This window comes from Nocardioides bizhenqiangii (genome assembly GCF_034661235.1).
GTDB classification, from domain to species: domain Bacteria; phylum Actinomycetota; class Actinomycetes; order Propionibacteriales; family Nocardioidaceae; genus Nocardioides; species Nocardioides bizhenqiangii.
The window spans coordinates 1,413,658-1,644,343 of sequence record NZ_CP141059.1; the positions used below are offsets into that span (position 1 = coordinate 1,413,658).

211 protein-coding genes, 2 tRNA genes and 4 pseudogenes (2 of these 217 running past the window's edge) are annotated in these 230,686 nt (G+C 70.3%); 140 read left to right on the forward strand and 77 right to left on the reverse strand.

What is annotated here, in order from left to right:
- The 4 genes in view from SHK19_RS06925 to SHK19_RS06940 are tightly spaced (at most 55 nt apart) and all read right to left on the reverse strand, a layout consistent with a single transcriptional unit that may run on beyond the window.
- Positions 1–600: the 5' portion of an AAA family ATPase gene (locus SHK19_RS06925; protein WP_322457839.1), read on the reverse strand. Its footprint begins 363 nt before the window's first position; 600 of the gene's 963 nt are visible here — the first part of the coding sequence; it begins with the start codon at positions 598–600; its stop codon lies off the left edge, out of view.
- Positions 593–961: a hypothetical protein gene (locus SHK19_RS06930; RefSeq protein ID WP_322457840.1), complete on the reverse strand. Its 369-nt coding sequence runs from the start codon at positions 959–961 to the stop codon at positions 593–595. Before SHK19_RS06930 ends, SHK19_RS06925 begins: the two co-directional genes overlap by 8 nt.
- Positions 958–1,674, reverse strand: coding sequence for a DUF4129 domain-containing protein (locus tag SHK19_RS06935; protein ID WP_322938210.1), 717 nt, complete (start codon positions 1,672–1,674; stop codon positions 958–960). Before SHK19_RS06935 ends, SHK19_RS06930 begins: the two co-directional genes overlap by 4 nt.
- Before the next feature lie 55 nt (positions 1,675–1,729).
- Positions 1,730–3,298 (reverse strand): ABC-F family ATP-binding cassette domain-containing protein, encoded by a 1,569-nt coding sequence (locus SHK19_RS06940; RefSeq protein WP_322938211.1) that lies wholly within the window; start codon positions 3,296–3,298, stop codon positions 1,730–1,732.
- Positions 3,299–3,518: 220 nt separating this feature from the next.
- On the opposite strand from SHK19_RS06940, the gene serA reads away from it, so the two are divergent.
- Complete coding sequence (serA, locus tag SHK19_RS06945) at positions 3,519–5,108, forward strand: phosphoglycerate dehydrogenase (RefSeq protein ID WP_322938212.1); 1,590 nt, start codon at positions 3,519–3,521, stop codon at positions 5,106–5,108.
- 149 nt (positions 5,109–5,257) lie between these two features.
- Here serA and yczR read toward each other — a convergent pair whose 3' ends face one another.
- Positions 5,258–6,706 (reverse strand): MocR-like transcription factor YczR, encoded by a 1,449-nt coding sequence (yczR, locus tag SHK19_RS06950; RefSeq protein ID WP_322938213.1) that lies wholly within the window; start codon positions 6,704–6,706, stop codon positions 5,258–5,260.
- Between the two features lie 61 nt (positions 6,707–6,767).
- On the opposite strand from yczR, the gene yczE reads away from it, so the two are divergent.
- The 12 genes from yczE (at position 6,768) to SHK19_RS07010 (ending at position 20,553) form a co-directional block, all read left to right on the forward strand.
- The gene (gene yczE, locus SHK19_RS06955) at positions 6,768–7,526 is read left to right on the forward strand and encodes a membrane protein YczE (RefSeq protein WP_322938214.1); all 759 of its coding nucleotides are present in this window, start codon (positions 6,768–6,770) and stop codon (positions 7,524–7,526) included.
- Positions 7,523–7,711, forward strand: coding sequence for a hypothetical protein (locus SHK19_RS06960; protein ID WP_322457846.1), 189 nt, complete (start codon positions 7,523–7,525; stop codon positions 7,709–7,711). Before yczE ends, SHK19_RS06960 begins: the two co-directional genes overlap by 4 nt.
- Before the next feature lie 67 nt (positions 7,712–7,778).
- A complete protein-coding gene (locus SHK19_RS06965) occupies positions 7,779–9,011 on the forward strand; it encodes a toxic anion resistance protein (RefSeq protein ID WP_322457847.1) in 1,233 nt (410 codons plus the stop codon).
- A gap of 3 nt (positions 9,012–9,014) precedes the next feature.
- Positions 9,015–9,542 (forward strand): hypothetical protein, encoded by a 528-nt coding sequence (locus SHK19_RS06970; protein WP_322457848.1) that lies wholly within the window; start codon positions 9,015–9,017, stop codon positions 9,540–9,542.
- Between the two features lie 94 nt (positions 9,543–9,636).
- Positions 9,637–11,355 (forward strand): AAA family ATPase, encoded by a 1,719-nt coding sequence (locus SHK19_RS06975; protein WP_322938215.1) that lies wholly within the window; start codon positions 9,637–9,639, stop codon positions 11,353–11,355.
- Positions 11,352–12,671, forward strand: coding sequence for a hypothetical protein (locus SHK19_RS06980; protein ID WP_322457850.1), 1,320 nt, complete (start codon positions 11,352–11,354; stop codon positions 12,669–12,671). The genes SHK19_RS06975 and SHK19_RS06980 overlap by 4 nt, the downstream gene beginning before the upstream one ends.
- A complete protein-coding gene (locus SHK19_RS06985) occupies positions 12,668–13,657 on the forward strand; it encodes a glutamate ABC transporter substrate-binding protein (protein WP_322457851.1) in 990 nt (329 codons plus the stop codon). The genes SHK19_RS06980 and SHK19_RS06985 overlap by 4 nt, the downstream gene beginning before the upstream one ends.
- A gap of 19 nt (positions 13,658–13,676) precedes the next feature.
- On the forward strand, positions 13,677–14,786 hold the full coding sequence (locus tag SHK19_RS06990; protein ID WP_322457852.1) for a hypothetical protein: 1,110 nt from the start codon (positions 13,677–13,679) through the stop codon (positions 14,784–14,786).
- Entirely contained in the window at positions 14,783–17,170 is a 2,388-nt protein-coding gene (locus SHK19_RS06995) for a serine/threonine-protein kinase (protein ID WP_322938216.1), read from the forward strand. The genes SHK19_RS06990 and SHK19_RS06995 overlap by 4 nt, the downstream gene beginning before the upstream one ends.
- Positions 17,167–18,468 carry a protein phosphatase 2C domain-containing protein gene (locus SHK19_RS07000; RefSeq protein ID WP_322938217.1) on the forward strand — a complete coding sequence of 434 codons (1,302 nt, stop codon included), beginning with the start codon at positions 17,167–17,169 and terminating at the stop codon, positions 18,466–18,468. Before SHK19_RS06995 ends, SHK19_RS07000 begins: the two co-directional genes overlap by 4 nt.
- A complete protein-coding gene (locus SHK19_RS07005; RefSeq protein WP_322457855.1) occupies positions 18,461–19,756 on the forward strand; it encodes a vWA domain-containing protein in 1,296 nt (431 codons plus the stop codon). Before SHK19_RS07000 ends, SHK19_RS07005 begins: the two co-directional genes overlap by 8 nt.
- A gap of 5 nt (positions 19,757–19,761) precedes the next feature.
- Entirely contained in the window at positions 19,762–20,553 is a 792-nt protein-coding gene (locus SHK19_RS07010; protein WP_322938218.1) for an FHA domain-containing protein, read from the forward strand.
- A gap of 172 nt (positions 20,554–20,725) precedes the next feature.
- Here SHK19_RS07010 and SHK19_RS07015 read toward each other — a convergent pair whose 3' ends face one another.
- On the reverse strand, positions 20,726–21,295 hold the full coding sequence (locus SHK19_RS07015; RefSeq protein WP_322457857.1) for an O-methyltransferase: 570 nt from the start codon (positions 21,293–21,295) through the stop codon (positions 20,726–20,728).
- Between the two features lie 242 nt (positions 21,296–21,537).
- Here SHK19_RS07015 and SHK19_RS07020 point away from each other — a divergent pair, with 242 nt between their 5' ends.
- The 3 genes from SHK19_RS07020 (at position 21,538) to SHK19_RS07030 (ending at position 23,975) form a co-directional block, all read left to right on the forward strand.
- Positions 21,538–21,699, forward strand: a complete 162-nt coding sequence (locus SHK19_RS07020; RefSeq protein WP_322457858.1) for a hypothetical protein — start codon at positions 21,538–21,540, stop codon at positions 21,697–21,699.
- 11 nt (positions 21,700–21,710) lie between these two features.
- On the forward strand, positions 21,711–22,820 hold the full coding sequence (locus SHK19_RS07025) for a 3-isopropylmalate dehydrogenase (RefSeq protein WP_322938219.1): 1,110 nt from the start codon (positions 21,711–21,713) through the stop codon (positions 22,818–22,820).
- A gap of 75 nt (positions 22,821–22,895) precedes the next feature.
- Positions 22,896–23,975, forward strand: a complete 1,080-nt coding sequence (locus SHK19_RS07030) for a branched-chain amino acid aminotransferase (RefSeq protein ID WP_322457860.1) — start codon at positions 22,896–22,898, stop codon at positions 23,973–23,975.
- A gap of 394 nt (positions 23,976–24,369) precedes the next feature.
- Here the strand turns inward: SHK19_RS07030 and SHK19_RS07035 are convergent, their stop codons facing one another.
- Entirely contained in the window at positions 24,370–25,392 is a 1,023-nt protein-coding gene (locus tag SHK19_RS07035; protein ID WP_322938220.1) for a methyltransferase, read from the reverse strand.
- Between the two features lie 154 nt (positions 25,393–25,546).
- Positions 25,547–26,062, reverse strand: a complete 516-nt coding sequence (locus tag SHK19_RS07040; RefSeq protein ID WP_322938221.1) for a hypothetical protein — start codon at positions 26,060–26,062, stop codon at positions 25,547–25,549.
- A 180-nt stretch (positions 26,063–26,242) separates the two neighbouring features.
- Between SHK19_RS07040 and SHK19_RS07045 the strand changes: the two genes are divergently transcribed.
- The 3 genes from SHK19_RS07045 to cimA all read left to right on the forward strand — a co-directional run bounded on the left by SHK19_RS07045 (position 26,243) and on the right by cimA (position 30,294).
- Complete coding sequence (locus tag SHK19_RS07045; protein ID WP_322457863.1) at positions 26,243–26,596, forward strand: hypothetical protein; 354 nt, start codon at positions 26,243–26,245, stop codon at positions 26,594–26,596.
- 167 nt (positions 26,597–26,763) lie between these two features.
- Entirely contained in the window at positions 26,764–28,389 is a 1,626-nt protein-coding gene (locus SHK19_RS07050; RefSeq protein WP_322938222.1) for a serine/threonine-protein kinase, read from the forward strand.
- A 276-nt stretch (positions 28,390–28,665) separates the two neighbouring features.
- On the forward strand, positions 28,666–30,294 hold the full coding sequence (cimA, locus tag SHK19_RS07055) for a citramalate synthase (protein WP_322457865.1): 1,629 nt from the start codon (positions 28,666–28,668) through the stop codon (positions 30,292–30,294).
- Here the strand turns inward: cimA and SHK19_RS07060 are convergent.
- Complete coding sequence (locus SHK19_RS07060) at positions 30,271–30,888, reverse strand: TetR/AcrR family transcriptional regulator (protein ID WP_322938223.1); 618 nt, start codon at positions 30,886–30,888, stop codon at positions 30,271–30,273. The two genes, cimA and SHK19_RS07060, sit on opposite strands and share 24 nt — an antisense overlap.
- Positions 30,889–30,982: 94 nt before the next feature.
- Between SHK19_RS07060 and SHK19_RS07065 the strand changes: the two genes are divergently transcribed.
- The 3 genes from SHK19_RS07065 to SHK19_RS07075 are packed head-to-tail and all read left to right on the forward strand — an operon-like array spanning position 30,983 to position 33,706.
- Positions 30,983–31,537: an NAD(P)H-dependent oxidoreductase gene (locus SHK19_RS07065; protein ID WP_322457867.1), complete on the forward strand. Its 555-nt coding sequence runs from the start codon at positions 30,983–30,985 to the stop codon at positions 31,535–31,537.
- Positions 31,538–31,564: 27 nt separating this feature from the next.
- The gene (locus SHK19_RS07070) at positions 31,565–32,998 is read left to right on the forward strand and encodes an amidase (RefSeq protein WP_322938224.1); all 1,434 of its coding nucleotides are present in this window, start codon (positions 31,565–31,567) and stop codon (positions 32,996–32,998) included.
- A gap of 54 nt (positions 32,999–33,052) precedes the next feature.
- A complete protein-coding gene (locus tag SHK19_RS07075) occupies positions 33,053–33,706 on the forward strand; it encodes a response regulator transcription factor (protein ID WP_322938225.1) in 654 nt (217 codons plus the stop codon).
- A gap of 150 nt (positions 33,707–33,856) precedes the next feature.
- Here SHK19_RS07075 and bioD read toward each other — a convergent pair whose 3' ends face one another.
- The 4 genes from bioD to bioB are packed head-to-tail and all read right to left on the reverse strand — an operon-like array spanning position 33,857 to position 38,044.
- On the reverse strand, positions 33,857–34,558 hold the full coding sequence (bioD, locus tag SHK19_RS07080; protein ID WP_322938226.1) for a dethiobiotin synthase: 702 nt from the start codon (positions 34,556–34,558) through the stop codon (positions 33,857–33,859).
- Positions 34,555–35,691 carry an 8-amino-7-oxononanoate synthase gene (locus SHK19_RS07085; RefSeq protein WP_322938227.1) on the reverse strand — a complete coding sequence of 379 codons (1,137 nt, stop codon included), beginning with the start codon at positions 35,689–35,691 and terminating at the stop codon, positions 34,555–34,557. The genes bioD and SHK19_RS07085 overlap by 4 nt, the downstream gene beginning before the upstream one ends.
- Entirely contained in the window at positions 35,688–36,965 is a 1,278-nt protein-coding gene (locus tag SHK19_RS07090; RefSeq protein ID WP_322938228.1) for an adenosylmethionine--8-amino-7-oxononanoate transaminase, read from the reverse strand. Before SHK19_RS07090 ends, SHK19_RS07085 begins: the two co-directional genes overlap by 4 nt.
- Positions 36,966–36,982: 17 nt before the next feature.
- Positions 36,983–38,044, reverse strand: coding sequence for a biotin synthase BioB (gene bioB, locus SHK19_RS07095; RefSeq protein ID WP_322457873.1), 1,062 nt, complete (start codon positions 38,042–38,044; stop codon positions 36,983–36,985).
- Positions 38,045–38,119: 75 nt separating this feature from the next.
- Between bioB and SHK19_RS07100 the strand changes: the two genes are divergently transcribed.
- Both SHK19_RS07100 and zwf read left to right on the forward strand, forming a co-directional pair.
- The gene (locus SHK19_RS07100; RefSeq protein WP_322938229.1) at positions 38,120–38,629 is read left to right on the forward strand and encodes a TetR family transcriptional regulator; all 510 of its coding nucleotides are present in this window, start codon (positions 38,120–38,122) and stop codon (positions 38,627–38,629) included.
- 68 nt (positions 38,630–38,697) lie between these two features.
- Positions 38,698–40,137, forward strand: a complete 1,440-nt coding sequence (gene zwf / locus SHK19_RS07105) for a glucose-6-phosphate dehydrogenase (protein ID WP_322938230.1) — start codon at positions 38,698–38,700, stop codon at positions 40,135–40,137.
- A gap of 39 nt (positions 40,138–40,176) precedes the next feature.
- Here the strand turns inward: zwf and SHK19_RS07110 are convergent, their stop codons facing one another.
- From SHK19_RS07110 to SHK19_RS07130, 5 genes are all read right to left on the reverse strand, one after another.
- Positions 40,177–40,524 carry a hypothetical protein gene (locus tag SHK19_RS07110; protein WP_322938231.1) on the reverse strand — a complete coding sequence of 116 codons (348 nt, stop codon included), beginning with the start codon at positions 40,522–40,524 and terminating at the stop codon, positions 40,177–40,179.
- A gap of 103 nt (positions 40,525–40,627) precedes the next feature.
- Positions 40,628–42,133, reverse strand: a complete 1,506-nt coding sequence (locus SHK19_RS07115) for a flavin-containing monooxygenase (RefSeq protein ID WP_322938232.1) — start codon at positions 42,131–42,133, stop codon at positions 40,628–40,630.
- A gap of 113 nt (positions 42,134–42,246) precedes the next feature.
- Entirely contained in the window at positions 42,247–44,619 is a 2,373-nt protein-coding gene (locus SHK19_RS07120; RefSeq protein ID WP_322938233.1) for an arylsulfatase, read from the reverse strand.
- Positions 44,620–44,807: 188 nt separating this feature from the next.
- A complete protein-coding gene (locus SHK19_RS07125; RefSeq protein WP_322938677.1) occupies positions 44,808–45,749 on the reverse strand; it encodes a formylglycine-generating enzyme family protein in 942 nt (313 codons plus the stop codon).
- A 49-nt stretch (positions 45,750–45,798) separates the two neighbouring features.
- Positions 45,799–46,698, reverse strand: a complete 900-nt coding sequence (locus SHK19_RS07130; RefSeq protein ID WP_322938234.1) for a 3-methyladenine DNA glycosylase — start codon at positions 46,696–46,698, stop codon at positions 45,799–45,801.
- Between the two features lie 64 nt (positions 46,699–46,762).
- Between SHK19_RS07130 and SHK19_RS07135 the strand changes: the two genes are divergently transcribed.
- The 6 genes from SHK19_RS07135 to SHK19_RS07160 all read left to right on the forward strand — a co-directional run bounded on the left by SHK19_RS07135 (position 46,763) and on the right by SHK19_RS07160 (position 54,581).
- The gene (locus SHK19_RS07135) at positions 46,763–47,584 is read left to right on the forward strand and encodes a fumarylacetoacetate hydrolase family protein (protein ID WP_322938235.1); all 822 of its coding nucleotides are present in this window, start codon (positions 46,763–46,765) and stop codon (positions 47,582–47,584) included.
- A 99-nt stretch (positions 47,585–47,683) separates the two neighbouring features.
- Positions 47,684–49,126 (forward strand): glutamate--tRNA ligase, encoded by a 1,443-nt coding sequence (gene gltX, locus SHK19_RS07140; RefSeq protein ID WP_322938678.1) that lies wholly within the window; start codon positions 47,684–47,686, stop codon positions 49,124–49,126.
- Positions 49,113–50,051, forward strand: a complete 939-nt coding sequence (locus SHK19_RS07145) for a CPBP family intramembrane glutamic endopeptidase (RefSeq protein WP_322457882.1) — start codon at positions 49,113–49,115, stop codon at positions 50,049–50,051. Before gltX ends, SHK19_RS07145 begins: the two co-directional genes overlap by 14 nt.
- A gap of 56 nt (positions 50,052–50,107) precedes the next feature.
- A tRNA-Gln gene (locus SHK19_RS07150) sits at positions 50,108–50,179 on the forward strand.
- A 106-nt stretch (positions 50,180–50,285) separates the two neighbouring features.
- Positions 50,286–50,358 (forward strand) — tRNA-Glu (locus SHK19_RS07155).
- Positions 50,359–51,527: 1,169 nt separating this feature from the next.
- On the forward strand, positions 51,528–54,581 hold the full coding sequence (locus SHK19_RS07160; RefSeq protein ID WP_322938679.1) for a DUF11 domain-containing protein: 3,054 nt from the start codon (positions 51,528–51,530) through the stop codon (positions 54,579–54,581).
- A 186-nt stretch (positions 54,582–54,767) separates the two neighbouring features.
- Here the strand turns inward: SHK19_RS07160 and SHK19_RS07165 are convergent, their stop codons facing one another.
- Both SHK19_RS07165 and SHK19_RS07170 read right to left on the reverse strand, forming a co-directional pair.
- Entirely contained in the window at positions 54,768–55,181 is a 414-nt protein-coding gene (locus tag SHK19_RS07165; protein ID WP_322938236.1) for a hypothetical protein, read from the reverse strand.
- Positions 55,182–55,209: 28 nt separating this feature from the next.
- Positions 55,210–55,779 (reverse strand): PLD nuclease N-terminal domain-containing protein, encoded by a 570-nt coding sequence (locus SHK19_RS07170; RefSeq protein ID WP_322938237.1) that lies wholly within the window; start codon positions 55,777–55,779, stop codon positions 55,210–55,212.
- Between the two features lie 5 nt (positions 55,780–55,784).
- Here SHK19_RS07170 and SHK19_RS07175 point away from each other — a divergent pair, with 5 nt between their 5' ends.
- Positions 55,785–56,618 (forward strand): CYTH domain-containing protein, encoded by an 834-nt coding sequence (locus SHK19_RS07175; RefSeq protein WP_322938238.1) that lies wholly within the window; start codon positions 55,785–55,787, stop codon positions 56,616–56,618.
- A 328-nt stretch (positions 56,619–56,946) separates the two neighbouring features.
- A complete protein-coding gene (locus tag SHK19_RS07180; protein WP_322457889.1) occupies positions 56,947–57,351 on the forward strand; it encodes a DUF1622 domain-containing protein in 405 nt (134 codons plus the stop codon).
- Positions 57,352–57,578: 227 nt separating this feature from the next.
- On the opposite strand, the gene SHK19_RS07185 is transcribed toward SHK19_RS07180, so the two are convergent.
- Positions 57,579–58,043 (reverse strand): DUF6325 family protein, encoded by a 465-nt coding sequence (locus SHK19_RS07185; protein WP_322938239.1) that lies wholly within the window; start codon positions 58,041–58,043, stop codon positions 57,579–57,581.
- Positions 58,044–58,359: 316 nt separating this feature from the next.
- On the opposite strand from SHK19_RS07185, the pseudogene SHK19_RS07190 reads away from it, so the two are divergent.
- From SHK19_RS07190 to SHK19_RS07205, 4 genes and pseudogenes are all read left to right on the forward strand, one after another.
- Positions 58,360–58,707: pseudogene (locus SHK19_RS07190) on the forward strand (sulfatase-like hydrolase/transferase); the annotation flags it as partial.
- Positions 58,634–60,724, forward strand: coding sequence for an arylsulfatase (locus SHK19_RS07195; RefSeq protein ID WP_322938240.1), 2,091 nt, complete (start codon positions 58,634–58,636; stop codon positions 60,722–60,724). The pseudogene SHK19_RS07190 and the gene SHK19_RS07195, both read left to right, overlap by 74 nt.
- Positions 60,725–61,239: 515 nt before the next feature.
- Entirely contained in the window at positions 61,240–61,560 is a 321-nt protein-coding gene (locus tag SHK19_RS07200) for a hypothetical protein (RefSeq protein WP_322938241.1), read from the forward strand.
- A 35-nt stretch (positions 61,561–61,595) separates the two neighbouring features.
- On the forward strand, positions 61,596–62,012 hold the full coding sequence (locus SHK19_RS07205) for a hypothetical protein (protein ID WP_322457893.1): 417 nt from the start codon (positions 61,596–61,598) through the stop codon (positions 62,010–62,012).
- 50 nt (positions 62,013–62,062) lie between these two features.
- On the opposite strand, the gene SHK19_RS07210 is transcribed toward SHK19_RS07205, so the two are convergent.
- From SHK19_RS07210 to SHK19_RS07235, 6 genes are all read right to left on the reverse strand, one after another.
- Complete coding sequence (locus SHK19_RS07210) at positions 62,063–62,467, reverse strand: hypothetical protein (protein WP_322457894.1); 405 nt, start codon at positions 62,465–62,467, stop codon at positions 62,063–62,065.
- A gap of 110 nt (positions 62,468–62,577) precedes the next feature.
- On the reverse strand, positions 62,578–63,489 hold the full coding sequence (locus SHK19_RS07215; protein ID WP_322938242.1) for an HAD family hydrolase: 912 nt from the start codon (positions 63,487–63,489) through the stop codon (positions 62,578–62,580).
- Complete coding sequence (locus tag SHK19_RS07220) at positions 63,489–64,442, reverse strand: formylglycine-generating enzyme family protein (RefSeq protein ID WP_322938243.1); 954 nt, start codon at positions 64,440–64,442, stop codon at positions 63,489–63,491. Before SHK19_RS07220 ends, SHK19_RS07215 begins: the two co-directional genes overlap by 1 nt.
- 20 nt (positions 64,443–64,462) lie before the next feature.
- The gene (locus tag SHK19_RS07225) at positions 64,463–65,968 is read right to left on the reverse strand and encodes an arylsulfatase (RefSeq protein ID WP_322938244.1); all 1,506 of its coding nucleotides are present in this window, start codon (positions 65,966–65,968) and stop codon (positions 64,463–64,465) included.
- A gap of 104 nt (positions 65,969–66,072) precedes the next feature.
- Positions 66,073–66,735 (reverse strand): hypothetical protein, encoded by a 663-nt coding sequence (locus tag SHK19_RS07230; protein ID WP_322457898.1) that lies wholly within the window; start codon positions 66,733–66,735, stop codon positions 66,073–66,075.
- Entirely contained in the window at positions 66,710–67,528 is an 819-nt protein-coding gene (locus tag SHK19_RS07235; protein WP_322938245.1) for a bestrophin-like domain, read from the reverse strand. Before SHK19_RS07235 ends, SHK19_RS07230 begins: the two co-directional genes overlap by 26 nt.
- 155 nt (positions 67,529–67,683) lie before the next feature.
- On the opposite strand from SHK19_RS07235, the gene SHK19_RS07240 reads away from it, so the two are divergent.
- From SHK19_RS07240 to SHK19_RS07255, 4 genes are all read left to right on the forward strand, one after another.
- Positions 67,684–68,517 (forward strand): MBL fold metallo-hydrolase, encoded by an 834-nt coding sequence (locus SHK19_RS07240; RefSeq protein ID WP_322938246.1) that lies wholly within the window; start codon positions 67,684–67,686, stop codon positions 68,515–68,517.
- Between the two features lie 70 nt (positions 68,518–68,587).
- Positions 68,588–70,105, forward strand: a complete 1,518-nt coding sequence (locus SHK19_RS07245; protein ID WP_322938247.1) for an ATP-binding protein — start codon at positions 68,588–68,590, stop codon at positions 70,103–70,105.
- Positions 70,105–71,556: a cardiolipin synthase gene (gene cls / locus SHK19_RS07250; RefSeq protein ID WP_322938248.1), complete on the forward strand. Its 1,452-nt coding sequence runs from the start codon at positions 70,105–70,107 to the stop codon at positions 71,554–71,556. The genes SHK19_RS07245 and cls overlap by 1 nt, the downstream gene beginning before the upstream one ends.
- 7 nt (positions 71,557–71,563) lie before the next feature.
- A complete protein-coding gene (locus tag SHK19_RS07255; RefSeq protein WP_322938249.1) occupies positions 71,564–72,931 on the forward strand; it encodes a chloride channel protein in 1,368 nt (455 codons plus the stop codon).
- 8 nt (positions 72,932–72,939) lie between these two features.
- Here the strand turns inward: SHK19_RS07255 and SHK19_RS07260 are convergent, their stop codons facing one another.
- Positions 72,940–73,206, reverse strand: coding sequence for an amphi-Trp domain-containing protein (locus tag SHK19_RS07260; RefSeq protein ID WP_322938250.1), 267 nt, complete (start codon positions 73,204–73,206; stop codon positions 72,940–72,942).
- A gap of 6 nt (positions 73,207–73,212) precedes the next feature.
- Positions 73,213–73,656 carry a DUF7144 family membrane protein gene (locus SHK19_RS07265; RefSeq protein ID WP_322457905.1) on the reverse strand — a complete coding sequence of 148 codons (444 nt, stop codon included), beginning with the start codon at positions 73,654–73,656 and terminating at the stop codon, positions 73,213–73,215.
- Positions 73,657–73,929: 273 nt separating this feature from the next.
- On the opposite strand from SHK19_RS07265, the gene SHK19_RS07270 reads away from it, so the two are divergent.
- Positions 73,930–75,117 carry a hypothetical protein gene (locus SHK19_RS07270; protein WP_322938251.1) on the forward strand — a complete coding sequence of 396 codons (1,188 nt, stop codon included), beginning with the start codon at positions 73,930–73,932 and terminating at the stop codon, positions 75,115–75,117.
- Between the two features lie 39 nt (positions 75,118–75,156).
- Here SHK19_RS07270 and SHK19_RS07275 read toward each other — a convergent pair whose 3' ends face one another.
- Positions 75,157–76,437 carry a phage holin family protein gene (locus tag SHK19_RS07275; protein WP_322938252.1) on the reverse strand — a complete coding sequence of 427 codons (1,281 nt, stop codon included), beginning with the start codon at positions 76,435–76,437 and terminating at the stop codon, positions 75,157–75,159.
- Positions 76,438–76,676: 239 nt separating this feature from the next.
- On the opposite strand from SHK19_RS07275, the gene SHK19_RS07280 reads away from it, so the two are divergent.
- Positions 76,677–77,150 carry a DUF6325 family protein gene (locus tag SHK19_RS07280; RefSeq protein WP_322457908.1) on the forward strand — a complete coding sequence of 158 codons (474 nt, stop codon included), beginning with the start codon at positions 76,677–76,679 and terminating at the stop codon, positions 77,148–77,150.
- Positions 77,151–77,232: 82 nt separating this feature from the next.
- Positions 77,233–77,463 carry an SHOCT domain-containing protein gene (locus SHK19_RS07285; protein ID WP_322938253.1) on the forward strand — a complete coding sequence of 77 codons (231 nt, stop codon included), beginning with the start codon at positions 77,233–77,235 and terminating at the stop codon, positions 77,461–77,463.
- A 43-nt stretch (positions 77,464–77,506) separates the two neighbouring features.
- On the opposite strand, the gene SHK19_RS07290 is transcribed toward SHK19_RS07285, so the two are convergent.
- The 4 genes from SHK19_RS07290 to SHK19_RS07305 all read right to left on the reverse strand — a co-directional run bounded on the left by SHK19_RS07290 (position 77,507) and on the right by SHK19_RS07305 (position 81,602).
- Positions 77,507–77,989 (reverse strand): potassium channel family protein, encoded by a 483-nt coding sequence (locus SHK19_RS07290; RefSeq protein ID WP_322938254.1) that lies wholly within the window; start codon positions 77,987–77,989, stop codon positions 77,507–77,509.
- A 1-nt stretch (position 77,990) separates the two neighbouring features.
- The gene (locus SHK19_RS07295; RefSeq protein WP_322938255.1) at positions 77,991–79,058 is read right to left on the reverse strand and encodes an AI-2E family transporter; all 1,068 of its coding nucleotides are present in this window, start codon (positions 79,056–79,058) and stop codon (positions 77,991–77,993) included.
- Positions 79,055–81,031 (reverse strand): phage holin family protein, encoded by a 1,977-nt coding sequence (locus SHK19_RS07300; protein WP_322938256.1) that lies wholly within the window; start codon positions 81,029–81,031, stop codon positions 79,055–79,057. The genes SHK19_RS07295 and SHK19_RS07300 overlap by 4 nt, the downstream gene beginning before the upstream one ends.
- Before the next feature lie 187 nt (positions 81,032–81,218).
- Entirely contained in the window at positions 81,219–81,602 is a 384-nt protein-coding gene (locus tag SHK19_RS07305) for an SHOCT domain-containing protein (RefSeq protein WP_322938257.1), read from the reverse strand.
- A 157-nt stretch (positions 81,603–81,759) separates the two neighbouring features.
- On the opposite strand from SHK19_RS07305, the gene SHK19_RS07310 reads away from it, so the two are divergent.
- Positions 81,760–82,257, forward strand: coding sequence for a hypothetical protein (locus tag SHK19_RS07310; protein WP_322938258.1), 498 nt, complete (start codon positions 81,760–81,762; stop codon positions 82,255–82,257).
- A gap of 15 nt (positions 82,258–82,272) precedes the next feature.
- Here the strand turns inward: SHK19_RS07310 and SHK19_RS07315 are convergent, their stop codons facing one another.
- The 4 genes from SHK19_RS07315 to SHK19_RS07330 all read right to left on the reverse strand — a co-directional run bounded on the left by SHK19_RS07315 (position 82,273) and on the right by SHK19_RS07330 (position 86,889).
- A complete protein-coding gene (locus tag SHK19_RS07315) occupies positions 82,273–83,589 on the reverse strand; it encodes a LuxR C-terminal-related transcriptional regulator (RefSeq protein ID WP_322457915.1) in 1,317 nt (438 codons plus the stop codon).
- A gap of 210 nt (positions 83,590–83,799) precedes the next feature.
- Complete coding sequence (locus SHK19_RS07320) at positions 83,800–85,902, reverse strand: helix-turn-helix transcriptional regulator (RefSeq protein WP_322938259.1); 2,103 nt, start codon at positions 85,900–85,902, stop codon at positions 83,800–83,802.
- Positions 85,903–86,190: 288 nt separating this feature from the next.
- The gene (locus tag SHK19_RS07325; RefSeq protein ID WP_322938260.1) at positions 86,191–86,484 is read right to left on the reverse strand and encodes a hypothetical protein; all 294 of its coding nucleotides are present in this window, start codon (positions 86,482–86,484) and stop codon (positions 86,191–86,193) included.
- Positions 86,485–86,511: 27 nt separating this feature from the next.
- Complete coding sequence (locus tag SHK19_RS07330) at positions 86,512–86,889, reverse strand: phage holin family protein (protein WP_322457918.1); 378 nt, start codon at positions 86,887–86,889, stop codon at positions 86,512–86,514.
- 203 nt (positions 86,890–87,092) lie between these two features.
- Here SHK19_RS07330 and SHK19_RS07335 point away from each other — a divergent pair, with 203 nt between their 5' ends.
- A complete protein-coding gene (locus SHK19_RS07335) occupies positions 87,093–87,179 on the forward strand; it encodes a hypothetical protein (RefSeq protein WP_405030489.1) in 87 nt (28 codons plus the stop codon).
- A 28-nt stretch (positions 87,180–87,207) separates the two neighbouring features.
- Here the strand turns inward: SHK19_RS07335 and SHK19_RS07340 are convergent, their stop codons facing one another.
- Together SHK19_RS07340 and SHK19_RS07345 are read right to left on the reverse strand one after the other, a co-directional pair.
- Positions 87,208–88,818, reverse strand: a complete 1,611-nt coding sequence (locus SHK19_RS07340; RefSeq protein ID WP_405030460.1) for a SulP family inorganic anion transporter — start codon at positions 88,816–88,818, stop codon at positions 87,208–87,210.
- Positions 88,819–88,904: 86 nt separating this feature from the next.
- Positions 88,905–89,558 carry a hypothetical protein gene (locus SHK19_RS07345; protein ID WP_322938262.1) on the reverse strand — a complete coding sequence of 218 codons (654 nt, stop codon included), beginning with the start codon at positions 89,556–89,558 and terminating at the stop codon, positions 88,905–88,907.
- Between the two features lie 225 nt (positions 89,559–89,783).
- On the opposite strand from SHK19_RS07345, the gene SHK19_RS07350 reads away from it, so the two are divergent.
- The 7 genes and pseudogenes from SHK19_RS07350 (at position 89,784) to SHK19_RS07380 (ending at position 95,836) form a co-directional block, all read left to right on the forward strand.
- Complete coding sequence (locus SHK19_RS07350) at positions 89,784–91,109, forward strand: cation:proton antiporter domain-containing protein (RefSeq protein WP_322938263.1); 1,326 nt, start codon at positions 89,784–89,786, stop codon at positions 91,107–91,109.
- Between the two features lie 390 nt (positions 91,110–91,499).
- On the forward strand, positions 91,500–92,138 hold the full coding sequence (locus tag SHK19_RS07355; RefSeq protein WP_322938264.1) for a DUF1622 domain-containing protein: 639 nt from the start codon (positions 91,500–91,502) through the stop codon (positions 92,136–92,138).
- 75 nt (positions 92,139–92,213) lie between these two features.
- Entirely contained in the window at positions 92,214–92,570 is a 357-nt protein-coding gene (locus SHK19_RS07360; RefSeq protein WP_322938265.1) for a hypothetical protein, read from the forward strand.
- Between the two features lie 305 nt (positions 92,571–92,875).
- Positions 92,876–93,134 (forward strand): annotated as a pseudogene (locus tag SHK19_RS07365) (DUF7144 family membrane protein).
- Positions 93,135–93,190: 56 nt separating this feature from the next.
- A complete protein-coding gene (locus tag SHK19_RS07370; protein WP_322938267.1) occupies positions 93,191–93,715 on the forward strand; it encodes a hypothetical protein in 525 nt (174 codons plus the stop codon).
- A gap of 166 nt (positions 93,716–93,881) precedes the next feature.
- On the forward strand, positions 93,882–95,354 hold the full coding sequence (locus SHK19_RS07375) for an AlkA N-terminal domain-containing protein (protein ID WP_322938268.1): 1,473 nt from the start codon (positions 93,882–93,884) through the stop codon (positions 95,352–95,354).
- Entirely contained in the window at positions 95,351–95,836 is a 486-nt protein-coding gene (locus SHK19_RS07380; protein ID WP_322457928.1) for a methylated-DNA--[protein]-cysteine S-methyltransferase, read from the forward strand. The genes SHK19_RS07375 and SHK19_RS07380 overlap by 4 nt, the downstream gene beginning before the upstream one ends.
- Positions 95,837–95,966: 130 nt before the next feature.
- Here the strand turns inward: SHK19_RS07380 and SHK19_RS07385 are convergent, their stop codons facing one another.
- On the reverse strand, positions 95,967–96,689 hold the full coding sequence (locus SHK19_RS07385) for an IclR family transcriptional regulator (protein ID WP_322457929.1): 723 nt from the start codon (positions 96,687–96,689) through the stop codon (positions 95,967–95,969).
- A 128-nt stretch (positions 96,690–96,817) separates the two neighbouring features.
- Between SHK19_RS07385 and leuC the strand changes: the two genes are divergently transcribed.
- Positions 96,818–98,230: a 3-isopropylmalate dehydratase large subunit gene (gene leuC, locus SHK19_RS07390; protein WP_322938269.1), complete on the forward strand. Its 1,413-nt coding sequence runs from the start codon at positions 96,818–96,820 to the stop codon at positions 98,228–98,230.
- A gap of 3 nt (positions 98,231–98,233) precedes the next feature.
- Positions 98,234–98,845: a 3-isopropylmalate dehydratase small subunit gene (gene leuD, locus SHK19_RS07395; RefSeq protein ID WP_322457931.1), complete on the forward strand. Its 612-nt coding sequence runs from the start codon at positions 98,234–98,236 to the stop codon at positions 98,843–98,845.
- 1 nt (position 98,846) lies between these two features.
- On the opposite strand, the gene SHK19_RS07400 is transcribed toward leuD, so the two are convergent.
- From SHK19_RS07400 to sfnG, 5 genes are all read right to left on the reverse strand, one after another.
- Complete coding sequence (locus SHK19_RS07400) at positions 98,847–99,371, reverse strand: flavin reductase family protein (protein ID WP_322457932.1); 525 nt, start codon at positions 99,369–99,371, stop codon at positions 98,847–98,849.
- On the reverse strand, positions 99,368–99,883 hold the full coding sequence (locus SHK19_RS07405; RefSeq protein WP_322938270.1) for an NADPH-dependent FMN reductase: 516 nt from the start codon (positions 99,881–99,883) through the stop codon (positions 99,368–99,370). The genes SHK19_RS07400 and SHK19_RS07405 overlap by 4 nt, the downstream gene beginning before the upstream one ends.
- Positions 99,880–101,046 carry an LLM class flavin-dependent oxidoreductase gene (locus tag SHK19_RS07410; protein WP_322938271.1) on the reverse strand — a complete coding sequence of 389 codons (1,167 nt, stop codon included), beginning with the start codon at positions 101,044–101,046 and terminating at the stop codon, positions 99,880–99,882. Before SHK19_RS07410 ends, SHK19_RS07405 begins: the two co-directional genes overlap by 4 nt.
- Positions 101,047–101,176: 130 nt before the next feature.
- Positions 101,177–102,442 carry an SfnB family sulfur acquisition oxidoreductase gene (locus SHK19_RS07415; protein ID WP_322938272.1) on the reverse strand — a complete coding sequence of 422 codons (1,266 nt, stop codon included), beginning with the start codon at positions 102,440–102,442 and terminating at the stop codon, positions 101,177–101,179.
- Positions 102,442–103,566: a dimethylsulfone monooxygenase SfnG gene (gene sfnG / locus SHK19_RS07420; protein ID WP_322938273.1), complete on the reverse strand. Its 1,125-nt coding sequence runs from the start codon at positions 103,564–103,566 to the stop codon at positions 102,442–102,444. Before sfnG ends, SHK19_RS07415 begins: the two co-directional genes overlap by 1 nt.
- 144 nt (positions 103,567–103,710) lie before the next feature.
- On the opposite strand from sfnG, the gene SHK19_RS07425 reads away from it, so the two are divergent.
- From SHK19_RS07425 to SHK19_RS07435, 3 genes are all read left to right on the forward strand, one after another.
- A complete protein-coding gene (locus tag SHK19_RS07425) occupies positions 103,711–104,625 on the forward strand; it encodes a LysR family transcriptional regulator (RefSeq protein WP_322457937.1) in 915 nt (304 codons plus the stop codon).
- Positions 104,626–104,705: 80 nt separating this feature from the next.
- The gene (locus tag SHK19_RS07430) at positions 104,706–106,688 is read left to right on the forward strand and encodes an LTA synthase family protein (protein ID WP_322938274.1); all 1,983 of its coding nucleotides are present in this window, start codon (positions 104,706–104,708) and stop codon (positions 106,686–106,688) included.
- A 207-nt stretch (positions 106,689–106,895) separates the two neighbouring features.
- Positions 106,896–107,561, forward strand: coding sequence for an HU family DNA-binding protein (locus SHK19_RS07435; RefSeq protein ID WP_322457939.1), 666 nt, complete (start codon positions 106,896–106,898; stop codon positions 107,559–107,561).
- 30 nt (positions 107,562–107,591) lie between these two features.
- Here the strand turns inward: SHK19_RS07435 and cofC are convergent, their stop codons facing one another.
- Complete coding sequence (gene cofC / locus SHK19_RS07440; protein ID WP_322457940.1) at positions 107,592–108,257, reverse strand: 2-phospho-L-lactate guanylyltransferase; 666 nt, start codon at positions 108,255–108,257, stop codon at positions 107,592–107,594.
- Between the two features lie 82 nt (positions 108,258–108,339).
- Here cofC and SHK19_RS07445 point away from each other — a divergent pair, with 82 nt between their 5' ends.
- Positions 108,340–109,095, forward strand: coding sequence for a lysophospholipid acyltransferase family protein (locus SHK19_RS07445; protein ID WP_322457941.1), 756 nt, complete (start codon positions 108,340–108,342; stop codon positions 109,093–109,095).
- Complete coding sequence (locus tag SHK19_RS07450) at positions 109,092–110,093, forward strand: NAD(P)H-dependent glycerol-3-phosphate dehydrogenase (RefSeq protein WP_322457942.1); 1,002 nt, start codon at positions 109,092–109,094, stop codon at positions 110,091–110,093. Before SHK19_RS07445 ends, SHK19_RS07450 begins: the two co-directional genes overlap by 4 nt.
- 126 nt (positions 110,094–110,219) lie before the next feature.
- On the opposite strand, the gene SHK19_RS07455 is transcribed toward SHK19_RS07450, so the two are convergent.
- Positions 110,220–111,323, reverse strand: a complete 1,104-nt coding sequence (locus SHK19_RS07455; protein ID WP_322457943.1) for a trans-sulfuration enzyme family protein — start codon at positions 111,321–111,323, stop codon at positions 110,220–110,222.
- A gap of 24 nt (positions 111,324–111,347) precedes the next feature.
- On the opposite strand from SHK19_RS07455, the gene SHK19_RS07460 reads away from it, so the two are divergent.
- Positions 111,348–112,472, forward strand: coding sequence for a D-alanine--D-alanine ligase family protein (locus tag SHK19_RS07460; RefSeq protein ID WP_322938275.1), 1,125 nt, complete (start codon positions 111,348–111,350; stop codon positions 112,470–112,472).
- Entirely contained in the window at positions 112,469–113,215 is a 747-nt protein-coding gene (locus tag SHK19_RS07465; protein WP_322457945.1) for an SDR family oxidoreductase, read from the forward strand. Before SHK19_RS07460 ends, SHK19_RS07465 begins: the two co-directional genes overlap by 4 nt.
- A gap of 21 nt (positions 113,216–113,236) precedes the next feature.
- Here the strand turns inward: SHK19_RS07465 and SHK19_RS07470 are convergent, their stop codons facing one another.
- Together SHK19_RS07470 and SHK19_RS07475 are read right to left on the reverse strand one after the other, a co-directional pair.
- On the reverse strand, positions 113,237–113,725 hold the full coding sequence (locus SHK19_RS07470) for a DUF3515 domain-containing protein (protein ID WP_322938276.1): 489 nt from the start codon (positions 113,723–113,725) through the stop codon (positions 113,237–113,239).
- Between the two features lie 41 nt (positions 113,726–113,766).
- Entirely contained in the window at positions 113,767–114,003 is a 237-nt protein-coding gene (locus SHK19_RS07475; RefSeq protein ID WP_438862056.1) for an Lrp/AsnC ligand binding domain-containing protein, read from the reverse strand.
- Positions 114,004–114,123: 120 nt separating this feature from the next.
- Between SHK19_RS07475 and SHK19_RS07480 the strand changes: the two genes are divergently transcribed.
- Positions 114,124–115,113, forward strand: coding sequence for a thiamine-phosphate kinase (locus SHK19_RS07480; RefSeq protein WP_322457947.1), 990 nt, complete (start codon positions 114,124–114,126; stop codon positions 115,111–115,113).
- Between the two features lie 215 nt (positions 115,114–115,328).
- Here SHK19_RS07480 and rpmB read toward each other — a convergent pair whose 3' ends face one another.
- Positions 115,329–115,514 carry a 50S ribosomal protein L28 gene (gene rpmB, locus SHK19_RS07485; protein WP_322457948.1) on the reverse strand — a complete coding sequence of 62 codons (186 nt, stop codon included), beginning with the start codon at positions 115,512–115,514 and terminating at the stop codon, positions 115,329–115,331.
- Positions 115,515–115,640: 126 nt separating this feature from the next.
- On the opposite strand from rpmB, the gene SHK19_RS07490 reads away from it, so the two are divergent.
- The 16 genes from SHK19_RS07490 (at position 115,641) to SHK19_RS07565 (ending at position 135,879) form a co-directional block, all read left to right on the forward strand.
- On the forward strand, positions 115,641–117,296 hold the full coding sequence (locus tag SHK19_RS07490) for a DAK2 domain-containing protein (RefSeq protein WP_322938277.1): 1,656 nt from the start codon (positions 115,641–115,643) through the stop codon (positions 117,294–117,296).
- Positions 117,297–117,306: 10 nt separating this feature from the next.
- On the forward strand, positions 117,307–119,535 hold the full coding sequence (locus SHK19_RS07495; protein ID WP_322938278.1) for an ATP-dependent DNA helicase RecG: 2,229 nt from the start codon (positions 117,307–117,309) through the stop codon (positions 119,533–119,535).
- A 97-nt stretch (positions 119,536–119,632) separates the two neighbouring features.
- The gene (gene rsmD, locus SHK19_RS07500) at positions 119,633–120,220 is read left to right on the forward strand and encodes a 16S rRNA (guanine(966)-N(2))-methyltransferase RsmD (protein ID WP_322938279.1); all 588 of its coding nucleotides are present in this window, start codon (positions 119,633–119,635) and stop codon (positions 120,218–120,220) included.
- Positions 120,221–120,236: 16 nt separating this feature from the next.
- On the forward strand, positions 120,237–120,740 hold the full coding sequence (gene coaD / locus SHK19_RS07505) for a pantetheine-phosphate adenylyltransferase (RefSeq protein ID WP_322938280.1): 504 nt from the start codon (positions 120,237–120,239) through the stop codon (positions 120,738–120,740).
- 77 nt (positions 120,741–120,817) lie between these two features.
- A complete protein-coding gene (locus tag SHK19_RS07510; RefSeq protein WP_322938281.1) occupies positions 120,818–121,378 on the forward strand; it encodes a YceD family protein in 561 nt (186 codons plus the stop codon).
- Between the two features lie 13 nt (positions 121,379–121,391).
- Entirely contained in the window at positions 121,392–121,577 is a 186-nt protein-coding gene (rpmF, locus tag SHK19_RS07515) for a 50S ribosomal protein L32 (protein ID WP_056924925.1), read from the forward strand.
- 86 nt (positions 121,578–121,663) lie between these two features.
- Complete coding sequence (gene rnc / locus SHK19_RS07520; RefSeq protein WP_322457963.1) at positions 121,664–122,317, forward strand: ribonuclease III; 654 nt, start codon at positions 121,664–121,666, stop codon at positions 122,315–122,317.
- Positions 122,318–122,329: 12 nt separating this feature from the next.
- On the forward strand, positions 122,330–123,196 hold the full coding sequence (mutM, locus tag SHK19_RS07525; RefSeq protein ID WP_322938282.1) for a bifunctional DNA-formamidopyrimidine glycosylase/DNA-(apurinic or apyrimidinic site) lyase: 867 nt from the start codon (positions 122,330–122,332) through the stop codon (positions 123,194–123,196).
- A 140-nt stretch (positions 123,197–123,336) separates the two neighbouring features.
- Positions 123,337–127,014, forward strand: coding sequence for a S8 family peptidase (locus tag SHK19_RS07530; RefSeq protein WP_322938283.1), 3,678 nt, complete (start codon positions 123,337–123,339; stop codon positions 127,012–127,014).
- 122 nt (positions 127,015–127,136) lie between these two features.
- Entirely contained in the window at positions 127,137–128,120 is a 984-nt protein-coding gene (locus SHK19_RS07535) for a TrmB family transcriptional regulator (RefSeq protein ID WP_322938284.1), read from the forward strand.
- A gap of 194 nt (positions 128,121–128,314) precedes the next feature.
- Complete coding sequence (locus SHK19_RS07540) at positions 128,315–128,515, forward strand: hypothetical protein (protein ID WP_322457957.1); 201 nt, start codon at positions 128,315–128,317, stop codon at positions 128,513–128,515.
- A 75-nt stretch (positions 128,516–128,590) separates the two neighbouring features.
- On the forward strand, positions 128,591–129,868 hold the full coding sequence (locus tag SHK19_RS07545; protein ID WP_322457958.1) for an MFS transporter: 1,278 nt from the start codon (positions 128,591–128,593) through the stop codon (positions 129,866–129,868).
- A 59-nt stretch (positions 129,869–129,927) separates the two neighbouring features.
- Positions 129,928–130,761: a Stf0 family sulfotransferase gene (locus SHK19_RS07550; protein WP_322457959.1), complete on the forward strand. Its 834-nt coding sequence runs from the start codon at positions 129,928–129,930 to the stop codon at positions 130,759–130,761.
- A 53-nt stretch (positions 130,762–130,814) separates the two neighbouring features.
- Entirely contained in the window at positions 130,815–131,630 is an 816-nt protein-coding gene (locus SHK19_RS07555) for a Stf0 family sulfotransferase (RefSeq protein WP_322457960.1), read from the forward strand.
- Between the two features lie 102 nt (positions 131,631–131,732).
- A complete protein-coding gene (smc, locus tag SHK19_RS07560) occupies positions 131,733–135,416 on the forward strand; it encodes a chromosome segregation protein SMC (RefSeq protein ID WP_322938285.1) in 3,684 nt (1,227 codons plus the stop codon).
- A gap of 10 nt (positions 135,417–135,426) precedes the next feature.
- On the forward strand, positions 135,427–135,879 hold the full coding sequence (locus SHK19_RS07565; protein WP_322457965.1) for an acyl-CoA thioesterase: 453 nt from the start codon (positions 135,427–135,429) through the stop codon (positions 135,877–135,879).
- A 166-nt stretch (positions 135,880–136,045) separates the two neighbouring features.
- Here the strand turns inward: SHK19_RS07565 and SHK19_RS07570 are convergent, their stop codons facing one another.
- The 6 genes from SHK19_RS07570 to SHK19_RS07595 all read right to left on the reverse strand — a co-directional run bounded on the left by SHK19_RS07570 (position 136,046) and on the right by SHK19_RS07595 (position 142,379).
- Positions 136,046–137,113, reverse strand: a complete 1,068-nt coding sequence (locus SHK19_RS07570) for a hypothetical protein (RefSeq protein ID WP_322938286.1) — start codon at positions 137,111–137,113, stop codon at positions 136,046–136,048.
- Between the two features lie 42 nt (positions 137,114–137,155).
- Positions 137,156–137,872, reverse strand: a complete 717-nt coding sequence (locus SHK19_RS07575; RefSeq protein WP_322938287.1) for a sulfotransferase family protein — start codon at positions 137,870–137,872, stop codon at positions 137,156–137,158.
- Between the two features lie 71 nt (positions 137,873–137,943).
- Positions 137,944–139,071 carry a hypothetical protein gene (locus SHK19_RS07580; protein ID WP_322938288.1) on the reverse strand — a complete coding sequence of 376 codons (1,128 nt, stop codon included), beginning with the start codon at positions 139,069–139,071 and terminating at the stop codon, positions 137,944–137,946.
- A complete protein-coding gene (locus SHK19_RS07585) occupies positions 139,068–140,135 on the reverse strand; it encodes a hypothetical protein (protein ID WP_322457969.1) in 1,068 nt (355 codons plus the stop codon). The genes SHK19_RS07580 and SHK19_RS07585 overlap by 4 nt, the downstream gene beginning before the upstream one ends.
- 53 nt (positions 140,136–140,188) lie before the next feature.
- Positions 140,189–141,262: a hypothetical protein gene (locus tag SHK19_RS07590; protein ID WP_322938289.1), complete on the reverse strand. Its 1,074-nt coding sequence runs from the start codon at positions 141,260–141,262 to the stop codon at positions 140,189–140,191.
- Between the two features lie 34 nt (positions 141,263–141,296).
- Positions 141,297–142,379, reverse strand: coding sequence for a hypothetical protein (locus SHK19_RS07595; protein WP_322938290.1), 1,083 nt, complete (start codon positions 142,377–142,379; stop codon positions 141,297–141,299).
- Between the two features lie 147 nt (positions 142,380–142,526).
- On the opposite strand from SHK19_RS07595, the gene SHK19_RS07600 reads away from it, so the two are divergent.
- The 6 genes from SHK19_RS07600 (at position 142,527) to SHK19_RS07625 (ending at position 149,885) form a co-directional block, all read left to right on the forward strand.
- Positions 142,527–144,170: a hypothetical protein gene (locus SHK19_RS07600; protein ID WP_322938291.1), complete on the forward strand. Its 1,644-nt coding sequence runs from the start codon at positions 142,527–142,529 to the stop codon at positions 144,168–144,170.
- A gap of 179 nt (positions 144,171–144,349) precedes the next feature.
- Positions 144,350–145,282, forward strand: coding sequence for an NAD-dependent epimerase/dehydratase family protein (locus SHK19_RS07605; protein ID WP_322457973.1), 933 nt, complete (start codon positions 144,350–144,352; stop codon positions 145,280–145,282).
- A gap of 35 nt (positions 145,283–145,317) precedes the next feature.
- Positions 145,318–146,574: a hypothetical protein gene (locus tag SHK19_RS07610; RefSeq protein WP_322938292.1), complete on the forward strand. Its 1,257-nt coding sequence runs from the start codon at positions 145,318–145,320 to the stop codon at positions 146,572–146,574.
- Positions 146,564–147,328 (forward strand): glycosyltransferase family A protein, encoded by a 765-nt coding sequence (locus tag SHK19_RS07615; RefSeq protein WP_322938293.1) that lies wholly within the window; start codon positions 146,564–146,566, stop codon positions 147,326–147,328. The genes SHK19_RS07610 and SHK19_RS07615 overlap by 11 nt, the downstream gene beginning before the upstream one ends.
- Positions 147,325–149,220 (forward strand): glycosyltransferase family 4 protein, encoded by a 1,896-nt coding sequence (locus SHK19_RS07620; protein WP_322938294.1) that lies wholly within the window; start codon positions 147,325–147,327, stop codon positions 149,218–149,220. Before SHK19_RS07615 ends, SHK19_RS07620 begins: the two co-directional genes overlap by 4 nt.
- Positions 149,217–149,885, forward strand: coding sequence for a glycosyltransferase family A protein (locus SHK19_RS07625; protein ID WP_322938295.1), 669 nt, complete (start codon positions 149,217–149,219; stop codon positions 149,883–149,885). The genes SHK19_RS07620 and SHK19_RS07625 overlap by 4 nt, the downstream gene beginning before the upstream one ends.
- Here the strand turns inward: SHK19_RS07625 and SHK19_RS07630 are convergent.
- The gene (locus SHK19_RS07630; RefSeq protein ID WP_322938296.1) at positions 149,848–151,905 is read right to left on the reverse strand and encodes a phosphoadenylyl-sulfate reductase; all 2,058 of its coding nucleotides are present in this window, start codon (positions 151,903–151,905) and stop codon (positions 149,848–149,850) included. The genes SHK19_RS07625 and SHK19_RS07630 overlap by 38 nt on opposite strands.
- A gap of 34 nt (positions 151,906–151,939) precedes the next feature.
- On the opposite strand from SHK19_RS07630, the gene SHK19_RS07635 reads away from it, so the two are divergent.
- The 7 genes from SHK19_RS07635 (at position 151,940) to SHK19_RS07665 (ending at position 159,879) form a co-directional block, all read left to right on the forward strand.
- A complete protein-coding gene (locus SHK19_RS07635; protein WP_322938297.1) occupies positions 151,940–153,439 on the forward strand; it encodes a hypothetical protein in 1,500 nt (499 codons plus the stop codon).
- Positions 153,432–154,184: a glycosyltransferase family 2 protein gene (locus SHK19_RS07640; protein WP_322938298.1), complete on the forward strand. Its 753-nt coding sequence runs from the start codon at positions 153,432–153,434 to the stop codon at positions 154,182–154,184. The genes SHK19_RS07635 and SHK19_RS07640 overlap by 8 nt, the downstream gene beginning before the upstream one ends.
- Before the next feature lie 69 nt (positions 154,185–154,253).
- Entirely contained in the window at positions 154,254–154,517 is a 264-nt protein-coding gene (locus tag SHK19_RS07645; RefSeq protein WP_322938299.1) for a hypothetical protein, read from the forward strand.
- Between the two features lie 10 nt (positions 154,518–154,527).
- Entirely contained in the window at positions 154,528–155,670 is a 1,143-nt protein-coding gene (gene ftsY, locus SHK19_RS07650) for a signal recognition particle-docking protein FtsY (protein ID WP_322938300.1), read from the forward strand.
- A 254-nt stretch (positions 155,671–155,924) separates the two neighbouring features.
- Positions 155,925–157,274: an ammonium transporter gene (locus SHK19_RS07655; RefSeq protein ID WP_322938301.1), complete on the forward strand. Its 1,350-nt coding sequence runs from the start codon at positions 155,925–155,927 to the stop codon at positions 157,272–157,274.
- Complete coding sequence (locus SHK19_RS07660) at positions 157,271–157,609, forward strand: P-II family nitrogen regulator (protein WP_322457984.1); 339 nt, start codon at positions 157,271–157,273, stop codon at positions 157,607–157,609. The genes SHK19_RS07655 and SHK19_RS07660 overlap by 4 nt, the downstream gene beginning before the upstream one ends.
- Positions 157,610–157,641: 32 nt before the next feature.
- The gene (locus SHK19_RS07665; RefSeq protein WP_322938302.1) at positions 157,642–159,879 is read left to right on the forward strand and encodes a [protein-PII] uridylyltransferase; all 2,238 of its coding nucleotides are present in this window, start codon (positions 157,642–157,644) and stop codon (positions 159,877–159,879) included.
- On the opposite strand, the gene SHK19_RS07670 is transcribed toward SHK19_RS07665, so the two are convergent.
- On the reverse strand, positions 159,851–160,141 hold the full coding sequence (locus tag SHK19_RS07670) for a hypothetical protein (RefSeq protein WP_322457986.1): 291 nt from the start codon (positions 160,139–160,141) through the stop codon (positions 159,851–159,853). The genes SHK19_RS07665 and SHK19_RS07670 overlap by 29 nt on opposite strands.
- 91 nt (positions 160,142–160,232) lie before the next feature.
- On the opposite strand from SHK19_RS07670, the gene ffh reads away from it, so the two are divergent.
- The 4 genes from ffh to SHK19_RS07690 all read left to right on the forward strand — a co-directional run bounded on the left by ffh (position 160,233) and on the right by SHK19_RS07690 (position 164,450).
- The gene (gene ffh, locus SHK19_RS07675) at positions 160,233–161,828 is read left to right on the forward strand and encodes a signal recognition particle protein (protein ID WP_322457987.1); all 1,596 of its coding nucleotides are present in this window, start codon (positions 160,233–160,235) and stop codon (positions 161,826–161,828) included.
- Between the two features lie 43 nt (positions 161,829–161,871).
- Positions 161,872–162,240, forward strand: a complete 369-nt coding sequence (locus SHK19_RS07680) for a hypothetical protein (protein WP_322457988.1) — start codon at positions 161,872–161,874, stop codon at positions 162,238–162,240.
- A gap of 243 nt (positions 162,241–162,483) precedes the next feature.
- Positions 162,484–163,350: a class I SAM-dependent methyltransferase gene (locus SHK19_RS07685; protein ID WP_322457989.1), complete on the forward strand. Its 867-nt coding sequence runs from the start codon at positions 162,484–162,486 to the stop codon at positions 163,348–163,350.
- The gene (locus tag SHK19_RS07690; RefSeq protein ID WP_322938303.1) at positions 163,347–164,450 is read left to right on the forward strand and encodes a glycosyltransferase family 61 protein; all 1,104 of its coding nucleotides are present in this window, start codon (positions 163,347–163,349) and stop codon (positions 164,448–164,450) included. Before SHK19_RS07685 ends, SHK19_RS07690 begins: the two co-directional genes overlap by 4 nt.
- Positions 164,451–164,477: 27 nt before the next feature.
- On the opposite strand, the gene SHK19_RS07695 is transcribed toward SHK19_RS07690, so the two are convergent.
- On the reverse strand, positions 164,478–165,845 hold the full coding sequence (locus SHK19_RS07695) for a GntP family permease (RefSeq protein WP_322457991.1): 1,368 nt from the start codon (positions 165,843–165,845) through the stop codon (positions 164,478–164,480).
- A 114-nt stretch (positions 165,846–165,959) separates the two neighbouring features.
- Here SHK19_RS07695 and SHK19_RS07700 point away from each other — a divergent pair, with 114 nt between their 5' ends.
- The 7 genes and pseudogenes from SHK19_RS07700 (at position 165,960) to SHK19_RS07730 (ending at position 171,229) form a co-directional block, all read left to right on the forward strand.
- Positions 165,960–167,045, forward strand: coding sequence for an amidohydrolase family protein (locus SHK19_RS07700; RefSeq protein WP_322938304.1), 1,086 nt, complete (start codon positions 165,960–165,962; stop codon positions 167,043–167,045).
- A gap of 155 nt (positions 167,046–167,200) precedes the next feature.
- Complete coding sequence (gene rpsP, locus SHK19_RS07705; protein ID WP_322938305.1) at positions 167,201–167,800, forward strand: 30S ribosomal protein S16; 600 nt, start codon at positions 167,201–167,203, stop codon at positions 167,798–167,800.
- A 4-nt stretch (positions 167,801–167,804) separates the two neighbouring features.
- On the forward strand, positions 167,805–168,053 hold the full coding sequence (locus SHK19_RS07710) for an RNA-binding protein (RefSeq protein ID WP_322938306.1): 249 nt from the start codon (positions 167,805–167,807) through the stop codon (positions 168,051–168,053).
- A 91-nt stretch (positions 168,054–168,144) separates the two neighbouring features.
- A complete protein-coding gene (gene rimM, locus SHK19_RS07715) occupies positions 168,145–168,702 on the forward strand; it encodes a ribosome maturation factor RimM (protein WP_322457995.1) in 558 nt (185 codons plus the stop codon).
- A pseudogene (gene trmD / locus SHK19_RS07720) lies at positions 168,702–169,382 on the forward strand (tRNA (guanosine(37)-N1)-methyltransferase TrmD); the annotation flags it as partial. The gene rimM and the pseudogene trmD, both read left to right, overlap by 1 nt.
- A 168-nt stretch (positions 169,383–169,550) precedes the next feature.
- Complete coding sequence (locus SHK19_RS07725) at positions 169,551–169,880, forward strand: GNAT family N-acetyltransferase (RefSeq protein WP_405030490.1); 330 nt, start codon at positions 169,551–169,553, stop codon at positions 169,878–169,880.
- Positions 169,881–170,020: 140 nt separating this feature from the next.
- Positions 170,021–171,229: an ammonium transporter gene (locus SHK19_RS07730; RefSeq protein WP_322457996.1), complete on the forward strand. Its 1,209-nt coding sequence runs from the start codon at positions 170,021–170,023 to the stop codon at positions 171,227–171,229.
- A gap of 67 nt (positions 171,230–171,296) precedes the next feature.
- On the opposite strand, the gene SHK19_RS07735 is transcribed toward SHK19_RS07730, so the two are convergent.
- Positions 171,297–172,520, reverse strand: coding sequence for a Fic family protein (locus SHK19_RS07735; RefSeq protein ID WP_322457997.1), 1,224 nt, complete (start codon positions 172,518–172,520; stop codon positions 171,297–171,299).
- 75 nt (positions 172,521–172,595) lie between these two features.
- Here SHK19_RS07735 and SHK19_RS07740 point away from each other — a divergent pair, with 75 nt between their 5' ends.
- The 11 genes from SHK19_RS07740 (at position 172,596) to SHK19_RS07790 (ending at position 182,789) form a co-directional block, all read left to right on the forward strand.
- Positions 172,596–173,345, forward strand: a complete 750-nt coding sequence (locus tag SHK19_RS07740; protein ID WP_322938307.1) for a hypothetical protein — start codon at positions 172,596–172,598, stop codon at positions 173,343–173,345.
- 179 nt (positions 173,346–173,524) lie between these two features.
- Positions 173,525–173,890 carry a 50S ribosomal protein L19 gene (gene rplS / locus SHK19_RS07745; protein WP_322457999.1) on the forward strand — a complete coding sequence of 122 codons (366 nt, stop codon included), beginning with the start codon at positions 173,525–173,527 and terminating at the stop codon, positions 173,888–173,890.
- Positions 173,891–173,916: 26 nt separating this feature from the next.
- A complete protein-coding gene (gene lepB / locus SHK19_RS07750) occupies positions 173,917–174,774 on the forward strand; it encodes a signal peptidase I (RefSeq protein WP_322938308.1) in 858 nt (285 codons plus the stop codon).
- Between the two features lie 12 nt (positions 174,775–174,786).
- Positions 174,787–175,491 carry a ribonuclease HII gene (locus SHK19_RS07755; RefSeq protein ID WP_322458001.1) on the forward strand — a complete coding sequence of 235 codons (705 nt, stop codon included), beginning with the start codon at positions 174,787–174,789 and terminating at the stop codon, positions 175,489–175,491.
- Positions 175,492–175,618: 127 nt separating this feature from the next.
- The gene (locus SHK19_RS07760; protein ID WP_322458002.1) at positions 175,619–175,927 is read left to right on the forward strand and encodes a DUF2469 domain-containing protein; all 309 of its coding nucleotides are present in this window, start codon (positions 175,619–175,621) and stop codon (positions 175,925–175,927) included.
- 155 nt (positions 175,928–176,082) lie between these two features.
- Complete coding sequence (locus SHK19_RS07765) at positions 176,083–177,837, forward strand: hypothetical protein (RefSeq protein WP_322938309.1); 1,755 nt, start codon at positions 176,083–176,085, stop codon at positions 177,835–177,837.
- Between the two features lie 221 nt (positions 177,838–178,058).
- Positions 178,059–178,520 (forward strand): TadE/TadG family type IV pilus assembly protein, encoded by a 462-nt coding sequence (locus tag SHK19_RS07770; protein WP_322458004.1) that lies wholly within the window; start codon positions 178,059–178,061, stop codon positions 178,518–178,520.
- A 158-nt stretch (positions 178,521–178,678) separates the two neighbouring features.
- Positions 178,679–179,056 carry a YraN family protein gene (locus SHK19_RS07775; protein WP_322938310.1) on the forward strand — a complete coding sequence of 126 codons (378 nt, stop codon included), beginning with the start codon at positions 178,679–178,681 and terminating at the stop codon, positions 179,054–179,056.
- A complete protein-coding gene (locus tag SHK19_RS07780) occupies positions 179,056–180,660 on the forward strand; it encodes a YifB family Mg chelatase-like AAA ATPase (protein ID WP_322938311.1) in 1,605 nt (534 codons plus the stop codon). Before SHK19_RS07775 ends, SHK19_RS07780 begins: the two co-directional genes overlap by 1 nt.
- Positions 180,657–181,811: a DNA-processing protein DprA gene (dprA, locus tag SHK19_RS07785; RefSeq protein ID WP_322938312.1), complete on the forward strand. Its 1,155-nt coding sequence runs from the start codon at positions 180,657–180,659 to the stop codon at positions 181,809–181,811. Before SHK19_RS07780 ends, dprA begins: the two co-directional genes overlap by 4 nt.
- A 27-nt stretch (positions 181,812–181,838) precedes the next feature.
- Positions 181,839–182,789 carry a tyrosine recombinase XerC gene (locus SHK19_RS07790; RefSeq protein ID WP_322938313.1) on the forward strand — a complete coding sequence of 317 codons (951 nt, stop codon included), beginning with the start codon at positions 181,839–181,841 and terminating at the stop codon, positions 182,787–182,789.
- Positions 182,790–182,799: 10 nt separating this feature from the next.
- Here SHK19_RS07790 and SHK19_RS07795 read toward each other — a convergent pair whose 3' ends face one another.
- Positions 182,800–183,375: a M23 family metallopeptidase gene (locus SHK19_RS07795; RefSeq protein WP_322458009.1), complete on the reverse strand. Its 576-nt coding sequence runs from the start codon at positions 183,373–183,375 to the stop codon at positions 182,800–182,802.
- A gap of 400 nt (positions 183,376–183,775) precedes the next feature.
- On the opposite strand from SHK19_RS07795, the gene rpsB reads away from it, so the two are divergent.
- The 5 genes from rpsB (at position 183,776) to SHK19_RS07820 (ending at position 188,017) form a co-directional block, all read left to right on the forward strand.
- Positions 183,776–184,813 (forward strand): 30S ribosomal protein S2, encoded by a 1,038-nt coding sequence (rpsB, locus tag SHK19_RS07800; RefSeq protein ID WP_322458010.1) that lies wholly within the window; start codon positions 183,776–183,778, stop codon positions 184,811–184,813.
- 59 nt (positions 184,814–184,872) lie between these two features.
- A complete protein-coding gene (gene tsf / locus SHK19_RS07805; RefSeq protein WP_322458011.1) occupies positions 184,873–185,682 on the forward strand; it encodes a translation elongation factor Ts in 810 nt (269 codons plus the stop codon).
- A gap of 114 nt (positions 185,683–185,796) precedes the next feature.
- The gene (gene pyrH / locus SHK19_RS07810; RefSeq protein WP_322458012.1) at positions 185,797–186,510 is read left to right on the forward strand and encodes a UMP kinase; all 714 of its coding nucleotides are present in this window, start codon (positions 185,797–185,799) and stop codon (positions 186,508–186,510) included.
- Between the two features lie 43 nt (positions 186,511–186,553).
- Entirely contained in the window at positions 186,554–187,108 is a 555-nt protein-coding gene (gene frr / locus SHK19_RS07815) for a ribosome recycling factor (RefSeq protein WP_322458177.1), read from the forward strand.
- 21 nt (positions 187,109–187,129) lie between these two features.
- Entirely contained in the window at positions 187,130–188,017 is an 888-nt protein-coding gene (locus SHK19_RS07820) for a phosphatidate cytidylyltransferase (RefSeq protein ID WP_322458013.1), read from the forward strand.
- Between the two features lie 6 nt (positions 188,018–188,023).
- On the opposite strand, the gene SHK19_RS07825 is transcribed toward SHK19_RS07820, so the two are convergent.
- Entirely contained in the window at positions 188,024–188,602 is a 579-nt protein-coding gene (locus tag SHK19_RS07825; protein WP_322938314.1) for a glycosyltransferase, read from the reverse strand.
- 102 nt (positions 188,603–188,704) lie between these two features.
- On the opposite strand from SHK19_RS07825, the gene SHK19_RS07830 reads away from it, so the two are divergent.
- Together SHK19_RS07830 and rlmN are read left to right on the forward strand one after the other, a co-directional pair.
- Positions 188,705–189,127 (forward strand): hypothetical protein, encoded by a 423-nt coding sequence (locus SHK19_RS07830; protein WP_322938315.1) that lies wholly within the window; start codon positions 188,705–188,707, stop codon positions 189,125–189,127.
- A gap of 54 nt (positions 189,128–189,181) precedes the next feature.
- Positions 189,182–190,342 carry a 23S rRNA (adenine(2503)-C(2))-methyltransferase RlmN gene (rlmN, locus tag SHK19_RS07835; RefSeq protein ID WP_322938316.1) on the forward strand — a complete coding sequence of 387 codons (1,161 nt, stop codon included), beginning with the start codon at positions 189,182–189,184 and terminating at the stop codon, positions 190,340–190,342.
- A gap of 167 nt (positions 190,343–190,509) precedes the next feature.
- Here rlmN and SHK19_RS07840 read toward each other — a convergent pair whose 3' ends face one another.
- A complete protein-coding gene (locus SHK19_RS07840) occupies positions 190,510–192,210 on the reverse strand; it encodes a TIGR03767 family metallophosphoesterase (RefSeq protein WP_322938317.1) in 1,701 nt (566 codons plus the stop codon).
- A gap of 124 nt (positions 192,211–192,334) precedes the next feature.
- On the opposite strand from SHK19_RS07840, the gene SHK19_RS07845 reads away from it, so the two are divergent.
- Positions 192,335–193,507, forward strand: a complete 1,173-nt coding sequence (locus tag SHK19_RS07845) for a glycosyltransferase family 4 protein (protein WP_322458018.1) — start codon at positions 192,335–192,337, stop codon at positions 193,505–193,507.
- 172 nt (positions 193,508–193,679) lie between these two features.
- Here SHK19_RS07845 and SHK19_RS07850 read toward each other — a convergent pair whose 3' ends face one another.
- Both SHK19_RS07850 and SHK19_RS07855 read right to left on the reverse strand, forming a co-directional pair.
- Positions 193,680–194,582 (reverse strand): LOG family protein, encoded by a 903-nt coding sequence (locus SHK19_RS07850; protein WP_322458019.1) that lies wholly within the window; start codon positions 194,580–194,582, stop codon positions 193,680–193,682.
- Entirely contained in the window at positions 194,579–195,277 is a 699-nt protein-coding gene (locus SHK19_RS07855) for a winged helix-turn-helix transcriptional regulator (RefSeq protein WP_322458020.1), read from the reverse strand. Before SHK19_RS07855 ends, SHK19_RS07850 begins: the two co-directional genes overlap by 4 nt.
- A gap of 85 nt (positions 195,278–195,362) precedes the next feature.
- On the opposite strand from SHK19_RS07855, the gene SHK19_RS07860 reads away from it, so the two are divergent.
- Positions 195,363–196,547 carry an acyl-CoA dehydrogenase family protein gene (locus SHK19_RS07860; RefSeq protein ID WP_322938318.1) on the forward strand — a complete coding sequence of 395 codons (1,185 nt, stop codon included), beginning with the start codon at positions 195,363–195,365 and terminating at the stop codon, positions 196,545–196,547.
- A 7-nt stretch (positions 196,548–196,554) separates the two neighbouring features.
- On the opposite strand, the gene SHK19_RS07865 is transcribed toward SHK19_RS07860, so the two are convergent.
- A complete protein-coding gene (locus SHK19_RS07865; RefSeq protein ID WP_322938319.1) occupies positions 196,555–197,430 on the reverse strand; it encodes a serine protein kinase RIO in 876 nt (291 codons plus the stop codon).
- 198 nt (positions 197,431–197,628) lie between these two features.
- Between SHK19_RS07865 and SHK19_RS07870 the strand changes: the two genes are divergently transcribed.
- The 6 genes from SHK19_RS07870 (at position 197,629) to SHK19_RS07895 (ending at position 202,116) form a co-directional block, all read left to right on the forward strand.
- Positions 197,629–199,044 (forward strand): M1 family metallopeptidase, encoded by a 1,416-nt coding sequence (locus tag SHK19_RS07870; RefSeq protein WP_322458023.1) that lies wholly within the window; start codon positions 197,629–197,631, stop codon positions 199,042–199,044.
- A 107-nt stretch (positions 199,045–199,151) separates the two neighbouring features.
- A complete protein-coding gene (locus SHK19_RS07875) occupies positions 199,152–199,319 on the forward strand; it encodes a hypothetical protein (RefSeq protein ID WP_322458024.1) in 168 nt (55 codons plus the stop codon).
- Between the two features lie 17 nt (positions 199,320–199,336).
- Entirely contained in the window at positions 199,337–199,861 is a 525-nt protein-coding gene (locus tag SHK19_RS07880) for a PH domain-containing protein (protein ID WP_322938320.1), read from the forward strand.
- The gene (locus tag SHK19_RS07885; protein ID WP_322458026.1) at positions 199,861–200,358 is read left to right on the forward strand and encodes a MarR family winged helix-turn-helix transcriptional regulator; all 498 of its coding nucleotides are present in this window, start codon (positions 199,861–199,863) and stop codon (positions 200,356–200,358) included. Before SHK19_RS07880 ends, SHK19_RS07885 begins: the two co-directional genes overlap by 1 nt.
- A gap of 31 nt (positions 200,359–200,389) precedes the next feature.
- Positions 200,390–201,355: a co-chaperone YbbN gene (locus SHK19_RS07890; protein WP_322458027.1), complete on the forward strand. Its 966-nt coding sequence runs from the start codon at positions 200,390–200,392 to the stop codon at positions 201,353–201,355.
- 11 nt (positions 201,356–201,366) lie between these two features.
- Positions 201,367–202,116 carry an EI24 domain-containing protein gene (locus SHK19_RS07895; RefSeq protein WP_322458028.1) on the forward strand — a complete coding sequence of 250 codons (750 nt, stop codon included), beginning with the start codon at positions 201,367–201,369 and terminating at the stop codon, positions 202,114–202,116.
- Here SHK19_RS07895 and SHK19_RS07900 read toward each other — a convergent pair.
- Positions 202,090–202,983: a LysR family transcriptional regulator gene (locus SHK19_RS07900; protein WP_322458029.1), complete on the reverse strand. Its 894-nt coding sequence runs from the start codon at positions 202,981–202,983 to the stop codon at positions 202,090–202,092. The genes SHK19_RS07895 and SHK19_RS07900 overlap by 27 nt on opposite strands.
- A gap of 13 nt (positions 202,984–202,996) precedes the next feature.
- Here SHK19_RS07900 and SHK19_RS07905 point away from each other — a divergent pair.
- Positions 202,997–203,836: pseudogene (locus SHK19_RS07905) on the forward strand (EamA family transporter); the annotation flags it as partial.
- A 69-nt stretch (positions 203,837–203,905) separates the two neighbouring features.
- Here the strand turns inward: SHK19_RS07905 and SHK19_RS07910 are convergent.
- The 6 genes from SHK19_RS07910 to SHK19_RS07935 all read right to left on the reverse strand — a co-directional run bounded on the left by SHK19_RS07910 (position 203,906) and on the right by SHK19_RS07935 (position 213,163).
- A complete protein-coding gene (locus SHK19_RS07910) occupies positions 203,906–204,676 on the reverse strand; it encodes an NUDIX hydrolase (RefSeq protein ID WP_322458030.1) in 771 nt (256 codons plus the stop codon).
- Positions 204,677–204,725: 49 nt separating this feature from the next.
- On the reverse strand, positions 204,726–206,690 hold the full coding sequence (gene glgB, locus SHK19_RS07915; RefSeq protein ID WP_322938321.1) for a 1,4-alpha-glucan branching protein GlgB: 1,965 nt from the start codon (positions 206,688–206,690) through the stop codon (positions 204,726–204,728).
- Positions 206,687–208,090 (reverse strand): maltokinase N-terminal cap-like domain-containing protein, encoded by a 1,404-nt coding sequence (locus tag SHK19_RS07920; protein ID WP_322458032.1) that lies wholly within the window; start codon positions 208,088–208,090, stop codon positions 206,687–206,689. Before SHK19_RS07920 ends, glgB begins: the two co-directional genes overlap by 4 nt.
- 4 nt (positions 208,091–208,094) lie before the next feature.
- On the reverse strand, positions 208,095–209,795 hold the full coding sequence (treS, locus tag SHK19_RS07925; RefSeq protein ID WP_322938322.1) for a maltose alpha-D-glucosyltransferase: 1,701 nt from the start codon (positions 209,793–209,795) through the stop codon (positions 208,095–208,097).
- On the reverse strand, positions 209,792–211,792 hold the full coding sequence (locus SHK19_RS07930) for an alpha-1,4-glucan--maltose-1-phosphate maltosyltransferase (RefSeq protein ID WP_322458034.1): 2,001 nt from the start codon (positions 211,790–211,792) through the stop codon (positions 209,792–209,794). Before SHK19_RS07930 ends, treS begins: the two co-directional genes overlap by 4 nt.
- Before the next feature lie 360 nt (positions 211,793–212,152).
- The gene (locus SHK19_RS07935; RefSeq protein WP_322938323.1) at positions 212,153–213,163 is read right to left on the reverse strand and encodes a ScyD/ScyE family protein; all 1,011 of its coding nucleotides are present in this window, start codon (positions 213,161–213,163) and stop codon (positions 212,153–212,155) included.
- 618 nt (positions 213,164–213,781) lie between these two features.
- Here SHK19_RS07935 and SHK19_RS07940 point away from each other — a divergent pair.
- Positions 213,782–214,363 (forward strand): class I SAM-dependent methyltransferase, encoded by a 582-nt coding sequence (locus SHK19_RS07940; RefSeq protein WP_322458036.1) that lies wholly within the window; start codon positions 213,782–213,784, stop codon positions 214,361–214,363.
- Here the strand turns inward: SHK19_RS07940 and SHK19_RS07945 are convergent.
- A complete protein-coding gene (locus tag SHK19_RS07945; protein WP_322458037.1) occupies positions 214,353–215,564 on the reverse strand; it encodes a molybdopterin molybdotransferase MoeA in 1,212 nt (403 codons plus the stop codon). The two genes, SHK19_RS07940 and SHK19_RS07945, sit on opposite strands and share 11 nt — an antisense overlap.
- 433 nt (positions 215,565–215,997) lie before the next feature.
- On the opposite strand from SHK19_RS07945, the gene glgP reads away from it, so the two are divergent.
- Positions 215,998–218,589, forward strand: a complete 2,592-nt coding sequence (gene glgP / locus SHK19_RS07950; protein ID WP_322458038.1) for an alpha-glucan family phosphorylase — start codon at positions 215,998–216,000, stop codon at positions 218,587–218,589.
- Between the two features lie 12 nt (positions 218,590–218,601).
- On the opposite strand, the gene glgX is transcribed toward glgP, so the two are convergent.
- On the reverse strand, positions 218,602–220,791 hold the full coding sequence (gene glgX / locus SHK19_RS07955; protein WP_322458039.1) for a glycogen debranching protein GlgX: 2,190 nt from the start codon (positions 220,789–220,791) through the stop codon (positions 218,602–218,604).
- Between the two features lie 130 nt (positions 220,792–220,921).
- Between glgX and SHK19_RS07960 the strand changes: the two genes are divergently transcribed.
- From SHK19_RS07960 to SHK19_RS07975, 4 genes are all read left to right on the forward strand, one after another.
- The gene (locus tag SHK19_RS07960; RefSeq protein ID WP_322458040.1) at positions 220,922–221,704 is read left to right on the forward strand and encodes an enoyl-CoA hydratase/isomerase family protein; all 783 of its coding nucleotides are present in this window, start codon (positions 220,922–220,924) and stop codon (positions 221,702–221,704) included.
- A 5-nt stretch (positions 221,705–221,709) separates the two neighbouring features.
- Positions 221,710–222,069 (forward strand): hypothetical protein, encoded by a 360-nt coding sequence (locus SHK19_RS07965; RefSeq protein WP_322458041.1) that lies wholly within the window; start codon positions 221,710–221,712, stop codon positions 222,067–222,069.
- Positions 222,070–222,258: 189 nt separating this feature from the next.
- A complete protein-coding gene (locus SHK19_RS07970; protein ID WP_322458042.1) occupies positions 222,259–223,029 on the forward strand; it encodes an electron transfer flavoprotein subunit beta/FixA family protein in 771 nt (256 codons plus the stop codon).
- 13 nt (positions 223,030–223,042) lie between these two features.
- A complete protein-coding gene (locus tag SHK19_RS07975) occupies positions 223,043–223,993 on the forward strand; it encodes an electron transfer flavoprotein subunit alpha/FixB family protein (RefSeq protein ID WP_322938324.1) in 951 nt (316 codons plus the stop codon).
- 70 nt (positions 223,994–224,063) lie between these two features.
- Here SHK19_RS07975 and SHK19_RS07980 read toward each other — a convergent pair whose 3' ends face one another.
- A complete protein-coding gene (locus tag SHK19_RS07980) occupies positions 224,064–225,584 on the reverse strand; it encodes a lysyl oxidase family protein (protein WP_322458044.1) in 1,521 nt (506 codons plus the stop codon).
- 97 nt (positions 225,585–225,681) lie between these two features.
- Between SHK19_RS07980 and SHK19_RS07985 the strand changes: the two genes are divergently transcribed.
- The 5 genes from SHK19_RS07985 to SHK19_RS08005 all read left to right on the forward strand — a co-directional run.
- Positions 225,682–226,929, forward strand: a complete 1,248-nt coding sequence (locus SHK19_RS07985; protein WP_322938325.1) for a glutamate-5-semialdehyde dehydrogenase — start codon at positions 225,682–225,684, stop codon at positions 226,927–226,929.
- A gap of 38 nt (positions 226,930–226,967) precedes the next feature.
- Entirely contained in the window at positions 226,968–228,497 is a 1,530-nt protein-coding gene (locus SHK19_RS07990) for a response regulator transcription factor (protein WP_322458046.1), read from the forward strand.
- 105 nt (positions 228,498–228,602) lie between these two features.
- Positions 228,603–229,685 (forward strand): class I SAM-dependent methyltransferase, encoded by a 1,083-nt coding sequence (locus SHK19_RS07995; protein ID WP_322938326.1) that lies wholly within the window; start codon positions 228,603–228,605, stop codon positions 229,683–229,685.
- 9 nt (positions 229,686–229,694) lie between these two features.
- On the forward strand, positions 229,695–230,342 hold the full coding sequence (locus SHK19_RS08000) for a CDP-alcohol phosphatidyltransferase family protein (protein WP_322458048.1): 648 nt from the start codon (positions 229,695–229,697) through the stop codon (positions 230,340–230,342).
- Positions 230,339–230,686: the 5' portion of a hypothetical protein gene (locus SHK19_RS08005; RefSeq protein ID WP_322458049.1), read on the forward strand. 114 nt of this gene lie beyond the right edge of the window; the window shows 348 of its 462 coding nt (coding positions 1–348); its start codon is at positions 230,339–230,341; the stop codon falls past the right edge of the window. The genes SHK19_RS08000 and SHK19_RS08005 overlap by 4 nt, the downstream gene beginning before the upstream one ends.

A 230,686-nucleotide genomic window follows, 5' to 3' on the forward strand; every position in this document is an offset into this window, starting at 1 on the left:
CAGGGTCTGCTCCTCCTGCTGCCGCTCGAGCCGACGTCGCAGCACCTCCCACTCCTCCTCGGAGTCGGGATAGCCGAAGCCGACCCGGAGCAGGAACCGGTCGAGCTGCGCCTCGGGCAGGGGGTAGGTCCCCTCGTACTCGACCGGGTTGGCGGTGGCGATCACGTGGAACGGCGGATCGAGCACGAACGTCTCGCCCTCGACGGTCACCTGCCGCTCCTGCATGGCCTCGAGCAGCGCGGCCTGCGTCTTCGGCGGCGTCCGGTTGATCTCGTCGGCGAGCAGCAGCCCGGTGAAGAGCGGACCGGGACGGAACTCGAACCTCGCCTCGCCCTGGTCGTAGATGAACGAGCCGGTGAGGTCGGCCGGCAGCAGGTCGGGGGTGAACTGCGCCCGCCGGAACTCCAGGCCCAGGGTCTGCGCGAAGGAGCGCGCAGCCAGGGTCTTGCCCAGGCCGGGGAAGTCCTCGAGCAGCACGTGCCCGCCGGCCAGGATCGCGGCCAGGACGAGCGTGAGCGCGTCGCGCTTGCCGACGACCGCCCGCTCGATCTCGTCGAGGACCGCTCGCGCCTTCCGGGACGCCGCCATCAGGTCAGTCATTGCCGATGGCCTCGATCCTTCTGAGCGCCTCGGCGAGCTCGCGTCGGTAGCGGGCGGGGGATCCGAGGGGAGGGTCGGCCACGAACGCGGCCGCCGCGGGATCGAGCCGGGCGTCGGCCAGCACCGGCATCGCGAGCAGGTGGCCGGTCACCTCGCGCACCACCAGGTGGGCCGCGGTCGGGTCGTCGGCCGCGACCAACCGCTCGAGGTGGTTGACCTCCTGGTCGTGGGCGCGGTTCTCCCGCAGCTGCAGGGACGCCTCCTCCGGCCAGGTGGCGGGCACGATCGTCTGGCTGACGAACGCGGCGTAGCACGCCACCGCGACGGCGGCGATCGCGAGCGCGATCCAGACGGTCGTCATCGGGACCGCGCTCCGAGCGTGGCCAGCAGCCGCCGCAGGCAGTCGGCCGCCTCGACCCGGTGCTCCTCGGTGATCGGGTGGGCCGAGAACCTGGCTTCGCGGTAGAGCGCGGCCAGCCGGCGGATCGCGTCGTGGTCGAGCCGGTACGCCGCGAGCGCCCGCTCGACCAGCTCGCTCGGTGTCTCCTCCGGCCGGTGGGGGAACCGGTCGCTCTCCACCGCTCGCTCGAGCCGCACCCAGGCCGCGACGATCGCGTTGCGCGGCGAGCCCTGGCCGATCGTGCGCGCGCCCTCGTCGAGTGCCTCCGGGAGCTCGGCGCCGACCTCCTCGTCGGGCGGCGGCTCGGCAGGGACGAGCGAGGCGCGGACCCCGATCCGGCCGCTGAGCTGCTTTCGTCGCCGCACCAGCCGGAGCCGGGCGAGCACGATCAGCGCCACGCCGAACACCAGGGCGGCCGAGAGGACCAGCAGCAGATCGAGGGGCGGCGCCCACGGGAGCCACGGCTCGTCGTCGTCCGGCGGCGGCTGCGACTCCTCCTCCGCGGCCGCATCGTCCGGCTCGTCGGCCGCCCGGTCACCCTCGGAGACGACCGGGCGTTCGGCGCCGCGCTCGAGGTCGTCCCACCGCGGTCCGTCGAAGGTCGCAGCGACCAGTGCGCAGAGCACCAGCAGGAGGGCGCCGAGCGTGAGGGGGCTCCGGGAGTTGGTGCCCATGGAGGGACGGTAGCCCGTCGTCACCCGCGCAGGCCACGGAGCGGCGCCGGTCGGGTCACAGGTCGACCGCGCGGTCGATGCCGATGTCCGCGAGGAAACGGTCGTCGTGCCCGGCGACGATGAGTGCGCCGCCGTACCCGGCCAGCGCCGACACCAGGGCGTCGTACGACGCGAAGTCGAGGTTGTTCGTCGGCTCGTCCAGCAGCAGCAGCCGGGGAGCCGGCTCCGCGAGCAGCAGCGCCGCGAGGCTCGCCCGGAACCGCTCGCCGCCCGACAGCGCCGCCACCTGCTTGTCGGCCGCCGAGCCGCGGAACAGGAACCGGGCCAGCCGCGCCCGGACCGCAGTGACCGAGGCATCGGGCGCGCGCAGCGCGACGTTCTCGGCCACCGTGAGGTCCTCGTCGAGCACGTCGAGGCGCTGGGGCAGCAGCCCCACGGGCACGTGCACGGTCGCGGTGCCGCCGCTGGGGCAGAGCCGGCCCGCCAGGGTGTGGAGCAGCGTCGTCTTGCCGGCACCGTTCGGTCCGGTGACGGCGATCCGTTCCGGACCCTGCACCTGGAGGTCGACGGCGGTCCCGGTGCGGAGCACGAGCTCGCGCGTCGTCAGCACCTCCTGGCCGCGGTGAACGACCGTGTCCGGCAGGTCCACCCGGATCTCCCGGTCCACGCGGAGCCGGGACTCGGCTTCGTCGAGCCGGTCGCGGGCCGCGGCGAGTCTCTCGTCGTGCACCTTGCGGTATGCCGACGCTGAGTTCTCCGCGGACCGCTTCTTGGCGCCCGACACGATCTTCGGGATCCCGCCCGCCAGCTGAGCGGCACGGCCCTGGCGCCGGCGTACGGCCAGCACCCGCTCGGCCTCTGCCCGGTCCGCGCGCTGGCGGCGCAGGTCCGAGCGAGCCGTCGTCACCGCCTGCTCGGCGGCGGCCTGCTCGGCGGCGACTTGGTCGACGTAGGAGGTGTAGCCGCCGCCGTACCACCGCACACGGCCCTCGCGCAGGTCGCCGATCCGGTCCATGCGCTCGAGGAGGTCCCGGTCGTGGGTGACCACCAGCATCGTCCCCCGCCATGAGTCGACGACGTCGTACAGGCGTTCCCGCGCGCGGGCGTCGAGGTTGTTGGTCGGCTCGTCGAGGAGGAGGACGTCGGGCCGGTCCAGCAGCACCCGCGCGAGGCCCAGCTGGGTGACCTCGCCACCGGACAGCTCGGCCGTCCGGCGCGCGAGGGTGTCGTCGGGCAGCCCGAGCCGGGCCAGCTCGGCCGCGGCCCGGTCCTCGACGTCCCAGGCGTCGCCGACGGCGTCGAGGTCGGCCTGGTCGGTCGACCCGCCCTCCACCGCGCGGATCGCGCGGAGCACGCGGGCGATGCCGAGGAACTCGGTCACCGGCTGCTCCCTGCGAAGGGTGATGTCCTGGGGGAGGTAGCCGAGCCGACCGGTCACCGCGACGTTTCCGCCCGAGGGCCGGAGCTCGCCGGCGATCAGGCGGAGCAGCGTGGACTTGCCGGAGCCGTTGGCGCCGACCAGGCCGGAACGGCCGGCGCCGACGTGCAGGTCGAGCTCGCGGAGGACGGGGGTGCCGTCGGGCCAGGCGAACGCGACCGAGGACAGGGTGATGACAGAAGACATGGAGGCTCCCGGGACGAGGTGGCGGTGCGGACAGCCTCAGAGCTCCATGTGCCTCACAGTACGAGGCCCGGCGTGGAGGACGCGACCGATTTTCGGGGGCCTGCCGCTCCTGGCCGAGGCCTGACACGAGTTCGTAACACGTTCGCCGGTCGGGTAGCGTGAACGCCGGCACAGCGTCGTGCACCGATCACCCGCACGATCCTCCCCGAAGGACAACGCTGTGACTGACCGCCCCGTCGTTCTCATCGCCGAAGAGCTCAGCCCCGCCACCGTCGAGGCGCTGGGCCCGGACTTCGAGATCCGCCACTGCAACGGCGCCGACCGAGCCGAGCTGCTGCCCGCGATCGCCGACGTCGACGCGATCCTCGTGCGCTCGGCGACCAAGGTCGACGCTGAGGCGCTGGCTGCCGCCGGCCGGCTCAAGGTCGTCGCGCGCGCCGGGGTCGGTCTGGACAACGTCGACGTGAAGGCCGCGACCCAGGCCGGCGTCATGGTCGTCAACGCGCCGACGTCCAACATCGTCTCGGCAGCCGAGCTGGCCGTCGCGCTGATGCTGGCCGCCGCCCGCAACCTCGCGCCGGCGCACGCGGCACTCAAGAACGGCGAGTGGAAGCGCTCGAAGTACAGCGGCATCGAGCTCTACGAGAAGACCGTCGGCATCGTGGGCCTCGGTCGGATCGGTCTGCTCGTCGCCCAGCGCCTCAGCGCGTTCGGGATGAACGTAGTCGCCTACGACCCCTACGTGCAGGCCGGCCGGGCCGCCCAGATGGGCGTCCGCCTGGTCGACCTTGACACCCTGCTCGCCGAGTCCGACTTCATGTCGGTGCACCTGCCCAAGACCCCCGAGACGGCCGGCCTGATCGGCGCCGACCAGCTCGCGAAGGCCAAGTCGTCGCTGGTGCTCGTGAACGCCGCCCGCGGTGGGATCGTCGACGAGGCTGCCCTCTTCGACGCGCTCAAGACCGGGCGGATCGCGGCCGCCGGGCTCGACGTGTTCGCGAAGGAGCCGTGCACCGACAGCCCGCTGTTCGAGCTGGAGAACGTCGTCGCCACCCCGCACCTCGGTGCCTCGACCGACGAGGCGCAGGAGAAGGCGGGCATCGCGGTCGCCAGGTCGGTGCGCCTCGCGCTGGCCGGTGAGCTGGTGCCCGACGCCGTCAACGTCCAGGGCGGCGTGATCGCCGAGGACGTGCGGCCCGGTATCCCGCTCACCGAGAAGCTCGGCCAGATCTTCACCGGCGTCGCCGGCGAGGTGGCCCAGCAGCTCGACGTCGAGGTCCGCGGCGAGATCACCGACCACGACGTCAAGGTGCTCGAGCTCGCGGCCCTGAAGGGCGTCTTCAGCAGCGTCGTCGAGGACCAGGTGTCTTACGTCAACGCGCCGCTGCTGGCGGCCGAGCGGGGCACCGCCGTACGCCTGGTCACCGACGCCGAGAGCCCGGACCACCGCAACCTGATCACGATCCGCGGCACCCTCGCCGACGGCTCGCAGGTCTCGGTCAGCGGCACCCTGGTCGGCATCCACCAGCGCGAGCGGCTGGTCGAGGTCAACGGCTACGACATCGACATCGAGCCGACCGACCACCTGGCGTTCTTCACCTACGACGACCGCCCCGGCATGGTCGGCACCGTCGGCCAGATCCTCGGCGACGCCCAGGTCAACATCGCCGGCATGCAGGTCTCCCGGGACACCAAGGGCGGCCAGGCGCTGGTCGCCCTTTCGGTCGACTCGGCCATCCCCGCCGAGACCCTCAGCGACATCGAGAACGCCATCTCCGCCACCTCCATCCGGGCCGTCGACCTGGTTTAGCGCGAATCGACAAGGATGGTCGTCCGAATCGACAGGGATGGTCGTCCGAATCGACAGCGATGGCGGCGCAGTTCGCGGCGTATGGACGCTGTCGTCGATTCGACGCACCATGCGTGTTGATTCGACGCGCCATGGGTGTCGATTCGGCGTCAGGCGACGAGCACGCCGGCGCGACGGTCGCGAGGGGGCGTGGCTGACTGCCCACTGACGCTGACCACGCGCCAGGCGGCTGCGATGCGTCGTACGGCTTCCTCCAGGTCCGGCACGGGGACGGTGTAGGGCAGCCGGAGGTAGCGGTCGAGGCCACCCTCGGGGGCGAACGACGGGCCGGGGGCGAGCAGGACGCCGTGCCGCTCGGCCTCGATCGACAATGCGGTCGCGCCGGCGGTGGGGAGCCGGCACCAGAGCACCATGCCGCCGGCGGGCGGGCGGAACGTCCAGTCTGGGAGCTCCGCGGTGAGGGCGGCGAAGAGTGCGTCGCGCTGCTGGCGCAGCCGCTCGCGGTGCGCGGCGAGTACGGCGTCGAACTCGCCGGTCACGAGGCGGGTCAGCACCAGCTGCTCCAGCACCGGCGCACCGAGGTCCATTCCGACCCGGGCGCGGACCAACGGGTCGACGAGGTGGTGCGGCGCCCGGATCCAGCCGAGCCGGAGGCCGCCCCAGACGCTCTTGCTGGCGCTGCCGACCGTCACCGCGTCCTTGGCGTACGACGCGAACGGGCGCTGCGGCGGTGCGCCGTCCAGCCGCAGCGTGTGGTGCGCCTCGTCGACGACCGCCGTGGCGCCGTGCCTGGCCAGGAGCTTGGCGTAAGCCGCCCGTTCCCGGTCCGGCATGACCAGGCCGGTCGGGTTGTGGTGGTCGGGCATCACGTGCACCAGCCGCGGCGACCGCCTGGCGAGCACACCGGCGATCGCCTCGAGGTCCCACCCCTCGGGGTCCAGCGGCACGGTGACGAGCCGGCCGCCGCCCGCCCGCAGCGCCTGCACGGCGTTGGGATAGGTCGGTGACTCCATCAGCACCCGGTCCCGCGGGCCGGCGAGGGCCTTGCCGACGATGGCGCTCGCGGCCAGGGCACCGGTCGTGACGATGATCTGGTCGGGGGACGTGGGCAGGCCGCGGTCGTCGTACGACGCCGCGATCCTCGCCTGCAGGTCCGGAAGTCCGGCGGGGTAGTAGCCGTGCCCGCCGAGGTGGGCGGGCAGGGCGGCCGCGGCCTCGGCGTACGCCGCGGCGATGCCCGGAGGGGCGCTCGCCGCCGCGCAGACCAGGTCGATCACGCCGCTGCTGACGTCGGTGGGCCAGAGCGCGCGGTCGTGGGCCCGGGTGGGACCGCCGGGGAGTCGGGTGAACGTGCCCGAGCCGTGCCGCGCCTCGGCGTACCCCGAGTCCCTGAGGACGGCGTACGCGCGGGTCACCGTCGTCCGGGAGACCCCGAGCTCGGTGGTCAGGTCGCGCTCGCTGGGCAGCCGGGTGCCGTAGCCGATCCGTCCGTCTCCGATCAGCTCCCGGAGCGCGTCGGCCAGACCGGTGTAGGCGGGGGACCGGTGGAAGTCGCCGACGAGGACGGCGACCCGGGCGGCGGAAATGGACTGCGACATGCAGGCCAGTAGATCACAAGTGGCTATTTGATACCAGACCACTAGTGACGATCCTTGGAGCATGTCCGCATCCGCCGAAGGTCTCGATACACGGCGTCGCGACCTCGTCCCTCGGTCGCGGCCGCACTCGACCTCCTCGCCCGACGCAGCCGCCTCGCGAGCTCGGCGTCTGCTGGTCTCGGACCTCGGCCCGGTCGCCCAGCTGCGCGCGGGTCGGCTCGGCCGGCGGCTGCCGCAGCTGGTGGTCGGTCTGGTGCTGTACGGCGTGAGCCTCGCGCTCATGGTCCGTGGCAACGTCGGCCTCGCGCCGTGGGACGTGCTGCACTCCGGCATCATCCAGCACCTGCCGATCACCCTGGGGCAGGCCGTCGTAGTGATGAGCTTCGTCGTGCTGCTGCTGTGGATCCCGCTGAAGGAGCAGCCCGGCATCGGCACCATCGCCAACGCGCTGATCGTCGGGCTCTCCGCCGACGCCACGCTGTGGGTGCTCGACGAGCCGCGGGCGCTCGCGGCGCGGATCGCCCTGATGGTCGGCGGGGTCGTGCTGTGCGGCGCGGCGTCGGGCCTCTACATCGGCGCGCAGCTCGGCCGTGGCCCCCGCGACGGGCTGATGACAGGGCTGCACCGTCGTACCGGACTGTCGCTCCGCCTGGTCCGCACCCTGCTCGAGGTGGCGGTGGTGCTCGTCGGGCTGACGCTCGGTGGAGTGCTGGGCGCCGGCACCGTCGCCTACGCCCTCACCATCGGTCCGCTCACGCAGCTGTTCCTGCCCTGGTGCCTCGTCGACATCGACCCGCCCGAGAGGGGTGATCCTTCATGACCGTCTTCCTCGTGCTGCTCGGACTGCTCGTGGTCCTCGCTGTGGCCGGCACGGTCCGCGAGGCTCGGCTCGACCGTCCTCGCGAGGTCCCGCGGTCGCGGTTCGTGCCAGCTGACTTCCGTCCGCCGGCCACGAACGGCCGTGGCCTCGACACCCGGAGCTGGGCCCGAGGTCTAGACCGCTGAATCTCTCAGGGTGGCAGTCCTGGATTTCCCCGGTGTGCGGCGTGGCGCAACTGGTTAGGCTCAGCCCATGACCACCGACGGTTCCCAGGCTGCCGCGCCCGAGCCCAGCCCGCTCGCACCCCCCGAGCCAGTGCTGACCCTCACCGCCCCCGAAGCGCCCAAGCCGGTCGCCGAGACGGCCGCACCCAAGATGGCGCCCCAAGTGTCCGCCGAGATGGTGCCCGAGCTGGACGCCAAGGTCGACAGCTTCCTCACCGCTCTCAGCACGGAGACGGTGGGAAGCCCCGGATTCGCCGCCCAGGCGGAGAACGTCCGGACCATGGGCGACGCCGACATCCGGCGCGCTGCGGAGACGTCCAACCGGATGCTCGACAAGCCGGTGTCGGCCCTCAAGAACGGCGCCATCTCGCAGAGCTCCGACGTCGGCAAGACCCTGCTCGCGCTGCGCCGTACCGTCGAGGACCTCGACCCCGGCCAGGCCAAGGGCGCCAAGAAGTTCTGGGACATGCTCCCCTTCAACGACAAGATCGAGGACTACTTCCGCAAGTACCAGTCCTCGCAGAGCCAGCTCAACGGCATCCTCCACAGCCTGCGCAGCGGCCAGGACGAGCTGACCAAGGACAACGTCGCGCTCAACCTGGAGAAGACCAACCTCTGGGCCGTGATGGGCCGCCTCAACCAGTACATCTACGTTGCGGAGCGGCTCGACGCGAAGCTCTCGGCGAAGATCGCCGAGATGGAGCTGACCGACCCCGAGGGCGCCAAGACGCTGAGCCAGGACGTGCTGTTCTACGTCCGCCAGAAGCACCAGGACCTGCTGACCCAGCTGGCGGTCTCGATCCAGGCCTACCTGGCGATCGACATCATCATCAAGAACAACATCGAGCTCATCAAGGGCGTCGACCGGGCCACCACGACCACGATGTCCGCGCTGCGGACCGCGGTGATCGTCGCCCAAGCGCTGACCAACCAGAAGCTGGTGCTCGACCAGATCACGGCGCTCAACACTACGACGTCGACGATGATCCAGCGGACCTCGGAGATGCTCAAGGAGAACTCCGCGAAGATCCAGGAGCAGGCCGCCTCGTCGACGATCGGCATGGAGCAGCTGCAGGCCGCGTTCGCCAACATCTACGCGACGATGGACTCGATCGACGAGTTCAAGCTCAAGGCGCTCGACACCATGTCGACCACCATCGGTGTCCTCGAGACCGAGGTCGAGAAGTCCAAGTCCTACCTCGAGCGGGTCCAGAAGCACGACCAGCGCAACGCCGCCGGCACTCTCGACATCAGGGCCTGACGGGTGGGGCTGGGGTCGTGGTTCCGGAAGATCCGCGGCAAGGACAACAACGATGGAGGGGCCGCGGAGTACGTCGCTCCGCCCCCGCCGACCGACAAGGACATCCTGGCGGCGCTCAACCGCGTCAACGCGATGCTGCGTGAGGGGAATGCGCCCCCGGTCGTGATCTCGCGGGTGGTGCGGATCGCGCGCACCATCCACCAGACGCTGCCGCGGCTGAACGACCTCGGCCCGGGCAGCCAGGACGGCTACTCGCTGATGGCGACCGCGACCGACTACCTCCCCGAGGCGGTGGGTGGCTACCTGCGGCTCCCGCGGGAGTGGGCCGACACGCGCCCGATCGACGGCAACAAGACCTCGCTCATGGTCCTGATCGAGCAGCTCGAGCTGCTGGGAGTGACGATGGACAAGATCTTCGACGCGGCCAACCGCGCCGACGCCCAGGCGCTGATCGCTCACGGCCGGTTCCTCGAAGCCAAGTTCGGCCACTCCTCCACGGGCGGCCCCGACCTGACCCTAGGAACACCATGAACTCACCCCACGAAGTTCTTCTCCTCCAAGTGGCCGCGGGGCAGCAGCGAACCTGCGCGGTCTATCCTCCGAACAACTTCGCGGGGACCCCGAGATGAGCGACTCGTTGAGAGACTGCCTCGACGCGCTCGCCGCCGCGGCCCGCGCCGCCGGTGTCGACGAAGCCACCGCGCGCGCGGAGGGCGAAGCGCTCGCCGCGACGGTGGCAGAGCGCTCGAAGGGCGCGTTCGCCGACTGGTGCGAGCAGGTCGGCAAGCCGGGGGCGACCGAGGAGTTCTTCCTCGCCGCCAAGCAGGGCAACCGGTTCCGGGGCGGGCCCACGCCCCTGATGGGGCAGCTGGCGGTGAACAAGTCCGAGCAGGCGCCGTCGTACGCCAAGGCGCTGGGCGAGGTTGCCCTCGCCGCGACGCTGCTGGGCCAGCCCGGTCCGGAGGCGGTCGGCACCGCCGCGATGGTCACCTCCGCACAGCTCGGCGAGGCGCGCGCGCTCACGCCGTCACCCACCGCCCCCGGCGCGTTCGACCTGCCGGGCCGCGAACCGGTCCCCGGGGTCGGCGACGACATGCTCGACCAGGTGCGCCGGATGGGCGACCAGGTACGACGCCAGCTCGAGGCAATCAATATCGGGGCTGGTGCCGGCCTCGCGCCCGGGCCGGACACATCAACCCTGTCGTCCGCGCCTGCCGACGCCGACACGGCGGGTCTCGATACGCCCTCTCCTAGCGGCTCGGGCTACTCGACCACCGACGGTGGCGCGCAGACCGCGACCCAGAGCCCCGACAAACCGGCGCCGGAGGAGCAGAAGCCTGAGGAGCCGACAAAGACCGTCGAGGAGCTGCTCGCCGAGCTCGACGCGATGATCGGGCTCGACAACGTCAAGGGCGAGATCCACCGGCAGGCCGCCGTGCTGCGGGTCGAGGGGCTGCGCAAGAAGGCCGGGCTCGACACGCCGACCATCACCCGACACCTGGTCTTCAACGGCAACCCGGGCACCGGCAAGACCACGGTCGCGCGGCTGGTCGCGGGGATCTACCGCGCGCTCGGGCTGCTGTCGAAGGGGCAGCTGGTCGAGGTCGACCGGTCGGAGCTGGTGGCCGGCTATCTCGGCCAGACCGCGCAGAAGACCGCCGAGGTCGTGAAGTCCGCCGAGGGGGGCGTGCTCTTCATCGACGAGGCCTACTCGCTGTCGGGTGACCAGTACGGCAAGGAGGCCATCGACACGCTGGTCAAGGAGATGGAGGACAAGCGCGACGACCTGGTCGTGATCGTCGCCGGCTACCCGTTGCCGATGGCGATCTTCATCTCCGAGAACCCCGGGCTCGAGAGCCGGTTCCGGACGATGATCGAGTTCGAGAACTACACCGACGGCGAGCTGGTCCGGATCTTCGAGCAGATGGCCGAGGGCGCGGACTACGACACCGACGAGGCCGTCCTCGCCCGGCTCCGGGAGATGCTCGCCGAGGCGCCGCGGGGTCCCTCGTTCGGCAACGCGCGCTACGTGCGCAACGTGCTCGAGGCAGCCATCGGCCACCACGCCTGGCGACTTCGCGACATCGCCGAGCCGACGCTGGAGCAGCTGCGCTCGCTCGACGCTGCCGACCTGGTGGTGCCGGAGGATGACGAGGCCGAGCAGTCAGAGGACCCGGTCGTCGCCGAGGACGGCACGCTGCTGCCGCCGGCCGACGCGGAACCCGGCGAGGTGGTCGACGCGTTGGAACCAGGTGACGAGGCCGCCCCGGCCGAGCAACCCGCGGAGACGCCGATCGACGCCGCCGAGCCGACCGTCGAGGTCGACAAGAAGGAGACCCCATGAGCCAGTCCGCGACGGCACCCCCGCCGCCGGCGGCCCAGCCGGCGCCCGCTCCGCCGGCGCCTGCGGCACCACCGAAGAAGCGCTTCTGGCCCGCGCCCACCGGCAAGCCGGTGGGCGCCGGTGTCGAGGACACCCCTGGCCTGCTCAACCGGCTGCAGGTGATCGGCGTGGCCGCCGTGTTGATCTTCGGCCTGGCGAGCGCGCTGATCCAGTACCTCTCCTTCGAGGCTGACGGCCGCGCCGCCGACGACACCGAGCAGCTGGTGCGGGTCCAGGAGATCCAGACGACGCTGCTGCGCGCCGATGCCATCGCGACCAACCTCGCGCTGCTCGGTGGCTCCGGTGACCCGCAGCAGATCGCCGACCGTGACGCCGCCTACGACGAGGCGATCGCGGACGTCTTCACCCTCATCACCCAGGCAGCCGAGGCGCAGCCAGCGGACGAGGAAGCGCTGTCGGCCCTCAACGTGGCGGTCAGCGAGTACGCGACCGCGATCGCCGAAGCGCGGTCGAACCTGCGGCAGAACTTTCCTGTCGGCAAGGAGTACCTGAGCGGCGGCAGCTCCGCCCTCAGGTCCGACGCCCTGCCGATCCTGGAGAACCTGGTCACCGCCAACTCCGAACGTGCCGAGGAGTCGATGAACGGCCAGCACCCGTTCTGGTTGCTGCTGATCGGCGCGGTCACTGTCGGCGTCCTCATCTGGGTGAGCCTGGTGCTGGCCCAGCGCTTCCGCCGGTATGTCAACGTCGGTGTAGCCGTCGCCGCGGTCCTGGTGCTCGTCACCACCCTGGTTGCGGCCGTCGCCGCCTGGCGTGGGGACAGTCAGAACGAGGGACTGCTCGACGACGAGCTCACGAAGGCCGTTGACCAGGCGGAGGCGCGCACCGCCGGCAACGACGCCAAGGCATACGAGAGCCTGAGGTTGGTCAAACGCGGGTCGGGCACCACCTACGAGCCGCTCTGGCAGGAGTCGGCCGAGGTCGTCGTGGACACGGCGGACACGTCGATCCTCCCCGACTGGGAGGCGTACGTCGCGAGGCACAACCAGATCGTGCGCAACGACGACCAGGACTTCCGTGGACCGGCATTGCGAGTCGCGACCGCCGACGACGCGAGCGGGTCCAACCAGCCGTTCACCGACTTCGACGAAGCGGCCCAGAAGCTCGTTGACGACAACTCCGAAACCACGACGGACGAGCTGAGAGCGGGGCGCGCTGCCGCGTTGGTCGGCAGCATCCTCACCCTGCTGCTCGGACTTCTGGCAGCTGTTGCGGTCGTCCGAGGGATCGGCGCCCGGAGAAGGGAGTACTCATGACCGTCGCGATGAGGCTGGCAGCAGTCGCGTTGGCCGCGGCGCTCCTTGCGGGCTGTGGCTACGAGGACACGCCGCTCCCGGAGGAGCCCGAGGCGTCGGCGGCCACGAGCGCGCCGGACTGCGAGACCCCGGACGAGTCCGGCACCGACCCGGTCGCGTCCTACCACCCCGGTGAAGGCGTGCCGACCGGACCCAAGCTGGACGAGATCCGAGCTCGCGGCCGTCTGATCGTGGGCGTTTCGGCGGACACCTACCTGATGGCGTCGGAGAACCCCGAGGAGGGCAACCGCATCGAGGGCTTCGACATCGAGTTCGCGAAGGAGATCGGCAGCGCCATCTTCGGCTCTGACTTCAACGCGGGTCGAAACCTGGAGCTCCGGGTCATCACCGCATCGCAGCGGATCCCACTGCTGACTGCAGGTGACCTCGACCTCGTGATCCGCAACTTCACGATCAACAGTCAGCGGTGGGGCTGCATCGCCTTCTCGGCGGAGTACTACCACTCGGGTCAGAAGGTTCTGGTCGGCGCGTCCCTGGCCGACGACGACGAGGAGAACGGCGAGTACCGGGACCCGTCGGACCTGGCCGGCTTGCGCGTCTGCGCACCGACCGGGTCGACCAGCCTCGTCAACATCGAGGAGGCGGAGCCGGACGCGAAGATCGAGCCGGCGGTGAATCACACCGGCTGCCTGGTCAAGTTCCAGCGGGGCGAGGTGGACGCGATCACGGGCGACGACACGGTCCTCGCCGGGTTGGCGGCCCAGGATCCCTACGCCGTCGTACCGGACCAGGAGCCTCTGAGCGACGAGCCGTACGGTATCGGAGCCAACCAGGAGGACATCGACCTGGTTCGCTTCGTCAACTACGTGCTGGCGGAGATGAGGGACGGCGAGTGGGAGGCCGCGTACGAACGCTGGCTTCAGCCGGTCCTCGACCCCGAGGGGGACGACGACGTCGTCCAGCCGACACCGACCTACGGACGCTAGGACCGGAAACCTCTACCCCATGACCACCGCACCTACCGCCCCAGGACGGCTCGGCGAGGCCATCGAGCCGGCGCTCATCCAGCGCTACCTCGCCGAGCTGGACTCCTGGCTGCGCACCCGCAAGGACGAGCTCGACGAGCTCGACCGCGCTGCGCTGGCGGCGGGACGGGGGGAGGAGGTGGCGAGCGACATGTCGCTGACCCTGGCGATGTGGCAGGCGATCCACGACCGCTACCAGCTGGTCTTCGCGACCTGGGACGGCGGCCGGGTGCTCCAGCAGGAGCGGGAGCGGATCTCGGCGCTGATCTGGGGCCGGCTCGACGGAGCGTCCGGGATGCCGGGCGGGCTCGCGGTCTCGCTTCCCGAAGCGTGCCGCCTCAACGACGCGCTGACCGGCCAGCTGCGCACCAAGCTGGCACTCGCCCATGACGCAACGGAGCAGGTGGCCCGGATCCGCGAGCTGCGCGCCCAGCTGGAGCGGATCCGCGACCAGGTGGGTCTCGAGCCGGCAACGACGCGCGACAAGTCGGTCAACACGCTCGCCGGCCTGATGGCGCGGCTGGAGCAGGTCAGCGACCGCGCCGAGCGGGGCGCCGACGTGGGCGGCATGCTCGGCCCGATCGAGATCGAGGCGACGACGTTCGAGCGCGACCTCATCGTCGGCAACGCCCGTCGCCGCGACGCCCGCTCCAAGGTGATCTCGGCCCGCGAGCTGCGCGCCGACCTCGAGGCACGGGAGCAGGCGGTGGAGAAGCTCGCGGCGCAGTGTGTGGCCACCGTCGACACCGCGCCCCGCTACGCGGTCCCTGACGTCGAAGCACTCGGTCCGGTACCGGTGACGCCCGACGAGATCGACGACTACCTGCAACGGTTGGACCGGGTGTCCCAGGCGCTCGAGTTCGCCCAGCACAAGTACGCCGACGCGCTCGCCCAGCACACCGACCTGGTCGCGCTGCTCGACGCCTACGTCGCCAAGGCCAGGGCCCAAGGGGTGGCCGACAGCCCCGACCTCGTCGAGAGTGAGCGGCAGGCCCGCGCCGTCCTCGCTCGCACCCCAGCACCGATGTCCGTCGCCCAGCAGCTGGTCGCGACCTACCAGACGTGGCTTCAGAAGGAGACCGCCCAGTGAGCACCTGCACGCAGCCCGGATGCACCGGCAGCATCCTCGACGGCTACTGCGACGTCTGCGGTTCCCCGGGAGATCCCGGTGCCTCGGCAGGGTCGGTCAGCGCGGTCCCGACCGCCACGGTCGGGGCGCCCGCGACCGGCACCGCGCCGGCGCAGCCGGTCCCGAACGGCGCTCCCTGCGGCCAGCCCGGCTGCACCGGCAAGATCCTCGACGGCTACTGCGACGTGTGCGGCACCGCCGCCGGTGCACCGGCGGCGCCGGTCGCGGCTCAGGCCGACCCCGTCTCCGACCACGGCGCCTCGGTCGCCACCTCGGCCAGCCGCGTCCAGTCGGCGGCGATCGGCTCCAAACGCGCCGGCAGCAGCGGCACCGGCTCCACCCGCCGCACTCGCGCCGGGAGCCAGCGGATGCGTGCCGCGCGGCTCGGCGCCGGTCTCACCTCGGTCCCGCCCGCGCCGCCGGTCGACGCCGCCAAGGCGATCATGGCGCACGCCCAGGTGCCCGAGGACAAGCGCTTCTGCTCGAAGTGCGGCAACAAGGTCGGCCGCAGCATCGACGGCACGCCGGGCCGCCCCGAAGGGTTCTGTGCGCACTGCGGACAGGCGTTCTCGTTCACGCCGAAGCTGCAGCAGGGCGACCTCGTCGCCGGGCAGTACGAAGTGGCCGGGGCGCTCGCGCACGGCGGTCTCGGCTGGATCTACCTCGCTCGCGACCGCAACGTCTCCAACCGGTGGGTGGTGCTCAAGGGCCTGCTCAACTCCGGTGACCCCGACGCGCTGGCCGCCGCGATCGCCGAGCAGCAGTTCCTTGCCCAGGTCGAGCACCCGGCGATCGTGGAGATCTACAACTTCGTGACCCACGAAGGCGCCGGCTACATCGTCATGGAGTACGTCGGCGGAAAGTCGCTCAAGCAGATCCTCAAGGACCGGATGCGGGCCAACAACGGCAGCTACGACCCGCTGCCGGTCGACCAGGCGCTCGCCTACATCCTCGAGCTGCTGCCGGCGTTCCAGTACCTGCACGACCTCGGTCTGGTCTACTGCGACTTCAAGCCCGACAACATGATCCAGGTCGGCGACGCGATGAAGCTGATCGACCTGGGAGGCGTGCGGCGGATCGACGACCAGGAGTCGGCGATCTACGGCACGGTCGGCTACCAGGCTCCCGAGGTGGCCGAGGTCGGCCCGTCGGTCGCCTCGGACGTCTACACGATCGGCCGCACCCTGCTGGTGCTCACGATGGAGTTCCGCGGCTACCAGGGCACCTACCTCCACAGCCTGCCGCCGGTCGACCAGACGCCGCTGTTCCAGCAGCAGGACTCGCTCTACCACCTGGTCGCCAAGTGCTGTGCCGCCGATCCGGCCGACCGGTTCGCGTCGGTCGACGAGCTGCGCACCCAGCTGCTCGGCGTGCTGCGGGAGGTCGTCGCGAGGAACCGGCAGGGTACGGCGCTCACGTCGGCCGCGTCCGTGCTGTTCGAGTCGCCGGCGATCGCGCGTCCGATCACCAGCTGGGACCACCTTCCCAAGCTGCGCGAGGACACCACCGACCCGCAGTACGGCTGGCTCTCCACGATCAGCGACGAGAACCCCCGCCAGCGGCTGAAGGACCTCGACAAGGCGCCCGAGGACAGTGCCGAGGTGTGGCTGGCGCGCTGCAAGGCGGCCCTCGAGCTCGGGGAGTCCGCGGCCACCAAGAGCTATGCCGGCAACCTGCTGGCGGCCGACCCGTGGGAGTGGCGGGCGCTCTGGATGGAGGGCCTCGCCGCCGTGCAGCAGGACGACTGGGAGACCGCGAAGGCCTCCTTCAACGCCGTCTACCAGCAGGTGCCGGGTGAGCTCGCACCCAAGCTGGCCCTCGCGTTCGCCTGCGAGGAGGGTGGCCAGCCGGAGGTCGCCGAGGCGCTCTACCAGACCTGCGCCGCGACCGACGCGACGTACGTCGCTCCTTCCGCCTTCGGGATGGCCCGGGTGCGCGCCGCCCGCCGGGACACCGCCGGCGCGGTCGCCGCGCTCGACCTGGTGCCCACGACCAGCCGGGGCTACACCGAGAGCCGCCAGCAGCGGGCGGAGGTGCTGCTCGCCGGAAGCGCGATGGATCTCGCCGTCCTCGACCAGGCGCTGCGGACGATCGAGAGCTCGTCGGTCGACGGTCCGACCCGCCAGCGCTACACCGTGCGGATCCTCAAGGAGGCGCTGCCCGTCGTGGCGAAGAACCCGCCGCGCAAGGGCGTCACCATCGGCTCGGTCCAGGCGTCCGAGCACCACATCAGGACCGGACTGGAGAACGCCCTGCGCCTCCTCGCCCGCGAAGCACACGACCTCGACGAGCGCGTGGACCTGGTCAACCAGGCGAACGCCGTACGGAACTGGAGCCTCACATGACCGAACAGGACACCGGGTCGGTCGGCGCGCGGGAGACGGCGTGTCCGTCCTGCGGGGCGGGAGTGCCCACGGGTGCCCGCTTCTGCGAGTCGTGCGGTGCCCAGGTCGGCGACGCACCGGCGCCGGCAGCGACGTTGACGCCGCCGACGATGGTGCCGGCCGACGACCTCGGTGACGCGCCGATCAGCGCGCCGACCCGTCGACCGGCGCACGCGCTGCCGGACCCGCCTCCCGACCCGGGCCGCCGCCCGTGCGGCAACTGCGGGGGAGAGGTCGGGCCCGACCTCTACTGCCTGTCCTGCGGCACCAAGGCACCCAGCGAGCGCGACCACTTCCGCGAGACGCCGGCCTCGTGGGTCGCCGGCGTGTGCGACAAGGGCGTGAAGAAGAGCCGCAACGAGGACGCGATGGCGCTGCTCGCCGGCGAGCAGCCCGGATCGCGGGCCGTCCTGGTCGTCCTCGACGGCGTCTCCAACCTGGTCGACTCCGACGTCGCGTCCCTCGCCGGTGCCCGAGCGGCGCGCGAGGTGCTGCGGACGCCCCTGCCCGCCGGCATGGGCACGCCGCAGGGCCGCGACGCAGCGGTGGCCAAGGTCTTCACCGATGCCGCTGCGGCGGCCAACACGGCGATCATCGCGGTCACCGACCCCGACGAGCCCAACCCGGCGTCGGCGACGTTCACGGTCGCGGTGCTCGAGGGCACCCGGATCAGCCACGCCAACATCGGCGACTCCCGCTGCTACTGGCTTCCCGACGATGGTGAGCCGGTGCAGCTCACGGTCGACGACTCGGTGGCACAAGCCCAGATCGCCTCCGGAGTGGCCAAGGAGGTCGCGGAGACCGGCGAGTTCGCCCACGCGATCACCAAGTGGCTCGGGCGTGACTCGCAGGACTTCGTGCCGGTCGTCGGCAGCCTCGAGGTCACCGGGCCGGGCTGGCTGCTCGCCTGCTCCGACGGGCTGTGGAACTACGCGTCCGCGCCGACCGCGCTCCGCGAGCAGATCCAGGCGGCCACCGCGACCGACCCCGAGGGGATCGCGCTCGAGCTGGTGGCGTTCGCCAACGCGGCGGGCGGCCACGACAACATCACCGCCGCGCTCGCCCGGGTGGGGCCGCTGCCCGAGGCGGCACCCCCGCCGCAGCCCGCGACGACCGCCGCCACGCCGACCGAGCCGACCGAGCCGGCGGGCGCCGTACCGCCGCCGCCACCACCGGTGCAGAATGCCGGTACGCCGCCCGCACCGCCGACGACCCCGAGCACCGAGGCAGCAGGAGAGGGAGTCCCGACCGATGGCTGAGTTCACCACCGCCGTCTTCCAGAACGAGTTCCTGCCGGACGGCGGGACCGACGTCAACGCGATCGTCACCATCGCCTGCAAGGGGGCCGGCACCGCCGGCCAGTCCGGCTCGGGTGACGCCGGCGAGATCATCATCGTCGACACGTCCGGCTCGATGGGTCCGGCGACGATGGCCGCCGCGAAGGACGCCGCGCAGGCGGCACTGTCGGAGATCGTCGACGGCACCTGGTTCGCCATCATCGCCGGCGCCGACCGGGCGATGCTCGCCTACCCGCCGGTGACGAGCGGGCCGGCCCTGGTGCAGATGAACGCCGAGACCAGGCAGGAGGGGTCGGCCGCGATCAGCCGCTTCGTCGGCAGCGGCGGTACGGCGATCTCCACCTGGCTCGACCTCGCCGGCCAGATCTTCGCGTCCGTCCCGCAGGTGACCCAGCGTCACGCCCTGCTGCTCACCGACGGCGAGAACCGGGAGCGTCCGGGACGACTCGACGAGGCGATCAACCGCGCCACCGGCTACTACCAGTGCGACTGCCGCGGCGCCGGCACCGACTGGCAGGTCGCCGAGATCAGGCGGATCGCGCAGGCCCTGCTCGGCACCGTCGACATCATCCCGAGGCCCGACGAGATGCGGGCGCAGTTCCAGGAGATCATGCGGGCCTCGATGGCTCGCGGCGTGGCCGACGCCAAGCTCCGGGTCTGGACGCCGCAGGGCGCCCAGGTCCTCTTCGTGCGCCAGGTCGCCCCGACCCTGGAAGACCTCACCGACCGCGGGGTGGCGGTCAACCCGCTGACCCGCGACTTCCCGACCGGTGCCTGGGCCGACGAGTCCCGCGACTACCACATCGCCGTGCGGGTCGCGGCGAAGGCGGTCGGGCAGGAGCAGCTCGCCGCGCGGGTGCAGCTCGCGCTCGGTGAGAACGTCGTGACCCAGGGCCTGGTCAAGGCGACCTGGTCGAGCAACTCCGAGCTCACCACCCGCATCGACAAGCAGGTCGCCCACTACACCGGCCAGACCGAGCTCGCGGCCATGATCCAGGAAGGCCTGGCCGCCAAGGCCGCCGGTGACGAGGCGACCGCGACGACCAAGCTCGGTCGCGCCGTGCAGCTCGCCGCGGAGACCGGCAACGACGAGGCGACCTCGAAGCTGCGCAAGGTTGTCGACGTCGAGAACGAGGCCGACGGGACGGTGCGGTTGAAGCGGGCGGTCGACAAGGCCGACGAGATGGCGCTGGACACCGCGTCGACGAAGACGACCCGGGTCCGCAAGGACTCGACATCCGGGAGCTGAGCCCCTTGCCGACCTGCCCCTCGGGCCACGACTCGACCGCCGACGACTACTGCGACGTCTGCGGCCTGCCGATCACCGACGCCGGCTCCGCGCCGCCGCCGGCCGGCGACGCACCCGCCGCGCCGCCGGAGACGGACGTGCCGACCCCGGCCGCGCCGGCCGGGGCGACGTGCCCGAACTGCTCGGCGCTCAATCCGGAGAACGCCCTCTTCTGCGAGGCCTGCGGCTACGACTTCACGACCGGCCAGGCTCCGCGGACGCCGTCGCCGCTCGACCTGGACGCGGCCGCTCCACCCGCCACGTCGACGCCCTCGCCGCCGCCGGCCGAGGCCACGCCCGCCGCCGGAGACCCGCCGACCAGCGAGGCGCAGCGGTCGATCGCGCCGCCGCTCACCGACGCCTGGATGGCCGAGGTCTGGATCGACCCCGACTGGTACGCCGAGCAGGACTCCTCCGACCCGCTCCCGTCCGCAGGCGTGCCGACCGTCGTACCGCTGAAGACGACGTCGATCCTCGTCGGCCGCACCTCCCGCAGCCGCAACATCCATCCCGACATCGACCTGTCGACCGACAACGGGATCAGCCGCCGGCACTGCCAGTTCACGACCGACGGCAGCCGGTGGTGGGTCGAGGACCTCGGCTCCTCCAACGGCACCTACGTCGGCGGCCCGATCGGCCCGTTGCCGACCCAGCCGCTGTCGCCGGGGGCGAAGCGCGAGATCGCCGCCGACGAGCGGGTCTACCTCGGCGCCTGGAGCCGCATCGTGATCCGCAAGGCCGCCCCAGGGGAGCTCTGAGTTGAACTGCCCGAGCGTGTCGCAGACGGCGCGGCACCGCCCGGACCATCGCTTCGCTCGGCCCGCGGGCGCCGCGCCGTGCGGCTTCGCCGCGGTGCGACACGCTGCCGGGCCGCGGTTGGCGTAGTCGCCGATTGCGACCGCCGGCGGCTTGCGGGTGGCGGCGGGCGGGTCAGCTACGAGTGGCAAGCACGACCGAGGAGTCGCTGGCGACCATCACCTCGACGGCGGTGAACCGGTCGTCGGTGAGCCACTGCTCGCGCAGGATGTCGACCCGGCCGTCGGTCAGCGGCGGCCACTGCTCGCACGGCCAGAAGTTGTCGAGTACGACGATCCCACCCACCTCGACGAGGTCCGCGATCGCGTCGACGCCGACCTCGGCGGGCTGCTCGGAGTCGAGGAAGAGCAGGGAGTAGGGGCCCTTGTCGGTCAAGGTGGACCAGTCGGCGGTGAGCACGTCGACGAGCGGGTCGTCGGTGAAGATCTCGGCGGCCGCGCGCGCCAGCTTGGGGTCGCGCTCCGCGGTGAGGATCCGGGCCTGGGTGTCGCGGACACCTGACCGCAACCACGCCGTGCCGACGCCGCAGCCGGTGCCGAACTCGGCCATGATCCCGGAGCGGGTGGCGGCCAGCGCCGCCAGCAGACGGCCGGTCTCGTTGCGGCAGAACGACACGTAGCCCGCGCGGCGGGAGACGTCGAACGCGCGGTTGACCACGTCGGGAAGCTCGGGGGGCGCGCTCATGCAAACGAGTCTTTCATCCTGATACCAACGTCTCGCCATCCGAACACGGATCGAAATGTGACGACACCGGCCCGCGGACGCCGTACGCTCGTGCTCACCATGCGGCAGTTCTTCGTACTTATCGTGCGCCGCGGCGAGGCCTGAGAGAGGCCACCTCGCCGCGGTGACTGCGGCGTGCATCCCTCGCCCGCGTGGGCTTCTCATCCAAACTCGGTAGAAGCCCATTTGCCTGGAAGGCGAGCATGACCATGTACGACATGTATCCGGACTGGGGCCCGGCGAAGAACGACCCCGATCACCCGCTGCACCGCAACAGCCACAGCGATGCCCTGCAGAGCGCGTTCAACCGGTCGGCAGGGACTGCCCTGCGAGACGACGACGAGCCTCGTCCCGACGACAACTAACGTCTCCGCCCATGACCTCTGCGACCAGCAGCACCGCATCCACCGTCGCGCCCGCCGAAGGGAGCGTGGCCCTCGCCGTCGTCCCCGGTGACGGCATCGGACCCGAGGTGACGGACGAGGCGCTGAAGGTGCTCGAGGTCGCGGCCCCTGCAGGAGTGAAGTTCGAAAAAACCCGCTACGACCTGGGCGCCGAGCGGTACCTCGCCACCCATGAGGTGCTGCCCGACTCCGTGCTCGCCGAGATCCGGCGGCACGACGCGATCCTGCTCGGAGCGGTCGGCGGCAAGCCGAACGACCCCAACCTGCCGCCGGGGATCCTCGAGCGCGGGCTGCTGCTGCGGCTGCGCTTCGAGCTCGACCACTACGTCAACCTGCGCCCGTCGCGGATCTACCCGGGCGCGGTCTCGCCGCTCTCGACCGAGATCCTCGGCAAGGGCGACGTCGACTTCGTGGTCGTGCGCGAGGGCACCGAGGGCCCGTACACCGGCAACGGCGGCGCACTGAGGACGGGAACCCCGGCCGAGGTCGCGACCGAGGTGTCGGTCAACACGGCGTACGGCGTGGAGCGGGTCATCCGCGACGCCTTCGCCCGTGCGCAGCGCCGGCCCCGCAAGAAGCTCACCCTGGTCCACAAGACCAACGTGCTCGTCAACGCGGGGTCGCTGTGGTGGCGCCTGTTCGAGGAGGTGGCGGCGGAGCATCCCGACGTCACCACCGACTACTGCCACATCGACGCGGTGATGATCTACCTCGCGACGGACCCGCAGCGGTTCGACGTGATCGTCACCGACAACCTGTTCGGCGACATCGTCACCGACCTCGCCGCCGCGATCACCGGCGGCATCGGCCTCGCGGCCTCGGGCAACGTCAACCCCGACCGCACCACGCCCTCGATGTTCGAGCCGGTGCACGGCTCGGCGCCCGACATCGCGGGCCAGCTGGTCGCGGACCCCACCGCCGCGATCCTCAGCGGCGCGCTGCTGCTCGACCACCTCGGACACCCCGAGGCGGCCGCGCGGATCGAGGCCGCCGTCATCGACGATCTCGCCGCCCGGACGCCGGGCCGGCAGCGGTCGACGCCCGAGGTGGGCGACGCGATCGCGGCCCGAGTAACGGGTTAGTCAGTAGTCCGGCTCTCATGCCGGCAGAAAGACCGACTCTCCCAACTACTAGGACGTTCGACTATCTTGTCTGACATGCAGATCACCACCACGCTCACGTCGTCTCCGACCGATGACGCGCGGTTGGCCGAGATCCTCGCGAACCCCGGGTTCGGCACCCACTTCACCGACCACATGTTCACGGTCGAGTGGACGCCGGCGGACGGCTGGCACCAGGCGCGGATCACGCCGTACGGCCCGATCACGCTCGACCCGGCCGCCGCGGTCCTGCACTACGCGCAGGAGATCTTCGAGGGCATGAAGGCCTACCGCCACGGCGACGGCTCGGTGTGGATGTTCCGGCCGGAGGCCAACGCCGAGCGGATGGTCCGCTCCTGCCACCGGCTGGCGCTCCCGGTGCTCGACGTGCCCGACTTCGTGCAGGCGGTCGCCGCGCTGGTCGAGGTCGACCAGCGCTGGGTGCCGGCCAACGAGGAGGGCGGCGAGAAGAGCCTCTACGTGCGGCCCTTCATGTTCGCCTCGGAGAAGTTCCTGGGTGTGCGACCCGCCGAGCACGTCACGTTCATGGTGATCGCCAGCCCGGCCGGTGCGTACTTCAAGGGCGGGGCCAAGCCGGTCAACCTGTGGCTCACCGAGGAATACACCCGCGCCGGTCGGGGTGGCATGGGCGCTGCCAAGACCGGCGGCAACTACGCCAGCTCGCTCATCGCGCAGCAGGAGGCCTACGCCAACGGCTGCGACCAGGTGGTCTTCCTGGACGCCGAAGAGGGCAAGTACGTCGAGGAGCTCGGCGGCATGAACATGTACTTCGTCTACGACGACGGCAACGTGGTCACCCCCGAGACCGGCACCATCCTCGAGGGCATCACCCGCGCCAGCATCATGGAGCTCGCGGGCAAGATGGGCCATCACGTGACCGAGCGGAAGTTCGGCATCGACGAGTGGCGTCAGGGCGTCGCGGACGGCCGGATCGTCGAGATCTTCGCCTGCGGCACCGCCGCGGTCGTGACCCCGGTCGGCGAGCTGCGCACCAAGGACGGCGTCACCCCCGCCCCCTCCCGTTCCGAGCTGACCATGCAGATCCGCGACGCGCTCGTCGACGTCCAGTTCGGCCGGGCCGAGGACACGTTCGGCTGGATGCGCCAGATCGTCTGAAGTCCGCGATGTTTTCGTCGGGCTGAGCTGGCTCGCCCCAAGCCGTGCACGTCGCACCGTCGACCATCTGCCACGCACAGAGTTGCCCTCGGTGGGTTCGGCCTCGCCTGATTGGGCGACGCCAAACCGGGTGAGAGCAATCGGATGCGTCCGCATCCCCAACGCGCGCCGTGCGCCATCGCTCTGCGGACACGGGGCGTGCCCGCCGCGCTCGCACCCACGGGTGTGAGCGTGTCTCACCCGAAGGCAAGACCGACGGGCACGCACCTGACCAGTACCCGTCGGCTCGAGAATGACGCGCTTCGGCCCGAATCGGCGTGCGGCTCCGAGCGCACGCAGGGCGGCAGACTCGGAGGTTGTCAGACTGCGTGACCCACCTGTGTCCCGAAAGGCCTCACTGAGCGGGGGCGGGCTTGGCCTCCAGAAGGCACATGATGCCGGGCGTCACGATGGCGCGGGTCAGGCGTAGACCGGCCGCAGCAAACAGTTCCGCGAACTCTGCCTCTGTGCGTTCTCTGCCCCCGGGTAGCACCATCATGTGTACATCCAAGAGCGGTCCGTCGTCGCCGGAGTTGGGGGCGCCGATCACCACCTCCGCGAGCACGACTCTGCCTTCGGGATTCATGGCTCGAGCACAGTGGCTGAGGATCTTGACTGCGTCTTCGTCCTCCCAGTCGTGGATGATCCACTTGAGCAGGTAGAGGTCAGCTCCCTCCGGGACACCCTCGAAGAAGTCTCCGCCCACGGTTGTGCATCGGTCAGCCACCCCGTCCTGACGCAGCGTATTTCCGGCGCCGCCCACGACGTGGGGTTGGTCAAAAATCACTCCTCGGAGCGCCGGGTGCGCCCTGAGTATCGCCGACATCAACCGGCCCTCACCACCGCCCACGTCGACCACGGTGCGCACACCTGAGAAGTCGTAGGCCTCGACGATCTGTGGGATTTCGGCAGTTGAGAAACTGGTCATGCGGCGATCGAACATGCGCGCCTCGTCCGGATGATCCGCGAGGTACTCGAAGAGCGACATCCCGTGGACATGGCGGAACGCGTTCTCACCGGTGGCGACCGTATGAGCCAGGGCACCGTAGGCGCGGTACCACGGGCCTGCATCGAAGACGGCGATCTCTCGCTGCGACGCTGGATGCTGGGTGCGCAGCAGGTCGGAGATGGGGGTGATCGCGAACCGCCTCTCCGGGAGCTCGGCGAAGATGCCCCTCACGGCCAAGACGCGCAGGACACGATAGAGCGCGTCCGGATCTGAACCCGTGGCATCGGCCAACTCATCTGACGTGAGCGGTCCGTCCCCCAGCAGGTCAGCAATCCCAAGTCGAGCCGCCACAGCGACGAACTGGGTGTCCTTGTAGCCGTCGATCATTCGGTCAAGCGCCGACTCGGCCTCTTCGTCCGAAGGCTCCACTCCGCGTCACCACCCCTACCGTGCCGTCTTCTTCGCGATGCTGTCACGACACAGCCAGGCGCGCACAGGCCCGCGCGAAACGCGCGGCCGCCGGCCGTGCCAGGTGCCCCAATGCCCGATTGCTCCGTGCATGCGGCGGTCGCTCGCTCAGCGCCTACGCGCGGTACTGGACCTCGTAACGAGTCCCTACTTCTGCCTGGAGCCGCGCCGCCAGCTGGCCAGCCCGCACGTCCAACTCTTGCTGACGTGCCCGCCACTCGTCGGTGGACGGGCGGTGATTGAGCACGTCCATGTCTCTTTGCCAGCCCAGGAGGTCTGCGATCAAGGATTCGCTGATTCCGAGCGCTCGCTGCAACCAGATGGGGTCGTCCGGGAGCAGCCCGTCGACACCCCACAACGGACCAGCGCTCTCGTCCCACATGATTCGAAGGTGGGAGCCGTCGACGGTGTGGTCGTCGTCGACATCGGGCTCCTCGCCCAGCGGCACGGCCAACCAGTAGGAGCCGTTCGGGTAGTTGCCGAAATATGGACGAGGTGCCTCACGTTCTTCCACGACGGTAGTGGACCACGTGGCGACGGCGTTCTCCTCGGCAGTTTGCGCCGGCCGGCGCGTCGAGATCTTCGCCTGCGGCACCGCCGCGGTCGCGACCCCGGTCGGCGAGCTGCCCACCAAGGACGGACACCTTCGGCTGGATTGCGCCGGATCTGCTGAGCCAGCGGTTCGACGTCCGCGGCCGCGGCGTTTGCGGTTCTGGTAGCGGTCGCAGCGTGAGCGCGTGCATCGCCGAGTCCGCGTGCTTAGTGTCGAAGGATTCGATGTTCCGTCTCGGGTGAGTGGGAGGGATCTGAAATGAACTACCGACGGATCGCCATCAGTGGGGTCGCGGCAGTCGCCGCGATACTCGTCACCGCAGTGCCGGCAGACGCGCACTTCTGCTACAAGAACAAGCTCACGCCCCAAGCAGCCGCTGGCATGGCGCGGTCGCAGGGATTCGTGACCTTCGGCGAGCTCGCGTTCCAGTTCACCGGCCTGTGTCCGGCCGGCATCGCGGTACTGGCCGACGCGGCCGGCGTCACCACCGGCACGCCGATCCACGCCAGAGCAGTGATGGCCGGTGGCAGCGGCGGCAACAAGGCGATCCGTCACCTCGACTTCGACGCGATCGACGCAGCCTTCCCGGACGCGGTAGCCGCCTGCACCTGACGTCTCGGGCACCGGTTCGGGTCGGTGGTCAGTCCTCGGCAGCGCGGTAGACCGCGTCGCGCAGGCGCGCCGTCCGCCGAGGTAACGGGCGACTCGACGTCGAGCAGCACGGTGAATCAAGACGCGGCCTACGCGTCGGACGACGCTGCGCTGGGTAGCCTCTGAACGTGACGACCCAACCGCAGGGCGAGTCGCCCACGCGGGTGGGCGACTACACGCTGCTGACCCGACTCGGTGAGGGCGGCATGGGCATCGTCCACCTCGCCCGGAGCACCGACGGCCGCCGGGTCGCGCTCAAGGTGTTGCGACCCCACATCGTGGGCGACGAGGAGGCCCGGGCCCGGCTCGCGCGCGAGGTCAACACCCTGATGCGGGTACGCAGCCCCTGGATCGCCGAGTTCCTCGACGCCGATCCGTGGGCGGAGATCCCCTACGTCGTCACCCGCTACGTGCCGGGCCTGTCGCTCCACGACTACGTCGTCGAGGAGGGACCGATCGAGGATCGGGACCTGTTCTGGCTCGCCGGGTGTCTGGCGGAAGGCGTCGCCGCGGTCCACCACGCCGGCGTGCTCCACCGCGACATCAAGCCCTCCAACGTGCTGATGGAGGGCCGCACGCCGATCCTCATCGACTTCGGCCTCGCCCGGGTCACCGACGACCCGCGGCTCACCCAGACCGGCTGGCTGCTCGGCACGCCTGGATACCTCGCGCCCGAGATCCTGTACGGCGACGACGCGACTCCCGCGGCCGACGTGCACGCCTGGGCGGCGACGGTCGCGTACGGCGCCACCGGGCGACCGCCGTACGGCCGCGGCCCGTCGATGGCGATCATGGACCGTGCCCGCCGCGGCGAGCACGATCTCACCGGTGTCGAGGGGCCGCTCGCGGCCGTCCTCGACGCCGCGCTCGCCCCCGACCCGCTCGCCCGGCCGACCCTCGGCGAGCTGCTCGCGTGGCTGCGGCCGCTGAGCACGCAGCCGTCGGCACCGGCGGTGCCGCCGCCGGTCGCCGACGTCCCGGACGACGAGTTCACGCTGCCGGTCGCGCTCGCGAACGGCGGTCTCGAACCGCGCACCGCAGCCACCCTTCCGGAGCCCCGCCCACCGACCCGGTTGATGACCGGCGCGGTCCCGCCGCCTGATCCGGCCCGCTATCCGGCGCCGCCGACCATCGCACCCACCCCCGCGGTCGCCCAGTGGGAGCAGGAGTGGGACGCCCGGCTGCTCGGACCCCCGAAGGTCCCCCTCGGCGAGCGGATCCGCCGCGGCGTCGCGGTCGGTTGCGGGGGACTCGCCGTGGGTGCGGCGACCGCCCTCGCGCCCTACATCACGGCTGTCGCCGTCGTCCTCGGCGTCTGGCTGCTGCGCACCGGCTCGCTGGCGGCGTCCGCGGGTGCCGATCGACGTACCACCCGCGGCAGCAAGTGGTACGACGGGGCGCAGCTCGCATTCACCACCCCATGGCACTCCCTCCGTGCGGTCACCGGCACGGTCGTGCTCGTCCTCTGGAGCCTGGGGCTGGCCCTCGCGGCCGCCCTGCTCTGCTACGCCGCGGCGCTCGATGGGGCGGCGACCCTCTTCGCGGGCGGCACCGCCCTCGGCATCGCGCTGTGGTCCGGGCCCGGTGCCAGCCGGTTGCGCTCACCGCTCTCGCGGATCGTCTACCCGCTCGCCAGCAGGTGGGGCCGCTGGCTGGCGATGTGCGGCGTCCTGCTCCTCGTCGCGGCCGTGCTCGGCCTGGTCGTCGCGGCGGAGGGCGTGCACTGGATCCCGGCGTCCACTCCGCCGTTCTGACGACCCCGCGACCGAGCTTGCGAGGTCGCGGACCAGGTCGGCAGGTCGAGTAGCGGCACGGCTGAGGCACGAAGCCGTGACCCGCGTATCGAAACCAGCCCCGCGTACCCGCGTATCGAGACCAGGACACCGAAGGTCGCGCGGCGTGGCAGACTAAGAGGGTGCAGCACCGTTTCGCCATCATCATTAGCTAGCGCGTCGAGCCCCTCGACGCGCCAACCTCTCGTCTCCGAGAGGTTTTTCTTTTGCCCGGACGATCCGACCCGAGAGACACCGATGAACCAGCCAGCCGACGCGCTCGACCCCCCCGTTGACCTACATGGCGCGTTCCACGTCTACGACACCACCCTGCGGGACGGCATGCAGCAGGAGGGCCTCAATCCGACGGTCGCGGACAAGCTGGCGATCGCGCGGCAGCTGGACGGCCTGGGCGTCGGCTACATCGAGGGCGGCTGGCCGGGCGCCAACCCCAAGGACACCGAGTTCTTCCGCAGGGCGGCGGCCGAGCTGGACCTCCGGCACGCGAAGCTGGCGGCGTTCGGCGCGACCCGTCGGGCCGGGGTCACGGCGGCCGACGACCCGCTGATCGCGGCGCTGCGCGAGAGCGGCGCCGGTGTGGTCACCCTCGTCGCCAAGTCCCACGCCGGCCACGTCGAGAAGGCGCTGCGCACCACGCTCGAGGAGAACCTCGCGATGGTCCGCGACACCGTCAGCCACCTCCGTGCCGAGGGCCAGCAGGTCTTCCTCGACGCCGAGCACTTCTTCGACGGCTACCGCCTCGACCGGGCCTACGCGCTCGAGGTGCTGCGGACGGCGTACGACGCGGGAGCCGAGGTCGTCGCCCTCTGCGACACCAACGGGGGGATGCTGCCGGGCTGGGTCGCCGACGTGGTCGACGACGTGGTGCAGACGACCGGGGTCCGGGTCGGGATCCACTGCCACAACGACACCGGCTGCGCGGTCGCCAACACCCTCGCCGCGGTCGAAGCGGGCGCGACACACGTGCAGGGCTGCATCAACGGCTACGGCGAGCGCACCGGCAACGCCGACCTGGTCAACGTGGTCGCCAACCTGGAGCTCAAGCTGGACCGGCGGGTGCTGCCCCCCGGCCTGCTGAGCGAGGCCACCCGGATCGCGCACGCGGTTGCCGAGGTGACCAACGTGCCGCCCGCATCCCGGCAGCCGTACGTCGGCGTCTCGGCGTTCGCCCACAAGGCCGGTCTGCACGCCTCGGCGATCAAGATCGACCCCGACCTCTACCAGCACATGGACCCGGCGGGCGTCGGCAACGACATGCGGCTGCTGGTCTCCGAGATGGCCGGCCGGGCGTCGATCGAGCTGAAGGGCAGGGAGCTCGGCTTCGACCTGTCCGCGACCCCGGAGGTCGTCTCCCGGGTCACCGCCCGGGTCAAGGAGCTGGAGTCGCAGGGCTACACGTTCGAGGCCGCCGACGCGTCGTTCGAGATGCTCCTCATGGAGGAGGCGGAGGGCCGGCGCCCGTCGTACTTCGACGTCGAGTCGTGGCGGGTGATCACCGAGACGCTCACCCACGCCCGTCCCGGGGAAGAGGCGGTCTCAGAGGCGACGGTCAAAGTGCTGGCCGCTGGCGTCCGGTACGTCGTGACCGGGGAGGGCAACGGTCCGGTCAACGCTCTCGACCAGGCGCTGCGCACCGCGATCGTGCAGGCATACCCGGAGATCGCGAAGTTCGAGCTGATCGACTTCAAGGTGCGGATCCTCGACCAGGGCCACGGCACCGACGCGATCACCCGCGTCCTCATCGAGACCAGCGACGGCGAGTCGTCCTGGGTCACCGTCGGCGTCGGCGCCAACGTGATCGAGGCGTCGTGGGAGGCGCTGGTCGAGGGGCTGACCTACGGACTAGTGCGCCACCACGTCGAGTGACCCGGCCGGTGCGGTGACGCGCCGGACCAGGTCGGACCAGCCCGCGACGAGCCGGCCCATCGGCAGGTGGGCCCGGTCGACCTGCTCCCGCAGGACGATGCTCTCGAGCGGCGCGACCAGGGCGGTCGCGAGATAGGCAAGGTCGCCCTCGACGCCGAGCTGGTCGAGCAGGTAACGCACGTGCATCGTCGTGAAGGACAGCGCGCCGACGCTGCGCGCGCCAGGGTTGCCGGCCGCCTCGATCAGCTCCGCGTGCCGGAGGTTGAGCAGCATCCGGGACTCGCCGAACGCCAGCAGCCGCTCCATCGGCGGCGCGCCGGGGCCGAGCGACGGCGGGCCGGCCATCACGGCTGCCTGCCACTCCGTCTCGGAGTGGTTGAGCAGCGCTCCCATCAGGCCCTCGCGGCTGCCGAACCGCCGGAACACGGTGCCCTTGCCGACCCCCGCGCGGCACGCCAGGGCGTCCATGGTCACCCCGCGGACGCCGACCTCCTCCACGAGCGCCGCGGCGGCCGTCATCAGTGCCTCGCGGTTGCGGGCCGCGTCGCGCCGCTCGGTCGGCGGCGAGGTGAGCAGGGGGAGCGGTTTGGACATGGCGCTGGTCACTCTAGGGCGCGACACCGACCTTGTTCTCGATCTTTTCCGAACACCCGGGAATGAAAACGGACCACGGTCCGTTTCGCCCCACATGACAGATACCCGCGTACTCGTCCTCGTCGGCAGCCTTCGCGCCGACTCGCACAACCGCAAGATCGCCGAGGCGATCCGCGAGCAGGCGCCCGCCGGCGTCTTCGTCGACATCGCCGACGGGCTCGGCGAGCTCCCGTTCTACAACGAGGACATCGACGGCGACCAGGCTCCGGAGGCGGTCGTCCGCCTGCGCGGCCAGGTCGCCGCAGCCGACCGGCTGCTCGTCATCACGCCGGAGTACAACGGCACGATGCCCGCCGTCCTCAACAACGCCATCGACTGGGCGTCGCGCCCGTTCGGCGCCGGCGCCATCAAGGACAAGCCGTTCGCTGTCGTCGGCACCGCCGTCGGCCAGTACGGCGGCCAATGGGCCCACGACGACACCCGCAAGTCGGCACGCGTCGCCGGTGCCGCTGTGGTCGACGAGATCTCCCTCTCGCACGGCTACGCGTGGGGCAGCGACCCTGCCGCCGACGCTGAGACCGTCGCCAAGTTCGTCGCGGCCGCGACCGACCTCGCGTCGTACGACGCCGCCACCACCACCGCTGCCTGACGATTCTGCCCGGCTACGTTGGGTCGTGTGACTGAGCTGCACGACCTCACCGCGCTCGAGCAGGGCGCGCTGGTCCGGTCCGGCGAGACCAGCGCCGTCGAGCTGACCGACCACTACCTGGCTCGCATCGAACGCGCCGGCCGCGAACATGGGGACTTCGTGGCCGGCGCGTTCGCGTTCCTCGACCCCGACCTGGCGCGGGCCAGGGCGCGGGAAGTCGCGGCGGTAGGCCCGGTCGGCGACGGGGCGTCGCCGCTCGCCGGCACGCCGACCGCGATCAAGGACCTCAACCTGACCGCCGGCGTCCCGACGGCGTTCGGGTCACCGGTCTTCGCCGACCACGTCCCCGAGGTCTCGGACGCGGTCACACTCGCCATGGAGGCGGCGGGCCTGGTGAGCCTCGGCAAGACGAGCACGCCGGAGTTCGGTTCGCCCTGCTACACCGAGCCCGAGGGTCGCCCGCCGGCGGTGACGCCGTGGGACACCACCCGGATGGCCGGGGGGTCCTCGGGCGGTGCGGCGGCCGCGGTCGCGGCCGGCCTGGTCCCCGCTGCGCAGGGCTCCGACGGCGGCGGGTCGATCCGGATCCCGGCGTCGTGCTGCGGCCTGGTCGGGCTCAAGCCCACCCGCGGCCGGATCAGCGGCTTCCCGATGTACGGCGACCCGATCGGGCTGGCCACCTCGGGTTCGATAGCCCGGTCGGTCGGTGACGCCGCGGCGCTGCTTGACGTGCTGGCAGGTCGCCGGGCGAGTGATCCCTACTGGGCGCCGGAGCCGTCCGGCACGTTCCTCGAGGCGACCCGGCGCGGGCCCGGTCGGCTGCGGATCGCGCGGTTCGTGCAGCCCGTCATCGCCGACGTCGACGTGAGCGCCGAGAGCCGGCAGGCCTACGAGGAGGCGTCGCAGCTGCTCGCCGGCCTCGGGCACATCATCGAGGACGTGCCGGTGCCGCTGCCGGCCGAGGCAGTGACCACCTTCGAGACCTGCTGGTCGGTCCTGACGGCGTTGTCGGTGACGCCGCTGCCGCCCGAGAAGCGTGACCTGCTCCGACCGCTCACCAGGTGGCTGGGGGAGCGCGGCGAAGCGGTCACCGGTCCCGAGTTCGGCCTCGCCATCGGCCGGCTCCGGGAGTACGCCGCGGGAGCGCTGATCCGGCTGGCGCCGTACGACGTCGTCCTCACGCCGACCCTCGCCACCCCGCCGCTGCCCGTCGGCGCCATCCGCAACGACGCTGACCCGGCCGCCGACTTCGAGGCGCAGAAGCGGTTCACGCCGTGGACCTCGGCCTGGAACGTCACCGGGATGCCGGCGATCTCGCTGCCCCTGCACTGGACGGCCGAGGGGCTGCCGGTCGGGGTCATGCTCGCGGCGCGGCCGGCCGAGGAGGAGCTGCTCCTCTCCCTGGCGGCCCAGGTCGAGGCGGCCTCGCCCTGGCGCGATCGGCATCCGCCGATCTGGTAGCGCCTTTCTTCCGATGCCCTGCTGGCGGCCCGTGGTTCGTGATGTCATGGCACCGTGCCAGCCGCCGACGTCATCCGGGTCGTGGTTGCCGACGGCGACGACGCAGGTCGGGCCGCGGCCGTGGCCGCGCTCCGAGCCAACGGTTGCGTCGTCTGCGGCGAGGCCGATCGCGCCGAAGATGCCGTCGCGGTCGCGGTCGAGCAGCGTCCGGACGTGGTGCTCCTCGACGTTGAGCTGCCCGGCAACGGCATCACCGCGGCTCGCGAGCTCGCGCGGCGGCTGCCGCAGACCCCCTTCGTCATGTTCGCAACGACGGCGGACGACGACGACCTCCTCGACTCGCTGCGCGCCGGCGCCGCCGGCTACCTGTTGAAGAGCACCGATCCGGGACGGCTGGGTCACGCGCTCCGGGGCGTGCTCAACGGCGAGGCGGCGATCCCCCGTCAGCTGGTACGACGGCTGACCGAGGAGATCCGGGCGCCGGCCCTGCCGACGTTCGTGAAGACCTCACCGGCCGCCAGCAAGCTCACGGCCCGCGAGTGGCAGGTGATGGAACTGCTCGGCGGCGGCCTGACGACCGACCAGGTCGCCCGCCGGCTGTACCTGTCACGCTCGACGATCCGCGTCCACGTCTCGTCGGTGCTGAAGAAGCTCCGGGTCAGCGACCGGGAGGGCGCGCTCGCCGTCCTCCGCGGGGAGACGCCCTGAGAGCGGAGGTCCCGGTCGTGGTGCTCGCCTCCCCACCGAGTGATCACCACGACCGGGTCCTGTCACGTGAGGTCCCCCCTCAACTCCCACAACGGTAGGGATCCCGGCGGTGCGATGGGGCGAGCGACGGGCGGTCGGCCGCTCAATTGCCTAAGCGCGGTTCGTGCGCTGGGTGAACCACCCGGGGGCGGCAGCGACGAACTGCTCGCGGTCGAGCGAACCCGCACCGTGCGGCAGCACGGCGAGCAGAGGCAGGCCGGTCACGCGGGGCAGGTCCTCGCGGTTGCACCGCTCGGCCAGCCCGGGCTCGGCCGGCCAGGAGCCGATGACCAGGCCGGCCGGCTCCAGCCCTCGCGCCCGGAGCGTGCGGACGGTGAGCTCGGTGTGGTTGAGCGTGCCGAGACCGGCGCGGCAGACCACCACGACCTCGAGCCGGACGTCGTCGGGCAACGCCGCCGCCAGCGCGGACGCGAGGTCGAGCACCGTGCCGCCGTCGGTGTCGAGACGCACCAGCAGTCCGCCCGCACCCTCGACGAGCACGGTGTCGTGGTGGTCGGAGAGTGCGCGGACCCGGTCGACGTACGCAGCCACCGGCGGGATCCGCACGCCCTCGCGGCGCGCGGCAGTGTCCGGCGCGAGCGGGTCGTCGAGTGCAGTGAACTCCTCGACCGACCGTCCGGTCAGCCGCTCCACCACGCGCACGTCGCGGTCGGGGTCGTCCGCGATCCCCGTCTGCACCGGCTTCACGACCAACACGGCGCCGGCCGCGGTGGCCGCGAGCGCTGCGGCCGCGATCGTCTTGCCGACGCCGGTGTCGGTGCCCGTGACCACCACGACCCGCCGTCGGGTCACTGGTGCTCCTTGGCGACGGTCACGAGCACGGCGACGGCGTGGTCCCAGTCCGCGGACGCGATGCCCGCGCTCGCCGTCGCCCGCAGTCGGGAGATGCCGTCGGGCACCGACGGCGGCCGGAAGCAGCCCACCCGGACGCCGTCGGCCAGGGCCGCGGCCTGCGCGGTGACCGCCGCTTGTGGCGACGGCATCGGGATCGAGAGCACCGCGCCGTCGGGCGTCACCACGCCGAGGGCGTCGGCCAGGGTGCGCACCCGCTCGCGGACCAGGTCGGACAGCTCGGGTCGGGCCCGGAGCACGCCGAGCGCGGCCAGGGCGGCGGCTGTCGACGCGGGGGCGAGGGCGGTGTCGAAGATGAACGGCCGGGCACGGTTGACCAGGTGCTCGCGGAGCGCCGGCGGTCCGAGGACCGCGCCGCCCTGGCTGCCGAGCGACTTGGACAGGGTCGCAGTCACGACCACGTGGGGGTGGCCGGCGAGCCCGGACCGGGCGACCAGGCCGGGGCCGTGGACGCCGAGCCCGTGTGCCTCGTCGACCACGAGCAGGGCGTCGTACGACGCGCACAGGTCGGCCAGGTCCGCCAGCGGGGCCGCGTCGCCGAGGACGGAGTAGACCGACTCGGCGAGCACCAGGGCGCGCTCGCCAGCGCTGGCGGTCGAGCCTGTCGAGACCTCGAGCGCGGCGCGCACCGCGGCGACGTCACTGTGCGGGACCACGGTGAGCCGGGCACGGGACAGCCGGGCGGCGTCGACCAGGGAGGCATGGATGTGGGCGTCGGAGATGACGTGCGTGGACCGGTCCGCGAGCGCGGTGACCACAGCGAGGTTGGCGGCGTAGCCGGAGGAGAGCACCAGCGCCGAGGGCTGTCCGAGGTAGTCGGCGAGCTCGTGCTCGAGCTGGTCGTGGAGGTCGAGGGTGCCGGTGACCAGCCGCGACGCCCCGGCCCCACCGCCCCAGGTGAGCGCGGCGTCCGCCGCTGCCTGCCGGACGGCCGGGTCGCCAGCGAGCCCGAGGTAGTCGTTGCCGGCGAGGTCGATCGTCGGGTCGTCCGCGCTCCGCGGCTGGAGCCGGCGGGTGAGCCCGGCCGCCTCGCGTGCCGTCGCCTGCTCGTCGAGCCACTGCTCCCAGGTCATCCGGCCTTCACCGCCTCGGTGATCCCGCCGAGGAGGCGGTCGAGCTCATCGTCGTTGATGACGTACGGCGGCATCGTGTAGATCAGGTCGCGGAAGGGACGCAGCCACACCCCGGCCGCCACCGCGGCGTCGGTGGCCGCGACGACGTCGACGGGATGGTCGAGCTGGACCACGCCGACCGCGCCGATGGTGCGCACGTCGGCCACGCCGGGCAGGCCGCGCAGGTGCGCGAGGCCGGTCGTGAGCCGGTGGTTGATGTGGCGGACCTGGTCCTGCCAGTCGCCGGCGAGCAGCAGGTCGATGCTGGCGAGGGCGACGGCGCAGGCCAGCGGGTTGCCCATGTAGGTCGGCCCGTGCATGAGGACGCCGCTCTCGGAGGCGGACAGCCCGCTCCCGATCTCGCCCGTGCAGAGCACCGCGGCGAGCGTCAGGTAGCCGCCGGTCAGCGCCTTGCCGAGGCACATCACGTCGGGCGTCACGCCGGCGGCATCGGCGGCGAACAAGGTGCCGGTGCGGCCGAAGCCGGTCGCGATCTCGTCGAAGACCAGCACGAGGCCGTGCTCGTCGGCGATCTCGCGGAGTACCCGCAGGCACTCGGCCGGATAGGCGTGCATGCCGCCCGCCCCTTGGAGCAGCGGCTCGACGATGATCCCGGCCAGCTCGGACGCGTGGGTCGCCGCGAGGCGTCGTACGCCCTCGGCCCAGGCTGGTACGTCGGCGTCCAGCGCGGGTGGGCGCTCGGCGAAGACGTGCTGGGGGAGCACGCCGGAGAACATCGAGTGCATCCCGCCGACGGGGTCGCACACGCTCATGCAGCCGAAGGTGTCGCCGTGGTAGCCACCGCGCACGGTCAGCAGCCGGGTGCGCTCCGGTCGGCCGATCCCTCGCTGGTGCTGCAGGACCATCTTGATCGCGACCTCGACCGAGACCGAGCCGGAGTCGGCGAGGAAGACGTGGTCGAGGCCGTCGGGCGTGATCTCGACCAGCCGCTCGGCCAGCCGGATCGCGGGCTCGTGGGTGAGCCCGCCGAACATCACGTGCGCGAACTCGCCGGCCTGCGCGGCCAGCGCTGCGTCGAGCACCGGATGCCGGTAGCCGTGGATGGCTGCCCACCACGACGCCATCCCGTCGACCACCCACCGGCCGTCGACCTCGATCTCACACCCCGAGGCGCCAGTCACCAACCGCACCGGGGTCGGCGCCGTCATCGAGGTGTAGGGGTGCCAGAGGTGCTCGCGGTCGTACGCGAGCAGGGTCTCGACAGGCTCGACCACCGGAAGGGTCCTTCGTGTCAGGCGTTCGCGGGGACCTCGGTGCCGGCGCCGCGGTGGCGGATGGCCGGGTCGTGCTCGGGGGCGTCGTCGAACGCCTCCTCGGCGCCGAGGATGACGAAGCCGTTGTCGCGGATCATCTCGATGTCGGCCTTTGCCTCCTGGCCCTCCGAGGTGAGGTAGTCGCCCAGGAACAGCGAGTTCGCGACCTGCAGCGCCATCGCCTGCAGCGAGCGCAGGTGCATCTCGCGACCGCCCGCGATCCGCACCTCCTTGTCGGGGCACACGAACCGCGCCATCGCGAGGATCCGCAGGCAGCGGCCGGGGGTGAGCTCCCAGGTGTTCTCGTACGGCGTGCCGTCGAACGGCATCAGGAAGTTGACCGGGATCGAGTCGGCGTCGAGCTCCTTGAGCGCGAACAAAGCCTCGACCAGCTGCTCGTCGGTCTCGCCGAGTCCGGCGATCAGGCCGGAGCAGGGGGAGAGCCCGGCCGACTTGGCCTTGCCGATGGTGTCGACGCGGTCGTCGTAGGTGTGTGTCTGGACGATGTTGTCGTGGTGCGACTCGGCGGTGTTGATGTTGTGGTTGTAGGCGTCCACGCCGGCCGACCTGAGCCGCTCGGCCTGGCCGTCCTTGAGCAGGCCGAGACACGCGCAGACCTCGACGTCGGGGTACTCGGACTTGAGCGCCTCGGTCATCTCGGTGACCTTGTCGATGTCGCGGTCGGACGGGCCGCGGCCGGAGGACACCATGCAGACCCGGGTCGCGCCGCCCGCGAGGCCGGCTCCGGCCTGCTGGAGCGTCTCGTCGGTCGACAGCCAGGAGTACTTGAGGATCGGGGCCTGCGAGCCCAGCGCCTGGCTGCAGTAGTTGCAGTTCTCGGGACACAGGCCGGACTTGAGGTTGACCAGGTAGTTGACCTTGACCGTGTTGCCGAAGTGGGCGCGGCGCAGCCGGCTCGCGGCGGCGACGACGCTCATCAGCTCGGCGTCGTCGGCCCGGAGCACCGCGAGTGCGTCCTCCGGTGTCGCGGAGCCTCCCTCGAGGATGGTGGTCGCCAGCTGGTCGAACGACGTGCTCATGGGTCTCCTCGGGCTCAGGTGAACGGTGTTCAGGTTAGGGTGCGACGCATGGGAGGGTCAAAGCAGGCCCCGAGCGTGACTGTCCGGCACCGGCGCGGCGACGTCGTCGCGCGGGCGATAGCGGTGCTCGACGAGCGCGGGCTCGAGGACTGGTCGATGCGCCGGCTCGCCGCCGACCTGGGAGTCCGACCGAGCGCCCTCTACCACCACTTCCCCGGGAAGGACGCGCTGCTCGCGGCGGTCGCCGACGAGCTGCTCGCCCGAGGCCGGCGGCCGGCCGAGGTCGTGACCTGGGAGTCGGAGCTGCGGCTGGTGTGCGTCGAGCTGCGCGACGCGATGCGCTCGCACCGCGACGCCGCCGAGGTGATCGCCGCTGCCCACGCACGGGGGGTCGGCGCACAGGAGCCCCAGCGGCGGATGGAGGCTGCGCTGCTCCGTGCCGGGGCGGACCCGGACCTGGCGAGGGTCGGTGCGAACACGCTGCTGCACTTCGCGTTCGCCCATGTCGCCGACGACCCGTCCGACTTCACGCTCGGGCTCGGGATCGTGCTCGACGGCCTCGCCGCCCGGATCGACGTACGTTAGTGGTGTCAGTGGTGTCAGGTCAGCTCTCGTCAACGTCCTGGAAACATGCGGGAGGCATTGTGGAAGACATGTCGATGAAGCCGGTGACCGTCGTCCTGTTCGGGGCGACCGGAGACCTCTCGCGACGAAAGCTCCTGCCCGGCCTCCTGCACCTCTTCGAGAGCGGCCTGCTGAAGGACCTGCAGATCGTCGGCACCTCCCTCGACGAGCACACCACCGACTCCTTCGTGGCGTTCGCTCACGAGGCGGTCGCGGAGTTCGCGGGAAACGACGGGGACATGGCCGCCTGGCCCGAGTTCTCCAAGCGGCTGCACTGGGCTCCCGGCGCCGAGGGTGCGGCCGGGTTGCGCGCGGCGGTCGAGAAGGCCGAGGCCGACTGGGACGGCGACAACGTCCGGCTCCACTACCTGAGCGTGCCCCCGAAGGCCGCGCTCGCAGTGGTCGGCACGTTGCAGGAGGCCGACCTTGCCAAGGGCAGCCGGATCGTCATGGAGAAGCCGTTCGGCGTCGACCTCCGTAGCGCCCGGGACCTCAACAGCAGGCTGCACAAGGTCTTCGACGAGTCGCAGATCTATCGGATCGACCACTTCCTCGGGAAGGAAGCGGCTCAGAACATCCTCGCCTTCCGCTTCGGCAACGGCCTGTTCGAGCCGATCTGGCACCGCAACAACATCGATCACATCCAGATCGACGTGCCGGAGGAGCTCGGCCTCGAGCAGCGGGCCAGCTTCTACGAGGCGACCGGCGCCTACAAGGACATGGTCGTCACCCACCTGTTCCAGGTGCTCGGGTTCATCGCGCTCGAGCCGCCGACGTCGCTCTCGCCGGACGCGATCAACGAGGAGAAGAACAAGGTCTTCCGATCGATGCTGCCGATCGACCCGGCCGACGTCGTGCGCGGCCAGTACCAGGGCTACCGCGACATCGAGGGCGTCGCGCACGACTCGGAGACCGAGACCTTCATCGCGCTCAAGTGCTACATCGACAACTGGCGCTGGGCGGGAGTCCCGTTCTACCTGCGCACCGGCAAGCGGATGGCCGAGGGTGCGCGGATCATCTCGATCGCGTTCAAGGAGCCGCCGCGGTCGATGTTCCCGAAGCACTCCGGGGTCGGTGACCACGGCCCCGACCACCTGACCTTCGACCTCGCCGACAAGGCGAAGATGTCGCTGTCCTTCTACGGCAAGCGTCCGGGGCCGGGCATGCGTCTCGACAAGCTCTCCATGCAGTTCGCGATGGGGGACACCACGTGGGCCGGCTCGGTGCTCGAGGCCTACGAGCGACTCATCTACGACGCCGCGCGTGGTGACCAGACGCTCTTCAGCTCCGCGGAGGGCATCGAGCGGCTGTGGGAGGTCTCCGGGCCGCTCCTCGAGAACCCGCCCATCGTGCGGCCCTACCGACAGGGCAGCTGGGGTCCCAACCAGATCCACCAGCTGATCGCGCCGTACGCCTGGCGGCTGCCGTTCGAGCGTGGCTGGCGCGACCCGAACAGCATGCAGGCCTAGCGCCGGAACGGCGACCCGCGTCCGCGGCGGACGACCCCGTCAAACGGGGTCGCTGGTGACCACGACCCCATAGATGAAGTGGCCGTCGCACGTTTCCAGGAGAACCAGACGGTGCCTGCCCACCGGGTAGACGGACTCGACCGGGACCATCGCCGACACGCCGTCGATCGTCATTCGCTGGACGTAGTTGAAGTTGTAGCCGCAGATCGAGGTGACCTGGGGCCGCGCCTTCTTTCCTACCGAGACGTATGAGCCTGGTTGTTGGTCCGAGCCGCTCGGCGAGGCGATCACGGCACTAGCCGGGCTGGAGCTGAAGACCACCGCGGCGCACGCGCCGGCGACGAGCCCGATCAGCCTTTCGCTCACGTGCATCGGCCGACCGCTCATCTTCCCGCTCCTCAGCTGGTGTGAAGTCCGGGGACCAGTGTCCCACGCACACGTCCATCGGGAGGCTCGATGCCGTCGGAAATTCGGCGGCACGGAGAGGCTCCTAGACCGCGACCGGTCGCTCCGCCCTCCGGAACTCGTAGTCGTCGAGCGGGAAGTGCGCCGCCTCCCGGTGTGCGCTGAGGGTCGACGTGGGCCGCAGCAGGACGGCCTCGCCGTGCTGGTTGAAGTAGTAGCTCCGCGCGGTGGCGCAGCTGCCGGCGTTGAACACCGAGTTGCCGAGGAGCTCGGTCATCCGGTCGAGGAACTCCTGGTTGGCCTCCTCGCGCACCTCGAACACGTCGACGTCCTTCGCCTGCATGGCGCTGAAGAGGCGCTCCATGTGGGCCATCTGGGTCTCGATGGTCGTGAAGTAGGAGAGGCCTGAGTACGAGTACGGACTGTTGAGGGAGAGGAAGTTCGGGAACTTCGGCACCGTGATGCCCTCGTAGGCGCAGAACCGGTTGTCCCGCCACCACTGGCCGAGGTCGCGGACGTCGCGGCCGATCACCTGGATCGCCGGGAAGTTCTCGTCCCACAGGTTGAAGCCGGTGGCGAGGACGAGCACGTCGAGGTCCGCCCGCCGGCCGTCCGCGGTCACGATCCCGGTCTTGTCGACGTGGTCGATCGTGGTCGTCTCGAGGTCGACGTGCGGCCGGGTGAAGGTCGGGTAGTAGGTGTTGGAGAACGTCGGACGCTTGCAGCCGAAGTCGTAGTCCGGCGTCAGCTTCGCCCGCAGCTCCGGGTTCTTGATCTGACGTTTGAGGTGTCGCTCGCAAGCGGCTTTGCCGATGGCGTTGGCCCACGGCAGGTTCCGGTAGTGGAGCACGCCTGCCACCATCATCACCTCGAGGATCGACGTACCGGCCAGGCGCGCTGCCCTCTGGGTCAGCGGGACCTTCGCGAACGCCTTCCGCACCGCACCGGGCACCGGGCCGTCGACCTTGGGGCTGACGTAGATCGGCGTGCGCTGGTAGACGGTGAGGTGTCCGGCGACCTTCGCCAGCTTCGGGATCAGCTGGACCGCGGTCGCGCCGGTGCCGATGATGCCGATCCGCTTGCCCTCGAGCTCGACGTCGTCGTCCCAGCGGGTGGTGTGGACGACCTCCCCGGCGAACTCGTCGATGCCCGCGATGTCAGGCATCCGGGGCTGGGAGAGGAAGCCGGTCGCGGTGAGCAGGTAGCGCCCGCGCTCCACCGTGCCGTCGTCGAGCCGGACCTCCCAGCAGGAGGTGGCGTCGTCCCAGCGGGCGCCGGTCACGACGATGCCGAACCGCATGTGCTTGCGGACGTCGTACTTGTCGGCGACGTGGGTGGCGTAGGCCTTCAGCTCGGCTCCGGGGGCGAAGAGCCGCGACCAGTGCGGATTGGGCTCGAAGGAGTAGGAGTAGGTCGCCGACGGGATGTCGACCGCGAGCCCCGGGTAGCGGTTGACGTGCCAGGTGCCACCCAGGTCGTCCTCGCGCTCGAGGATCAGCAGGTCGTCGTACCCCATCCTGCGCAGCTGGATCGCCGCTCCCATGCCGCCGAAGCCGGCACCGACGATCACCGCGTCGTGGACGTGACTCATGGTCGTGAGCCTAGGACCAGGGAGCGTCGGGCGGATCCGACCATGGTCGGATCCGTGCGCTTCCTCGCTCGCCGAGCTTGTCGAGGCGCCTGTGCGCGACCAGCCTCCTCTTCCTATTGACGCGCCATTGCGACGCGCAGTCGTTCCTCAGGATCGATGAAGTGGTCGTTGTCGTCCGCTCCGGTGTCCAGCTGGACCCAGTGGAGCTTCCCGGTGAACCTGCTCGTGTGCAGGTCGTAGTCCGGAGTGACAGACGTGCCCGACTCGTAACCGATGTCGGTCGTCTCGTCGGCCGAGAAGATCATCGGCTGGGTCGCCTCCACTCGACCGTGACCGACCTGCGTGCCGTCGTGGTAGAGCGAGACGTCGCCGCCCTTGGCCAGACCGCCGCCGTCGTATGCGAGTTCCATCCGGACCTGGTGCTTTCCTGCCGGGAGAGGCTCGGTGGCGACGGCGGAGAACTCGTGGATCCCGAGCACGTTGTAGACGAACTTGAGATGGCTGTCTTCGGTGACGTAGACAGCCCAGCCGCCGAACCTGCCACCTTGAGCGATGATCACCCCGCGAGCGCCGGCCTCGGGCACCTCCACCTCCGCGGTGACTGAGAACGACTTGTTCTTGATGCTGACCACACTGCTCTCCGACAGGCGGCCCATGCCGGGGAAGAACAGCTGCCGGTCGCCCTGAATGAGGGTGGGCCGCCCCGCCAGGTCCGGGTTGACCCGCTCCGCCGAGCGGTCGTCAAGGGGGAGGACGTTGTATCTCACCGCCTCGATGAGCCAGAGCCGCTGGAGCTGGGCAAGCCGCTCCGGCTGTTCTGTCGCGAGGTTGCGGGCCTGGCTGAAGTCGCCGCCGGCGCCGTCGTAGAGCTCCCAGACGTCGGCGTCGAATGCAGGCATCTCGCCGCCCACCATCACCCACGGTGTCTTGTGCTTGGTGACCGCGCTCCAACCGCGGTGGTAGATGCCGCGGTTGCCGAACATCTCGAAGTACTGCAGGTCGTGGCGTTCGTCGGCGGCCTGGTCGTTGAAGGCGTAGAGCATGCTGGTGCCCTCGATGGGAGCCTGCTGCACGCCGTTGACCATGGCTGGCTCCGGCAGTCCGGCTGCTTCGAGGATCGTGGGCGCGACGTCGATGACGTGCGTGAACTGCGACCGGAGACCACCGGCCTCCTCGATCCCGTTCGGCCAGTGCACGATCGTGCCGTTCCGGGTGCCGCCCCAGTGCGAGGCCACCTGCTTGGTCCATTGAAACGGTGAGTTCATCGCCCACGCCCAGCCCACCGAGTAGTGGTTGTACGACGTCGGCGACCCGAACTCGTCCATCTTGCTCAGCATGAACTCCGCGGTCTCAAGGGCGGCCATGCCGTTGAAGTTGGCCATCTCGTTGAACGCGCCGTTCATCGTGCCTTCGGCAGAGGCCCCGTTGTCACCGATGATGTAGTACACGATCGTGTCGTCGAGGATCTCGAGGTCCTCCAGAGCGTCGACCAAACGCCCGACCTGGTTGTCCGTGTGCTCCAGGAACCCGGCGTACACCTCCATCTGCCGCTCCAGCACCGGCTTGAGCTCGTCGGGCATCTCGTCCCAGGCGGTGATGACGTCGTGACGTGGCGTCAGCTCTGTGTCTGCAGGCACGACACCCAGCTCCTTCTGCCGGGCCAGGGTCTGCTCGCGCTGCACGTCCCACCCGTGCGAGAACTTCCCACGGTATTTGTCGACCCATTCCTTGGCGACATGGTGCGGAGCGTGGGTCGCGCCGGGCGCGTAATAGACGAAGAAGGGACGGTCCGGCATCAGTGCCTTCTGCTGACGGATCCAGCCGACCGCACGGTCCGTGAGGTCCTCGGTGAGGTGGTAACCCTCCTCGGCCGTCGCCGGCGGTTCGACCGGAGTCGTGCCGTCGTAGAGCGCAGGCTCGTACTGGTTGTTCTCCCCGCCGATGAAGCCGTAGAACGTCTCGAAACCGCCACCGCCCGAGGGCCAGGCGTCGAACGGACCCATCGGCGAGGTCTGCCACACCGGCACCTCGTGGCACTTGCCGAACTGCGCAGTCGAGTAGCCGTTGAGCTTGAGCGTCATCGGAAGGGGCGCCTTGGTGTTCGGTCGCACCGAGCTCTGTCCGGGCGCGGAGGTTGCGGTCTCGGTGATGCTGCCCATCGCCACCGAGTGGTGGTTCCGACCGGTTAGTAGCGCCTGGCGAGTAGGGGCGCACAGGGCTGTGGTGTGGAAGCGGTTGAACCTCAGCCCTCCCGCGGCCAGACGTTCGGCGGTCGGCGTCTGGCAGGGACCACCGAAGGCACTGGACGCGCCGAACCCGACGTCGTCCAGGAGTATCACCAGGACGTTCGGGGCACCCTTCGGCGGGAGCAGGGGCTCAATAGGGGGAAAATTTGTTTCCGGGTCCTTGGCGTCGTAGGTCGTCAGCCCGGTCGCGGGGCGGTCGGGGATCGGCAACATCGTGCGGGCGTGATGTTCGTTCGACATCTGTCTCAGCTCCTCGTGCCTCAGCGGCCGTGCTCTGGGGGTGTCATCGCTGCCGTCCGGAGTGGCAGCGACGCAGTCGACACCACCACTTCACCGAGTCGGACGCCTCCTCCCTGACGGGTGAGCGAGGTGATGGCGACACCCGCGCAGAGATCGATCGTCGAGGCGGTCGGATCGTGAGCGCTGCCTCAGCGAGCGCAGCGGAAGCCGATGTGCGTGGTCGCAGTGTCGTCGGCTTGTGGCGATCGGGCCGCCGGCCGGTAGCGCAGGCAGTACTCGGGAGCGCACAGGTGCGAGCCGCCCTTGAGCACCCGGCGCGGGATCGTCGAACCCGGTTCGGCGCTCGCCACCGCCCGCGCCTCGTCCCGTGAGGTCGGTCCGCACCGACAGTTGTCATCGCAACCGTTCGTGGCCAGCAGATCGAGGGGCTGCTGGGCGCTTTCGGCGGGCGCGTGCCGCTCGGTATAGAAGTCGGTGGTCCATTCCCAGACGTTGCCGATGCAGTCGAACAGACCGTATCCGTTCGCCGGGAAGGTGCCGACCGGCGACGTCCCGACCCAGCCCTCGGCGCCAGTGTTGTGCCAAGGGAACGAGCCCTGCCAAGTGTTGGCCAGCAGGCGTCCGCCGGGACGGAGTTCCTCGCCCCATGCATACGTCGTCCCAGGCATGCCGCCCTGGGCGGCGTACTCGAGCTCGGCCTCGGTGGGGAGTCGTTTGCCTGCCCAGGCCGCATACGCCTCGGCGTCCTCCAGCGCGATCTGGACGACTGGATGGTCCTCACGGCCCCGGATCGAGGAGCCTGCCCCGAAAGGCCGGGCCCAGCTCGCGCCGACGCCCCATCTCCACCACTGTCGCCAGTCGTTCAGATCGACCGGGCCGCGGGTCGGAACGAAGACCAGCCCGCCGGGTACGAGCTCAGCGGGGTCGACCCCCGGGAACGCCGCCGGGTCCAGCGGACGTTCGGCCAATGTCACGTATCCCGTCTCGGCCACGAAGGCCGCGTACTGCGAATTCGTGACCGGGTGGACGTCCAGCTCGAAGGCCTCCACGACGCGCTCGTGGACGGGACCTTCCTCGGGATAGAACGCGTCCGAGCCCATCGGGAAGGAGCCTGCTTCGAGACGGACCATCTCCGTCGGCGCTTCGGGCGCGGTCACGCGATCAACAATGCCAGACGCGTCACGCACCGAGCGAGGTCCTAGCAACAGAGAGCAGCCGCGCGCTCTCGGCAATGAGTCGCTGCCTGATCGGAGCCGCCCGCTCCGCGAAAACGCGTTGTGACTCGGCGTACTCCTGCTTGCCGGCTGGAGTCTCGATCCTCACCGGAGACCAGGCGTCACCGTCTCCCAGGTCGAGGTCGCTGAGGTCATACGGGGCGGCACGCATGTCCAGCACCCTGATGTCCCACGCCAGCTCGAAGCAGTCGGCGACCAGCTCAGAGGCGACCATCGGCGAGAGCCGGAACGCGTGCTTGTAGAGGTCCATGCCGGCGTGCAGGCAGGCCGGCTGCTCGTGAGCCGGGCGGTCCTCGCGGCCGGGGGAGAGGGTGTTGAGCGGGCGCGCCGGGGCCGTGAAGAAGCGGTAGGCGTCGAAGTGCGAGCAGGCGATCCGGTGCGACTCGACGACCGCGTCGGTGCCGGCGGGACCGAGCCGCAGCGGCCATTCGGCATGCCGGGTCTCGTCCTCGGCGAGCCGGTAGACCATGGCCCACTCGTGCAGGCCGAAGCACCCGAAGCTGCCTGCCCGCCCGGCGGTCGCGGTGAGCAGCCGGTGCAGGGCCTCGACCAGCGTTCGCTGGGTGGCGACGTACGACGCGCTGACCGCTCCGTCGACGTACCCCTTGAGCCCGGCGTACTTGGGCGCATCGGCCAGCGCCACGCCGTACCCCGGGTGCCACCGCCGCAGCTGCGCCGGCCGGAACGAGTAGTAGGTGAAGAGGAAGTCGAAGACCGGGTGCTTGACCCGCGCCTCACGGCGCTCCAGGTGGGGAGCCAGGAACCGGTCGACCCGTGCGGCGTGCGCGGCCGCCCGGGTCTCCCACACCTCCCGCGGCAGTACCTGCTCCACGATGGTCTCCACGACCGTCAAGCCTAGGCGCGCTCTCCATGACCGACGCCGGACTGGTGCCGGATAGGCTCGCCGGGTGCGCATCGCGAGATTCACGGCTGCCAAGGACGGGCAGAACGAACCGGCCTACGGGGTGGTCACCGGCGACCTCGACCAGTTCGGTCAGCCGGCGGAGGACGCGGTGGTCGTGGAGCTGGCCGGCGACCCGATGTACGTCGGCGTCAGGGTGCTCGAGAAGGAGCACCGGCTGGCCGACGTGAAGCTGCTGGCGCCGGTCCTGCCGCGGAGCAAGGTCGTCGGCGTCGGCAAGAACTACGCCGCCCACGCCGCCGAGATGGGCGGCGACCAGCCGGCCGACCCGCTGCTCTTCCTGAAGCCGAACACGAGCGTGATCGGCCCGAACGACGCGATCCTCTACCCGCAGCAGACCTCCCACCTCAGCTACGAGGGCGAGCTGGCGGTCGTCATCGGCCGGATCTGCCGCGACGTCCCGCCGGAGCAGGCGACCGACGTGATCTTCGGCTACACCGTCGCCAACGACGTGACCGCGCGCGACCTGCAGAAGACCGACAACCAGTGGGCGCGCGCAAAGGGCATGGACACCTTCTGCCCGCTCGGCCCGTGGATCGAGGACGACCTGGACCCCCAGGCATTCATCGACGGCCGCCGGCTGCAGACCTTCCTCAACGGCGACGTCGTCCAGGACGGCACCACCGCCGACATGACCTGGGCCATCCCCAACCTGGTCGCCTACATCTCCGCCGCGATGACCCTCCTGCCCGGCGACGTGATCCTCACCGGCACCCCCGAGGGCGTCGGCCCGATGGAGCCCGGCGATGAGGTCGAGGTGTTCGTCGAGGGCCTCGGCGCGCTCACGAACACGGTGGCGAGGCGCTGAGCAGCACCGATCTGAACATCCGAACAGATCCGAACCGACCGAACTGAGAGTGGAACCTTGACCGACGCACCCGTCGACAGCCGGCCCGTCCGGGTCCGGATGGCACCCTCCCCGACCGGCAGCCCGCACGTCGGCCTGGTCCGCACCGCGCTCTACAACTGGGCGTTCGCGCGGCACCACGGCGGCACGTTCGTGTTCCGCATCGAGGACACCGACGCCGCGCGCAACACCGAGGAGTCCTACGCCTCGCTGATCGAGCTGATGCACTGGCTCGGGCTCGACTGGGACGAGGGTCCGGAGGTCGGGGGTCCGTTCGCGCCCTACCGGCAGAGCGAGCGCGGCGACCTCTACGCGGACGCACTCGACCGGCTGCGGGCCTCGTCGTACACGTATGACTGCTACTGCACCAACGAGGAGGTCGACGCCCGGCGCAAGGCGTCCGGCTCCAAGGTGATGGGCTACGACGGCTTCTGCCGCGAGCTCACCGACGACCAGGTCGCCGCGTTCGAGGCCGACGGGCGGCGACCCGTCGTGCGGTTCCGGATGCCGGACGGCACCATCACCTGGGACGACCTGGTGCGGGGCGAGATCAGCTTCGAGACCCAGTTCGTGCCGGACTTCGCGCTCTGCCGGGCCAACGGCGAGCCGCTCTACACGCTGGTCAACCCCGTCGACGACGCGCTGATGGAGATCACCCACGTCCTGCGCGGCGAGGACCTGCTGTCCTCGACGCCGCGCCAGATCGCGCTGTACGACGCGCTCATCGAGCTCGGCCTCACCGACTTCACCCCGCGCTTCGGGCACCTGCCGTACGTGATGGGGGAGGGCAACAAGAAGCTCTCCAAGCGCGACCCGCAGGCGCACGCGCTCGCCTACCGCGACGGTGGCTTCCTGCCGGAGGGCCTGCTCAACTACCTCGCCCTGCTCGGCTGGTCGATCGCCGCCGACCGTGACGTCTTCTCCCTGTCGGAGATGGTCGACGCGTTCGAGATCGGAGACGTCAACCCCAACCCGGCGCGCTTCGACCTCAAGAAGGCGGAGGCCATCAACGCCGCCCACATGCGACTCCTCTCGATCGAAGACATCACGCACCGCGCGCTGCCGTTCCTCAAGCGGGACGGGGTGGTCGGCGATCCCGTGCATGACGCCGATGCGCAGCTGCTCGAGCTGGCGATGCCGCTCGTCGCCGAGCGGATCAACAAGCTGACCGAGGTCCCGGACATGCTCGCGTTCCTCTTCCTCGACGAGGAGGCGTTCACCGTCGACCCGGCCGACGCCGAGAAGATGCTCGACGAGACCGGGAAGGGCGTCGTGAAGGCGGCGCACGACGCGCTCGTCGACCTGCACCCGTGGTCCACCGATGCCATCCAGACCGCCCTCCAGCAGGCGCTGGTCGAGGACCTCGGGCTGAAACCGCGCGTCGCGTTCGGCCCGGTCCGGGTCGCCGTGACCGGCAAGCGGATCTCGCCGCCGCTGTTCGAGTCGCTGGAGCTGCTCGGCCACGACCGCAGCGTCGGACGTCTGCAGCGTGCCCTCGGCTGATCCCGGCCCGTCCGGGCTTCGCTACCACCAGCTGCACCGGCTCGGATGGTCGAGCTGGCCGCGCGCGGTGCTCGGCGTGCTCGGCATGGTCCTCGCCCTGATGGTGGTGGTGCCGGTCCTGCTCACCGGGACCTACGACGGCATCCTCGGTGAGCCGTTCGGCGAGCTCAGCATCGACCCGTTGACGCCCGTCGGGCTCGTGCTGGTCTGCCTGAGCCTCGCGGCGGCGGTCCCGGTCGTGATCGCAGCCACCCGGCTGGCACAAGGGCTGCCCGGCGGCTGGATCATCTCGGTTGTCGGCCGCCTGCGGTGGGGCTGGCTGCTGACCTGCATGGGGCTGGCGCTGCTCGCGCTGGGAGGGGCACTGCTGCTCGCTCTCGTCCTCCCGGAGCACGGCGGCGCGGCGGTCGAGGGCGCGGTCAACGACGCCACGGACCGGACGGTCGCGTTCGCGCTGATCATCCTGCTGCTCATCCCGCTGCAGGCGGCGGGGGAGGAGTACGCCTTCCGCGGCTACCTGACCCAGGCGGTCGGGGGTCTGGTGGCGGGTCGGGCCGGTACGGCGGTCGCGGTCGTCGTACCCGCGTTCTTGTTCGCCCTCGCCCACGGCGCGCAGGACGCGCCGGTTTTCATCGACCGGTTCGCGTTCGGAGTCGTGGCCGGCGTGCTGGTGATCGCCACCGGCGGACTCGAGGCAGGGATCGCGATGCACGTGCTCAACAACTGGGTGGTCTTCGGTCTCTCGTTGGCCTTCGGCAACATCGACGAGGCGCTCGCGCCCATTGCAGGCACCTGGTGGATGCTGCCCGGCACCCTCGTCCAGTCGCTGGGCTACCTCGCGCTGGTGGCGTGGGTGGCGCGCCGGCGGCACCTGGAGACGACGACCCGGGAGGTCGTTTTGGAGCCGAAACCGCCGCGCGTGTAAGGTTTCTCGTCGGCTCCCGGACCATCCGGATCGGGCGCCGAACACCAGCAAAACAGTGGTCTATGGTGTAATTGGCAGCACGACTGGTTCTGGTCCAGTTAGTCTAGGTTCGAGTCCTAGTAGACCAGCGAGTTCTCGCGTGAACAGCGTCTGGACGGGGCACGATTTGGCCGCTCAGGACCGGGATCGCTAGAGTTCCGCAGGTTGCTTTCCAGCAACCATCCGTTAAGTCGGGCCCCCGTTGTGTAGCGGCCTAGCACGCCGCCCTCTCAAGGCGGTAGCGCCGGTTCGAATCCGGTCGGGGGTACAAGTCCGAAGCGGCTCCAACCAGCGAACACGCTGGGAGGGGCCGCTTCTTCATTTCCGTCAGATCCGGCTCGGACAACACTGGGGCAACGCGGGGCAACGCTCCCAGGCCGTTGCGACGCCGTTGCGCGACGGTCCTGATGGCGTTCCCGCCGTGGCCAGCGTCTGCGTGGCCCGGTGAGGGCCAGGTTCGGTTCGCGAGGTGAGGTGCCACCGGCGGGCCGCTCCGCACTCCGAAGTGTCAATAGACATCGGTGACTATCGGGAATCACAAGGCGTAGTCCGTTCGGGCCGTCTTGCGCTGCATTTCGAGGCATTGCCCTGCGGCGACACCGGGAGTAGACAGGCGGCACTCGGAGAAATTTCGGCTTCACCTTTCGCGTGGGCGTGGAAGACCGCCTCGGCAGATCAACCGTTTGCCAGGTCGGGGCAGCGGGTCACGTCGCACACAGCCAACCGGTCGAGGTGCCCATGACCGTGCCCGTTTTGAGTCATGCCCGTCATGGGTTGCGCCGCGAGCCGGCCACGGGTCGGTCCCTGGGCTCGCCTGTGGTCTGGGCGGCGGTGTTGCTGCCGGCTCTGGCGGGATATTCCGCAGGTTGCGCTGGCGGCGACGAGGGAGCCGGCCGGTCGCCTGCGCCGACCGGTTTGTCGCCGAGCGCCACGGAGGTGTCGAGCTCCGGGCAGACATCGGACCCAACGAATGACGGACTCCGGCCGACCCGCGTTCCGGTTGGGGTGTGGGCCGGCGAGCAACTCATCCTGACTGTGACACCGGCAGGGGCGACCGCTGAGTTCGAGTGTGCCGCCGGCAGGGTCGAAGAGCCGTTGTCGCTCGATAGCGGGCGACGCTTCGACGTCCCCGGAACCTATGCCGACCAGCCCGGCGGTCCGGTGCCGAGCGGGTCCACGTCGGCGGCGCTGCCCGCTCGGTACCGCGGCCAGCTGAGGGATGCGCGCCACCTCGTGCTGACCGTGGTGCTGCCCAGGTCTGGCACGACCCAGGGGCCATTCGAGCTCGAGCTTGGCGGCGCTGACGTGCTCCAGCGCTGTGTCTGAACGATCAAGAAACTAGGAGACGAGGAACAGATGAATCGACGACCGACTATGACTCGAAGGTTTGGCTCTATCGCAGCCGCGCTCCTGGGAGTTGCGGCCACGTCCTTGGCCGTGCTCACCCCGACGCTGGTGCCGACCGCCACGGCTGCTGACGTCTCGGGTGTGGCGACCATGGGTCTGAACATCGAGATCAGCCAGCAGAACGCCGCCGCGGGGGGCAGCGGGTCGATCCCGCCTGACACGATGGGAGCGGTCGGCCCGAACCACATCGTGGAGATGATCAACGGCAACTTCGAGATCTTCAACAAGACGACCGGTGCCTCGGTGGAGGACAGGAGCCTGAACAGCTTCTGGACCAACCGCGTGGGCGTGCCCGCGTTCACCTTGGGGCGGGTCTTCGACCCGCGGATCGTCTATGACCCGGTGAGCGAGCGGTGGTTCGCCACGGTGATCGACGACGACGTCGACTCGACGGTCCCTCCCGACGGCGTGAACGAGCAGTCGAACAACCTGTACGTCGGTCGTAGCGACACCTCCGATCCGACGGGTGACTGGGACGGTCTGCAGATCGATGCCGACACCGTGGGTGCGGAGGAGTTCCATGACTACGAGACCCTCGGCCTGGATGCCGACGGGTTGTACTCGTGCACCCAGGACTTCGTCGGTGGTGGCAACGAGTCGTGCTACTCGATCCCCAAGGCGGACCTGCTGCAGGCGACCCCCACCGCCGCAAACATGACGCGGTTTGAGGCTACGCCCGCTGGATTGCCTGCAACCGACGGGTCATGGCAGCCGGCTTTGGACTTCGGTCTCTCCGACGGCCGTGCGGCGCTGCTGGGCTCGACTGGCACCGCGCTGCAGCGCACGAACATCTTCGGCGCCGCCGGCCCGGGGGCGACGCTGGGCACCCCGGTGCCGATCGCCGGCGATCCCGGGCACGCCAGCCCGCCGGCGGCGCGGCAGCCCGACGACGCTGACACCGGCGACGGCATCGAGACCCTCGAGAACGTGGCGCCGCGCTTCGTCGGCAACGTCATCGAGGTCGGCAACAGCCTGTGGGCGGCGCACTCCGTGCGGGGCAGCACACCCAACAACGCGGCGGTGCGGTGGTACGAGATCAACGAGACCACCAACACTGTGATCCAGACCGGCCTGATCGACGACCCGAACCGGGACTTCCACGAACCGTCGATCACCGTCAACGACCACGGCGACGTGGTGGTCGGCTACACCTGCTCGGGCCCCACGCTCGCGGCCAGCGTCTGCGTGTCACTTGGCACAACGACCGGCGGGGTGACCACCTTCCAACCGCCGGCCATCCTCGCCACCGGCAACGGGTTCTACTACAACGACTCGTGCAACCCCGCGGCACCCGGATCGACGTGCACCGAACGAAACCGGTGGGGTGACTACAGCGCCACCGTGATCGACCCCGTCGACCCGTGCAGCTTCTGGACCTTCCAGGAGTACGTGTCCGTCGGGGGCACCGGGGACGTCGGACCCGCCCCGGACACCGCCCAGAGCGGCCTGTGGGGTACCCGCGTGACGAAGTTGACCTTCGACGACTGCGTGGCCGACACCGCCGTTCAGGCCGACCTCGGCGTGGTCAAGGAGTGCAAGCCCGACGTTGCGATGCCTGCGGGCGAGACCGGGATCTGCGACATCGTGGTGACGAACTTCGGCCCGAACGCCGCGGAGGCGGTGAAGCTCGTCGACCGGCACGTCAGCAACGGCACGTTCGCGTTCGGCACCATCACCACGAGTGCGGGCAGTTGCACATCGACACCGGATCCGCAGGTCCAGCAGGGCACGGTCACCTGCAACCTGGGCACCGTTGGCGCAGGCGACTCAGTGATCATCCGGGTGGAGGTGACAGCCGACGAGCCGCAGGACATCAACGACGTCGCCACGGTCACGAGCACGACTGCTGATCCGGATCTGAGCAACAACCAGGCCAGGGACGGGATCGAGGTCATCGCGGCGGCCGATCTGTCGATCACCAAGACCGGTGACCTCAACGGCACCGCGGGCTCGCAGATCACCTACACCATCGGGGTGGACAACGCGGGACCGTCCGCCGCCAGGGGCGTCAAGGTCGTCGACGTGCTCCCGGCCGGAGTCACCTTCACCTCCGCTACAGCGGACGTGGGTTCGTTCACCCTCAACGGACAGGTGCTCACCTGGAACCTCGGCAACGTAGCTCCCGGGGACCCGGTCCGCGAGATCGACATCACGGTGAAGATCAAGCCCAACGCCACCGGGCAACTGGAGAACACCGCCGAGGTGGACAGCACCGTTCTCGATCCGGACACCAGCAACAACCGGGTCACCTTCACCACCGCGGTCAGCGCCACAGCCGGGCTGGCGATCACCAAGACCGACACTCCCGATCCGGTGAGCGCCGGTCAAGAGCTGGTCTACACGCTGCAGGTCAGCAACGGCGGGCCGTCGACAGCGGTGGACGTCGTCGTGGTCGACACGCTGCCGGCGGGCACCACGCTGGTCAGCGCGGTGGGCGGCACGGGTTCGACCGCGTGTGCGCTCAGTGGTCCAGGTGTGGTCAGCTGCGACATCGGTGACCTCGACCCCGGCCAGAGCGTGACCATCTTCATCACGGTGAAGGTCAACGCGAACGTTCCTTCCGGCACGGTGCTGGTCAACACCGCCGAGGCCACGTCGCCTACCGACCCTGACGGGGCCGAGGTGACCACCGAGACCACGGTGCAGACCCAGGCAGAACTGTGGATCGAGAAGACCGGCGTCAAGCCCGCCGGCAACCCGGCCGGTGCGCTGGTCTACCGGATCACCGTGCACAACAAGGCCGGCATGGCACCCGACGACACCCCCACCTCGGGTGCCGGCGGGCCGTCCGATGCGCTCAACGTCGTGACGGTGGACACCTTGCCGCTCACACCAAAGAAGCTGATCGTCCAGCACCTCACCCCGAGCTGTACCTACAGCGCGGCCACCCACAAGGTGACCTGCACGACGGCTCGGGTGCCGGCGGGAACGGCGGTCACCTACGAGATCCAGGTCCAGATCAAGGGCTCGGTCGGTTCTATCCAGAACAGAGCGACCGTCTCTAGCTCGACTCCGGACCCGGTCCTGGACAACAACACCGACACCGTGACCAACACGGTCCAGGGAAGCACCGGAAAGAAGTAGCCCTTGGCGTGCCGGCCGGCCCGCGCCGGCCGGCACGCTCGGGCAGCGCTTCGAGTGCGACGCGACCCGCAATCCGAAGCTCCTCGCTTGGGCGCCGCGCCTAGCGCGACGAGCCAGCGCAGAGGCAATAAACCGAACGGGTGGGTGACATCGCGTGAAATCAGGACCCCCGCCCATGCGAGCCGCTCAGGCCGGCCGGTCCAGCCGATCGAATCCTTCTGTCCGCCGTGACAGCCAGACGATCAGGGTGTGGATCAGCCAGGCCGCGAAGCCGTAGACCACCGTCGCGAACAGCACGGAGGTGTCGAGCACCGCTTCCACCTGGTTGCCTCCGTCGCCGAGCTCGATGGAGGTGAGGATCCCGCGGAACGGCTCCATGGCACGGTCCAGGGACCGGTAGGCCCACTGGACGAACGGCGGATCGGGATTCGCTCCGAGGAGGAGCAGGACGAACCCGAGCACGAGGACGGTCTCCGTCAGGATCACGTAGACGTAGAGCAGGTACGCCAGGGCGCGAGCTCCCCAAAGGACGGCATGTCGCTCGTGACCGACCGGGGCGGTGAGGGTGTCGAGGCTTGGTGCGCTAGGGCACGAGAACATTACGGACTTCGCTGAGACCTCGGCCTTCTCACGGCTCTCCGGCCTGGGAGCGCATCGTCGCGTGCCTGTCGATCGCCGCCTGCTGCGTGCGATCGGGCAGCGAGTCGCCCCGCGCGAGGAGATAGATGACCGCACCCAGCCACGGCAGCACGACGATGCAGAAGATCCACAACGCCTTGGAGGCACCACGCAGGCTGCGGTCCCTCAAGATGTCGCCGACGATGAAGACGAACAAGTAGATCCACGACATCAACAGCATGAACGAGAAGGTCGAGACGATGACTTCCCACAGGCCGAAACCGTCCTCCATGAGCTGTCCTTGCTGTCGTCGGGACCGGGCGCGCGATTGCCGCGCCGGTCCATTACCGTCTCGGCGGACCGTCGCAGCGGGCTCACCCGCGCAGGGTGAGATCGACCCACAGGTGTGGTCAGCACCGGTGGCGGACGCCTGGCGCGAGCACGATCCGGGGCCGAGTCGCGACAGTGGGGGAGGCTGCCCCCGGTACCAGGTGAAGGTGGCAGCGTGCATCTCGAAGCGCCGGAGCGGCACGACAACCGCGTAGAGCACCACCTGCCTCGGTGATTCCGCGAGGCTCACCCCGCGTGGGTGAGGTTCTCGGCGGTGAGGTCCAGTCTTCTGTTGGGACCATTGCCGACGCCTGGAGAACAGCGATGACCGAAACTGCTCCGGCGGGTAGCCTTGCTCCCGACCAGGCCGACGAGCTGGCGACGCTCCTTCAGAGTGCTGACTCCGTGGAGCTGAAGCTGACCGTCCCCGACAACGACCAGCGCTCGGCGGTTCGAGCACTGGAGATGGACCCGCTCGAAGCCGAGCTCCGCCAGGTGTTCTTCTTCGACACGCCCGACCTCGCCCTCAACCGGCAAGGCGTGATTGTGCGAGCACGGAGGACGACGCGCAGGGACGACAGCGTGGTGAAGCTGCGTCCAGTGGTGCCGAGCGAGGTATCTGCCGAGCTGCGCGCCCTCAAGGGGTTCGGCGTGGAGGTCGACGTGATGCCGGGAGGCTTCGTGTGTTCGGCCAGCCTCCAGGCGAAGATGCGTGCCGGGAAGGTGAAGGAAGCACTGGACGGCGAGCGCGGACTGACGTCACTCTTCGACAAGAGGCAGCGCGCGTTCTTCGCGGATTGCGCCCCTGACGGGATGTCCGTCGATGACCTCACGGTTCTGGGTCCGATCCTGGTGATGAAGCTGAAGTTCTCGCCCAGTGGTTACGACGGTCGACTCGTCGCAGAGCTCTGGCTGTACCCGGACGGGTCCCGCATCCTGGAGCTCTCCACCAAGGCCGCGACGACCGAAGCGTTTACGGTGGCCGCTAGCACCAAGCAATTCCTCCAGCAGCGCGGCATCGACTTGACCGGCGAGCAGCAGACGAAGACCAAGACGGCGCTCGAGTTCTTCTCGTCCGAGCTTCGGTAAGGCCTCGACGCCGGACCGCCTGTCAGGGGTGCTCGAGTGCCCGATCCCGCCGGTCCAGCCGCCGCGACAGCCAGAGATGCCGCTGTGGATCAGCCAGGGACTTCGACGCCGATGAGTGGAACGACGACATTCGCGCGCAGCACCAGAACCTATCAACGACCACCCCGGCCGACCCGTGGACCGGGGTTGGCATCATCCCCCGCCCGGGGTGAGGCCGTCGGACCCGTAGGGGCGGATGCTGACCAGACGATGGACTCTCGCCTCGGAAACACGGTCCCGAGCGGGCTCATGCTGACGCCATGCTGCACGAGCACGTGAGGAAACTCAGATGCACTTCCACGAGGCGATGGAGCGAGTCGTCCAGGGTTTCGAGATCGGTGGGGTCGCCATCCTCGTGGTCGGCTCGCTGGTGGCTCTCGGGTCCGCTGGCCTTGCGTGGCGTCGCGAAGGCGGCTCCATCGCGTATCAACGCGCCCGGCAGGGAGTGGGCAGGGCGATCCTGCTGGGCCTGGAGTTCCTGATCATCGCCGACATCGTGCTGACGATCACGATCGAGCCGACACTTGACAGTGCCCTGGCGCTGGGGCTCATCGTCCTCGTGCGCACCTTCCTCAGCTTCTCCCTCGAGATCGAGCTGGAGGGTGTCTTGCCGTGGCGGCGTAAGGCGATCGAGGGCGCTGACCGTCCTCCCGCTGGCTCCTTGGGGCGCGGGAAGTCGACGCCGGCAGTGTGATCGGACCGCGAGTCCGACCCCGACGACCGGCCGCTCTCGCCGGCGACGCGGTCGCCTAGATGCGACGCCGGCGACCTCGGCCTGGAGTCACCGCGGCCGCCACCACGGCCGTCCTGGCGACGGGCGACGGCCCGGGGGTGGTGACGGCCTTCGCAACGACCGCGGTCCTCGCCACTGGGTGTCCGATGACACCGACTCGTCCTACTCGTGCTGCCCTGAGAGGCATGTCAGTCTCCTTCAATCGCGTCGTCGTCATGGTCGTCGGCTTCGATCGAGGCGATGATGGCCTGGATCGGAATGCGTCCGTCCGCGATGAGCTGTCCCCCGGCGCGCCGCGCGGCCGAGGCGAACGGTGCCGCCCACAGGTTCTCCCAGATGAGCACCCCCGCCGTACTGCCCGGGTCCATGGAGGCAGCTAGGTTGACTACGTCCTGCTCGGCAAGGAATTCAGCGAGCTCTGCCTCGACTTGCTGGAGCGGGCCGAGGTTCTCGATGTCCGCGAGTTCCATCGCATCGACCGAACCGTCTGCGTCTTTGGTCACCACCAGCATGTCGATCACGCGGATGGTGCCGGAGTCGACCAGGGCGACCAACTCGTTCGCCATCTCTCCGGTGAAGTTGCTCTCGCCTGCAGGGAACTCGACGACAAGATAATCGACGGGGCCCAGCTCATCGAGCGATGTCTGCGTCATCGCTGGCCATCCTTTCGTGGTCGGGGGCGAAGCGCTCACCGATGGCTCAGGTAGCTGGTTCACCTCAATGCGACATTGCCGCCACTTGCAGTTGTCGTCGTCACCCGTGCGGGGTGACTCCCGAGGGTGCGTGGATCCCTCGCTCCTGCAGTGCCGAACCCAGGTTGCCTCGATCCGGGGTGAGGGGAGCGACACCCTGACATTGTCGTCCGACGGAGCCACCCAGTCGGGTGAGGCCGGCTCGGAAGTGTCCCCCTAGCCTCGATGGCTCACGGAGCACGTTGAAAGCGGTTCCTGCCGAGCGGAAGGACCCAGCATGACCGAAGACCGGCATTCTCGCGGCATCCTGCCCATCCCGGACCGCGTTGCCCCTGGTCTGACGACCTACGACGCCAAGGACCCGGACACGGCCTTCGCCAAGGTCGCGCCCTTGCGGCCGCCCGCGGGTGCGCCCAACGTGTTGGTCGTTCTGCTCGACGATGTTGGATTCGGTGCCTCCTCGGCATTCGGTGGGCCGTGTCGGACCCCGACGGCGGACAGGCTCGCGCAAGGGGGGCTGCGCTACAACCGCTTCCACACCACGGCTCTCTGTGCACCGACTCGCCAAGCCCTGCTCACGGGCCGTAACCACCACTCGGTCGGCATGGGCAGCATCACCGAGACCGCAAACCTCCGCGCCGGGCAACAGCTCGGTTCGGTCGAACACCAAGGCCCCGCTCGCAACCACTCTCAAGCTCAACGGGTACTCGACGGCCCAGTTCGGCAAATGCCATGAGGTGCCGGTGTGGCAGACCTCCCCGATGGGACCCTTCGACGCCTGGCCGACTGGCGGAGGCGGCTTCGAGACGTTCTACGGGTTCATCGGCGGTGAGAACAACCAATGGGACCCAGCCCTGTACAGCGGCACCACACCGATCGAGCCCCCTGCCACCGCAGAGGAGGGCTACCACCTCACGGAGGACCTCACCGACCACGCGATCGGCTGGGTGCGCCAGCAAAAGGCGCTGATGCCCGACAAGCCGTTCTTCGTCTACTTCGCCCCCGGCGCCACCCATGCTCCGCACCACGTCCCCAAGGAGTGGGCCGACCGCTACCGGGGCGAGTTCGACGACGGATGGGACGCCCTGCGCGACCGCACCTTCGCCCGACAGAAGGAACTCGGGGTCATCCCAGAGGACTCCGACCTGACTCCACGACACTCAGAGATCACCGCCTGGGACGACATGCCCGATGAGCTCAAGCCCGTGCTGGCCCGGCAGATGGAGGTCTACGCCGGGTTCCTCGAGCACACCGACCACCACGTCGGGCGGCTGATCGACGCCCTCGCCGACCTGGAGGTCCTCGACGACACAATCGTCTACTACATCATCGGCGACAACGGCGCCTCGGCCGAAGGCACCATGAACGGCGCCTTCAACGAGCTGGCCAACTTCAACGGCATGGCGGCGCTCGAAACCCCCGAGTTCATGCTCAGCAAGTTGGACTCCTTCGGCGGCCCGGACTCCTACAACCACTACTCGGTCGGCTGGGCGTGGGCCAACAACACCCCGTTCCAGTGGACCAAGCAGGTCGCCTCGCACTGGGGCGGCACCCGCAACGGAACCATCGTGCACTGGCCCTACGGGATCGAGCAGCCCGGTGGCGTGCGCTCCCAGTTCACCCACGTGATCGACCTCGCGCCGACCATCCTCGAGGCAGCCGGACTGCCCGAACCGACCCTGGTCAATGGCGTGCTGCAGTCGCCCATGGAGGGCACCAGCATGCTCTACAGCTTCAACGACGAAGACGCCACGGAACGCCACGACGTCCAGTACTTCGAGATGTTCGGCAACCGCGGCATCTACCACAAGGGCTGGAGCGCGGTCACCAAGCACGGCACGCCCTGGGTCATGGTCGGGGCCCTTCCGCCATTCGACGACGACGTGTGGGAGCTCTACGACGGCAACAGCGACTACAGCCAAGCCCGCAACCTGGCAGAAGACGACCCCCAGATGCTCGCCAAGCTGCAAAGGCTCTGGCTGATCGAGGCGACCAAGTACGACGTCCTGCCCATCGACGACCGCGGTGCCGAGCGATTCGAACCGGGAGTCGCCGGCCGGCCGACCCTGATCCGCGGCAACTCCCAGCTGTTCTTCGCCGGGATGGGACGTCTCTCGGAGAACAGCGTGGTCAGCATCAAGAACAAGTCGTTCTCGGTGACCGCCGAGGTCGACGTTCCGGCCACCGGTGCGAACGGCGTGATCATCGCCCAGGGCGGTCGCTTTGGCGGTTGGTCCTTCTACGTGAAGAACGGCCACCTCAAGTTCGCCTATAACGTGCTGGGAATCCATGAGTTCGTGACCGAGAGCGACCAGTCCGTGCCTGAGGGCACCCACCAGGTCCGCATGGAGTTCGCTTACGACGGCGGCGGACTGGCCAAGGGAGGCGCCGTCACCCTCTATTGCGACGGCAACCCCGTCGGGGTCGGTCGCGTCGAGGCCACTCAGGCGATGATCTTCTCCGCCGACGAGACCACCGATATCGGCTACGAGTCCGGCACCACCGTCACCCGCGACTACACGCCCGTGAGCAGCCGGTTCACCGGTCGGATCAACTGGGTCCAGATCGACATCGGTGATGACGACAACGACCACTTCATCGACCCCGATGAGCGGTTCCGGATCGCTATGGCCAGGCAGTAGGGACGGGGCATCCCGCCGGGCCGAGGCTGTTGCGCCAACGACCTCTGCTCCGCCCTGGCCTGCCATCCGACGACGGATGCGGGCGACGGTATCCGCAAAGTTCTCATCCCTGACGGGTGATGTCCCGCCCAAGGTGGAGCGGCATGGTTTCGCAGAGAACTGGATCGTCGCGTCCTCAGCAGCGGACGCGGCCGACCCGGCGCCGCCGCCTGCGGTGAGCACGGGCGCCAACGACCGGAGGAAAACCGTCGGATGAACCTTCTGCTGGGTCTCCTGGTCACCATCGCGGCCACGGTCATCACCGTCACTTCGATGCTCGTCGTGCGGCGACGGGCGCCCCAGGGCAGCTACTTCACCGATGGGGACCGCGCCTCAGGAGTCTTCGGCGTGCTCGCCGCCGGCTTCTGGCCACATTCATCGCCTGGGCTGATGCCGATCAGCGTCGGGAGGTCGCCGTCGCCGACTTCTACGAGCACCGCTTCCGTCCCGAGTTCCGACCGGCCTTCGACGCGTGGATGGACACCGACCCCGGCGCGAACCCCGACGCTCCCCCCACGCCGTTCGCCATGGAGGAGTACCAGATCGCGGCCGAGGACGAGGCAGAGCAGCTCGACGCGGACGCAGAAGAGCTGGCCGCTGAGGTCCGCCTCAAAATCCAACGGTCCAGCAACTACGTGCTCACGGTGGTGTTGTACGCCGTCGTACTCTTCTTCGCCGGCATGAGCACCCGGCTCGAGAACCGACGGCTGCGCTGGGTGATGACGATATCCGGGTGCCTGGTGCTGCTCGCCGCTCTCGGTTGGGTAGCGACCTTCCCTGTCAGCCTCGCGGTCTGAGCGATGGGCGGTATCCGTTCGAAAGGGAGGACACGATGTTCTTTGCACTACTCGCGAAGTTCCTGCTGAAGCAGCCGCCGATGGTGCAGGCGGCCGTGCTGGGCCTGTGCACCGGGCTCTTCGTCGCTGCGACCGCTGAGGCGAACGAGCGCGACCCTGCCGTCAGCTCGGTGGTCTGGCTCGTGCTCGGCTGGGGCGCTCTGGCAGGTGCCCTCTACTACGCGGGCTTCATGCTCCAGCACAGGCGCGGAGCGGCGATCGAGGACGACGTGCCTCCCTGGGTCCACGCGCTGTACGCCGCCGTGTGGGTCTTCGGAGTCGTTGCCGCCCTGCTGGCCCTCTTCGGCGACGGTGGGTTCAAGGTTGCCGCTCTGGCGATCGTGCCGCTCGTCCTCCTCGCGCCATCCGCCTTCTACGGGATCCGGCAGATCACCCATCGAGTGCCGGCCTGACCAGCTCCAACCTCGCGTCGCAGCAGCCTGCTCCGGCCAACCGAGTGCAGCTAGATCGTCCGATCCTGCCAGTCCGACCGTTCCAACTTGCGCGTCAGCCAGACGATCCCGCTGTGGATCAGCCAGGCGAGGAGGCCGTAGATCACCATCGCGAAGAGCACAGAGGTGTCGAGCACAGCCTCGACCTGGTTGGCCCCATTGCCCAGCTCGATGGAGGTGAAGATGCCCCGGAACGGCTCCATTGCGCGATCCAGGGACCGATAAGCCCACTCTACGAATGGCGTATCGGGATTCGCGCCGAGGAGGAGCAGGAAGAACCCGAGCACGAGCACGACTTCAGTCACGACCACATAGGTGTAGATCAGGTACGCCAGCGCGCGAGCTCCCCAGACGACGGCACGGCCTTCGTGATGCACTGGCCGCGGTGCAGAAAGCGGGGCCTGGTCCGACGACATCTTGTTCCTCGCTCAGGATTGAGAACAACAGTTGTGGGTTCCAGGTACACCTTCGCCGGAGCCTCGGCGACGTCCCTCACCCACCATGGGTGAGTCACGGGGCGCCGGCTTCAGACGGGCCGGAAGACGGTCGCCCAGTCACTGGCCATGCTGACCACGGTCCATCCGAGTCGGATGCCGACGTCCCTGATCGGCTCGGCCTCCTCGAAGCTTGCGGCCTTGCTCGCGTAGCTGAACTCGCGATCGCCGTCGTCGTGGTCGACGAGCAGTGCGAGCGTCGGCCCGTCGCCAGCTGCCGCCCACTCGAGCATCTCCCGGTCGCCACCGGAGTTCCCTGCTGCGAGGAGGGGCCGCCGGCCCAGCTGACGCTGGATGTTGCTCACCTTGACGGTGCCCTCGTTGGCAGCGCCGTCGAGACTGCCGGTCCTGCGGAGCCGTGGCGCGCCGTTGTCGTCGCGGGAGTACTCATAGTCGATGAGGGTGCCGACGACCGCCTCCGGCGGTACGCCGTACAGCTGGTGGCTGATCGCCCGCACGAACTCGGTGCCCCCACCCGTGACGATCGTGACCGCCACGTCACGGCGCCTCAGCTCGTCGATCAGCTCGATCATCGGTTGGTAAACGAGGTCGCCCGGCGGCCGGGCCAGAGTGGGGTGCTGGCTCCTGGCCATGAAGTCGCGGACCCGGTCCCTGAACTCCTCCGCCGGGATCCCCTCGAACAGGCTGGTCAGAGCGAGGGCGATCCGTTCGAGCCCGAGCTCGCCGACCGCTGCTGCATCGTGGTTCAGCAGAGCTGCGAACTCCGGCACCCCCGTCACGTCGGTCTCAGCCGCGCGGACCTTGAGTGCATCGATGAAGAAGTCGTACTGGACGTAGTTCGGACGTTCGCACCAGAGGGTGCCGTCATTGTCGAAGCAGGCGATGCGATCCTCCTCGGGCACGTCGAGCACCGCGTCGAGGAACCCCAGCACCGCATCGCGGGTGGCGCCGGGTCGCCAGGACGGAAGAATCAGGTCGTCCATCAGGAGATCACCTCTAGGTTGAGGGGGGTGCTGCGGCCGACGCAGCGGAACCCCATGTGGCTGGTGCCCGTGTCGATCATCTGCGGGCGCCGCGCAGCGGGGCGGTACCGCAAGCAATAGGTGTCAGCGCACAGGTGTGAACCACCTTTGACGACGCGACGTCCGACGCGGAACTGGGGCTGCGCCGGGTCGTAGCTGTCTTCCTGCCGTCCACCGCGCGGGTTGGCCGGCACACAGCAGGGCTTGTCGACCTCGTCCGGGTGGCGCTGGGTCCACCAGTCCGAGGTCCACTCCCAGACGTTGCCCGCCATGTCGAACAGTCCGTAGCCGTTGGCAGGGAAGCTGCCGACCGGTGCGGTGCCCACGAAGCCGCTCTCCCGGGTACTGCGCCAGGGGAAGTCCGGACCGTCCCAGGTGTTCGCCATGATCCTGCCGCCGGGGCGCGCCTCGTCCCCCCATGTGTACGCCGCGCCGTCCAGCCCGCCGCGGGCCGCGTACTCCCACTGCGCCTCGGTGGGGAGCGCTCCGCCCGCCCAGTCCGCGTAGGCGGCGGCGTCCTCGTACGCCACGTGGACGACCGGGTGGTCCGGTCGCCGCTTCACCGAGCTCCCGGGTCCCTCGGGACTCGACCAGCAGGCGCCGGGTGTCCAGGTCCACCACTGGCTGATGTGGCGGAGGTCCACGGGCCCCTCGGTCGGGGTGAAGACCAACGAGCCGGGCACCAGGTTCTCGCTCGGCGCGTCGGGGTAGCCCGCCGGGTCGAGCGGGCGTTCGGCCACCGTGCGGTACCGGGTCGCCTTCACGAACCCGCTGTACTGCTCGTTGGTGACCTGGATCGCGTCGATCCTGAACGGGTCGACGCGGACCTGATGGCGCGGCGCCTCCTCGGGATAGTGGTCGTCGGACCCCATCGTGAAGACGCCGCCGGGCAGGGAGACCCGCGAGGTCTCCATGACCGCCTCCCTCCCGCGGCTCACGCGCCGGGCATGCCCGCTTTGAGCTTCTCCATCATCTTGTCGATGGTAAAGCTGGCGGGCTCCTGCCGTGGGGGGAAGTCCTTCAGGCTCTGGATCATCTGGCCGACGAAGGCGGTGGCCGGGATCACCAGCCAGGCATGGTCGAACATCCAGTCGAAGTACGTGTTCGACGTGATGTCGGCCCGCTCGTAGGGGTCGGTCCGCAGGTTGAAGATCTTCGGGCACCTCAGCACGACGAAGGGCTCGAGCCAGATGCCCAGCGTGCCCGGCATGCGTTGCTCGAGGAACACGAACTTCCAGTTGTCGTACCGCAACGCGGTGAGGTCGCCGTCGTCCGAGACGTAGAAGAAGTACTGGCGTGGGCTCATCTCAGTTGCGCCCGTGAAGTAGTCGAGCTGGTTGAAGCCGTCGAGGTGGACCTTGTACGTGGTGCCGTTCAGGTCCGTCCCTGCCTTGAGCCGGTCGGCGACGTCGGTGTCGCCCGCAGCCGCGAGCAGGGTGACGAACCAGTCGTTGTGGCTCACGATGCCGTTCAGCACCCGACCCTCCGGGATGCGTCCGGGCCAGCGCACCAGAGCCGGCACCCGGTAGGCACCTTCCCAGTTGGAGTTCTTCTCGCTGCGGAACGGAGTCATGCCGCCGTCGGGCCAGGTGTTCATGTGCGGACCGTTGTCGGTGGAGTACATGACGATCGTGTTGTCGGCGAGGCCGTTCTCGTCGAGATAGTCGAGCACCCCCCCGACCAGCTCGTCGTGGTCGCACATCGCGTCGTGGTACTCCGACTGCCAGCGGCCGGCCTTGCCCCGGCTGCCGTCCTTGACGTGGGTCCGGAAGTGCATGTGCGTGGTGTTGAGCCACACGAAGAACGGCGTGTCGCTCTCCTTGGCGTCGGTCATGAACCGCAGCGCCTCGGGGACGACCTCCTCGTCGATGGTCTTCATCCGCTCCTTGGTGAGCGGACCGGTGTCCTCGATCCGCTGGCCGCCCTCGGCGTCGGGATCAGCCCAGGCGTGGATCACTCCTCGTGGGCCGAAGTTCTTCCGGAAGTTGGGGAACTCCTCTTCCGACGGGTAGTCGAACTGCTCGGGCTCCTCCTCGGCGTTGAGGTGGTAGAGGTTGCCGAAGAACTCGTCGAACCCGTGCATGGTGGGCAGGAACTCGTCGCGGTCGCCGAAGTGGTTCTTCCCGAACTGTCCGGTCGTGTACCCCACAGCCTTGAGCGCCGTGGCGATCGTGGGGTCCTCGGCCCGGATGCCGATGTCCGCTCCCGGCATGCCCACCTTGGTGAGCCCGGTGCGGTAGGGGTTCTGACCGGTGATGAACGCAGCCCGTCCGGCCGTGCAGCTCTGCTCACCGTAGTAGTCGGTGAACCGAACGCCCTCCGCGGCGATGCGGTCGATATTCGGAGTTCGGTAGCCCATCAGACCCTCGCTGTAGCAGCTGAGGTTGCTGATCCCGATGTCGTCGCCCCAGATGATCAGGATGTTGGGTTGGTCGGCCACGGGTCCTCCTGACTTGCACTCGACTGCCCGAGTGACACCTGCGAAAGTAGGAGCGAGCCGTGCGCGAGGCGTCACCCGTTGCGGGCGAGGACGGGGAGATGAGGTCAGACCGCAAAGCTCACCGGGAGGGACACCACCCACGCGATCGCGCCGAGGAGGGTGAGAGCCCCGGCGAGCGTCATGACCCAGCGCAGCCGGCGGCTGGCGAGTCGCGTGCTCATGCCCGCGAAGAACAGCACCACGGCGTACAGCACCACAGTGAGGATGTAGTTGCTGGAACGCTGGATGTAGGTACGCACCTCGGCGGCCGACTCCTCGGCTTCCGCGTCGAGACGCGCGGCCTCGTTCTTGGACTCCACCTGGTACTCCGGCATGGCGAACGGGGTCGACGGAGCGGCCGGGTCGGAGAACGGGCGGGTGGCGATCCAGGCGTCGTACGCCGGCTGGAACTCCTCCCGGAAGCGTTCGGCGAGGAATTGTGCGAGGTCGTCCTCCCCGCGCCGGTCTGCCTCTGCCCAGGCGATGAAGGTCGCCACGTCGACCTGCGTCTGCGACCGAGCAAGACCGTCCGCTCGGGCCGCCTCGATCCTGATCGCGTTCGTCCGCCCGGCAGCGGCGGCCTGCTCGCCGTTCCACCGCGTCGCCTGAAAGCTGCTCCACGACGTTGCCAGCGCCGCGACCACGAGCAGCACCGTGACCAGCAGCTCTTGCCAGCTGCGCCCGTTCTCCGCGGGCTCCTGCTCAGCTGCGGCGACCATGCTCGTCACACGGGGGATCGACGACGACACCGACAGCCTCTGCCTCGAGCTCGATCACCCGCAAGGTCCGCTCCATCGCCGTCGGCTGGAGCCGGCCCACGCCGTCCCCGTGTGGATGGTCGAAGAACAACAACAGCAGCAGGAGCAGGGAGATCACGACCGTGACGCTGCCCATGAGCATCCCCTGCGTCACCGGCCCTTCGTCGGGATCGGCGAAGAACAGCAGGTAGCCGAAGATGACTGCCGAGATCAGGAACAACACGAACCAGACGGGCAACGGGATGATGCCCTCGGCGCCGTGGATCCGGTCGATCCGGGCCTGTTCACGTTGCGCCGTCTGGTCCATCCACCGGTCATAGGCGGACTGCTCGGTCGACGCCGCAGGCTCGATCGAGGAGATGGTTTGGAACATCTCCGCGCCCCAGGGATTGATCTGCTCACCCAGTTCTCCGCTGTCGACGGCATCCCATTCGGTACCCGCCACCGAGCGGGCGTAGCACGTCAGCTCGCCCGTGAGCTCCTCCGACACCTCGAGGTACTGGGCCGTCTGGACCTGTTGAAGCACGATCGTCGCCTCGGCCTCGGCGCCGGACCTCGACTCGTCGTACGACGTGAAGGCCAGGAAGATGATGAACCCGAGCAGCACGGAGTAGCCGGTGGCGAGCACCCCGAAGACGCCGGACGCCCGGTCTCCATCCGTGAAGTAGCTGCCCTGAGGAGCCCGCCGACGCACGACCAGCATCGCGGTCACCGTGACCGCGGTGACGACGACCGTCACCACGAGGCCGAAGACGATGTTCATCCGGTGGTGGCTCCCTCGCCGTGCGATCTCTTCGTGGCCTCGATTTGAAACCACCGTCCATGTCACTCAGGCAGGTGTCAGTAGCGTCGATCGGACGCTAGAGAGCGTCTCGGGTTCTGACCTCACCCGTGGCGGATGAGGACCTCGCGCCGTCCGTGCCCAAACGTAGGAAACCGCACGGACGGGAGGAGAACGACGCGTTGGGCATCGTCGTCACGTGGCTCGGTCACTCCACAGCCGTCGTAGATCTCGACGGCGTGCGGATCGTCGCTGACCCGCTGCTGAGACGCAACAACGGCATCCTGCGCCGCCGTGGCATCCAGCCGGTCCGAGCCGCGTGGGAGGCGGCGGATGCCGTCCTGCTCTCCCACCTGCACCACGACCACGCCGAGGTCCCCTCCCTCAAGCTGTTCCAGGGCGTGCCGGTCCTCACGGCGCCCGCCAACGCCACCTGGGTGAGGCGCAAGGGGCTTGACGGGCGGGGGCTGGCCGACGACGAGTGGTTTCCCGTAGGCGCTGAAGGCCACGTCGAGGTGCGGCTCGTGGAGGCGATCCACGATTCGCGGCCGATGCCCCACCGTCCGAACGCCGCGAACGGCCACCTCGTCCGGGGGCCGTCGGGCGTCGCCTGGCTGGCGGGGGACACCGATCTCTACCCCGGCATGGCGGCTCTGTCCGAGATCGCCGGCGGATCCATCGACGTCGCCCTCGTCCCGATCGGGGGTTGGGGACCTCGTCTCTCACCGGGACACATGGGGCCGCAGGAAGCCGCCGTGGCTTGCCGGCTGAGCGCAGCCCGGCACGCCGTCCCTGTCCATTGGAAGACGTTGCACGTGCCCGCCGGCGAGATGGTGCCCCGCGGTTGGATGGACGTGGCCGGACCACGGTTCTTGGAAGCCTTGGCGGCAGAGGCGCCCGACTGCCGGGCGGTCGACCTGGACATCGGTGGATCGGTCACCATACCGACCGTCGTGAGCCCTGGAGACTGAGGCGGCCGAGCCCCCGCCCTCACTCGCCGCGGGGGATACGCAGGGTCGGAACGGGCCGGACACTCGGCCTGTGGACACTGCCCTCGATCGGTCCGACCCGCTGGCCGAGCAGATCACGCGTTACCGAGACGTCCGCGAGCGCATCGAGAAGGGCACCCTCGCGCTGGCGACGTCGGTCGATGGTCGCGCTTTCGAATTCCAGGCCTCACTTCACGGATTGGCGCTTAGGCGAGGTGCCTACGTCGTCCTCGAGCATGCGGGCGGGCGGCGGTTCGGCCAGCTCACCGACCTGGCGAGTCACACCGCCGACGTCGGGGTGCCCGGCGTCGACGGCGCGACCACCACGGTTCGCGTCCGGTTGGCCGGAGGCAACGGCCTCCTCCTCGATCAAGGAGGACCGTTCCACGACGCGCAGGTACGGCCCGCGCTTCCCGACGAGGTGCGCGCGTGGCTCGCGGAGGCCAGTCGACCGGACCGGGCAGGTCTCGTCGTCGGAGAGCTGCTGATGGCACCCGGTGTACTCGCCGAGCTCGACAGCGGTGGGCTCAACAGGCACACGTTCATGTGCGGTCAGTCCGGCTCCGGCAAGACCTACTCGCTCGGCCTCCTGCTCGAGCGCGTGCTCGTCGAGACCAGCCTGCGCATCGTCATCCTCGATCCGAACTCCGACTACGTCGGCCTGGGGCGGCTCCGCGCGGACGTCGACCCTGCGCGGGCGGCGGCCTATCGATCCGTTCCTGACGACGTCGCGGTGTGGAGCAACGAACCCGGCGCCGACCGGCTGTTGAGACTCCGCTTCGCCGAGCTCGACGCGCGCACCCAAGGGGCAGTCCTCGGTCTCGATCCGATCGCCGACAGGGACGAGTACGCCGTACTCACCGATCTCCTGCGTGCGACCGAGGCCGGCAGGCCCGTGGTCAGCGGTCTCGACCAGCTGATCGGCTCGCCCAACCCGGCCGCTCAGCACCTGGGGATGCGGGCGCTCAACCTCGGGGTGCTCGACTGGAGCATCTGGAGCCCCGACGCGCCTTCGCTCCTCCAGGAGTTGGAGGAGCCGAGCAGCCGGTGCCTGGTCGTGGACCTCGGCTCGCTGGAGACGCTCGACGAGCAACGAATGGTCGCGGACGCGGTGCTGGCGTCGCTCTGGAGGTTGCGAAGGAATCGCGAGCCGGTGCTCGTCGTCATCGACGAGGCCCACAACATCTGCGCCGCCGAGCCGTCGAACCCCGTGAGCACCGTGTCGACCGAGAGGGCCGTCCAGATCGCGGCCGAAGGCCGTAAGTACGGCCTCTATCTCCTGGTGTCGACACAACGACCCGACAAGGTCCACGAGAACGTCGTGTCGCAGTGCGACAACCTGCTGCTGATGCGGATGAACTCCAGCGCCGACGTCGCAGACCTCGCCCGGATGTTCTCCTACGTGCCACCCGGGCTGCTGGACGGGGCGCCGTCGTTCGGGATGGGCCAGGCCCTCGTCGGCGGCCGGATCTACCCCCAGGGTGGTGCCTACGTGCAGATGGGCGCACGGGTGTCGCAAGAAGGCGGCGCCGACATACCGACCACCTGGGCCCGGCCCCGGGGCGCGTAGTGGACAACCTTCTGGTCATCGCCGGGGTGGCTCTGGTCGTCACGGATTACGTGATCAAGTTCCTGGCGATCGGGGTGCTGCCCCACAACCGCAAGCCGTCGTCCGCCATGGCGTGGCTGATCCTCATCCTGATCATCCCGTTGGCAGGCTTCGGCCTCTTCCTGCTCCTCGGCCGGACCAACCTCGGCCGGAAACGGCTCGCGCGGCAACGGGAGGCGGACGAGGCGATCCGGGCGGCCACCGACCAGCTGCCGACCACGCCCGTGGCCGGGCCCGGGTACGTCGGCTCGATGGCGACCCTCAACCTCAACCTCGGCTCCCTGCCCCTCCAGGCGGGCAACCGGGTGGAACTGATCTCCGGCTACGGCGACGCGATCACCGCGATGACGGCGGAGGTGGCCGGCGCGAGGGACAGCGTCGAGGTCGAGTTCTACATCTCGGCGTGGGACGACGTCACCGCCCCGTTCTTCGAGGCGCTTGCGGCGGCAGCCGCCCGTGGCGTGAAGGTACGACTGCTGTTCGACCACATGGGGTCCAAAGGCATTCCGGGCTACGACGACTTCGAGAAGCGGCTCGACGGCACCGACATCGAATGGCACCCGATGCTGCCGGTGCGACCGTTGAAGGGACAGTTCCAGCGGCCCGATCTGCGCAACCACCGCAAGCTCATGGTCGTCGACGGCCGGATCGGGTTCATGGGGTCGCAGAACCTCATCGAGCCGGGTTACAACAAGCCGAAGAACCATGCGGCCGGACGGGAGTGGGTCGAGCTCGTGGCCCGCGTCGACGGGCCGGCGGTCACCTCGCTCCGGGCAGTGTTCGCCAAGGACTGGTACACCGAGACGCACCAGCGAATGGGAGGTGAGATCTCCCCATCGGCGCCCGCGAACCACGCGGATGGGGTGGCGGCCCAGGTGGTGCCCAGCGGTCCCGGTTACGTGACCGAGAACAACCTGCGGCTCTTCACCGCGCTCATCTACTCCGCGCAGTCGCGCATCTCGTTGACGAGTCCCTATTTCGTGCCCGACGAGCCATTGCTGTACGCCGTGACCACGGCCGCGCGACGGGGGGTGGAGGTCGAGCTCTTCGTCAGCGAGGAGGGCGACCAGTTCATGGTCTACCACGCCCAGTGCTCCTACTACCAAGCCCTGCTCGAGGCGGGCGTCCGGATCCACCTCTACCCGGCACCGGCGGTCCTGCACTCCAAGCACTTCTCTATCGACGACGACGTCGCGGTGATCGGGTCGAGCAACATGGACATGCGGTCGTTCGCGCTCAACCACGAGGTGTCGATGATGCTGACCGGTGGCGACATCGTGGCCCGGTTCCGCAAGGTCGAGGACGACTACCGCGCCCTGTCGCGGGAGCTGACGATCGACGAGTGGCGGCAGCGGTCCAAGGTGCAGCGGTACCTCGACAACACCATGCGCCTCACCGCGGCCCTGCAGTAGTCGCCCGATGAGCTCCGAGCCCACGAGTCGTCAGCAGGTGAGCAGCGTGGCGGGCGGCACGCAGGAGCCGGAGCCGCTCGTCGCGGCAGATCCTGGGCTGCACGACCGCGCCTACCTGGTGCTGCTGCTGGTCGTGGCCCTGCTCGGCATCCCTCTCTCGCTTGCGGCGTTCGGCTTCCTGGTTGCCGTCCACGAGCTCGAGCACGTGGTGTGGGAGTCCCTGCCGTCGGCCCTGGGGTACGACGAGCTGCCGAGCTGGTGGGCGATCCTCACGATCGCGACGGCCGGCCTGCTGGTGGGGCTGGCAGTCAAGTACCTGCCCGGTCACGGTGGTCACGTTCCTGTTGCCGGCTTCGGCGGAGAACCTGCGACGCCGAGCATGCTGCCCGGGGTGGTGCTGGCGGCCGCGGCGAGCCTCGTGGGCGGTGCAGTGATCGGGCCCGAGGCGCCGTTGATCGCGATCGGCGGCGGGCTCGCCCTCGTGGCGGTCCGCCGCACGCGGATGGGCGAGGACGCCGGCACCGGCACCATCGTCGCCGCGGCGGGTGCAGCGGCTGCCATGTCGGCGATCTTCGGCAACCCACTCGTCGCGGTGGTGATCTTCCTCGAGATCCTGGGGCTAGGACGCAGGCGGACGATGCTCGTGGTGCTGCCCTGCCTGGTCTCGAGCGCCGTCGGTGCGCTGCTGTTCACCGGCATGGGCCGCTGGACCGGGCTGGAGATCGGTGAGCTCTCGATCCCGGACCTCGCCCCCGTGCGCCTCTCCGTGGCTGAGGTGGCGTGGGCACCGCTCCTGGCAGCCGCTGTCGCGTGTCTCACGTGGTCGGTCTTCTTCGTCGGCGGCTGGGTCGCCCGCGTCGCCGCGTCCCGGCCCATGTCGACGACAGTGGCTGCTGGACTGGTCGCGGGGGGCGCGGCCTGTGCCTATGCCTGGGCGACGGGTCACTCTCCGGCAGAGGTGGCGCTCTCGGGCCAGGCCCTCCTCCCGGTGCTGGCCACCGATCCGGCAGCCTGGTCGTCAGGGGGCCTGGTTGCCCTTGTTGCCTTCAAGAGCGTGGCGTACGGCGTCTCGCTGGGCGCGTTCCGCGGCGGTCCGGTCTTCCCCGCCGTACTGCTCGGGGCGGCGTGTGGCGTACTCGCCAGCAGCCTGACGCCCGGGATCGAGCTGCTGCCGGGACTGGCGATCGGCATGGCCGCCGGCGCAGCGACGACCGGGCTCCCCGTGACCAGCGTTGCCCTGGTCGTGCTCCTCCTGGGCGACGCTGCCGCCAGTCAGATGCCCGTGGTGATCCTGGCCGTCGTCACCGCCATGGTCGTCCACGAGCGGCTTTCCAGCTGGGTCCTTCCGCCTGGCGACGCTCAACCGGACGGGTGACGTCGGCGCTAGACCTCGTCCTCGTCGTCCTCGACGTCGTCCTTGTCGTCGTCCTCGTTCAGGGACCAGGTGAGCTGGAACTCGATCTCCTCCTCGCCGTCCCCGCGTTCGTGCTCGACCGACAGCTCCGCCCGCCGCGGGACCCGGATCCGCTCACCGGCGATCTGGATGCGGAACGGCCGGTCCTTCTCCAGGGCATCGGCCAGCCGGCGAAGCTTCGCCACGGCCGCGGCGGTGGAGTAGATCCGTTCGACGTCGCGTTCGTCCTTACCCACGGGCTGTCAGTTGATGTGGAGGGCGTCGCGGCCGCCGTGCGCGGTGACCGCGTAGATGACCATGAAGTCGACGGCGATCATGACGAGCGACCACAGGGGGTAAGCGGGCATGAACGCGAGATTGACCAGCGCGCTCAGGAACGCCATCGCCACCGCGACGACCCGCGCCCAGGTCGCTCCTCTGGTGAGGGCGACACCGGCGAACGCGACGATCAGCCCGAGGATGAGATGCGTCCATCCCCACGCCGTGTAGTCGACCGTCACCACGAGGTCGGACTTGCCGACCAGGTAGTAGTCCTCCTTGAACACCCCGATCAGGCCCGCCACCGCGTGGAAGGACCCGAGGAGGACCATCATCACGCTCGCGAACGCGATCCAGCCGTACCACCCGTTGCCGGGCGCCTCCGTCCGGTGGGCGCTTCTCTGGTCTGCGGGAACACCTGTAGACATGTTCGTCCCTTCCTCGTCGGACCTGCTTCTGGACCCAGGATGGAGATCCTCGCGGCGCGGTACCTCACCCACGGGGGGTGACGCCCTCGGCCCCCATCGGTCGCACGGTGAACCATGACCAGCTCTGACCGAACTGCCTCATCCCCCGAACCGACCGCGGAGGAGGTGGCCAGGCTGCAGGCGGAGCTCGCCGCACTCAAGGCGTCGCAGAAGGAGGCGGCGAGCCCTGGGAGTCGACGTGGTTGGTGGCGGCCGGTAGTGGCAGGAGTGCTCGTGGCTCTGGCCGCGCTCCTCGCACCCCTGTCGGTCCTCTCGAACTGGGCGAGCGGTCAGATCCAGGACACCGACCGGTACCTCGCGACGGTCGCCCCGTTGGCGAACGATCCGGACATCCAGGAGGCGGTCGCCACGCGGATGGAGCAGATCATCTTCTCCTACCTCGATATCGAGGCGGCCCTGGACGAGGTGGTGGGAGCCCTCGCGGCCGTCGATCTGCCAGAGAACGCTGTCGCCACGCTGGATGCCATGTCGGGACCGCTCGCCGCCAGCATCCAGGGCTTCGTGCGGGAGCGCATCGACGTCCTCGTGCAGTCCGACGCCTTCGAGCAGGCCTGGGTCGAGGCCAATCGGACGGCGCACGAGGAGCTGGTGGGCGCCCTGACGGGGAAGACCGACGGGGCCGTAGACGTCGATCGCGGCACCGTCAGCGTGAACATCGCGACGCTCATCAACGCGGTCAAGGAGCAGCTGGTGAACGCCGGCCTCGGCATCGCGGACCGGATCCCGGAGGTGGCGGCGACGTTCACCATCCTGGAGTCCAAGGACCTGGCGAACGTGCAACGCCTGCTGGGGTTCCTGGACGACCTGAGCTATTGGTTGCCCGTGATCGGTCTCGTCCTGATCGGCATCGCGGTCGCGATCGCCCGCGACCGTCGCCGGATGGTCCTCGTTTCCGGCCTGGCCGTGGCGGGCTCGATGCTGTTGCTGGGAGCCACCCTCAACGTGATCCGCCCGTTCTACCTCGACGCACTGCCGGCGGACAGTTCTGCGGCGGCCGCCGGCGCGGTCTACGACCAGATCGTGTCCTTCATCCGCCTGGCGCTGCGAGGAGTGCTGGTCGTCGCGCTGACGGTGGCCATCGTCGCCTGGTTCAGTGCCACTCGCGGAGCGGGGGCAGCTGCCCGGGGCGCCCTCGTCGGAGGCATCGGCCACCTCCGGCGCGGAACGGCGCGGACCGGCCTCCGCACAGGGAGGTTCGGCGCAGCGCTCGCGTCCTACCGCGGTCCGATCACGGTGGCGGTCGTCGGGCTCGCGGCCGTCGGCTACCTGATGCAGGACCACCCGACCGGTGGCACCGCGCTGACGTTCGTGCTGGTCACTGCCGCCGTGCTGCTGGTGCTCGCCGTCCTGGCAGCCGAGCCTCAGCCCGAGGAGCCCGTCGTGCCCACGCCGCCCGCCTAGCGCGACGGACGGGCACACCGCAGCAGGAGCGAGACGAGCTCAATCCTGTGCGGGCGGGATGGGGCGCACGACCAGCTCGAGCAAGGTCACGGCCACCGTCACCGCCAACGCGCCGAGCACGGCGGTCCCGAACCCGGCGATGTTGAGCTGCGGCGTCACGCCTGCCGTGACGGCGAAGAGGATCCCGTTGACGAGGAGCGAGGAACCACCCAGCCGGATCCAGGACTGGGAGCCCGCGAGCCAGTACAGCACCGGTCCGAGGACCGCGTTGACCAGACCGAAGGTCAGGGAGATGGCGAGGTAGGTCCCGAGCCCGCCGCTGACGTCGATGCCGGGGATCACTGCCGTCGCGATCCAGACAGCGGCCATCATGATCGCCCAGTTCGTCAGCATCCTGATCAGCGCCGCCAGGTCGTCGCTCGTGAGTCCCCGGCGATCTGCGGACGTCCCGACCTGGACCACTTCGTCCGCATGGAGTCCGAGCCTTGCCTTCACCTGCCGTACCCAGCCCACGTTTGACGCGTCGAACTCGGCGCCGACGGCGGTGCACGCCACGAGGACGAAGGCGGCAGCAAGCAGCCAACCGATGAGGGTGATCGTGATGCCGAAAAGTCCGAACTCCTCAGTCGAACGGGTCATGATGCCGGGCATGTAGACCGGTGTGGCGATCGCGAAGGCGGTCATGGCAACCGCAGACGCGCCACCTGCCACGAGCAGCCGGCGCCAGTGCACCCGACGGTCCAGCAACAGGTACGGGATCGACGTCCAAAGGACCAGGCCGGTGGCGCACGAGACCGGAATCGTCCAGAGCCAGTTGAGAGGGAAGCGGCTGGCGATGTCGCGGATGACGAAGGCAACGACCAGTTCGGCGACCAGCGCCGCCAGACCGAGAGTGGCGAACACGGTGCTGCGGATCCCGGACTTCTCGAGACCCCATCCCGCCCGGTACATCCGTTGCAGCCGGCGCGTGAAGGCGACCCCGGCGTACAGCAGCAGCAGCGCGCTGAAGACGGTGACGCCGCTCGAGGCGTCCGGTGGCGTCGTGAAGAGCTGTGTGACTGCTTCTGCCGACTCGCCAGTAAGTGCGAACCGGTCGATGATGCTCTCGCCGATCGCGTCCTCCTGGCCGGCGGGGGCTGCCCCCGCCACGACGATGAAGAGCGGGATCAGCGCGGTGAAGGCCTGGGCGGAGAGCACGATGCAGCGGTCGAACCCTTCGATCATGACGAAACGGAGGACGCACTGGCCGAGGAAGGAGTTCCGCACCCGCTGCGACAACGCCATGACGTCGTCGGACCGCTCGGATGGAAGCCAGGGCATTCAGGTCACCGCCGGGAGTGCGTCCGAGCCGCTGGGCACGGGTCGTGTCGTGCCCGATCGTCGACCGCACCTACGGCGGTGTCGTCATCCCTGGCGGGTGAGGCGGATCCGTCGATCCATGGGGGTGACCGTCGATTCCCGACCTCATCCGCTGCGGGTGAAGTGATCAGGCGCGCGCCTGCGTAGCCTCCCGTCGGAGGGGTGATGAGCCCGCTGACCGGAGTTTGGAGGAGACGAGCATGGGAGACCTGGATCAAGCGGGCACCGCCGATGTCGACCAGATGGGGCCCGTCGACTACATCGTGGTGGAGTTCCCGGGAAGCAAGATGACGGGGGAAGGGTTCCCCCTGCTCCTCGACCTCGCGGACCGTGGCATCATCCGCATCCTCGACCTGGTGTTCGTCACCAAGAGCCACGACGGGGCGGTCCAGGGCGTGGCGATCACCGACCTCGACGGTGATGGTGAGCTCGACCTCGCGGTGTTCGAGGGGGCCGCCTCCGGTCTGCTGGGGGAGGACGACATCGCAGAGGCCGGCACGGTCATCGAGCCCGGCAGCTCGGCGGGCATCCTCGTCTACGAGAACCTGTGGGCCGCCCCGCTCGCGAGTGCGCTGCGACGCGGCGGTGGACAGCTCGTGGCCAGTGGCCGGATCCCTGTCCAGGCGCTGCTCGCATCCGTCGAAGCGGCCGAAGCCGCCGACGCCCCGGTCTGAGTCACGAGAAAGAGGGACAGTCATGCCAGGTCTTCTCCGCGGAGTAGCGCGGACCGCCGTCGTCGCCGGTACAGCGACGGCGGTGTCCAACCGGGTCTCCCGTCGTCAGGCAGGGCGGTGGGCCGCCCAGGAGCAGCAGTACGCGCCTCAGGACGCCCAACCCGTGCCTCCACCAGCGCCTCCGGCACCCGCGGCCGCGGTCGACATGGATGCCAAGCTGGCGCAGCTCAAGGAGCTCGGCGAGCTGAAGCAAACCGGCGTGCTGAGCGACGACGAGTTCGAGCAGCAGAAGGATCGCATCCTCAACGGGTGAGCGTGCGAAGTGCGAGGCCGAGCTCGATCTCGCGGCTCGTCGCCTAGCTGGTCGGCGCACGGGTCTGGGCTCGGACGAGCGACGCCACCACCACGACGTTGAAGACGATCATCACGCAGACCAACGCTCGGGCGATCTGGCCTTCTGCGTGGACGTCTCCATAGCCGACGGTCGTCATGGTGCTCAAGGTGAAGTAGAGGGCGTCGGTCCGGGTCTGCAGACCCGTGACCTCGTCCGGCCGGATCTCGTTGAGCAGGAAGAAGCTGAGCGACGCCGCCATGACCAGCAGGATCAGCAGCATGGCCAGCACCCGCACGCCGCGACCCGGCTCTCCCTTGCGGACCTGGCCCAGCTCTTTGATCATCGCCGATGCGACGAGTGCGAGGCCCCCGACCGTCACCAGCAGGCTCAGGACGACGGCGCCGGGGGCGCCTCCTGTCCACTTCAGGGGGAATGCGTAGTAGGCGACCAGCAGACCGACGAGGGTCCACACCGGACGCAACCAGGACATATTTCGATCGCCCATCTCACGCGACCGTCGGCTCGTCCTGGGTTTCGCCGGGCTGACCACTGATCAGCGGCAGTCGCCATCCGCCCTCGGGATCGGCCTCCACGAGGACCGCCCGGAAGAGCAGGCTCATCGGGACCGCCAGCAGGGCGCCGACCGGGCCGAGAATCCACGTCCAGAACACCAGCGACAGGAACGTCAGGCTGGTCGAGAGACCGACGGCGTCGCCGACGTACCGGGGCTGGATGAAGGACTGGATCACGAGGTTGACCAACGAGTAGAGCACGATCACCGAGAGCATCATGCTCGGGCCGCCCTCCAGGAGACCGATGAGCGCCGGAGGAATGATGCCGATGACGAAGCCGATGTTGGGGATGAAGTTCGTGACGAAGGCCAAGACACCCCAGATGAAGGCACCCGGCACCCCCAGTACGAACAGCAGGCCGGTGTCGATCACGGCCACGATCAGTCCGAAGACGGCCGAGACTCCGAGGTAGCTCCGGGTTCCGTGAGCGAATGAGGCCAACGCGTCGACCATGTCCGGACGGTGCTCCCGTGCACCGCTGGCCAAGCGGCTGACCGTCGCGGAGTCGAAGGCGAGGAAGACCAGCAGCGTCACGAGGAAGAACAGGCTCGAGAGGAGTGCGAGGACACTCGCAAAGATTGAGGTGGCCACAGCGGTCAGCTGGTCGGCGCTCGCTGCGTCGACCATCGCGTCGCTCTGCTCGCTCCCGACGCCCATGCTGGTGAGCCCGCCGCCGATGTCGGCGACCAGGTCGTCGAGGTCCGACGCGTAGGTCGGGATCAACTGGGCCATCCGACCGATCGACACCACGATGGCAAGCGACATGGCTAGGAGCAGCACGATGGCGGCGAGGAGCACGATCACCGAGGCGACCCAGCTGGGCATGCGCCGCTCGAGCCTGGCGCGCAGCGGGTAGAAGACGATCGTCAGAGCCAGGGCGAACATCACCGGTGCCACGATGTCGTTGGCGGCCTTGATCCCGGCCACCACAACCACGAGCGCGGCGCCCGCGATCAGCAGCCTGGTGGTGCGGGACGGTATCGCGGCTGCGGTGACAGTCACAGGGTGCTCCTCTGGAGTTCGGTCCGATGACCGAGCGCCGTCAGGATGGCGACGAGGTGCTGGTGCAGCTCGTCGCCGCCGACGATCGGCTCGGACGGCGCGAGCAAGTGGGGCGGCGCGAGCACGAACCCGCGATCTTGCCACCCACCGAGGCCGCCGTGACACCCGACCAGTGGTTCGAAGGCCGCCACCTCCGTCGTGTCGAGATCGAATGTGCTGTTGACGTAGAGCTCCGGGGCTCGCTCCATCAGGGTCGCGGTCGCGAGCATCGCGGGGGCGTGGTCGCCGAACGTGAGCAGCGGGTCGACGCCCTCCACCACTCCGGTGGTCAGATGACGACGACCGTCACGCCCGATGACGACCGGCCCGGCCTCACTCAGCGCGCTCACGAACCCGACACCCGGGTGTGCGACGAGCCCCGGGACCAGCGCCGGCCATTGCGCCTCGATCTCCTCGAGGAGAAGTCGTTCTGCGACCGGCACGTAGACCAGTCCGAGGTTGCCGCTCGCCAGCACGATCAGCTCGGCGCCCTCGGAGTCCGTGCCCTCCGGCTTGAGGACCTTGTCGACCCGGCGCGAGGCCGCCTGCTGCATAGCGGTGGTGCCGGTTCGGCCGAGGTCCTCCAGAACCGAGTCGACCCTGCCCCAGCCCTCGATGCCGGCTTCGATCCCGGTCGTCTGCGAGTCGGTCAACGACCGGCACAGGTCGCTGAGCTCGATGCCGTGGCGCAGCGCGAACGGCTCACCCTGCGACTGGCCGTGGTCGCTGAGGAGCACGAGGTGGTAGTTCCGCGGGGCTCGCTGGGCGACCTTCTCCAGGATGGTCAGCACCTGATCGAGCCCCCCGAGCGCGGCCAGCGACTCGATCCTCGTTCCGCCGGCGTGGTGCGCGATCTCGTCGTAGTCGACGTAGTCGACGTAGATGCTGCGCGCGCCGCGCATCATCTCCTCGCTCACCACGGCCGTGTTGAGGTCGCGCAACAGGCAATTGCTGAAGGCTCTGAGACCGGCGAACGTCCAGGAGCGGTGCACTCGCGGGTGGACGTGGAGCCGCCGTTGGCGGGTCGCCTGGAACCGCTCGCGGGCCATCTCCGCGATCGTCCGCGAGAAGCTGCGCACCAGACCGTCGGGCCGGATGAGGAAGCGCGCGAACACCTGGCGGGTGCGGCGCGAGCCGCGAGCGACCTCGAGCCGACTCATGGTCATCGAGGCCTTCGGCGCGTCGCCGGTGAACAGGTTCGAGACGGACACCCCGTCGTCAGCGAGCAGGCCGTGCCCGGTGCTCGCCCTCGACTCGATGATCGAGGCATCCGCGGGTCGGTTGGCCACCAGGACCCGCCCGAGCTCACGGTCGTACCACCGGAAGGCGGGCACGCCGTCGGCGCTGCCGTGGAGGATCGCTTGCTGGCTTGCGGGTGTTGTGCAGGGCATCTGGACGGTCCATTCGTGGACGGCATGGCTGCCCTCGTCGGTCCAGCGCCTCAGCGTCGGCATCGTCCCTGATTGCAGGACCCATTGCATGACGGGGAAGGCGACGCCGTCGAGCTGGACGAACACAACGCCGTCCACGTCGGGGTCCGGGATCTCCGACGGCTTGATCCGCAGCAGGCTGGCGGCGAAGGACTCGTCGGTGCCGGCGCTGGCGAGCCACGCCAGAAGGGTGCCGAAGGCGGCAGTCATCCAGGCCGCTGCGACGGCTGTCCAGAACGAGTCGAACGAGGCGCCGGGGACGATGTCCATGGCGATCTGCATCACCACGGCTTGCCCGATCAGGGTTGCGACGGCAACCGCGATCCACCCGATGACGGCCGCGACGTGGACGAGGACTGGCCGCACGACCATGCCGACCAGCCCGGCCACGGCAGATGCTGCCGCCAGCGGCCACCACGAGGTGGAGGTGAACCCGGGCAGCAGCGCCGCCGTCACCAACAGGGCAAGGAAGGTCAGGGCCCACGTCACGAGCAGTCGCAACACGTCCGAAAGGCGAAGACCGGGGTCGCGCGTTGCGGAGTCGGGCCCGCGGCCGACGGGTGAGGTGTGAAGAGAGGTCGTCACCCGGCTGCTCCCTTCGGCGTCACGTTGTGCCGGGCCCGGTGGTCAGCCCTCCGGTCGGCGGCGCCGACCCTGTGTCACAGGCGCAGGGCCGACTCGGCGCACATCGTCAGGCGAGGATCTTGGCCTTGGCCTGTTCGTACTCCTCCGGGGTGAGGACGCCGCTGTCCCGGAGCTCGGTGAGCCCACGCAGCTCGTCGGAGACGTTGGCTCCGGCGGAGCTGCCCATGTAGGCGCGCATGCGTTCCTGGTTCTCGAGGAAGGCCTGGTGATTCCGCTCGTTCATCGAGTCACCACGCACGACGATGTAGAGAAGGACGCCCAGCCAGGGGATCACCACGATGAGCAGCGTCCACATGGCCTTGGCCGCGCCACCGAGGGTCCGATCGCGGAATACATCAGCGAGGACGCGAATGAGCAGCGAGAACCAGGCCAGCAACAGCATGAACCAGATCATCGAGACGAAGACGTCCCACAAACCGAAATCATCCATCGAGGTTCTCCTTGGTCTTATTTCGCGAAAGGGACGGCTGTTGACGCCACTGCGCACACCCTGACGCCGCACCTGTTGGGCGGGCTCACCCGCCGGGGGTGAAACGGCCCCGGCCTCGGGCTCTCTTGGGTCACCCCCGAAGGGTGACGCGCGCGCCGTGACCGGGGGCGACTGTGTCTCCATGGTGGATGCAGGTGACGTCGAGCGCGACGCGGAGGCGCTGTACGACATTCAGCTGGCAGCGAGCCCGCCAGAGTCGCTGCGACGTCAGTATCCGTCCATGTCGGTGCGCGCGACCGGTGCTCGAACCGCCCTGCGGCAACAGGTCGAGGGGCCCGAGCAGCTCACGTCCTTCTTGCGAGACCTGTCGGGCGTCGGGCTGGTCCTGACGGATGTCCACCTCCTGCCACCGGCCCCGGCGACGACTCGATCCGTCACCTATGAGGTTCGAGTCGCAGGGGCGTTGGGCGATCCGCTCCTGCGCTCGCTTCGTTGCCCGCACTACGCGGTTCCGGAGCAGACACTGATCCGGCTGACCTTCGCCGCCGCGGATCTCGAGCGCTTCCTGCGCGCGTGCACCAACTGTGGTGTCGGCATCGAAGGCGTCCGGAGGGTGGACGCTCCGCAGCCGCGGAGTCAGGTGGTCGCGACCTGAGTCGCTAGAACCGGATCAGCACAGCCCGAGCTGCCGGCCGCGACGTACTGCCTCGACACGGCGGTTCACGCACAGCTTTCCGAAGATGCCCTTGAGGTGGGTCTTCACCGTGTTGGCGGAGACGTAGAGCGCCGCCGCGATCTCTTCCGTGGAGTACATCTGCGCCAGGAGATCGAGCACCTGAGTCTCCCGCTCCGTCAAGGGGGCGCCGATGAGATCGGACGCCCGGCCCTGGTTCGCTTTCCGCTTCGTCCCGTCGTCGTCGACGTGGATCGTGGCGAGGAAGTCCCGATGGGGACGCAGCGCAGGGTCGCGATCGACGAAGGCACGTACCCACCGCCACTCCCGGACCAGCGCCCGCCGCATCTGCTGGGGCGCGGCAGAGCGCAGGGCGCGGTCCATCACCAGGCACGCCCGATCGCGCTCCCCCCGATCCTGGGCGAGCCGGGACTCGAGCAGCCAGGCCTCGACCTGAAGGGCCAGCGGAGCCTGCTCCAGCTCCACCTCGGCGCGGCTGAGGACGGCTTGGGCCCCGCGAAGGTCTCGGACACTGAGCCGGGCGGCCGCGGCGACGACGGTCGCCTCGGCGACCGCTCCTGGGGGGAGGGGCGTCAGGCTGGCGAGAGCGCGCCGCGGTTCCCCGGCGGCGAGCAGCGCCTCTGCATGCGCGACTTTCACGAGATCACGCAGCCAACCCTCGCCCGGGCCAGGAGCTCCGTGCAGGTCGGCGTCCGCGAGGAGTCGCGTCGCAGCCTCGGGCTGCCCCGTTGCGATGAGCAGCTTCGCCTCGATCAGCAGGCGGCTGGTGTCCATCCAGAGGTCCTGGTCTGAGGGTTCGAGCACGAGGAGCAGCTCTGAGATGACAGCGAGGCGACGACGTGCCTTGGCGAACTGGCCGCGTTCCAGAGCGACCCACGCCCTCGCCAGCCGAGCATGAGCGATCCCGGCGCCGACGGCGCTGGCTGCCGCGCTCTGGACCTGACGGCCACGTCGGTCCGCGCGGCACAGCTCGCCTCGAAGCGCCTCGACGTGCGCGAGGGCTCCGCGGCAGTCGTCGCGGGCCTCCGACCAGGCCTCTGCGGCGGCACCCCTGGCCAGCACGGTCTCAGCCCCGTGCAGCCCGCCGCTGGCCACGTGGAGCGCGCCGAGGTGTGCACGGAGCGTCGGAGAAAGGCCGCGCAGGCTGCTGCCGGTGGACGGTGATGCGGCAACTGCTGCGGCTGCATCGATCGGACCGGGACACTGGACGACGTGCGGCTGCCCCCAGGACCCGTCGGGCCGGATCTCCACCACCGCCCAGCCCCAGGTGGCGGGTGTGGGACGTCCTTCCACCTCGGTCGCCGTCTCTGTCGCGGATGCCGTGACCGGGTCCGAGGCGGAGACGGATGCTAGGTCTGGTCGTGAAGACGTGACACTGAGCGTCATGTGGGCTCCCGTCGTGGGCGGACCGGCTGCCGACCAGAAAGCCACGTGCGAGGGTGAGATCGACTCACCCGGCGCAGGATCTCACCCGGGTGAGATCTCCCGATGGTGAGAGATCGGTCAGATCAAGGACTGGCGGCGCGCGATCTGCACCGCTTCCGTCCGCGAGTGCGCCCCGAGCTTGCGGTACACCGCCCTCGCGTGCGTCTTGACCGTGTTGGCGGAGAGGAACAGGTGCGACGCGATCTCCTGCAGGCTGAGCGAGCCCTGGAGCAACCGGAGTACGTCGAGCTCGCGACCGGTCAGTGGTTCGCCGAGCACGTCGACGGTCGTTTGGTCGCTCAGCAGGTGGTGGATCGCGTCCTCCCTCGATCGCATCGCCGCCATGCCCTCCGAGAAGCGGCTCATTCGCTCGGCCAGCTCAGGCAGCAGCTCGTAGGCCAGGGAGGACGCCCCGAGCTGCGCTGCCACTCGAGCAGTGATCAGCAGATGATGGATCGGACCCCAGACGCCCTGGGCGTTGCTCTGGCGCCGCAGACTGAGGCCCAGCTCGAGGGTGGTCCTCGCGTCGTCGACCTTGCCCGCCGCTGCCTGCGCCTGTCCGAGCGCGGCGAATGCCAGGGAGGCTTGGGGTGAGCTTCGGAGTCCGCGGGCGTCGACCACGGCCATCGCCAGCTCGGCACACTCCCGGCTCCGCACCCGATCGCCCCGCTCGCTCTCGATGAACGACTGGAGCGACAGTGCGAGGACGCGGACGATCCCCGGGGCGCTGGCGCTGCGGGCGGCGGCTCGGATCGCTGTGATGGCCTGGTCCAGATCTCCCAGCACGTAGTGCGCGTGACCGAGGGAGCACTGGGCGATCGCGTGGAACCGTGAGTGGTCGTCGGTCTCGAGCTCGAGCGCGCGTTGTGCGGACGCCAGGATGTCCAGCGGGCCGCCGTACCCGAAGAGGCCCCGGATCAGGGCAGTCGTGGACTCGATCGATCGGGTTCCGTCGGGCAGGGGGCCGTCGTCGACGACGCTATCGAGGGCAGCGAGATGCTCGGCCAGCGCCGGTTCGTCCCCGACCAGCGCCGACATCCAGGCCGCCGTGGCGCGAGCCGCTGGAACGGTGCTGTCGGAGATCTCGCCGAGCGACTCCAGCCAGCCGATGACGGTCGCCGCCCGACCGGCGTCCGCGTACTCCAACCAGTTCGCGTGGATGAGCAGAGCCGCGTCATCGGCCCGTCCGGCAGCCAGTGAGTGCTGCACCGCCTCGGAGATGTGGCCGTTGGCGGCGAACCATTCGGCAGCCAAGGCGTGGAAGGGCTGCACGCGGTCGGGATGGGTGAACGTCAGCTCACTGCGGGCGACGGCCGCAAAAATGTGGTGGAAGCGGAACCACTCTCCGTCTACGCCGAGAGGAATCAGGAACAGGTTGGTGCGTTCCAGTTCGTGGAGCAGGACAGCGCTGTCGCTCACACCCGCGACGTGGTCGCACAAGGGCGCGGAGAACCGCTCGAGGATCGATAGAGCGGTGATGAAGTCGCGGATGCGGTCGGGCTGTCTGTTGAGGACCTCTTCGGTCAGGTAGTCACCGATGAAGCGGTTGTCGCCGGTGAACCGACGCACGAAATCGTCCGGCTCGGCTCGGCCGGCCAGTGACAAGGTCGCCAGGTACAGCGCCGCCGGCCAGCCCTCGGTCCGCTCCATGAGCTGGGCGAGGGTGTCTTCCGACAGATGGACGCCCTGGTCCGCCAACATCTGCGCCGCCTCGGGCGCAGTGAAGGCCAGGTCCTCGGCACGAAGCTCGGCGAGGTCATGGGAGACCCGGAGGCGTCCGAGTCGGAGCCCCGGGTCCGACCGGGTGACGATCACCAGGTGCGCCTGGACGGGAAGGTTCCGGATAAGGAACTCGACCTGCTCGTGGCAAGCGGGCGACTGGACGGACTGGAAGTCATCGAGGACGAGGACGAGGTCGTCCGGCATCGCCGCCAGTGCGTTGACGATGGCTGGGAGGACGGCGCTCGGCGCGCCTGCCGATCGGTGACCGAGCACGCGGGAGAGCTCGTCGATCGGAAGTGGGCAGCCGGCCCGCTCCAGGGCGGCAGCGACGTGGGTCCACAACCGGTCCGGGTCGTTGTCACCAGGGTCCAGGGAGACCCACGCCGTCGTCGGAGGCGTCCCGGCATGGAGCCACTGGGCGACCACCGTGGTCTTTCCGTAACCGGCAGGCGCTGCCACCAGGGTCACCGGAAGCCGGGTCGCTAGATCCATCGCTCCGACCAGGCGAGATCTGTCGATCCAATTGTCACGCCTGGATGGCCGGTGGAGCTTCGCCTCCAGGAAGTGGTCGACCGATGTTCTGGGGACAGCAGAACGACCGATAAGGTCCTCCCCAGGCATGCCGGTCATTCGTCATCTCGCTAACGACGTCGTCCCATGACTATACGGTTCTCCGCCGATGAATGTGGCCGGTCGAGACGCGACGCGGCTTTGCGACCTCGACCGTCGCGGACGTACCGAGACCGGCTAGTCCGGATCGGGCGCGACGTCCGGTTCCCTGTGGACGTCGACGACGACAAAACCCTCACGGCTGAGCGCCTCGAGAAGGCCGTGCAGCTCCGCTTCGTCCCCCAGCACGACGTGGATCGTGGTGCCGGCCGGATTGGCGGAGACCGTCATGCCTTCGAAGTCGTCGAGCAGCTCGCGAGGAACCTCCCCGACCGCGCGAATCTCGTAGGCGGCTCTCGACATGAAGGTCTCGATTCGTCGTCGCGGACTGAGGCGCTCAGGATGCGCCCGCCCGTCCTCGTGGCGCGTCACCCATCTCGGGTGACACTGCGCCCTTCGCTAGGCGGGCTCGGGCTCGCGCGTCGTGAGCAGTCGGTCGACGGCGAACACCAGGACAGCGGTCACGGCGGAGATGACGATCGCGGCAAGGACGGCCGAGAAGAAGCCGCCGACGTCGAGGTAGTCGGTCAAGCCGGCGGTGATGCCGAGCAGCGCAGCATTGACGACGAGCGCGAAGAGCCCGAACGTGATCACGTTGAGGGGGATCGAGATGAACCGCAGCACTGGCCCGATCACGGCATTGACCAGTCCGAACAGGAGCGCGACCCAGAGGAGCCCCAGGACGCCGCCATCGATCTCCACCGACGGGATCACGGCAGCGGTGATGGCGATGGCAGCCGCGACGACCAACCAGACGGCGATCAGTTGCTTCAGCATGAGGACTCCTCGGTAGTCGGTCGGCGGATCGGCTTTCGGTGCGCCGACCGCTCAGCGTAGGAGCGGTGGGACGTCGGGGCGTCACCTCGCGCGGGTGAACCGCGCATGGGCGAGGCGAGGATGTACTGGAGGGCAGACCACGAGGGGGAGCGATCGACGGGCCCATCAAGGGTGGGTCCCACCTGTGCGCGCCGAACTACTGCCTGCGCTACCGACCGGCCGCGCGCCAGCTCCAGACTGTGGACACGTCGACCAGTCACCTCGGCTTCCGCTGCATCGTCCGGGATTGAAGACGCTCGATCGTGAGCGCCACCCCGGTCAGTTCTGAGCGCTCACCCACTCCTCCGCATGGCGGTAGGCAGTCAGACTGGCCTCACCGATCACTTCGGTGGCCTGGAAGAGCCGCACGTCGCCGGCGTTCTCGACCGTCCGGTTGCGTTGCACCTGGGCGAGGACCTCGGCGTCGAGACCGGTCAGGTAGAAGCGGCCCCCGACTGCTGCGATGCGGGCTGCGTAGTCCGACAGCACGGCGTAGGACGTTGCTCCGAGCAGCGCACGACCACGCAGGCGCAGGACGACTGCCGGGCTGACCGAGCCCTCCGGGTCGGGGAGGTGCGCCTGAAGGGTTCGGGCGCCCGCGTAGTAGAGGCTCCCGTAGACGTCCAGGAGGACGGCCCGCCTCGACTCCAGGCGCGGAGCTGCCGGCTGTTCCGTGAAGGACCCAGAATCATTGGGGACGAGCTCGACGACCCTCAGGTCGAGTGCCTCGCGGTTGAGCTGCATGAGCAGGGCGAACACCACCCCGAGACCGACGGCAGCGGCCACCGGCAGCAGGAGCGTGGCGATGAACGTGGCGCACACCGCGATCTGAGAGATCCGTGACGTGCGCATGATCGCTCGCAGCTGACCGGTGCGCAGGGACCCGATGGCGGCGACGATGAGCACTGCGGCCAAGGTGGGCATGGCGACCGCGCCCACGATCCCTGAGAAGGCAAGGAGGATGATCGCCATCCAGATCCCGGAGAAGATCGCGGCCCAACGGGTTCGGGCACCCGCGGCGACACTGAGGGCCGTCTGTCCGACCGAGCCGCCGACCGGCTGCCCCCGGAACAGGCCGGACAACAGGTTCCCGACACCTTGAGCGAGGAAGTCCCGGTTCGGCTCGGACCGCGACCCGTCGGGATTCGGCGCGGACTCGCTGACCCCCGCACCTTGGATGAGGACCAGCGCTGCGACAGCGCACGCACCGGAGACCAGGCTGACGGACAGCTCGCTCAGGTGCGGGAGGCCGGGCATCGGCAGGCCCTGCGGGATATGGCCGACGTCACGGACGCGCAGGACACTGGCCGCTTCCAGCGCGATCACGGCCACCGTAGGGATGACGAGCCCGATAAGGGCCGAGTAGGGAGCCAGTCTCGACCGAGCGAGGACGACGAGGATGGCTGCAGCAGCAGCCCCGGCGAGGAGGGACGCGAGATCGACGCTGCCGAGGTCGAGCAGCAGGTTCCAGGCCTTGTCCAGCGCGAAGTCACCGGAGACGTCCGACCCCGCGAGGTCGGGCAGCTGTCCCAGCACGATGTTGCAGGCGACACCCGTCAGGAATCCGATCATCACCGAGTGCGGCACGAACCGCGTGAACCGGCCCAGCCGGAGGACGGCGGCCACGACCATCAGCCCGCCGGCGATGAGGGTGAGGAGGAACAACGCCTCGGAGCGGCGGTCGGGCGGAACACCGGCCACGGCGGAGCCAGCCGCCAGCGCAGCCGCGCTCGTGGTGGTGATGACCATCAGCTTGCTGCTGGCCGTGAGGCCGCCCCCCACCGGGCCGAAGATGCTCGCGTACAGCCCGTGGACCGGGTTCACTCCAGCGAGAACGCCCGCCGCCATCCCGTCGGGAACGCTGCTGATCGCTCCGGGAAGACCGGCCACGAGATCCTGTTTCAGGGTCGCCCGCTTCGGAGCGATACCGGTCAACCACCCGCGCACGGACGAAAGAGAACCGCGTTTCGCGTCCATCACTGACCGCCCCGGTCCGGAGACCTCACCAGGATGATGACGCTCACCATCAGCACCCAGATCGGGAAGAGCACCTGGAGCCACTTCTGGTCGGCGGAACCCACCAGCAGGGCGAGCGCGACCCCGTAGCCGGCGTACGAGAGCCAGCGAGGCAATGCCCTCGCGCGGAGGCCCGCCGTGCTCACGGACAACGTGAACACAGCCGCCATCCGCATCGCGTAGACCGAGATGAGACCTTCGGAGTTGTCGCGGCCGTAGGCCCACACATCAGCGTCGACATTCGGCCCGTCCAGCATCTCGACCATGCTGGCAGTGGTCACGGCCCCGGCGAACAGCATCGCCAGGAAGAGCAGTCCGCTGCCGAGGAAAACGGTGGAGAAGAGGCGATCCTCGATGTCGCCGAGCTGTTCGCGGATGACCCCGATGAACCACAGGAAGGCGATCCCCGCAAAGGGGACGAGCTGGAGGCTCCACCAGATCATCGTCTGGCGGTTGCCATCCGCCTGCAGGGACTCGTAGTCGGGTTCGGCCAGCGCGAGGCGAACCATCGCCATGGCGGCGAGGAGCAGGACACCGAAGATGATGCCGGCGATCGCTGCGGCTCGGCGAGTCCGCCAGAAGGCGGCCGTCAGTATGGGCTGGTTGGTGCTCACCGAGGGCACCGGTGCCTCGGTCGAGACAAACTCGGTGCTGATCCTTTCGCCGCCTCCGCTCGTGACACGTGCGACATCTTGGGTCGACCCCTTCGCCATTGTCCTCATCCGACCCGGGTGAGGCGCGAACCCCCTGGCCGCGGCAGTCTTCTCATCAGCCACGGATCGAGCCGGCCGTCGGAGGCAGGTCTCCAGCTCCGGCTCCAGCTCTGGGAGGACCGCAAAGTGAGCGAGGCCGCGTTCGCCGTACTCATGCTGCTAGTCCTGGCGTGGGCCGTGGCGTCCCATCTCCTCACCCGCGTCAACATCACGGGAGCGCTGGTGTTCCTGGCCGCGGGCTACACGTTGGGCAACCCCACGTGGGGACTGCTTGCCATCGACGTCACCACGCCGTCGATGCACGTGCTTGCGGAGCTGACGCTGGCGCTGCTGCTCTTCACGGATGCGTCGCGGGTCAACGTCTCGCAGCTGCGACGCGACGTCTACTTTCCGTCCCGCCTGCTGGGTATCGGTCTTCCGCTTTCCATCGTCCTGGGCTCGTTGGCTGCTGCCTGGATGTTCGACGACTTCTCGTGGGCGCTCGCCGGCTTTGTCGGAGCCACCCTGGCTCCGACGGACGCGGCTCTGAGTGCGCAGGTCATCAACGACGACCGGGTACCGATGCGGTTGCGTCGCGCGCTCAACGTCGAGAGCGGACTCAACGACGGCATCGCCACACCGATCGTCGCGTTCACCCTCGCCGTGGTCGCCGGCGATCTCGGGCTGGGGCACCACGGGGACTCTCCGGAGGTTGGGGCGCTGCTCGAGCTTGCGCTGGGCGTCGGTGTCGGGCTGGTGGTCGGGGTGGGCAGCGTTGTGCTGATCTCGCTCGGCTCGAGGCGGAAGTGGGTCGCGGCCGGCGGCCGACGGCTGGCGACCCTGGGCGCCGCGCTCGCCAGCTTTGCGCTTGCTGCTGCGCTCGACGGCAACGGGTTCATCGCGGCATTCGTGGCCGGGATCGTGTTCGGAGCTCGATTGCCTCCCGACGTGGCCGAGGTCGAGGAGGTCGGAGAGCTGCCCGAGCTCCTGGGAGAGCTCCTCGCGCTGGCCGTGTGGTTCCTCTTCGGCGCTGCTCTGCTCCCGGTCGCCCTCGACCACTTCTCGGCGTCCGTCCTGGTCTACGCGCTGCTCAGCCTGACGGTGATCCGCATGATTCCGGTCGGCATCGCCCTCCTGGGTGCGGGCATGGACCGGTCCACGGTCCTGTTCGTCGGCTGGTTCGGTCCGCGGGGTCTGGCCTCCGTCGTGTTCATCCTCCTCGCGGTCGAGGAGCTCGGTGAGACGCCGTTGGTGGGCCAGGCCGTGTCTGTGGTCGCGGTCACCGTGGTGCTGAGCGTGGTCCTCCACGGGGTCTCTGCCGGGCCGCTCGGACGTCGCTACGTCGCGAGGCGCGAGGCCGGTGATGACGCTGACGCGCCGAGGTCCCGACGACCGGGACACCTTCACGCGTCGGACGTCAGCCGACCGCGAGCTGCGGGCTCTTCCGTCGTGGGTGAGGACGAGCCGTCATAGCGGCGAATGATCGAGGACATCCATTTCTCCGCATTCCGGAGCAACCAGACGGGACCTGCCTGATGGCCGACGAGAAGGGTTGGATCCCGCAGGAGGCGCAGCTCACGCCGCGTCACGAATCCCTGGCGGCCTGGGACGACATCCCCGAAGCCGAGCGGCCGTTCCAACGTCGGCTCATGGAGGTCGCCGCAGGTTTCGCTGAGCACGTCGACGTGCAGGTCGGGAGGGTGCTCGACGAGATCGATGCCCTCGGCTACATCCAACGAACCAACATTCGCAGCGCGGCCCCGCTGCCCGGGGGACGACACCGTATCGAGGTGGAGACGAGGTACACCGAGCGTCGCCCCGGCGGCCCCCCTCGACATCACGCTGAGCGTCGACGGAGACGAAGTGGGCAAGCGGCTCGTCCCGATCGGTGCGCCGCAGCTGTTCGGGACGGACTGCCTGGACTTCGGGTCGAATCTCGCCTCGCCGGTCTCCCTGGACTATGCGGAGCGGGCATCGTTCCCCTTCGCCGGGTCGCTCGACCTCGCTCGGGTCGTGTACCTCTGGCCGCCCGCGCCCGCGCCCGCGCCCGCCTCGCGACCGGAGACCGTGATGCACTTTGACGAGGCGATGGAACGCGTCGTCCAGGGCTTCGAGATCGGTGGCGTGGTGATCCTCGTCGTGGGATCTCTCGCCGCGATGGCGCACGCCGCGTGGTCGTGGCGACGCGTTGGCGGGGATGGCGCCTACGCGCTGCTCCGTCGGGGCGTCGGGCGAGCGATCCTCTTGGGCCTGGAGTTCCTGATCATCGCCGACATCGTGCTGACGATCACGATCGAACCCACCCTGGACAGCGCACTGGCACTCGGACTGATCGTCCTGGTCCGCACCTTCCTCAGCTTCTCCCTGGAGATCGAGCTCGAGGGTGCGCTGCCCTGGCGCCGATCCCCGCCACCGGTCGAACCCGACCCGTCCGGAAGCGGCAGACGGCTGTTGCGGGAACGCTCCGGCGATCGTGCAACGAGGCGCCCGCTGGTCCGTTGAGTGGTTCAGAACGGGGTACTGACCTCCGGTCCGCCATCACTTGACCGTCGACCCAGTCTCCCGGGGTGAGACCGCATGAGAAACCTCTGGGACTACCTCACGAACGTGTGGGACTACCGCGAGCTCACCTGGACGCTCGATCGCGACCTTCTGGACTACGACGTCGAGGCGACGGACGGCCGCGTCGGCACTGTCGTCCGGGCAGCGAGCGGCGCGATCGGGGCCTACATCGTGGTGGACAAGTCAGAAGTCTTCGCCCAGGCGAGGATCATCCCGGCCGGCGCGGTCACCTCCCTTGACCACGAGCGCCGCCGGGTCGACGTCTCCCTCACCACGCGGCAGGTCCGGGAAGCGCCGGAGCATGATTTCGGCGAGCTGGACCCCGACGCCCGCGCGGCGTACTCGGACTACTACGACAACGTCCTTCCGTAGAGAGCGCCGCGCCCACGGTTGTCGGGGTCGGCGCTCGGGGCTCTGCTGGCGGGCCGTGATTCCCCCACGCCGGGTGACCCGGTCGTCCGCTTCTCCGCCTAGCGTCTCGTCCACCGACGGGCGGTCTTCGCCCGCCACAGCACCTCAGGAGGTCGCGATGAGCATGCCGGACTGGATGACGGTCGCGCGACGACACCAGCTTGGGCGCAGGGCACGGCAGGATTCGCGGGCGTGCTGCTCGTGACGCTGGCGTCGTTCCACTTCTTGCAAGGCCTGCAGCCGTCCTCGAGGAAGAGGTCTTCGTCGTGGGGATCCAGTACGTCTACGAGATCGATGTGACGACCTGGGGCTGGATCCACATGCCTCGCGGTCATCGCCATGGCGATCGGTCTCGGGATCCTGGCAGGCAACGCGGTCGCGAGCAGTGCGGGCGTGGGGATCGCGTTCCTGAGCGCCCTCTCGTGCTTCGCGTTCATGCCGTACTACCCGCTGTGGGCGATCATCATCATCGCCTTCGACGCGATGGTCATCTGGGCCCTCTGCCTGCAGATCACCCGTGCGTGACTGAGTCCGCCTCCTCCGCTCAGGCTGCAGCCCCGCGCTGGTCGGGACGGTAGCTGGTGGCCGGCGAGCGGACTGCACTCGCGACCTGGTGGAGCGCAGGTCTGATGTCGCACCTGCGCTCAGGTCAGGTCGCGCGTGTCGTGTACGGCTCGATCGTCGGCCTCGCTCTGGTGCTGACCATGGAAGCGCACCCGCCGGAGGAGGGGAGAGTCGCCGCCGCCCTGGTCGCCACCGGCCTTGCGGTCGGGTTGGCCGAGCTCTACAGCGAGCTGATCGGCTTGCGTGCGCGAGCGGGCGCCGGAGAGGAGGTCGGTCCGCTCCGAATCGTGATCGGCGACACCGTTGCCGTGATCCTCGGCGTCGCCTTCCCTGCTGTGTTCTTCTTTGCCTCGACGGCTGGACTGATCGAGACCGACACCGCCTTCGCGCTCGCAAAGTGGACCGGACTCGGACTCATCGGGGCGTACAGCTTTCTCGCGGCCCGGTTGACCGGTGCCGGCCATGCCCGCTCCCTGGTGCATGCCGGCGGCGCGGCCGTCATCGCGGCTGCCCTGATCGCGTTCAAGGCGCTCATCCACTAGCTCGCCGGTGCTGATCGCCGAAGCGTGCGCCGTTGCGCTACCTCGTGTTGCTCGACGCTGGCCGGTTCGGCCGACGGCGTCGGCGAACTTCGCGAGCTGGGCGGGGCAGGATGGCCATGTCCGATTCCCGCGAGAAGATGTCGGCGGCGGCGTACAGAATGGACGCATGACGACGACCACTGCCGGGATCCCGGGCCTCGACACCGAGTCCTGCTACGCCGCGGTGAAGTCGCGCGACCGCCGCTTCGACGGCGTGTTCTACATCGCGGTGCGGACCACCGGCATCTACTGCCGGCCGTCCTGCCCAGCCCGCACGCCGGCGTTGCACAACGTGACGTTCCACCGCAGCGCGGCGGCGGCACAGGCGGCCGGATACCGCGCGTGCAAGCGGTGCCTGCCGGATGCGACGCCGGGTAGTCCCGACTGGGACGCCGCGGCGACGGTCGCCGGACGCGCGATGCGGCTCATCGCCGACGGTGTCGTCGACCGGGAGGGCGTCGACGGACTGGCGCAGCGCCTCGGCTACACGTCGCGACACCTGTCGCGGGTGCTCACCGCGGAGCTCGGCGCCGGGCCGCTCGCGCTGGCCCGGGCGCAGCGGGCGCAGACCGCCCGGGTGCTGGTGGAGACGACCGACCTCTCGTTCGCGGACATCGCGTTCGCCTCCGGGTTCGCGAGCATCCGCCAGTTCAACGACACCGTGCGCGAGGTCTACGCCGCGACGCCGACCCAGCTGCGCGGCCGCCGGGGAGGTGCGCGGACGCCCGGGGCGATCGAGCTCCGGCTCGCCGTCCGCACTCCGTTCGCCGGCTCCGACCTCCTCCGCTACCTGGCGGTCCGTGCCGTCGAGGGCGTCGAGGTGGCGGGCGACGGCTGGTACGCCCGCACGCTCGACCTCCCCCACGGTCCGGGCACGGTCCGGATCGAGCTCGGCGACGTGCTCGACCCCGGCCAGACGGCGCTGGTTCCGGCCCGGTTCGTGCTCCACGACCTGCGCGACACCAGTGCCGCGGTCGCGCGCGTCCGGCGGCTGCTCGACGGAGACTGCGACCCGATCGCGGTGGCCGACCACTTCACCGGGGACCCGCTGATCGGCCCGCTCGTACGACGCCGCCCGGGCCTGCGCGTGCCCGGCCACGTGTCCGGCGACGAGATCGCCGTCCGCGCCGTGCTCGGGCAGCAGGTGAGCGTCGCCGGAGCCCGCACCGTGGCCGGGCGGCTCGTCGCTGCCCACGGGCGGCCGTTCACCACCGACATCCCCGGGCTGACCCACCTGTTCCCCGACGCCGCCACGGTCGCCGCGCTCGACCCGGAGCAGCTGCCGATGCCGCGAGCGCGCGGGCGCGCGCTGACCGGCCTCGCCGCGGCGTTGGCCGGCGGCGACGTCGCGCTCGACCGCGGCCCCGACCGCGGCGCCGTACGACGGGCGCTGCTCGCACTGCCCGGCATCGGGCCCTGGACCGCCGACTACATCGCGCTGCGTGCCCTCGGCCACCCCGACATCCACCTGCCGACCGACGTCGGCGTGCGCAACGCGCTCACAGCGCTGGGCGCCCCTGGCGCCGATCCGTCGACCTGGGCGCCGTGGCGCTCTTATGCCCTGCTACACCTGTGGACCTCACTGGAGGAGAACTCATGACCTGGACCGTGATCGACTCACCGATCGGCGAGCTGCGCCTGGTGGCGCGGGACGGCGCGCTGACGCAGATCGAGTTCTCGCCGTTCCGCGACTCCGACGGACGGCCGAAGGGCGACCGGGTCGACGACGACCCGCTGCTCGTCGAGGCAGCGCGGCAGCTGCGCGACTACTTCGCCGGTGACCTCAAGGACTTCGACCTGCCACTGGCGCCGGTCGGCAGCGCGTGGCAGCAGTCGGTGTGGGACCAGCTGACGAAGATCGGCTACGGCGAGACCGCGTCGTACGGCGAGATCGCCGCTCGTCTCGGCAAGTCCAACGCCGCTTCCCGCGCGGTCGGCTTCGCCAACGGCTCCAACCCGATCCCGATCGTCATCCCGTGCCACCGCGTGATCGGTGCCAACGGCACCCTGACCGGCTACGCCGGCGGGCTCGACCGCAAGCAGACGCTGCTGTCGCTCGAGAGGGACGACGCGCTGTTCTGAGGCTGCGTTGGGACAGATTCACCGGCCGGCCGGTGAATCTCGCGCTGGACCGATGAAGCTTCGTACGACAAGCGACAGTTTCACCGGCCGGCCGGTGAAACTCGCGCTCGGCGGCCAGATTTGACCTCCATCACTCCGCCGCAGCCCGCCTCAGCGACTCGGACAGCCGCTCCGCGGCGGCGAGTACGGCGGGGGCGTGCATCCGGCCCGGCTGGCGGGAGAGCCGCTCGAGCGGACCGGAGACCGACACCGCGGCGATCACCTTGCCGCCGGGGGAGCGGACCGGGGCGGACACCGAGGCCACGCCCTGCTCCCGCTCGCCGACCGACTGGGACCAGCCCCGGCGCCGGATGGCGGAGAGCTCGGCAGCGGAGAACGCGGCGTTCTGGAGGCCGCGGTGGATGCGGTCGGGATCGTCCCAGGCGAGGAGGACCTGGGCGGCGGAGCCGGCGCGCATGGTCAGCTGCGATCCGACCGGGATCGTGTCGCGGAGACCGGAGGGCCGCTCGGCGGCGGCGACGCAGACCCGGTGGTCGCCCTGGCGCCGCCAGAGCTGGGCGGACTCGCCGGTGATGTCGCGCAGCCGCGCGAGCACCGGCCCGGCGGTGGCGAGCAGGCGGTCCTCGCCGGCCGCAGCCGACAGCTCGGCCAGCCGCGGACCCAGGACGAACCGGCCCTGCATGTCGCGGGCCACCAGTCGGTGGTGCTCCAGCGCGACCGCCAGCCGGTGGGCGGTCGGGCGCGCCAGACCGGTGCCGGCGACCAGGCCGGCCAGGGTCGCGGGCCCGGACTCCAGGGCCGTGAGAACCAGGGCTGCCTTGTCCAGCACGCCCACGCCGCTCGAGTTGTCCATATGGCAAGACTATCGTCTCGCATCATGGGATGCAAGCGTAGGCTTCGTCACGCAGGGCTCAGGCCGGGTGGCGCGATCCGCCGACCGGCCCGGGAGGACAGTCGAAACCGAGCGGCGAGGAGCGAGTCATGGGCAAGACCCTGGCGGAGAAGGTGTGGGACGAGCACGTCGTCCGGTCGAACCCCGGGGAGCCCGATCTCCTCTTCATCGACCTCCACCTCATCCACGAGGTGACCAGCCCCCAGGCGTTCGACGGCCTCCGGCTCGCCGGCCGGAAGGTACGACGCCCCGACCTCACCCTCGCGACCGAGGACCACAACGTCCCGACCCTCGACTGGGACAAGCCGATCGCCGACCCGGTGAGCAAGACCCAGGTCGACACGCTGCGCAAGAACGCGGCCGACTTCGGCGTGCGCCTGCATCCGCTCGGTGACATCGAGCAGGGCATCGTGCACGTCGTCGGCCCGCAGCTCGGCCTGACCCAGCCCGGCATGACGATCGTGTGCGGCGACAGCCACACCAGCACGCACGGCGCGTTCGGCGCGATCGCGTTCGGCATCGGCACGTCCGAGGTCGAGCACGTGCTCGCGACGCAGACGCTGATGCAGGCGAAGCCCAAGACCATGGCGGTCACCGTCAACGGCAGCCTTCCCGACGGCGTCACCGCCAAGGACCTCGTCCTCACGCTGATCGCCCACACCGGCACCGGCGGTGGCCAGGGCTACATCGTGGAGTACCGCGGCCAGGCCATCGAGGAGCTCTCGATGGAGGGCCGGATGACGGTCTGCAACATGTCGATCGAGTGGGGCGCGAAGGCGGGGCTGATCGCTCCCGACCAGACCACCTTCGACTACATCGAGGGCAAGCCCGAGGCCCCGAAGGGCGCCGACTGGGACGCCGCGGTCGAGAACTGGAAGACGCTCGTCACCGACGAGGACGCGGAGTTCGACAAGGAGCTCGAGCTCGACGCCTCGACGATGACGCCGTTCGTCACCTGGGGCACCAACCCCGGTCAGGGCGTGCCGCTCGGCGGGAGCGTGCCGAGCCCCGACGACTTCGACGACCCCAGCGACAAGGTCGCCACCGAGAAGGCGCTCGAGTACATGGGTCTCGAGGCCGGCACCCCGATGCGCGACATCAAGGTCGACACCGTCTTCGTCGGCTCGTGCACCAACGGACGGATCGAGGACCTCCGCCTCGCCGCGGAGATCATCAAGGGCCACCAGGTCGCCGACGGCACCCGGCTGCTCGTCGTGCCGGGCTCGGTCCGGGTGCGCAACCAGGCGATCGAGGAGGGCCTCGACCAGGTCTTCATCGAGGCGGGCGCCGAGTGGCGTGGAGCAGGGTGCTCGATGTGCCTGGGCATGAACCCCGACCAGCTCGCGCCGCAGGAGCGGAGCGCGTCGACCTCCAACCGCAACTTCGAGGGCCGGCAGGGCAAGGGTGGCCGCACCCACCTGGTGTCCATCCCCGTCGCCGCGGCGACCGCTGTCCGCGGCACCCTGTCCTCACCCGCCGACCTCGTCCGCCAGGAGGCCTGAGTCATGGAGAAGTTCACCAGCCACTCCGGCGTCGGCGTGCCGCTGAAGCGCAGCAACGTCGACACCGACCAGATCATCCCGGCCGTCTACCTCAAGCGGGTCACCCGCACCGGCTTCGAGGACGGGCTCTTCGCCGCCTGGCGCAACGACCCCGACTTCGTGCTGAACAAGCCGGAGTACGCCGCCGGCTCCGTGCTCGTCGCGGGTCCCGACTTCGGCACCGGCTCGTCGCGTGAGCACGCGGTCTGGGCCCTGCAGAACTACGGCTTCAAGGTCGTGCTCTCCGCCCGCTTCGCCGACATCTTCCGCGGCAACTCCGGCAAGGCCGGGCTGGTCGCCGCGCAGGTCGACGAGAAGGTCGTGCAGGCGCTCTGGGACTACCTCGAGGACAACCCGGGTGGCGAGATCACCGTCGACCTCGAGGCCAAGACCGTGAGCACGCCTGGAACATCGGAGCAGGACGCGATCCTGGATTCCTTCGACATCGACGACTACACCCGCTGGCGGCTGCTCGAGGGCCTCGACGACATCGGCATCACCCTGGGCCACGACGACCTCATCACGGCCTACGAGAGCACACGTCCGTCCTGGAAGCCGGTCACCCAGCGCGCCTGAGTCAGACGGCCATCCGTCCGAACGCACTGCGGTGGAACACGAGCGGCAGGCCGTGGGCCACGCCCTCGACGTGGCCGACAGCGTGCTCGACCGCGTGCAGCAGGAGCAGCACGATCGTGTGGTCGCCGGCCTCGACCTCGCGGTAGATCGAGCAGTCGAACCGGGCCAGGCCTTCGTCGAGGGTGACCGCCCCTTCCTCGGTCACCGTCACCGGCACGTCGTCGAACCGACGGTCGACCGGGCCGGCGAGCTGACGGCACACCTGGCCGTGGTGCTCGGCGAGCACGGTGAGGCCGAGCCGTCGGGCCCGGCGGAGGTCGGGCCAGGTCTTCGACGTGTTGGCGACCGACACCGACACCAGCGGCGGGTCGAGGCTCACGGACGTGAAGGAGCTGGCCGCGAGCCCGACCAGCGCTCCGTCCACCTCGGCCGCGACCGCCACGACACCGCTCGGGAAGCTGCCGAACGCCTCGCGGAGCCGCGACGGGTCGAGGTCCTGGTTGGTGGGGACGCCGAGCAGAGTCATGCTGATGCTCCTCTGGGTTGGGCGAGCAGGGCGGAGATCGCCGGGCGCGCACCGGCCAGCCAGTCGGCATAGGCGGCGGGATCGTCGTACTCGTGATCGAGCACGTAGAGCCCGGACGTCGGCACCAGCGCGCCCAGGTGGGTCAGCAGTGGTCGCAGTCCGATCTCGGGTGCGAGCGCGTGCGTCGGCCCGGCCCCGAGCATGAGGGGTACGGCGACCCCGGTGAGCTGTCCGACGGAGAACCGGTCGAGGAACAGCTTCAGCAGACCGGTGTACGTCGCCTTGTACGTCGGGCACGCCACGACCACCAGGTCGGCCCGCCCCACCTCGGCGACCAGGTCGTTGACGCCGGCGGCCCGCCAGTTCACGAGCTCGGCCCCGATCGTCGCCAGGTCGACCACCAGGTCGGGCTCGGCACCGCTCAGCTCGCGTGGAAGGTACGACGCCGCGGTCAGCGTCCGGCTCGCCGCCTTCGGGTTCCCGACGACGACGGCAGTGGTCGGTGCAGTCATGACGCTGCCCGCCCGGCGGTCGCGAACGGAACCGCCGCGTTGTGGTGCCGCTGGGGACGTGGGTCCTTCCACAGCCCGCGCTCCGCGAGGATCGGCAGCACGCCCTCGCCGAACCAGTAGGCACCCTCGAGGTGGGGGTACGCCGAGAGGATGAACTCGTCGATCCCGAGGGCGGCGTACTCCTCGATCCGGTCGGCGACCTCCTCGTGGCTGCCGACCAGCGCGGTCCCGGCGCCGCCGCGGACCAGGCCGATGCCGGCCCAGACGTTGGGATGGACCTCGAGGTTGTCCGAGCTCCCGCCGTGCAGCGCGAGCATCCGCCGTTGTCCCTCGGACTCGCTGCGGCGCAGGCCGTCCTGGACCCGCTGGATCGACTCCTCGGGGATCTGGGCGAGCAGCCGGTCCGCCTCGGTCCACGCCGCGGTCGACGTGTCCCTGGTGATGGTGTGCATCCGGATGCCGAATCGGATCGGCCGGGTGTCGTCGCGACCCTCCTCGGCCGCCAGTCCCCGGATCCACGCGATCTTCTCGGCCACCGCCTCCGGTGGCTCGCCCCAGGTCAGGTAGACGTCGGCGTGACGAGCGGCCACCCGACCGGCGGCGGGCGAGGACCCGCCGAAGTAGATCGCCGGCACTGGGTCGGGGATCTGGTCGAGCGACGCGCCGGTGACGGCGAGGTGCTCGCCGTCGAAGTCGACGGTCTCCCCGGCCCAGAGCCGGCGTACGACTTCCAGGAACTCGCCGCACCGTGCGTAACGGCCGTCCTTGTCCAAGAAGTCGCCGTACATGCGCTGCTCGTGGGGCTCGCCGCCGGTGACGACGTTGAGCAGCAGTCGTCCGCCACTGAGGTTCTGGAAGGTCCCGGCCATCTGCGCCGCGAGGAACGGCGCGACCAGACCAGGACGGAAGGCGACGAGGAACTTCAGCCGCTCCGACGTCTGGCTCAGCATCGCCGTCGACAGCCAGGCGTCCTCGCACCAGGCGCCGGTGGGGGTCAGCGCCGCCTCGAAGCCGTTGTCCTCCGCTGCGCGCGCGACCTGGGTGAGGTAGGCGACGTCGCCGGCCCGCCCGGAGCGACCCGGCGAGATCCCGTGGCCGCCGCCGACGACGTGCCGTCCGTCCCCGCCGTTGGTCGGCAGGAACCAGTGGAAGTTGAGCGACACAATCTTTCCTTTCGATCGGTTTCGGGCCGGCAGCGTGGCGCACCGCCGCGAAGCGGCACGGCGCGACGCCCGCGGGCCGAGCGGAGCGAGCGCCCGTGCGGCGAGCGGCGTCTGCGACGCGCTCGGCCAATCAAACTTGTCCGTGGCGAGGCGGGAGGGTGCCGTCGATCGCGTAGCGACCGAGGTGCTGGACCTTCCAACCGGCGGGGTCGTGCAGGGTGTGGATGCGGGCGTTGCGCCAGTGCCGGTCGAGCACCAGCGACGCCAGCGCGGACCGGGTGCCACACACCTCGAACAGCCGGCTGCCGGCGTCGACGGACGCCGTGGTCGCCGCCGCCCGGGCGGCGGCCACCGCGAGGCTGGCCTGGCCCGCGGTCGAATCGTTGAGGTCGTCGTTCGCGCGGTCCACGGCGCGGCCGGCCTCGGCGAGGAGCGCCTCGGCAGTCCGGACCTGGAGCTCGATCTCGCCGAAGGCGTGCACCACCAGCGGGTCGTCCGCGGCGCGCTCCACCTCGGCGTCCGGGTAGGGGCGGCTCCGCGTGGTCACGAACTCTGCCGCGTCCGCCAGCGCCGCGCGGGCGATGCCCGCGTCGATCGCGGCGTGCAACAGCTGGGCGAACGCGCCGAATGTCTGCGGTCGCTCGAACGTGAGGTAGTACGGCGTGATGAGGTCCGACGGCACCCGCACCTGGTCGAGCCGCACCGTGCCGCTCGCGGTCGTCCGCTGACCGACGCCGTCCCAGTCGTCGATCACCGTCACTCCGGGCGCGTTGCGCTCGACCCACGCGACGTGGAGCGGTCCGTCCTCGTCGAGGTGGGCGAGCACCGGGATCCAGTGCGCGAAGAGCGCTCCGGTGCAGTAGCCCTTGCTGCCGTCGAGCACCCACTCGGCGGCGCGGGCCGGTCCGGAGCCGATCCGGGGCCCCAGCGGTCGCAGCGTCGTCGCGTGGTCGCGGACGTGCTTGCTGCGGATCTCGGACTGCGCGTTCCCGAACCTGGCTCCCCCCAGCACGTCGCCGAAGAGCCGCTCCTTCTGCGAGGCGGTCCCTTGCTCGCGCAGCACGTTGACGTAGACGAAGTGGCTGTGCGGGATCTGGGCGACGTTGGGATCGCCCGCGGCGACGAGCCGGACCACCTCGGCGAGCGTCTCCGCGGAGAGGTCGGCGCCGCCGTACTCCCTCGGCACGGTGACGGCTAGCAGTCCCGACGCCGAGAGCTGCTCCAGCTGCTCCGTCGGCAGCAGTCGCCGTCGGTCGCGCTCCGCGGATCCGGCGGCGAACCGCGCGCCGAGCTCCCGCGCCACCTCGACCGCCTTGTTCGGTCCGAGCACGGGGACGTCGGCCCGGCCGGGTGCGAGTGGTTCAGCGAGCTCGTGGACCTCGTGCAGAGCCGTCATCAGACGCGCTCCAGCTCGGCCGCCTCGAGCTCCCTGACGATGGGGAGCACCTCGCGACCGAAGTACTCGACGTCCTCGAGGTAGTGGAGGAAGCCGAGCAGGAAGAGATTCACGCCGCGCCGCTTGTACTCGAGCATCCGGGTCGCGATCTGCTCCGGTGTCCCGATCAGACCGGTGCGGAAGCCGTCGTTGTACTGCACCAGGTCCGCGAACTCGGAGTCCTGCCACATCCCCTTACGGTCGCCGGTGCTCTGGCCGGCCTGCTTCACGGCGGAGCCGAAGCCCTCGACCGCCTCGCGGTCGGCCTTGTCGACGATCTCGCGGAGCACGTCGCGTGCCTCGCGCTCGGTGGGCCGGCCGATGAGGAAGCCGTTGACGCCGAACCTCACGGTGCGGCCGTGCACCGTGGCCACGTCGCTGACGTCACTGATCTGCTCGCTGATGCCGTCGGGGGTGTTGCCGTTGGCGAAGTACCAGTCGGTGACCCGCCCGCCCATGCCGCGGGCGTCGGTGGAGTTGCCGCCCATGAAGACCTCGGGATGCGGCCGGTCCCGGGTGATGACCGGCTTCGGCTTCAGGTCGAAGTCGTGGAGCCGGTAGAAGTCGCCGTTGATCTCGGCGTGCTCGGAGGTCCAGATCTCCCGCAGGTAGCGGATGAACTCCTCGGAGCGGCGGTAGCGCTCGCCGTGCTCGAGCCACGGCTCCCCGAGCTTGGTGAACTCGTCCTTGAACCAGCCCCTCACGACGTTGACCGCTGCCCGGCCACCCGAGAGCTGGTCGGCCGTCGCGATCCACTTGGCGAGCACGCCCGGGTGCCAGAGGCCGGGGTGGATCGCGGCGATGACCTTGAGCCGCTCGGTCGCGAGCAGGAGCGCGAGGCTGAAGGCGGTGGACTCGTGCTGGTAGGCGGCGCCGTACGACGCGATGTAGCGCACCTGGGAGAGCGCGTAGTCGAATCCGTTGTTCTCGGCCAGCTGGGCGAGCTGCTTGTTGTAGTCGTAGCCCCAGTCCGTGCGCTGCTCGATCTTGCTCACGACCAGGCCGCCGCTGACGTTGGGGACCCAGTAGGCGAACTTGAGCGGGGTCGCGAAGGACTCGGGGTCCACGGGCGGGTTGAGGGTCATGGTGGCTCCTGGTCTCGGCGCGTTGTTTGTTCTTTGTCTACTAAGTTACTAGTCTTTAGGTCCGACACAAGGAACCACTGGCAGGAGTCCCGGATCAGTCGATCGGGCAGCCCTATCACTCACCCGGGACGAAGGCGGCACAGCATGCGGATCGAACAGCTCGAGTACCTCGCGGCGGTGACCCAGCACGGGTCACTCCGCCGCGCCAGCGAGAGACTCCATCTCTCCCAGCCGGCCCTGAGCGAGTCGGTGACCAAGCTCGAGCGCGAGCTCAAGGTGACCCTGCTCGACCGGCGCCGGACCGGGGCCCGGATCAGCAGGGAGGGCAGGGAGCTGTTGCCCTACATGGAGGAGGTGCTGGCGGCTGTCGACCGGCTGCGGGCGGCCGCGGGTGACCAGCGCGTCGACGCGCGGTTGGTCCGCCTCGGCACCGTCCACGCCGCGACGGCGACCCTCCTGGTGCCCGCGGTGCGCACGTTCCAGGCCAGCCGGCCGGCGGCGACCGTCGAGGTGCTGACGCTCCAGCAGGCCCAGATCGACGAGGGTCTCGCCGAGGGCACTCTCGACCTGGGCCTGGTCAACGTGCTCGACGGTGACGACGCCCCCGCCGGCCTGGTCGGCACCGACCTCCTGCACGGACGGCCGGTCGCCGTGCTTCCGGCCGATCACCCGCTGGCAGCCCTGTCGCAGGTGTCGATCGAGGACCTGCGCCGCCAGCGGTTCGTGATGATGCGGGCGGGCTACCTGATGCATCGCTACGTGCACCGGGTCTTCGGCACCGAGCTGCCGCACGCGTGCCACAGCACCGACGGCGCGGAGATGGGCAAGGCACTCGTCGCCGAGGGCCTCGGGGTGACCGTGCTCCCGGACTACAGCGTCGTCGGCGACCCGCTGCACCGCGCCGGGCTGATCGTCACCCGGCCGATCGCCGGCGATCCCACCCTGGTGACGCTCGTCGTGCGGCAGCGCACGAGCCTGCCGGTGTCGCTCCAGGTGCGGGAGCTGCACGCCGCGCTGGTGGCGAGGGCGGGGGAGTACCGCGCGGCGCAGGCTTCATGACCTGAGGAGGGGTACGGCGCCCGGCGCGCCGGGTGTCGCCGGGTAGGTGTGCCGCTCTGCGGCAACCTACGATTCACCCTGTGTCCACCTCGTCCGTCGCCGACCCGCCGCTGCCGGCACAGGGGGACGAGGGGGAGGATCGCGCGCCCGACGCCGGCCGCCCGCGCGAGGTCGGGCCGGCCGTCGAGGAGCCGCACGGACCGGACGTCGTGCTCCGCCGCGGCGCGGGCGTCTCGCTGCTGGCCGCCGTCGTCCTGACCCTCGTGCTCGAGGTGTCGACGTTGTGGCGGGGTGAACCGCGGTGGCTCCTCGACCAGTTCGTCACCGGCATCGCCTTCTACGCCGACACCCTCGTGGTCTGGCTGCTGCTGCTCTTCGTCTGGTCGCTCATCGGGCGGTTGTGGTGGTCGATCGGCCTGTTGTCGGCGGTCGTGATCCCCGTCGCTGCCGCCAACCGGGTCAAGATCATCCTGCGCGAGGAGCCGATCTACCCCAGCGACATCGACTTCCTCAGCGAGCCTGGGTTCCTCAGCGCGTTCGTCTCACCGTGGATGGTCGCGCTGCTGGTGCTCGCGCTCGCCGTCGTGGTCGCCGCGTGCGTCATGGTCGGTCGCCGGCTGGGCCGTCGTTACCCGCGACCGTCGCTGCGCAGGCTGCCCCGGCGCCAGGCGGTGCAGCTCGGACTGCTCCGCGTCGGCGTACTCCTGGTGACCGCCACGCTGCTCTTCCAGACGACGAAGTTCAACGAGCCGGGCAACCTCTGGCGCAAGGCCTACGAGGTCCGCGGCGAGCACTGGCGCTACTGGAACCAGAAGACCAACTACCGCAGCAACGGCTTCGTCGGCGGCTTCCTCTACAACATGCCGATCTCCGCGATGGCCACGCCCCCGGGCTACGACCAGGCCGCCATGGACCAGGTGTCCGCGCGCTACACCGCCGCGGCGGAGCGCATCAACCGCACCCGCACCGGGAGCCTCGACGACGTCAACGTGGTGCTCGTGCTCAGCGAGTCGTTCACGGATCCCACGCAGCTCGACGGCTTCGAGCTCGAGCGCGACCCGATCCTGCGGACCCGCGCCACGATGGAGGAGACGACGTCGGGCACGATGCTCGCGCAGCTGTACGGCGGCGGCACCGCCAACATGGAGTTCGAGACCCTGACGGGACAGTCGATCGCACTGTTCCGTCCCCAGATGGTCTCGCCCTACCAGATGCTCGTCGCCGACTACTCGAGCTACCCGTCGGCGGTGGGGTGGTTCAAGTCGCAGGGCCACAAGGCGATCGCGATCCACCCGTTCATGGTCGGCCTCTACAAACGTGAGCAGGTCTACCGGACGCTGGGCTTCGAGGAGTTCATCCACGACACGTCGATGCAGTCGCAGGAGATGATCGACGACAACCCCTACATCGACGACGCTGCGGCGTTCGACGAGGTGCTCCACCAGATCGAGGACCACGACGACCCGCTGATGATCAACCTGGTCACCATGCAGAACCACATCCCGGTCGAGGGCAACTACGACGACCCGATCGACGTGAGTGGCGTCGGCGGCGACCAGGACGACCGGATCGGCCAGTACGCGCGGGGTCTCGAGCACACCGATGTCGCGCTGGCCGACTTCTTCCATGAGCTTGAGACGAGCGACGAGAAGACCGTCGTCCTGTTCTACGGCGACCATCTGCCGGGCATCTACGACTCCGACGTGAAGAACGCCAACAACGACGGGCTCGGCCTCTACGAGACGCCGTTCTTCGTGTGGAACAGCGAAGGGAACGTGCACCGTCCGATGCCACTCACCAGCCCGGCGTTCTTCCTCCCGCTGGTCTACCGCGCCGCCGACGCACCGGTGCCGCCTTACCTCGCGCTGCTCGATCGCATGCACCGCCGCATCAGCGCGCTGCAGCACGGACGCATCGTCACCAGCGACGGTGCCGAAACCCCCGAAGAATCGCTGGATTCACGGTCGGCCCAGCTGCTCGAGGACATGCGTCTGGTGCAGTACGACTTCTCGATCGGGGAGCGTTATGCGGTCGACGAGCTGTGGCCCGGCGCCGCCGAATAACGACGCCCGAAACGCGCGCGAGTGACGAAAGTGGCGTGAATTGGGCCAATTCCGCCCTTTCCGACCAAAAAAACGTCGTGAATCACGGCGTGGTGATTGTGAGGTTGGCCACGAGTGCCTAGCGTGCCGAACAAGGAAGCCGGGCGGGGGCCCGGCACTCTACGGCTCAGGGACGGCTTAACGGCCGGCCCGGCGGAAGGACAAGTAGTGAACAAGTCACAGTTCATCGATGCACTCGCGGAGCGCTACGACGGGAACCGCAAGGCTGCCTCGCACGCACTCGACTCCGTGCTCGACACGATCACCCGCCAGGTCGCCAAGGGTGAGAAGGTCGCCATCACCGGCTTCGGGTCGTTCGAGAAAGCAGTGCGCAACGCACGTTGGGTGCGCAACCCGCAGACCGGGGACCGGATCAAGACCAAGAAGAAGGCGGTGCCGAAGTTCACCGCCGGCGCCGACCTCAAGAACGTCATCTCCGGCGCGAAGAAGCTCCCGGCCGTGAAGAAGGCGACGCCTCCTGCGCAGAAGGCGGCGGCACCGGCGAGGGCTGCGGCGAAGAAGGCAACGGCCACGGTGAAGGCGGCCGCGAAGAAGGCTGCTCCCGCCAAGAAGTCGACGGCGAAGAAGTCGACGGCGAAGAAGGCTGCTCCCGCCAAGAAGTCGACGGCCAAGAAGGCACCCGCCAAGAAGTCGACGGCCAAGAAGGCGCCTGCGAAGAAGGCACCCGCCAAGAAGTCGACGGCCAAGAAGGCACCTGCGAAGAAGGCACCCGCCAAGAAGTCGACGGCCAAGAAGGCACCTGCGAAGAAGGCACCCGCCAAGAAGTCGACCGCCAAGAAGTCGACGGCGAAGAAGGCAACGTCTAAGAAGTAGCGATCTCGACCCAACCGCGACGGGCCGTCCTCACGACGAGGGCGGCTCGTTGCCGTTGCCGGGGATCGCGAGGCCGCCCGCATCGAGAGCCTGCCGGGTGGCGGGCCCGACCCCGAGCGCGATCGCGGCCTGGAGGCTGACCAGGTCGTCGACGTCGTGCCGCAAGCCGGCCAGCACGCCGCGCACCGGGACGGCGCCGGCAGCGGCATGGGCGCCGGCGGAGCCCGCGCCGAACCGCGGCGCGAAGTCGGCGTACGACGCGGTGTAGAGGGTGGTCCCGGTGCCTGCGGCATCGGCGACGTACGCCGGCCCGCCCGTGACGGACGCCAGAGCTGCCGTGAGGTCCTCCGCGCGGAGGGCGGGCAGGTCGGCGCAGAGCGCGACCGGTCGCAGACCGGGCCACCTGCGACCGGCCTCGGCGGCGGCCTGCACGAGGGCCTGGTTGAGGCCGCTCCCGCCGTCGGGGCACGCCTCGGCGCCCAACGCGGTCAGCGTCGTGGCGAACCGCGCGTCGTCGGTGGTGACCAACACGTGCGCGACGGCCTCGGTGGCGAGACAGGCGGCGACGGTGTCGATCGCGAAGGCGCTCGCCAACGCGATCCGCTGCTCGGCGGGCACGCCGACCAGTCGCGTCTTGCCGACCCCCGGCGGCTTCACGGGGACCACGACGACGTGCTGCACCGCGTCCTCGACCACGGGTCGATCCTGTCAGGTGGCCCGTCGACGTCCGCCGGTGTCCTGGCGGGTGGCGGACGTCACGGGCCGGTAGCCTGCCCCCGTGAAGGTGCGGAAGGTGCAGGAGAAGCGCAACTGGGCGATCGGCGTCGCCGTCGCGATCATCAAGCCCACCCTGCTGGCCACCACCAAGCGCGAGTGGGCCAACGGCGAGAAGAACTTCCCGACCGAGGGCGGGTTCGTGATCGCGCTCAACCACCTCTCCCACATCGACCCGATCACCTCGGCGCTCGTCGTCTACGACCACGGCCGGATCCCGCGTTACCTGGCGAAGTCGGGGTTGTTCAACAACAAGGTCCTCGGATTCTTCCTGCGGTCGGCCGGACAGATCCCGGTCTACCGGGAGACCGCCGGTGCCGCGGGCGCCTTCTCAGCGGCGGTCGCCGCCGTACGACGCGGCCAGTGCGTGATCATCTACCCCGAAGCGACGATCACCCGCGACCCCGACCTGTGGCCGATGCGCGGCAAGTCCGGCGCGGCCCGGATCGCCCTCGAGACCGGGTGCCCCGTGGTGCCGATCGGCCAGTGGGGAGCGCAGGAGATCCTGCCGCCGTACACGAAGAAGCCGCACGTGTTTCCCCGCAAGAAGATCATCGCCCGCATCGGGCCACCGGTCGACCTGACCGACCTGGCCGCCAAGCAGCCCCGCACCCCGGAGGTCGTCAACGAGGCGACCGACCGGATCATGGCCGCGATCACGCGCGAGGTCGAGCAGATCCGCGGCAAGGAGGCGCCCGACGAGCGCTACGACATGCGCATCCATGGTGACCGCTTCAAGGATCGGAAGAACATCGCATGAGCAAGGTCGCTGTACTGGGTGCTGGTTCGTGGGGCACCGCGTTCTCGATGGTCCTTGCGGACGCGGGCAACGACGTCATGATCTGGTCGCGTCGCGAGGAGGTCGCCGCGGCGATCACCGAGCGGCGGGAGAACACCGACTACCTCGCAGGGATCGAGCTCCCACGCGCCGTCACCGCGACCGCCGACCCCGAGCAGGCACTGGCGGGCGCGGACGTCGTCGTGCTCGCCGTGCCGTCGCAGTCGTTGCGGTCCAACCTCCCGGCCTTCGTGCCCTACCTCGAGCCCGACGCTGTCCTGGTGTCCCTCATGAAGGGCATCGAGCTCGGCACCCTGGAACGGATGAGCGAGGTGATCCACGAGGTCGCCGACGTCGATCCCGGACGGATCGCCGTGGTCAGCGGACCCAACCTGGCCAAGGAGATCGCCCGCCGCGAACCCGCCGCCTCGGTGGTGGCGTGCGTCGACGAGGACGTCGCCACGATGCTGCAGAAGCGCTGCCACTCACCGGCGTTCCGCCCGTACACCAGCGTCGACGTGCTGGGCTGTGAGCTCGGCGGTGCCTACAAGAACGTCGTCGCGCTCAGCGTCGGCATGGCGGTCGGGCTGGGCTTCGGCGACAACACCACCGCGTCGCTGATCACCCGCGGTCTCGCCGAGACCGCCCGGCTGGCGATGCGGCTCGGCGCCAACCCGCTCACCCTGATGGGGCTCGCCGGTCTCGGCGACCTGGTCGCCACCTGCTCGTCGCCGCTGTCGCGCAACCGGACGTTCGGCGAGAAGCTCGGGCTCGGCATGACCGTCGAGGAGGTCTCCGCATCGACCCGGCAGGTCGCCGAGGGCGCGAAGTCCTGCTCCTCGATCCGGGCACTCGCCGAGAAGGCCGGCGTCGAGGCCCCGATCGCCGAGCACGTCGACGAGGTCGTCGCCGGACGGATGAGCACCGCCGGGATGATGGAGGCCTTCATCAGCCGCGACACCAAAGCCGAAATGGACTAGTGCCGGTCGTCGAGTAGCCCGAGCCGCCAGGCGAGGGCGTATCGAAACGCCCGCACCCGACCGCCGACGCCAGGCCAAGGGCACCTCGGTGCGTCTCGATACGCTGCTGCTGGTCCGTCGCAGCGGCTACTCGACGACCGAGGGCGAACCCAGCGCTTGGGCGAGGTCGGCCCACAGGTCCTCGACGTCCTCGATGCCGACGGAGAGCCGGACCAGGCCCTCGGGGATGGTCGCGGCCTCGGCCTTCCAGCGCCGTCGGCGCTCGAGCGTCGACTCGACACCGCCGAGCGACGTGGCGTGCACCCAGAGGCGTACGTCATGGGCGAGCAGGTCGGCAGCCGGCGCCCCGCCGGCGACGACCGCCGCCACGATCGCGCCGAAGCCGGGGTAGCGGACCTCCTCGATCGCCGGGTGCTCGCCGAGCCGGCGCGCCAGCTCCTTGGCGTTGGCCTGGGCCCGGTCGAGGCGCACGTGGAGGGTGCGCATGCCACGAAGTGCGAGCCAGGTCTCGAACGGACCGGGGATCGCGCCGACCAGGTCCCTGCGGCTCTTGAGCGCGGCGAACACCTCGTCGTCGTCGACGACCAGGGCGCCGAGCTGGACGTCGCTGTGACCGGCGAGGTACTTCGTCGCCGAGTGGACCACGATGTCCGCGCCGAGCGAGAGCGGCTGCTGGCGCAGGGGAGTGGCGAACGTGTTGTCCACGACCACCCGGATGCCGAGCTCGTGGGCCGCGGCCGCGAGCGCAGGTATGTCGGCGAGCTCGAGAGCCGGGTTGGTGGGCGACTCGATCCAGAGCACGGCGCAGTCCTCGTCGTCGTTCATCGCGGCGATCACCGCCTCGGTGTCGGCGATGTCGACCAGTCGGCTGTGCAGGCGCCCGCGCGCCTCCAGGTCTGCCAGCACCATCACCGTCCCGCTGTAGGAGTGCCGTGGCGCGACCACGCCGCCGCCCTGGCTCACCAGGTCGAGCACGGTGGTGGCTGCCGCCATCCCGGACGCGAAGGCGAGGGCCCGCCCTCCCTCGAGGGTGCCGAGCACGTCCTCGAACGCCGACCAGGTCGGGTTGCCGTACCGGCCGTACTCGAGGTCGCCGGTGGCGACGTACGTCGACGCCATCGTGATCGGCGGGTTGAGCGGGGCGTCGGGCGCGTGGGCCGGGCGTCCCGCCGTCACCGTGATCGTCGCGGGCCGCAGGTCGTCAGCAGGCTGGTCAACGGATGGGGGCATGGGACAACGGTAGGGTTCTCGCCGATGAACGAGCCCACCGGTCGCCGTACCCGTGTCGCCGTCGTCTTCGGCGGCAGATCCTCAGAGCATGCGATCTCGTGCGTGACCGCCGGCAGCGTGCTCAGAGCCCTGGACCGGGAGCGCTACGACGTGATCCCGGTCGGCATCGCCCCCGACGGCCGCTGGGTGCTCGAGGCGGACGATCCTGACCGGCACGAGATCAAGGGCCCCGACCAGCTGCCGTCCGTCGACGCCGACCGGTCACCGGTCACCCTGACCCGCACCGGCAGCGGCGCCGGACTCGTGGTGAGCGAGCCGGCCGCGCCGCCACGCGAGCTCGGCGAGGTCGACGTGGTCTTCCCGCTCCTCCACGGACCCTGGGGCGAGGACGGCACCATCCAGGGGATGCTCGAGATGGCCGGGGTGCGGTACGTCGGAGCAGGGGTGCTCGCCTCCGCCGTCGGCATGGACAAGGCTTACATGAAGGTCGTGCTCGCCGCCGCCGGGCTGCCGGTGCTGCCCTCAATAACGGTCACCGCGCGGGACTGGGCCGGGGACCCGGAGGCGGTGCGGAAGCGGGTCGCCGACCTCGGCTATCCGGCGTTCGTGAAGCCCGCCCGCGGGGGATCGAGCATCGGCATCGCCAAGGCGCACACCGCCGACGAGCTCGACACCGCGATCGAGGGGGCGCTGCGGCACGACCCGAAGATCCTCGTCGAGGTGGCGGCCGAGGGGGCGCGCGAGGTCGAGTGCGGCGTGCTCGAGACGCTCGACGGCGGGGTCGAGACCACGCTGCCGGCGGAGATCCGGATCACCGGTGACCACGAGTTCTACGACTTCGAGGCCAAGTACCTGCCCGAGGAGGCCACCGAGCTCGACGTCCCGGCGGACCTGCCCGACGAGACCGCCGGAGAGCTGCGGGCGCTGGCGGCGCGAGCGTTCCTCGCGGTCGGGTGCGAAGGCCTCGCGCGGGTCGACTTCTTCCTGATGCCCGACGGGTCGCTGGTCGTCAACGAGCTCAACACGATGCCCGGCTTCACTCCGCTCTCGATGTTCCCCCGGATGTGGGCCGCCACCGGGCTCGACTACCCGGCACTCGTCGACCGGCTGGTGACACTGGCGCTGCAGCGCGGCACCGGCCTCCGATGACGACCGGAACACCCGCGGAGCAGCCGTCCGGGCTGGTGGTCATCACCGGCGGCAGCAGGGGGATCGGTGCGGCCACCGCGCGGCGGGCGGCGGCCGAGGGCTGGGACGTCCGGATCACCTACCGGACCGGGGAGGACGAGGCGCGGCGCGTCGTCGAGGAGTGCCGAGGGCTCGGCAGCCGCGCCGACGCGGCACGGGTCGACGTGACGGAGGAGGACGACGTCCTGGAGCTGTTCGGGTCGCTGCCGGCCGACGCCGGGCCGCTGCGCGGCCTCGTCAACAACGCGGGCATCGTCGCGCCGGCTGGGAGCGTCGTCGACCTGGAGGCCGGCAGGATCCGTCGACTGCTGGAGGTGAACGTGCTCGGGGCCTTCCTGTGCGCCCGCGAGGCCGTGCGACGGATGACCGACGGCGGGTCGATCGTGAACGTCTCGTCGCGGGCGGCGGTGCTCGGCTCACCGGGGGAGTACGTCGACTACGCCGCCTCCAAGGCTGCCCTCGACGCGCTCACGACCGGGCTGGCCCAGGAGGTGGCCGGACGCGGGATCCGAGTCAACGGCGTCCGGCCGGGCTTCATCGATACCGGGATCCACGCGCCCGGCCGGCTCGCGCGGGTCGCGCCGTCGGTCCCGATGGGGCGGGCCGGACGGGCCGAGGAGGTGGCAGCCGCGATCTGCTGGCTGTTGTCTCCGCAGTCGTCGTTCACGACGGGCGCGTTCCTCGACGTCAGTGGCGGGCGCTAGTCGTCCGGGCACCGGGAGCCGTCACAGGTCGCAGGTGCCGACCGCGGTCAGGTGCTGGTCGACGAGCGGCGAGAGCACCGCCATGATCCCGGCCTCCAGCCCGTCGCCCCGGAGATCGGCCGGCATCACGACCTGCACCCGTGGCTCGTGCCACGCTGACGTGATCTCCAGGTCGAGGTCGAGGTCGTCGTACTGCTCCGACGGGATGTACCACGGCACGTCGTTGACCAGCTCGCACTGGGCGCCCGGACCGAATCCCTCCGGGCTGTCGACGCCGCAGGTCACGACGATCGGAGGATCGCCGTAGGCCGCCGCCGGGGCATCGGCCGGCTCGATGTCGACGCGCTCCTCGTCGGCCAGGGTGTCCGGCAACGCGTCCGTGAACGCCTCGCAGGCGGCCGCGTCCGCCGCGTCGACATCCGGCACATCGACCTCGACCGGTCCGCCGCAAGCCGTCAGGACCGCAATGCCGACGCCGGTCGCCGCCAAGTAGCCGTAACCCCTGATCACGTCGACTGCGCGCCGTCTGCGACACGCTCGCGCAATCGGACTCAGATGTGGACGACCGGGCAGGTGAGGGTGCGGGTGATGCCGTCGAGGTTCTGGACCTTCGAGACGACCAGCTTGCCCAGCTCGTCGACGTTGCGGGCCTCGGCGCGAACGATCACGTCGTACGGACCGGTGACGTCCTCGGCGAGCGTGACGCCCTTGACCTCGGCGATCGCCTTGGCGACGTCCGCGGCCTTGCCGACGTCGGTCTGGATCAAGATGTAGGCCTGCACCACCATTGGTTGCACTCCTCGGAGGTTGAGGTCGACGGACGGTGACCGACGACACGACGGTCACGACGCAACCTACCGCGCGGATGCCCCGACCGCCTCTTCGACGGGGTCGGCCGATCTGGTGGGATGGGGGCTGTGCCCGACCCCCTCCCCGCTCCTGACGTGACGCTGGCCGACCTCGGCGAGTTCGGCCTGATCGACCGCGTCGCCCGGATCGTGAGGGAGGTTGCCCCCGGCGAGGACGTGCTGGTCGGGCCCGGTGACGACGCAGCCGTGCTGCGGGTCCGCAAGGGCCACGTCGTGGTCTCGACGGACCTGATGGTCGAGGGACGGCACTTCCGCAAGGATTGGGCCGACGCGGTCGACGTCGGCCACCGCGCCGCCGCGCAGAACCTCTCCGACATCAATGCCATGGGCGGCCGGGCGACCTGGCTGACGGTCGGGTTCGCCGCGCCGCCGACGTTGCCGGCCCGATGGGCCCTCGACTTCGTCCGGGGATTCGCCGAGGAATGCGCGGAGGTCGGCGCGGGCGTCGTCGGCGGCGACGTGACGAGCTCGGAGAAGATCGCGATCGCGGTGACGGTGATCGGCTCTTGCGCCGTCTCCCCGGTCCTGCGCTCCGGCGCGCAGGCCGGCGACGTCGTCGCGCTCCGCGGTCGTCAGGGGTGGGCGGCCGGCGGCCTGGCGGTGCTGGGGCGCGGATTCCGCTCGCCTCGGGTGCTGGTCGACGCCTACCGACGTCCGCAGCCGCCGTACGACGCCGGCGCAGTGGCGGCGGAGGCGGGCGCCACCGCGATGATCGACGTGTCCGACGGTCTCCTCGCCGACGCAGCGCACGTCGCGAGGGCGAGCGGTGTCGGCATCGACATCACGTCGGCGACCCTCGAGGTCCCCGACCCCCTCGTTGCCGTCGCCAGCGCGACCGGCGCGGATCCCCTGTCGTTCGTGCTCGGCGGCGGGGACGACCACGCGTTGCTGGCCACCTTCCCGGCCGGCTCGGGGCTGCCCGACGACTGGTTGCGGATCGGCGCTGTCACCGAGCCGGGACCGCACGGGCCGGCCGTCACGGTCGACGGCTCGCCGTACGACGGCTCGGTTGGCTGGACGCACTTTTGAGTTGATTGCGCGAGCGTGTCGCAGATCGTGCGACACCGCCCGGACCATCGCTTCGCTCGGCCCGGGGGCGCCGCACGATGCGGCTTCGCCGCGGTGCGCCACGCTGCCGCGCACGCAGTCGAGGTGGACGGTGGTCGCGCGCCGCCGGCGTCCTCAGCGCGGGGAAATGCGAACGGCCGCCACGTTCGTGGCGGCCGATCCGTTTCAGACTGCGGTCAGCGAGTGACCTTGCCGGCCTTGATGCAGCCGGTGCAGACGTTGAGGCGCTTCGGGGTGCCGTTGACCTTGGCGCGGACGCGCTGGATGTTCGGGTTGAAGCGACGCTTGGTGATCTTGCGCGACCACGGCCGGTTGTTGCCGAAGCCCGGCTTCTTCGCGCAGATGTCGCAGACGGCAGCCACGGGTTTGCTCCTACGGATCGGGATCTGACTCAAGTTCATGGGTCGCCCCGCTGAGAGGGCAACCGGATCAGATTAGCCGAAGGGTGGCAGCAGCCCGAAATCGTGGCATCACACTAGATTGACCCCATGGCAGGCGGCATCGAGCTCGACACCGTGCTGCGGTTCGTCGACATCGCCGTCGACGCGTTGTCGAAGGCGCGCGAGGAGATCGACGCCCTCAACGTCTATCCGGTGCCCGACGGCGACACCGGCACCAACATGTACCTCACGATCGCGGCCGCCCGCGACGCGATCCGTGAGGTCCCGGGTGCACCGAAGCGCGCGGCGCTGGCGGCGTTCTCCCGCGGCGCGCTGCTCGGCGCTCGGGGCAACTCCGGGGTCATCCTCAGCGAGATGCTGGGGGCGATCGCACGTCGGATCGCCTCGGCCACCGCCGACGGCCGCAACGCCGAGGTGATGGCGGAGGCTCTGCGGCAGGCGACCGAGGCGAGCTACGCGGCGGTGGGGGAGCCGGTCGAGGGGACCATGCTCACCGTGTCCCGGGCCGCATCCGACGCCGCCGTGGAAGCCGTGAAGGACCCCGCTGCCCGGTCCCGCGACGTCCTCCGCGCCGCTGCGGCGGCCGCTCGGGAAGCGCTGGCACGCACCCCGGAGCAGCTCGAGGTGCTCGCCCGCGCCGGCGTGGTCGACGCCGGCGGCCGCGGGATCTGCGTGATCCTCGACGCGGCAGAGACGGTCCTCACGGGCAAGCGCCCGGTGCCGGTGACCCAGCCGCTCGGCCAGCACGCGATCCCGGTGCCGCAGTTGGCGCCGTCCGGCGCCGGAGACCTCAGCAGCGAGGGCCCGTCCTACGAAGTGATGTACCTGCTCGACACCCAGGACGGCGAGATCCCGCCGCTCCGGGCCCGCCTGGGCGAGCTCGGCGACTCGGTCGTGGTCGTCGGTGGTGACGGGCTGTGGAACGTGCATGCCCACGTCGACGACGTCGGCGCAGCCATCGAGGCGGGCCTGGCCATCGGCCGGCCGCACCGGATCCGGGTCACCCACTTCGCCGAGCAGGTCGCCGCTGCCGCGGGCGAAGCCTCCAGCGGCACCCGGACGCCGGTACGGACCGGGCGCACCGTGATCGCCGTCGCGGCCGGACCCGGTCTGGCCGCGCTGTACGCCGACGCCGGCGCCCTCGTGGTCGTGGGCGGGCCCGGGCGCCGTCCGTCGACCGGCCAGCTGCTCGATGCGATCGCCGGGAGCGGGGCTCAGGAGATCATCATCCTTCCCAACGACCACGACTCGGTGCGCGCCGCCCGCGTCGCCGCGAGCACCGCGGAGTCCGACGGGGTCGGCCACTCGCTGCGGATCTCGGTCATCCCCACCGAGGCACAGGTCCAGGGGTTGGCCGCGATCGCCGTGCACGAGCCCGGCCGCACGTTTGACCAGGACGTCACCGAGATGACCGCAACCGCGCGCCACGTGAAGCACGGCGCGGTCACCGTCGCCGTCAAGGAGGCGATGACGTCGGCCGGTCCCTGCCGCCCCGGCGACGTCCTCGGCGTCATCGCGGGCGACTTCGCGATCATCGGGGACGACCTCGGCGAGGTCGCGGTCGCCGTGCTGGATCGGCTGCTGGCTGCCGGTGGTGAGCTGGTCACCCTCGTCCGCGGCCAGGACGCCGGTGACATCGCCGAGCGCGCGGCGGCTTGGGTGGAGGAGCAGCACCCCCATGTCGACACCGTGGTGTACGACGGTGGCCAGGAGCGCTACCCGCTCCTGATGTCCGTCGAGTGAGAGGCGCAGCTTGACCACCCTGGACTCACCGATCGCGGCGGCGCTCGGCAAGGTGACGCCGGCGAGGCGCAAGAAGTTCGAGGACGGACTCGGTCTGCGTACGGTCGGCGACCTGCTACATCACTTCCCACGCCGCTACCTCGACACCGGCAGCCTCACCAAGGTCCGCGATCTCAAGGTCGGCCAGTTCCTGTGCGTGGTCGGCGAGATCGTCGAGTGCAAGCAGCACACCTACACCGACCGCCGGACGGGCCGGCCGGCCTACCGCGTCGAGGCTGTGCTGAGCACGGACGGACCGCCTCTGAAGATGACCTTCTTCGCCAAGAACGAGAAGATGTCGAACTGGCAGCAGAGCAGGGTCGCGACCGGCCGCCGCGGCGTGTTCCTCGGCCGGGCCGAGCGGTTCCGCGACGACTGGCAGCTCACCAACCCCGCGATGACGATCTTCGGGATCGCCGACGAGGACGAGAGCATCGTCGACGAGATCGGCGACCTCTACCCGATCTACCCGCTCACCAAGGGCCTCCAGACCTGGGACGTCGCGCGCGCCGTCCGGGCTGCGCGTGCACAGGTCGGCGAGCTCCCCGAGCTGCTGCCCGCCGCGGTCCGCGAGGAGTACGACGTACTCGACGTGGTCACCGCCGTCGACTGGATCCACGCTCCGGACCGTCGCGACCAGGTCGCGCGGGCCCAGCACCGGTTCCGGTTCGAGGAGGCCCTGGTCACCCAGCTGGTCCTGGCCCGGCGGCGCCGGGCTCTGCGCGAGCTCGGCGCGACCGCCCGCACCGGCGGCGACGGTGCGCTGCAGCTCGCCTTCGACGAGCGGCTGCCGTTCACGCTCACCGACGGCCAGCGTCAGATCGGCGAGCAGATCGCGCACGACCTGGCCGAGCCGCATCCGATGAACCGGCTGCTCCAGGGCGAGGTCGGCTCCGGCAAGACATTGATCGCGCTTCGGGCGATGCTGCGGGTGGTCGACTCCGGCGGGCAGGCTGCGCTGCTCGCACCGACCGAGGTGCTCGCCCAGCAGCACTACCGCTCGATCGTGACCATGCTGGGCGAGCTCGCCGCCGGCGGCACCATCTTCGGCTCGGCGGAGGGGACCCGCGTCGACCTGCTGACCGGCTCGATGACCAAGACCCAGCGCACCGAGCCGCTGCTGCGCGCCGCCAGCGGCGAAGCCGGGATCGTGATCGGCACCCACGCGCTGTTGCAGGACCAGGTGCAGTTCGTCGATCTCGGCCTGGTGGTGGTCGACGAGCAGCACCGGTTCGGCGTCGAGCAGCGAGCCGCGCTGATCGACAAGGCGACGGTGCCGCCGCACCTGCTGGTGATGACGGCGACCCCGATCCCACGCACCGTCGCCATGACCGTCTTCGGCGACCTCGAGGTGTCGACGCTGCGCGAGCTGCCGGCCGGCCGGGCGTCCATCCAGACCAACGTGGTGCCGCTCGCCGAGCAGCCGGCGTGGCTCGACCGGGCGTGGGCACGGGTGCGCGAGGAGGTCGAGAAGGGCCACCAGGTCTACGTCGTCTGCCCGCGGATCGCCGGTGACGACGCCGAGGCCGACCAGGACGAGATGGTCGACCTCGACGAGGACGGCAACCCCGTCCCCGCCACCGCGTCCTTCGCCGCGGTTGAGGAGGTCGTCCAACGGCTGGCGGCCGGGCCGCTGCAGGGCCTGCGGGTCGCTCGCCTCCACGGCAAGCTCCCGGCCGACGAGAAGGAGGCGACGATGCGGGCGTTCGCCCGCCACGAGGTCGACGTGCTTGTGTCCACGACCGTGATCGAGGTCGGCGTCGACGTCGCCAACGCGACCATGATGGTGATCCTCGACGCCGACCGGTTCGGCGTCTCCCAGCTCCACCAGCTCCGCGGCCGGGTCGGCCGGGGCGGCCTGCCGGGACTCTGCCTGCTGGTGACGCACGCCGAGGACCCGACCTCACCGGCCCGGGCGCGACTCGATGCCGTGGCCGGCACGACGGACGGCTTCGTGCTCAGCAGGATCGATCTCGAGCAGCGACGAGAGGGCGACGTGCTGGGTGCGTCGCAGGCCGGCCGCCGGTCCAGCCTCGAGAACCTGCGCGTGCTCCGCGACGAGGACACCATCGTCGCCGCCCGGAAGGCTGCCGAGGCACTGCTCGCGGAGGATCCCGCACTGGTCGACGCGCCGCTCCTCGCCGACGCCGTCACCGATCTCGAGCGCTCCCAGCAGGGCGACTTCGTCGACAAATCATGATGACCCCACGGAGTTCTTCACCCCCAATCGGTCTGCACCATGAAGCGAACCCGCACCTTCAATCCTCCGAACAACTCCGCAGGGACCCCAGAAAACCATGACGCGGATCATTGCCGGCGCGGCCGGTGGTCGCCGGATCGAGACCCCGAAGGGCGACCGCACCCGACCCACCAGCGACCGGGTGCGCGAGGCGCTGTTCTCGGCGATCCAGTCCTGGGCGGGCTCGCTGCACGGCCTCCGGGTGCTCGACCTCTACGCCGGGTCCGGCGCGATCGGGCTCGAGGCGTGGTCGCGCGGTGCCGCCGCGGTCACCTTCGTCGAGTCCGACCGCCGTACCGCCGACGTGATCCGCCGCAACGCGCGCACGGTCGGGTGCGACGTTGCACGGATCCTCGAGGGATCGGTCACCTGGGCGCTCGCGGGCGGTGCGGACGCGCCGTACGACCTGGTGTTCTCGGACCCGCCGTACCCCCTCGACGAGTTCGCCGTCGCCGACGACCTCGCGCTGCTCGCTGCCCAGGGCTGGCTCGCCGAGGACGCCGTGGTGGTCGTGGAGCGCGGCTCCCGCAGCCCGGCACCGGGCTGGCCGCATGGCCTGGTGCCGCTCCCTGGGAAGCGGGGGAGGAAGAAATACGGCGAGACCACGCTCTGGTACGCGGCGGCTGGGGATCGCGAAACCTCGTAACCACTACGGTGGCGGCATGCGTCGTGCTGTCTGCCCCGGCTCGTTCGACCCGGTGACCAATGGTCACCTCGACATCTTCGGCCGGGCCGCCGCCCTGTTCGACGAGGTCGTGGTCGCGGTCGGGGTGAACAAGTCGAAGTCGGCGACGTCCAACCGGCTGTTCACCTCCGACGAGCGGTTGGAGATGATCGCCGCCGCCGTCAGCCCGTGGTCGAACGTCAACGTCCAGGGCTTCACCGGCCTGGTCACGGACTTCTGCCGCGACATCGAGGCGCAGGCGATCGTGAAGGGCCTCCGCGGGTCCGGCGACTACGACTACGAGCTGCAGATGGCGCAGATGAACGCGCACCTCACCGACGTCGAGACCGTGTTCCTGATGACCGACCCGAGCATGTCGTTCGTGTCGTCGAGCCTGGTGAAGGAGGTCGCGTCGTTCGGTGGCGACGTGTCGGGCCTGGTGCCACCCGCGGTGTTCGAGCGGCTCACCGCACGGCTGGCCGAGCGGCAGGCCGGTGCCTGAGCGGCTGATTTTGGTCGCTCGTGGACCGACCGATACGATTCTCGCTGATCTGTTGTGTCCGGACCGGGAGTGATCACATGACCAGCCTGGACCCGAGGGCGCCGCTCGTGCTCGATACTCGCGAGCTCGGCCGCCGCCCGGGGTCCCAGCGGGAAGTGACGCTCACGGCCCCGGCCCCGGCAGATCTGGGCATCGAAGTCCTCTCGGTCACCGAGGGTTCGCCGGTCGACATCGACCTGCGGCTCGAGGCGGTCATGGAGGGCGTCCTGGTCACGGGCACGGCGACAGCCGTGGTCGAGGGCGAGTGCGCGCGGTGCCTGGAGCCGATCCACGAGGACATCGAGGTGACGTTCCAGGAGCTGTTCGAGTACGACGACACTCGACACCGTGAGCGGGGCGACTCCGAGGAGGACGACGAGACCAGCAGACTCGAGGACGACCTGCTCGACCTCGAGCCGCTCCTGCGGGAGGCGGTGGTGCTTGCACTGCCGTTCCAGCCGCTGTGCCAGCCGGACTGTCCCGGACTGTGTCCCGATTGCGGGGCGCGGCTCGCCGACGATCCGGACCACGCACACGAAGGGGCGATCGACCCCCGGTGGTCCGCGCTGGCCGAGCTCAATCCCGAAGACCAGAACTAACGAGGAGAAGACAGTGGCTGTTCCGAAGCGGAAGATGTCGCGCAGCAACACGCGGCACCGTCGCTCGCAGTGGAAGGCTGTCGCCCCCACGCTGGTGACCTGCGCCAACCCGGCCTGCGGTGCGAAGCACCTCCCGCACCGCGCGTGCGGCACCTGTGGCCAGTACGGCGCTCGCGCCGACCGTCGCCAGGTCCTCTGATCCAGCACGCCTGATCCAGGCATCCGGCCATCAGCGTCTACGACGAACTGAGTCGAGCGCTTGGGGATCCTGACCTCGACCCCGGGCTGCTCGACCGCGCCCTGACGCACCGGTCGTACGCCTACGAGAACGGCGGCCTGCCGACCAACGAGCGCCTCGAGTTCCTCGGCGACTCGGTGCTCGGCGTCGTCGTCACCGAGACGCTCTACCTGCTCCATCCCGACCTCTCGGAGGGCCGGCTGGCCAAGCTCCGTGCTGCCGTCGTCAACGCCCGCGCCCTCGCCGAGGTCGCCCGCAAGATCGGTCTCGGCCAGTACATCAAGCTGGGTCGCGGCGAGGAGGCCACCGGCGGTCGCGACAAGGCGTCGATCCTGTCCGACACCGTCGAGGCCGTGATCGGCGCGGTCCACCTGAGCTCCGGCATCGAGACCTCTGCCGCGGTCGTCCACCTGCTCTTCGACCCGCTCATCGAGGCCGCCTCGGCCATGGGCGCCGGCCTCGACTGGAAGACGTCCCTCCAGGAGCTCGCCGCCGAGCACAGCCTCGGAGTGCCCGAGTACGTCATCCAGGACGAGGGCCCCGACCACGCCAAGACCTTCACCGCCCAGGTCCGGGTTGCCGAGACCCTCTACGGCAACGGCACCGGCCGGTCCAAGAAGGAAGCCGAGCAGGGCGCCGCCGAGACGGCGTACGGCGAGATCCTCGCCTCGATGTCCGCGGTCGCGGACGCCACCGACTGACCGGCGGCCCGCGTGCCTGAGCTCCCCGAGGTCGAGGTCGTCCGCGCGGGCCTGGAGCGCCACGTCGTCGGCGCCCGGCTGGCAGCGGTCGAGGTCCTGCACCCCCGCCCGGTCCGCCGGGATCCGCGGGGTCCCGCGGGATTCGTCGCTGCACTCTCCGGGCGCCAGGTCGAGGCCGCCCGCCGGCGCGGCAAGTACTTCTGGCTCCCTCTCGACAACGGGGACGCGCTCCTCGGCCACCTCGGCATGAGCGGGCAGATGCTCGTCCAACCGGCCGGCGCGCCCGACGAGGCCCATCTCCGGGTCCGCTTCGGTCTGGACCTGTCAGGGGTTCCTGCACACACCGAGCTCCGCTTCATCGACCAGCGCATGTTCGGCGGCCTCCTGGTCTCGGCCGGCGGAGCGGAGCTACCGCCCGAGATCGCGCACATCGCGCGCGACCCGATCGACCCCGAGTTCGACGACGACCTGTTCGTGGCCCGGGTGCGACGCCGGACTGCGGGCATCAAGCGGCTCCTCCTCGACCAGGGCCTGATCTCCGGCGTCGGCAACATCTACGCCGACGAGGCGCTCTGGCGGACCCGGCTGCACGGAGACCGGTCCGGCGACCGGTTGCGGCGCGGGCAGGTCGTGGAGCTGCTCGGGCACGTGCGCGACGTCCTGGGCGAGGCGCTGGCGCAGGGCGGCACGTCGTTCGACGCGCTCTACGTCAACGTCAACGGGGAGTCGGGCTACTTCGAGCGGTCGCTGGCGGCGTACGGCCAGGAGGGCCTGCCCTGCGGGCGGTGCGGTACGCCGATCCGGCGGGTCGCCTTCATGAACCGGTCGTCGTTCTTCTGCCCGCGCTGCCAGGTGCGCCCGAGGAGTGCCGGTTCGTAGGGACTTCTGGCGGGTCTCCGCCATGGCGCCAGTCCGCCACCGTCACCCCTGTCGGCTGATGCCTCCGGGACGGTAGACACCGGATCATGCACAATCCCGCGCCCTCATCCCGCGCTCGCGCAGCACGCGCTGCCACCGCCGTGGCAGCCATCGCGATCACGTCGGCCGTCCTGCAGATCCCGGCACAGGCCGACCCGACACAGGCCGCCCCCGACCCGGCCGACCCGACCCAGGACAGCCATCGCGCGCGTCCGGCGTCGTCGGTGAAGGTCACGCTCGTGACCGGCGACGTGGTCACCGTGAAGACGCTGGACGACGGCAGCCAGATCGCCGACGTCGACCGTCCCGACCAGGCGGTCGGCAGCTTCCGGATGCAGGAGCTGGGTGGCGATCTCTTCATCATTCCTGACGAGGCCGTCCCGCTCCTCGGTGCCGACCTGCTGGACCCGCGACTCTTCAACGTCACCGACCTCGTCGAGATGGGCTACGACGACGCGAGCGTGAGCAGGGTCCCGACGATCGTCACCTATGCCGACGGGCGTACCCGCGTCGCGCGGCCTGCCGCCCCGGCCGGCAGCACGATCGTGCGCCGTCTCCCCTCGATCGACGGTGCGGCGCTCGTCGCGAACAAGGCGCAGGCTCGCACGTTCTGGGAGTCGATCACCCCCGAGATGGACCTGACCGACCCCACGCCGACGCTGGACGCGGGCGTCGAGAAGGTCTGGCTCGACGGCCGGGTGACGGCGACCCTCGATGAAAGCGTGCCCCAGATCGGCGCGCCCGACGCCTGGGAGGCGGGCTACGACGGCGCCGGCGTCACGGTCGCTGTGCTCGACACCGGCGTCGACGTCAACCACCCCGACCTGACGGGCCAGATCGACGGCACCGCCAGCTTCGTCCCCGGCGAGCCGGTCACCGACATCCACGGGCACGGCACCCACGTCGCCGGCACGATCGCCGGCACGGGTGCCGCGTCGAACGGCGACCACAAGGGCGTCGCTCCGGGCGCGGACCTCATCGTCGGCAAGGTGCTCGGCGGAGCGGCCGGCGAGGGCCAGGACTCCTGGGTGCTGGCCGGCATGGAGTGGGCGGCCGAGTCGGGCGCCGACGTCGTGAGCATGAGCCTCGGCGACACGATGCCCTCCGACGGCACCGACCCGATGTCGCAGGCGGTCGACGCCCTGTCGGAGCAGTACGACGCGCTGTTCGTGGTGGCCTCAGGCAACGCCGGCCCGGAGTCGATCTCCACGCCGGCCGCGGCCGCTGCCGCGCTGACCGTCGGCGCCGTCGACAAGGAGGACCGGCTCGCCGGGTTCTCGAGCACCGGGCCCTTGTTTGGCTCCGGTGCGCTCAAGCCCGACATCGTCGCTCCCGGCGTCGACATCACCGCGCCGCGCTCGCAGGAGGCGCCCGGTGCGGGTTCCTACCAGACGATGAGCGGCACCTCGATGGCCACCCCGCACGTCTCGGGGGCTGCGGCGATCCTCGCCCAGCGGCACCCGAACTGGACGGGGCAGCAGCTCAAGCGCCACCTGATGAGCACCGCCACGGGGCTCGCCGACTACTCGCCCTACGAGGTCGGGACCGGCCGCGTCGACGTCGCCGATGCGATCCGCTCGACCGTGCGCGCCACCGGCTCCGTCCTGCTGGGCAACTTCGACTGGCCGCACGAGCCCAGCGACGGTGCCGTCACCAAGGACGTCGTCTTCAACAACTTCGGCGACGCGGACCTCACGCTCGACCTGGCGCTGTCGCAGGGCGGCGACGCCTTCACGCTCGACGCGCCCACCGTCACCGTCCCCGCGGGCGGGAGGGCGACGGTCGCCGTCACCGGCGATCCGACATCGGTCGGGTTCGGCCGGTACGCCGGCTACCTGGTCGGCACCGATGCCGGGACCGGTCAGGCGGTGACCCGGACCTCGCTCGGCATGATCAAGGAGGACGAGCGTTACGACCTGACGATCAAGCTCATCGACCGCGGCGGAGATCCCGCCGCCGGTTGGGTCGGGATCACCCAGTCCGGCGACCCCTGGCCGTGGTCGGCGTACGTCGACGGCGAGACCACCTTGCGGATGGCACCCAGCACCTACCTCGTCTCGACCTACCTCGACGTGCAGGGCGAGGCGCCCGACCGGTCGGGCATCGCCGCGCTCGTCGACCCCGAGACCGTCCTCGACCAGGACCGGGAGGTCGTCCTCGACGCCCGCGACGCGCGACTGCTGCAGACCGAGGCGCCCCAGCTGTCCGAGGACCGGCAGCGCAAGGTGGACTTCCAGCTCGTCGACGGCTCCGGCCTGGAGGTGCGCAGTGCCTACCCCGTTGCGCCGACCGCCGACGACGTGTACGTCTCACCGACCGAGCCGGTCACGGAGGGCTCGTTCATCCTGACCACCCGCTGGCGCAAGGGCGAGCCGCTGCTCGGGCTCACCACCGCCGGCGGCAAGGTGCGGTTCGAGACGATCGTGCAGCCTGGAAGCGCACTGACCACGTCGAGGCGCACCCTGCCAGCGGTGTACGCCGGGCACGGGGGAGCCGCCGACTACGCGGGCATCGACGCGCGCGGCAAGGTCGTCGTGGTCCACCGGAGCGACGAGGTCGGTCCCGAGGAGCGGGCTGCTGCTGCAGCGGTCGAGGGTGCCCGTGCCCTGATCGTCGTCCACGACGGCGTCGGCGGACTGATGGAGTACGTCGGTGCGTCGTCGATCCCGGTCGCGACGGTGCACCGGAAGGCGGGCTGGAACCTCGTCCGCCTCGCGAAGGCCGGCCGGTCCCTGACGCTGGACCAGGCCCCCTACACCGACTACATCTACGACCTCACACGCGACTACCCCGGCCAGGTGCCGGACCGTGAGCTGGTCTACGCGCCGACCCGGCGCCAGCTGGCCCGGATCGACGCCCGCTACTACGGCGTGAAGCAGGGCGAGGCCTCCGGCTACCGCGGCGACCTCACGCTGACCCCGACCCTGGGCAACCACGAGCGGGAGTGGCACCCGGGCACCCGGGTGGAGTGGGTCAGCCCGGAGCAGGTCTGGGTCGAGTCCCACGCCCAGAACATCGCTGGCGCGCTCCCGTGGGAGATGGTCTCCGGGACCAAGACCTTCGCCGCGGGCACGACCACGCGTCTCGACTGGTTCCGTCCTGCGATCCGGCCGGCGTTCGGCGATGCGTTCGCGGTGCGCCCGTCGCGGGCACAGGACTTCATGACCTGGAACGCCCAGTCGTGGAGCTCGTCGAGCGAGGTGCTCGACCTGGGCGGGTACCTGCCCTGGGGCGAGACGCCCACCCGCACCCGGGTGTTCCAGGGCGACACGCTGATCCACCACAACCAGCACAGCTCGGACATGCAGTGGAAGGAAGTTCCCGCAGGGAACCTCCCCTATCGCGTCGTCCATGATGCGGAACGTCCCGCGAGCGTGTTCCGACTGTCGACTCGCACGCACACCGAGTGGACGTTCATGTCGGACACGGTCGACTCGGACTACTTCGAGGACTTCTCGGTCCTGCAGCTCGACTACGAGCTCGGGACCAACCTGCGTGGCGACGTCAAGGCAGGAAAGAGGCACCAGATCGCCGTCCGGTCGGTGCGCTCGCACAGCGAGACGCCGTTGCCCAGCAAGGTCGTCGAGGTGACCCTCGACCTCTCGTACGACGACGGCGACACCTGGCGGAGGGTCACCCTGACCCGGGCCGGTGGCTGGTGGCGGGGGTGGTTCGAGGCGCCCACGAAGGCGGAGTTCGTGTCGGTGCGCGCGAGCGCCCGGACGGCTGGCGGCTACAGCATCAACCAGAAGATCATCCGGGCCTACGGTCTGCGATGAGACACCCCGTCGACCGGCCCCGGGAGGGCGATCTCCCGGGGCCCCCGCCGCCGTCTTTCCCGAAGCACCTTCCCTGGCGCATACTCACCGCGCCACCGCGGGTGAGAAGGAGAGAGGTGCCCATGCTCGAGTCGCTGGGCATCCCGCCCGATGTCGAGATCGTCTACCGCGCTCTCGTCGGGTCGTCCGACACCTCCCCGGCCGAGCTGGCGGAGTCGCTCGAGCTGCCGGTCCGCGAGGTCGAGGGCGCGCTTGCGACACTCGTCGACGCCGGGCTGGCTCTCCGGGCCGACGACGGCTCGTACGCCGGGGCGCCGCCGGCGGTGGCGCTCGGTGCGCTGATCAACGAGCACCGCCAGGGACTGCGCCTGGCCGAGCAGGCCCTGGCCACGCTCGCCGAGCAGCACCGGTCGGCGGTCGCCGGCCAGAGCATCAGCGACCTGATCGAGGTGGTGAGCGGCGTCGACGCGGTCCGGCACCGGTTCCAGCAGGTGCAGCAGGCGGCCGACCACGAGATGCGGATGTTCATCACCGCGCCGTTCGTTGCCGTGCGGCCCGGGGAGAACGCCGCCGAGCCGGCCGCGGTCGAGCGTGGCGTCCGCATCCGGGCGGTCGTGGAGAGGGCCGCCCTCAGTGAACCCGGGGCGATCGCGGAGGCAGTCGAGTCGCTGCGGCGCGGGCTCGAGCTGCGGGTGGTCGAGCAGCTCCCGATCAAGCTGGTGCTGGCCGACGCCGACCTCGCCCTGGTCCCGCTCGATGTTGCGTCCGGCGGCGAGCCGGGCGCCGTACTCATCCAGCGGAGCGGCCTGCTCGCTGCTCTCGAGGCGCTTTTCGAGACGGCCTGGTCGCGAGCGCATCCGCTCGCCCTGTCGAGCCTGGAGAGCGGGGAGGTGCCCGGACCGGACAGTGAGGTGGCCGGCCCGACCGCTGCGGACCGCCGGATCCTGGTCCTGATGCTGGCTGGCCTGACCGACCAAGCGGTCGCCAGCCAGCTGGATCTTTCGTTGCGCAGCGTGCAGCGCCGGCTGCGTTACCTCCAGGACCTCGCGGGAGTCCACAGCCGCATGCAGCTCGGCTGGTACGCCGCCCGGCACGACTGGGCGTGATCCGCGGGTCTCGATACACCCGGACGCGGACTCGCAAGCTCGCCCGCGCGGGCACTCGACCTCCTCACCCGACGCACCTGCTCGCAGGCTCGCAGTCGCTGGGCTCGGAGGTTTGACCACCGCGTCCGGAAGTGGGACTCTTGGAGACGGTCCGGGACCCGGGCCCACGCGTTTCCCCACCGGAAGGCTTTTACATGGCCAAGGCGCTGATCGGACACCTGAACAGCGACCTCCGCGACCCCCGCCTCGCAGTCGAGAACGCTCGACTGCGCAACCGGGTGGCCGAGCTGGAGTCCCTCGTCCTCCGTCTCAGCGAGGAGAACGACAAGCTGATGTCGGCACGGGCGGCCGATATCCTCACCGCCGACGCGGCACAGGAGATGCAGCCGGCCTGAGGCTGGAGCATCACCCCTTCCGCCTCCGGCGGAAATCGCTGGCGCCCTGACGCCGCCGCTGCGTAGCGTCCGTTCGTGAGCCGCATCATCGACGCCGTGGCACCGGCCCGGCTCGGATCGGGGTTCCGGTGGCTGATGGCGTCCAGCTGGACGTCGAACCTCGGCGACGGCATCGCTCTCGCGGCCGGCCCGCTCCTGGTCGCCTCGGAGACCCGGTCGCCGCTCCTGGTGTCGCTCGCCGTGGTGCTCCAGCAGCTGCCCTGGCTGCTGTTCGGCCTCTACGCGGGTGCGATCGCGGACCGCGTCGACCGACTCCGTCTCGTCGTGGTGGCGAACCTGCTCCGAGGGGTGGTGCTGGTCGCGCTCGGCGCCACGATCGTGACCGGCGTCGTCAACATCGGCGTGGTGCTCGGTGCGCTGTTCCTCGTCGGAACCGCCGAGGTGTTCGTCGACACCGCCGCCGGGACGCTGATGCCGATGCTCGTCGAGAAGCGCGACCTCGGCGTCGCCCACGCGCGACTGCAGACCGGGTTCATCACGCTCAACCAACTGGCCGGGGCGCCGATCGGAGCGGCCCTGTTCGCCCTGGGCCGGGCCTGGCCGTTCGGAGTCCAGGTCGTGGCAGTGGTGCTCTCCGCGGTCCTCGTCGTCCGCATCGCGCTGCCACCCGGACCGGTTCGCGACGCGAGCGACACCCACGTGCTCCGCGACATCGCCGAGGGCGTGCGATGGCTGCTCGATCACCCGCCGGTCCGCACGCTGGCGCTCGTGATCGTGACCTTCAACGTCACCTGGGCCGCCGCCTGGTCGGTCCTCGTCCTGTACTCACTCGAGGTGCTCGACATGGGTCCGGTCGGCTACGGACTGCTGACCACCATGGCAGCCGTCGGCGGGCTGGTGTCGACGCCCTGGTTCGGCTGGCTGGAGCGACGGGTCCCGTTGGCCACCCTCATGCGCACCTGTCTCCTGCTCGAGGTGCTGATGCACCTGGCCCTCGCGCTCACCCGCGAGGCCTGGATCGCCATGGTGATCCTGTTCGGCTTCGGCATGTACGCGTTCATCTGGGGCGCGCTGTCGGCGGCAGTGCGGCAACGCTCCGTCCCGACCGAGTTCCAGGGTCGGGTCGGGTCGGTCTACGGCGTCGGCGTGTACGGCGGCATCGTGGTCGGCGCCGGGCTGGGCGGGTTGATCGCTGAGTACGCAGGGATCGTGGCGCCGTACTGGTTTGCCTTCGTGGGCTCGGGCATCACGCTCGCGCTGGTGTGGCGTCAGCTTGCCCACGTCGCCCACGCCGACGAGGAGATCCGCAGGTCCGAGGAGGAATCGGCCCCGGGCCAGGGGCCCGGCCGATAGGCTGCCAGCCGGTCTGTCGCGGCCGCTCCGCCGCGAGCGAGCGAGGAGAAGCTGTGTCGATGTCTGAACGCCCACCGGAAGCGGGCTTCGAGCACCTCCACTCCCTCACCCTGGTCCTGTCCTCCGCACGCTCCGGATCCACGCTGCTGTGCCACGACATCGCGAGCCTGGGCGGGCTCGGGATGGCGAAGGAGTACCTGCGCGGCCTCCGGACGGAGCCGCGGACGACGACGGCCACCGAGGCCGACGTGCTGGAACGGGTGGCGATGGGCGTGAGGGAGGACGCCCCGGGCGTGGCCTCGGTCAAGCTGTTGGTGCCGCAGACGCCGGTCGTCTTCGAGGCGCTCAGCGGTCGGCGCATCCCCTCGGTCGAGGCCCTCCCCGGCGTCATCGACTGGACACAGAAACGCTTCGAGCGCGTGTTCATGGTGTTCCTCGTGCGCAACGCCATCGACCAGGCGATCTCCCGCGTCGTCGCGGACGCGACCGGTGTCTTCCATTCGTCCAACAGCGCCTTCGGCGACCTCGCGTCCGCCCCGCTCCGGATCCCGGACATCAACCAGCGGATCCTCGACAACCTCGGCCGCGTCGTCCGCGACCGCAACATCCTGCTCGCGGTGCACGCGCAGTTCGCCGAGCTCGGTCTGCTGCTGACCTACGACGAGCTGAACCGTCAGCCCGACGCGATCGCGAGGAAGCTGGCGGCGCACGCGCGGAAGGCGGGCTTCGAGGTCCAGCGGGAGACGTCGACGCGCAAGCTGGAGAAGGTCATCAGCGCGGAGCGGTCCACCGAGATCCGCGAAGCCTTCCTCGACTACCTCAAGAACGAGACCGGGGTGGTCCCGGGTGACCTGGACGCGGCCCGACCCCGCGTGGCCGCCTCCGACGAATAGGCCGGGCGACGGTCCGGCACTTGCCCGCGGGGCGCGCCGGTAGGTTGACGCGCGTGAATCCCGACGTCCCGCAGTCGCTGACGCTCGTGTTGTCCTCGGCACGCTCCGGGTCGACGCTGCTGTGCCGCGACATCGCCAGCCTCGGTGGGCTCGGGTTCCCGCGGGAGTACATGAAGGGTTTCGGCGCCGTGGCCAAGCGAGGAGAGGTGAGCGAGACCGACGTGCTCGACCGCGCCGCGCGCGGGTCGCGGAAGGACGCGCCCACGGTGGCGGCGATCAAGCTGATGGTGCCCCAGGCGGCGCCGACGTACCGGGCGATCAGCGGCCGGCGGCTGCGGCCCGGAGCGGCGATGTCCCAGGTCGTCACCTGGGCACGGCACCGCTTCGAGCGGGTGCTGCTCGTATTTCTCGTGCGGAACGCCCTCGACCAGGCGATCTCCAACGTCGTCGCGCGAGAGACCGGGGTCTTCCACTCCACCGATCCGAGGTTCGCCGGCGGCCCGGCGGAGCTGGGTCTCGAGGACGACGACCTCAACCGACGGATCCTGCACCAGCTGGGCCCCGTCGTACGAAACCAGCAGATCCTCAGTGCAGTGCACGCGCAGCACGCCGACCTCGGACTGATGATGACCTACGAGCAACTGACCCGGGACACCGAGGAGACCACCCGGGCGCTCGTGGCCCATGCCCGCGCCCAGGGTTTCGACGTCCGACGTGACGTCGTCACCCGCAAGCTGACGAAGATCATCAGCGACGACCGGTCCGCAACGATCAGGGAATCCTTCCTCGACTTCCTCAGGCGCGAGCCCGGCATCTGGCCTTCCGCCCACGCCGCCGAGTTCCCCTGGTCTGCTGCCGCCGGCCGGTAGGGTTGGGCGTGCCGAGCTTCCCCCGCGACGGCGCGCCCCGGTCCACCTGAGAGGATCGGCGCCGTTCGCGTCACCGTGACGAGTCCGACCGAGGGAGCCCGTGTGTACCTGAAGAGCCTGACCCTCAAGGGGTTCAAGTCCTTCGCATCGGCGACCACGCTTCAGCTCGAGCCCGGCATCACCTGCATCGTCGGTCCCAACGGCTCCGGCAAGTCCAACGTCGTCGACGCCCTCGCCTGGGTCATGGGCGAGCAGGGGGTCAAGAGCCTCCGCGGCGGCAAGATGGAGGACGTCATCTTCGCCGGTACGGCGGGCCGCCCGCCCCTCGGCCGCGCCGAGGTGATGCTGACCATCGACAACTCCGACGGTGCGCTGCCGATCGACTACTCCGAGGTCACCATCAGCCGGACCATGTTCCGGTCGGGTGGCTCCGACTACGCGATCAACGGCACGCCCTGCCGGCTGCTCGACGTCCAGGAGCTGCTGAGCGACTCCGGCATCGGCCGTGAGATGCACGTCATCGTGGGGCAGGGCCAGCTCGACACGATCCTGCACGCGACTCCCGAGGACCGGCGCGGGTTCATCGAGGAGGCCGCCGGCGTCCTCAAGCACCGCAAGCGCAAGGAGAAGGCGCTCCGCAAGCTCGACTCCACCGACGGCAACCTGACCCGGCTCAACGACCTGCTCAGCGAGATCCGGCGCCAGCTCAAGCCGCTCGGCCGCCAGGCCGAGGTCGCCCGCCGCGCCGCCACCGTGCAGGCCGACGTACGCGACGCCAAGGCCAGGATCCTCGCCGACGACCTGGTCGCGGCACAGACCGCCCTCGAGCAGGAGCTGGCCGACGAGAGTGTCCTCGTCGCCCGCCGCGAAAAGGTCGAGCAGGCGCTGGCCGCGTGCCAGGAGCGCGAGGCCGCGCTCGAGGCGGCGCTGCGGGAGAACCTCCCCGCCCTGTCCGCTGCCCAGGAGACGCTGTCGTCCCTGGGGGCCCTGCGGGAGCGGCTCCGCGGCACGCAGAGCCTGGCGGCCGAACGGGTCCGCAACGCAGCCGGCGTCCACGACGCCGACGCGGAGCAGGCAGGGAGCGCCAAGGACCCGGCGGAGCTCGAGGCCGAGGCCGACCGGCTGGCCGAGCAGGAGGCCGAGATCCTGGCCCGGGTCGCCGAGCAGCAGGCTGCGCTCGAGGCGGCCGTGGCCGCCCGCAAGGCCGCCGAGGAGGCCGCCGCCCACGAGGAGCGCCGAGTCGCCGGACTGCTGCGCGCCGCGGCCGACCGACGCGAGGGTCTCGCGCGGCTCCACGGCCAGGTCAACGCGCTGCGCACGCGGGCGACCGCGGCCGAGGAGGAGAAGGGCCGGCTCGAGACCGCCCGGGCGGATGCGGTCGCCCGCGCCGAGCGCGCCCACCACGACTTCACCGCCCTCGAGACCAAGGTCGCCGGTCTCGATGCCGGCGAGGAGGGTCTCGACGCCGAGCACGAGGCCGCCGTCGCCGCCCTCGCGGACGTCGACGACCGGCTCGCCAAGACCCGCGAGGAGGCTCAGCAGGCCGATCGTGACCGCTCGGCGCTCGGTGCCCGCAAGGAGGCCCTCGAGCTGGGTCTGGCCCGCAAGGACGGCGCCGGCGCGCTCCTCGCGGCCTCCGACTCGCTCTCCGGCCTGCTCGGATCCGTCGCGGCGCTGGTCAATGTGCGCACCGGCTACGAGGCGGCCGTGGCCAGCGCGCTCGGCGCCGCTGCCGACGCGGTCGCCGTCACCGACGCGGACGCCGCCGTCGAGGCGATCAGCCACCTCAAGACCGACGACCTCGGTCGCGCCGGCCTCCTGCTCGGAGGGGGAGCGACCGATCGCAGCGGGTGGCCCGACCTGCCCGGCGGCGCGTCGTACGCCGCCGACGCGGTCGACTGCCCGGCCGAGGTGCGCCCCGCGCTCACCCGCCTGCTCCACAAGACCGTCGTGGTCGACGACCTCGCGGCCGCCCGGACCCTGGTGGCCGACTATCCCGACGTGGTCGCGGTGACCCGCGACGGCGACCTGCTCGGCGCCCACTTCGCGGCCGGCGGCTCCAACGCCCAGCAGAGCCTGATCGAGATCCAGGCCGCGGTCGACGAGGCGACCAGCGCACTGGCCGAGGCCGTCGCCGCGAGCGAACGGCTCGGGTTCGACCTGGTCCGGCTCGAGGGGGAGCGCGACGAGGCCAAGCGGCGCGCCGATGTCGCGCTGGCCAAGCTGCACGAGTCCGATGCGACCCTGGCGGCCGTCGCCGAGGAGCTGGGCCAGTACGGCTCGCTCGCCCGCTCGGCGCGGGCCGAGGCGGAGCGGCTGGCCGACGCCATCGCGCAGGCGGAGACCGCGCGGGCCCACGCTGCGGCGGGCATCGCCGAGCTCGAGGAGCGACTGGCATCCGCGGAGGAGACCGGCGAGGACGAGCCGGACACCGCGGAGCAGGAGCGGCTGGCGCAGGCCACCAGAGCCGCCCGGCAGACGGAGATGGAGGCGCGGCTCGCGCTGCGCACCTCCGAGGAGCGCGGGCGTGCGCTGCACGGGCGGGTCGACCAGATCCGCAGGGCAGCCGAGGCGGAGCGCCAGGCGCGGGCGCGCGCCGCGGAGCGGCGCGAGCGGCTGCTGCGGGAGGGCCGCGCCGGCCGGGCGGTCGCGACCGCCGTCTCCTACGTGCTCGGCCGGCTCGAGGTGTCCATCGACCGGGCGATCCGGGCGCGGCACGAAGTCGAGGAGTCGCGGCGCGGGCGCGAGCAGGAGCTGATGACGGTCCGCGGCCGGCTTCGTGAGCTCGACCGCGAGCACGACGAGCTGGTCAACTCGGTCCACCGCGACGAGATGGCCCACGCCCAGCAGCGGATGCGGATCGAGCAGATCGAGGCCAAGGCGATCGACGAGCTGGGCATCGGGGCCGAGGCCCTCGTCGCCGAGTACGGCCCCGACCAGCCGGTGTCGGTGTGGGGTGAGGAGAGGTCGGCGTCGCCGGCGTCCGCCTCAGCGGGTCTCGATACGCCCTCGCCTAGCGGCTCGGGCTACTCGACCACCGAAGCGGATACCGGTGATCGAGTAGCGGGGAGCGCTAGCGAGCTGCGTATCGAGATCACGGAAGCCGAGCCGCCGACGGTGCCCTACGTGCGCGACGAGCAGGTGAAGCGGCTCCGGTCGGCCGAGCGGGCGCTCACGATGCTGGGCAAGGTCAACCCGCTCGCGCTCGAGGAGTTCACGGCGATGGAGGAGCGGCACAAGTTCCTCACCGAACAGCTCGAGGACCTCAAGGCGACCCGCAAGGACCTGCTCGACATCGTCAAGGACGTCGACGCCCGCGTCGAGCAGGTCTTCACCGAGGCCTACGCAGACGTCAGCGCGGCGTTCGACCAGACCTTCTCCCGCCTGTTCCCCGGCGGCGAGGGCCGCCTGGTGCTCACCGACCCGTCGAACATGCTCACCACGGGCATCGAGGTCGAGGCCCGGCCGCCGGGCAAGAAGATCAAGCGGCTCTCGCTGCTGTCCGGCGGTGAGCGATCTCTGGTCGCGGTAGCGTTCCTGGTCGCGCTGTTCAAGGCGCGCCCGTCTCCGTTCTACATCCTCGACGAGGTCGAGGCCGCGCTCGACGACGTCAATCTCGGACGGCTGCTCGACATCTACGAGGAGCTGCGGGAGAACTCCCAGCTGATCGTGATCACCCACCAGAAGCGCACGATGGAGGTCGGCGACGCGCTCTACGGCGTCACCATGCGCGGCGACGGCGTCTCGACCGTGATCAGCCAGCGGCTGCGCCAGGAAAGCGCGTAGGCGGTCCCTGGTGCCTCCTGAGCGGCCACCGCGGTCGTCGTACGTCGCCTGGGACCGCGCCACCCTGCGCTGGGCCGACATCGACGTCTACGGGCACATGAACAACGCGCGCTACTTCGAGCTGATCGACACGGTGGTCAACGACCACCTCGCAGCATCCGTCGGCACCGACATCCGCGCGCTCCCGGCGATCGGGCTGGTCGCCGAGGTGTCCTGCCGCTACTTCGCCGAGATCACCTACCCCGGGTCACTCGACCTCGGGATCTACGTCGAGCGGCTCGGATCGTCCTCGATCGTCTACCGGGTCGGGATCTTCCAGGGCGACCCCGAGGGCGGCGGCGCGCTCGCTGCCGCCGAGGGCCGGTTCGTCCACGTCTACGTCGACAACACGGACCCGGCGCGGCCGGTGACCCCGCTGCCGCCCGAGGTCCGCGCCGCCGTCGAGCCGCTGGTGACGTCCTAGGAGTCCGCTGAACGATCCGGCCGTCGCGAGCGGCGCAGCCGCGGGATGCTCCGCAAGGCGCGGTCGCGACGGCGCTGTAGGCCCATCTCCGAGCGGCCGCAACGCCGCGGAGCGCCCGCGGGGCGTCGCGCAGCAGGGCGGATCGTTCAGCGGGCTCCTAGACTCGTCAACCCGAGCGGGTCGCCTCGCGCTCGGCGATCCGCCTGATGGCCGCGTGCTGCTCCTCGGGGATCTCCAGCAGCTCCAGGTAGCCGTCGAGGCGGCCCGGGTCGAGGACCTGCTCGGTGGTGGTGCCGGCGGTCCTGCGCGACGCGTGGAAGAGCCGCCCGCTCGGGTCGTCCAGGAGATCGCGAGCGACGCGATCGTTGGACTCCGACCACCTCGCCATGAACTGGTCGAGGTCGGCCTCGGGGAGGGTGACCTGGGGTCCGCCGTCGGCCTGGCGGAGCCGCTTGACGTGCGCGCGGTTCGAGATCCGCCGCGGCGCGGCGCCCTCGTCCTCGACCTGGTGCAGGTTCAGCACCCGCAGCATCTCGACGGCCTCGACTCCGAGGCTCTCGTTGCGGACAGTGATCGACCGCAGGTCGGCGGACCGGACGTCGAGCTCGGCGGCATCGAGGAAGTCCTGCGTCAGCGAGCCCTCGGGGAACCGCTCCCGCTCGAAGCGACGCACCGCGAGCGACGCGGGCTGGAAGGTGTCCTGCCATGTGGTCAGCCGGACCCAGTAGTCGTAGATGCCCGAGAAGTCACGGTGGGACCATGCGCGCAGGTCGAGGACCTCGCCGAGCTTCACGGCCTGTTGATAGCGGCTCACCAGGTGGTCGTCCTGCCGGCGGAGATAGACCACGACCCTGACCTGACCGGCCAGACCGTCGATCAGGCCGCGCAGCCTCAGCATCGACTCCGCGGGGATCCGGAAGAGCGCCTCGTCCGAGAGCACGACCGTCGACGGGTCGACAGCGGCGACCTCGCGACTCAGACGGCGCCGGAGACGGCGTCGGAAGGCGTCGGGCGAGGTGTGACCACCGCGTCGCCAGAACCGGGACTCCGGAAGCGTCTGGTCGGACCGGGAGTAGAGACCGAGGTCGGTGTGGCGGACGTCGCCGGGGGTCCGTGGATACAGGACCCCCCGGCCCGCCAGGGCTGCTCGGTTGCGCCGGAGGAACTGCTGGATCGACGTGGTCCCGGTCTTGTCGCTCCCGATGTGGAGGACGACGTCGGGGCTTGTCGCCATCGTGTTCTCCTCGTGCCGGGGTCGACGGACGGGCGGGTGTGATCAGTAGTCGAAGATCTCGAAGTCGTCGGCGTAGATCGCGCGCACCCGCTCCTCGAGGTCCGGTCTGTCGGCAAGGAGGTCGACGCGCCGCGTCCCCGTGACGTTGCGGGCCGCGACCGGCACCGCAGGGAGGCCAGCCGCCTCGCGGATGGTCTCGAGGTCGGCGGCGAACGTCTCGATCCGGCCGATGTGGTCATACCGGATGAGGGACGCCATCACGTTGATGTGCTGCGGCCGCCAGTGCGGGTTCATCTCGCGGACCGGGTCCTGCCGCTCCAGGGCGGCGACGAAGTCGTCGAGGCTGACCGGGCGCCCCTCGTCCGGCTCCTCCCCGAGCGCGGCCTGGATCTCGGCTCGCCAGCCCGTGGAGCCCACGATCTTGTCGAGGTACGCGGACTGGAACCGCCGCAGCGGGTCCCGGACGAACGTGAAGCTGTAGGCCCCGCCCGACAGCATCCGGGCGACCCGGCGGCGGCCGATCGACGAGACCTTCGGCAGCCGGTTGTCCTTGTGCACGTTGCCGGGGTTGAAGTCGTGGTCGCCGGTGTGCAGGCGGTCCATCCACAGCAGCACCGTCGAGCAGGCCGCCTTCGGGTTCTTCACGTACACGATGCCGTGCTCGGGGAGCGCGTGGATGTGGTACGCGAGCGGGCGGTGCGGGAAGAACGCGCGCATCTCCGCCCAGGTGACCGTCGGCTTCGCGACGTCGGGCTCCACAGGTGCTCCTCGTTGTCGGTTGCGGAGCGAAACGATAGTGCCTCGCCGTCACCGCGACCCGGGGCGGCCGGTCACCGCTTCGCCAGCCGCCGGGAGAAGAGCCGACGAGCCGCCCGAGTGCTGACCGTACGACGGCGCCCCGCCTCCTTCTCCGCGATCCGCCGGATCGCGGCGTGCTGCTCCTCCGGGATCTCGAGCAGCTCCAGGTAGTGGTCGAGCCGGGCGGGGTCGAGGCGCTGCTCGGTCGTGGTGCCGGCGGTCTTGCGGTCGGAGCGGAACAGGTCGCCGGACTCGTCGCCGAGGAATTCCTGTGCGACGCGCCGGTTGGCGTCGGCCCAGCTCGCCATGAACCGGTCCAGCAGTGGCCCGGGCAGGGTGAGCACCGGGCCGGTGTCGGTCCCTCGGAGGTGCACCACGTGGTGGTGGCTCCCGAACAGCCCGGGTCGCTCGCCCTCGTGCTTCACCCGGTAGATGTTGAGGATCCGCAGCATCTCGATCGCCTCGGCGCCGAGGCTCTCGTTGCGCGGCTCGGTGTGGGTCAGGTCCGCCTCGTCGACCGAGATGTCCGCCGCGTCCAGGAAGTCGGTGACCAGCGAGCCGCCGACCATCCGCTCGCGCTCGAACCGGCGCACGACGAACGCGTCCGGCTCGAGCGCCTGCCACGACGAGAGCCGCAGGTAGTAGTCGTAGGTGCCGACCCAGTCCTGCTGCATCCACGTCGTCAGCGGCGTGATCTCGCCCATCTTGACCACCTGCTGGTAGCGGCTGATCAGGTGGTCGTCCTGCCTCCGCAGGTAGACCACGAGGCGCACCCGACCGCCGAGCCGGCTGGTGAGCCGCCCCATCCGGCCGATGGTCCGGTCGCCTGCGCTGAACAGCCCCTCGTCGGACAGCACGACACCCGAGGCTCCCGACCGCGCGATCTCCCGGTCGAACCGGCGGCGGAAGTCGCGACGGAAGGCGACCGGGTCGTCGTACCCACCGGTGAGCCAGTCGCCGTGCCGCACCAGCTCGTCGTCGGGTCGCACGAACAGCCCGAGCGCGGTGTGCCGGAGCTTCCCGGGGGTGCGCGGGTAGAGGAGCCCGGCGGCCCGCAGCGCCTCCGGGTTGCGGCGCAGCACCCGCTGGATGGTGCTGGTGCCCGTCTTGCCGGACCCGATGTGGAGAGTCACGTCGACCGGCGGGCGCCCGCCGATCATGACGGTCGTCCGGCGGAGGACCGGGCCTCCTGCGCCGCGATCCGGTGGAGGTCCGCCCGGATGCCCGAGGGCAGCTCGCCGACGTCCAGGTAGTGATCGACCCGGTCCGGGTCGAGCAACTGCACGTCGGTGGTGGTCGTCCGGCGCGGTTCACGGAACAGCTCGGTGTCGCCGAAGTACCGGCTCGCGGTCTCGCGGTTCGAGTCCGCCCACCGTGCCAGGAACAGGTCGAGGTCGCTCTCCGGAAGGGTGAGGACCGGCCCGGTGCCGTGCTCGGACAGCCTGCGGACGAGCTCCCGGTGGTCGATGAGGCCGGCGGTCCCGCCGGCGTGCGCAACCAGGTAGAGGTTGAAGATCCGCAGGAACTCGACGGTCTCGGCGTCGAGGCTCTCGTTCCTGCGGGGGACCGGCGTCGGCTCGATGCCGCTCAGCCCGGCAGCATCGAGGAAGTCCGCCTCCAGCGATCCGTCCTTGAACGCGGTCGGCTCGAAGCGGCGTACGACGAGCTCGGCCGGTTCCATGGCAGCCTCCCACCGGGCCAGCCTCCTCGCGTAGGCGTAGGTCGCCGAGCGGTCGTGGTCGGCAGTCCAGTGGACCAGTCGCCGGACCTCCCCGGTCTTGACGTGCTGCTGGTAGTCGCTGCTGAGGTGCTCGTCCTGGCGCCGCAGGTAGACGACCAGACGCGTCTGACCGCCGAGGCTGTCCGTGAAGGCACGGAGCCGGGAGACGCTGTCGGGCGACAGCCCGTAGAGCGCCTCGTCCGAGAAGACCACCGTCGACGGAGCGGCGGCCCTGATCTCCTCCCGGAGCCGGCGCTCGAAGCGCCGCCGGAACCGCTCGGGCGACTCAGCCCTCATCTGGTGCCAGGCGGGCATCGCGGCGAGCTCGGCGTCCGAGCGGAACGAGAGACCGAAGCGCGCGTGGCGGGCGGGACCAGGGGTGCGGGGGTAGAGCACGCCCTGCTCGGCCAGCACGGGGCGGCTCTGCCGCATCAGGGCCTGGATGGTCGAGGTGCCGGTCTTGCCCGTGCCCAGGTGCAGCACGACGTCGATCCGGTCATCCATGTGCCGCCTCACCCACGCGCGCCATTCAATCACCGTCGGCTGCCGCGATCGCGTCAGCGGACGGATTCGCGCGCGGCGATGTCCCGCAGCGAGGCGCTCACGTCGGCCGACAGCCCGACGAGCCGTGCGAAGTAGTCGACGCGGGCGGGGTCGAGCCGTTGCTCGGTGATGGTGCCGGCGTGGCGCCGCGGCTCCCGGAACAGCACGCCGTCGGGGTCGCCGAGGAAGTCGCGGGCAGTAGCGCGGTTCGAGTCCTGCCAACGCTCGACCACCCGGTCGAGGGTGGCGTCGGGCAGGGTGAGGGTCTCCCCGGGCTCGTGCTGCCGGAGGCGCTCGACGACCTCGAGGTTGTTGATCAGCCAGGATTCAGCACCTTCCCCTACCCGGTGCAGGTTGAGGATCCGGAGGAACTCGATCGTCTCCGCGTCGAGACTCGGGTTCCGCGTCTCCGCCGGGGCGAGCTCCGGCACGGCGATGTCGATCCCCGCGGCGTCGAGGAAGTCGGCGTAGAGGGAGCCGTCGACGAAGGCCGACCTCTCGAACCGCCGTACGACGAGCTCGTCGGGGCCGAACAGGTCGCGCCACGCCGACAGCCGGGCGTGGTAGTCGTGGCCGGCCAGCCCGGACAGCGAGACCCACTCATCGATCCGCCGGGTCTCGCCGACCTTCACCTCCTGCTGGTAGAGGCTCGCCAGGTGGTCGTCCTGCCGGCGCAGGTAGGCCACGACCCGCACCCGGCCACCGATCTCCGCCACCAGCTCGCGCAGCCGCAGCAGGGCCTCCTCGTTGAGGCCCCACAGCGCCTCGTCGGAGAAGAGCACCGTGTGCGCTTCCGCGGCCGCGATCTCCGCGAGGAGCTTGCGCCGGAACCTGCGACGGAAGCGCCGGGGGATCGGCTGTCCGATGCGGTGCCACGCCGGCGTGCGGGTGAGCTCGTCGTCCGGTTTGACGGCGAGTCCCAGTCGGGTGTGGCGGGCGCGGCCCGGCACCCTCGGGAACAGCACGCCGTGGGCGGTGAGCACGTCGCGGTTGGCGGCGAGGAGGTACTGGACCGACGAGGTGCCCGTCTTGCCCATCCCGATGTGGACGACCACGCGCGCGGGGCCGGATGACGGGGCGGCGACCACCTCTTCATGATTCCACGTCATGTCGGGCGGGGAGTCACAGGGAGCGCGTGGCCGCCGCCGCGGATGCCTCGCGCTCGGCGATCTGCCGGAGCGCTGCGTGGTGCTGCTCGGGAATCTCGAGGATCTCGAGGTAGTGGTCGAGGCGCGCCGGATCGAGGAGCTGCCGGGTCGTCGTGTCGTGCTCCCGTCTCGTCGACCGGAAGAGCTCGCCGTCGGGGGCGTCCAGGAACTCGGTTGCCACGGCCCGGTTGCTCGCCGCCCACCGGTCCTGGAAACGGTCGAGGGTCTCGGCGGGCAGGGTGAGGATGGGACCGGCGACCCGCTGCAGCCGTTCGACGTGGTCGCTGTTGATGATGAGACCCGCCCGCGCCCCCTCGTTCTCCACCCGGTGCAGGTTGAGCAGCCGGAGCACCTCGACCGCCTCCGCGCAGAGGCTCTCGTTGCGGCGCTCGACTGCCGCCAGCTCCGTCTCGTCGACCGCGAGCCCCGCCGCGTCGACGAAGTCGGCCACCAGCGATCCTCGCAGGAACCGCTCGCGTTCGAACGTCCGCACGACGAAAGTTGCCGGCCCGAGGTGGTCGCGCCAGCGGGCGAGGTGACGGTGGTAGTCGTACATGAAGTGCCGGTCGGTGGCCGCCCACTCGGCGATGCGCGCGATCCCGCCGCCCTTGACGACCTGCTGGTAGTTGCTCGCCAGGTGGTCGTCCTGCCGACGCAGGTAGATCACGACGCGCGTCGCCCCGCCGCGGGCCTCTGCGAACTCGCGGACCCGGGTGACCGCCGCTGCGTTGCGGCGGTAGAGAGCCTCGTCGGAGATCAGCAGCCGGCGCACGTCGGGCGTGATCTCGCGCCGCAGCCGCCGGAGGACCCGCTGCCGGAACTCCTCCGGGTCCAGGTCGGCGTTGCCGGCGCGGAGCCATTCCGGCGAGCGCACCAGCTGGGGGTCGGGCAGGATCAGGAACCCGAAGCCGCGGTGTCGCCGGCGGCCGAACGCACGCGGGTACAGCGTGCCGCCGGCGGCGAGCGCAGCGCGACTGCGTCCGAGCACGCTCTGGATGGTCGTCGTGCCTGTCTTGCCCGTGCCGATGTGGAGCACGATGTCGACGGGTTCGGGCACGGGACGATTCAAGCACCTGACCACCGGTCCACCGGCGGATGGCCGGTCGGTCAAGGCTGGCCGAATCCCCTCCGGACGCCTCGGGACGTGCTTTAGACTGCGTCCGACCGCAGCTCGCGGTGGTGGGGACATCAGGGGAGAAGCTCCATGCAGTTGCGCCCGAAATCGATTCTACGACCGCGCTGGCGACTCGGCCTGGTCGCCGCGGTCGCGGCGACGCTCTCGGTCGGTCTGCTGCCATCCACCGAAGGCGCTGCACCGGCCCCGGCCGTCAGCGCGCCGGGATCGGCAGCGGTCGCGGCCGGCGCCGCCGACCTCGGGTTCGCGGTCCAGCTCGGCCCCGAGCAGCGGGTCACCGGTCCGACGAACCAGGGCGACAACCCGTTCTTCTCCGAGAAGCGCGGTACCAAGCTCTACGCCTACTTCGGCACCAGCCGGACCATCGAGTGGCGGTTCAACGGGCGGCTCACCAACCCGCGGATCATCCTGAACCGCGGCGGGGCCGGGAAGTTCGACGAGTGCGGCGCCTGGATGCAGGGATCGATCCAGAAGATCACCGCGCAGCGCTGGGTGGCGTTCTACCACGCCGAGGGCAAGGGTCCCGGCTCGGACGACTGCGACCACTACGGCGACACGACCGTGTGGCGGATGGCGCGAGCCGTCACGACCAACGGCGGCAAGACCTGGAGACGTCCCGGCTACCCCAACAACGTCGTCGTGGCGGGTGTGGGCGCGACTGCCAGTACCGGGGTCACCAACGCCGGCACGGGACGTGTCGTCAAGGTGGGCGACTACTTCTACATGTTCTTCAAGACCGCCCACGGCCCGAAGCCGGGACCCTCGGGCATCCAGGTCGCGCGGTCGCCCGTCAGCTCCGAGGGTGCGCCTGGCTCGTGGAAGAAGTACTTCTGCCACCCCGCGACGATCCTCCAGCCTGCGTACTGCGCGTTCGACGAGAACGGGATCGGCGGGAAGTCGACCCAGATCGGCGGGATCAGCGAGAAGGCGCGCTACATCGCGTGGAACTCCGCCCTCAACCGCTGGATCGGGTTCGACGCCTCCGGCGCCCGCGGCTTCCGGCTCTTCGCCTCCGAGGTCGGCACCGGCGCCACGGCCGACGCCCGCCAGGCAGACGCCCTGTTCGACGGCGACGGCAACCCCAAGAGGTGGATGAACTACACCGACACCTACCCGCTGGTCTCGACGGAGAACGACCCGTACGTCGACCAGTGGGGCGGCCACATCCGCAACCGCCGGTCCAAGCAGCTCTACGCCTACCCGTCGATCGGCGGCCTGGACGGCAACAGCTGGCTCACCGGCAGCCAGTTCTACGTCTACTACGTGAAGCTGTTCCCGGGCGACAAGTTCACCCACCGCTACCTGTTCCGCAGGAAGGTCACCGTCGTCCCGAACAGCGACGCCTTCAACCGGGTCGAGCTCACGTTGTACAGGAACGGGACCGGCCAGCGCCGGTCGTCGACCGAAGCACCGAAGGAGAAGGCGTTCAGAAGGGTCGGCGCCACGGGCTACCTCCTGTCGCACGGAGCGACCGGCTGGAAGCAGGTCTTCGACTGCGTGCGGCGGGGCGACCACGCGCTCTTCGCGGAGCGGTGCAAGACGGGCTGGCGCGCCAATCGCCGGGTCGGCTTCATCCGCCCGCGGACGAACGACGTAGCCACCGTCCCCATCTACCGCTGCTTTGCGAAGCGCAGCCACTACGTGTCGACCAGCCCTGGGTGTGGCGGCGGCAAGCGCGAGGCCCGGATCGGGTTCGCCCTGACGAGCCTCTGAACCTGACTCGTCCCGGAAACGCTCCACGCGGGCCTGTGGGCAGCCAGGTCCTGCATCCGAGCGGATGATCCTGCCCGGAACTTTGCCGAAACCTCGCCTCGCGCCGTCACCGGTGATTAGCGTGTGCCACGGCGCCGATTGCTAAGGTGTCCCGCTGCCTGACGACAGAAGGGATCGTTATGAAGCGCGTGCTCATCACGGGGGGCGCCGGCTTCATCGGCGTTCACCTCGCTGATCACCTCACGCAGTCGGGCGGCTACGAAGTCACGGTCTTCGACAACGAGTCGCTCGGCCATCGTGGCAACGTCGACAACGACGAGGTGCGCTTCGTGTCCGGCGACCTGCGGAGCCGGGCAGACCTGCGGTCCGCGCTCGAGGGCCAGGACGCGGTCGTGCACCTCGCTGCCGACACCCGGGTGATGGACAGCATCGACGATCCCGCGCACAACTTCGAGAACAACGTCATCGGCACCTTCAACCTGCTCGAGGAGTGCCGCGACCTGGGGGTCGACCGGATCGTCGCCGCTTCGACCGGTGGCGCGATCGTCGGTGACGTGGCCCCGCCCGTGCACGAGCGGATGGCCCCGCAGCCAACGTCGCCGTACGGCGCCTCCAAGCTGATGCTCGAGGGCTACCTGAGCGCCTACTCCGGTGCCTACGGCATGCGCGGCTGCGCGCTGCGCTTCTCGAACATCTACGGGCCGCGGTCCTTCCACAAGGGCTCCGTCGTCGCCCACTTCTTCAAGCAGATCCTGTCCGGCGAGCCGCTCGTGGTGTACGGCGACGGCAGCCAGGCGCGCGACTTCCTCTACGTCGGCGACCTGGTCGAGGGCATCCGGGTCGCGATCGACGGCGGCTCCGTCGGGGCGTTCCAGCTCGGCAGCGGCAAGCCCACAACCGTCAACGAGCTCCTCGAGCTGATCCGCAGCGCGACCGGCCGCGACTTCGACGTCCAGTACGAAGACTTCCGGGCTGGTGAGGTCGTGCAGACCTGGTGTGAGATCGACAAGGCGCGCCGCGCCTTCGGGTTCGACCCGACGACCTCCCTCGACGACGGCCTCGGCAGGACCTGGGAGTGGTTCCTCGCCCAGGGCGGGGGACCTAGCCAGTGACAGAGGCCGCGCCCGGTCGACTCCGACGCCACCTGTTGCGTCGGAGCGATCGCAACGGCTCCCACGAGGCCTGGACCGCCCCCGACGGCAGCGGCAACGGCAGCGCGCCGACGGTGGTGCCCAGCAACCTCGGTCCCGCGTTCGACGAGCGGGTCGGTGACGCACTCCGCCACCAGCAGCCCCGCGGCCAGGACGCCGAGTACGACCTGGTGCGCGACCACTTCGACGTCGCCCACTACCTGCTGCAGGCGCCCGGCGTCATGGACGACCCGAGCATCGACCCGGTGCGGCACTTCCTCCGCCTGGGGCCGGCGGCCCGGTGCACCCCCGATCCCAACTTCTCGACCGAGTCCTACCTCAAGCGGCATCCCCAGCGCAGGGACGGCGACGTCCATCCGTACGCGGCGTGGCTGACCGAGGGCAAGGCGGCCGGTGAGGTCGGCGAGCCCGTGATGGGCATCGAGAAGCTCGCCAAGGTCCTCGGCATCTCCCCGGAGGAGGTCGCCGCGCACCTCGCCGAGCGTCGCTCCGACGTCCATCGGCGGCTGCACCACGGCAAGCTCGGCGAGATGTTCGCCAAGGCGGTCGAGGTCGAGCCGCTGATCGGTGACCTCTGGGCCGAGATCGCCCGGCCGCGGATGATGCCGATCCCGTGGCTGGTCGTAGCCGACCAGCTCGGGGCGCTCTACTCCTGCCAGGAAGTCCTGGGTTTCAAGCGCGCCCGGGTCGTGCTGGTCGTCGAGGATCCGGCTCACCACCTCGCTGTCCGGCTCCTTCGCGCGCTGCAGACCGAGGTGGAGGCGCACGACATCGTGGTCGTCACGACCGCGCCGGGGACCGTGCCGTCGGCCGCGACGCCGCCGGGGGTGCGCCGGGTGGACTTCGCGACGTCCGCCCGGGGCCTGGGCCCGCTGATGGCCCAGCAGGTGCTGGTCGAGCTCCTGCGGTCGCTGTGCGTCGACGCCATCGTGGGTGTGGGCTCGCGGCTCCTTCTCGACGCGCTGACGCCGTACGGGCGCGCCCTGCGCTCGTCCGAGCGGGTCTACCTCGGGTTCGCCGGCCTGCGGCGAGGACGTTACGGCCAGGAGGTGGGCGCCTCGGTTCGCTACTTCTACCGCCACGTGGAGCTGGTCGACGGCGTGATCGCCGACACGGCCAGCACCGCCGTTCGCCTTGTCGAGGACTATCAGCTGCCCGACGACGTCGCGGCCAAGGTGCGCTCGGTCGCCGACGACCGCGTCCTGGCCGAGATGGTCGGACGGCTGTTGGAAGGGCGACGTGATGACGCCTGACCTGACCCTGGTCGTCACAGCGCACAGCGAGACGATCGTCTGCGGCCCCACCATGCGGTCGGCGGACCTCGCCGTCGAGGCGGCCCGCGAGCGCGGTTACGAGGTCGAGACGGTGATCGCGCTGGACCGAGCGACCGAGGCGACCCGCGGGTTCTTCGACCAGTCGCGCTTCGACCACTGGCAGCGGTGGGAGTTCGACGAGGGCGACCTGGGTCGGGTCCGCAACGCGGCCGTCGCACGCTCGAGCGGCCGCCACGTCGCGTTCCTCGACGCCGACGACCTGTTCAGCGAGAACTGGCTGGCCGAGGGCGTCGCCGTGCTCGACGAAGCGGCGCAGGAGGGCCGGCGGGTCATCGCCCACCCCGAGCTCAACGTGATGTTCGACGGCGGCAACTCCGTCCTCGTCCACATCGACCAGAGCTCGCCGCTGTTCACGCCGTTCTTCGCCTACGTGCGCAACTACCACGACTCGCTGTGCATGACGCCCCGCGAGGCACACCTCTCCATCCCCTACGTCTCGCGCGACATCCCCAACGGCCTCTCTTTCCAGGACTGGCAGTTCTCGATCGAGTCGATGGCCGCCGGCTGGGAGCATGTCCTGGTGCGGGACACGATCATCTTCAAGCGCCGCCGTGACGCGTCGCTCGGGCAGGAGAGCAGCAACCGGCGCTCGATCGTCCGTAAGCTCCCGGCGATGGCGATCGACCGGGTGCAGGACCTCGCGCGGTCCGGGAAGGCGCCGGCCGGCGAGTGAGGAAGCGGCAGAAGACGGACCGGTCCCGTCCGGTCGACCCCGTCGTGCTGGAGCGCCTGCGCTGGTGCGCCCACCCGCGGCTCTACCTCGCCCAGCTCACCGAGTCGGAGCGGGCCGGCCTCGGTGACGACCCGGGCGTCGACGCGGTCGTCGAGCACTACCTCGACCGCGGTGGGGAAGCCGGCCCGCGGATCTGCGCGCTCTTCAACCCGGAGTGGTACGCGGAGCGGCTGGCCGAGCTCGGCCTGGCGGTGCCGGACGGCGAGGTGCCGTTCCTGCACTGGCTCACGGTCGGCTGGGAGCGCAAGGTGGTCCCGACGCCGCTGTTCGACCCGGCCTGGTACCTCGAGCACCACCCCGCGTTGCGGTCCCATCCGCGATGGGTCTTCCACCACTACCTCACCCGCGGCTGCTACCAGCCCCAGTGGGTACCCAGCCCGGCCGGTCGGCACCACGGGGGAGCACCGGACGACGACGCGGCCCGGCGCCAGGACCCGCTGTTCCTGCCGGAGCTGCTGCACCTGGCCGACGAGCACGACCTTCGCCGCACCAGCTGGCTCGAGGAGGGTGTGCTCGCACTCCTCGACAAGCGGCGACGGATCGAGACCGATGAGCTGCGCGAGCAGATCGCGAAGGCGGCGGAGCTCGAGCCCCGCATCCACGCCGCGATGCGCGCCGAGCTCCCGACGATCGCCCCACCGCACGCCCATCCCGGAGGTCGGATGGTCGACGAGGTCACCGCCGCACGGGCGTCGCTCGGGCTGGGCACCGAGGACACCATCGACACCATCGTGCTGGTGCCGCACTGCCGGATGAGCGGCTCCGCCCGCGTCGCCGGCCTCTTCACCGACGCCGCGCGCGCCGCCGGTGGTGCCGACAGCGTCGCCGTCATCGCCACCGACCTGCCGGCGTTCGAGCGGCCCGAGCTCTTCCCCGACGACGTGCGCGTGTTCGACCTGACCCGTCACATCGCCGGGATGGCGCAACCGGCGCGCCGCGACCTGCTCCACGACCTCCTCCGCGGGCTGCGACCGCGCCAGGTGGTGCTGATCAACAGCCTGCTCGGCTGGCAGCTGGTGTCTGAGCTCGGTGACCAGCTCGCGGAGGTCATGGACGTGGGCGCCTACCTGTTCACGTGGGAGCTCGACGAGCACGGTCACCCCTACGGCTACCCCGTCGGGCCGTTCCAGCACAGCTTCGAGCACCTCTCGTGGGTCCTGTTCGACAGCGAGCGGATGCGGTCGGAGCTGGTCGACCGCTACCTGATGCACGAGGAAGCCAGCCGACGGCTGATCTTCCTCCGCAACCCGTTGGCGGAGTGGTCGGTCGACGTGACCGGGGTGTTCGAGCGGCGCCGGGCGGCGGGTCTGCCTCTCCGTGCGTTGTGGGCCGGTCGCTTCGACCGGCAGAAGAGGTTCGACCTCGTCGTCGAGATCGCGCGGATGCGGCCCGACCTCGAGATCTGCGCCTGGGGAAAGCCGGTGCTGCGGGACCTCGACCTCGACCCGGCCGACCTGCCCCCGAACATCCGGCTGATGGGGGTCTACGACGGCTTCGACCAGCTGCCGCTCGACGAGGTCGACTTCCTGCTCTACACGTCGGGATGGGACGGCATCCCCAACGTCGTGCTCGAAGGCGCGCAGAGCGGCCTGCCGATCGTCGCGAGCGCCGTCGGCGGCGTACCGGAGGTGGTGACGCCCGAGACCGGCTATCCGGTGGCCGACACCGACGAGCCGGCGGCGTACGTCGCCGCGATCGAGCGGCTGCTCGCCGACCCGGCGGCGGCGACCCGGCGCTCCGCCCTCCTGCGCGAGCAGGTGCACGAGCTCTTCGACCCGGACGCCTACCGCTCGACGATCGCGGGCCTGCTCGAGCACGGGGGTGCTTCGTGAGCGCGACGACCGACATCACCGCCATCCTGGTCGCCCGGGACGAGGGGCCGCGGATCGGCATCTCCCTGCACAGCCTGCTCGACACCGTCGCTGCCGCACGCGAGTCGGGTCTCACGGTCGAGCAGGTGGTGGTGCTCGCCGACCCCTCCCCGGGCACCCGGTGGGCGCTCGACGGGGTCGAGTCGCGAGGCGTCCGGCTGCTCACGATCGACCGTGCCCGCTCAGGCGATCCCGGCGCCGTCCGCAACGCAGCCGTCGATGCCGCGACGGGGGAGTACGTCGCACTCCTCGACGGCGGCTCGGTCTGGTCGGAGAACTGGCTCACCGCGGCCCATGCCCTGTGTTCCTCCGAGCCGGGCCGGCTGATCGCCCACCCCGAGGTCCACTGGTTCTACGAGCAGGGCCGCGAGCTCTACTTCCCACCCGACCAGGACGAGCCCGCGTTCGACCCCGCCGTGCTGCGGCACGGCAACTGCTGGGACGCCCAGGCGCTGGCCGCCGCGGCGGTCTACCGCGACGTGCCGTTCCCAGAGGTCGGCCCGGAGGCGGCGCCCGGTCAGCTCGACTGGGACTGGAGCGTCGCCACCCTCGCTGCCGGCTTCCGGCACCGCGTCGTGCCGGCGACGATCAACTTCCGACGACGACGTCCTCGAACGCTTCGCTGACCTTCTCGGCCGAGGTGAGTCCGGCCTTCGCCGCGGCAGCCTCCGAGCTCCAGACGGAGATGCAGGGGATCTTGCTCTGGTCGCAGCGGTCGGCGTACTTCTTGGTGATCTCGGTGACCTCCTCCATCAGTCCCTCGCTGAGGGTGATGGGGGTGAGGCCGAGGTGCAGGAATCGGTCGTTGGCGACGTGCAGGTCGTTCTCGTCGGCCTCGTTGCGCGGGTTGGGCAGGAGTGCCATCTCGGCGCCGGTGCGGTCGGAGATCATCTTCGCCAGGTCGCGGACGCGGTGCGTCTCGGTCATCTGGTTGAAGACCGACACCCGGTCGCCGCGAGCCGGCGGGTTCTCGATCGCCAGCTGGATGCACTTGACGGTGTCCTGGAGGTGGATGAACGCCCGGGTCTGGCCGCCGGTGCCGTGGACCGTCAGCGGGTAGCCGATGGCCGCCTGCATGAGGAACCGGTTGAGCACCGTGCCGTAGTCGCCGTCGTAGTCGAAGCGGTTGACCAGCCGCTCGTCGAGACGCGTCTCCTTGGTCTGCGTGCCCCACACGATGCCTTGGTGCAGGTCGGTCGCCCGGACGTGGTCGTTCTTGGCGTAGTAGGCGAACAGGAGCTGGTCCTGGGTCTTCGTCATGTGGTAGATCGAGCCCGGGTTGGCGGGGTAGAGGATCTCCTGCTCGACCAGGCCGTTCTCGCCGGCGTCGACCTGGACCTTGAGGTAGCCCTCGGGGATCTGCATGCCGGCGGTGCCGTAACCGTAGACACCCATGGTGCCGAGGTGCACGACGTGGATGTCGAGCCCGGACTCCACCACGGCAGCCAGCAGGTTGTTGGTCGCGTTGAGGTTGTTGCTGACCGTGTAGCGCTTGTGACGGCTGGACTTCATGGAGTACGGCGCAGCCCGCTGCTCGGCGAAGTGCACGACCGCCTCGGGCTGCCAGTCCTCCAGCAGGTCGAGCAGGCGCTGGTAGTTGACGGCGACGTCGATGTCGTGGAACGCGATGTCCTTGCCGGACACTTCCTTCCAGGCGCGCAGCCGCTCACCCATGGGTCGGATCGGCGTCAGCGAGGAGACCTCGAGCTCGATGTCGATCTTGCGACGAGACAGGTTGTCGACGATCGCTACCTCGTAGCCGAGGCCTGAGAGGTGCAACGCCGTCGGCCAGCCGCAGAACCCGTCGCCCCCAAGGATCAGTACGCGCATTGCTCTTCCTCCGTCGTTCGTCACTTGGTGGGTGGTGCTTTCAGCGTCCAGCTTTGCCGTGGCGCGACCATTCTGCGCCACCGGCTGTTCGTTGTCTGACAACGGGGCGGCCATGGCGGGTTCGAAGCGCCCCGTCACCGGGTTGAGGTGGATGCCGCACTCCTTGATGGAGTCGACCTCCCACCACCAGCGACCTGCGCGCTGCTCCTCGCCGGGGCTGATCGCCCGCGTGCAGGGAGCGCACCCGATGCTCGTGTAGCCCTTGTCGTAGAGCTCGTTGTAGGGCACCGCGTGGTCACGGATGTAGGACCAGACCTGCTCGGTCGTCCAGTCCAGCATCGGATTGAACTTCTGGAGGCCGTTCACCTCGTCCCAGGCCGACACCTCGAGGTCGCGACGGGTCTCGCCGTGCTCCCGCCGCAACCCGGCGATCCACGCGCGCTTGTCCCGCAGCGCTCGCCGCAGCGGGGCGACCTTTCGGACGGCACAGCAGCCCTCGCGGAGCACCACGCTCCCGTAGAAGCCGTTCTGCCCGTTCTCCCACGTCCACGCGGCCACCTCGTCGGGATCCGGGGAGACCATCTTGATGATCCCGCCGTACCGTCGGTGGACGCTGTGGGCGAGCGCGTGCGTCTCTTCCGGCAGCCGACCGGTGTCCACGCTGAAGATCTCGATGTCGAGGTCGTGGCGGGCGATCAGGTCGGTCATGACCATCGCCTCGGGGCCGAACGCATTCGCCAGGGTAGCCGGCGCCCAGTCGCGCTCGATGGTCCTCAGGAGCGCGAGCGTCTCGTCGAGAGCGTCGCTGTAGTCCAAGGCGAGGTGCCCCCAAGGGTTATCGGCGCGGTCGATGACGCTCGTCCCTGAGCGGATCCGGTTCGCGATGCTAGCATCGCCCGCGCCGTCGACCACCTCGAAGGAGGACCTGCCGATGAGGTCGATCCGGCTCCGTCGCCGCCCTGACGCGGCGCCGGCATCCCCCGCGGCGGCGGATTCCGACCCCGCGGACGGGCGGCAGGCGGCTACCAGGGATCTCGGCATCCCGCGGAAGCTGCTACCGGAGCACCACCGTCATCGCGTCGAGCGGCCGGCCCTGGCGCGACGGCTCCGGAGCGCGGCCCACCCGCGCTTCTACGCCGCCCAGGTCGGTGAGCCGGCGCTCGCGGACGACGTCGAGGCGGCGATCGCCCACTTCGTGGCCTCCGGACTGAGGGACGGCGCCCGGATCAGCGGCCTCTTCAACGTCGACGTCTACCGGGGTCGACTCGCTGAGCGCGGACTGGGGATCACCGCGGGGGTCGATCCGTTCCTCCACTGGCTGTCGGTGGGCTGGGACGAGCGGGTGGTCCCGACCGTGCTGTTCGACGAGGAGTTCTACGTCGCGCGCCACCCGGACGTCACGAGCGGGCCCGACTGGGCGTTCGCGCAGTACCTCCGCGCCGGCTGCTACGCCCCCGGCCGGTCGCCGACGCCGTTCGGGCCCAACTACGGCGGCGTGCCGGCGCCGGACGCGCGGGAGCGCCAGGACCCGCCGCTCGTCACCGGGCTGCTGCACCGCGCGGCCGACTACGACCTCACCCGGACCAGCTGGCTCGAGGAAGGAGTGATGGCCGGCGTCGCGAAGCTGGCTCGGCTGGACACCGAGCGGATGCGCGGTCTGGTGGCGAAGGCCGCGGCGATCGAGCCGCTGATCGCCCAGACGCCACGCGAGCGGTGGGTCAGCTGGCCCCCCCACACGCATCCGATGCTGATGCCGACCGCCCGTGCCGAGGAGGTACGGCGCGGGCTCGGCCTGGTGCGCGCCGACACGGTGTTCGTCGTACCCGGCGGGGCCCCGGGTCCGGGCCTCGTGGCCGCAGCGAAGGCACTGCGTGACCTGGAGCCGGAGGCGACCGTGGTCGTGGTGACCACCGACGACCCGGCACCGACGCACGTCGACGACCGCGCGGTGCCGGTCGACCTGGCCGTGCCGTGGTCGGGGTTCACCGACGCCCGGCGCCTGCTCGGGCTGCTCGACGTGGTGCGCGGACTGCGGCCGCGGCGGGTGGTCGTCGCGGGGAGCCCGGTGGGCTGGCGGCTGCTGGCGAAGCACGGCACGACTTTGCGGCACGAGATGTCGCTGGGCGCCGTCCTCACCGCACCGTCGGGGCCCGGCGAGGACGACGCGGACGGCGGCGACTTCCAAGGCTGCTTCGACCGGCTCGACTGGGTGGTCGCGGACACCGATGCGCAGCGCGACGACCTCACGGCGCGCTACCTGCTGTCGACCAAGGCGCGCTCGCGGCTCCTGAGTGCGACCGACTGCGCAGCCGGCGACTTGGCCACGGTGGCAGGGGAGCGCCGTGCCTGACGCCGCGCCCACCGTGGCAGCGATCCTCACCGCGCACGCCGAGGGCGTCATGGCCGGGCTGTCGTTCCGCAGCCTCCTCGACGCCGTCGCCGTCGCGCGCAACGAGGGACTCGACGTCGAGGTGCTCGTCGTCCTCGACAACCCGACCGACGCCACCCGCGACGCGTTCGCCGAGGCCGCCCAGCACGGCGCGACGGTCGCGGAGGTGTCGTACGCCGACCAGGGCAAGGTCCGCAACCACGCCGTCGGACTGGTCTCCGCGGACCTGGTGGCGTTCCTCGACGGCGACGACCTGTGGAGCGAGAACTGGCTGGTCGACGCGCACCGGATGTGCGCGGGCAGCGCCGACGGGGACCGGGTCATCGGCCACCCCGAGCTCAACTGGTTCTTCGAGAACCAGCAGAACCTCTACTTCCTGCCCGACCAGACCGACCCTGCCTTCGACCCGGCGCTGCTGCGGATCGCGAACCCGTGGGACGCGCTCTGCCTGGCGCCGCGGGCGGCGTACGTCGAGCACCCGTTCGCGGCGCGCGCCGTCGCCGACGGCTACGCCTACGAGGACTGGCACTGGATGCTCGAGACCTACCTCGCCGGCTACGTGCACCGGGTGGTCCCCGAGACGATCCACTTCAAGCGCCGGCGCGAGGGATCGCAGTACGTCCAGGCACGCGCGCGCAGCGTGCTCACCCGCCCGAGCGAGCTGCTCGACTTCGCCTGGTGGCAGGAGCGCGACCGCCACCTGTGACGGACACGACGGTGCAGCGCGTCGGCTGCGAATCGGGTATCGAGGCCGGGAGCGGGTAACGTCGAACGCGTGGCGACCGCTCGGACGCCGTCGCCCGTCTCGCACCTGTCCGTCCCCGTCTCGGAGGAGTCGAACGCCGTGCTGTCCATCGTGATCGCGATGCTGGTCTGCCTGGTCCTCGCCGGACTGGTCGTCGTCTACGTCGCCTATCCGCACCGCGGGGAGAAGATGCCCGCAACGCCGTGGCTCGGTGACGCGCTCGGCAAGGCCGCCGACGCGGTCCCCGTCATCGACGAGGACGAGGCAGACCTCCTGCACAGCCGCAGTCAGTAACCCTGCGAGGATGAGCCTCATGGAGTGGCTCTACCTCGTCATCGGGATCGCCGTACTCGCACTCGTCGTCCTCGGCGGCGTGCTGGTCGGCCTGCTGCCCGGGCGGCGACGCGTCCCCACGACGCCGCCGGCGGAGGCCCCCAGCGACGTCCTCGCGCCACCGGAGACCGGGGTCACCGAGGCTGAGCCGGGCGTCGAGGTGCCCGCCGGGACGGTCGCTCCGACCCTCGAGCGTCCGGAGCGCCCCGCGTCGCGGCTGGTCCGGCTCCGGCAACGCCTCGCCGGCTCCGGCACCCTCGGCCGGGGCCTGCTCGGCCTGCTCAGCCGCGACCAGCTCGACGAGGACACCTGGGAGGCGATCGAGGACCTGCTCCTCGGCGCCGACATCGGCGTCCAGCCGACCCAGGAGCTGGTCGAGCGGCTGCGCACCCGGATGCGCGTCGAGGGCGACGCCACCGCCGACGCCCGCAGCGTGCTCCGCGAGGAGCTGATCAACCTCGTCGACCCGGCGATGGACCGTGCGTTGCACGTGACCGGCGCCGACGGCAACCCGGGCGTCATCCTCGTGGTCGGGGTCAACGGCACCGGCAAGACGACGACGGTCGGCAAGATCGCACGGATCCTCGTCGCCGAGGACCGGTCCGTCTTGCTGGCCGCTGCCGACACGTTCCGGGCCGCCGCGGCCGACCAGCTGGGGACCTGGGGCGAGCGGGTCGGCGTCGAGGTCGTCCGCGGTCCCGAGGGCGGCGACCCCGCGAGCGTCGCGTTCGACGCCGTCAAGGAGGGCGTCGACCGCGGCATCGACACCGTCGTCGTCGACACCGCCGGCCGGCTGCAGAACAAGCAGGGCCTGATGGACGAGCTCGGCAAGGTGAAGCGGGTCATCGAGAAGCAGAGTCCGGTCACCGAGGTGCTGCTCGTGCTCGACGCCACCACCGGCCAGAACGGGCTGATCCAGGCGAAGGTCTTCTCCGAGGTCGTCGACGTCACCGGCATCGCGCTGACCAAGCTCGACGGGTCCGCGAAGGGCGGGATCGTGGTCGCCGTCCAGCGTCAGCTCGGCGTACCCGTCAAGCTCGTCGGCCTCGGTGAGGGCCCCGACGACCTGGCGCCCTTCGACGCGGCGGCCTTCGTCGACGCGTTGTTGGGCTGAGGTTGGGCGCGGGGGCGTGAGAGTTTCACCGGCCGGCCGGTGAAACTGTCGCTTGGAGTGCGAAGGATCATCGGCCAAGCGACAGTTTCGTCGGTCAAGTACGGCGTCCGGCGGCGCCGCGCGACCATGCGCCCTCGCGCAGGACCGCGTACGCAACTGCACGAAACACGCCCGTAACACCCGGTCGGAACTCGTTGCATTCCTGAAACAACCAGCGGACGGACGTGAAACGTCGCCGCACCAGGGTGTGGGCCATGGACGGCTACTACACCTGGATGCTGGTCTCGGCGTCGCTCGTGCTGCTGATGACGGCCCCCGGCCTGGCGTTGTTCTACGGCGGCATGAGCCGGAGCAAGTCGGTGCTCAACATGATGATGATGTCGTTCACCGCGCTCGGCGTCGTGGGGATCGTCTACGCGCTGTGGGGATGGTCGATGTCCTACAGCACGACGTTCCTCACCGCCGACGGTGAGGCGGGCAAGGAGATCGGCACGTTCTTCTCCGACCCGTTCAAGCAGTTCGGCCTCGAGACGACCGACCCCGCCAACTACGTCTTCGTGGCCTTCCAGCTCACGTTCGCGGTCATCACCGCCGCGCTGATCAGCGGCGCGGTCGCCGACCGGCTCAAGTTCTCGGCGTGGCTGGTCTTCCTGCCGGTCTGGGTGACGCTCTCCTACTTCCCGCTCGCGCACATGGTGTGGGGCGGCGGCTTCCTCAGCGGCGTCGAGGACGGGCTTTCGTCGCTGCTGCTCGGCAACATCACCGCCGACGGAGTGACCGTCGCCGAGATCGCTCCGATCGACTACGCCGGCGGCACCGTCGTCCACATCAACGCCGGTGTCGCGGGCCTGGTGCTGGCGCTCCTCCTCGGCACCCGGCTCGGCTTCGGCAAGGAGCCGATCAAGCCGCACAACCTGACCCTCACCATGATCGGCGCCGGCCTGCTGTGGTTCGGATGGTTCGGATTCAACGTCGGGTCGATCGTCAACCTCGACGCCTACACCACGGAGACCGGCCTGGTGTGGCTCAACACCACGCTGGCGACGTGCGCCGCGATGATGGGCTGGCTGCTCGTCGAGAAGGTCCGCGACGGCAAGGGCACCTCTCTGGGCGCGGCCTCCGGTGTCGTAGCAGGCCTGGTCGCGATCACGCCGGCCTGCGGCAACCTCGTCCCGTGGAGCGCGATGGTGCTCGGCCTCGTGGCCGGCGGCTTGTGCGCCCTCGCGGTCGGGCTCAAGTACCGGTTCGGCTACGACGACTCGCTCGACGTCGTCGGCGTCCACCTCGTCGGCGGTCTGGTCGGCACCATCGGCGTCGGCTTCCTCGCGTCCGGCGACCTCGGCCTGCTGACCGGCGGCGACGGCAAGCAGCTGCTGGTCCAGGTCGTCGTGGCGGTGTTCGCGATGCTCTGGTCCGGGATCGCAACCCTGGTCATCGGACTGGCCATCAAGTTCACCATCGGCCTCCGCCTCGACCCCGAGGACGAGGTCGAAGGGATCGACTTCGTCGAGCACGGCGAGTCGGCCTACGATCTGAGCACGGGCAGCGGCGCCCGGCGTACCTCGGTCCTCACCTCGACCACTGCAGAAGGAGCACGTGCATGAAGCTCGTCACGGCTGTCATCAAGCCGCACAAGTGGGAGGACGTCCGGGAGGCGCTGGAGACGTTCGGCGTCACCGGCATGACGGTCAGTGAGGTCAGTGGCTACGGGCGCCAGAAGGGCCACACCGAGGTCTACCGCGGCGCGGAGTACGACATCGCGCTGGTCCCCAAGATCCGCATCGAGATCGTCATCGACGACGGCGACACCGAGGACATCGTCGGGATCATCACCAAGACCGCCCAGACCGGCCGGATCGGTGACGGCAAGGTCTGGGTGAGCCCGATCGAGACCGTGATCCGGGTCCGCACCGGCGACAAGGACTCGGCCGCGCTGTAGGCAGATGCGGATGCCACTAGGGTCATCGCCCGATGACCGCCGCTGAGAGAGCCGAGCGCACCGATGCCGCGGACGACCTCTGCATCGGGGCGTACGACGCCGCGGGCGGGCCGGACACCGGCGTCGCCCTGGTGGCGGTCGGTGGCTACGGCAGGGGCGAGCTCGCGCCGTACTCCGACCTCGACGTGGTGCTCGTCGCCGACGACGGCGTGGAGCTCGGGGAGCTGGGGCACCAGCTCTGGTACCCGATCTGGGACTCCGGCTCGAAGCTCGACCACTCGGTGCGATCACTGGGGGAGATGCTCGAGGCTGCCGCGTCGGACGCGCGCGTCGCGTCGGGCCTGCTCGACGTCCGGCACGTCGCCGGCGATCCGAACCTGACCATCCGGCTGCGCACGAACGTGCTGGCGCACTGGCGCCGTGACGCCCGGCAACGACTGCCCGAGCTGCACGAGCTGGTGCGCAGCCGGCACCGGCTGATCGGCGAGCTCGCGCACATGTCGGTGCCCGACCTCAAGGAGGCCGAGGGCGGCATCCGTGACGCCACGGTGCTCAAGAGCCTCACCGCGACCTGGCTGGTCGACATCCCGGCGGCGGATCTCGAGCGGTCGCGGCTCCAGCTGCTCGACGTACGCGACGTGCTGCACGCGGCTGCCGGACGGGCGACCGACCGGATCGCCCCCGAGCACTGGCCGGCCCTTGCCGCGGCGATGGGGCTGCCCGACGACCGGGCCGCCCAGCGGCAGGTCCGCGAGCTGGGCCGCCGGATCACCCACCTGTCCCGGCTGGTCTGGCGCCGGGCCGACGACGCCCTGCGCAAGACCCCCGCGGGCAAGCCGCGCCGGCCGGACCTCGAGCGGCTGGCCCCGGGTGTCGCGCTCTCCAACGGCGAGGTGGTGCTGGACCGTGGTGCGCGACCGGCGTCCGACGCGGTCCTGTTGCTGCGCGCGGCCGCGGAGGCCGCCCGGCGCAACGTCGTCCTCGCCCCGCCGACCGCGGCCCGCCTGGTGCGGGAGTGCCCGCCGCTGCCCGACCCGTGGCCAGAGGAGGCGCGCCGCGAGCTGGTGCGCCTGCTCGCGGCCGGGCCGGGCCTGCTCGCCGTCTGGGAGACCCTGGAGGAGACCGGTGCTCTCGCGGGGATCCTCCCCGAGTGGGAGCGGATCCGGCTGCTGCCGCACGCCTCGGAGATCCACCGGTTCACCGTCGACCGGCACGTCGTCGAGACCTGCATCGAGGCCGCCACCCTGATCCGGGAGGTGTCGCGCCCCGACGTGCTGCTGGTGGCGGCACTGCTCCACGACATCGGCAAGGGCGGGGTCGTCGAGCACAGCGCCGCGGGCGAGCCGATCGCCCGGGCGATAGCGACCCGGATGGGCTTCGAGACGGAAGCGGTGGAGCTGGTCGCCCTGCTGGTGCGGTGGCACCTGCTGCTCGTGACCACCGCGACCACCCGCGACCCCGACGACCCCGCCACCGTCGAGCTCCTCACCGAGCACCTCCGGACGCCCGAGGCGCTTGCCCTGCTGACCGCGCTCACCGAGGCCGACGCGAAGGCCACGTCGGGCAAGGCGTGGTCGTCGTGGCGAGCCGGGCTGGTCCGCGACCTGTCCCGGCGGACCCAGGCCGCACTCGAGCGGGGCAGCGTGCCGGCTCCGATCGCCGGCGACGACGTCGAGATCCCGGACGCCGCTCGCTCGGGTTCGCTCGCGATCACGGTCGAGCCCGCCGGCGACGGCTCGCGCGTCACGACGGTGTCGGCGGACCGGGTCGGGCTGCTCGCGGACTGCGCCGCCACGTTCGCACTGCAGCGGCTCCAGGTGCGCGCCGCCCGGATCTGGGCGCAGATGGAGTACGGCGTCTCGGTGTGGGACGTGGCCGACGACATCCTGGACGCGGGCCGGCTGCGCAACATGTTCGACTCCGTCGTCGCGGGCCGGGTCGATCCCGCCGCGCGGCTGGCCCCGCGACCGAACGGGTCCGGGCACGACCTCGCGCCCACGGTCGTCGTACGACCTGAGGCCAGTGACCAGGCGACGGTGATCGAGGTGCGTACGGCGGACCGGCTCGGCGTGGTCTACCTGGTGAGCTCGGTGCTCGCCGAGCTCGGGCTGTCGGTCCGGTCCGCCCACATCTCGACCCTGGGGCCGCAGGCCGTCGACGTGTTCTACGTCCAGGACGGTGCTGCCGGGGCGCTGCCCGCCGCGCGGGCAGCGGCGGCGGCGGCGGCGATCCGGGAGCGGCTCAGTCCTTCGGAGGCGTCGGGCGCTTGATCCGTGCCCGCATGGTGATGTGGTCGATCGCCATCGGGCGGTCGTTGCCGTCGGCGGACGGCGTGACCTCGCTCTCGTGGTCCTTCGACTTCAGGTCCTGGTCGGCACGGGCGCGGCCCGGGTCGAAGGCGTCGATGAACATGCCCATCCCGTCGGAGGTCCCGCCGCCGGTGCCGCTCGGGTTGCGCAGCATCCGGTGTCCCGCCCAGACCACGAGGAGCAGGACCACCACTCCGGCGGCACCGATCACGACGTACATCACTTCCTCACTGTATGCCTGACGCGGGCGGGTAGCCGCTTCGCCGTTAGAGTTGCCCTTCGAGCCCTGCACGCACGTCCATTGAGGAATCCCTTTGTTCGCCACCCTGTCCGACCGCCTTGCCGAGACCTTCAAGAACCTCCGCGGCAAGGGCCGGCTCTCCGAGGCCGACATCGACGCGACCGCTCGCGAGATCCGGATCGCCCTGCTCGAGGCCGACGTCGCGCTCCCGGTGGTCAAGGAGTTCGTCGCGGCGGTCAAGGAGCGCGCCCGGGGCGAGGAGGTCAGCCAGGCGCTCAACCCCGCCCAGCAGGTCGTCAAGATCGTCAACGACGAGCTGGTCACGATCCTCGGCGGCGAGACCCGCCGGCTGCGCTACGCCAAGACCGGCCCGACCGTGATCATGCTGGCCGGCCTGCAGGGCGCCGGAAAGACGACCCTCGCGGCGAAGCTCGCGGCGTGGCTGAAGGAGCAGGGCAAGTCCCCGCTGCTCGTCGCGTGCGACCTCCAGCGCCCCAACGCGGTCCAGCAGCTGCAGGTCAACGGTGACAAGGTCGGCGTCCCGGTCTTCGCGCCCGAGGCCGGCAACGGCGTCGGAGACCCGGTCGCCGTGGCGCGGGCGTCGATCGAGGAGGCCAAGCGTCGGCTGTTCGACGTCATCGTGGTCGACACCGCCGGACGTCTGGGCGTCGACTCCGAGATGATGGCGCAGGCCGCCGCCATCCGCGATGCCGTGCAGCCCGACGAGGTGCTGTTCGTCGTCGACGCCATGATCGGACAGGACGCGCTGACGACGGCGCAGGCGTTCCTCGACGGCGTCGGGTACGACGGCGTCGTCCTCACCAAGCTCGACGGCGACGCCCGCGGTGGTGCCGCGCTGTCTATCCGCCAGGTCACCGGCAAGCCGGTCATGTTCGCGTCCTCCGGCGAGAAGATGTCCGACTTCGACGTCTTCCACCCCGACCGGATGGCCTCGCGCATCCTCGACATGGGCGACGTGATGACCCTGATCGAGCAGGCCGAGAAGGCCTTCGACCAGGATCAGGCGCTCAAGGCGGCGCAGAAGCTGACCGGGCAGGGCGGCGAGTTCACCCTCGACGACTTCCTCGAGCAGATGCAGCAGGTCAAGAAGCTCGGCTCGATGACCAAGATCCTCAAGATGCTGCCCGGAGCGGGCCAGATCCGCGAGCAGCTCGAGAACTTCGACGAGCGCGAGATCGACCGGATCGAGGCCATCATCCGCTCGATGACACCGGCCGAGCGCGACAACCCGAAGCTCATCGACGGGTCCCGCCGGGCCCGGATCGCCAAGGGCTCCGGCCGGACGGTCGCCGACGTCAACGGTCTCGTCGACCGCTTCTTCGAGGCGCGGAAGATGATGATGCAGATGGCGAAGGGCGGCGGCTTCGGCGGTGTCCCCGGGATGCCCGGGATGCCCGGGATGCCGGGCATGGGCGGTCCCGGCGGTGGCAAGCGGGCCAAGGCCAAGCAGGCGCAGAAGTCGAAGGCGAAAGGCGGGCAGCGCAAGTCCGGCAACCCCGCCAAGGCGGCGCAGCAGGCCGCGGCCGCCAAGGAGAAGGCCGCGCAGCAGGCGGCGAACCCGTTCGGGCTGCCGGGCGAGGACGTCGACTACGAGGCAGCGGCCGCCAACCTCGACCTGCCCAAGGACTTCTCCAAGTTCCTGAAGTGAGCGGACAGCGCGTCGAAACCCCGTGAGACGAAAGGCGCCGCAAGTGGCCTCGGTCCTGATCGTCGACGCGGCCAACGTCGTCGGTGCGCGACCCGACGGGTGGTGGAAGGACCGGGCCGGCGCAGCGCGCCGGCTGCACGAGCAGCTCCTCGTGGCGGACGTGCCGCAGGACGTCGTCGTGCTCGTGCTCGAGGGCGGAGCGAAGGGCGGCGTACGACCCGGGCGCGACGCGCACGTGCGCACCGTGCACGCGCCCAAGGACGGCGACGCCACCATCGTCGCCGAGGCGAAGGCCGCTGCCGAGCGGGGTGACCGGGTCACCGTCGTCACCGCGGACCGGGCGCTCGACGCGCGCGTGGCCGGCGTCGGCGCCTCGACGCTCCGGCCGACGTGGTTGCTCGACCTGCTCTGACCCTGCTCTGACCCTGCTCTGACCCTGCTCTGACATTGTCGAGGTGGTGGCGACGACCACGACCCGCGGTACCCCTACGGCTGGGGACTGTCGACCCGATAACGTCGGCCGGGTGACGCCTCTGATGCAGTTCTCTGGTCCGGTGCTTCCCGACGGCGAGGCACCCGAGTCGTACGTCGCCGACGGGCGTGGAGGACGCTGATGCCATTCCGCAGGGCCGGTGCACGGTCGGGACGGTCGGAGATGAGCCGGGACGAGCTGATCGAGGCGCTCGGCCGCCAGAACCCGGAGGGCTACCAGGAGAAAGGCGGGGCTCTGCCCTGGGCCTCGCCCGATCCGCCGGCCGTGTTCCCGACGGGAACCTCGACCCGCCACTCCTTGCTGGCGGCCCTGCACGAGCACCTGCGTCCGCGGACGTACTGGGAGGTCGGCGTCGAGCGTGGCCGGAGCCTGCAGCAGTCACGGACCCGATCGATCGGAGTGGACCCGTACTTCAAGATCACGGCCCCCCTTCAGTGCGACGTCCGCCTCTTCCGTGAGACCAGCGACAGCTACTTCCGCAGATCGGACGCCTTCGAGCACTTCGACGGGGTCCCCGTGGACCTGGCCTTCATCGACGGGATGCACCTGGCCGAGTTCGCGCTGCGTGACTTCATGAACATCGAGAAGCAGATGTCGCCGGGAGGCGTGGTGGTCCTCGACGACATGCTGCCGAGGAACTCCCTGGAGGCGTTCCGGGTCCGGCGGACCAAGGCTTGGACCGGCGACGTCTACAAGGTCCACGAGGTCCTGGCGACGTACCGCTCCGACCTGACGCTGGTCCCGGTGAACACGAGACCCACCGGCAGCTACCTGGTTGTTGGTGTCGACCCGTCGTCGACGGTGCTCGACGACCACTACGCCGAGATCGAGGCCGCCCTGACCACCCCGGATCCGCAGGTGGTGCCCGACGGGTGGCTCGAGCGTCGTAGCGCTGTGGATCCCGAGGACGTGGTCGGCCTGCCCGTCTGGGAGAAGGTCGCCGAGCTCCGGGACCGCGGCGCCGGCCGGGAGCAGTTCACACCGCTGTGGGAGCAGCTGTCCGGCCTCCCCGCGGTCGGCGGCCCATGAGCGGCCGGCAGGTGCTCGGGAAGCGACTCGGACAGCGCAGCAAGTTGGACGCAGCGCACGCCGCCGCCGGACCGTGGAGCGTGCCGGCGGCCGCGGACGACGTCGAACAGGCGGAGCCGGTGACCGTCACCGAGGTCGTCGACGCCACCCTGACACCGTTCCGACGTGGCCGGCTCCACACGCCGGCCACGTTCGCCGCGAGGAGCTGGATGACGGGGGCCGTGTACGACGGTTCCGGTCGGCTGGTCCCGAGCTCCCAACGACTCTGGCGAGGGGATCCGAGGGCGGCGATCGCCGCGGACCCGGCGGAGATCCGGGTGCCCGAACCGGAGGCGGTGCTCTCCGACCGGTGGCTCTACATGGGCCACTGGTCGCACCACTTCGGACACTTCCTGCTCGAGCTCGTCACCAACCTGTGGCCCGCTCGGGAAGAGATGTCCATCACCGGGCTCGTCGCCCACCGGGCCGTGCGCACGCCGGCTCCCGCAGTAGGTGGCGGCGGGATGACCACGCCACAGCCGAACGACTGGCAGCGGGAGATGCTCGCGCTGACTGGCTACGGCGACCTCGAGCTGCGAGTGGTCCGGCACAAGCCGGTCCGTGTTGAGACACTGGTGATCCCCTCGCGGCCGTTGCTGCTGAAGAGCTGGGCGCTTCCCGAGGCAGTTGGGGTTTGGCGACGGATGTCGGAGGCGGTGCGAGACCGCGGCAGTGACCGGATGGTGTTCCTCTCCAGGAGCCGCTTCCACGCCCTCCACCCCAAGAAGAAGCGCGTCCGGGCCATCGAGCGGTGGGATGTGCTCCTGGACGACACGTTCGCCGCTGCCGGGTTCGCGGTCGTGCATCCTCAAGAGCTCAGCTTCACCGAACAGGTGAGAATCGTGCGCGGCGCCGAGGTGCTGGCCGGCGCGTCGGGCTCGGCGCTCCACCTGTCAGCACTGGCAGCTCCCGGGACCCGCGTCCTCGAGATCGGAGACCTGCGGAACCCGGATCACCCGCTGGCGAGCCAGCGGATGATCGACGCGGCATGCGGACACCGCTCCGCGTTCGTGCCGTACCACGACGAGGCGGGGCTGGCGGCGGTTCTCGAGGCGCTCTGAGCCCCGTCAGACGCGCCACCACCGTCGTCAGGTAGCCGCCGCGACCAGGCTGGCTACCAACACGAGCGGCAGGGAGACCAGGGCTCCGAGAGAGGTGGCCATCGTCAGCGTCTTGAGGCTGCCCTTCGTGGAGAGATCGAGCAGCGTGCTGAACATCCAGAAGAAGTTGCTGTTGACGTGGAGCGCGAACATGGCGCCCGACGCGATCGCCAGCGCGATGACGACGGGATCGACGGAGAGGGAGCCCACGATCGGCGAGATGATGCCGGCCGCGGTGATCGCCCCCACCGACACGGACCCGATCGCGAAGTGCAGCACCGCGGCGATGCACCAGGCGAGCAGGATGCTGATGATCACTGGGGCGTTCTCGTCGGCCGAGAACAGGTCCTCGAGCGTCTCGGCCATGCCGCTCGCGGCGATGATGGCGCCGAGCGACCCGCCGACGCCGGTGACGAGCAGGATCTCGCCGGTCGTGTGGAAGCCGGCTCCGAGGACCTTCCCGACCCCGTCGGCACCCAGCGACGACCGGACCATGCCGAAGGCGATCAGCAACCCGAGGAAGAGCGCGATGTTGGCGTCGCCGAGGAAGGCGAACACCGCGTTCGAGGCATCCGCCACGTCGAGGATCGCGCCGGTGGCGATCAGCACCAGCGGCACCAGGATCGGCAGCAGTCGCACCCACAGCGGCAATCGCGAGGCCGCCTCGGCCTTCGGCACGTCCTCGGTCTCGTCGTGGACACGACCTTCCTCGATGACCACGTCGGGGTCGAGGTCGGTCTCCTCCTTCCAGTAGCCCCGACCGAGCAGCAGCCGGAACAGGAACGTGGTGACGAGCGCGGTGACCAGCCCGATCGGCAGGCCGTAGAGCAGGTAGGTCCCCAGCGGGACGTCCATCAGTCCGGCGATCGCCACTGCCGCGAGGCCCGGCACCACAAAGACGTAGCCGGCGAAGATGCCGATCGCCATCGCCCCCGCGAGCCACGGCAGACCGTGGCGACGGTCGACCGCGGGCGCGGACTCCTTGGCCATCGGCGCCGCCAGGACGACCTGCACGTCGACGTAGATGGACGGGAAGATCGTGGAGAGCGTCCCTGCCATCGCGTAGGGCAGGCGTCGGCCCACGCGGCGCGCGAGGATGTCGACCAGGTCTCTGAAGGTGCCCATCGAGTGGAGCAGCGCGCCGATCAGCACACCGAAACCGATCAGCAGGCCGACCTCGGCCATGATCTCGCCGAAGCCACCGGTGATCTCCGCGACGGTCCCGTCCGCGCCGAGCCCCGTCGCCAGCCCGAGGTAGACGCACGCGATCAGCAGCGAGATCACGGGGTCGACCTTGAACGTGATGATGAGCACGATCGCGGCCAGGATCGCGATGGCCGAGTGCAGGATCTCCATGGGTGAGTCCGATCTGTGGGGCCGGTAGGCAGCACCACGCTATTGGACGCGGCACGCAGAGAGGATGCTGCGACGCGCCCCATTTGATGATCGGAGATCGATAGGTTGCGGAGCGTGACGACGCCCGTTCTTCGGTTCTCTGGCCCGGTCCTCCCCGATGGCGACGTGCGTGACCTGTACGTCGTCGACGGGCGGGTCACCTACGAGCACCAGTCCGGCGCGGACACCGCGGCCGAGGGCTGGATCGTGCCGGGCCTGGTCGACGCCCACAACCATCTCGGGCTCGAGGACGGGGGAGCGGTCGACGACGCCGAGACCGAGCGCCAAGCCGTCGCCGACCGCGACAACGGCGTGCTGTTGCTGCGGGACTGCGGCTCCCCGGCCGACACCCGGTGGGTGCACGACCGCGACGACCTCCCGCGGTTGATCCGGGCCGGCCGGCACATCGCCCGGACCCGCCGCTACCTCCGCGACTACGGCGTCGAGGTGGAGCCCGAGGCGCTGGTCGACACCGTCGTCCATGAAGCCGCCGCCGGGGACGGGTGGATCAAGCTGGTGGGAGATTGGATCTCGCGGGAGGCCGGCGACCTCACGCCGTCATTCCCCGACGACGCGGTCTCCGCCGCGATCGGCACGGCCCACGCTCTCGGCGCCCGGGTGACCGCGCACTGTTTCGGTTCCACCTCGCTCTCGCCCCTGCTCGACGCGGGCATCGACTGCATCGAGCACGGCACCGGGCTCCAGGAGCAACAGGTCGAGCAGATGGTCGCGAACGGCGTCGCGCTGGTGCCGACCGTGCTGCAGACCGACAAGTTCCCTGAGTACGTCGCGGCCGCGCGCGAGAAGTTCCCGGCGTACGCCTCCACGATGGAGGCGCTGCACCGCAGCCGGCGGGACGTCCTGATGGCGGCCTACGACGCCGGCGTCGACCTCTACGTCGGCAGTGACGGCGGCGGCAGCACCCGCCACGGCTGCCTGCACGAGGAGATCCTCGCGATGGCGGCGATGGGCCTGCCGGCGGACTACGTCCTCGGTGCCGCCTCGTGGCGCGCTCGGGCCTGGCTCGGCTGGAACCCCGGCCTCGCGGAGGGCGACCCGGCCGACTTCGTGGTCTACCCGGCCAACCCGGTCGAGGACCTCACGGTGCTGGCGGAACCGTCGTACGTCGTCCTGCGGGGCCGAACGCGGCGCGATTGGTGAGACGACGGGAACGTCTGGCAGACTTGGAGGCTGAGTTCTGTGTCGCTCGGTCCCTCTCAACCGGCCGGCGCAGCGCCCTCGATCCGCTCCGCCGGTGTTCCCCACCTGGTCGGCGCTGATCACCCACCACAAGTTCTCAAGGAGACACCACAGACGTGGCCGTCAAGATCCGTTTGAAGCGCCTGGGCAAGGTCCGGGTGCCGCAGTACCGCATCGTCATCGTCGACTCGCGCAAGAAGCGCGACGGCAAGGTGATCGAGGAGATCGGCAAGTACCACCCCAAGGAGGACCCGTCGTACATCGACGTCGCCTCCGACCGGGCGCAGTACTGGCTGGGTGTCGGCGCGCAGCCGACCGAGGCCGTCGAGGTCCTCCTCAAGATCACGGGCGACTGGCAGAAGTTCAAGGGCGTGGCCGGCACCGAGGGCACCCTGAAGGTCAAGGAGCCGAAGCGCGACAAGCTCGAGGTCTTCAACGAGGCCCTCAAGGAGGCCGCCAAGGAGCCCAAGGCCTCCGCGGTGACCGCCAAGAAGAAGGCTGAGCCGAAGGCTGAGCCGAAGGCTGAGGAGCCGAAGGCCGAGGAGCCGAAGGCCGAGGAGCCCACGGCTGCGGTCTCGGCTGAGCCGAAGCCCTCAGCTGATGAGACCGCCGCTGCGGAGGCGCCCGTCGCCGAGGAGACCCCGGCCGAGGAGCCGTCCGTCGAGACCGACGCCAAGACCGACGCCAAGACCGACGCCAAGACGGACGAGGCCTGAGCCGATGCTCGCCGACGCGCTGGAGCACCTCGTCCGTGGCGTGGTCGAACACCCCGACGACGTGGTGGTGCGCGACAAGCAGCTGCGCCGCGGCTCGGTGCTCGAGGTCCGGGTGCACCCCGACGACCTCGGCAAGGTGATCGGTCGTGGCGGCCGTACGGCGACCGCCTTCCGCATCGTGATCTCGGCACTGGCCGGCAACGGCGGCACTCGGATCGACTTCGTCGACGTCGACCGGCCCGGCCGCCGCTGAGCGAGTTCATCGAACAACGAACGGGGACGGGCGCTGCCATGATGGCGGCGCCCGTCTTCGGCTTTTCCAGAGGACCAGCGAGAGGGAACGAGTGGAGAGCATCGAGGTCGTCGTCGGCCGGATCGGCAAGCCGCACGGCATCCGCGGTGAGGTGACGGTCGACGTCCGCTCCGACGAGCCGGACCGCCGCTTCCAGCCGCTCGCGCGGCTGCTCGCCGAGCCGCCCCGCGGCTCGGCGTTCGCTCACGCCACGCTGACCGTCCGGCGCGTGCGCTGGCACCAGTCCACGCTGCTCGTCGCGTTCGACGAGCTGCACGACCGTGACGCCGCCGAGTCCGCACGCGGGGTGGTGCTGCGCGCCACGGTGCCGGCCGACGAGACACCGGACGACCCGGACGAGTTCTACGACCACCAGCTCGAGGGGCTGGCGGCGTACGACGTCGACGGCGCCCACCTCGGGGAGATCGCCGGCCTCGTGCACGGCGCCCAGGACCTGCTGCGGGTGCGCACCAACGACGGTCGCGAGGCTCTGGTCCCGTTCGTCGCCGCGCTCGTGCCCGAGGTCGACGTCGCCGGCGGTCGGGTCGTGATCGCCGACCGTCCCGGGCTGGTGCAGCCGCTCCCCGAGGGAGACGAGGACGCGCCATGATGCGGCTGGACTACCTCACGATCTTCCCGGACTACCTGGCGCCGCTCCAGCTGTCGCTGCCCGGCAAGGCGGTGCAGAGCGGCCTGCTCGAGATGCACGTGCACGACCTCCGGACCTGGACGCACGACCGCCACCGCACCGTCGACGACACCCCCTACGGCGGCGGTGCGGGCATGGTGATGAGGCCCGAGCCGTGGGGCGAGGCGTTCGCCGCGCTGGACATCGACCGTGGCGCCACCGTCGTCTTCACGACGCCTTCCGGTGATCGCTTCGACCAGCGGAAGGCGCAGGACCTGTCCGCCCGGCCGCGCGTGGTCTTCGCGTGCGGACGCTACGAGGGCATCGACCATCGGGTGATCGAGCGGGCGCGGGAGGTCGCGCACGTCGAGGAGATCAGCCTCGGCGACTACGTGCTCAACGGGGGTGAGGTCGCCGCGATGGCGATCACCGAAGCCGTGGTCCGGCTACTGCCGGGCTTCATGGGCAACGCCGACTCACTGGTCGAGGAGTCCCACGCGGCAGCGACGGGCGGCCTGCTGGAGTACCCCGTCTACACGAAGCCGCCGGTCTGGGAGGGCCGCGAGGTCCCCGCGGTGCTGCGGTCGGGCGACCACGGTGCGATCGCCAGGTGGCGGCGGGAGCAGGCGCGCCGTCGTACGGCGGAGCGCCGGCCCGACCTGCTCGCACCGTCGGTGCTCGACGACGGCACGCCCATCCGACGCGCGGTGCCGTCCGACGCCCCGGAGCTGCTCACGCTCCAGCGCGCCTGCTGGGTCCAGGAGGCGCTCGCCAACCCCGGGGTCCACATCCCTGCGCTGCACGAGTCCCTCGACGACGTCCGCGCCTGGATGAGCGAGTGGGACACCTACGTCGTGCGTCGGGCCGGTCGGCTGGTCGCCGCCGTTCGCGGACGCCTCGACGGCCCCGACCTCACCGCGTGGGACATCGGCCGGATCATGGTCGCGCCCGACCTCCAGGGTGAGGGGCTCGGCCGGGCGCTGCTCGCGCACATCCAGGCGGTCGCGCCCGACCGGGTGACGTCGTACGTCCTCTTCACCGGCGCCGGCAGCGAGCGCAACCTTCGGATGTACAAGAAGGACGGGTTCCGGCTCCGCCGAGACCTCCCCGCGCCCGCCGGCGCGGTGGTGCTGACCAAGCCGCGGCGTGTAGACGCCTGAAACCTCCGGGCCGGACCTGTAACAGCGACGAAACACGTCCGGTCGTGAGGTGAAACGACCTCTCGCCAAGATCTCGTTCGAACGTGGGCCGGCAGTGCGGCTGTCTCGCGAATGATCCCGAGAATCTCCGAGAGGTATCAATGACCGACTCGACCGCGTGGTTGCTGATCAGCACCGCACTCGTCATCTTCATGACACCGGGTCTCGCCTTCTTCTACGGCGGCCTGGTGAAGTCCAAGAGCGTGATCTCGATGATGATGCTGAGCTTCGGCTCGCTCGGTCTCATCAGCGTGCTGTGGATCCTGTACGGATTCAACATGGGCGCTCTCACCGGCGACGGCCTCGGGGAGTTCGTCGGCGACCCGTTCTCCGACTTCGGTCTGACCGAGCTGTCCAAGGTGACCGAGGGCTCCCCGCTCGCCGGTGTGGCCTTCGGGGGCTCGTTCGCCATCATCACGGTTGCGCTGATCTCCGGCTCGATCGCCGACCGTGCCCGCTTCTGGCCGTGGATGCTGTTCGCCGGTATCTGGGCCACCATCGTCTACTTCCCGGTCCAGGCCTGGGTGTGGAACGCCGACTACGGCTGGATCTTCAACTTCGGTGAGACCGGTGTGCTCGACTGGGCCGGCGGCACGGCCGTCCACATCAACGCAGGTGCGGCTGCGCTCGCGCTCGCGCTGGTCCTGGGCAAGCGCAAGGTCGGCTTCTCCAAGGAGGAGGCGCAGCCCCACAACGTGCCCCTCGTCCTCATCGGTACGGCGATCCTGTGGTTCGGCTGGTTCGGCTTCAACACCGGTCTCAACACCGGTGAGGCCGGCGCGGGTCTGATCTTCCTCAACACGCTCGGTGCTCCCGCCGCTGCGATGCTCGGCTGGATCGCCGTGGAGCACTTCAGGGAGGGCAAGCCGACCGCTGTCGGCGCCGCCTCCGGCGTCGTCGCCGGTCTGGTCGCGATCACTCCGGCCTGCGCCCACGTGACCCCGGTCTTCGCGCTCGTCCTCGGTCTCATCGCCGGTGTGATCTGCGCCTTCGCGATCGACCTGAAGTTCAAGCTGGGCTTCGACGACACCCTCGACGTGGTCGGCATCCACCTGGTGGCGGGCTTCGTGGGCTGCTGGTATCTCGGGTTCCTGGCCTACTTCCCGGAGACCGGCCTGTTCTACGGTGCCAACGCCGACCAGCTGGTCGCCCAGGTGGTCTGCTCGCTCGCCGTCGCGGCCTTCTCCTTCATCGTGGCCTACGTGGTCGGCATGGCGATCGAGAAGACCATCGGGTTCCGCGCGAGGGAGGAGGACGAGATCGCCGGTCTCGACCTCGCCCTGCACGGCACGGGCTACGCCATCGACTGATCGTCGGCTTCACCTCCGCAGGTCCGTCCCGGTCCCCGGGGCGGACCTGCGGCCTCTTGTGGGGCCGCTACCGGTCGCCCAGCCGCCTGCTGGACGCCTGGATCCGTCGGCTGAGGTCCTCGACCTCGTCCAGGACCGACTGCGCCAGCCACACGGGGGTCCGTCGCGACCTCGCCGCCCTGGTCAGGACCCGCGCATCGGCGAGGGATTCGATGGTCGCCGCAGCGGTGGACTCGGACACGTCGATGCGCTCGGTCACCAGTGCGACGTTCACGATCGGCTCCTCGGTGAGGAGGTCGAGCAGGCGGTGCAACGCCGTGCCCGGGCGCGAGCCGCCGACCGCCGTGTGCCACTCGTTGCGAAGGTCCTTGATGTGCGCCGCGGTCCGCCACGACTCCGCGGTGGCGGTGCTGGTCGCCGCCGCGAGCATCGCGATCAGCGGCGCCGCGGACCCTGCCCGGTAGTGGTTGAGGGCTGCGAAGTAGCGCTCTCGGTGAGCGACCAGTGCGGAAGCGATCGGCACGGTGAGGTGCCGGGCGGCCCGCCGGCGGCGGAGGACTGCGTGGATCAGGGCGCGCCCGATCCGGCCGTTGCCGTCGATGAACGGGTGGATCGACTCGAACTGGGCATGGACGATCGCTGCCTGCACCAGCGTCGGCACGTCGTCGCGGTTGGCGAACGCGAACAGGTCCTCGAGGTACTCGGGCACGGTCTCGGGGGGCGGCGGCACGTGGAGGGCGCCGACGGGGGAGTAGTCGCTGCCGCCGATCCAGTTCTGGGTGGTGCGGAACGTGCCGGCGCGGTGCGCCTCGTCGGGATGGCGTCGGAACAGGTCGTCGTGCGCCCGGAGGATCGCCTCCTGCCGGACGGACCGGGTCGTCTCCGCGTCGCGGATCATCCGCGTGAGCGCCGCCGTCGCCGACGCCATCGAGACCGCCGACGCGTTGGCGCCGACGCCGAGCAGGGCCCGGCCGTAGTCGGCGAGGCTGGCGTCGACGTTCTCGATCTTCGACGAGTCCACCGCCTCGGCACGCAGCTGCAGGTGGTTGAGCGCCTCGAGCGTGCGGCCGTGGACAAGGTCGAGATGGCCGAGGTCGCCGGCGCTCGCCGTGGTCATCGCGGCCAGGGGCCGGTCGATCGGGTAGTCGCGGTCGCGGATGAACGGCGGCAGCGCGACCGTGATCTCCCGGAGCTGTCGGTCGGCGCGGGGACCGCGGGCGACCCGCTGCCGATAGGGGCGCCGCTCGAAGGTGTGGGGCGCCCAGTCGGCGGGGGGCGCGGCGGCGGTCACGGGTCCATCATCCCAACGCGGGGTCCGCTGGGCGAAGCGGTTCCCGCCCGGCCCGATCTGCGGTAGGAACAGGACATGGCCAATCCCGGAGATCGCAAGCTGCGCCCGCTCGCGATCGTTTGCGCGCTGCTGATGATCCTCTGGGGACTGGCCTCCGCGGTCGCCCTCGTCATGCACGTCCTGAACTTGAACGACTTCGGGTGGCCCGACGAGGACTCTCCGGGCGAGGTGCTCGCCTACACCTGGCTGTTCCTCGTCGCGAACGTGATCGGCCTTTTCGTGGGGGTCTGGGGCCTGCTCGCACTCAAGTGGCGGCCGCCGCTGCACCTCGCCGCGCTCGCCCTCGTCGTAGCGGTTGCCATGGAGCTCGTAGCGAACCTGGTGCTCGTGAACTATTTCAAGGACTTCGACCCTGCCTCGTCGTTCGGGAACCAGATGGAGTTCTACCTCGACCGGGTGACGTTCGACGTCGAGGCCGCCGAGGCCAAGTACGAGACGCGCGCCTTCTTCCTCGCGCTGCCGCTCGTCACCGCCCTGCTGCCCCTGGTCGTCTACCTCGTGGCGCTCTTCACCGGGGCGGGACGCAAGGTCAAGCAGCCGGCGTACGGCGCCGCGCCGTCGGCCCCGCAGCACCCGCAGTCCCCGCAGGCCCCGCAGCACCCGCAGTCCCCGCAGGCCCCGCTGACGGTCCACCGGCCGCCGCCGCCGAGCACGCCTCCCGCCGGCCAGCGGCCGCCTGCCCCGCAGCAGCCCACGTACCCCCCGCCGCCCCCGCCGAGCGAGCCGACCCGGCGTCGCCCGCCGGACCCGCCTGCGCGTCCCTGAGGCGCCGTACCTCGATTTCCGGCCGCAGTCGCTCCTGTGCGATGATCGTCCGTCGGTGATGCGAACGCTTCTGGCGTTGAACTGGTTCTGCCACAGGGGAACCGTCGTACGCGTCGCCACGAACGAAGGATCACGACACCAATCCGCGGTTGACCTGTGCGCACTCGCGAGGAGCCATCATGAGCAACGTCCCCAGCCCGTCCGTCGTCGCCGAGCTCGGCAACGCCGCGAAGCGCGACGACATCCCCGCCTTCCGCGCGGGAGACACCGTCAAGGTGCACGTGAAGGTCGTCGAGGGCAACCGGTCCCGGGTCCAGATCTTCCAGGGCGTCGTGATCCGCATCCACGGCAGCGGCGTCGGCCGCACCTTCACCGTCCGCAAGGTCTCCTTCGGCGTCGGTGTCGAGCGGACCTTCCCGCTCCACTCGCCGATCTTCGAGCAGATCGAGATCGTGACCCGCGGTGACGTGCGCCGGGCGAAGCTCTACTACCTGCGCAACCTGCGTGGCAAGGCCGCCAAGATCAAGGAGCGCCGCGAGGCCTGATCGGGCCCTGGCTAGAGTCAGTACCTGTGACGACCGACGCCCCTGGGGACCCCGAGGCCATCCACGAGGCCCCCGAGGCTGACTCCGCGGACGGCCGCGACGACGGCGCCCCGGACGCGGCAGCCGACGGCGACGAGGCGGCTGCCCCGGTGACCAAGGCGCGTGATGACGCCAAGGAGCGCAAGCACCTGCCGGTGTGGCAGGAGAGCGTCCTGCTGCTCGGTATAGCACTCGTGCTCGCGGTCGTCATCAAGACGTTCTTCGTGCAAGCCTTCTACATCCCGTCGGAGTCGATGGAGCCAGGCCTGATCCGCAACGACCGGATCCTGGTCCAGAAGGTCTCCTACTGGTTCGGCGGCGATCCGGCGCGCGGCGACGTCGTCGTCTTCGAGGATCCCGGCGGCTGGCTGACCGGCGAGGAGCCGGCTCCGACCGGGCTCGCCAACGTGCTGTCGAAGATCGGGCTCTACCCGACCGGCGGTCACCTGGTGAAGCGGGTCATCGGCACCGAGGGCGACGTCATCGAGTGCTGCGACGACGAGGGACGGATCCTGGTCAACGGCGAGCCGGTCGACGAGTCGATCTACATCGCCAAGCGGAGGCAGTGCGCCGGCCAGGGCACCGGGTTCGGCTGTGAGTGGAAGACCGAGCCGGTGCCGGAGGGCAAGCTCTTCGTCCTCGGCGACAACCGTGGCTCGTCCTCGGACTCCCGGGCGCACATGTGCCAGGAGGGCGTCGAGAACTGCACGAAGAGCCCGTGGGTCGACACCGACCTCGTCGTGGGCAAGGTCTTCTCGTTGGTCTGGCCGCAGGACCGGTGGGACTGGATCAGCAACCCGGGCGTGTTCGACGACGTGCCCGATGACCCGCCCGCTCAGGACTAACCTAGAGAGACCATGTCGACGCTGCCGCGAGGACTGACGGTACGACGCGACGCCGGCCTCTACGGCTACGAGCGCGTCCTGCGCCGCCATGGGATCGAGCCGATCGCCGGCGTCGACGAGGCGGGACGCGGAGCTTGCGCCGGTCCGCTGGTCGCCGGCGCCGCGATCCTGCCGGCAGGTAAGGCCGGGATCGTGCCCGAGCTCGCGGACTCCAAGCTGCTCACCGCCAAGGCCCGCGAGCGCTGCTACGAGCAGGTGGTGCGGCGTGCCGTCGCCTGGTCGGTCGTGGTGATGTCCCACGAGGAGTGCGACCGGATGGGCATGCACGTCGCCAACGTCGAGGCGCTGCGGCGCGCGGTGGCCAAGCTCGACGTCGCGCCGTCGTACGTCCTCACCGACGGGTTCCCTGTCGACGGCCTCGGTGCACCCGGGCTCGCGGTCTGGAAGGGCGACCGGGTCGCCGCCTGCGTCGCTGCGGCGTCCGTGATCGCGAAGGTGACCCGCGACCGGCTGATGGACGAGCTCGACGGGCAGTGGCCGGCGTACGACTTCAAGACCCACAAGGGCTACATCACGCCCACCCACTCCGCGGCACTGGCCGAGCACGGGCCGTGCCCGGTCCACCGGATGCGGTTCGTCAACGTCCGTCGTGCGGCTGGTCTCGAGGATGCTGCCGGCATGGAGGAGGCCGCTGTCGTCGAGCCGGCCGGTTTGTAGCGAGGTCCGTCGGGTGCCCATACGCGGAGTCGTGTGGACCATCGAGCGGGGCAGCTCGGTGGACCAGCAGGCGGTGGTGGCGAGGCGCTACGACTGAGATGTGTCGCACCGGGCTAGAGTCGGCCAGGTGAGTGCCGAGGAGCTCGAGAAGTACGAGACCGAGCAGGAGCTGACGCTCTACCGCGAGTACCGCGACGTCGTGAAGATCTTCAAGTACGTCGTGGAGACCGACCGTCGGTTCTACCTCTGCAACTCCGTCGACGTGAAGGCCCGCACCGAGGCAGGTGAGGTGTTCTTCGAGGTGACGATCAGCGACGCCTGGGTGTGGGACATGTACCGCCCGGCGCGGTTCGCGAAGAACGTCAAGGTGCTGACCTTCAAGGACGTCAACGTCGAGGAGCTCGCGACCTCCGACATCGAGCCTCCGAAGGCATGACGAACGTCCTGGTCCATTAGGACTATCCCCGGCGGCGATCGGACGGAATCTCTCCGTGCAGGCTCGTCCAGGCACGACCACGCCCTACCGTGAGCCCGGACGGGTTCGAGACCTCGGCAGTGGACCGTTCCCGAGGGAGGGTGTGGGAGATGCGCATGCTGTGGCGGAGTCTGTCCGGACACGGGACCCGCGGTCGGACCTCTCGCGCCGCGATGCGGGAGGAGCGGGGATCGGTTGCCGTCTTCAGCGCACTGGTGATGGTCATCCTGCTCGGCATCGGTGCGGTCGTCGTGGACATCGGCGTGGAGCGCGTCGCTCGCGCGGACATGCAGGCGCTGGCCGACGTGGTCGCCCTCGACCTCGCCCGCGAGCTCGACGGTCGAACCGTCGCTGAGCTGGCGCCACTCATGCCTGGGTACGCGGCCGCCTCGCGGGAGCGCAACCAGGAGGTCATCGGGTACGACGCACACCTGCCTGAGCTCGAGATCGAGCTCGGCAGGCTCCTCGACGGCGACTTCCAGGAGATGGCGTCCGGGGTGCCCACCGCGGTCAGGGTGGAGGCGGCGACCACGGTCGACTTCGCCTTCGCCGGCGTCACCGGGCTCGCGACCGGCGACACGGATCGACGAGCCGTGGCCGAGGCGCGGTCCGCGGCCTGCTTCCAGATCGGCTCCTACGCAGCCTCGATCACGCCTGGTGCGGCCCCTTTCTTCGAGGAGCTCCTCGGGCCGATCATCGGCGGCACGACGGTACGGATGGCGGGCTACCAGGGCCTGGCCAGTGCTGACGTGTCCTTGCTCGACATCCTCAGTGCGCCCTCGATCGGCATCGGGACCGTGGACGGGCTGCTCGCGATGCCTTCTGTCAGCGTGGGCTCGTTCTTCCGGGCGATGGCCTTCGCACTGCGAAGCGACGGCCGGATCGCGGAAGCCGCCGTCCTCGACTCCGCTGCATCCGCGGTGGTTCCGGCAACGATCAACCTGCGCGACCTGTTCGGTCTCACCACTTCGTCCGACGCCGCTCTCGCCGTCCGGTTCAACGCGCTCGACATGCTCATCGGTGCCGCTTTCCTCGCCAACGGCACCAACCTGATCGACCTGCCCAACCTCCAGGCCGGGGTGCCCTCGGTCGGCGTCACCAACCTCCAGTTCCGGATCATCGAGCTCCCTCGCCGGGCCTGCGACGACGACGAGGCCAAGACCGCACAGGCCCGGCTCACGGCGGACGCCAAGCTGCTGCTCCACATCCCCCTGGTCAAGACGCCCCTGATCTCCCTCAGCCTGATCGGCGACGACGGGAAGCCCAACAACGAGTCGCCCCTGAAGATCGACATCGAGGTCGCGGGCGCCCGCGGCCGACTCGTGGAGGTGAGCTGCGATCCCGACCGGTTCGTTGCCGACATCTGGCGCGACCTGATCCGGCTGAGGCTGACCGGCGGGCTGAGGCTCGAGGGCACGGTGGAGGCCACGGTCCTGGGAGTGCCGGCGGTCAAGATCCCCGTCACCTTCAACGTCGCCATCGAGGCCGACGGCTCGAGCGGACCGGTGGGACCGACCCGCGTCGACGTCCAGTACCCGCCACAGCAGTACGGCCAGCCGGTGCCGGCGCCGCCCGCCGAGATCGAGATGAACCCGCTGACCGTGCGGAGGGTCGCCGGCTCGCTGCAGACCGGTCCGGTCAAGGTCCTGGGCATCAACGTTCCGACGAGCACTCTCGACGCCGCCGTGAATCCCATGCTCGACACGATCATGGCGCTGATCCGCAGCGAGCTGCACCTGGTCGACCCTCTCGTCCAGAAGGTCAACGACATCGTCGGACCGCTGGCGACGGGGATGGGCATCACCCTCGCCGGAGCCGATTTCTTCGGTCTGCCCACGCCCGTGTGTGCCTCGCCGGCCCTGCGCGGGTAGGCGGGGACCGTGCGAGACCCCGGCGCAGGAACGCCGATCGCCGGCAGCCCACCACGGCGTGCTGTCGGCCGATCCGTCAGGGTCCGTCGCAGTAGTCACGAACGACTAGGCGGCCGGACCGAGCGGTTGGTTCGTCCGGAATCGGACGACGCGGTGACGGTACGACGCTACTGTCCGGCTTGGTTGGGTGTGAGCGTGTGCGGGAGTACAGGAGAGAAGTCGTGAGGGTCATTTCTCGAGCGCTGCGGGTGCTAGCCGCCCGGCGCCGGGTCGATCGGCAGGACCGCGGCGCAGCGGCCCTCGAGTTCGCGCTGATCGTTCCGCTCCTCCTGCTGCTCGTGTTCGGGATGATCAGCTTCGGCATGATGCTCTCGTTCCGGCAGACACTCAGCCAAGCGGCGACGGAAGGTGCGCGTGCCGCCGCGGTCGAGCTCGACCCCGCAGAACGCGAGGCCGAGGCGCTGGCCGCGGTGAACGATGCGATGGCGGCGGTCGACAGGGAGTGCGGAGCCGGTGGGCTCGTCTGCGACGTCGGCGCGGCAGTGGCCTGCGGGACCGGGGAGTGCATCACGGTCACCCTCAGCTACGCCTACCAGGACAACCCGATGGTGGTTTCGGCGCCGCTCGCCGACCAGCTCCTCCCCGAGCAGCTCGAGTACTCCGCGACGGTGCGGGTCAGCTGAACGGCTGGTCGGCCCGGGAAGAGGCCGACAACCCCGGCTCGAGCTCCTCATCGCTGGGAGCCCAGTTTCCGTCCACAGCTCGGTCCGCGCCCGCGCCTCTCCACAGCGTCGGCCGGAGCCGACCCCCGTGGTCGCGACCCCCCGCCAGGCTGGCGGACATGACAGACACGACGACGACGGCGGCTGCCCGGCAGGCGCTCGGGCGCTACGGCGAGGACGTGGCGGCGCGCCACCTGGTCGACCAGGGGCTGGTGCTGCTCGAGCGCAACTGGCGGTGCGACGAGGGCGAGATCGACCTCGTCCTGCGCGACGGGCCCACCTTGGTGGTGTGCGAGGTCAAGACCCGCACCAGCCCCGAGGCCGGCACGCCGCACGAGGCGATCACCGACGCCAAGCTGGCGCGGCTGAAGCGGCTGGGGGAGCGCTGGGCGACCGACCGGGGAGTGCGTCCGGACGGCACCCGCGTCGACCTCGTCGCCGTGCTCCGACCGCGGCGCGGGCCCGCCGTCGTCGACCACGTCGCCGGGCTGTCCTGATGCCGTTCGCCACTGCGCACACCGTCGCGCTCAACGGCGCCCTCGGGCACCTGATCGACGTGCAGGCCGACGTCTCTCCAGGGCAGGTAGGCGTCACCGTCGTCGGTCGGGCCGATGCCGCGCTGCGCGAGGGCCAGGAGCGGGTGCGGATGGCCGTGATCAACAGTGACCTGCGGTGGCCGACCACCAAGCGCACCACGATCCTGCTGTCGCCGGCGGACCTGCCGAAGTCGGGGACGCACTTCGACCTCGCGATCGCGGTCGCCGTGCTGGCGGCCGCGGAGAAGGTGGAGCCGGTCTCGCTGGACCGCGCGGCCTTCGTCGGCGAGCTGACGCTCTCCGGCGGACTCCGTCCTGCGGTCGGGGTGCTGCCGATGGTGCTCGCCGCGGCGGAGCGTGGCATCCGACGAGTGTTCGTGCCGGAGCCGCAGGAGCCCGAGGCACGGATGGTGCCGGGGATGGAGGTGATCGGCGTCCGCTCGCTGGGACAGGTGGTGGCGGTCCTCAACGACGAGCTGTTGCCCGATGCACCTCCGGTGGCCGCGGCTTCCGGCACCCAGCTGCTCGGCTGGCGCGGCGCGGAGCGGCTCGACGAGGTCGACCTGGCCGACCTCGACGGTCTCGACGAGGTGAAGTACGCACTCGAGGTCGCCGCCGTCGGTGGGCACTCGCTGCTCCTCTCCGGGCCCAAGGGCGCCGGCAAGACGAGCGTCGCCGAGCGGATCCCGACGATCCTCCCGCCACTGACTCCCGAGGAGTCGCTGGAGCTGACCGCGGTGCACTCGCTCGCGGGTACGCTGGACCCGGCGCGCGGCATGATCACCGATCCGCCTTACTCGGCCCCCCACCACGACGCGAGCAAGGCCAGCATCGTCGGGGGCGGCGGTGGCCAGGTCCGGCCGGGGGAGATCAGCCGCACGCACTGCGGGGTCCTCTTCCTCGATGAGTTTCCCCTGTTCCACGCGGACGTGATCGACGCCCTTCGCCAACCGCTGGAGAGCGGCGACATCACCGTGGCCCGTCGCGAGGAGTCGGTGACGCTGCCCGCGCGGATGATGCTCGTCCTGGCCGCGAACCCGTGCCCGTGCGGGAACTACTCGACCCGTGTCGGCGAGGACCGGTGCGAGTGCCTGGAGCCGGTGCGCCGCCGCTACCGCGCCAAGGTGTCGGGTCCGGTGACCGACCGGATCGACATCAGCCGGCACCTCGTCCCGGTGCGGGGGGCGCGGGACGACCCGTGGCGACCCACCGAGACGTCGGCGGAGGTCCGGGAGCGGGTGGCCGCGGCCCGACTGCGCCAGACGGAGCGGTTCACCGACCGCAGCTGGCGGCTGAACAGCCAGATCCCGGGCGCGCGGCTCAAGGACACCTGGCCGGTCACCCGCGACGCGCAGCGCCTCGTCGACGAGGCGTGCTACCGCGGTCGACTCACGGGCCGCGGTGCGGTCCGGGTGGCCCGGCTTGCGTGGAGCATCGCCGATCTCGCGTCCGTGCGCTCGGGTGCCGACGTCGTCCCGGGCGTTGACGAGGTCGCTCTCGCGCTCCGCCTCCGCGCCGGCGACCCGCTCGACATGCGGCTCGCCCGGCTGGAGCAGGCCGGATGAGCGAGGCGCACGAGGACGAACGGCGCGCGCGTCTGACGCTGAGCCTGGTGAGCGAGCCGGGGGACTGGGGATTCGCCACGCTCGCCCACGAGCTCGGAGGGCGGGAGCTGCTCTCCTCGCTGCACACCGATCCCGAGCGGCACGAACTGCTGACCGCGGCCGCGGCGCGACTCTCCTCGATCGATGTCGACGCGACGCTGGAGCACGCATCGCGGCTCGGCGTGCGCTTCCTGATCCCGGGAGACGACGAATGGCCGCGCCAGCTCGACGACCTGCACGGCGTCGAGCCGCTCCACGAGCGCTCGGGCGTGCCGATCGGCCTATGGGTGAGGGGACCGCTCCGCCTGGACTCCCTCGCCGACGCGGTCGCGCTGGTCGGTTCCAGGTCGTCCAGCAGCTACGGCGAACAGATCGCTGCCGACATCGCTGCCGAGATCGGACTGGCGGGACGGCCGGTGGTTTCCGGCGCCGCGTTCGGCATCGACTACGCCGCTCATCGCGGTGCGGTCAGCGTCAACGCGCCGACCGTGGCCGTGCTCGCCTCCGGGGCAGACCGCGCCTACCCGACCGCACACCGTCGGATGATCGAGCACCTCGCAGCCGAGCACGCTGTGGTGTCCGAGGCCCCGCTCGGGGCTGCTCCCCAACGCATCCGGTTCCTCGCGCGCAACAGGCTGATCGCCGCACTCACGCGCGGGACCGTCGTCGTCGAGGCCGCCGCCCGCAGTGGTGCCCTGAACACCGCCAACTGGGCGCAGCGCCTCCATCGGGTCACGATGGCGGTGCCGGGGCCGGTGACGGCGGCGACGTCGGCCGGCTGCCACCTCCTGGTCCGTTCTGGAGCGGCGACCCTGGTCACCTCGGGGGCCGACGTCCTTGAGCTGACCGGCGGGGCCGGCGAGCACCTCACCGTCGACCCGCGCGGACCCCAGACGCCACGCGACCGGCTCTCCCTGCGCCAGCGGCAGGTGCTCGACGCGGTCCCCGCCGCCAGCGGCGCACCCGCCGGCTCGATCGCGAAGGTGGCGGGGCTCGGGATCGTCGAGGTGCGCAAGGCGCTCGGCCGGCTCGCCGAGCAGGGCTTCGTCGAGGACGCCGGCGGCGGCTGGCGGTTGGGAGCGGCGGCCCGCCGCGCCGCGCCTCCCGGTTGAGGGACCAGTCGTTCCTAGACTCGGACCGTGCCCGCTGATCCTGTCGAGACGAGCCCGGACGACGGGCTCCCCGAGACCTTCTCCACGGTGCTCGGCGACTACGAGCGGCACCTCGCGTTCGAACGCAACCTCACGCCGCACACCGTCAAGGCCTACATCGGGGACATCGCGGGCCTGCTCGAGCACGCCCATCGCTCGGGCTTCTCCGACGTCGGCGAGCTCGACCTGAGGACCCTGCGCAGCTGGCTGGCCAAGCAACAGTCGATGGGCCGCTCGAGGACGACCCTCGCCCGCCGGGCGACCGCCGCCCGGGTCTTCACCGGCTGGCTCGCGCGGACCGGCCGGACGCCGACCGACGTCGGCTCGGCGCTCGGCTCGCCCAAGCCGCACCAGCCGTTGCCGAGCGTGCTGCGGGTCGACGAGGCCCGGGGCCTGATCGCCGCCGCGACCACGCTCGCCGACGACGGCAGCCCGGTGGGCCTCCGCGACGTCGCGATGCTGGAGCTGCTCTATGCCACCGGCATGCGAGTTGGCGAGCTCTGCGGCCTCGACGTCGACGACGTCGACCGCGACCGCAACGTGGTCCGGGTCTTCGGAAAGGGACGCAAGGAGCGCACCGTGCCGTTCGGGCAGCCGGCGGCCGCCGCGGTCGACGCCTGGCTCGGACGCGGGCGTGGCCAGCTGGCCCGCCCCGGTTCGGGTGCCGCACTGTTCCTCGGCGCCCGTGGTGGGCGGATCGACCAGCGCGCGGTGCGGACTCTCGTGCACCGCCGGATCGCCGACGTCGCCGGTGCTCCCGACCTCGGCCCGCACGGACTGCGCCACACGGCAGCGACTCATCTGCTCGAAGGGGGTGCCGACCTTCGTTCGGTGCAGGAGCTGCTCGGGCACGCCTCGCTCGCCACCACCCAGCGCTACACCCACGTCACCACGGACCGCCTCCGCAAGGCCTACCGGCAGGCGCACCCGCGGGCCTGACCTGCGGGACTCACCAGGCGAGCGGACGCCAGGTGTCGTAGGGGAGCCGCAGCGGCGCCCTGCCCGGGGACCGGGCGACAGGCTCGTCGCGCCAGAGGGGGAGCAGGCGGACCGGTCCGGCTCCGACGAGCCGCAGCGGGTCGAGGTAGGTCTCGCCGCGCAACCAGCCCCAGTGCAGACACGCTCGCGGAGCGCAGTGGGAGCCGACGAGCTGGAGCGTCCCGATGACGGTGCCCTGGTCGACGGTGTCGCCCACGGACACCGAGGCGGAGAGCGGCTCGTAGGTCGTCCGGGTGTCGCCGTGGCTCACGACGACCACCCCTCGTCCGGCCAGCGGTCCGGCATAGGTCACCGTGCCGCCGAGCGCGGTGTGCACGCGTTGTCCCGAACGGCCCGCCAGGTCGACACCCCGGTGTCCCGGACCGTACGGCGACGACGGCGGGTCGAAGTGGGCGATCACGTCCGGTTGGGGACGCAGCGGCCAGACGCCGACCGGGTCCTCGTCGCCGGTCGCCGGGCCGGCGGCGAGCAGGACGAGCAGGACGCCGGGCAGCAGCGCCCGGACCAGAAGGATCGGCAGTCGCATGGGCAGACTCTCGCGCGAGCGGCCGACCGAGCGACCGGCGTACGTCGCGGCGCTGTGGACAACCGGCACCGTCGTCTCCCCTTGTGGACGGATCCTGGCGGACCCGGCGCCGACTTGGAGCCGGGTCGACAGGCGCCCGTCACGGATCTTGGTGCGCCGCCCGGGATTGGCCGGGGAGGACGCGCGACGGGTACGCTGAGCGCACCGGTCGAGGACCGTTGACGAGGGCTGCCCGCCCGACTCGATGTGACTCGCCGGAATTCGCACGTCAGCAGACCACGACGGCGCTCCTCCGAGTGCCGGCCGCCCGTGGGTGACGGCTCTCAGTCCCGAGCAATCGGGTCGGGCCGCACGCAGGCGTCAGGACCGAACTGAAAACAACCCAACAGGAGACACCATCATGGCTGTCGTCACCATGCGCCAGCTCCTCGAGAGCGGCGTCCACTTCGGACACCAGACCCGGCGCTGGAACCCGAAGATGAAGCGCTTCATCATGACCGAGCGCAACGGCATCTACATTATCGACCTGCAGCAGTCGCTGGCCTACATCGACCGCAGCTACGCCTTCATCAAGGAGACCGTGGCCAAGGGCGGGACGATCATGTTCGTCGGCACCAAGAAGCAGGCGCAGGAGGCGATCGCCGAGCAGGCGACCCGCGTCGGCATGCCCTACGTCAACCAGCGTTGGCTCGGCGGCATGCTCACCAACTTCCAGACCGTGCACCAGCGGATCAACCGCCTCAAGGAGCTCGACGACGTCGACTTCGATGACGTCGCCGGCAGCGGTCGCACCAAGAAGGAGCTCCTGCAGATGAAGCGGGAGCGCGACAAGCTCGACAAGACCCTCGGCGGCATCCGCGAGATGACGCGGACCCCGTCCGCCGTCTGGATCGTCGACACCAAGAAGGAGCACCTGGCGGTCGAGGAGGCCCGCAAGCTGCGGATCCCGATCATCGGCATCCTCGACACCAACTGCGACCCCGACGAGGTCGACTTCCCGATCCCGGGCAACGACGACGCGATCCGCGCCGTCGGTCTGCTGACCCGCGTGATCGCCGACGCCGTCGCCGAGGGCCTCATCTCGCGCTCCGGCGCGGGGGCCAAGGACGAGCCCGGCGCTGCTGTCGGCGCTGAGGAGCCGCTGGCCGAGTGGGAGCGCGAGCTGCTGGGCGGCGACGCCGCCGAGGTGGCCGTGGAAGCCACTGGTGGCGACGCGGCGACCGAGGCGCCTGCCTCCGAGGCGACCGGTGCGTCGGCCGAGGGCACCGAGGCCGCCGAGGCCGTCGAGGCAGTGACCCCTGTCGAGGCGTCCGCCGAGACGCCCGTCGAGGCTCCTGCCGAGGCCGAGACCCCTGCCGAGCCCGCGGCCGCCGTCGAGACCGACGCGCCCGTCGAGGCCGACGCGCCGGCCGAGGCCGAGGCTCCTGCCGAGGCCTGACCGCCGCGCCAGCACCTCGCAACCTCAACCACACCCCACGTAGATCCGAGGGAGGATCCATGGCATTCACCGCTGCCGACGTCAAGAAGCTCCGTGAGCTGACCCAGGCCGGGATGATGGACTGCAAGAAGGCTCTCGAGGAGGCCGACGGCGACTTCGACAAGGCCGTCGAGCTGCTCCGCGTGAAGGGCGCCGCCAAGGCGGCCAAGCGCGGCGCCGAGCGCGAGGCGTCGGCCGGTCTGGTCGCTGCCTCGGGTGGTGCGCTGATCGAGCTGAAGTCGGAGACCGACTTCGTCGCCAAGAACGAGGAGTTCATCACCACCGCGCAGCAGATCGCCGAGGCCGTCGCTGCCGGCAAGGCGTCCGACACCGAGGCCGCCAAGGCGCTGCCGCTGGGCGACAGCACGGTGGGCCAGGTCGTGGAGAACCTCGCGATCACCATCGGCGAGAAGATCGAGCTCGGCCAGGTGGCCTGCTTCGACGGCCCGACCACGGTCTACCTGCACAAGCGTGCCGCGGACCTGCCTCCGGCCGTCGGCGTCCTCGTGGAGTACGACGGCGACGAGACCGCTGCCCGCGGTGCCGCGATGCAGGTCGCCGCGCTGAAGGCGCAGTACCTCACCCGCGACGAGGTGCCCGCCGGCATCGTCGACGCGGAGAAGGACGTCCTCACCAAGAAGACGCTCGAGGAGGGCAAGCCCGAAGCCGCGGTCGCCAGGATCGTCGAGGGCCGCCTGGGCGGGTTCTTCAAGGAGGTCGTCCTGCTCGAGCAAGAGTCGGTCACCGAGTCGAAGAAGTCGGTCAAGGACGTCCTCGACGCCGCCGGCACCACCGTGAAGCGGTTCGCTCGTTTCGAGGTCGGTGCCTGACCCGATAGGGTTCGACTGACGTGACGAGGAGGCCGGTTCGATGACAGTAGACCTGATCATCGGACCGGCCTTCTCGCATGACCACGCATCGCGACCAACGAACGGGTGTGTCGATTGACCGGCTACAAGCGTGTCCTGATCAAGCTCTCCGGTGAGGTCTTCGGCGGCGGTGAGGTGGGGCTCGACCTCGACGTGATCAACCGGATCGCCGGCGAGGTGGCCGACGTCGCCAAGGCCGGGGTCCAGGTCGGCATCGTCGTCGGCGGCGGAAACTTCTTCCGCGGCGCCGAGCTGCAGCAACGAGGCATGGAACGCGCCCGAGCCGACTACATGGGCATGCTCGGCACGGTGATGAACTGCTTGGCTCTCCAGGACCTGACCGAGAAGCACGGTGTCGAGACCCGCGTCCAGACCGCGATCACGATGGGGCAGGTCGCCGAGCCCTACATCCCGCGCCGCGCCATCCGGCACATGGAGAAGGGCCGGATCGTCATCTTCGGTGCAGGCGCCGGCATGCCGTTCTTCTCGACCGACACCGTGGCGGCACAGCGCGCGCTCGAGACCCGGTGCGAGGTCATCCTGATGGGCAAGCAGGGCGTCGACGGGGTCTACGACTCCGACCCGCACCAGAACCCGGCAGCGGTCATGTTCGACCACCTCAGGTACGCCGAGTACCTCGCCCGCGACCTCAAGGTCGCCGACGCCACCGGCATCGCGATGGCGCGGGACAACAAGATGGACATGGTCTTCTTCAACCTCTCGACCGAGGGCAACATCCTGCGGGTCGTGCAAGGTGAGAAGATCGGGACGCTGGTCAGCGCGGGCTGAGCCCGGCAGCATCGACGCATCACGCAACCAAGGAGCACCGGTGATCAACGACATCCTCAAAGAGGCCGACGGCAAGATGGACAAGTCGGTCGCCGCGACCCGCGAGGAGTTCGCGACCATTCGTGCGGGCCGCGCGCACCCCAGCATGTTCAGCAAGATCATGGTCGACTACTACGGCACGCCGACGCCGATCCAGCAGCTCGCGTCGTTCACGGCGCCCGAGGCGCGGATCATCCTGGTCCAGCCCTACGACATGGGTGCGATGGCCAACGTCGAGAAGGCGATCCGCGACTCCGACCTGGGCGTCAACCCGGCAAACGACGGCAAGGTGCTGCGTTGCGTCTTTCCCGAGCTGACCGAGGAGCGGCGCAAGGAGTTCATCAAGCTCGCCAAGGAGAAGGCCGAGGGCGGCAAGGTCGCCGTGCGCCAGGTGCGGCAGAAGGCCAAGCAGCACCTCGAGCGGCTCGAGAAGGACGGCGAGGCCGGCAAGGACGAGGTCTCCGGCGCAGAGAAGCGACTCGACGGCATGACCAAGAACCACACCGATGCCATCGACGAGCTGCTGAAGAACAAGGAAGCCGAGCTCCTCGAGGTCTGAGCCTCGACGACCGAAACCTCGATGACTGACACGACCCCGCCGGCCGGCGCTGCCCCGCCGGCGAAGGACCACGGGCGCGCCGGGCGCGACCTCAAGGCGGCGGTCGCCTCCGCGGTCGTGCTGCTGGGCGCGATCGGCGCATCGCTGTACTTCTGGAAGCCGGCGTTCATGCTGATCGTCGCCGCTGCGGTGGTGGTGGCGGTGTGGGAGCTGCGCAAGGGCATGCTCGCCAAGGACATCGACCTGCCCGAGCAGCCGCTGATGGTCGGCGGCGTGGTGATGGTGGTCGTCGCCTACGTGTCGAGCGCGGAGGCGCTGGTCACGGCGACTGCGGTCACGGCGCTGGTGATCATGCTGTGGCTGCTGCGGCGCGGCGTCGACGGCTACGTCAAGAACGCCACCGCGTCGGTCTTCACGCTCGTCTACGTGCCGTTCCTCGGATCGTTCGTGGCGCTGATGCTCGCCGAGGGCGGCGACACCTGGACCGGCGGCGGGCTCGACGACGACGGCGTTGCAGGCATCCTCACGTTCATCCTGGTCACCATCGCCTCCGACATCGGCGGCTACGTCGCCGGCGTCCTGTTCGGGAAGCACCCGATGGCGCCGGTGATCTCGCCCAAGAAGTCGTGGGAGGGCTTCGCCGGGTCACTCCTCGCGTGCCTCGGCGCGGGCTGGGTACTGGTGGTCTACCTCCTCGAAGGCGACTGGTGGGTCGGTCTCTGCCTCGGCGTCATCGCGGTCGTGATGGCCACGCTCGGCGACCTCTGCGAGTCGGTGATCAAGCGCGACCTCGGCATCAAGGACATGAGCCAGGTCATCCCCGGCCACGGCGGGCTGATGGACCGCCTCGACTCGCTGCTCGCGACGATTGCCCCGATCTGGCTGCTGCTCCACTACGCCGTCTTCTAGACCGTCCTAGGCACCTTCCTCGGCGTACGCCGCGGCGAGCGCGACCCCCGCGTCGGGCTCCGGCGGGTCGGTGAGCACGTCGACGAGCGCGTCCGCGATCGAGAGGACCGTGTCGCCGTACGCGACGACGTCCCGCAGGACCGCGCGCACCTCGGGGAGGTCGCGCGCGATGACCGGGACACCTGCTGCCAGCGCCTCGATCGCGCTCACGCAGGACGCGTCGCGCGTCGGGAGGTAGCCGAACGCCGACGCTCCCGCGACCAGGGCAGGGAACTCTGCTTCCGTCACGGGTCCGAGCAGGATCGGAGCGGTGCCGAGCTCGGCGGCGCGCCGGGTCAGCTCGGCGACCAGGTCCTCGTCGGCGTCCGGCTGGCGGCCGGCGACCACCATGCGTACGTCGGCCAGCGCGGCTTGCTCCAGCAGCAGCGTGGCGTGCGCTTCGAGCAGGTCGAGGACGCCATTCTCCGGGGCGAGACCACCCGTCGTGAGCACGTAGCGCCCGCCCACCCGCGCCAGCCAGGCGGCGAGGCCGGGCACGTCGTAGGCGGCAGCGGTGAACCGCGCGATGTCCATGCCGGTGCGCATGGATCCACCCCCCTACGCCGCTCCCGAGGCGTTCCCCCGCCTTGACCACAAGGTACGCGACGATCACGCTCTGCGCCCGTGGGGCGGCTACGATCGAGGACGATGGAGCAGGCTGTGGACACCCCGGGGCCCACCGCGACCGACCCGCCCGGGGCCGCCGCGGCGGCGGATCCTGCGCCCGACGCCGACCGGGAGCCGACCGGGAAGCGGTGGCAGCTGCCGGAGTGGTGGCACCGTGACCACCCGGTCTTCGTGCCACTCGCCGGGTTCTTCACCGGGATGGCGTTCATCATCCTGGTGCCCGGCACCTACGCAGCGGTGCTGAAGTCGCTGGTCGGCTACGAACGCGCCGAGGACCTCTTCCCGTTCGTGCTGCTCACGCTCGTCGTCCCGATCTCGCTGCTGGTGGCCCCCCGCACCCGGGGGTTCGGCCGCTACATGATGTTCGGCGTGGTCGCGACGGCCGTCGTCGTCGTCGGCGTCTCGCTGGGCGTGCTCTGGTTCCTCCTGAACCGCGACGGCTGAGCCGAGCGCTGCCGGTTAGGAGCCCACCAGCCGCGGTGGGACACTGGGGACACGATGTCCGAGTCTGCCGAGCCCCCTGCACCGAGGGCGTTGCCCCTCGTCCTCGCGGAGCCGCGGGGACGCAAGAAGCCTCCCCGGCACCTGGCAGATCTTGCGCCCGGCGAGCGCAAGGAGCGGTTGGTCGAGCTCGGGTTGCCGGGGTTCCGGGCCAAGCAGCTGTCGACCCACTACTTCGCCCGCCTCGTGGACGACCCCGCCTTGATGACCGACCTGCCGGCGGCGCAGCGCGAGGAGCTGGTCGCAGCACTCCTGCCTGAACTGATGACGCCGCTGCGGACCCTCGAGGCCGACCGCGGCACCACCCGCAAGACGCTCTGGCGGCTGTTCGACGGGGCGCTGGTCGAGTCGGTCCTCATGCGCTATCCCGGACGGGTCACCATGTGTGTCTCCAGCCAGGCCGGGTGCGGGATGGCATGTCCGTTCTGCGCCACTGGTCAGGGCGGGCTCCAGCGCAACATGTCCACCGCCGAGATCGTGGAGCAGGTCGTCGCGGGAGCACGAGCGCTCGCCCGTGACGAGGTGCCCGGCGGCCCGGGGCGGGTCTCCAACGTGGTGTTCATGGGCATGGGCGAGCCGATGGCCAACTACAACGCCGTCATCGGCGCGGTGCGACGGCTGACCGATCCCGCGCCCGACGGCCTCGGCATGTCGGCGCGCGGCATCACGGTGTCGACCGTCGGCCTGGTCCCTCGGATGCGGCAACTGGCCGACGAGGGCATCCCGGTCACGCTCGCGCTGAGCCTGCACGCGCCCGACGACGAGCTGCGCAACGAGCTGGTGCCGATCAACACCAGGTTCTCCGTCGCCGAGACCGTCGAGGCGGCCTGGCACTACGCCGACAGGACCAAGCGCCGGGTCTCGATCGAGTACGCCATGATGCGCGGCATCAACGACCAGGCGTGGCGCGCCGACCTGCTCGCCGACGTGCTCACGTCGTACGGCGGGTCGGAAAGGTGGGGCTGGGTCCACGTCAACCTGATCCCGCTCAACCCCACGCCGGGCTCGAAGTGGACCGCCTCCGATCCTGCCGACGAGCGCGAGTTCGTACGCCGTCTCGAGGCGCGCGGTGTGCCCACGACCGTGCGGGACACCCGCGGTCGGGAGATCGACGGCGCGTGCGGGCAGCTCGCCGCCGCGCCTTCGGTCGTCGAGTAGCCCGAGCGCTCTGGCGCGAGGGCGTATCGAGACGCCCGCAACTGTGACTTCGGCCGTCCCCACCGACGGCGGGCACGTCACCGGGTCTCGATATGCGCGTCGCGGGCTCGTTCCTCACCCGCGGCGCTACTCGACCTTCGCGCCTCTTCGGAGGTCGTCTTCGTTCCTCAGACGCCCTCCGGGCGCTTGATCAGCAGCTCGGCGTTGCGGTCGAGCGGCGTGCCCGTCGAGCTGGCCAGGTCGTTCTGCGGGTCGTTGGCCGAGAGCTCCCGGCTGAGGCTGGCCAGCGTGAGGGTGTTGCTGAGGTTGCCGCCGTAGCTCGGGGGGCCGGCGTGGTCGAGGATCGTGGTGATGATCGACCAGGTGCCGTCGAGGTTGTCGGCGATCTCGATGATCCGACCCTGCTGCGGGTAGTCGATGTGCGATGCGGTGTTGATCTCCCAGAATCCGCCGGTGCCGTCGGCGCGCTGGTGCGCGGTGATGCTGTTGCGGTGAGTGTGACCGTTGACCCACGCGATCAGGTGCGGCTGGGTGAGCAGGTAGTCGACGACCTCGGGACCGAGCACCCGGGGCGACGGGTCGCCGCCGGTCAGCACGAAGGGGTTGGACATCGTCGAGCTCGTGTGATGGCTGTAGAGGAGCACCGCCTTGCCGGTCGCGCCGGCGATGGTGGCCTGCAGCCACGCGAACTGGGCCTGGTCGATCGACCCGTCGGCGTACCCGTTGGGGTTGACCGAGTCCATCACGACGTGGCGGAAGCTGCCCTCGTCGAAGTAGTAGTACGCCGTCCCGGTGGTGCGGTTCTGCGCGGTGAAGCCGTGGCCGACGGGCGCACCGGTCGTCTTGAAGTGCTCCTCGACGACCTGCTTGCGGGTGACGCTGCGTCGCTTCGGGTCCGGCGTCACCGGCCGGATGTACGGCGACACCACCAGGTCGCCGATCAGGCTGAGCGGGTCGAGGTCGGCCAGGGCGTTCTTGACGTCGGTGTCGCTGATCCCGGCCGGCGGGGAGATCACCTTGAGCGGGCCCACGGCGAGCGCCGACAGCTGCAGCGTGTGAGGGAAGTTGCCCTGCACGAGGCCGTCGTGGTTGCCGAAGACGGAGTACCACGGGACGTCCAGGCCGGGGGCGGTGAACGGCCGCCGGGCCGCGTTGAGCAGGTTGTTGACGGTCGGGAAGCCGTGCTCGACCTTGTACTTGTCGGGCTGCTTGCCGGCGGGCACCGGGTGGGGGTGCCAGTAGTGACGGTCGTAGTAGAGCGTGTTGTTGTCCATCACGCCCTCGTACGCCGCCAGGTTGCCGCTGTCGGCGCGGATCGTGCCGCCGTCGAGGACGTCGATGTTCCAACGGACCTCGTTGTACTGGCAGTTGTCGGAGTTGTCTCCCGTCTGGATCGCGAACGAGAACCGGACCCCGGTCTCAGGGCCCCGCTTCTGGGCGTTGACGGCCTGCACCATCGCGTCGGCCACCTGCGCGGACAGCATCTCCTGCGGCCGGTAGGACGAGGAGAACAGCCCGGGCGTCTCGAACCGGTCGACCCACTCCACGCGGGCCGGCGACTCGTGGTCGACGATGTGGATGTCGCTGAGCTGGACGAACGACTGGAGTCCGACCCGCCGGGTCGTGCGGCCGGGCTGCGCCGCTGTGCCGAGGTCGGTGCGGACGACGCGCACCTCGCCGGGCGCCGCGACGATCTTGGAGTAGCCCTGCGCGTCGGGCGGGCCCGGTCTCAAGGTCCGGGTGAGCGTGGTGCGCGGGGCTACGGCAGCCTGGGCGAGCGACGGCATCGTGATCCCACCGGCACCCGCGGCAGCGACACCTCCCGCGAGCACACCGGCACGGAACAGGTCGCGACGTGACAGCTTCACGGCGGCGTAACGAGCGGGACGTGACCGGGGTCACGCTCATCTAGACCGGCCGTTCACCCCCCGGTCACACCCGGATCGTGTCGGTTTGCCCGTTCGTTGGTCACCCGTCCCTACCGTCGGGGCCATGGTCGACACCACGGTCGTGCCCTTCCGAGCCGCCCCGGCCGCCCGGCGCGGCTCGCTCCGCGTCCTCGTCGTCTCCGAGTCCTTCCTCCCGCAGGTCAACGGCGTGACCAACTCCGTACGACGGGTGCTCGAGCATCTTGCCGACGAGGGACACCACGCCGAGCTGGTCGCGCCCACCGGCCCGGACCTGTATGCCGGCTTCCGGGTGCGCCGAGCCCGCGGCGCCAACCTGCCGTTCTACAAGGACTTCCGGCTCGGGCTCGAGACCCGCCGTCGGCTGCGCGCCGCGATGGTGCGCTTCCGTCCCGACGTGGTCCACCTCGCCTCGCCCGCCACCCTCGGCTACCAGGCGGCGCGGGCCGCGGGGGAGCTCGGGATACCGACGGTCGCGATCTACCAGACCGACCTGGTCGGCTTCGCCGAGCGGTACGACGTTCCCGGTGGCGCCCGCGCCGCCGCGGCGCTGACCCGCAAGATCCACGGCCAGGTCGACCGCACGCTCGCACCGTCGACGGCGAGCCTCAGCCAGCTCGAGGAGCTCGGTGTCCCCGGTCTCGCCCGGTGGGGCCGCGGTGTCGACCTCGACGCGTTCCACCCGCGGCACCGGGACGAGCGACTCCGGCGCTCGATCTCGCCCGAGGGCAAGCTGCTCGTCGGGTACGTCGGTCGACTGGCTGCAGAGAAGGAACTCGCGCTGCTGACGCACGTGTCGCGCGACAGCCGCCTCGAGCTCGTGGTCGTCGGCGCCGGCCCCGAGGAGCAGCGGCTCCGGGCGCTGCTGCCGCACGCTCACTTCCTGGGGCTGCTGCACGGGGACGACCTGAGCCGCGCCTACGCGTCGCTCGACGTGTTCGTGCACACCGGCCGGCACGAGACGTTCTGCCAGTCCGCGCAGGAGGCGCTCGCGTCCGCCGTGCCGGTCGTCGCACCGGCCCAGGGCGGGCCGCTCGACGTGGTCTGCGACGGGGTGACCGGGCTGCTCTACCGTCCGGGCGACGGGGCCGCGCTCGCTGCGGCGGTCGACCGGCTGGTGAGCGACCGGCTCCTGCGCGCGCGGCTGCGCGCGGCCGCGGTCCGGAGCGTGCAGGATCGTTCCTGGCAGGCGATCAACGACGAGCTGATCGGTCACTACCGGGCGGTCGTCGACACCCGGAGCGCAACGGTCGCCTAGGGCACGTCTCCTTATCCGGCGGCGTCGCGAGCGGCGTTTCCGGCCGATCTGGCAAGGCGGCGGAGCGAAGTCGTGCTCGTCCGCCCATCGAGCGACGCCAACGCAGCCAGATCGAGGCGGAAACGTCGCGTAGCAGGCGCGGGATAAGGAGACGTGCCCTAGCGGGGCCGCGTCAGGAAGCAGCGGCGAAGAGCGAGGCGGCCTCGTCGACCGTGTCGACGAGGTGGACGTGCTCCTCCATGGCGCGGCCCCCCGCGAGGGCGGCTAGCAGAGGCCAGGCAGGGAGCGTCTCGGTCCAGTACCGCTTCCCGACGAGCACCATGGGCGCGACCTTGTCCTCGGCGGCGTAGTAGTTCTCGCAGGCGTCCTGAAAGATCTCCTGCACCGTTCCGGCGGCTCCCGGCAGGAAGACGATCCCGGCGTCGCAGATCTGCAGCAGGATGGCCTCGCGCTGGGCGTTGCGGAAGTACTTCGCGATCGCCGTCGCGAGCAGGTTCGGCGGCTCGTCGCCGTAGTGCCAGGTCGGCACGCCCAAGGTCGGGCTCGGGTCCGGCCACAGCGCGCGGGCGCGCCGGGCGCTCGCCACCCAGTCGTCGATCGACGGTCGGAAGGTCGGCACGGCGGCGAGGAGGGTGAGCCCCTCGTCGAGAGCGGCGTCCTCCGCGGGTGCGAGCGACGCCCCGAGGTTCGCCGCCTCCATCGCTCCCGGCCCGCCACCGGTGGCGACGGTGCGGGTGGCACCCAGCAGCCGCCCGAGGTGGGCCGCGTCGGCGTACCCCCGGCTGCCGCGGAGCGCCGCGTGCCCGCCCATCACTCCGACCAGGCTGCGCGTCGCACACCAGCGGCCGAGCGCCTGGTCGATGCCCTCGTCGTGCAGCGCGCGGCTGAGGAGGGACTCGGGCGAGCGCTCCGCGAGCGCCCAGGAGTAGGCCCGTGCGTCGAGTGACTCCAGGTAGGGCGTCGCGTCGTACAGCTCGTCGGGTGAGTAGAGCCCGTCCCGACCCGGGTCCGCCGGTGAACTGTCGCGGACGACGACGACCCGCTCCGGTACCTCCCGCTGTCCAGCCGGCTTCACCCGTGAGCCGCCCGGTCGGCCCGCTCCCGGGTGACCTCGGCCCACGGGCTCCAGAGGAACCAGCGGGGGAGCGCGGAGGCCAACCGGGGCGGTCCCGCCACCTCGATCCGGCCGTCGTCGACGGCCTCGTGCCAGGTCCGGTAGCCCTGGAAGACGTCGGCGAAGTCCGCGGTCGTCGCGGTGGCGACGACGTCGACCTCGAAGCCCGGATGCTGGTGGCAGACCGAGACGTCGCCGCGGTCGAGCACCAGCCAGATCGTCTGCGCCTTCGGCGCCGTGTGCCGAAACTCGACGACCGTCCGCACCGGCGGAAGGGCGTCGGCATCGACACGGCGGTGCATCCACCACATCAGCGTGGTCGGCGGCACGTCGTGGGGACGCATGTCATCGAACAGCCACTCGATCGCCCACCGGCCGAGACTGTCGATCACCCGGCTGAGGTCCTTGCCGGCCGGGGTCAGGTGGTACTCGCTGCCGCGTCCGCTCGGCGCCGGCCAGGTCTCGAGGACACCCTTCTTCTCCAGGTGCCGCAGCCGCTGCACCAGGAGCGAGCGGGAGATGCCGGGCATGGCGCGGGCGATGTCGTTGAACCGGGTGTTGCCGAGCACGAGCTCGCGGATGATCAGCGGCGTCCACCGGTCGGCGATGACCTCGGCAGCCATCTGGACGGGGCAGTAGTCGCCGTACTCGGGCATGCCGCCAGGATAGTCACGAATCTGGACCGGCGAGGTCACAATCCTGGACTAGTTGTGGGTGCGGCGTCGGCGCACATTTGCTGTCATGACCACTACCGCAACTCCTGCTCCAGTCATCCAGGACTCCGCCATGACCGCCACTGCGCCCACTCCCGCCGAGCGCGCCACCGCCATCGGGCCGGTGCTCGCCGAGCACGCCGCTCGCCACGACGCCGACGGCAGCTTCGTGACCGAGGCCTACGACGCCCTCCGCGACGCCGGCCTCCTCAAGGCCGGCGTGCCCACCGAGCTCGGCGGGGACGGCGCCACCGTCGCCGAGCTGACCGCCCTGCAGCGCGAGCTCGGGCACCACTGCGGGTCCACCGCTCTCGCGAGCTCGATGCACCAGCACGTCGTGGCGTTCACCGCCTGGCGGTACCGCCGCGGGCTCCCGGGTGCCGAGGCCACCCTCCGCCGGATCGCCGATGAAGGAATCCTGCTCGTCTCGACGGGCGGCGGCGACTACACCCACCCCCGCGGCGACGCGGCCAAGGTCGACGGCGGCTACCGGGTGTCGGGACACAAGCGCTTCGCCAGCCAGTCCGGCGCCGGCACCGTGATGTCGACGATGTTCGTCTACGACGACCCGGACCAGGGCCGGCGGGTGCTCAACATGGCGGTCCCGATCGCCGCCGAGGGCGTGACCGTCGCGGACAACTGGGACACCCTCGGCATGCGCGGCACCGCGAGCAACGACATCGTGGTCGAGGACGTCTTCGTGCCCGACGAGCGGGTGCTCGCGAACCGCCCGTACGGCGTGGTCGACCCGCCGCTGCAGGTGATCTCGCAGGTGGCCTTCCCGATCATCAGCGGCGCCTACCTCGGCATCGCCGAGGCGGCGTACGGCGCCGCGGCGGCCGCCGCCGCACCCAAGGCCGAGAGCCCGCTCGTGCAGCGCCAGATCGGCCGGATGCAGCATCGGCTGCGGGTCGCCTCGTGGGCGCTCGACGGCGCGCTCGCCGCCATCGGCGACGGCGACACCGGGGACGTGACGCCCTCGCACGAGGCGTACCTCGCGGTGATGATGGCCAAGGCCGAGGTGGCCGAGGCCGGCATCGAGGTCTGCGACCTGGCGATGGACGTCGCCGGCGGGCCGGCGTTCTTCAAGGGCTCGGTGATCGAGCGTGCCTACCGCGACATCCGCGCGGTCAAGTTCCACCCGCTGACACCGGAAGCCACGCTCGTCGAGACCGGTCGGCACGAGCTCGGGATCACCGGGCTGCTCGCCTGACGAACGCTCAGTACGCGTGGGCCATCAGGTCGCCGAACAGCTCCTGCCCGTCGACCTCGAGTCCCCGCCGCCTGAACCAGTCGCAGACGTTGGTGCAGTCCCGCAGCAGGAAGTCGAAGCCCGCGGCGTTGCCGACCAGGTCGACGATCTGGGGAAGGTCGATGATCACGAGCTTCTCGCCCGCGGCCAGGATGTTGTAGGCCGACAGGTCACCGTGGACCAGGCCCGCCTGGACCATCGTGGCGAGGGCGTAGCGCAGCTGCTCGAAGTACGACGTCAGCAGCGCGTGGTCCGGCCGGGTCTGGGCCAGACGAGGTGCGGTCTCGCCGTCGACGGTGATCCACTCCATCAGCAGCTCGGTGCCGTCGATCTGCACGGGGTAGGGGACCGGGAGGCCGAGCTTCCAGCAGCGGACCAGCGCCGACCACTCCGAGATCGCCCACTCGCCGGCGGCGACCTCGCGGCCGAACGTGCTCTTCCGCTTGACGGCACGCTCGTCGCGGGAGCGCTTCATGCTCCGGCCCTCGGTGTAGGCAGCGGACCGATGGAACGTGCGGTGCTCGGGCGACCGGTAGCGCTTCGCGGCCATCACGACCGCCTGATCCGGCTCGAGCGGGTCGGCGCGTTCGAGCAGGAAGACGTCGGCCTCCTTGCCGGTCTTGAGGATGCCGAGGTCGGTGTCGATCGCGCCCTGCGAGGTGACCACCCAGTCAGGGCGGGGCTCCGGGCCGCGGCTGAGTGGCTCGACGTCGAGCCAGGTGGACCATCGCTGACCGTCTCCGAGGTCGTCGTACGCGACGAAGTCGAAGACGAACTGCGGGTCGAGCGGGTCGGGTGAAACGGTGCCGGCGTCAGCCGGTGTGGAGGGAAACTCCAGATGCATGATGGTTGCTCCGGGTCGAGAGGCTCCGCTTGATGCGGGGGAGGTCTGCGGACAGGCCAAGGACAGTCGTCGACATGTCACGTCTCCTCTCGACTCGGGACCGGCGCTCGTGCAGGTCGCTGGTGCCATAGTTCCGGCACCGCCCGGTGTGCGCAACGGATTTACCGGACCCGGCACCCGCCGGGCTAGGTTGAGCGCGTGCTGCGTCGACCTCGGATCGCCTCTCTTCTCGCCGTCGCCCTCGTGGGCGTGCTCGCCTCCGGGTCGGTCGCGGCGCCGGCCGCTGCTCCCCAGGTGCCCGACCCCTACTACCCGTTGGACGGCAACGTCGGCTACGACGTGCTCCACTACGACATCCGGGACCACTACCGGTTCCGGAACCGGCACCTCTCCGGCGTGACGAGGATCCGGATGGTGCCGTCGGAGGAGCTGACGACGTTCAACCTCGACCTGCTGCTCGACGTGAGCGCGGTGAAGGTCGACGGCGTGGCCGCAGAGTTCGCGAAGCCCCGCCGGCACGAGCTGACGGTCACGCCGGCCACCCCGCTCGCGTCCGGCGTGCCGGTCCACGTGCTCGTCCGCTACCAGGGTTTTCCTGGACGGGTCCGCTACCTCGGCGAGCGCAACTGGTTGGCCGACCGCCGCGAGGTGGTCACCATGAACGAGCCGCACATGGCTCCGTGGTGGTTCCCGAGCAACGACCACCCCAGCGACAAGGCCCGGTTCGACATCCGGATCACGACGGTCAAGGGTCGCCAGGCCATCAGCAACGGCGTCCTCGTGGGTCGCTCCGGCAACGGCAGGACGACGACCACGCACTGGCGGATGGCCGACCCGATGACGACGTACCTCGCCTTCTTCGCCGCCGGCGACTTCGCCGTCGAACGCGGCCGCGCCCACGGGTTCACCTACTACAACGCCGTCTCGAAGGGGTTCAGCGACTTCGGCACGCGACGGGGCCTGGCCGCGCTGCGTCAGTCCGCGCGGATCACGGCGTGGCTCGAGGACGAGCTCGGGGACTACCCGTTCGCCAACACCGGGGGACTCGTTACGAGCCTCCCGGTGAACTTCGCCCTCGAGAACCAGACCCGGCCGATCTACGCCGGCGCCCCCGCGATCTGGCTGCTCGTCCACGAGCTCGCCCACCAGTGGTTCGGCGACTCGGTGTCGGTCGCGCGCTGGCGGGACATCTGGCTCAACGAGGGCTTCGCGACCTACATGGAGAAGCGGTACGTCGAAGCACATGGCGGCCGGTCCACCAGCCGCTGGCTGCACCGGTTCTACCGTTCGGAGCCCAGCGGCTCTGCGTTCTGGGACCTCGACATCTCCGACCCGTGCGACTCCACGGCGCCGTGCGCGATCCACGACCTGTTCGACCTCCGGGTCTATGACCGAGGTGGGATGACCGTCGCCGCTCTGCGCAACCGGATCGGCGACGCGGACTTCCGGCGGCTGCTGCGCCGGTGGGTCTCGGTGCACCAGAACGGCAACGCCCAGGTGGAGCAGTTCGAGCAGATGGCGGAGACGGTGTCCGGGGAGCAGCTCGACGAGTTCTTCGACGCCTGGCTGCGCTCCGGGGAGCGACCGCCGAGCACCGCGGCCTACGGCCTCTAGAACAGCTCTTGCATGCCGACGGCCCGCGCGCCTACGTCGTCGCCGGACCGGTTCCTGGTACCAATGTGACGACGTATGCCCGCCTGCCTCGGACGGAGACTCCCTCGATGGACGCCAAGAAGCTGATTGCTGTCGTGGTCGTCGTCTTTCTCGGCTTCTGGATGCTCAGCGACCCCAGGGGCCTCGCCACGACCGCGAAGGACGCCGGCGGTGAGGGCTGGGGCGTGACCGAGAAGCTCTTCACCGGCGTCATCGACTTCGTCGGCGCGCTGTAAGGCGCTCGGGGACGCCGGTGGGGTTCCTCGCCTGGGTCGGAGACCCGCAGATCGGGAAGCACCTCCTCCGCGACGAGGGTGAGGTCGTCGTCGACGAGGTCCGCCACCACTGGGCTGCCTACGCGCGACCGGCCATCGAGGCCGTCGGCGTCGTGCTGTTGCTCGTCGCCTCCCCGTTCGTCCACGTCGACGTGGCGTGGTTCTTCCTGGTCGCCGCCTTCCTGCTGGCTCTGCACGCGACCTGGTGTGCGGTGCGGGAGATCCGCGACCGGTTCGTCATCACCAACATGCGGGTGTTCCGCGTGCACGGCGTCCTCTCGCAACACCTGGCCACGATGCCCCTCAGTCGGATCCTCGACATCTCGGTGAAGAAGCCCCTCCACGGCCGGCTGCTGGGCTTCGGGCACTTCTGCTTCGAGTCCGCCGCGCAGGAGCAGGGACTGCGCGACATCAAGTACGTCGGCCGCCCCGACGAGCGCGACCTCTCCATCCAGCGGGTCGTGCAACGGGCCGGCCTGCGCGGACCGCGGGTGCCCAACTGATGTTGCCGTTCGACCCGATCGACGAGGCCGCCCGCCAGTGGGGACGGCGCTGGGGTGCCGTGTCCGCCATGCACGCGGTGACGTCGTTGATGAGGGTCCAGCAGTTGGTCCTCGGCCGGCTCGACGCGCTGTTGCGGCCGCACGGGCTGAGCTTCGCCGGTTACGAGGCGCTGGTCCTGCTGGTCTTCTCGTCCCGCGGCTCGCTGCCGCTCGGCAAGATGGGGGAGCGGTTGCAGGTGCACCCGACGTCGGTCACCTCGATCGTGCGTCGGCTGGAGGCGCGGGGTCTGATCCTGCGCGTTCCCCACCCGGTCGACGGCCGGGCGGTGCTCGCCGAGATCACCCCGGCCGGCCGCGAGCTCGTCGAACGGGCGACCGCGGACCTGGTGGCCGCCGGCTTCGCGCTCGACGGCATCGACGAGAAGCAGATGCGCGAGCTGTCCGAGCTGTTGCGGCCGGTCCGGGCGGCGGCCGGGGACTTCGAGGCCGACTCCTAGGATTGTTCGGCCGACTCCTAAACTCTCCAGCATGACCCAGCAGCCGTTCGTGGGCAGGGGAGCGATCGACCTCTCGGCCTTGAAGCGCCCCGCGCCCCAGCAAGCCCCGACGGGGGCCGGAGGCGACGCCAAGCCCGGTGCGCCCGTCTCGGCGTACGCCGTGGCCGTCGACGAGCAGAACTTCCAGTCGGTGCTGCAGTCCTCGACCACCGCGCCGGTGGTCCTGGTCTTCCACTCGCCGTCCCAGGCGCCCGAGAGCAGCCAGATGGCCGACGACGTCGCCGACATCGTCGGTCAGTACGACGGGCGCTTCCTGGTCGGGATCGTCGACGTCGACGCGGTGCCGCAGATCGCCCAGGTGATCGCCCAGGCGAGCCAGCTCCCGCAGCTGCCGGTCCCGTTGCTGATGGTGTTCCTCGACGGGAGGCCGGCGATCCAGCCGATCCCGGGCATGGTCTCCCGTGACGAGCTGAGCACCCTTTTCAACGAGCTCGGCCAGCAGCTGACCGCGCAGGGCATCACCGGCCGGCACCAGCCGCTCGCCGGGGCTCCGGCCGAGAGCGACGAGGACGAGGAGGACGGGCCCGACCCGCGCTACGCGCCGGCCCAGGACGCCCTGGCAGCCGGTGACATCGACGGTGCCGTCGCCGAGTACCAGAAGCTCGTGGACAGCAACCCCGCCGACGCCGAGGCCGCCGCCGGCCTCGCGATGGCGAAGGTGCTGCAGCGGACCCAGGGCGTCGACCTCGACGCGGCCAGGGCTGCGGCCGCCGCCGACCCAGACGACGTCGACGCGCAGACCATGGTCGCCGACCTCGACCTGCTCGGCGGTCACGTCGACGACGCGTTCGCGCGCCTGATCGAGCTCGTCCGTCGTACCTCCGACAAGGACCGGGACCGCACCCGCGAGCACCTGCTCGCGCTGTTCGCCGCCGTCGGCAACGAGGACCCGCGGGTGCTCAAGGGCCGCCAGGCACTGGCGTCGGCTCTGTTCTGAACGGCCAGCACGTGGGATTCGCGCACGGTGCGGGATTCCTCTTCCGTGGCCTCAAGATGTGGCGGCAGCGGCCGGGGCTGATGTTGCTCGGCATCGTGCCGGCCGTGCTGGTGCTGGTCCTCCTGCTCGGCCTCCTCGTCGCCGTGGTCCTGCTCGCCGACGACCTGATCGACTGGGCGACACCGTTCGCCGACGACTGGTCCGAGGCGGAACGGGGCGTGCTCCGGATCGGTCTCTACCTGGCGGTGATCGTCGGGTCGCTGTTCCTCTCGGTCGTCACCTTCACCGGCCTGACCCTCGCCGTGGGCGATCCGTTCTACGAGAGGATCTGGAAGGGGACCGAGCTGATGCTCGGCGGGGAGGTCCCGGAGAAGGGTGTCGGCTGGCTCCGCGGGGCGCGCGACGGAGTCGGGCTGGTCCTGTTGGGCATGGCCACGACGATCCTGGTGTTCGCGGTCGGGCTGGTGCCGGTCATCGGGCCGATCGTCGGACCCGTGCTCGGGATCACCATCGCCGGCCGGCTGCTCGCCGGCGAGCTGGTCTCCCGCGGGCTCGAGGCCCGCGGCATGGACCGCGCCGCCCAGAAGGCGCTCCTCGCCGACCACCGCCCGATGATGCTGGGCTTCGGCGTAGTGGTCCAGCTGTGCTTCCTCATCCCGTTCGGCGCGGTGCTGATGATGCCCGCAGCGGTGGTCGGCGCCACGATGCTGGCGCGCGAGGTGCTGGACGCGCAGCTACCCGCCGGCACGCAGGGCGTCTAGGACGGCGGCGACCGCAGGGGAGTCGGCCATCGTGCGGCGGTGCAGGGCGTCGACGAGCCGGGTCGGCACCGGGTCGGTGACCTCGACGGCGACGACCTCAGGCCCGAGCGGCGCCCGGCCGAGCCGGGGGACCAGCGCCACGCCGAGGCCGGCGGCGACGAGGGCGAGGTGCGACTCGAACTCCATCGAGACGTGCGCGATGCGGGGTGGGCGACCGGTGCCGTCGTACATCCGGTGCAGCCACTGGCGGCAGATCGTGCCCTCGGGGGTGGCGATCCAGTCGACGTCGAGCAGGTCGCGCGGCGTCACCGTCGCTCGTCCCGCGAGCGGGTGGGCGCACGGCACGACCAGGTCGGCGACGTCGTCGGAGACGCGGGTGCTGTCGACGTGGTCGGGTACGGCGAACGCGACCCCTCCCCAGCGGTGGACGATGCCCACGTCGCACTGACCGGCCGCCACCAGGTCGACCGCGTCCCAGGGCTCGCGCTCGTCGAGGGTGAGCCGCAGGTCGGGATGCTGGTCGAGCAGGCGCCGGGCGACCGGCGCGACCAGGCCCCGCATCGCGGTGGAGAACGCGACCAGGCGGACCGATCCGGTGACGACGCCCGCGCGGTGCTGGATCTCGGCCTCGAGCTGCTCGAGGTCGGCCAGCACCTGCTCGCCGGCGTCGACGAGGTGGCGACCGTGGCTGGTCAGCATCACGCCGCGCCCGACCCGATCCAGCAGCGGTACGCCGACCTGCCGCTCGAGGCGCTTGACCTGTTGCGACACGGCGCTCGGGGTGAACCCGGTCGCCTCGGCGGCCGCGACCACCGATCCGTGGGTCGCGACCGCGCGGAGCCCGGTGAGGGCGGCGAGATCGATCATGTAGCCACGCTACATGAACCACGCGACGAACATTCGCTGGTGCTTCACGATCTTGGCGACCAGGATTCTCACCGTGACCCGCCGTGACTGCCTCCTCGCCGCCCTCGTCGCGAGCCTGTGGGGCTTCAACTTCGTCGTGATCGAGTGGGGCATGGGCGACGTGCCGCCGTTGCTGTTCCTCGCGGCGCGGTTCGTCGTCGTGCTGGTCCCGGCCGTCTGGCTGGTGCCGCGCCCGGACGCGCCGTGGCGGACGGTCCTGGCCGTCGGCGCGTTCATGTCGCTCGGCCAGTTCGGGCTCCTCTACTCCGCGATGGCGGCGGGGATGCCGGCCGGGCTCGCCGGGCTGGTGCTGCAGGCGCAGGTGGTGCTGACGATCCTGATCGCCGCCGCCGTGCTGCGGGAGCGCCCCACCCGAGCGCAGGCCATCGGCGTCGGGCTGGGCGTCGTCGGGCTGCTCGTCGTTGGGCTGGGCCGCGGCGGCCACGTCCCGCTGCTGGCCCTCGCGCTGTGCCTGCTCGCCGCCCTCTCGTGGGCGATCGGCAACGTCGTCTCACGGGCGTCCGGTATCCGGGGTGGGCTCCCGCTCACGGTGTGGTCGGCGCTCGTCGTGCCGGCGCCGCTGGCCGCCCTCGCGCTCGCCCTCGACGGCCCCGTGGTGTTCTCCGACGCCGCCTCCGCCTTCGGCTGGCAGGCCGCCGTCTCGACCCTCTACACAGCCGGACTGGCGTCGCTCGTCGGCTACGGCATCTTCAACGGTCTCCTGTCCCGCAACCCGTCGGCCGCTGTCGTGCCGTGGATCCTGCTGGTGCCCCCGGTCGCCATCGGGTCGGCCTGGCTGCTGCTCGACGAGCAGCCGACGACGGCGGAGCTGGCCGGCGGCGCCGTGCTGGTCCTGGGAGTGCTGGTCGCCCTGCGGCCGGACTCAGCGGCCCGACTCGGTGTACGCCGGCCCGCCGCCCAGGTTGGCGACGGCCGCGCGGATCCGCCGGGCGCTGAAGTCGGCGGCCCGCTCGTCCACCTCGGCGAGCGTGCAGAATTCCGCGGACCTGATCTCCCGCGCCTGCGGGACGATCCGCTCGACGAGGGAGGCATCGTGGGCACCGCCGTCGAAGACCAGGCAGAGCGCGTCGTCCCAACCTCCCCACGGAGGTAGCCAGTCCGTGAGCACGAGCGGCCCCGCCGAGATGTCGAGGCCGAGCTCCTCCTCGACCTCGCGGACGACGGCCAGCTGCGGCGACTCACCCACCTCGACGACGCCGCCGGGCAGGTCCCAGTCGTTCTTGTAGGTCAGCTGGCACAGCAGCACCCGCGGCTCCGGGGAGGTGTCGCGGATCAGCATCTGGCTGATCGCCCGCTTGCGCGGCAGGAACGAGTTGAGCAGCGCCCGGAAGCCCCCCGGCTCGTGCACGGGCACGTCGTCGACGAGCCGGGCGTAGACGACGACGTCGCCACCCGGCTGCCGCTGCACGCCCTCCCGCCGCAGCCCCGACCAGGTCGCGATCCGCTGACCCTGGTCGTCGTCGACCGGCACCAGTGCCTCGACCCGGTCGTGGTCGACGAGAGCAGCGGCCACGTCGCGTCGCACGACGTCGACGGCGGCCTGCCAACCACGCTCGGTCAGCATCGTGGACCAGTGGATCCGGGCGACCCCGTCGGACACGGTCGCGACATGCGTGTCGGGCTGGTCGGGCACGGGATCCACCCTAGCCAGCCCGGGTCCCGGGACTTGCTCCGATCGCACCTCAACCAGCGGCGGGCGCGCGCAGCCAGATCGTCGCTAGCGGCGGCAGCGTGAGCACGGCGTACGCCGGGCTGCCGCCGGGCGCGCGCGACTCGAGGTCGGGCGCCACCTCCGCGGTGACCACGCCGAGGTTGCCCACCCCCGAGCCTCCGTAGAGCTCGGCGTCGGTGTTGAGGACCTCGGCCCACTCGCCGGCCTGGGGGAGCCCGAGCCGGTAGTGGGAGTGCACGTTGTTGGCGAAGTTCGTGACGCACGCCAGGTCGGGCTCCGCGGGGTCGTCGGAAGCCCGCCGGATGAACGAGAACACGTTGTGCCCGGCGTCGTTGGCGTCGATCCAGGCGAATCCGTCGGGCTCGTGGTCCTTGCGCCACAGCGCCGGCGTCTCGACGTACCGCCGGTTGAGGTCGCGGACCATGTTCTGCATGCCGAGGAAGCGGGGCTCGGACAGCTGCCACCAGTCCAGCTCGCGCGACTCGGCCCACTCCGAGACCTGGGCGAACTCCGTGCCCATGAACACCAGCGGTTTCCCGGGATGCGCCCACATGTAGGCGAGGTAGGCCCGGAGGTTGGCCAGCTGCTGCCACTCGTCACCGGGCATCTTCCGCGGCAGCGACCCCTTGCCGTGCACGACCTCGTCGTGGCTCAGTGGCAGCACGTAGTTCTCGCTGTAGGCATAGACGAGGGCGAAGGTCAGCTCGCCATGGTGGTAGGCGCGATGGATCGGGTCCCGCTGGAGGTAGCCCAGCGAGTCGTGCATCCAGCCCATGTTCCACTTGAAGCCGAACCCGAGGCCGCCGCCCGACGTCGCTCCGGTCACGCCCGGCCACGAGGTGGACTCCTCGGCGACCGTCACGATGCCCGGCACCCGCTTGTAGACGGTGGCGTTGAGCTCCTGGAGGAACTGCACCGCCTCGAGGTTCTCGTGGCCGCCGTACTTGTTGGGCACCCACTCGCCGGGATTGCGGGCGTAGTCGAGGTAGAGCATCGAGGCGACCCCGTCGACCCGAAGCCCGTCGGCGTGGAACTCCTCGAGCCAGTAGAGGGCGTTGGCGAACAGGAAGTTGCGGACCTCGCGCCGGCCGAAGTCGAAGATGTGCGAGCCCCACTCGGGGTGCCAGCCGCGCCGCGGGTCGGGGTGCTCGTAGAGCGGCGTGCCGTCGAAGCGCACCAGCGCCCAGTCGTCGGTCGCGAAGTGGCCGGGGACCCAGTCGAGGATCACGCCGACGCCCGCCTGGTGGAGGGCGTCGACGAGCCGACGGAACCCGTCGGGATCGCCGAACCGCGCGTCCGGGGCGAAGTACGACGTGACGTGGTATCCCCAGGACCCGCCGAACGGGTGCTGCATCACGGGCATCATCTCGACGTGCGTGAAGCCGAGGTCGGCGAGGTACGCCGGCAGCCCGTCGACCGGGTCCGCGAGTTCGTCGTAGCTCCAGAACCTGCCGTCGGGATGGCGCTTCCACGAGCCGAGGTGCATCTCGTAGACGGACATCGGCTCGTTGACCGCGACCTTCTGGCTGCGCTCCGCGAGCCAGGCGTCGTCCTTCCAGACGTGGGTCGACTCGAAGACCCTCGAGCCGGTGGCCGGCGGTGCCTCCGCCGCGAACGCCATCGGGTCTGCCTTCTGGCGCCAGACGTCGTCCGCGCCGTGCACCAGGTACTGGTAGTAGGCGCCGCCGCCGACGCCGGGGACGAACGCGGTCCAGATGCCGCCGGACGGCGCGGGCTGCATGGGGTGGGCGTTGCCGTCCCAGCCGTTGAAGTCGCCGACCACGCTCACCGAGCGTGCGTTCGGCGCCCACACCGCGAACGACGTGCCCTTGACCGGCTTGCCCGTGGCCGGGTCGGGCAGCTCGCGCACGTGCGCCCCCAGTGCCTGCCACAGCTGCTCGTGCCGGCCCTCGCCGATCAGGTGCAGGTCGAGCTCGCCCAGGCCGCCCTGCTCCTCGGGCTCCCGGCCGGTCACGGCGTACCCACCCTCGCCGCCGCTGCGAGCGGAATCTGCAGCCACGAGGGCCGGTTGCGGGCCTCGTAGACACATTCGTAGACCGTCTTGTCGGCGACGTAGGCCGCCACCTGGACGCCCTCGTCGTGCGTGAGCGCCGGACCGGCGAGGACCTCGGGGTCGCCGGCGTACGCCGCCAGCAGGGCGGCCTTGTTGCGGGCCGCCCACTCCTCGGCACGGTGGTCGCGCTGGGCCACCACCGCCGGATCGTCCTCGGGCATCGAGCGGGCCATCGCGTGGGGGGCGTAGTCGAACGACCGCAGCATCCCGGCCACGTCCCGCCACGGACTGTCGGGGAGCATCCGTTCGGCCAACGGCTTCGCCGGCTCGCCCTCGAAGTCGACGAGCTTCCACCCCTTGATGGTCCGCAGCGTCTGGCCGAGGTGGAGGTCGCCGTGGATCCGCTGGACCGGGAAGTCGCCGAGGTCGGCGAGAGCCGTGTAGGCGCCGCGGAGCCGGTCGGCGTGCTCGCCCAGCTCGGGTACGACCTCGACCGCCTGGTCGAGGCGTTCGTTCATCTGGTCGGCGACGGAGGCGGCCTTCACGGTCTCGACCCCGAACGCGTCGCGGAGCTGCTCGTGCACCTCGGCGAGCGCGGTGCCGAGCCGGGCGGCCTCCGCGGCGAAGTCCCCGCCCACCTCGTCGGCATGGAGGTCGCCCTCGGAGAACAGGTCGCGGACGCTGGCGAGCGCGATCTCCCAACCGTCGCTGGCGGTGCGGAGGAACTCCTGGAGCATCGCCAGGTGGAGCGGGGATCCGTCGTCGGACCTGGCCTCGATCCACCCATAGAGAGCGGCGATGTGCGTGGAGCCGACCTCGGTGAGCGCCCGGTGGGTGGTGATGTCGGGGTTCTCGCCGCGGGTGATCTTGCGGAAGACCTTGAGCACCGAGTCGTCGCCGAACAGCACCGACGAGTTGGACTGCTCACCGCTGAACGGTGCCGGGATCGCGTCCAGATCGATCTCGTGCCCGGGCACTCGGACGAAGGTGATCCCCGCGTCGTCGGCCGGCGGCGACGCGAACGCCTTGAGGAACAGGGTCATGCTGCTCCGGTCGTGGATGGCGTCGTAGGCGTGGACCCATCCGTGGTCGGGGTCCTCCCACCATCCGACGAACGCGTGGTCGAGGCGGGTGTCGGGGTCGGTGACCAGCACCATCGGCAGCTGGTAGAGCTCTGTCTCTGCCTGCCCCGAGCCGTCGTCGAAGGTGAGCTCGACCAGGTCGACCACGATCGGCGAGGTGGCGTGTCCGGGGACCGCACCGAGGCGTCGTACGTCGGTGACGGTGAACTCCCTGCCCTTCCCGCCGAACCACCGCCGGTCGCGGATGTAGGCGTGGAGGGACTCAGCCCGAGTACTCATGCCGTCAGATCACCGGCCGCTCGTCGGTTTGGGGGTTGGTCAGTCGGAACCAGTAGAAGCCGTGCCCGCTGAGCGTCAGCAGGTAGGGAAGCTCCCCGATCGCGGGGAAGGGGACGCCACCGATCAGCTCGACCGGCACCCGTCCCTCGTAGCGTCGCAGGTCGAGCTCGACCGGCTGCGGGAAGCGGGACAGGTTGTTGACGCACATGATGACGTCGCCCTCACCGCCCGCCTCGTCGACGTGCTCCCGGACGTACGACAGCACCGTCGGGTTGGATCCGCCCAGGTCCGTGAAGGTGCCGAGGCCGAACGCAGGGTGCTTGCGGCGGGCGTGGATCATCCGCCGGGTCCAGTGCAGGAGGGACGACGCGTTCTCGAGCTGTGCTTCGACATTGACGCTCTGGTACCCGTAGACCGGGTCCTGGATAACGGGCAGGTGCAACTTGCCCGGGGTGGCCGAGGAGAACCCCGCGTTGCGGTCGGGCGTCCACTGCATCGGGGTGCGCACGCCGTCGCGGTCGCCGAGCCAGATGTTGTCGCCCATGCCGATCTCGTCGCCGTAGTAGAGGACGGGCGACCCCGGCAGGGAGAGCAGCAGCGCGGTGAACAGCTCGATCTGGTTGGTGTCGTTGTCGAGAAGGGTGGCGAGCCGGCGGCGGATGCCGATGTTGGCCTTCATCCGTGGATCCGTGGCGTACTCGCCCCACATGTAGTCGCGGTCCTCGTCGGTGACCATCTCGAGGGTCAGCTCGTCGTGGTTGCGCAGGAAGATGCCCCACTGGCACCCGTCGGGGATCGCCGGCGTCGCGGCCATGATCTCGGAGACCGGGTAGCGCGACTCCCGTCGTACGGCCATGAAGATGCGGGGCATCACGGGGAAGTGGAAGGCCATGTGGCACTCGTCGCCGCCGACCTCCGGGTCGCCGAAGTACTCCACGACGTCGTCCGGCCACTGGTTGGCCTCGCACAACAGCACCGTGCCGGGGTACTTGGTGTCGACGAACCGGCGGACCGCCCTGAGCGCCTCGTGGGTCTCCGGGAGGTTCTCGCCGTTGGTGCCGGGCCGCTCGAAGAGGTAGGGCACGGCGTCCAGGCGGAAGCCGTCGAGGCCCATCGCGAGCCAGAAGTCCATCGCGTCCAGCATCGCCTCGAGGACCTTGGGGTTGTCGAAGTTGAGGTCGGGCTGGTGGTGGAAGAAGCGGTGCCAGTAGTACTGGCCGCGCACCGGGTCCCAGGTCCAGTTCGAGGGTTCGGTGTCCACGAAGATGATCCGCGCCTCTTCGTAGAGCTCGTCGGTGTCGGACCACACGTAGAAGTCGCCGTACGGACCGTCCGGGTCGGTGCGAGAGGCCTGAAACCACGGGTGCTGGTCGCTCGTGTGGTTCATGACGAAGTCGATGATCACGCGGATGCCGCGCTTGTGGGCCTCGTCGAGGAAGTGGTGGAAGTCCTCGACGGTGCCGGCCTCGGGGAGGATGTCGTTGTAGTCGGCAACGTCGTAACCGCCGTCGCGCAGCGGCGAGGTGAAGAACGGCGGCACCCACAGGCAGTCGACGCCGAGCCACTCGAGGTAGTCGAGCTTCTCGGCGAGGCCACGGAAGTCGCCGGTGCCGTCGGCGTTGGCGTCGCGGAACGAACGGACCAGGACCTCGTAGAACACGGCGGTGCGGAACCACTCGGGCTCGTTGTTGAGCACCTGGGTCACGGGACCACCCTGACCGTCAGCACGTGCGCCGGCTCCTGGTGCGGATCGAGGCGCACGAAGTTGTCGGCGCCCCAGTGCCAGTCGTCGCCGGTGAGCTCGTCGCGGACGGAGAAGGTGGCGTCCGGCTCGAGGCCGAGTGCAATGAGGTCGAGGTGCACCGTGGTGTCCCGGGTCGCGTGGGGGTCGAGGTTGATCACGACGATCACCCGGTCGGTGCCGCCGTCGGCGGTCGCTGCCGTCTTGCTGAAGCAGACGATGCCGTCGTCGTCGGTGGGATGGACCACGAGGTTGCGGAGCAGCTGGAGGGCGGGGTGGGAGCTGCGCAGTTCGTTGAGCTTGGTGAGGTACGGCGCCAGCGAGCGCCCCTCCGCCTCCGCGGCCTCCCAGTCGCGGAGGCGGATCTGGTACTTCTCCGAGTCGAGGTACTCCTCGCTGCCCGGTCGGACGGCGACGTTCTCGAATAGCTCGTAGCCGCTGTAGACGCCCCAGCTCGGGGAGCCCATCGCCGCGAGCACGGCCCGGATCTTGAACGCGGGGGGTCCACCGTACTGGAGGAACTCGTGGAGGATGTCGGGGGTGTTGACGAAGAAGTTCGGCCGGATCCGGTGGTCCGACTCGGTCGCCACCTCGCGCAGGTAGTCCTCGACCTCGCCCTTGGCGGTCCGCCAGGTGAAGTAGGTGTAGCTCTGGTGGAAGCCGATGGCGCCGAGGGTCTGGAGCATCGGCGGCTTGGTGAACGCCTCGGACAGGAACAGCACGTCGGGGTCGGTCGTGCGGATCTCGGCGAGCAGCCACTGCCAGAACGCCACCGGCTTGGTGTGGGGGTTGTCGACGCGGAAGATCCGGACGCCGTGCGCCATCCAGTGCCGGACGACGCGGAGCACCTCGTGGGCGAGCCCCTCGGGGTCGTTGTCGAAGTTGAGCGGGTAGATGTCCTGGTACTTCTTCGGGGGGTTCTCGGCGAACGCGATGGAGCCGTCGGCGCGGGTGGTGAACCACTCGGGATGGGCGGTCACCCACGGGTGGTCGGGTGCGCACTGCAGCGCCAGGTCGAGCGCGACCTCGAGCCCCAGGGACGCCGCGCGCGCGACGAACGCGTCGAAGTCGGCGAGGGTGCCCAGGTCGGGGTGGACGGCGTCGTGCCCGCCGAGGCGGCTGCCGATGGCCCACGGCGACCCGGTGTCGTCGGGGCCGGGAGTCAGGGTGTTGTTGGGGCCCTTGCGGTTGACCTCGCCGATGGGGTGGATCGGCGGCAGGTAGACGACGTCGAAGCCCATCGCGGCGACGCCTTCGAGCCGCTTCGCGGCGGTCGCGAAGGTGCCGCTGACGACGGCGCCGGTCTTGGAGTCGCGGTAGGCGCCCTCCGAGCGGGGGAAGAACTCGTACCAGCTGCTGAAGAGGGCGCGGGGACGGTCGGCGTAAGCGGGGTACGGACCGTCGACCGTGACCAGCTCGCGCAGCGGGTGCGTCAGGAGCACGGCGGTCAGCTCCGGCGCCTCCAGCTGCGCGAGCCTGGCCTCGACGGGACGTGTGGTGTCCTGCGCGGCCTCGATCGCGCCCCGCAGGATGCGCGAGGCTTCGCCCCGCTTCTTCCCGAACCCGGCGAGGACCCGCTCGAACAGCAGTCGGCCCTCCAGGAACATGAGCTCGACGTCGACCCCGGCGCGGATCTTGATGCCGGCGTCGTGCTGCCAGGTCGCGATCGGGTCCGACCAGGCATGGATCTCGAACGCCCACGCGCCGGGGCGGTCCGGAGTCACCCACGCGCGGTAGCGGTCGACGCTGTGCCGGTCGACGGCCGGCTGCGGATGCAGGCGGACCGGCGGCCGTCTGACGCCCTCGGGGTCGATGAGCACCACCTCCGCGCCGAGGAGGTCGTGGCCCTCTCTGAACACTGTCGCCGACACCGGGAACGGTTCGCCGACCGTGGCTTTCGCCGGCAGTCGGCCGTTGTCGACCAGGGGCATCACGTCGATCACAGGGATGCGTCCGACCATGTCTCCACCCAACCATTTCCCTGGTGACGGTGCGAGCCGGGGCGGCAACAGTTGGGCGGTGGACATAGGCCACGAGCCCAGGTGCCCCGATGGCGACCCCGTCCGGGGTAGCGGGGTCCACGCCACGGCCGTATCCGCACAACGGACCACTCACCCGGGGGTCGTCCATCCCTCCCCGGGACCCCATCCCCCCATCGCGAGCGCGATGGTGCCCTTCCCGGGTCGCAATCCGCCGGTAAGGCCGATGTGCCCGCACCAACCGCCGCAGCCCGTGAGGCAATGGCAACCGCCTGTGCCAGAACGCGGGGGCGCCCCGAACGACGGACGATTGTGCGGACGTGCCTGGGTTCCACCAACCGGTCAGCCTAGCGGGATCCGCAGCACCTCCCCGGTGCTGGCGCACGTGCCGCAGTTGCTGACATATGCGTGGTGGCCGCGGATCGTCAGGCCGCCGGGGGTGATCAGTCCGTCGGACATGATCTCGGTCTGGCTGCCGTCGCCGTTGACGCGGACCAGCGCGCCGGTCGGGTCGCCCGAGAGCGCGCCGTTCTTGAAGATCTCCAGGACGTACAGCCGTCCCCGCTTGTCGAAGGCGATGTCCATGATGTTGGTGAACCCGGTCGCGTGGACCGACACTTCACCCGACCTGTCGACGCGGTAGACGTTCGCGGCGCCCGGCGGGAACGGGAAGCCGGTCAGCTGCCCGACGTACAATGAGCCGTCGGGTCCGCGCTGGACGGACGTCGGGACCGCGTCCATCGACAGCATATAGCCCGGCGGGAAGCCCAACCCGGGCGGAGCCTCGACATCGCGGTTCGGGAACGTGGCGAGAACCCTGATCTTCCCGCTCGTCCTGACCAGCAGCAGGTCGTTCGCGCCGGCGTCCGAGACGATGACGCCCCCCTTGTCGAGGATGACGGAGTTTGGATTGACGTTCTCCTCGTCCCCGGTGGGGTTGAACGCGTCCTCGAACTCCGCCAGGTCGGCGACCGTCACGATCCGCACGCCATGCGGGTTCCGCTTCACCCCGAGAAGCTCGCCCATGTCGGCCAGTTCGGGGAGCGCCTGGATGTCCTCCAAGTCCTCGTCGAGGCCCACGGTGACGAACATCCTCTTTTGGCCAAAGGCCACATCGGACGGGCCAATCGCAGCAGCTCCATCGTAGGGTCCGAACGAACTCAGGCCAGTAACGACGCGGCGCTGGCCCCATTTCGTGATCCTGGTGATCGCGCCAGAGTGGCCGAAGCAGGACTCAAGAATCGCTCCGGGAAGGCACGGCCCGTCGCCCCCGGACCCAGCCTCGGCGACGTATAGCGCCCCTTTGCGGTCGAAGACCAGGCCACGCGGGTTGTCCAGACCCGACGCGATCACCTCGGGACCCTCCGACGGGTAGTTCCCTCCGCCCGCTGACGCGCCCGGCACGCCGACGAGGGGCTGTCCGGCCGCGGCGGGCACCGTGCAGCACAGCGTGAGGGCCAACCCCAGTTGGAGAAGGCGACGGACGACGCTATTGCTCATGGGGCCACCAAGTGGTTGCGAGCGGATGCCGCTCGAGCCCGAGCGCAGGCGCGACGATTCAAGAGTCGCACGAGCGGAAGCGGAGGGCCATCCCCGATGGAGCCAATCTTCGTCGACCCGTGAGGCCGCCGACGCAAGGCGGGTGAAGCCCGGTACATACAGGCCGTTGCCCGCAGTCGTCGCGCAGGGGGACGATGGAGGTGCCGCCGAGGACTGAGCCGAGGCCCAGAACGAGGAGCCCGTAACGGGCCAAGGTCGAGGAGCCGATTGTTCGGCAAGACGGCCAACAGATCACCCGAAGGCCAAGCACGGCGGGCACCTGCCCGTTGTGAACCGCCCTAGGCCAAGCCCCGGACCTTCTTGGTCCGCTGGGAGCCGCCCCACTGGATCCCACCACCCATCGACGACCAAGGCCGCCTCACCAATCCACCAGCGCGACCACGCGCTCCGATGGTCGCCTAGGTTGGCGCCGTGACTCGGGAGCTGTGGGATCGCGAGGCGGCGTCGTTCGACGACGAGCCCGACCATGGACTGGCTGACCCTGTCATCCGAGCGGCGTGGCGGAACTTGCTGCTCGACGTGCTTCCGCCGACTCCCGCTCGCGTCGCTGACCTCGGCTGTGGCACCGGGACGCTGACGCGCCTCCTTGTCGACGAGGGGTACGTCGTCGACGGGCTCGACTTTTCTCCGGAGATGATCAGCCGGGCGCGGCTCAAGGTCCCGGGAGCGGCGTTCGTCGTGGGCGACGCCGCCGCGCCGCCGCTCGAGCGCGCTGCGTACGACGTGGTGCTGAGCCGGCACGCGCTCTGGGCGATGCCCGATCCCGCGGCTGCGCTGGGCCGATGGGTCGACCTGCTCGAGCCCGAGGGGATCGTCGTGCTGGTCGAGGGTCGGTGGGGGACGGGCGCCGGGCTGGCGGCCCGCGATGCCGAGGCGATCGTCCGGACCCGGCGAGCGGACGTGGCGGTGCGGCCGCTGCCGCAGAGCGTGTACTGGGGCAAGGAGATCGACGACGAGCGCTACCTGCTGGTCGGACGTCCCGTCAGCGAGTGAGGTCCCAGACGTCCACGATCTCGCCCGTCGCGAGGTCGGTGACGTCGGCAGGGATGTCGATGAGGCAGTCGGCGCCGGCGAACCAGCCCAGGAACCCCGAACCCGGCGGACCCCACGGCTCGACCGTCCCCGCGGCCGGGTCGAGGCGGCCGCGACGGAGCTGCCTCTTGCCGGGTGTCGACGTGATCGCCTCGGTGAGCGAGGCGCGCACGACGGGGCGGTGCGGCCGAGGGTGCCCGTACGACGCGCGCAGGGCAGGCCGGACGAAGACCTCGAAGGACACCAGTGCGCTCACCGGGTTGCCGGGGAGGCACACGACGGCCGCGCCGCCGTACGTCCCCGAGCCCTGGGGCATCCCCGGCTGCATGGCGACCTTGGTGAACTCCACGCCGCGGGGGCCGAGGGCGTCCTTCACGACCTCGTAGGCGCCGGCGCTGACGCCGCCGGACGTCAGCAGGAGGTCGACCCCGGTGCCGAGCTCGGCATCGAGGGTGCGAAGGAACGTCGGCACGTCGTCGGCGACCCACAGCCGGCGGATCGCGACGGCACCGGCGTCGTCGACCGCCGCGGCGAGCATGTGGCTGTTGGAGTCGCGGATCTGGCCGGCGCCCGGTGTCGGGTCGTCGGTGAGCTCGGACCCGGTCGAGCAGACGAGGACCCGCGGACGCGGGCGTACGACGACGTCCCGCACGCCGAGCGCGGCGAGCAGCCCCACCTGCGCCGGCCCGATGACAGTGCCGGCTTCGAGCACGGTGGTGCCGGACATCACGTCGCCGCCGGCGGTCCGGACGAACGAACCGGCGTCGCGGGCGGCGGTGACGGCGACGACATCGGTGCCGCCGTCGGTCGCCTCTACCTCGACCACGGCGTCCGCGCCGCGGGGGAGCGGTGCACCGGTCATGATCCGGTGCGCCGTCCCCGGCTCGAGGTCGCCGACCGGAGCGCCGGCGGGGATGTCGGCCGCGACCGGCAGTCGCACAGGGGCGTCGGCAGCTGCGCTCGCGATGTCCTCCGCCCGGACCGCGTAGCCGTCCATCGCCGAGTTGTCGAAGGACGGCAGTGCCTCGCCGGCGACGACGTCGTCGGCCAGCACCAGTCCGCGCGCCTCGGCGAGCGGTACCGCGGCGGGTTCGAGCATCCCGATCAGGTCGGCGACGCGCCGCTGGTGGTCACTGACGGAGCGAAGGGCAGAGGTGGACATCGAGAGTCACCCTAGAGCCGCGACCGACAGGCCGCAGTCGCCGCCGGTCGCGGACCGTGAGCCGACTACGGCTTGCCACATCTCGGCGGCGATGCCGGAGACGCGCGCGCCGGGCTGCTTCGGTGAGCCGCCAAGCAGCCGTAGCCGAAGACCGCGTCAACTGCGCGGCCGGCAGCGCGTCGGGAGGCGTCGCCGCCGGTCGCGGACCGTGAGCCGACTACGGCTTGCCACATCTCGGCGGCGATGCCGGAGACGCGCTCGGCCAATTGGGTGGACGAGCGAGGCAGCCCCCATGACTCCGCCTCGCTCGTCACCTAGATGCCACAACGGATAATCGGGTGCGCGGGTTACGGGATGGGAGAACAGACTGTCGCGGGAACCAGGCGCCGCGTTCATTGGATCGTTCAAGTAGACCTCGGCTAACGTCGGATCCGTGCGTGCAATTCGTCGTTTCACCGTCCGTCCCCTTCTCCCGCCGACCCTGGCCGCCCTGGGCGAGCTGGCGGCCAACCTGAGATGGTCCTGGCACCCCGAGACCCAGGATGTCTTCGCCGCGGTCGACCCCGAGCTGTGGGAGTCCAGTGGCCACGATCCCGTGCAGCTGCTGGGCGAGGTCCCGGCGCAGCGGTGGGAGCAACTGGCGGCCGACGAGGGTTTCGTGCGGCGGCTCGGTGAGGTCCGCGCCGACCTCGAGGCCTACCTCACCCAGCCGCGCTGGTACCAGCGGGTCTCCGGTGGACGCGAGGACGTGGCCTGGCCCCGCCAGATCGCCTACTTCTCGCCGGAGTTCGGGATCACGGCCGTGCTCCCGCAGTACTCCGGTGGTCTCGGCATCCTCGCCGGCGACCACCTCAAGGCCGCCAGCGACCTCGGTGTGCCGATCATCGGGGTCGGTCTGCTCTACCGCCACGGCTACTTCAAGCAGTCGCTCTCCCGCGAGGGGTGGCAGCAGGAGACCTACCCGGTCCTCGACCCTGACGGCCTCCCGATCTCGCTGCTCCACGAGGCCGACGGCAGCCGCGCCACCATCTCGCTGTCGCTCCCCGGCGGCCCCGACCTCGTCGCCCGGATCTGGGTCGCCAGCGTCGGACGGGTGCCGATGCTGATGCTCGACACCGACGTCGAGGGCAATCCCGAGCACTACGTCGACATCACCGACCGGCTGTACGGCGGGAACAGCGAGCACCGGCTGCGCCAGGAGATCCTGCTCGGGGTCGGCGGCGTGCGCGCCATCCGCGCCTACTGCCGGATCACCGGTGCGCCCGAGCCGGAGGTGTTCCACACCAACGAGGGGCACGCCGGCTTCCTCGGGATCGAACGGATCCGCGAGCTCACGGTGGGGGAGTCGGGCCCGCGCCTGGACCTCGACACCGCGATCGAGGTCGGTCGGGCATCGACGGTCTTCACGACCCACACGCCGGTCCCGGCGGGCATCGATCGGTTCCCGGAGACGCTGGTCGAGCAGTACTTCGGCGATGCCGGGCCGACCCCCGGCGTGCCGGTGGAGCGGGTCCGGGCGCTCGGCGCCGAGGACTTCGAGGGTGGTGACGCGACCGTCTTCAACATGGCCGTCATGGGTTTCCGGTTGGCGCAGCGCGCCAACGGCGTCTCCCTCCTCCACGGACGGGTCAGCCGTGGGATGTTCAGCGGCCTGTGGCCGGCGTTCGACGAGGCCGAGGTGCCGATCACCTCGATCACCAACGGCGTGCACGCGCCGACCTGGGTCGCCCGCGAGGTGATCGCCCTCGCGACCGCGCACGGCGCCGACGCCGAGAGCGACGACACCGAGGGCTTCTGGGCAGCGGTCGACAAGGTGCCGGCCGGTGAGCTGTGGAGCACCAAGCGCGCACTGCGCAGCCGACTGGTCGAGGACGCCCGGCAGCGCCTGTGCCGGTCGTGGGAGGAGCGCGGCGCGGCCCGTGCCGAGCTCGGCTGGATCGACTCGGCGCTCGACCCCGACGTGCTGACCATCGGCTTCGCGCGACGGGTGCCGTCGTACAAGCGGCTCACGCTGATGCTGCGCGACCCCGAGCGCCTGCGATCGCTGCTGCTCCACCCGGAGCGGCCCGTCCAGCTGGTCATCGCCGGCAAGTCGCACCCGGCCGACGACGGCGGCAAGAAGCTGATCCAGGAGCTGGTGCGGTTCGCCGACGCCGAGGACGTCCGGCACCGGATCGTGTTCCTGCCCAACTACGACATCGCGATGGCGCAGCCGCTCTACCCCGGCTGCGACGTGTGGCTCAACAACCCGCTGCGGCCCTACGAGGCGTGTGGGACGTCGGGCATGAAGGCGGCCCTGAACGGCGGACTCAACCTGTCCATCCTCGACGGCTGGTGGGACGAGTGGTTCGACGGCGAGAACGGCTGGGCGATCCCGTCCGCCGACGGCCTCGACGACGCCGACCGTCGCGACGACCTCGAGGCCGCGGCGCTCTACGACCTGATCGAGCACGAGGTCGCGCCGCGGTTCTACGACCTCGACCACGACGGCGTCCCGGTCCGCTGGGTGGAGATGCTCCGCCACACCTTCAAGTCGCTCGGCCCCAAGGTGCTGGCCACCCGGATGGTCAGCGACTACGTGCGGCAGCTCTATGCGCCCGCGGCCGGCAACGCCCGCGCCCTCAACAGCGACTACGCCGGCGCCCGCGCGCTCGCCCAGTGGAAGGCCCGGGTCCGGGCTTCGTGGACCGGTGTTCGGGTCGAGCACGTCGAGGCGCACGACCTCGGCGACGCGCCGCTGGTGGGCGCGCCGATGACGGTGCGGTCCTACGTCGCCCTCGGCGACCTCAGCCCCTCCGACGTCGAGGTGCAGCTGGTGTCGGGCCGCGTCGACTCCGAGGACGTGCTGGTCGACCCGGCGATCACCGTGCTGCAGCCGACGGAGTCCTACGACGGCGGCCGGCACCGGTACGACGCCGAGGTCGGCCTCGCGCGCAGCGGGCCGTTCGGCTACACGGTGCGGGTCGTGCCGGCCCATCCGCTGCTGGTCGCACCCGCCGAGCTCGGGGTCGTCACCGTCGCCTGAGCTGGTCCTGAGTCAGTCCGTCTCCTGGAACACGACGACGCAGCGCGGGCCGATCAGCAGCTCCTGGCCGGTCTCGACCGGGGTGCCGATCGCCAGGCCGGGATCGGTCGAGAGCACGACCTGTCCGCGTCGCACCCAGTCGTTGTCGGGCAGGAAGACCGCGCAGGGGTCCGGGCCGGCGTGGAACCACATGAGGAACGACGCGTCGATCAGCTGCTCGCCCCGCGGTCCCGGCTCGCGCAGCGGCTTGCCGGACACGAACATGCCGATCGTGCGCAGACCGGCGTCGTGCCAGTCGGCGTCCGTGATCTCGCGGCCGGTCGGGTGCAGCCAGGCGACGTCCTTCGGGCCGCCCACGATCGTCGGGCGACCCTCGAACCAGTGCCGCTGCCGCAGTGTCTGGTGGTCGCGCCGGAGCCGGAGGGCGGTCTTGGTGAGGTCGTAGACGTCGAGCCAGGCGTCGTCGGGTCGCCAGTCGATCCACGAGATCTCGCTGTCCTGGCAGTAGGCGTTGTTGTTGCCGCGCTGCGTGCGGCCCCGCTCGTCGCCGGCCGTCAGCATCGGGACGCCGTTGGAGAGGCAGAGGGTCGCCATCAGGTTCGCAGCCTGCCGCCGGCGCAGCGCGACGATGGCCGGGTCGTCGGTCTCCCCCTCGACCCCGTGGTTCCACGACCGGTTGCCGTCGGTGCCGTCGCGGTTTCCCTCGCCGTTGGCTTCGTTGTGCTTGTGGTCGTAGGAGACCAGGTCCCGCACGGTGAACCCGTCGTGCGCGGTCACGAAGTTGACCGAGTTGTACGCCGACCGCCCGTCGTCGGCGTAGAGGTCGGAGGAGCCGGCGAGCCGGGTGGCCACCCCGTGCATGCCGTTGGTGTGGTTGCGCCAGAAGTCACGGATCGTGTCGCGGTACTGGTCGTTCCACTCGACCCACGGCGGCGGCATCTGTCCGACGAGGTAGCCGCCCATCGAGACGTCCCACGGCTCGGCGATCAGCTTCACGTGGCGGAGCACCGGGTCCTGGCCCATCGCGGTGAGCAGCTTGCATGCCATGTCGATGTCCGGCCCGGTCCGGGTGAGAGCGGACATCAGGTCGAACCGGAACCCGTCGACGTGCATCTCGGTCACCCAGTAGCGCAGGGAGTCGAGGATCAGGCGGAGCGCGAGAGGGTCCTCGGTGTTGACAGTGTTCCCGCAGCCGGTGACGTCCCAGTAGGTGTCGTCGAAGTCCTCGACCGTCCCGTCGTCGTCGGCTCCGGCGCCCGCCCCGGGCGGCACCCGCCGGTAGAAACCACGGTCGTCGAGCCCGCGGAAGGACAGCGACGCACCCTGCGCGGAGGCTTCCGCGGTGTGGTTGTAGACGACGTCGAGGATCACTTCGAGTCCCGCCCGGTGCAGCGACTTGACCATCTGCTTGAACTCGCTGACCTGCTGACCGCGGTCGCCGGAGGAGCTGTAGTCGGCGTGGGGGGCGAAGAACCCGATGCTGTTGTAGCCCCAGTAGTTGGTGAGGCCGCGTTCGAGCAGGGCCGGCTCGGAGAAGAACTGGTGGACGGGGAGCAGCTCGACCGCGGTGACGCCGAGGTCCTTGAGGTAGTCGGTCACGACCGGGTGCCCCAGCCCGGCGTAGGTCCCGCGGAGCTCCTCCGGGATCCGGTCGTGGAGCTTCGTGAAGCCCTTGACGTGCAGCTCGTAGATCACGGTGTCCCGCCACCGCTGCGCGATCGGGGCGTCGCCCTCCCAGTCGAACCCGGGGTCGACGACCACGCTGCGGGCGGTGGCGGGCGCGGAGTCGAGTGCGCTCGGCTGCGAGGGGTCGTCGACGTCGTACGGCAGGATCTCGGGCCCGGCCGTGATCGTCCCGGACACCGCGAGGCCGTAGGGGTCGAGCAGCAGCTGCTGCGGGTTGAAGCGCCACCCGTTCGCGGGGTCCCACGGACCGTTGACGCGGTAGCCGTAGCGGGTCCCGGGCGCGACCTCCGGTAGCGCACCGTGCCAGATGCCGAGCGAGTGCTCGGTGAGGGGGAACCGGCGCTCGCCGCCGGAGTCGTCGTCGTCGTCGAAGACGCAGAGCCACACCTCGGTGGCGTCCGGTGCGTAGACCGCGAAGTTGGTGGCTTCGGGCGTCCAGGTCGCACCGAGTGGCCAGTTGCGTCCCGGCCAGGTCGGAGCATGGTCACCGAGGCTGCGCCAGAGGCCGGGAGTCATGGGCTCAATCCTGCCGGGTAGTGGGTGACCGTGGTCCAACTGGTGTGATCGCGTGACCCGGACCCCGGAAGAGTGCACAATGCGCTGACGTAACCTCTCCCGTCCCACTGATCACAGAGGAGCTCCCCTGATGGCGACCGAGTTCGTGCGACTTGAGGTGGCCGACGGCGTCGGGACGATCCGCCTGGACCGGCCCAAGATGAACGCCATCAGCTTCCAGGTCCAGGACGAGCTCCTGGCCGCCGCGGAGGAGGCGACCGAGCGCTCCGACGTCCGGGCGGTCGTGGTCTGGGGCGGTGAGAAGGTCTTCGCCGCCGGCAACGACGTCAAGGAGATGGCCGAGAAGTCGTACGTCGACATGGTCGACCGCGGCGACCGGGTGCAGGGAGCGGTCACCGCGATCGCCCGGATCCCGAAGCCGGTCGTGGCTGCGGTCAACGGCTATGCCCTGGGTGGCGGCTGCGAGCTGGCCATGGCCGCCGACATCAGGTTCGCGGCCGAGGACGCCGTCCTCGGGCAGCCTGAGGTGCTGCTCGGGATCATTCCCGGCGCCGGCGGGACCCAGCGGCTCGCCCGCCTCGTGGGTCCGGCCAAGGCCAAGGAGCTCATGTTCACCGGCCGGTTCGTGAAGGCGGAGGAGGCGTTGTCGATCGGTCTCGTCGATCGGGTCTTCCCCGCGGAGCAGGTCTACGGCGCCGCCGTCGCCTGGGCCTCGAAGTTCAGCAACGCCGCCCCCTATGCGCTCCGCGCGATCAAGGAGTGCGTGGACCGGGGCATCGAGACCGACCTCGAGACCGGTCTGGGGATCGAGCGTCAGCAGTTCGCCTCGGTGTTTGCGACCGAGGATCGGGCGGCCGGCATGCGATCCTTCATCGAGAACGGCCCCGGCAAGGCCAGATTCGAGGGACGATGAGCAAGATGGCGGACAAGTCGGACAAGCCGACGCACGACGACTCGGTCAACCACACGGCGCTGACCATCGCGCGCGTGCGCGGCATCGTCGCGCGTACGGTCTGGGTCATCTGCCTCTCGCTCGCTCTGATCCTGGCTGCGGCCGCGTTCAGCTTCGCGCTCGACGCGAACGACGAGAACGAGCTGGTGCAGCTGATCCGCGACCTGGCCAACGCCTTCGACCTCACCTTCTTCGACCTGGACAAGCCGGTGAAGGAGTTCGCCGAACCCAACAGCGACGTCAAGAATGCGCTGTTCAACTACGGGATCTGTGCTGTGGTCTATCTCATCCTCGGGCGGTTCCTCGAGCGGCTCATCCGCCCGTAAGACGCACCCGGGAGCCAGTGTGAGCCCGGATACCGTGTGAGGTAGTCCACGTACACCGAGTTACCTGCCCTGTAGAACCGGGCGGTAACCTGCGGGCGCTGTCCATTACGGACCCAATGCCGACCCTCGAGGGTCGCACGAGTGCAGGAAGGGGCCGGTCCGGCCACAACCATGAACATTGTCGTCTGTGTGAAACACGTCCCCGACGCCACCGCGGATCCGCGGTTCGAGTCGGACAACACCGTTGACCGGGTGGGTGTCGACGGTCTCCTGTCGGAGCTCGACGAGTACGCCGTCGAGCAGGCTCTCCAGCTCAAGGAGGGCACCGACGAGGAGGTGACGGTCACCGCGCTGACTGTTGGCCCTGAGAAGGCGGCCGACGCGGTGCGCAAGGCGCTGCAGATGGGCGCCGACCAGGGAGTCCACGTCCAGGACGAGGCGATCGCCGGTTCTGACGCGATCGCGACCTCCCTGGTGCTGGCCAAGGCCATCGAGAAGATTGGGTCCGTCGACGTCGTGCTCTGCGGCATGGCCTCGACCGACGGAGCGATGAGCGTCGTCCCGGCGATGCTCGCCGAGCGGCTCGGCCTGCCCCAGGTCACCCTCGGCTCGCGCATCGAGCGCAAGGAGAGCCAGCTCGCCGTCCAGCGCGACGGCGACACGGCGACCGAGGTCGTCATCGGCACCATGCCGCTGGTCGCCTCGGTGACCGACCAGTCGGGTGAGGCGCGCTACCCCTCGTTCAAGGGCATCATGGCGGCGAAGAAGAAGCCGCTCGAGACCTACAGCCTCGGCGACCTCGGCGTCGACAGCGGCGAGGTCGGGCTCTCGGTCGCCTGGTCGGCGGTCGAGGAGACCACCGAGCGCCCGCCGCGGACCGCCGGCGAGATCGTCAAGGACGAGGACGGATCGGGCGCCACGGCGCTGGTCGAGTTCCTCGCCTCGAAGAAGTTCATCTGAGGAGCGATACGACATGTCTGAAGTTCTGGTTCTCGTCGACCACGTCGACGGTGCGGTCCGCAAGCCGACCTACGAGCTCCTCGCCATCGCCAAGCGTCTCGGCGAGCCGTCCGCGGTCTTCATCGGCGCGGCCGACAAGGCCGAGAGCGCCGCGGCCGACCTCGCCAAGTACGGCGCCGAGAAGATCTACACGGTCGACGACGCCGAGGTGAAGGGCTACCTGGTGGCCCCCAAGGCCGAGGTGCTGCAGCAGGTCGCCGAGGCGGCCTCGCCCGCCGCGATCCTGATCGTATCCTCCGGTGAGGGCAAGGAGATCGCGGGCCGGCTCGCGATCAAGCTGGGCTCCGGCCTGATCACCGACGCGGTCGACGTCGACGGCGAGGGCAACACCACCCAGTCCGTCTTCGCGGGCAGCTACACCGTCAAGGCGAAGGTCACCATGGGCACGCCGATCATCACCGTCAAGCCGAACTCCGCCTCTGCGGAGGAATCGGCCGGCGCCGGCACCGTCGAGCAGTTCTCGGCGACCATCTCCGACGCGGCGAAGGCCGCCCGGATCGTCGCCTCCAACCCGCGTCAGGCCAGCGGTCGTCCCGAGCTCTCCGAGGCCGCGATCGTGGTCTCCGGCGGCCGTGGCACCGGCGGCGACTTCGCTCCGGTCGAAGGCCTCGCGGACGCCCTGGGCGCGGCCGTCGGCGCCTCGCGCGCCGCGGTCGACTCGGGCTGGCAGCCGCACGCCCTGCAGATCGGCCAGACCGGAAAGGTCGTGTCACCGCAGCTCTACGTCGCCGCGGGCATCTCCGGTGCGATCCAGCACCGCGCCGGCATGCAGACGTCGAAGACCATCGTGGCCATCAACAAGGACGAAGAGGCCCCGATCTTCGAGCTGGTCGACTTCGGTGTCGTGGGCGACCTGCACTCCGTCCTGCCCGCCGCCGCCGAGGCCGTCGAGAAGCGCAAGTAGGTAAGTCTGGACAAACACGAAGCCCCCGGCACCTGGATGGTGCCGGGGGCTCCGTCGTACAGCGGTGCCGTCAGCCCCGGAACTGGTCGTAGATGCCGCCGCTCTCGTCGACCAGGCCGACCTGGGGGACCTTCACGCGCCGAACACCGTGCCGGTCCGTGTAGAGGCGCACCTTGCGGAGCGACTCGTTGTTGGTGGTGTCGGACTCGATCAGGGTGCTGTCGGGGTTGGCGAGCACCCGGACGTAGTAGACGCCGTCGGGCAGGTTCTTGATCGGGAACGACTGACCGGCGCGGTACTGGGTGTAGGTGTCGCCCCAGCCCGCCGACAGCACCTCACGGATCGAACGGAGCTCGTAGCCACCGCAGACACTGCCGAGGTCCTCCTCATAGGCGTCCCACGCAGCACCGTCACCGGTCAGGTCGACGGCGTCGGTGTTGGCCAGGCAGAACGACTCCTTGCCCGAGCGCACGGCCCGGGTCTGGTCGGCGTTGAGCAGCTCGTAGGTCGCGAAGTCGTTGAAGTGCCAGTGGTTGTGGCTCGGTGCCGGGTGCCAGACCATCGTCCCGACCTCCTGGTAGGCCACCTGGTTGCCGCCCTCGTCGAGGAAGTACTGGTAGGCGTCCATGACGTCCTCACCGTCGCGGCGGAAGCCGTCGACGACCAAGGGGGAGTTGCCAGCGTTCCAGACGTTCGCCGCGAACTGCAGCTGAGAGCCGTTCCGGCTGACCTGGATGCCGAAGGCGGGCAGCGACCGCAGGTCCGGGGTCGGCGTACCCGGCGGCAGGTCGGCGATCGAGTCGACCCCGCCGGAGGGATCGGGCTCGTGCCGGTTGGGGGAGAGCCGTGGGGTGGACCTACCTTCACGGCAACCCCGACAGTCGTCCTCGGTCTTCACGGTGAGCACAGTGCTGGCGACGCGCTCCGCGGGCGACATGCCGAGTGCTTCGGCGTACCCCTTGGTGACCCGGACGGTCAGGTCGTACTGGCCGGGCTTGAGGCGCAGTCGGGACTCGTAGCCGAAGATGGTGCCTGCCCACCCGGCCGGGATGCCCGAGACGGCGCCGAGCGCGAAGGAGCTGTAGTAGCAGGTCCGCGGGAAGGGGTTCTTGAACTCAGCGTCGGGGTGGATCCGCTCGGAGGTCTCGCCGACGCAGCTGCTGCGGAAGCGCCTGATCGGGGCGGCATCGGGGTTGTTGCGGTCGACGATCCGGATCTTCACGAAGCGCTTGAGCTGGCCGACCTGCTCCTGCTCCGGCAGGGTCACGTCGCCGGACGGGAGCTTGGCGACCGCGGTCGGCAGCGTCAGGTAGTCGGGTGCGCGCTGCGACCAGATCTCGAGCGGAGCGTCCTCGACCTCGAGCCGGAACCCCAGGTCCGAGTAGATGCCGCCGCGGTAGGCGTAGGCCGTCACCTTGTCCGGGGCGACGAGCTCGATCGCGGGGTCGGTGGGCTCGGCGCCGGACGCCGGGGTGGTGGCGGTGGCAGCGAGGAGCGGCGCACCGAGGGCAGCGGCCGCGAGGGCGGCGATGCCCCATCGCTTCCGGCGGGGGGACAGGTGGTGGATCACGAACTCCTCCTCGAGAGGCATGGGGATGCCAGTTGCGGGCAGGCGCACGACCGCGCCTGACTGGTAGACGCCCGAGACGCTCGGACGGTTGCGTCGTACCGCGGTTAACCTTTCACAGGTGAGCACCACCGAGGACGTGATTGGCGTAGCCCGTCGTGCGCGGGTCGCCGGTCGCGAGCTGGCGCTGGCCAACCGGGCCACGAAGGACGCCGCCTTGCAGGCGATGGCCGCCGCCCTGCTGGAGCGTGAGGCAGAGGTGCTCGGCGCCAACGCGGACGACGTCCAGCGGGCGGAGCACGGCGGCGTCCCGACCAACATCATCGACCGGTTGCGGCTCACCCCCGACCGGATCGCCGGGATGGCGCAAGGGCTGCGCGACGTCGCCGGTCTGCCCGACCCGGTCGGCGAGGTCGTGCGCGGCGGTGTGCTCGCCAACGGGCTCGAGCTGCGGCAGGTGCGGGTGCCGTTCGGCGTGGTCGGGATGATCTACGAGGCCCGCCCCAACGTGACGGCCGACGCTGCCGGCATCTGCCTGAAGTCCGGCAACGCGGTGCTGCTGCGCGGCAGCTCGAGTGCGCGGTCCAGCAACGTCGCGATCGTCGACGTGCTTCGCGACGCGGTCAGCGCCGGTCTCCCCGCCGACGTCGTCCAGCTGGTGCCGGGCGACACCCATGAGAGCGTCAAGGCGCTGATGCGCGCCCGCGGCCACGTCGACGTGCTCATCCCGCGCGGCGGCGCCGGCCTGATCCGTTCGGTCGTCGAGGAGTCGACGGTCCCCGTGATCGAGACCGGCGTCGGCAACTGCCACGTCTACGTCGACGCGGCCGCCGATCTCGACCGCGCACTGGCGATCGTGCTCAACTCCAAGACCCACCGCACCAGCGTCTGCAACGCGGCCGAGTCGCTCCTGGTGCACGAGACCGTCGCGGAGGCTTTCCTGCCCCGCGTGGTCGCGGCGCTGCAGGAGGCCGGGGTGACGGTCCACGGCGATGAGTCGTTCACCGCGTACGACGGCGTCCTGCCCGCGACGGACGACGACTGGGCCACCGAGTACCTCTCGCTCGACATCGCGGCCCGCGTCGTACCAGACCTCGACACGGCCCTCGACCACATCCGGCGGTGGTCGAGCCAGCACTCCGACGCCATCGTCACCGAGGACCAGGCCGCGGCCCGGCGCTTCGTCGCCGAGGTCGACTCGGCCGCGGTCCTGGTGAACGCCTCGACCCGGTTCACCGACGGCAGTGAGTTCGGCTTCGGTGCCGAGATCGGGATCAGCACGCAGAAGCTGCACGCGCGCGGCCCGATGGGGCTGCCGGAGATGACGTCGACGAAGTACGTCGTCGTCGGCGACGGCCACGTGCGATAGGCGGGCCGGCGACCGCCCTGCGTGACTACCGTGGTCCCATGTCCGACGAGGACCGGCTGCGCCAGGCCCAGGCGGCGATGGATCGCCGGGACTTCGTCACGGCGTACGAGGCTCTCGTCGAGCTGCAGCGATCGGGACTGCTGGACGGCGAAGGTCTCTACGCGCTCAGTGACGCGGCGTGGTGGCTCGGGCTGATCCGCGAGACCATCGAGATCTGCGAGGAGTGCCACGAACGGTTCCTCGCGGAGGGACAGGTCGACCGTGCGGCGATGGTGGCTCTCGAGACCGGGATGCAGTGGGCGATGCGCGGAGAGCCCGATGTCGGGTCGGGGTGGCTCAGCCGCGCCCGGCGGCTGCTGGACGGTCGGCCGTCCAGCGTCGGCCACGGCTACCTGTTGTGGATCGATGCGGAGGGCCGGTTCGCGGCGGGTGACGTGGACGGTGCGCTGGCCGGCGCCGTCGAGCTGCAGCGGCTGGCCGTCGAGCTCGACCAGCCCGTGCTGGGGTGCTTCGGCCTGGCGCTCCACGGGATGGTCGCGATCCGCGCGGGCGAGACGAGCCGGGGGTTCGAGCTCCTGGACGAGGCGTTGCTGCCGGTGCTCGCCGGACGCGTCGGCCCGGCGGAATCCGGCAACCTCTACTGCCAGATGATCTCGATCTGCACCGATCTGGGGGACCTCTCTCGAGCCCGCCGGTGGACGGAGGCCACGGAGCGCTGGTGCGACCAGTTCTCCAGCGCCGTCATGTTCACCGGGATCTGCCGCGTCCACCGGGCGCAGCTGCTGCGAGTCCAGGGCGACTGGGACGAAGCAGAGCGGGCGGCCGCGGCGGCGTGCGCCGAGCTGGCGGACCTCAACGTCGAAGCCGTGGCCGAGGCTCACTACGAGATCGGCGAGAGCCGCCGCCACAGGGGAGACCTCGCTGGTGCCGCTGCGGCGTACGAGCAGGCGGCCGCACTCGGAAGGCTGCCGGAGCCGGGTCGATCGCTGCTGCTCCTGGCCGAGGGCCGGAGGGACCAGGCCGACGCCTCCGTCCGCAGCGCCCTCGCCGAGCAGGCCGACCCGTTCCGCCGTGCGCGGCTGCTGGCCGCGCAGGTGGAGATCGCGTGCCGACGAGCGGACGTCGCGACCGCCGACGCCGCGACGGCCGAGCTGGAGGCGATCGCGGACACCTACGGGTCGCCGGGATTCACGGCCTGGGCGAAGACGGCTCGAGCGGAGGTGCTGCTGGGAAGCGGCGCACCCGCCGACGCGGTCGCACCGCTGCGCGAGGCGCTGGCGGCCTATCGGAGGATGGGCGCCAGGCCCGAGGAGGCGACCACCCGAACCCTGCTGGAGCGGGCAGTCGCGGGAGCGGCCGCCCCGCCTGCCGCGCCGGGAGGCCTGACCGCACGCGAGTGGGAGATCCTGTGCGCGGTGGCCGAGGGACTGTCGAACCGGGAGGTCGCAGCCCGGCTGGTGATCAGCGAGAAGACGGTCGCCCGGCACCTGGCCAACGTCTACGCCAAGCTCGGTGTCCCCTCGCGCACCGCGGCCGCCGCCTGGGCCCACCAGGAGGGTCTGCACTGAACTGTGCAGCCGCCCTCCGGATTTGCACCGTTCGCCCGAAGCGGTGGGTGCTGCGTCCCTCCTAGCGTCGTGGCCGGACCATCCACACGACCCGAGGAGATCGTCATGACCACGACCCAGGACCAGAACCCAATCGAGAGTGCGGTCGCGGAGGAGTTCGCCGAGCGGATGCTGGGCGTCCTCAACGACTCAGCGCTGGGCCTCCTGCTGAGCATCGGCCACCAGGTCGGCCTGTTCGACACGATGGCGACGCTGCCGCCCTCGACCAGCGCTGAGATCGCCACGGCGGCGGGGCTGGACGAGCGCTACGTGCGCGAGTGGCTCAACGGCGTCACCACCGGTCGCGTCGTCGAGCACGAGCCGACCACTGCGTCGTACTGGCTGCCGGCCGAGCACGCCGCGAGCCTGACCACGGCCGCCGGTCCCGGCAACCTCGCCCGGATGATGCAGCTGGTGCCGTTGCTGGCGGAGGTGGAGGCGCAGATCGTGGGCTGCTTCACGACCGGAGGGGGAGTCGGGTACGAAGCCTTCCCGCGATTCCACGCGCTGATGGCCGAGGACAGCACGGCGACGCACGACGCCGGGCTGGTGGACCACGTCGTCCCGCTGGTCCCGGGTCTGAGGGAACGGCTGTCCGCCGGCGCAACCCTGGCCGACGTCGGCTGTGGCTCCGGCCATGCGGTCAACCTGCTGGCGCGTGCCTTCCCCACCAGCCGATTCGTCGGCTACGACTTCGCCGAGGAGGCGATCGAGGCGGCACGGAAGGAGGCGGCGGGCTGGGGGCTCACCAACGCCGAGTTCGTCGTCCGGGACGTCGCCGAGCTCGACGCGCGGGAGGAGTACGACGTCGTGACGGCCTTCGACGCCATCCACGACCAGGCGCACCCGGGCCGGGTGCTCGCCAACGTCGCCACGGCCCTGAAGCCCGACGGGATCTTCCTCATGGTCGACATCCGGGCGTCCAGCCACGTCCACGAGAACCTCGACGACCCGGCCGGGACCTTCCTCTACACGGTCTCGCTCATGCACTGCATGACCGTCTCGCTGGCACAAGGGGGCGAGGGACTCGGGACCGCGTGGGGGAGGCAGACAGCGGTGCGGATGCTGGAGGAAGCAGGCTTCGACAGCGTCGACGTCATGGACGTGGAGACCGACCCGTTCAACAGCTATTACGTGGCCACGCGATAGGTTCGCCGCATGGCAGGGGCGCCCGACCGGATCTACGCGGACGCTTCCACGGAACGTCTCCTGACCGGTGCGACGGTCATCACGTTCATCCGCACCATCGCCACCCTCGCACTCAGCATGTGGGGCGCCTACGAAGAGAGCCTGGCCCTGCTCGTCACCGGCCTCGTCGTCTACTGGGTCGGTGACACGCTCGACGGGGAGTGGGCGCGCCGGTTCGACTGCGAGACGCGGATCGGCGGCGTCGTCGACATGGTCAGCGACCGGCTCAGCTGTGGTGCTTTCTACGTGGGGCTCGCCTGGCTACAGCCGGCGCCGTTCTTCTTCAGCGACGAGCCGATGGAGCTGATCGCGATCCCGGTCGCGGTCTACCTCTTCGAGTTCATGGTCATCGACATGTACCTGTCGCTGGCGTTCCTCGCCTGGCCGATCCGAAGCCCCAACTACTTCTACGTCGTGGATCGCCGGATCTACCTGTGGAACTGGTCCCGCGTGGGCAAGGCGGCCAACTCCGGCCTGTTCGCGGTCCTGCTGCTGGCCACCGGCTGGTGGTGGCTCGGCCTGATCATCGCGATCGCCCTGCTCGTGCTGAAGCTCGTGTCCCTGCGGTGGCTCCTCGAGCTCGGCCTGCCGGTCCCGGAGAGGCTCCCGGCCGCATGATCCTGTGGCTGACGACGTTCGCAGTCAGCGTCGCGTCGGCTCTGCTGCCGTTCCTGCCGATGGAGGCCTACATCCTCGGCGCCGGTGCCGCGTCCGCCGGTGTCCCGACGGCGATCTCGCTCGGTGTCGCGGCCGGCCTGGGAGCGACCGTCGGCAAGATCGTCTGGTACGAGGCCGCCCGCCGCGGTGTCGACTCGAAGTGGGCACAGAAGAAGCTCTCCAGTCCCAAGGTCAAGGCCGGCTACGAGAAGTGGGTCGCGCGGATGCAGGGGCGACCCTGGTACTCCGCCGCCCTCATGTTCATCGCCGCCTCGGTCGGCATCCCGCCGCTCCTCGTGATGGCC

Bases quoted from the DNA above. Each gene is read 5' to 3' on its own strand.
- SHK19_RS07920 (WP_322458032.1), bottom strand. From the start codon at position 208,090: ATGAGTACTCGGGCTGAGTCCCTCCACGCCTACATCCGCGACCGGCGG.
- SHK19_RS07510 (WP_322938281.1), top strand. From the start codon at position 120,818: ATGACCAGCCTGGACCCGAGGGCGCCGCTCGTGCTCGATACTCGCGAG.
- SHK19_RS08000 (WP_322458048.1), top strand. From the start codon at position 229,695: ATGGCAGGGGCGCCCGACCGGATCTACGCGGACGCTTCCACGGAACGT.
- SHK19_RS06985 (WP_322457851.1), top strand. From the start codon at position 12,668: ATGACCGTCGCGATGAGGCTGGCAGCAGTCGCGTTGGCCGCGGCGCTC.
- SHK19_RS07535 (WP_322938284.1), top strand. From the start codon at position 127,137: ATGCTCGAGTCGCTGGGCATCCCGCCCGATGTCGAGATCGTCTACCGC.
- SHK19_RS07330 (WP_322457918.1), bottom strand. From the start codon at position 86,889: ATGCTGAAGCAACTGATCGCCGTCTGGTTGGTCGTCGCGGCTGCCATC.
- SHK19_RS07305 (WP_322938257.1), bottom strand. From the start codon at position 81,602: ATGGATGATTTCGGTTTGTGGGACGTCTTCGTCTCGATGATCTGGTTC.
- rsmD (WP_322938279.1), top strand. From the start codon at position 119,633: ATGACGCGGATCATTGCCGGCGCGGCCGGTGGTCGCCGGATCGAGACC.
- SHK19_RS07990 (WP_322458046.1), top strand. From the start codon at position 226,968: ATGTCCGACGAGGACCGGCTGCGCCAGGCCCAGGCGGCGATGGATCGC.
- SHK19_RS07585 (WP_322457969.1), bottom strand. From the start codon at position 140,135: ATGGATGACCGGATCGACGTCGTGCTGCACCTGGGCACGGGCAAGACC.
- SHK19_RS07475 (WP_438862056.1), bottom strand. From the start codon at position 114,003: ATGGTGGTGCAGGCCTACATCTTGATCCAGACCGACGTCGGCAAGGCC.
- SHK19_RS07550 (WP_322457959.1), top strand. From the start codon at position 129,928: ATGTCTGAACGCCCACCGGAAGCGGGCTTCGAGCACCTCCACTCCCTC.
- SHK19_RS07015 (WP_322457857.1), bottom strand. From the start codon at position 21,295: ATGAGCGCGCCCCCCGAGCTTCCCGACGTGGTCAACCGCGCGTTCGAC.
- SHK19_RS07600 (WP_322938291.1), top strand. From the start codon at position 142,527: ATGCAGTTGCGCCCGAAATCGATTCTACGACCGCGCTGGCGACTCGGC.
- SHK19_RS07465 (WP_322457945.1), top strand. From the start codon at position 112,469: ATGACGACCGGAACACCCGCGGAGCAGCCGTCCGGGCTGGTGGTCATC.
- SHK19_RS07215 (WP_322938242.1), bottom strand. From the start codon at position 63,489: ATGGACGACCTGATTCTTCCGTCCTGGCGACCCGGCGCCACCCGCGAT.
- rplS (WP_322457999.1), top strand. From the start codon at position 173,525: ATGAGCAACGTCCCCAGCCCGTCCGTCGTCGCCGAGCTCGGCAACGCC.
- SHK19_RS07570 (WP_322938286.1), bottom strand. From the start codon at position 137,113: ATGGCGACAAGCCCCGACGTCGTCCTCCACATCGGGAGCGACAAGACC.
- SHK19_RS07980 (WP_322458044.1), bottom strand. From the start codon at position 225,584: ATGCCTCTCGAGGAGGAGTTCGTGATCCACCACCTGTCCCCCCGCCGG.
- SHK19_RS07945 (WP_322458037.1), bottom strand. From the start codon at position 215,564: ATGTCCACCTCTGCCCTTCGCTCCGTCAGTGACCACCAGCGGCGCGTC.
- SHK19_RS07220 (WP_322938243.1), bottom strand. From the start codon at position 64,442: ATGGAGACCTCGCGGGTCTCCCTGCCCGGCGGCGTCTTCACGATGGGG.
- SHK19_RS07000 (WP_322938217.1), top strand. From the start codon at position 17,167: ATGACCGAACAGGACACCGGGTCGGTCGGCGCGCGGGAGACGGCGTGT.
- SHK19_RS07725 (WP_405030490.1), top strand. From the start codon at position 169,551: ATGAGCGAGTGGGACACCTACGTCGTGCGTCGGGCCGGTCGGCTGGTC.
- SHK19_RS07795 (WP_322458009.1), bottom strand. From the start codon at position 183,375: ATGCGACTGCCGATCCTTCTGGTCCGGGCGCTGCTGCCCGGCGTCCTG.
- SHK19_RS07695 (WP_322457991.1), bottom strand. From the start codon at position 165,845: ATGGAGATCCTGCACTCGGCCATCGCGATCCTGGCCGCGATCGTGCTC.
- SHK19_RS07425 (WP_322457937.1), top strand. From the start codon at position 103,711: ATGCGGATCGAACAGCTCGAGTACCTCGCGGCGGTGACCCAGCACGGG.
- SHK19_RS07115 (WP_322938232.1), bottom strand. From the start codon at position 42,133: ATGAGTCACGTCCACGACGCGGTGATCGTCGGTGCCGGCTTCGGCGGC.
- SHK19_RS07490 (WP_322938277.1), top strand. From the start codon at position 115,641: ATGGCAGGCGGCATCGAGCTCGACACCGTGCTGCGGTTCGTCGACATC.
- tsf (WP_322458011.1), top strand. From the start codon at position 184,873: ATGGCATTCACCGCTGCCGACGTCAAGAAGCTCCGTGAGCTGACCCAG.
- SHK19_RS06960 (WP_322457846.1), top strand. From the start codon at position 7,523: ATGACCGTCTTCCTCGTGCTGCTCGGACTGCTCGTGGTCCTCGCTGTG.
- SHK19_RS07165 (WP_322938236.1), bottom strand. From the start codon at position 55,181: ATGTTCTCGTGCCCTAGCGCACCAAGCCTCGACACCCTCACCGCCCCG.
- SHK19_RS07110 (WP_322938231.1), bottom strand. From the start codon at position 40,524: ATGAGCGGTCGGCCGATGCACGTGAGCGAAAGGCTGATCGGGCTCGTC.
- SHK19_RS07655 (WP_322938301.1), top strand. From the start codon at position 155,925: ATGGACGGCTACTACACCTGGATGCTGGTCTCGGCGTCGCTCGTGCTG.
- coaD (WP_322938280.1), top strand. From the start codon at position 120,237: ATGCGTCGTGCTGTCTGCCCCGGCTCGTTCGACCCGGTGACCAATGGT.
- SHK19_RS07875 (WP_322458024.1), top strand. From the start codon at position 199,152: ATGGACGCCAAGAAGCTGATTGCTGTCGTGGTCGTCGTCTTTCTCGGC.
- SHK19_RS07855 (WP_322458020.1), bottom strand. From the start codon at position 195,277: ATGCCCGAGTACGGCGACTACTGCCCCGTCCAGATGGCTGCCGAGGTC.
- SHK19_RS07820 (WP_322458013.1), top strand. From the start codon at position 187,130: ATGACTGACACGACCCCGCCGGCCGGCGCTGCCCCGCCGGCGAAGGAC.
- SHK19_RS07005 (WP_322457855.1), top strand. From the start codon at position 18,461: ATGGCTGAGTTCACCACCGCCGTCTTCCAGAACGAGTTCCTGCCGGAC.
- cimA (WP_322457865.1), top strand. From the start codon at position 28,666: ATGAACCAGCCAGCCGACGCGCTCGACCCCCCCGTTGACCTACATGGC.
- SHK19_RS07020 (WP_322457858.1), top strand. From the start codon at position 21,538: ATGACCATGTACGACATGTATCCGGACTGGGGCCCGGCGAAGAACGAC.
- SHK19_RS07060 (WP_322938223.1), bottom strand. From the start codon at position 30,888: ATGTCCAAACCGCTCCCCCTGCTCACCTCGCCGCCGACCGAGCGGCGC.
- SHK19_RS06975 (WP_322938215.1), top strand. From the start codon at position 9,637: ATGAGCGACTCGTTGAGAGACTGCCTCGACGCGCTCGCCGCCGCGGCC.
- SHK19_RS07845 (WP_322458018.1), top strand. From the start codon at position 192,335: ATGGTCGACACCACGGTCGTGCCCTTCCGAGCCGCCCCGGCCGCCCGG.
- yczR (WP_322938213.1), bottom strand. From the start codon at position 6,706: ATGTCGCAGTCCATTTCCGCCGCCCGGGTCGCCGTCCTCGTCGGCGAC.
- SHK19_RS07755 (WP_322458001.1), top strand. From the start codon at position 174,787: ATGTCGACGCTGCCGCGAGGACTGACGGTACGACGCGACGCCGGCCTC.
- SHK19_RS07290 (WP_322938254.1), bottom strand. From the start codon at position 77,989: ATGGGCGATCGAAATATGTCCTGGTTGCGTCCGGTGTGGACCCTCGTC.
- SHK19_RS07965 (WP_322458041.1), top strand. From the start codon at position 221,710: ATGGCGGACAAGTCGGACAAGCCGACGCACGACGACTCGGTCAACCAC.
- SHK19_RS07865 (WP_322938319.1), bottom strand. From the start codon at position 197,430: ATGCATCTGGAGTTTCCCTCCACACCGGCTGACGCCGGCACCGTTTCA.
- SHK19_RS07450 (WP_322457942.1), top strand. From the start codon at position 109,092: ATGAGCAAGGTCGCTGTACTGGGTGCTGGTTCGTGGGGCACCGCGTTC.
- SHK19_RS07890 (WP_322458027.1), top strand. From the start codon at position 200,390: ATGACCCAGCAGCCGTTCGTGGGCAGGGGAGCGATCGACCTCTCGGCC.
- ftsY (WP_322938300.1), top strand. From the start codon at position 154,528: ATGAGCCTCATGGAGTGGCTCTACCTCGTCATCGGGATCGCCGTACTC.
- SHK19_RS07730 (WP_322457996.1), top strand. From the start codon at position 170,021: ATGACCGACTCGACCGCGTGGTTGCTGATCAGCACCGCACTCGTCATC.
- SHK19_RS07205 (WP_322457893.1), top strand. From the start codon at position 61,596: ATGTTCTTTGCACTACTCGCGAAGTTCCTGCTGAAGCAGCCGCCGATG.
- SHK19_RS07685 (WP_322457989.1), top strand. From the start codon at position 162,484: ATGAGCCGGGACGAGCTGATCGAGGCGCTCGGCCGCCAGAACCCGGAG.
- SHK19_RS07380 (WP_322457928.1), top strand. From the start codon at position 95,351: ATGACCTGGACCGTGATCGACTCACCGATCGGCGAGCTGCGCCTGGTG.
- SHK19_RS07690 (WP_322938303.1), top strand. From the start codon at position 163,347: ATGAGCGGCCGGCAGGTGCTCGGGAAGCGACTCGGACAGCGCAGCAAG.
- SHK19_RS07825 (WP_322938314.1), bottom strand. From the start codon at position 188,602: ATGCGCACCGGCATGGACATCGCGCGGTTCACCGCTGCCGCCTACGAC.
- SHK19_RS07255 (WP_322938249.1), top strand. From the start codon at position 71,564: ATGAGCTCCGAGCCCACGAGTCGTCAGCAGGTGAGCAGCGTGGCGGGC.
- SHK19_RS07065 (WP_322457867.1), top strand. From the start codon at position 30,983: ATGACAGATACCCGCGTACTCGTCCTCGTCGGCAGCCTTCGCGCCGAC.
- SHK19_RS07740 (WP_322938307.1), top strand. From the start codon at position 172,596: ATGGCCAATCCCGGAGATCGCAAGCTGCGCCCGCTCGCGATCGTTTGC.
- SHK19_RS07375 (WP_322938268.1), top strand. From the start codon at position 93,882: ATGACGACGACCACTGCCGGGATCCCGGGCCTCGACACCGAGTCCTGC.
- SHK19_RS07460 (WP_322938275.1), top strand. From the start codon at position 111,348: ATGAACGAGCCCACCGGTCGCCGTACCCGTGTCGCCGTCGTCTTCGGC.
- SHK19_RS07400 (WP_322457932.1), bottom strand. From the start codon at position 99,371: ATGACTCTGCTCGGCGTCCCCACCAACCAGGACCTCGACCCGTCGCGG.
- SHK19_RS07930 (WP_322458034.1), bottom strand. From the start codon at position 211,792: ATGGTCGGACGCATCCCTGTGATCGACGTGATGCCCCTGGTCGACAAC.
- SHK19_RS07385 (WP_322457929.1), bottom strand. From the start codon at position 96,689: ATGGACAACTCGAGCGGCGTGGGCGTGCTGGACAAGGCAGCCCTGGTT.
- SHK19_RS07125 (WP_322938677.1), bottom strand. From the start codon at position 45,749: ATGGTCCGTCTCGAAGCAGGCTCCTTCCCGATGGGCTCGGACGCGTTC.
- SHK19_RS07025 (WP_322938219.1), top strand. From the start codon at position 21,711: ATGACCTCTGCGACCAGCAGCACCGCATCCACCGTCGCGCCCGCCGAA.
- SHK19_RS07605 (WP_322457973.1), top strand. From the start codon at position 144,350: ATGAAGCGCGTGCTCATCACGGGGGGCGCCGGCTTCATCGGCGTTCAC.
- SHK19_RS07900 (WP_322458029.1), bottom strand. From the start codon at position 202,983: ATGATCGATCTCGCCGCCCTCACCGGGCTCCGCGCGGTCGCGACCCAC.
- rlmN (WP_322938316.1), top strand. From the start codon at position 189,182: ATGTCCGAGTCTGCCGAGCCCCCTGCACCGAGGGCGTTGCCCCTCGTC.
- SHK19_RS07180 (WP_322457889.1), top strand. From the start codon at position 56,947: ATGCACTTCCACGAGGCGATGGAGCGAGTCGTCCAGGGTTTCGAGATC.
- SHK19_RS07045 (WP_322457863.1), top strand. From the start codon at position 26,243: ATGAACTACCGACGGATCGCCATCAGTGGGGTCGCGGCAGTCGCCGCG.
- SHK19_RS06935 (WP_322938210.1), bottom strand. From the start codon at position 1,674: ATGGGCACCAACTCCCGGAGCCCCCTCACGCTCGGCGCCCTCCTGCTG.
- SHK19_RS07830 (WP_322938315.1), top strand. From the start codon at position 188,705: ATGGAGCAGGCTGTGGACACCCCGGGGCCCACCGCGACCGACCCGCCC.
- SHK19_RS06930 (WP_322457840.1), bottom strand. From the start codon at position 961: ATGACGACCGTCTGGATCGCGCTCGCGATCGCCGCCGTCGCGGTGGCG.
- SHK19_RS07540 (WP_322457957.1), top strand. From the start codon at position 128,315: ATGGCCAAGGCGCTGATCGGACACCTGAACAGCGACCTCCGCGACCCC.
- SHK19_RS07885 (WP_322458026.1), top strand. From the start codon at position 199,861: ATGTTGCCGTTCGACCCGATCGACGAGGCCGCCCGCCAGTGGGGACGG.
- leuD (WP_322457931.1), top strand. From the start codon at position 98,234: ATGGAGAAGTTCACCAGCCACTCCGGCGTCGGCGTGCCGCTGAAGCGC.
- SHK19_RS07710 (WP_322938306.1), top strand. From the start codon at position 167,805: ATGCTCGCCGACGCGCTGGAGCACCTCGTCCGTGGCGTGGTCGAACAC.
- SHK19_RS07780 (WP_322938311.1), top strand. From the start codon at position 179,056: ATGCCGTTCGCCACTGCGCACACCGTCGCGCTCAACGGCGCCCTCGGG.
- SHK19_RS07995 (WP_322938326.1), top strand. From the start codon at position 228,603: ATGACCACGACCCAGGACCAGAACCCAATCGAGAGTGCGGTCGCGGAG.
- SHK19_RS07085 (WP_322938227.1), bottom strand. From the start codon at position 35,691: ATGACCTGGGAGCAGTGGCTCGACGAGCAGGCGACGGCACGCGAGGCG.
- SHK19_RS06940 (WP_322938211.1), bottom strand. From the start codon at position 3,298: ATGTCTTCTGTCATCACCCTGTCCTCGGTCGCGTTCGCCTGGCCCGAC.
- SHK19_RS06965 (WP_322457847.1), top strand. From the start codon at position 7,779: ATGACCACCGACGGTTCCCAGGCTGCCGCGCCCGAGCCCAGCCCGCTC.
- bioB (WP_322457873.1), bottom strand. From the start codon at position 38,044: ATGAGCACGTCGTTCGACCAGCTGGCGACCACCATCCTCGAGGGAGGC.
- SHK19_RS07665 (WP_322938302.1), top strand. From the start codon at position 157,642: ATGACCGCCGCTGAGAGAGCCGAGCGCACCGATGCCGCGGACGACCTC.
- SHK19_RS07275 (WP_322938252.1), bottom strand. From the start codon at position 76,437: ATGCCCTGGCTTCCATCCGAGCGGTCCGACGACGTCATGGCGTTGTCG.
- SHK19_RS07635 (WP_322938297.1), top strand. From the start codon at position 151,940: ATGACGCTCGTCCCTGAGCGGATCCGGTTCGCGATGCTAGCATCGCCC.
- SHK19_RS06980 (WP_322457850.1), top strand. From the start codon at position 11,352: ATGAGCCAGTCCGCGACGGCACCCCCGCCGCCGGCGGCCCAGCCGGCG.
- SHK19_RS07185 (WP_322938239.1), bottom strand. From the start codon at position 58,043: ATGACGCAGACATCGCTCGATGAGCTGGGCCCCGTCGATTATCTTGTC.
- dprA (WP_322938312.1), top strand. From the start codon at position 180,657: ATGAGCGAGGCGCACGAGGACGAACGGCGCGCGCGTCTGACGCTGAGC.
- SHK19_RS07860 (WP_322938318.1), top strand. From the start codon at position 195,363: ATGACCACTACCGCAACTCCTGCTCCAGTCATCCAGGACTCCGCCATG.
- SHK19_RS07960 (WP_322458040.1), top strand. From the start codon at position 220,922: ATGGCGACCGAGTTCGTGCGACTTGAGGTGGCCGACGGCGTCGGGACG.
- SHK19_RS07775 (WP_322938310.1), top strand. From the start codon at position 178,679: ATGACAGACACGACGACGACGGCGGCTGCCCGGCAGGCGCTCGGGCGC.
- SHK19_RS07615 (WP_322938293.1), top strand. From the start codon at position 146,564: ATGACGCCTGACCTGACCCTGGTCGTCACAGCGCACAGCGAGACGATC.
- SHK19_RS07975 (WP_322938324.1), top strand. From the start codon at position 223,043: ATGTCTGAAGTTCTGGTTCTCGTCGACCACGTCGACGGTGCGGTCCGC.
- sfnG (WP_322938273.1), bottom strand. From the start codon at position 103,566: ATGACCCTCAACCCGCCCGTGGACCCCGAGTCCTTCGCGACCCCGCTC.
- SHK19_RS07235 (WP_322938245.1), bottom strand. From the start codon at position 67,528: ATGAACATCGTCTTCGGCCTCGTGGTGACGGTCGTCGTCACCGCGGTC.
- SHK19_RS07765 (WP_322938309.1), top strand. From the start codon at position 176,083: ATGCTGTGGCGGAGTCTGTCCGGACACGGGACCCGCGGTCGGACCTCT.
- leuC (WP_322938269.1), top strand. From the start codon at position 96,818: ATGGGCAAGACCCTGGCGGAGAAGGTGTGGGACGAGCACGTCGTCCGG.
- SHK19_RS07200 (WP_322938241.1), top strand. From the start codon at position 61,240: ATGGACACCGACCCCGGCGCGAACCCCGACGCTCCCCCCACGCCGTTC.
- SHK19_RS07030 (WP_322457860.1), top strand. From the start codon at position 22,896: ATGCAGATCACCACCACGCTCACGTCGTCTCCGACCGATGACGCGCGG.
- SHK19_RS07360 (WP_322938265.1), top strand. From the start codon at position 92,214: ATGAGAAACCTCTGGGACTACCTCACGAACGTGTGGGACTACCGCGAG.
- SHK19_RS07580 (WP_322938288.1), bottom strand. From the start codon at position 139,071: ATGATCGGCGGGCGCCCGCCGGTCGACGTGACTCTCCACATCGGGTCC.
- glgX (WP_322458039.1), bottom strand. From the start codon at position 220,791: ATGACTCCCGGCCTCTGGCGCAGCCTCGGTGACCATGCTCCGACCTGG.
- SHK19_RS07280 (WP_322457908.1), top strand. From the start codon at position 76,677: ATGGGAGACCTGGATCAAGCGGGCACCGCCGATGTCGACCAGATGGGG.
- rpsB (WP_322458010.1), top strand. From the start codon at position 183,776: ATGGCTGTCGTCACCATGCGCCAGCTCCTCGAGAGCGGCGTCCACTTC.
- SHK19_RS07405 (WP_322938270.1), bottom strand. From the start codon at position 99,883: ATGACTGCACCGACCACTGCCGTCGTCGTCGGGAACCCGAAGGCGGCG.
- SHK19_RS07480 (WP_322457947.1), top strand. From the start codon at position 114,124: ATGGGGGCTGTGCCCGACCCCCTCCCCGCTCCTGACGTGACGCTGGCC.
- SHK19_RS07210 (WP_322457894.1), bottom strand. From the start codon at position 62,467: ATGTCGTCGGACCAGGCCCCGCTTTCTGCACCGCGGCCAGTGCATCAC.
- zwf (WP_322938230.1), top strand. From the start codon at position 38,698: ATGTCGATGAAGCCGGTGACCGTCGTCCTGTTCGGGGCGACCGGAGAC.
- SHK19_RS07120 (WP_322938233.1), bottom strand. From the start codon at position 44,619: ATGTCGAACGAACATCACGCCCGCACGATGTTGCCGATCCCCGACCGC.
- yczE (WP_322938214.1), top strand. From the start codon at position 6,768: ATGTCCGCATCCGCCGAAGGTCTCGATACACGGCGTCGCGACCTCGTC.
- SHK19_RS06990 (WP_322457852.1), top strand. From the start codon at position 13,677: ATGACCACCGCACCTACCGCCCCAGGACGGCTCGGCGAGGCCATCGAG.
- SHK19_RS07265 (WP_322457905.1), bottom strand. From the start codon at position 73,656: ATGTCTACAGGTGTTCCCGCAGACCAGAGAAGCGCCCACCGGACGGAG.
- SHK19_RS07415 (WP_322938272.1), bottom strand. From the start codon at position 102,442: ATGACGGCTCTGCACGAGGTCCACGAGCTCGCTGAACCACTCGCACCC.
- gltX (WP_322938678.1), top strand. From the start codon at position 47,684: ATGGCACCCTCCCCGACCGGCAGCCCGCACGTCGGCCTGGTCCGCACC.
- SHK19_RS07660 (WP_322457984.1), top strand. From the start codon at position 157,271: ATGAAGCTCGTCACGGCTGTCATCAAGCCGCACAAGTGGGAGGACGTC.
- SHK19_RS07455 (WP_322457943.1), bottom strand. From the start codon at position 111,323: ATGCCCCCATCCGTTGACCAGCCTGCTGACGACCTGCGGCCCGCGACG.